216 protein-coding genes and 1 pseudogene (1 of these 217 cut by a window edge) are annotated in these 230,686 nt (G+C 39.8%); 93 read left to right on the top strand and 124 right to left on the bottom strand.

The annotated features are described in order from the left end of the window. The first annotated feature begins 476 nt into the window (after positions 1-476). The 7 genes from KTI78_RS06905 to KTI78_RS06935 all read left to right on the top strand — a co-directional run bounded on the left by KTI78_RS06905 (position 477) and on the right by KTI78_RS06935 (position 5,421). Positions 477-1,355 (top strand): VacJ family lipoprotein, encoded by an 879-nt coding sequence (locus KTI78_RS06905; protein WP_262445625.1) that lies wholly within the window; start codon positions 477-479, stop codon positions 1,353-1,355. 111 nt (positions 1,356-1,466) lie between these two features. Next, complete coding sequence (gene gigA / locus KTI78_RS06910; RefSeq protein ID WP_239968384.1) at positions 1,467-2,435, top strand: RsbU family protein phosphatase GigA; 969 nt, start codon at positions 1,467-1,469, stop codon at positions 2,433-2,435. A 102-nt stretch (positions 2,436-2,537) separates the two neighbouring features. After that, positions 2,538-3,059 (top strand): anti-anti-sigma factor GigB, encoded by a 522-nt coding sequence (gene gigB, locus KTI78_RS06915; protein WP_002117273.1) that lies wholly within the window; start codon positions 2,538-2,540, stop codon positions 3,057-3,059. A gap of 26 nt (positions 3,060-3,085) precedes the next feature. Then, positions 3,086-3,910, top strand: coding sequence for a carbon-nitrogen hydrolase family protein (locus KTI78_RS06920; protein WP_262445626.1), 825 nt, complete (start codon positions 3,086-3,088; stop codon positions 3,908-3,910). A 14-nt stretch (positions 3,911-3,924) separates the two neighbouring features. Continuing rightward, positions 3,925-4,299, top strand: a complete 375-nt coding sequence (locus KTI78_RS06925) for a DUF4951 domain-containing protein (protein ID WP_016142156.1) — start codon at positions 3,925-3,927, stop codon at positions 4,297-4,299. Between the two features lie 164 nt (positions 4,300-4,463). Beyond that, positions 4,464-4,901 carry a MarR family winged helix-turn-helix transcriptional regulator gene (locus KTI78_RS06930; protein ID WP_016142157.1) on the top strand — a complete coding sequence of 146 codons (438 nt, stop codon included), beginning with the start codon at positions 4,464-4,466 and terminating at the stop codon, positions 4,899-4,901. Positions 4,902-4,989: 88 nt separating this feature from the next. Then, positions 4,990-5,421: an organic hydroperoxide resistance protein gene (locus tag KTI78_RS06935; protein WP_262445627.1), complete on the top strand. Its 432-nt coding sequence runs from the start codon at positions 4,990-4,992 to the stop codon at positions 5,419-5,421. Positions 5,422-5,476: 55 nt separating this feature from the next. Here the strand turns inward: KTI78_RS06935 and gspE are convergent, their stop codons facing one another. Continuing rightward, entirely contained in the window at positions 5,477-6,967 is a 1,491-nt protein-coding gene (gspE, locus tag KTI78_RS06940) for a type II secretion system ATPase GspE (protein WP_224992254.1), read from the bottom strand. Between the two features lie 96 nt (positions 6,968-7,063). Between gspE and KTI78_RS06945 the strand changes: the two genes are divergently transcribed. Both KTI78_RS06945 and KTI78_RS06950 read left to right on the top strand, forming a co-directional pair. Continuing rightward, positions 7,064-7,885: a hypothetical protein gene (locus KTI78_RS06945; protein WP_016142160.1), complete on the top strand. Its 822-nt coding sequence runs from the start codon at positions 7,064-7,066 to the stop codon at positions 7,883-7,885. A 9-nt stretch (positions 7,886-7,894) separates the two neighbouring features. Continuing rightward, positions 7,895-8,812, top strand: a complete 918-nt coding sequence (locus KTI78_RS06950; RefSeq protein ID WP_016142161.1) for a mechanosensitive ion channel family protein — start codon at positions 7,895-7,897, stop codon at positions 8,810-8,812. Here KTI78_RS06950 and KTI78_RS06955 read toward each other — a convergent pair. Then, positions 8,802-11,603: a DUF2339 domain-containing protein gene (locus KTI78_RS06955; protein ID WP_262445628.1), complete on the bottom strand. Its 2,802-nt coding sequence runs from the start codon at positions 11,601-11,603 to the stop codon at positions 8,802-8,804. The two genes, KTI78_RS06950 and KTI78_RS06955, sit on opposite strands and share 11 nt — an antisense overlap. 154 nt (positions 11,604-11,757) lie before the next feature. On the opposite strand from KTI78_RS06955, the gene polA reads away from it, so the two are divergent. Next, positions 11,758-14,529 carry a DNA polymerase I gene (gene polA / locus KTI78_RS06960; protein ID WP_262445629.1) on the top strand — a complete coding sequence of 924 codons (2,772 nt, stop codon included), beginning with the start codon at positions 11,758-11,760 and terminating at the stop codon, positions 14,527-14,529. 52 nt (positions 14,530-14,581) lie between these two features. Here polA and KTI78_RS06965 read toward each other — a convergent pair whose 3' ends face one another. The 5 genes from KTI78_RS06965 to ppx are packed head-to-tail and all read right to left on the bottom strand — an operon-like array spanning position 14,582 to position 19,681. Further along, on the bottom strand, positions 14,582-15,151 hold the full coding sequence (locus tag KTI78_RS06965) for a YggT family protein (RefSeq protein WP_016142164.1): 570 nt from the start codon (positions 15,149-15,151) through the stop codon (positions 14,582-14,584). 21 nt (positions 15,152-15,172) lie between these two features. Next, a complete protein-coding gene (proC, locus tag KTI78_RS06970) occupies positions 15,173-16,009 on the bottom strand; it encodes a pyrroline-5-carboxylate reductase (RefSeq protein ID WP_080649506.1) in 837 nt (278 codons plus the stop codon). Further along, on the bottom strand, positions 15,984-17,384 hold the full coding sequence (gene tilS, locus KTI78_RS06975; protein WP_262445630.1) for a tRNA lysidine(34) synthetase TilS: 1,401 nt from the start codon (positions 17,382-17,384) through the stop codon (positions 15,984-15,986). The genes proC and tilS overlap by 26 nt, the downstream gene beginning before the upstream one ends. Beyond that, positions 17,321-18,142 carry an acetyl-CoA carboxylase carboxyltransferase subunit alpha gene (locus KTI78_RS06980; RefSeq protein WP_016142167.1) on the bottom strand — a complete coding sequence of 274 codons (822 nt, stop codon included), beginning with the start codon at positions 18,140-18,142 and terminating at the stop codon, positions 17,321-17,323. Before KTI78_RS06980 ends, tilS begins: the two co-directional genes overlap by 64 nt. Before the next feature lie 18 nt (positions 18,143-18,160). Beyond that, on the bottom strand, positions 18,161-19,681 hold the full coding sequence (ppx, locus tag KTI78_RS06985; protein ID WP_239974785.1) for an exopolyphosphatase: 1,521 nt from the start codon (positions 19,679-19,681) through the stop codon (positions 18,161-18,163). Positions 19,682-19,957: 276 nt separating this feature from the next. Between ppx and trxA the strand changes: the two genes are divergently transcribed. Together trxA and rho are read left to right on the top strand one after the other, a co-directional pair. Further along, positions 19,958-20,284 carry a thioredoxin gene (trxA, locus tag KTI78_RS06990; protein WP_016142169.1) on the top strand — a complete coding sequence of 109 codons (327 nt, stop codon included), beginning with the start codon at positions 19,958-19,960 and terminating at the stop codon, positions 20,282-20,284. A 322-nt stretch (positions 20,285-20,606) separates the two neighbouring features. After that, positions 20,607-21,875: a transcription termination factor Rho gene (gene rho / locus KTI78_RS06995; protein WP_002117304.1), complete on the top strand. Its 1,269-nt coding sequence runs from the start codon at positions 20,607-20,609 to the stop codon at positions 21,873-21,875. A gap of 190 nt (positions 21,876-22,065) precedes the next feature. On the opposite strand, the gene KTI78_RS07000 is transcribed toward rho, so the two are convergent. Then, positions 22,066-22,191, bottom strand: a complete 126-nt coding sequence (locus KTI78_RS07000) for a hypothetical protein (RefSeq protein WP_262445632.1) — start codon at positions 22,189-22,191, stop codon at positions 22,066-22,068. Between the two features lie 94 nt (positions 22,192-22,285). Between KTI78_RS07000 and KTI78_RS07005 the strand changes: the two genes are divergently transcribed. After that, positions 22,286-22,528, top strand: coding sequence for a hypothetical protein (locus KTI78_RS07005; protein ID WP_017387628.1), 243 nt, complete (start codon positions 22,286-22,288; stop codon positions 22,526-22,528). Positions 22,529-22,676: 148 nt separating this feature from the next. Here KTI78_RS07005 and KTI78_RS07010 read toward each other — a convergent pair whose 3' ends face one another. The 3 genes from KTI78_RS07010 to pheS are packed head-to-tail and all read right to left on the bottom strand — an operon-like array spanning position 22,677 to position 26,364. After that, positions 22,677-22,973, bottom strand: a complete 297-nt coding sequence (locus KTI78_RS07010; protein ID WP_000126166.1) for an integration host factor subunit alpha — start codon at positions 22,971-22,973, stop codon at positions 22,677-22,679. Beyond that, positions 22,970-25,351 carry a phenylalanine--tRNA ligase subunit beta gene (pheT, locus tag KTI78_RS07015; RefSeq protein WP_262445633.1) on the bottom strand — a complete coding sequence of 794 codons (2,382 nt, stop codon included), beginning with the start codon at positions 25,349-25,351 and terminating at the stop codon, positions 22,970-22,972. Before pheT ends, KTI78_RS07010 begins: the two co-directional genes overlap by 4 nt. A 32-nt stretch (positions 25,352-25,383) precedes the next feature. Continuing rightward, complete coding sequence (gene pheS / locus KTI78_RS07020; protein WP_002117277.1) at positions 25,384-26,364, bottom strand: phenylalanine--tRNA ligase subunit alpha; 981 nt, start codon at positions 26,362-26,364, stop codon at positions 25,384-25,386. A 158-nt stretch (positions 26,365-26,522) separates the two neighbouring features. Between pheS and KTI78_RS07025 the strand changes: the two genes are divergently transcribed. Both KTI78_RS07025 and KTI78_RS07030 read left to right on the top strand, forming a co-directional pair. Beyond that, a complete protein-coding gene (locus tag KTI78_RS07025; RefSeq protein ID WP_262445762.1) occupies positions 26,523-27,515 on the top strand; it encodes a hypothetical protein in 993 nt (330 codons plus the stop codon). A 12-nt stretch (positions 27,516-27,527) separates the two neighbouring features. Continuing rightward, a complete protein-coding gene (locus KTI78_RS07030; protein WP_224992260.1) occupies positions 27,528-28,142 on the top strand; it encodes a hypothetical protein in 615 nt (204 codons plus the stop codon). 28 nt (positions 28,143-28,170) lie between these two features. Here the strand turns inward: KTI78_RS07030 and rplT are convergent, their stop codons facing one another. The 3 genes and pseudogenes from rplT to KTI78_RS07045 form a co-directional block, all read right to left on the bottom strand. Next, the gene (rplT, locus tag KTI78_RS07035) at positions 28,171-28,530 is read right to left on the bottom strand and encodes a 50S ribosomal protein L20 (protein WP_000124858.1); all 360 of its coding nucleotides are present in this window, start codon (positions 28,528-28,530) and stop codon (positions 28,171-28,173) included. A gap of 11 nt (positions 28,531-28,541) precedes the next feature. Continuing rightward, positions 28,542-28,736 carry a 50S ribosomal protein L35 gene (rpmI, locus tag KTI78_RS07040; RefSeq protein WP_002054552.1) on the bottom strand — a complete coding sequence of 65 codons (195 nt, stop codon included), beginning with the start codon at positions 28,734-28,736 and terminating at the stop codon, positions 28,542-28,544. 11 nt (positions 28,737-28,747) lie between these two features. Next, a pseudogene (locus KTI78_RS07045) lies at positions 28,748-28,937 on the bottom strand (hypothetical protein). Between the two features lie 38 nt (positions 28,938-28,975). On the opposite strand from KTI78_RS07045, the gene nreB reads away from it, so the two are divergent. Further along, complete coding sequence (gene nreB, locus KTI78_RS07050) at positions 28,976-30,226, top strand: nickel resistance MFS transporter NreB (RefSeq protein WP_224992261.1); 1,251 nt, start codon at positions 28,976-28,978, stop codon at positions 30,224-30,226. A 40-nt stretch (positions 30,227-30,266) separates the two neighbouring features. On the opposite strand, the gene KTI78_RS07055 is transcribed toward nreB, so the two are convergent. The 4 genes from KTI78_RS07055 to thrS form a co-directional block, all read right to left on the bottom strand. After that, entirely contained in the window at positions 30,267-30,695 is a 429-nt protein-coding gene (locus KTI78_RS07055; RefSeq protein ID WP_262445634.1) for a YqaA family protein, read from the bottom strand. Between the two features lie 56 nt (positions 30,696-30,751). Continuing rightward, positions 30,752-31,372, bottom strand: a complete 621-nt coding sequence (locus tag KTI78_RS07060; protein WP_262445635.1) for a glutathione S-transferase N-terminal domain-containing protein — start codon at positions 31,370-31,372, stop codon at positions 30,752-30,754. 228 nt (positions 31,373-31,600) lie between these two features. After that, positions 31,601-32,152, bottom strand: a complete 552-nt coding sequence (gene infC / locus KTI78_RS07065) for a translation initiation factor IF-3 (RefSeq protein ID WP_075383312.1) — start codon at positions 32,150-32,152, stop codon at positions 31,601-31,603. Positions 32,153-32,157: 5 nt separating this feature from the next. After that, positions 32,158-34,080, bottom strand: coding sequence for a threonine--tRNA ligase (thrS, locus tag KTI78_RS07070; RefSeq protein ID WP_016144362.1), 1,923 nt, complete (start codon positions 34,078-34,080; stop codon positions 32,158-32,160). Positions 34,081-34,473: 393 nt separating this feature from the next. Here thrS and KTI78_RS07075 point away from each other — a divergent pair, with 393 nt between their 5' ends. Then, positions 34,474-36,111, top strand: coding sequence for an acyl-CoA synthetase (locus KTI78_RS07075; protein ID WP_262445637.1), 1,638 nt, complete (start codon positions 34,474-34,476; stop codon positions 36,109-36,111). A gap of 48 nt (positions 36,112-36,159) precedes the next feature. Here KTI78_RS07075 and yjgA read toward each other — a convergent pair whose 3' ends face one another. The 9 genes from yjgA to mazG form a co-directional block, all read right to left on the bottom strand. Further along, positions 36,160-36,696 carry a ribosome biogenesis factor YjgA gene (gene yjgA, locus KTI78_RS07080; protein ID WP_016142178.1) on the bottom strand — a complete coding sequence of 179 codons (537 nt, stop codon included), beginning with the start codon at positions 36,694-36,696 and terminating at the stop codon, positions 36,160-36,162. A 2-nt stretch (positions 36,697-36,698) separates the two neighbouring features. Then, a complete protein-coding gene (locus KTI78_RS07085) occupies positions 36,699-36,968 on the bottom strand; it encodes an HPr family phosphocarrier protein (protein WP_000567533.1) in 270 nt (89 codons plus the stop codon). Next, positions 36,965-37,816 (bottom strand): RNase adapter RapZ, encoded by an 852-nt coding sequence (rapZ, locus tag KTI78_RS07090; RefSeq protein WP_002117179.1) that lies wholly within the window; start codon positions 37,814-37,816, stop codon positions 36,965-36,967. The genes KTI78_RS07085 and rapZ overlap by 4 nt, the downstream gene beginning before the upstream one ends. Before the next feature lie 22 nt (positions 37,817-37,838). Then, on the bottom strand, positions 37,839-38,687 hold the full coding sequence (panC, locus tag KTI78_RS07095; RefSeq protein WP_032057513.1) for a pantoate--beta-alanine ligase: 849 nt from the start codon (positions 38,685-38,687) through the stop codon (positions 37,839-37,841). 3 nt (positions 38,688-38,690) lie between these two features. Then, a complete protein-coding gene (panB, locus tag KTI78_RS07100; RefSeq protein WP_002117298.1) occupies positions 38,691-39,500 on the bottom strand; it encodes a 3-methyl-2-oxobutanoate hydroxymethyltransferase in 810 nt (269 codons plus the stop codon). A gap of 45 nt (positions 39,501-39,545) precedes the next feature. Continuing rightward, entirely contained in the window at positions 39,546-40,028 is a 483-nt protein-coding gene (gene folK, locus KTI78_RS07105; RefSeq protein WP_262445638.1) for a 2-amino-4-hydroxy-6-hydroxymethyldihydropteridine diphosphokinase, read from the bottom strand. After that, positions 40,025-41,491: a polynucleotide adenylyltransferase PcnB gene (gene pcnB / locus KTI78_RS07110; protein WP_262445639.1), complete on the bottom strand. Its 1,467-nt coding sequence runs from the start codon at positions 41,489-41,491 to the stop codon at positions 40,025-40,027. Before pcnB ends, folK begins: the two co-directional genes overlap by 4 nt. A gap of 125 nt (positions 41,492-41,616) precedes the next feature. After that, positions 41,617-42,021 (bottom strand): ComEA family DNA-binding protein, encoded by a 405-nt coding sequence (locus KTI78_RS07115; RefSeq protein ID WP_262445640.1) that lies wholly within the window; start codon positions 42,019-42,021, stop codon positions 41,617-41,619. Further along, complete coding sequence (mazG, locus tag KTI78_RS07120) at positions 41,990-42,796, bottom strand: nucleoside triphosphate pyrophosphohydrolase (protein ID WP_262445641.1); 807 nt, start codon at positions 42,794-42,796, stop codon at positions 41,990-41,992. Before mazG ends, KTI78_RS07115 begins: the two co-directional genes overlap by 32 nt. A gap of 112 nt (positions 42,797-42,908) precedes the next feature. On the opposite strand from mazG, the gene KTI78_RS07125 reads away from it, so the two are divergent. After that, a complete protein-coding gene (locus KTI78_RS07125) occupies positions 42,909-43,682 on the top strand; it encodes an SDR family oxidoreductase (protein ID WP_262445642.1) in 774 nt (257 codons plus the stop codon). Positions 43,683-43,729: 47 nt separating this feature from the next. Here KTI78_RS07125 and KTI78_RS07130 read toward each other — a convergent pair whose 3' ends face one another. Genes KTI78_RS07130 through cysM form a run of 4 tightly spaced genes read right to left on the bottom strand, consistent with a single transcriptional unit; the run spans position 43,730 to position 49,222 of the window. Then, positions 43,730-46,036, bottom strand: a complete 2,307-nt coding sequence (locus KTI78_RS07130) for a RelA/SpoT family protein (RefSeq protein WP_016142186.1) — start codon at positions 46,034-46,036, stop codon at positions 43,730-43,732. A gap of 30 nt (positions 46,037-46,066) precedes the next feature. Next, entirely contained in the window at positions 46,067-47,458 is a 1,392-nt protein-coding gene (gene rlmD / locus KTI78_RS07135) for a 23S rRNA (uracil(1939)-C(5))-methyltransferase RlmD (RefSeq protein ID WP_262445643.1), read from the bottom strand. A gap of 9 nt (positions 47,459-47,467) precedes the next feature. Next, on the bottom strand, positions 47,468-48,286 hold the full coding sequence (locus KTI78_RS07140) for a 3'-5' exonuclease (protein WP_002117219.1): 819 nt from the start codon (positions 48,284-48,286) through the stop codon (positions 47,468-47,470). 12 nt (positions 48,287-48,298) lie between these two features. Continuing rightward, the gene (gene cysM, locus KTI78_RS07145; protein WP_262445644.1) at positions 48,299-49,222 is read right to left on the bottom strand and encodes a cysteine synthase CysM; all 924 of its coding nucleotides are present in this window, start codon (positions 49,220-49,222) and stop codon (positions 48,299-48,301) included. Positions 49,223-49,394: 172 nt separating this feature from the next. Between cysM and KTI78_RS07150 the strand changes: the two genes are divergently transcribed. From KTI78_RS07150 to KTI78_RS07175, 6 genes are all read left to right on the top strand, one after another. Then, on the top strand, positions 49,395-52,202 hold the full coding sequence (locus tag KTI78_RS07150) for an ATP-binding protein (protein WP_239974802.1): 2,808 nt from the start codon (positions 49,395-49,397) through the stop codon (positions 52,200-52,202). 94 nt (positions 52,203-52,296) lie between these two features. Next, a complete protein-coding gene (locus KTI78_RS07155; RefSeq protein WP_262445645.1) occupies positions 52,297-53,085 on the top strand; it encodes a crotonase/enoyl-CoA hydratase family protein in 789 nt (262 codons plus the stop codon). Between the two features lie 12 nt (positions 53,086-53,097). Next, a complete protein-coding gene (locus tag KTI78_RS07160; protein WP_262445646.1) occupies positions 53,098-53,967 on the top strand; it encodes an NAD(P)-dependent oxidoreductase in 870 nt (289 codons plus the stop codon). 13 nt (positions 53,968-53,980) lie between these two features. Further along, a complete protein-coding gene (locus KTI78_RS07165; RefSeq protein WP_262445647.1) occupies positions 53,981-54,775 on the top strand; it encodes a hydroxypyruvate isomerase family protein in 795 nt (264 codons plus the stop codon). A gap of 81 nt (positions 54,776-54,856) precedes the next feature. Next, entirely contained in the window at positions 54,857-55,258 is a 402-nt protein-coding gene (gene rsfS / locus KTI78_RS07170) for a ribosome silencing factor (RefSeq protein WP_001047580.1), read from the top strand. A 207-nt stretch (positions 55,259-55,465) separates the two neighbouring features. Continuing rightward, entirely contained in the window at positions 55,466-56,287 is an 822-nt protein-coding gene (locus KTI78_RS07175) for an SDR family NAD(P)-dependent oxidoreductase (protein WP_262445648.1), read from the top strand. 53 nt (positions 56,288-56,340) lie between these two features. On the opposite strand, the gene KTI78_RS07180 is transcribed toward KTI78_RS07175, so the two are convergent. The 3 genes from KTI78_RS07180 to KTI78_RS07190 are packed head-to-tail and all read right to left on the bottom strand — an operon-like array spanning position 56,341 to position 59,261. Further along, the gene (locus KTI78_RS07180; RefSeq protein WP_016144344.1) at positions 56,341-57,795 is read right to left on the bottom strand and encodes an NAD(P)(+) transhydrogenase (Re/Si-specific) subunit beta; all 1,455 of its coding nucleotides are present in this window, start codon (positions 57,793-57,795) and stop codon (positions 56,341-56,343) included. Between the two features lie 12 nt (positions 57,796-57,807). Beyond that, positions 57,808-58,122, bottom strand: a complete 315-nt coding sequence (locus tag KTI78_RS07185) for a proton-translocating transhydrogenase family protein (RefSeq protein ID WP_000230434.1) — start codon at positions 58,120-58,122, stop codon at positions 57,808-57,810. Between the two features lie 11 nt (positions 58,123-58,133). Further along, a complete protein-coding gene (locus KTI78_RS07190; protein WP_002117245.1) occupies positions 58,134-59,261 on the bottom strand; it encodes a Re/Si-specific NAD(P)(+) transhydrogenase subunit alpha in 1,128 nt (375 codons plus the stop codon). Between the two features lie 238 nt (positions 59,262-59,499). On the opposite strand from KTI78_RS07190, the gene KTI78_RS07195 reads away from it, so the two are divergent. The 5 genes from KTI78_RS07195 (at position 59,500) to KTI78_RS07215 (ending at position 64,106) form a co-directional block, all read left to right on the top strand. Next, a complete protein-coding gene (locus KTI78_RS07195) occupies positions 59,500-60,426 on the top strand; it encodes a DMT family transporter (RefSeq protein WP_262445649.1) in 927 nt (308 codons plus the stop codon). 68 nt (positions 60,427-60,494) lie between these two features. Further along, positions 60,495-60,905: a RidA family protein gene (locus tag KTI78_RS07200; protein WP_262445650.1), complete on the top strand. Its 411-nt coding sequence runs from the start codon at positions 60,495-60,497 to the stop codon at positions 60,903-60,905. A 15-nt stretch (positions 60,906-60,920) separates the two neighbouring features. Then, complete coding sequence (locus KTI78_RS07205; protein ID WP_262445651.1) at positions 60,921-62,117, top strand: MFS transporter; 1,197 nt, start codon at positions 60,921-60,923, stop codon at positions 62,115-62,117. Between the two features lie 137 nt (positions 62,118-62,254). Beyond that, positions 62,255-63,259, top strand: coding sequence for a tRNA dihydrouridine(20/20a) synthase DusA (gene dusA, locus KTI78_RS07210; protein ID WP_262445652.1), 1,005 nt, complete (start codon positions 62,255-62,257; stop codon positions 63,257-63,259). A gap of 334 nt (positions 63,260-63,593) precedes the next feature. Continuing rightward, positions 63,594-64,106 carry a hypothetical protein gene (locus KTI78_RS07215; protein WP_016142201.1) on the top strand — a complete coding sequence of 171 codons (513 nt, stop codon included), beginning with the start codon at positions 63,594-63,596 and terminating at the stop codon, positions 64,104-64,106. Between the two features lie 8 nt (positions 64,107-64,114). Here the strand turns inward: KTI78_RS07215 and KTI78_RS07220 are convergent, their stop codons facing one another. Then, a complete protein-coding gene (locus tag KTI78_RS07220) occupies positions 64,115-65,014 on the bottom strand; it encodes a LysR family transcriptional regulator (RefSeq protein WP_262445763.1) in 900 nt (299 codons plus the stop codon). A 96-nt stretch (positions 65,015-65,110) separates the two neighbouring features. On the opposite strand from KTI78_RS07220, the gene KTI78_RS07225 reads away from it, so the two are divergent. Next, positions 65,111-65,233: a hypothetical protein gene (locus KTI78_RS07225; protein ID WP_262445653.1), complete on the top strand. Its 123-nt coding sequence runs from the start codon at positions 65,111-65,113 to the stop codon at positions 65,231-65,233. A gap of 72 nt (positions 65,234-65,305) precedes the next feature. On the opposite strand, the gene KTI78_RS07230 is transcribed toward KTI78_RS07225, so the two are convergent. The 7 genes from KTI78_RS07230 to KTI78_RS07260 all read right to left on the bottom strand — a co-directional run bounded on the left by KTI78_RS07230 (position 65,306) and on the right by KTI78_RS07260 (position 74,687). Next, complete coding sequence (locus KTI78_RS07230; RefSeq protein ID WP_224992277.1) at positions 65,306-66,067, bottom strand: ThiF family adenylyltransferase; 762 nt, start codon at positions 66,065-66,067, stop codon at positions 65,306-65,308. A gap of 327 nt (positions 66,068-66,394) precedes the next feature. After that, the gene (gene acnA, locus KTI78_RS07235; protein ID WP_262445654.1) at positions 66,395-69,151 is read right to left on the bottom strand and encodes an aconitate hydratase AcnA; all 2,757 of its coding nucleotides are present in this window, start codon (positions 69,149-69,151) and stop codon (positions 66,395-66,397) included. Positions 69,152-69,275: 124 nt separating this feature from the next. After that, positions 69,276-70,088: a TatD family hydrolase gene (locus tag KTI78_RS07240; RefSeq protein WP_262445655.1), complete on the bottom strand. Its 813-nt coding sequence runs from the start codon at positions 70,086-70,088 to the stop codon at positions 69,276-69,278. Then, on the bottom strand, positions 70,088-71,029 hold the full coding sequence (locus KTI78_RS07245) for a DUF3298 domain-containing protein (protein ID WP_262445764.1): 942 nt from the start codon (positions 71,027-71,029) through the stop codon (positions 70,088-70,090). The genes KTI78_RS07240 and KTI78_RS07245 overlap by 1 nt, the downstream gene beginning before the upstream one ends. Positions 71,030-71,120: 91 nt before the next feature. Next, positions 71,121-71,963, bottom strand: a complete 843-nt coding sequence (locus KTI78_RS07250; RefSeq protein ID WP_262445656.1) for a hypothetical protein — start codon at positions 71,961-71,963, stop codon at positions 71,121-71,123. Between the two features lie 69 nt (positions 71,964-72,032). Next, positions 72,033-73,625, bottom strand: coding sequence for a peptide chain release factor 3 (locus tag KTI78_RS07255; RefSeq protein WP_262445657.1), 1,593 nt, complete (start codon positions 73,623-73,625; stop codon positions 72,033-72,035). Between the two features lie 198 nt (positions 73,626-73,823). Then, positions 73,824-74,687 (bottom strand): hypothetical protein, encoded by an 864-nt coding sequence (locus KTI78_RS07260; RefSeq protein WP_016142209.1) that lies wholly within the window; start codon positions 74,685-74,687, stop codon positions 73,824-73,826. Between the two features lie 326 nt (positions 74,688-75,013). Between KTI78_RS07260 and KTI78_RS07265 the strand changes: the two genes are divergently transcribed. Further along, on the top strand, positions 75,014-75,586 hold the full coding sequence (locus KTI78_RS07265; RefSeq protein ID WP_262445658.1) for a TetR/AcrR family transcriptional regulator: 573 nt from the start codon (positions 75,014-75,016) through the stop codon (positions 75,584-75,586). A gap of 441 nt (positions 75,587-76,027) precedes the next feature. On the opposite strand, the gene KTI78_RS07270 is transcribed toward KTI78_RS07265, so the two are convergent. The 4 genes from KTI78_RS07270 to KTI78_RS07285 all read right to left on the bottom strand — a co-directional run bounded on the left by KTI78_RS07270 (position 76,028) and on the right by KTI78_RS07285 (position 81,676). Next, positions 76,028-78,082, bottom strand: coding sequence for a GGDEF domain-containing phosphodiesterase (locus KTI78_RS07270; RefSeq protein WP_262445659.1), 2,055 nt, complete (start codon positions 78,080-78,082; stop codon positions 76,028-76,030). Positions 78,083-78,411: 329 nt separating this feature from the next. After that, entirely contained in the window at positions 78,412-79,428 is a 1,017-nt protein-coding gene (gene ilvC, locus KTI78_RS07275) for a ketol-acid reductoisomerase (RefSeq protein ID WP_057075715.1), read from the bottom strand. Positions 79,429-79,460: 32 nt separating this feature from the next. After that, positions 79,461-79,952: an acetolactate synthase small subunit gene (gene ilvN, locus KTI78_RS07280; RefSeq protein ID WP_001215920.1), complete on the bottom strand. Its 492-nt coding sequence runs from the start codon at positions 79,950-79,952 to the stop codon at positions 79,461-79,463. Further along, positions 79,952-81,676 (bottom strand): acetolactate synthase 3 large subunit, encoded by a 1,725-nt coding sequence (locus KTI78_RS07285; protein WP_016142213.1) that lies wholly within the window; start codon positions 81,674-81,676, stop codon positions 79,952-79,954. Before KTI78_RS07285 ends, ilvN begins: the two co-directional genes overlap by 1 nt. Before the next feature lie 534 nt (positions 81,677-82,210). Here KTI78_RS07285 and leuS point away from each other — a divergent pair. The 6 genes from leuS to KTI78_RS07315 all read left to right on the top strand — a co-directional run bounded on the left by leuS (position 82,211) and on the right by KTI78_RS07315 (position 91,238). Continuing rightward, the gene (gene leuS, locus KTI78_RS07290) at positions 82,211-84,835 is read left to right on the top strand and encodes a leucine--tRNA ligase (protein WP_262445660.1); all 2,625 of its coding nucleotides are present in this window, start codon (positions 82,211-82,213) and stop codon (positions 84,833-84,835) included. Positions 84,836-84,862: 27 nt separating this feature from the next. Beyond that, positions 84,863-85,372, top strand: a complete 510-nt coding sequence (gene lptE, locus KTI78_RS07295) for an LPS assembly lipoprotein LptE (RefSeq protein WP_016142215.1) — start codon at positions 84,863-84,865, stop codon at positions 85,370-85,372. 18 nt (positions 85,373-85,390) lie between these two features. Then, positions 85,391-86,380: a DNA polymerase III subunit delta gene (holA, locus tag KTI78_RS07300; protein WP_016142216.1), complete on the top strand. Its 990-nt coding sequence runs from the start codon at positions 85,391-85,393 to the stop codon at positions 86,378-86,380. Between the two features lie 106 nt (positions 86,381-86,486). Further along, on the top strand, positions 86,487-87,824 hold the full coding sequence (locus KTI78_RS07305) for a MacA family efflux pump subunit (protein ID WP_262445661.1): 1,338 nt from the start codon (positions 86,487-86,489) through the stop codon (positions 87,822-87,824). 2 nt (positions 87,825-87,826) lie between these two features. Further along, positions 87,827-89,821 carry a MacB family efflux pump subunit gene (locus KTI78_RS07310; protein ID WP_262445662.1) on the top strand — a complete coding sequence of 665 codons (1,995 nt, stop codon included), beginning with the start codon at positions 87,827-87,829 and terminating at the stop codon, positions 89,819-89,821. Positions 89,822-89,843: 22 nt separating this feature from the next. Further along, positions 89,844-91,238: an efflux transporter outer membrane subunit gene (locus tag KTI78_RS07315; RefSeq protein ID WP_080649732.1), complete on the top strand. Its 1,395-nt coding sequence runs from the start codon at positions 89,844-89,846 to the stop codon at positions 91,236-91,238. A gap of 68 nt (positions 91,239-91,306) precedes the next feature. On the opposite strand, the gene KTI78_RS07320 is transcribed toward KTI78_RS07315, so the two are convergent. The 3 genes from KTI78_RS07320 to orn form a co-directional block, all read right to left on the bottom strand. Next, entirely contained in the window at positions 91,307-92,110 is an 804-nt protein-coding gene (locus KTI78_RS07320) for an enoyl-ACP reductase (protein ID WP_031945551.1), read from the bottom strand. A gap of 137 nt (positions 92,111-92,247) precedes the next feature. Then, positions 92,248-92,979 (bottom strand): Bax inhibitor-1/YccA family protein, encoded by a 732-nt coding sequence (locus KTI78_RS07325; RefSeq protein ID WP_004794670.1) that lies wholly within the window; start codon positions 92,977-92,979, stop codon positions 92,248-92,250. A 155-nt stretch (positions 92,980-93,134) separates the two neighbouring features. Further along, the gene (gene orn / locus KTI78_RS07330; protein ID WP_000099436.1) at positions 93,135-93,701 is read right to left on the bottom strand and encodes an oligoribonuclease; all 567 of its coding nucleotides are present in this window, start codon (positions 93,699-93,701) and stop codon (positions 93,135-93,137) included. Between the two features lie 125 nt (positions 93,702-93,826). Here orn and rsgA point away from each other — a divergent pair, with 125 nt between their 5' ends. From rsgA to secB, 4 genes are all read left to right on the top strand, one after another. Next, positions 93,827-94,888: a ribosome small subunit-dependent GTPase A gene (gene rsgA / locus KTI78_RS07335; RefSeq protein WP_016142221.1), complete on the top strand. Its 1,062-nt coding sequence runs from the start codon at positions 93,827-93,829 to the stop codon at positions 94,886-94,888. Between the two features lie 97 nt (positions 94,889-94,985). After that, on the top strand, positions 94,986-95,402 hold the full coding sequence (locus tag KTI78_RS07340; protein WP_016142222.1) for a rhodanese-like domain-containing protein: 417 nt from the start codon (positions 94,986-94,988) through the stop codon (positions 95,400-95,402). 11 nt (positions 95,403-95,413) lie between these two features. Next, entirely contained in the window at positions 95,414-95,671 is a 258-nt protein-coding gene (gene grxC / locus KTI78_RS07345) for a glutaredoxin 3 (RefSeq protein WP_002114715.1), read from the top strand. 27 nt (positions 95,672-95,698) lie between these two features. After that, a complete protein-coding gene (secB, locus tag KTI78_RS07350; protein ID WP_262445663.1) occupies positions 95,699-96,157 on the top strand; it encodes a protein-export chaperone SecB in 459 nt (152 codons plus the stop codon). A 69-nt stretch (positions 96,158-96,226) separates the two neighbouring features. Here secB and KTI78_RS07355 read toward each other — a convergent pair whose 3' ends face one another. The 33 genes from KTI78_RS07355 to KTI78_RS07515 all read right to left on the bottom strand — a co-directional run bounded on the left by KTI78_RS07355 (position 96,227) and on the right by KTI78_RS07515 (position 127,613). Next, positions 96,227-96,883 (bottom strand): 4'-phosphopantetheinyl transferase family protein, encoded by a 657-nt coding sequence (locus KTI78_RS07355; protein ID WP_262445664.1) that lies wholly within the window; start codon positions 96,881-96,883, stop codon positions 96,227-96,229. Positions 96,884-96,906: 23 nt separating this feature from the next. Further along, the gene (locus KTI78_RS07360; protein ID WP_057075728.1) at positions 96,907-97,341 is read right to left on the bottom strand and encodes a hypothetical protein; all 435 of its coding nucleotides are present in this window, start codon (positions 97,339-97,341) and stop codon (positions 96,907-96,909) included. An 11-nt stretch (positions 97,342-97,352) separates the two neighbouring features. Continuing rightward, on the bottom strand, positions 97,353-98,579 hold the full coding sequence (locus KTI78_RS07365; RefSeq protein WP_016142224.1) for a beta-ketoacyl-ACP synthase: 1,227 nt from the start codon (positions 98,577-98,579) through the stop codon (positions 97,353-97,355). After that, entirely contained in the window at positions 98,579-99,304 is a 726-nt protein-coding gene (locus tag KTI78_RS07370) for a 3-ketoacyl-ACP reductase FabG2 (RefSeq protein ID WP_224992288.1), read from the bottom strand. The genes KTI78_RS07365 and KTI78_RS07370 overlap by 1 nt, the downstream gene beginning before the upstream one ends. A 23-nt stretch (positions 99,305-99,327) precedes the next feature. Next, entirely contained in the window at positions 99,328-99,753 is a 426-nt protein-coding gene (locus KTI78_RS07375) for a 3-hydroxylacyl-ACP dehydratase (protein WP_224992289.1), read from the bottom strand. Then, the gene (locus KTI78_RS07380) at positions 99,753-100,955 is read right to left on the bottom strand and encodes a beta-ketoacyl-[acyl-carrier-protein] synthase family protein (protein WP_262445665.1); all 1,203 of its coding nucleotides are present in this window, start codon (positions 100,953-100,955) and stop codon (positions 99,753-99,755) included. Before KTI78_RS07380 ends, KTI78_RS07375 begins: the two co-directional genes overlap by 1 nt. Next, positions 100,952-101,497, bottom strand: a complete 546-nt coding sequence (locus KTI78_RS07385; protein WP_224992291.1) for a DUF3261 domain-containing protein — start codon at positions 101,495-101,497, stop codon at positions 100,952-100,954. Before KTI78_RS07385 ends, KTI78_RS07380 begins: the two co-directional genes overlap by 4 nt. Positions 101,498-101,499: 2 nt before the next feature. After that, positions 101,500-102,795: an NAD(P)/FAD-dependent oxidoreductase gene (locus tag KTI78_RS07390; RefSeq protein ID WP_262445666.1), complete on the bottom strand. Its 1,296-nt coding sequence runs from the start codon at positions 102,793-102,795 to the stop codon at positions 101,500-101,502. A gap of 29 nt (positions 102,796-102,824) precedes the next feature. Next, positions 102,825-105,140: an MMPL family transporter gene (locus KTI78_RS07395; RefSeq protein ID WP_262445667.1), complete on the bottom strand. Its 2,316-nt coding sequence runs from the start codon at positions 105,138-105,140 to the stop codon at positions 102,825-102,827. Next, on the bottom strand, positions 105,115-105,744 hold the full coding sequence (locus KTI78_RS07400; RefSeq protein WP_262445668.1) for a LolA family protein: 630 nt from the start codon (positions 105,742-105,744) through the stop codon (positions 105,115-105,117). Before KTI78_RS07400 ends, KTI78_RS07395 begins: the two co-directional genes overlap by 26 nt. Then, entirely contained in the window at positions 105,744-106,172 is a 429-nt protein-coding gene (locus tag KTI78_RS07405) for an acyl-CoA thioesterase (protein ID WP_000542808.1), read from the bottom strand. Before KTI78_RS07405 ends, KTI78_RS07400 begins: the two co-directional genes overlap by 1 nt. A 9-nt stretch (positions 106,173-106,181) precedes the next feature. Continuing rightward, positions 106,182-107,717, bottom strand: coding sequence for a histidine ammonia-lyase (gene hutH, locus KTI78_RS07410; RefSeq protein ID WP_262445669.1), 1,536 nt, complete (start codon positions 107,715-107,717; stop codon positions 106,182-106,184). Position 107,718: 1 nt separating this feature from the next. Further along, a complete protein-coding gene (locus KTI78_RS07415) occupies positions 107,719-108,645 on the bottom strand; it encodes an acyltransferase (protein WP_262445670.1) in 927 nt (308 codons plus the stop codon). Between the two features lie 2 nt (positions 108,646-108,647). After that, positions 108,648-109,388, bottom strand: a complete 741-nt coding sequence (locus tag KTI78_RS07420; protein ID WP_262445671.1) for a glycosyltransferase family 2 protein — start codon at positions 109,386-109,388, stop codon at positions 108,648-108,650. 2 nt (positions 109,389-109,390) lie between these two features. Then, positions 109,391-111,049 (bottom strand): AMP-binding protein, encoded by a 1,659-nt coding sequence (locus KTI78_RS07425; protein ID WP_262445672.1) that lies wholly within the window; start codon positions 111,047-111,049, stop codon positions 109,391-109,393. Between the two features lie 9 nt (positions 111,050-111,058). Further along, on the bottom strand, positions 111,059-111,613 hold the full coding sequence (locus KTI78_RS07430) for a septation protein IspZ (RefSeq protein ID WP_016142235.1): 555 nt from the start codon (positions 111,611-111,613) through the stop codon (positions 111,059-111,061). Then, positions 111,610-111,864, bottom strand: coding sequence for an acyl carrier protein (locus KTI78_RS07435; RefSeq protein WP_080649511.1), 255 nt, complete (start codon positions 111,862-111,864; stop codon positions 111,610-111,612). Before KTI78_RS07435 ends, KTI78_RS07430 begins: the two co-directional genes overlap by 4 nt. Before the next feature lie 5 nt (positions 111,865-111,869). Beyond that, on the bottom strand, positions 111,870-112,130 hold the full coding sequence (locus KTI78_RS07440) for a phosphopantetheine-binding protein (RefSeq protein ID WP_000067033.1): 261 nt from the start codon (positions 112,128-112,130) through the stop codon (positions 111,870-111,872). A 1-nt stretch (position 112,131) separates the two neighbouring features. Then, positions 112,132-112,935 carry a lysophospholipid acyltransferase family protein gene (locus KTI78_RS07445; RefSeq protein ID WP_239968877.1) on the bottom strand — a complete coding sequence of 268 codons (804 nt, stop codon included), beginning with the start codon at positions 112,933-112,935 and terminating at the stop codon, positions 112,132-112,134. Continuing rightward, positions 112,920-113,534 carry a beta-ketoacyl synthase chain length factor gene (locus KTI78_RS07450; RefSeq protein ID WP_262445673.1) on the bottom strand — a complete coding sequence of 205 codons (615 nt, stop codon included), beginning with the start codon at positions 113,532-113,534 and terminating at the stop codon, positions 112,920-112,922. The genes KTI78_RS07445 and KTI78_RS07450 overlap by 16 nt, the downstream gene beginning before the upstream one ends. A gap of 196 nt (positions 113,535-113,730) precedes the next feature. Then, a complete protein-coding gene (der, locus tag KTI78_RS07455; RefSeq protein ID WP_005066184.1) occupies positions 113,731-115,140 on the bottom strand; it encodes a ribosome biogenesis GTPase Der in 1,410 nt (469 codons plus the stop codon). 189 nt (positions 115,141-115,329) lie between these two features. Continuing rightward, positions 115,330-116,475: an outer membrane protein assembly factor BamB gene (bamB, locus tag KTI78_RS07460; protein WP_262445674.1), complete on the bottom strand. Its 1,146-nt coding sequence runs from the start codon at positions 116,473-116,475 to the stop codon at positions 115,330-115,332. Beyond that, positions 116,475-117,173, bottom strand: a complete 699-nt coding sequence (locus KTI78_RS07465; RefSeq protein ID WP_016142239.1) for a YfgM family protein — start codon at positions 117,171-117,173, stop codon at positions 116,475-116,477. Before KTI78_RS07465 ends, bamB begins: the two co-directional genes overlap by 1 nt. A 28-nt stretch (positions 117,174-117,201) precedes the next feature. Beyond that, positions 117,202-118,494 carry a histidine--tRNA ligase gene (gene hisS / locus KTI78_RS07470; protein WP_016142240.1) on the bottom strand — a complete coding sequence of 431 codons (1,293 nt, stop codon included), beginning with the start codon at positions 118,492-118,494 and terminating at the stop codon, positions 117,202-117,204. After that, positions 118,491-119,606 carry a flavodoxin-dependent (E)-4-hydroxy-3-methylbut-2-enyl-diphosphate synthase gene (gene ispG / locus KTI78_RS07475; RefSeq protein WP_004698760.1) on the bottom strand — a complete coding sequence of 372 codons (1,116 nt, stop codon included), beginning with the start codon at positions 119,604-119,606 and terminating at the stop codon, positions 118,491-118,493. The genes hisS and ispG overlap by 4 nt, the downstream gene beginning before the upstream one ends. 21 nt (positions 119,607-119,627) lie before the next feature. Next, positions 119,628-120,419, bottom strand: coding sequence for a helix-turn-helix domain-containing protein (locus tag KTI78_RS07480; protein WP_016142242.1), 792 nt, complete (start codon positions 120,417-120,419; stop codon positions 119,628-119,630). Next, a complete protein-coding gene (pilW, locus tag KTI78_RS07485; protein ID WP_199936991.1) occupies positions 120,410-121,210 on the bottom strand; it encodes a type IV pilus biogenesis/stability protein PilW in 801 nt (266 codons plus the stop codon). Before pilW ends, KTI78_RS07480 begins: the two co-directional genes overlap by 10 nt. 14 nt (positions 121,211-121,224) lie before the next feature. After that, entirely contained in the window at positions 121,225-122,460 is a 1,236-nt protein-coding gene (gene rlmN / locus KTI78_RS07490) for a 23S rRNA (adenine(2503)-C(2))-methyltransferase RlmN (RefSeq protein ID WP_002115097.1), read from the bottom strand. 123 nt (positions 122,461-122,583) lie between these two features. Continuing rightward, entirely contained in the window at positions 122,584-123,015 is a 432-nt protein-coding gene (gene ndk, locus KTI78_RS07495; RefSeq protein WP_003654870.1) for a nucleoside-diphosphate kinase, read from the bottom strand. A 113-nt stretch (positions 123,016-123,128) separates the two neighbouring features. Next, positions 123,129-123,329: a Fe-S cluster assembly protein IscX gene (gene iscX / locus KTI78_RS07500; protein ID WP_004698764.1), complete on the bottom strand. Its 201-nt coding sequence runs from the start codon at positions 123,327-123,329 to the stop codon at positions 123,129-123,131. A gap of 99 nt (positions 123,330-123,428) precedes the next feature. Next, complete coding sequence (locus tag KTI78_RS07505; protein WP_316249979.1) at positions 123,429-123,980, bottom strand: phosphatase PAP2 family protein; 552 nt, start codon at positions 123,978-123,980, stop codon at positions 123,429-123,431. Between the two features lie 24 nt (positions 123,981-124,004). Then, positions 124,005-125,291 carry a glycosyltransferase family 4 protein gene (locus tag KTI78_RS07510; protein WP_262445765.1) on the bottom strand — a complete coding sequence of 429 codons (1,287 nt, stop codon included), beginning with the start codon at positions 125,289-125,291 and terminating at the stop codon, positions 124,005-124,007. 138 nt (positions 125,292-125,429) lie between these two features. Then, complete coding sequence (locus KTI78_RS07515; protein WP_262445675.1) at positions 125,430-127,613, bottom strand: carboxy terminal-processing peptidase; 2,184 nt, start codon at positions 127,611-127,613, stop codon at positions 125,430-125,432. Between the two features lie 192 nt (positions 127,614-127,805). Between KTI78_RS07515 and nagZ the strand changes: the two genes are divergently transcribed. Next, positions 127,806-128,825: a beta-N-acetylhexosaminidase gene (gene nagZ, locus KTI78_RS07520; RefSeq protein WP_262445676.1), complete on the top strand. Its 1,020-nt coding sequence runs from the start codon at positions 127,806-127,808 to the stop codon at positions 128,823-128,825. Positions 128,826-129,198: 373 nt separating this feature from the next. Beyond that, positions 129,199-130,041 (top strand): class I SAM-dependent methyltransferase, encoded by an 843-nt coding sequence (locus KTI78_RS07525; protein ID WP_224992305.1) that lies wholly within the window; start codon positions 129,199-129,201, stop codon positions 130,039-130,041. Between the two features lie 55 nt (positions 130,042-130,096). Here KTI78_RS07525 and KTI78_RS07530 read toward each other — a convergent pair whose 3' ends face one another. Continuing rightward, positions 130,097-131,410 carry an alpha/beta fold hydrolase gene (locus tag KTI78_RS07530; protein ID WP_224992306.1) on the bottom strand — a complete coding sequence of 438 codons (1,314 nt, stop codon included), beginning with the start codon at positions 131,408-131,410 and terminating at the stop codon, positions 130,097-130,099. Positions 131,411-131,709: 299 nt separating this feature from the next. Between KTI78_RS07530 and KTI78_RS07535 the strand changes: the two genes are divergently transcribed. Continuing rightward, positions 131,710-132,975, top strand: coding sequence for a glutamate-5-semialdehyde dehydrogenase (locus tag KTI78_RS07535; RefSeq protein ID WP_016142250.1), 1,266 nt, complete (start codon positions 131,710-131,712; stop codon positions 132,973-132,975). 117 nt (positions 132,976-133,092) lie between these two features. Here KTI78_RS07535 and KTI78_RS07540 read toward each other — a convergent pair whose 3' ends face one another. The 5 genes from KTI78_RS07540 to edd form a co-directional block, all read right to left on the bottom strand. Next, positions 133,093-134,721, bottom strand: a complete 1,629-nt coding sequence (locus tag KTI78_RS07540) for an NADP-dependent glyceraldehyde-3-phosphate dehydrogenase (RefSeq protein WP_224992307.1) — start codon at positions 134,719-134,721, stop codon at positions 133,093-133,095. 167 nt (positions 134,722-134,888) lie between these two features. After that, a complete protein-coding gene (locus KTI78_RS07545) occupies positions 134,889-135,401 on the bottom strand; it encodes a gluconokinase (protein WP_009390752.1) in 513 nt (170 codons plus the stop codon). 17 nt (positions 135,402-135,418) lie between these two features. Continuing rightward, entirely contained in the window at positions 135,419-136,777 is a 1,359-nt protein-coding gene (locus KTI78_RS07550; protein ID WP_016142252.1) for a gluconate:H+ symporter, read from the bottom strand. 185 nt (positions 136,778-136,962) lie between these two features. After that, positions 136,963-137,592, bottom strand: a complete 630-nt coding sequence (gene eda, locus KTI78_RS07555; protein WP_016142253.1) for a bifunctional 4-hydroxy-2-oxoglutarate aldolase/2-dehydro-3-deoxy-phosphogluconate aldolase — start codon at positions 137,590-137,592, stop codon at positions 136,963-136,965. A gap of 20 nt (positions 137,593-137,612) precedes the next feature. Beyond that, positions 137,613-139,466 carry a phosphogluconate dehydratase gene (gene edd / locus KTI78_RS07560; RefSeq protein WP_239974857.1) on the bottom strand — a complete coding sequence of 618 codons (1,854 nt, stop codon included), beginning with the start codon at positions 139,464-139,466 and terminating at the stop codon, positions 137,613-137,615. 657 nt (positions 139,467-140,123) lie between these two features. Between edd and KTI78_RS07565 the strand changes: the two genes are divergently transcribed. The 5 genes from KTI78_RS07565 (at position 140,124) to KTI78_RS07585 (ending at position 146,070) form a co-directional block, all read left to right on the top strand. Further along, entirely contained in the window at positions 140,124-140,243 is a 120-nt protein-coding gene (locus KTI78_RS07565) for a hypothetical protein (protein WP_080649515.1), read from the top strand. Then, the gene (locus KTI78_RS07570; protein WP_182003074.1) at positions 140,225-141,427 is read left to right on the top strand and encodes an acetate/propionate family kinase; all 1,203 of its coding nucleotides are present in this window, start codon (positions 140,225-140,227) and stop codon (positions 141,425-141,427) included. Before KTI78_RS07565 ends, KTI78_RS07570 begins: the two co-directional genes overlap by 19 nt. A 45-nt stretch (positions 141,428-141,472) precedes the next feature. Further along, positions 141,473-143,617: a phosphate acetyltransferase gene (pta, locus tag KTI78_RS07575; protein ID WP_239968306.1), complete on the top strand. Its 2,145-nt coding sequence runs from the start codon at positions 141,473-141,475 to the stop codon at positions 143,615-143,617. A 229-nt stretch (positions 143,618-143,846) separates the two neighbouring features. Next, positions 143,847-145,373: a fumarate hydratase gene (locus KTI78_RS07580; RefSeq protein ID WP_262445677.1), complete on the top strand. Its 1,527-nt coding sequence runs from the start codon at positions 143,847-143,849 to the stop codon at positions 145,371-145,373. Positions 145,374-145,515: 142 nt separating this feature from the next. Continuing rightward, positions 145,516-146,070, top strand: coding sequence for a DUF2059 domain-containing protein (locus KTI78_RS07585; RefSeq protein WP_016142257.1), 555 nt, complete (start codon positions 145,516-145,518; stop codon positions 146,068-146,070). A 24-nt stretch (positions 146,071-146,094) separates the two neighbouring features. Here the strand turns inward: KTI78_RS07585 and KTI78_RS07590 are convergent, their stop codons facing one another. The 4 genes from KTI78_RS07590 to tig all read right to left on the bottom strand — a co-directional run bounded on the left by KTI78_RS07590 (position 146,095) and on the right by tig (position 150,515). Beyond that, complete coding sequence (locus tag KTI78_RS07590; protein WP_224992312.1) at positions 146,095-146,811, bottom strand: DUF2846 domain-containing protein; 717 nt, start codon at positions 146,809-146,811, stop codon at positions 146,095-146,097. A gap of 152 nt (positions 146,812-146,963) precedes the next feature. Then, positions 146,964-148,277, bottom strand: a complete 1,314-nt coding sequence (gene clpX / locus KTI78_RS07595; RefSeq protein ID WP_262445679.1) for an ATP-dependent Clp protease ATP-binding subunit ClpX — start codon at positions 148,275-148,277, stop codon at positions 146,964-146,966. A 104-nt stretch (positions 148,278-148,381) separates the two neighbouring features. Then, positions 148,382-148,987: an ATP-dependent Clp endopeptidase proteolytic subunit ClpP gene (gene clpP / locus KTI78_RS07600; RefSeq protein ID WP_002114870.1), complete on the bottom strand. Its 606-nt coding sequence runs from the start codon at positions 148,985-148,987 to the stop codon at positions 148,382-148,384. Positions 148,988-149,180: 193 nt separating this feature from the next. Further along, positions 149,181-150,515: a trigger factor gene (gene tig / locus KTI78_RS07605; RefSeq protein ID WP_016142259.1), complete on the bottom strand. Its 1,335-nt coding sequence runs from the start codon at positions 150,513-150,515 to the stop codon at positions 149,181-149,183. 414 nt (positions 150,516-150,929) lie between these two features. On the opposite strand from tig, the gene KTI78_RS07610 reads away from it, so the two are divergent. From KTI78_RS07610 to rdgB, 7 genes are all read left to right on the top strand, one after another. Next, positions 150,930-153,203, top strand: coding sequence for a TonB-dependent receptor (locus KTI78_RS07610; RefSeq protein WP_262445680.1), 2,274 nt, complete (start codon positions 150,930-150,932; stop codon positions 153,201-153,203). 106 nt (positions 153,204-153,309) lie between these two features. Next, complete coding sequence (locus KTI78_RS07615) at positions 153,310-153,993, top strand: Fe2+-dependent dioxygenase (RefSeq protein WP_239974861.1); 684 nt, start codon at positions 153,310-153,312, stop codon at positions 153,991-153,993. Positions 153,994-154,451: 458 nt separating this feature from the next. Continuing rightward, a complete protein-coding gene (gene leuA / locus KTI78_RS07620; protein ID WP_016144279.1) occupies positions 154,452-156,149 on the top strand; it encodes a 2-isopropylmalate synthase in 1,698 nt (565 codons plus the stop codon). Between the two features lie 82 nt (positions 156,150-156,231). Continuing rightward, a complete protein-coding gene (locus KTI78_RS07625) occupies positions 156,232-157,392 on the top strand; it encodes a homoserine O-succinyltransferase MetX (RefSeq protein WP_016142263.1) in 1,161 nt (386 codons plus the stop codon). Continuing rightward, a complete protein-coding gene (metW, locus tag KTI78_RS07630) occupies positions 157,392-157,985 on the top strand; it encodes a methionine biosynthesis protein MetW (protein WP_001217230.1) in 594 nt (197 codons plus the stop codon). Before KTI78_RS07625 ends, metW begins: the two co-directional genes overlap by 1 nt. Then, entirely contained in the window at positions 157,982-158,569 is a 588-nt protein-coding gene (locus tag KTI78_RS07635; protein WP_017385717.1) for a tetratricopeptide repeat protein, read from the top strand. The genes metW and KTI78_RS07635 overlap by 4 nt, the downstream gene beginning before the upstream one ends. A 177-nt stretch (positions 158,570-158,746) precedes the next feature. After that, positions 158,747-159,370 (top strand): RdgB/HAM1 family non-canonical purine NTP pyrophosphatase, encoded by a 624-nt coding sequence (rdgB, locus tag KTI78_RS07640; RefSeq protein WP_262445683.1) that lies wholly within the window; start codon positions 158,747-158,749, stop codon positions 159,368-159,370. Between the two features lie 199 nt (positions 159,371-159,569). Here the strand turns inward: rdgB and KTI78_RS07645 are convergent, their stop codons facing one another. Further along, complete coding sequence (locus KTI78_RS07645) at positions 159,570-160,445, bottom strand: AEC family transporter (RefSeq protein ID WP_262445684.1); 876 nt, start codon at positions 160,443-160,445, stop codon at positions 159,570-159,572. Positions 160,446-160,698: 253 nt separating this feature from the next. Between KTI78_RS07645 and KTI78_RS07650 the strand changes: the two genes are divergently transcribed. The 5 genes from KTI78_RS07650 to KTI78_RS07670 all read left to right on the top strand — a co-directional run bounded on the left by KTI78_RS07650 (position 160,699) and on the right by KTI78_RS07670 (position 166,793). Next, complete coding sequence (locus tag KTI78_RS07650) at positions 160,699-160,917, top strand: Sec-independent protein translocase subunit TatA (protein WP_057105678.1); 219 nt, start codon at positions 160,699-160,701, stop codon at positions 160,915-160,917. A 12-nt stretch (positions 160,918-160,929) separates the two neighbouring features. Next, positions 160,930-161,367, top strand: coding sequence for a Sec-independent protein translocase protein TatB (gene tatB / locus KTI78_RS07655; protein WP_125699081.1), 438 nt, complete (start codon positions 160,930-160,932; stop codon positions 161,365-161,367). Further along, positions 161,364-162,134, top strand: coding sequence for a twin-arginine translocase subunit TatC (gene tatC / locus KTI78_RS07660; RefSeq protein WP_262445685.1), 771 nt, complete (start codon positions 161,364-161,366; stop codon positions 162,132-162,134). The genes tatB and tatC overlap by 4 nt, the downstream gene beginning before the upstream one ends. 175 nt (positions 162,135-162,309) lie before the next feature. Continuing rightward, entirely contained in the window at positions 162,310-164,262 is a 1,953-nt protein-coding gene (locus KTI78_RS07665; RefSeq protein WP_262445686.1) for a PhoX family protein, read from the top strand. 197 nt (positions 164,263-164,459) lie between these two features. Further along, positions 164,460-166,793: a PhoX family protein gene (locus KTI78_RS07670; protein ID WP_262445687.1), complete on the top strand. Its 2,334-nt coding sequence runs from the start codon at positions 164,460-164,462 to the stop codon at positions 166,791-166,793. A gap of 47 nt (positions 166,794-166,840) precedes the next feature. Here the strand turns inward: KTI78_RS07670 and KTI78_RS07675 are convergent, their stop codons facing one another. After that, positions 166,841-167,620, bottom strand: a complete 780-nt coding sequence (locus KTI78_RS07675; RefSeq protein ID WP_016142271.1) for an NRDE family protein — start codon at positions 167,618-167,620, stop codon at positions 166,841-166,843. A gap of 93 nt (positions 167,621-167,713) precedes the next feature. Between KTI78_RS07675 and lgt the strand changes: the two genes are divergently transcribed. The 7 genes from lgt to msrA all read left to right on the top strand — a co-directional run bounded on the left by lgt (position 167,714) and on the right by msrA (position 172,553). Further along, complete coding sequence (gene lgt, locus KTI78_RS07680) at positions 167,714-168,532, top strand: prolipoprotein diacylglyceryl transferase (RefSeq protein ID WP_016142272.1); 819 nt, start codon at positions 167,714-167,716, stop codon at positions 168,530-168,532. Positions 168,533-168,611: 79 nt separating this feature from the next. Beyond that, complete coding sequence (locus KTI78_RS07685) at positions 168,612-168,971, top strand: hypothetical protein (RefSeq protein WP_031947294.1); 360 nt, start codon at positions 168,612-168,614, stop codon at positions 168,969-168,971. Between the two features lie 9 nt (positions 168,972-168,980). Next, positions 168,981-169,343, top strand: a complete 363-nt coding sequence (locus KTI78_RS07690) for a hypothetical protein (RefSeq protein ID WP_224992320.1) — start codon at positions 168,981-168,983, stop codon at positions 169,341-169,343. Positions 169,344-169,460: 117 nt separating this feature from the next. After that, a complete protein-coding gene (gene thyA / locus KTI78_RS07695; RefSeq protein WP_016142275.1) occupies positions 169,461-170,303 on the top strand; it encodes a thymidylate synthase in 843 nt (280 codons plus the stop codon). Between the two features lie 45 nt (positions 170,304-170,348). After that, on the top strand, positions 170,349-170,858 hold the full coding sequence (locus KTI78_RS07700) for a dihydrofolate reductase (protein WP_224992321.1): 510 nt from the start codon (positions 170,349-170,351) through the stop codon (positions 170,856-170,858). 14 nt (positions 170,859-170,872) lie between these two features. Continuing rightward, positions 170,873-171,928: a DUF4105 domain-containing protein gene (locus KTI78_RS07705; RefSeq protein WP_224992322.1), complete on the top strand. Its 1,056-nt coding sequence runs from the start codon at positions 170,873-170,875 to the stop codon at positions 171,926-171,928. Between the two features lie 100 nt (positions 171,929-172,028). Next, complete coding sequence (msrA, locus tag KTI78_RS07710) at positions 172,029-172,553, top strand: peptide-methionine (S)-S-oxide reductase MsrA (protein WP_004794799.1); 525 nt, start codon at positions 172,029-172,031, stop codon at positions 172,551-172,553. A 57-nt stretch (positions 172,554-172,610) separates the two neighbouring features. Here msrA and KTI78_RS07715 read toward each other — a convergent pair whose 3' ends face one another. From KTI78_RS07715 to KTI78_RS07735, 5 genes are all read right to left on the bottom strand, one after another. Continuing rightward, complete coding sequence (locus tag KTI78_RS07715; protein ID WP_000885432.1) at positions 172,611-173,015, bottom strand: ExbD/TolR family protein; 405 nt, start codon at positions 173,013-173,015, stop codon at positions 172,611-172,613. Beyond that, entirely contained in the window at positions 173,015-173,635 is a 621-nt protein-coding gene (locus tag KTI78_RS07720) for a MotA/TolQ/ExbB proton channel family protein (RefSeq protein WP_262445688.1), read from the bottom strand. Before KTI78_RS07720 ends, KTI78_RS07715 begins: the two co-directional genes overlap by 1 nt. A 43-nt stretch (positions 173,636-173,678) precedes the next feature. Then, a complete protein-coding gene (locus KTI78_RS07725) occupies positions 173,679-174,434 on the bottom strand; it encodes an energy transducer TonB (protein ID WP_016142279.1) in 756 nt (251 codons plus the stop codon). 379 nt (positions 174,435-174,813) lie between these two features. Continuing rightward, a complete protein-coding gene (gene purU / locus KTI78_RS07730; protein WP_016142280.1) occupies positions 174,814-175,677 on the bottom strand; it encodes a formyltetrahydrofolate deformylase in 864 nt (287 codons plus the stop codon). Positions 175,678-175,751: 74 nt separating this feature from the next. Beyond that, positions 175,752-176,444 carry a TetR/AcrR family transcriptional regulator gene (locus tag KTI78_RS07735; RefSeq protein ID WP_016142281.1) on the bottom strand — a complete coding sequence of 231 codons (693 nt, stop codon included), beginning with the start codon at positions 176,442-176,444 and terminating at the stop codon, positions 175,752-175,754. Between the two features lie 112 nt (positions 176,445-176,556). On the opposite strand from KTI78_RS07735, the gene KTI78_RS07740 reads away from it, so the two are divergent. From KTI78_RS07740 to KTI78_RS07755, 4 genes are all read left to right on the top strand, one after another. Next, positions 176,557-178,005 carry a coniferyl aldehyde dehydrogenase gene (locus tag KTI78_RS07740; RefSeq protein WP_262445689.1) on the top strand — a complete coding sequence of 483 codons (1,449 nt, stop codon included), beginning with the start codon at positions 176,557-176,559 and terminating at the stop codon, positions 178,003-178,005. Between the two features lie 167 nt (positions 178,006-178,172). After that, entirely contained in the window at positions 178,173-178,409 is a 237-nt protein-coding gene (rpmB, locus tag KTI78_RS07745) for a 50S ribosomal protein L28 (protein ID WP_000048256.1), read from the top strand. Between the two features lie 12 nt (positions 178,410-178,421). Then, positions 178,422-178,577, top strand: a complete 156-nt coding sequence (gene rpmG, locus KTI78_RS07750; protein WP_001205031.1) for a 50S ribosomal protein L33 — start codon at positions 178,422-178,424, stop codon at positions 178,575-178,577. A gap of 147 nt (positions 178,578-178,724) precedes the next feature. Beyond that, positions 178,725-180,434, top strand: coding sequence for a cation:proton antiporter (locus tag KTI78_RS07755; RefSeq protein ID WP_224992324.1), 1,710 nt, complete (start codon positions 178,725-178,727; stop codon positions 180,432-180,434). Positions 180,435-180,469: 35 nt separating this feature from the next. Here KTI78_RS07755 and KTI78_RS07760 read toward each other — a convergent pair whose 3' ends face one another. The 10 genes from KTI78_RS07760 to KTI78_RS07805 form a co-directional block, all read right to left on the bottom strand. Further along, positions 180,470-180,748: a hypothetical protein gene (locus tag KTI78_RS07760; protein ID WP_002114792.1), complete on the bottom strand. Its 279-nt coding sequence runs from the start codon at positions 180,746-180,748 to the stop codon at positions 180,470-180,472. Between the two features lie 112 nt (positions 180,749-180,860). Next, positions 180,861-181,364, bottom strand: coding sequence for a DUF6586 family protein (locus tag KTI78_RS07765; protein ID WP_016142283.1), 504 nt, complete (start codon positions 181,362-181,364; stop codon positions 180,861-180,863). 80 nt (positions 181,365-181,444) lie between these two features. Beyond that, positions 181,445-181,807 (bottom strand): ASCH domain-containing protein, encoded by a 363-nt coding sequence (locus tag KTI78_RS07770; protein ID WP_262445690.1) that lies wholly within the window; start codon positions 181,805-181,807, stop codon positions 181,445-181,447. 9 nt (positions 181,808-181,816) lie between these two features. Next, positions 181,817-182,056 (bottom strand): RNA recognition motif domain-containing protein, encoded by a 240-nt coding sequence (locus KTI78_RS07775; RefSeq protein ID WP_002115113.1) that lies wholly within the window; start codon positions 182,054-182,056, stop codon positions 181,817-181,819. Between the two features lie 73 nt (positions 182,057-182,129). Then, positions 182,130-184,109, bottom strand: coding sequence for an ATP-dependent helicase (locus KTI78_RS07780; RefSeq protein ID WP_262445691.1), 1,980 nt, complete (start codon positions 184,107-184,109; stop codon positions 182,130-182,132). Positions 184,110-184,224: 115 nt separating this feature from the next. Continuing rightward, positions 184,225-184,797: an HdeD family acid-resistance protein gene (locus KTI78_RS07785; protein ID WP_025470384.1), complete on the bottom strand. Its 573-nt coding sequence runs from the start codon at positions 184,795-184,797 to the stop codon at positions 184,225-184,227. 135 nt (positions 184,798-184,932) lie between these two features. Further along, a complete protein-coding gene (locus KTI78_RS07790; protein ID WP_262445692.1) occupies positions 184,933-185,691 on the bottom strand; it encodes a hypothetical protein in 759 nt (252 codons plus the stop codon). Positions 185,692-185,779: 88 nt separating this feature from the next. Continuing rightward, complete coding sequence (topA, locus tag KTI78_RS07795; RefSeq protein WP_002115027.1) at positions 185,780-188,416, bottom strand: type I DNA topoisomerase; 2,637 nt, start codon at positions 188,414-188,416, stop codon at positions 185,780-185,782. Positions 188,417-188,451: 35 nt separating this feature from the next. Beyond that, positions 188,452-188,901 (bottom strand): hypothetical protein, encoded by a 450-nt coding sequence (locus tag KTI78_RS07800; protein WP_004842579.1) that lies wholly within the window; start codon positions 188,899-188,901, stop codon positions 188,452-188,454. 149 nt (positions 188,902-189,050) lie between these two features. Beyond that, positions 189,051-189,428: a winged helix-turn-helix transcriptional regulator gene (locus KTI78_RS07805; RefSeq protein ID WP_239974882.1), complete on the bottom strand. Its 378-nt coding sequence runs from the start codon at positions 189,426-189,428 to the stop codon at positions 189,051-189,053. A 99-nt stretch (positions 189,429-189,527) separates the two neighbouring features. On the opposite strand from KTI78_RS07805, the gene KTI78_RS07810 reads away from it, so the two are divergent. Further along, on the top strand, positions 189,528-190,538 hold the full coding sequence (locus KTI78_RS07810) for a zinc-binding alcohol dehydrogenase family protein (RefSeq protein ID WP_262445695.1): 1,011 nt from the start codon (positions 189,528-189,530) through the stop codon (positions 190,536-190,538). 54 nt (positions 190,539-190,592) lie between these two features. Here KTI78_RS07810 and KTI78_RS07815 read toward each other — a convergent pair whose 3' ends face one another. Next, positions 190,593-190,838, bottom strand: a complete 246-nt coding sequence (locus KTI78_RS07815) for a SlyX family protein (RefSeq protein WP_002115104.1) — start codon at positions 190,836-190,838, stop codon at positions 190,593-190,595. 32 nt (positions 190,839-190,870) lie between these two features. Between KTI78_RS07815 and KTI78_RS07820 the strand changes: the two genes are divergently transcribed. From KTI78_RS07820 to KTI78_RS07835, 4 genes are all read left to right on the top strand, one after another. Continuing rightward, on the top strand, positions 190,871-192,781 hold the full coding sequence (locus KTI78_RS07820; RefSeq protein WP_031947279.1) for an ATP-binding cassette domain-containing protein: 1,911 nt from the start codon (positions 190,871-190,873) through the stop codon (positions 192,779-192,781). Between the two features lie 227 nt (positions 192,782-193,008). Further along, entirely contained in the window at positions 193,009-193,641 is a 633-nt protein-coding gene (locus KTI78_RS07825) for a LysE family translocator (RefSeq protein WP_262445696.1), read from the top strand. 110 nt (positions 193,642-193,751) lie between these two features. Continuing rightward, positions 193,752-194,687, top strand: a complete 936-nt coding sequence (locus tag KTI78_RS07830) for a lauroyl acyltransferase (protein WP_262445697.1) — start codon at positions 193,752-193,754, stop codon at positions 194,685-194,687. Positions 194,688-194,919: 232 nt separating this feature from the next. Continuing rightward, the gene (locus tag KTI78_RS07835; RefSeq protein ID WP_262445698.1) at positions 194,920-196,020 is read left to right on the top strand and encodes a glycosyltransferase family 4 protein; all 1,101 of its coding nucleotides are present in this window, start codon (positions 194,920-194,922) and stop codon (positions 196,018-196,020) included. Positions 196,021-196,076: 56 nt separating this feature from the next. Here KTI78_RS07835 and gltP read toward each other — a convergent pair whose 3' ends face one another. Both gltP and KTI78_RS07845 read right to left on the bottom strand, forming a co-directional pair. Next, positions 196,077-197,363, bottom strand: coding sequence for a glutamate/aspartate:proton symporter GltP (gltP, locus tag KTI78_RS07840; protein ID WP_239968273.1), 1,287 nt, complete (start codon positions 197,361-197,363; stop codon positions 196,077-196,079). Between the two features lie 698 nt (positions 197,364-198,061). Then, entirely contained in the window at positions 198,062-199,171 is a 1,110-nt protein-coding gene (locus KTI78_RS07845; protein WP_262445700.1) for an endonuclease/exonuclease/phosphatase family protein, read from the bottom strand. 187 nt (positions 199,172-199,358) lie between these two features. Here KTI78_RS07845 and asd point away from each other — a divergent pair, with 187 nt between their 5' ends. The 5 genes from asd to truA all read left to right on the top strand — a co-directional run bounded on the left by asd (position 199,359) and on the right by truA (position 205,154). Continuing rightward, entirely contained in the window at positions 199,359-200,477 is a 1,119-nt protein-coding gene (asd, locus tag KTI78_RS07850) for an aspartate-semialdehyde dehydrogenase (RefSeq protein WP_262445702.1), read from the top strand. 148 nt (positions 200,478-200,625) lie between these two features. Then, the gene (locus KTI78_RS07855; protein ID WP_262445703.1) at positions 200,626-201,987 is read left to right on the top strand and encodes a FimV family protein; all 1,362 of its coding nucleotides are present in this window, start codon (positions 200,626-200,628) and stop codon (positions 201,985-201,987) included. Between the two features lie 59 nt (positions 201,988-202,046). Next, positions 202,047-203,312, top strand: a complete 1,266-nt coding sequence (locus tag KTI78_RS07860) for a hypothetical protein (protein ID WP_262445705.1) — start codon at positions 202,047-202,049, stop codon at positions 203,310-203,312. 58 nt (positions 203,313-203,370) lie between these two features. Continuing rightward, positions 203,371-204,342: an asparaginase gene (locus KTI78_RS07865; RefSeq protein ID WP_025470385.1), complete on the top strand. Its 972-nt coding sequence runs from the start codon at positions 203,371-203,373 to the stop codon at positions 204,340-204,342. 14 nt (positions 204,343-204,356) lie between these two features. Next, positions 204,357-205,154, top strand: coding sequence for a tRNA pseudouridine(38-40) synthase TruA (truA, locus tag KTI78_RS07870; protein WP_239968263.1), 798 nt, complete (start codon positions 204,357-204,359; stop codon positions 205,152-205,154). 23 nt (positions 205,155-205,177) lie between these two features. Here the strand turns inward: truA and KTI78_RS07875 are convergent, their stop codons facing one another. Continuing rightward, a complete protein-coding gene (locus KTI78_RS07875; protein WP_016142299.1) occupies positions 205,178-206,188 on the bottom strand; it encodes an AraC family transcriptional regulator in 1,011 nt (336 codons plus the stop codon). Between the two features lie 263 nt (positions 206,189-206,451). Between KTI78_RS07875 and infA the strand changes: the two genes are divergently transcribed. Next, a complete protein-coding gene (gene infA, locus KTI78_RS07880) occupies positions 206,452-206,673 on the top strand; it encodes a translation initiation factor IF-1 (RefSeq protein ID WP_001284370.1) in 222 nt (73 codons plus the stop codon). Positions 206,674-206,724: 51 nt separating this feature from the next. Here the strand turns inward: infA and KTI78_RS07885 are convergent, their stop codons facing one another. Further along, entirely contained in the window at positions 206,725-207,096 is a 372-nt protein-coding gene (locus KTI78_RS07885) for a lysozyme inhibitor LprI family protein (RefSeq protein ID WP_238514556.1), read from the bottom strand. A 174-nt stretch (positions 207,097-207,270) separates the two neighbouring features. On the opposite strand from KTI78_RS07885, the gene KTI78_RS07890 reads away from it, so the two are divergent. Then, a complete protein-coding gene (locus KTI78_RS07890) occupies positions 207,271-207,678 on the top strand; it encodes a hypothetical protein (protein WP_262445708.1) in 408 nt (135 codons plus the stop codon). A gap of 52 nt (positions 207,679-207,730) precedes the next feature. On the opposite strand, the gene leuB is transcribed toward KTI78_RS07890, so the two are convergent. The 4 genes from leuB to leuC all read right to left on the bottom strand — a co-directional run bounded on the left by leuB (position 207,731) and on the right by leuC (position 211,630). Beyond that, the gene (leuB, locus tag KTI78_RS07895) at positions 207,731-208,810 is read right to left on the bottom strand and encodes a 3-isopropylmalate dehydrogenase (protein WP_002114882.1); all 1,080 of its coding nucleotides are present in this window, start codon (positions 208,808-208,810) and stop codon (positions 207,731-207,733) included. Between the two features lie 38 nt (positions 208,811-208,848). Then, positions 208,849-209,433, bottom strand: coding sequence for a hypothetical protein (locus KTI78_RS07900; RefSeq protein WP_016142302.1), 585 nt, complete (start codon positions 209,431-209,433; stop codon positions 208,849-208,851). A gap of 112 nt (positions 209,434-209,545) precedes the next feature. Continuing rightward, complete coding sequence (gene leuD / locus KTI78_RS07905) at positions 209,546-210,193, bottom strand: 3-isopropylmalate dehydratase small subunit (protein WP_016142303.1); 648 nt, start codon at positions 210,191-210,193, stop codon at positions 209,546-209,548. Between the two features lie 18 nt (positions 210,194-210,211). Further along, positions 210,212-211,630, bottom strand: a complete 1,419-nt coding sequence (gene leuC, locus KTI78_RS07910) for a 3-isopropylmalate dehydratase large subunit (RefSeq protein WP_262445712.1) — start codon at positions 211,628-211,630, stop codon at positions 210,212-210,214. A gap of 237 nt (positions 211,631-211,867) precedes the next feature. Between leuC and KTI78_RS07915 the strand changes: the two genes are divergently transcribed. Continuing rightward, a complete protein-coding gene (locus tag KTI78_RS07915; protein WP_199984189.1) occupies positions 211,868-212,122 on the top strand; it encodes a DUF2061 domain-containing protein in 255 nt (84 codons plus the stop codon). 115 nt (positions 212,123-212,237) lie between these two features. Continuing rightward, a complete protein-coding gene (locus KTI78_RS07920; RefSeq protein WP_016142306.1) occupies positions 212,238-213,098 on the top strand; it encodes a LysR family transcriptional regulator in 861 nt (286 codons plus the stop codon). Between the two features lie 4 nt (positions 213,099-213,102). Here the strand turns inward: KTI78_RS07920 and KTI78_RS07925 are convergent, their stop codons facing one another. Continuing rightward, entirely contained in the window at positions 213,103-213,753 is a 651-nt protein-coding gene (locus tag KTI78_RS07925; RefSeq protein ID WP_262445714.1) for an HAD family hydrolase, read from the bottom strand. A 182-nt stretch (positions 213,754-213,935) separates the two neighbouring features. On the opposite strand from KTI78_RS07925, the gene KTI78_RS07930 reads away from it, so the two are divergent. The 3 genes from KTI78_RS07930 (at position 213,936) to katG (ending at position 219,487) form a co-directional block, all read left to right on the top strand. Continuing rightward, the gene (locus KTI78_RS07930) at positions 213,936-214,421 is read left to right on the top strand and encodes an RNA pyrophosphohydrolase (RefSeq protein WP_000567255.1); all 486 of its coding nucleotides are present in this window, start codon (positions 213,936-213,938) and stop codon (positions 214,419-214,421) included. An 85-nt stretch (positions 214,422-214,506) separates the two neighbouring features. Continuing rightward, positions 214,507-216,801 carry a phosphoenolpyruvate--protein phosphotransferase gene (gene ptsP / locus KTI78_RS07935; RefSeq protein ID WP_016142308.1) on the top strand — a complete coding sequence of 765 codons (2,295 nt, stop codon included), beginning with the start codon at positions 214,507-214,509 and terminating at the stop codon, positions 216,799-216,801. A gap of 529 nt (positions 216,802-217,330) precedes the next feature. Beyond that, positions 217,331-219,487: a catalase/peroxidase HPI gene (gene katG / locus KTI78_RS07940; protein WP_262445717.1), complete on the top strand. Its 2,157-nt coding sequence runs from the start codon at positions 217,331-217,333 to the stop codon at positions 219,485-219,487. Between the two features lie 65 nt (positions 219,488-219,552). On the opposite strand, the gene KTI78_RS07945 is transcribed toward katG, so the two are convergent. Beyond that, positions 219,553-220,605, bottom strand: coding sequence for an MBL fold metallo-hydrolase (locus KTI78_RS07945; protein ID WP_262445718.1), 1,053 nt, complete (start codon positions 220,603-220,605; stop codon positions 219,553-219,555). A 654-nt stretch (positions 220,606-221,259) separates the two neighbouring features. Between KTI78_RS07945 and hcaR the strand changes: the two genes are divergently transcribed. Together hcaR and KTI78_RS07955 are read left to right on the top strand one after the other, a co-directional pair. Then, positions 221,260-222,165 (top strand): DNA-binding transcriptional regulator HcaR, encoded by a 906-nt coding sequence (gene hcaR, locus KTI78_RS07950; RefSeq protein ID WP_224992342.1) that lies wholly within the window; start codon positions 221,260-221,262, stop codon positions 222,163-222,165. Positions 222,166-222,423: 258 nt separating this feature from the next. Continuing rightward, positions 222,424-223,101 (top strand): DUF1345 domain-containing protein, encoded by a 678-nt coding sequence (locus tag KTI78_RS07955; protein ID WP_016142312.1) that lies wholly within the window; start codon positions 222,424-222,426, stop codon positions 223,099-223,101. A 59-nt stretch (positions 223,102-223,160) separates the two neighbouring features. Here KTI78_RS07955 and KTI78_RS07960 read toward each other — a convergent pair whose 3' ends face one another. The 4 genes from KTI78_RS07960 to KTI78_RS07975 form a co-directional block, all read right to left on the bottom strand. Further along, positions 223,161-223,766, bottom strand: a complete 606-nt coding sequence (locus KTI78_RS07960) for a glutathione S-transferase family protein (RefSeq protein ID WP_262445720.1) — start codon at positions 223,764-223,766, stop codon at positions 223,161-223,163. 49 nt (positions 223,767-223,815) lie between these two features. Then, a complete protein-coding gene (locus tag KTI78_RS07965) occupies positions 223,816-224,511 on the bottom strand; it encodes a helix-turn-helix transcriptional regulator (protein ID WP_262445721.1) in 696 nt (231 codons plus the stop codon). A 74-nt stretch (positions 224,512-224,585) separates the two neighbouring features. After that, positions 224,586-225,260 carry an HAD-IA family hydrolase gene (locus KTI78_RS07970; protein ID WP_016142315.1) on the bottom strand — a complete coding sequence of 225 codons (675 nt, stop codon included), beginning with the start codon at positions 225,258-225,260 and terminating at the stop codon, positions 224,586-224,588. Further along, positions 225,257-226,189: an RluA family pseudouridine synthase gene (locus tag KTI78_RS07975; protein ID WP_239974909.1), complete on the bottom strand. Its 933-nt coding sequence runs from the start codon at positions 226,187-226,189 to the stop codon at positions 225,257-225,259. Before KTI78_RS07975 ends, KTI78_RS07970 begins: the two co-directional genes overlap by 4 nt. Positions 226,190-226,910: 721 nt before the next feature. Here KTI78_RS07975 and KTI78_RS07980 point away from each other — a divergent pair. Then, entirely contained in the window at positions 226,911-230,237 is a 3,327-nt protein-coding gene (locus KTI78_RS07980; protein WP_262445722.1) for an Rne/Rng family ribonuclease, read from the top strand. Between the two features lie 191 nt (positions 230,238-230,428). Next, positions 230,429-230,686 carry the start of a long-chain-acyl-CoA synthetase gene (locus tag KTI78_RS07985; protein WP_262445723.1) on the top strand. 1,584 nt of this gene lie beyond the right edge of the window, so only the first 258 of its 1,842 coding nucleotides appear in the window; it begins with the start codon at positions 230,429-230,431; its stop codon lies off the right edge, out of view.

The following is a 230,686-nucleotide window of genomic DNA, read 5'->3' on the forward strand; positions in this document are numbered from 1 at the left end:
AATCAATCAATGAAAATTATTTCGATTAATCAATCAGTAAAAATCCACACAAGTTGTTCTTCAATTCTCTTAATGATCTTCTTCCTGGTTCGTCACCAGCAAGCTAGGTCGGCTATATTACTCTTAATCTCTTAAAAGTCAACAGGTAATTTCGATATTTTTAAAACTTATCTTCAAAACCAACTTCTCATCAAATTCATCACTTAAAGCAACCAACTTAATCACAAGTAACTGTTTTTCAACAAGTTTCTATCTACATCACCGCCGATGGATGTGCATTATAGACCATTAAGTTCCCTTTGCAACCCCTTTTTTAATTTAATATTATCACTTGGCTAATTTTTAGGCTTTTTAGCATTTTATCTATATTATTTGATCAATTTTACATTGATAATAGATTATCAGTTTTGTATTAAAGCATATCTCCACCCAACTGCACATTTAAGTATTAGCCTGGCTGGCGGTTAAGGAATTATATGAATTATTCTAATTTAATTTTACTCAGCGTATTATCTGTAGGTGTTTGTACCTCTATATATGCTCAAGAAAATACTATAAGTGAATCTTCTGATGCTAGCTCACTAGAAGAAACAGCACCTGCTCATCCGCGCTCACAAATTATTAAAGATTTAAAAAATATTAAAGTTAAAGATTTAAAAATTAATGCGAACGCAGCACAACCAGATCCTGTAAAAGATCCATTGCAATCATTAAATCGTCCAATTTATTCATTTAACGATATGTTGGATCGAAATTTTTTGCGCCCAGTTGCGGTTCAATATAGAGAGAAAACTCCAGAAGATGTTCGTGGTTCTTATCGCCAATTCCGTAAAAATCTTGGAGAACCTTGGAATGCGGTTAACCAGCTTATTCAAGGTCGTCCAGGTCGTGCAGCAAAAACTTTAGGTCGATTTACTATTAATACTTTAACGACTCTTGGTTTAGCTGACCCTGCCAGTCGTTTAGGTTTACCGACTGAGGAAGAGAATTTTGGTGTAACCCTCGGTTACTATGGCGTCCCTTCTGGCCCATTCCTGATGTTACCTTTTTTCGGTCCGAGTACCTTGCGTGATGGTTTCGGTTTAGCAGTAGATGCTCAAGCTCGCCCACAGAAATATATTATGGAAGATCAAGATGGTCTTTATTGGTCGAGTAATATGTTACAAGCTGTTGATACTCGCGCTCAATATCTAGATTTAGATCAAACCCTACAGGGTGATCAATATGCCATGATTCGAGACTTATATCTCCAACGTAAAGCATTCCAAATTGCAGAGAAGAAAGGCGACTCAACTGATGTATCTTTCATAGATGATGATTCAGATGATACTCCAGATGAGGATCAAAACCCTTAAAGGATGAAATCAAGGTATTGCTCGGATTAAGAGTTCGGCAATACCTTGATTTTGATCATACATACTCTATGATGAATAAAGTGATCATATAAAAGGACTACCATATCTTCTATGTATTTTATTAAACCGACACGCTCTATCCCTTATTTAGAGCAAGCTTTGGATAAACTGCCAGGCTTACAAGTCATTAACATAGATGATTTAGATTTATATGATCCAACCATCATTGCAATAGCAGATGTACAAGATTTTCTGTCTTATAAATGGAATTTACCCACCATTGTCATTGCTTTTGAACATGAAGGGAGTGCTTTAGCTCAAGCATGGGAAGCCGGTGCTCTTGCAGGTTGGGTATGGAATCAATTACCTAACGATTTAAATAAAGCATTAACAAGAATTGATGCTCAATATAAGCGTAACCAAGATAGTCGTGATTTACCTTCGGCTGCTGAACTGCAAAAACGATTACTGCCTAATCCAATTGATTTATTAAATTATGAAGTCGAAACTTTCTTTCAGCCTTCAGCTTATCTTTCCGGTGATTGGTATGACTACTGGAAATTAAATGATAAAGAAGTTTTATTTTATCTTGCCGATGTTTCAGGACATGGTGTAACCAGTAGTTTATTAACATCATGGATGGCAGCTTTCCATGGTCGCTCAAAAACCCCAAGACAATTAATAAAAAAATTAAATGGAATGTTGGTTCAAGAGAATATTGAAAAGCACATTACGATTGTGGTGGGTATTTTAAACCTAGAAACACATACGCTTCGCTGGTCAAGTGCGGGCCACTACCCTCCTCCTATCATTTTTGAACCGAATCAAGCTCCCAAAATTCTAACAACAAGTAGTTTTCCATTAGGCTTAACCGATGAACTTGAAGTTGAAGAGCATGTTTGTACATTAAATCACCAATCCCGCTTCATTGTTTGCTCAGATGGAGCACTTGAACCTTTTGATGGTGGTTTAAATGATCAGTTCCAACAATTGGTTCATCATTTGCAAAATCAATCATTTCAAGCACCTGATCATGTGGCTGATGATATTGCCATCTTTAGTCTTTGTCGAATGAATTAATTTACGAATCAATTAATTACATAATATACGACTTAAGGACTCTTGAGTCTGAGATGGCACTATGTGATAATTTTTCTATCCTTCTCTGAAAATGGCATTTATATGTCAACAGGTCATGTTGAATATGCAAGTTTAAATGGAACGCATATTTTCAAACTTATTGGTGAAGTGCGAGCCCATTCTTGTATAAGTCTAGACAAACTTTTAAACAGAATTGAACAGCAAGAGAATGTTGTTGGTGCAATCGTTGATTTAACCCAAACAACATTTATTGATAGTACAGTATTAGGCATCCTGGCTAAGCTAGGTTTAAAGCTTAAACAAACTCATCATATTCAAGCTGTGATGCTATCTACCAATCCAGATATCACAACCTTAGCCAACAGTATGGGGCTAGGGCAAGTTTTTGTCATTTTGAATTATTGTGGCGATCCTAACGTTTGTACATTAACGTTAACTGATGAACAAATCACTCATAATGCAATGCTAAGAACGGTTCTAGATGCACATAAGACATTGATGAAACTCAATGCAAACAATCAGAACATGTTTGAGCCACTTGTGAAGCAGTTGCAGAAAGAACAAGATACGCTTGAACAGGTATCTGACAAGCAAAATGCCTGATTTCCCCTATTAAGCCGGACTAGAATATGACCCTTGTTTCTGTTGCTCAAATGAACTCTCAAGATGATATTGAAAATAATTTTCAAGTCATTGAGTCTTTGATTCAACAAAGTAAGGCGCAAAATGCCAGCTTAATTGTTTTCCCTGAAAACTTTGTATGTTTTGCTGCTGGCAAACAGCGTGAAACAGCTGAGCAATTTGAGTCTATTCAGCAAAGACTTGAGAAACTAGCACATCAATATCAAATCTGGATTATAGCCGGTACTTTACCATGCCCATTTCGTCCAGATGGTTCCACCATTCAAGATGGTCGAGTCCGAACTGTTAGTCTTTGTATTAGCCCTGAGCGTACAGAAACACGTTATGACAAGATCCATTTATTTGATGTACAAGTGGGTGATGCTGTCGGTGGTTATCAGGAGTCTCGTTTCTTTGAACCCGGGACAGACGTAGTAGTCACATCTACTCCTTTTGGCAATATCGGCTTAATGGTATGTTATGACTTACGTTTTCCAGAGCTTGCTCTCACCCTGAGACAACAAGGCGCTCATATTCTTACTGCTCCTGCTGCATTTACTTATACAACTGGACAAATGCACTGGCAGCTTTTGCTACAGGCTCGGGCAATGGATAGCCAATGTTATGTTTTAGGTGCAGCACAACAGGGCTGGCATGGTGAAAAACGACAAACTTGGGGACACTCTGGGGCAACAGATAGTCGTGGTCAAATTTTAAGTATGGTTGGATATGAAGGGAATGGTTTAATCACTGTACCTTTTGACCTAACAGCACAAGAACTCGTCCGCTCTTCAATGCCTCTAATGACACACCGTAAATTGATTCAATATTAAAAGTTTAATTATTCATGTGGAAATACTTATTTAGCTTTTTTTGCTTGGGGGCAAATATTCATTGTTATGCAGAGTTTGGAACAACGAACCATTTCGTTTCACCTACGGCACAACTCAGTTCAGATATTCTTCCAGCAACACCTAAAAATATTCCGTTACCTGCATTCGGCCAAAGAATAATTGGATGGGGTACAGGCGCAGAAGGTGCAAGACAACGTTTAGAAAATATTCAGCCTGCAGATGTTTCTATGATTAAAAAACAAGGAACTACTCTTGAAATGATTACTGCATGGCAAGACTTTTATGAACAAGAGCAACAACGTAACGCAAATAATCCTACCGCTAAATATCGTGCTCGATTAATGAAAAAGATTGCAGACTTGTGGTAAATACAGTGATCTAAAATATTTTTTCTTATGGAATAATTGATCTAATTATTCCATTTTTTATGTACCCTCATTTGTTTTATTCATAAACTATTCGGATGAACATTTAAGAAACTGAATAGAAAGCGATATACTACAAAAGTAGTATTATTTTCTTTGAGGAATATATGGACCAAGACTGTCAAAACTTAAAGCTTGAGAATCAATTATGTTTCCTCATTTATTCAACAAATTTAGCACTTAATCAGCTCTATAGAAAACTTCTAGCACCTTTGGGTATTACCTATCCTCAATATTTAGTGATGTTGGTGTTATGGGAGCAAGATGAAGTCACTGTTTCGGAAATTGGAGCAAAACTTTTTTTAGAATCATCTACCCTCACCCCTATCTTGAAAAAGTTAGAAGCCCAAAATTTACTTCATCGTACCCGTTCATCTCAAGATGAAAGACAAGTTATTATTACGCTGAGTGATGAAGGGAAAAAATTAAAAGATCAAGCAATGGATATCCCGTCAGGTGTACTAGAAGCAAGTTCATGTGATATGACAACGCTATTGGGCCTCAAAGACCAACTTACTAAACTCCGTACAAATCTAGTCAAATAAACAGCAATTTTTTTAAAAAATATACTTGTCAAAATATTTAAGTCGTGTACGATATATTTGTATTCAATTTATTTTAGGAATAAAAACGATGTCATTAGAAAAAGTTGTTTATCGTGCAAAAGCTAAAGCAACCGGTGGTCGTGATGGCCGTGCGACTTCATCAGACGGCGTATTAGATGTACAGCTTGGTGTACCTAAAGAGATGGGTGGTGCTGGTGGTGCTGTAACAAATCCAGAGCAATTATTTGCAGCTGGTTATTCAGCGTGCTTTTTAGGTGCTCTAAAATTTGTTGCAAACCGCGATAAATTTAATATTAGTAAAGATGCTTATGTAGAAGGTGAAGTAGGTATTGGACCAATTCCTACAGGTTTTAGCATCGAAGCGACTTTAAATGTTTACTTAGTTGGTATGGACCGTGAAGAAGCTGAAAAGTTAGTTGCAGCTGCTCATATTGTTTGTCCATACTCAAATGCAACGCGCAGCAATATTGATGTGAACTTTAATATTGTGACTGAATAAGTTTTGATATTAAAAAAATGCCCGAATCAAATCGGGCATTTTTTCATCTTATGTATTATGCTTCACTTGCTTCATTAGTTACACGAAGCACTTCTTCGAGAGTAGTTTTACCTGCAAGTACTTTGCGTAGACCATCATCACGAATAGAGCCTGAATATACACGAGCATGATTTTCTAATTCATATTCAGCTGCGTTACCATGAATCAGACGGCGCATAGGTTCATCAACAGGTACGATTTCATAAATGGCTGTACGCCCATTGAAACCTAGATGAGAGCAATGATCACATCCTTTAGCCTCAGGTAACTGCAACAACGGTTCATTATGAATATGCTGGAAAACCTGTTTCTCAAAAGTATCGGCTTCACGCCAAGTCATACAATGTGGACATAAAGTACGAACCAAACGTTGAGCAATCACCCCAATTAAAGAGCTTGATAATAAGAAAGGTTCAATCCCCATATCTTTAAGTCGGGTAACTGCACCAATAGCGGTATTGGTATGCAGCGTTGATAAAACCAAATGACCTGTTAAAGAGGCTTGAACTGCAATTTCAGCCGTTTCCAGATCACGGATCTCACCCACCATCACCACATCAGGATCTTGACGTAACATTGCCTTTAAAGCTCGGGCAAATGTCATATCCACTTTGGTGTTCACTTGTGTTTGACCAATACCTTCAAGTTGATATTCGATTGGATCTTCAGCAGTTAAGATATTTCGAGTATTGTCATTTAAATCAGATAAAGCTGCATATAAGGTCGTTGTTTTTCCCGAACCCGTAGGCCCGGTGACCAAAATAATGCCATGAGGACGATGCACCAATTGAGTTAAACGCTCATAGTCATTAGCCATTAAGCCCAAATGTGTCATGTTCAGACGGCCTGCCTGTTTATCAAGCAAACGCATAACCACCCTTTCACCATGTGATGATGGCAACGTTGAAACACGGACATCCACTTCACGGCCAGCAAGGCGTAAAGAAATACGCCCATCTTGTGGCACACGTTTTTCAGCAATATCAAGCTTCGCCATGACTTTAATACGCGAGACCAATAAAGGCGCCAGCTCACGGCGTGGTTGTACAATCTCACGTAGTTGACCATCTACACGTAATCGTACAGATAGTTTCTTTTCAAAAGCTTCAATATGAATATCTGAAGCCCCTACCCGAATTGCCTCTGAAAGTAATGCATTAATAAGACGGACAATAGGAGCATCATCTTCCTGATCCATTAAGTCTTCTGTTTCAGGAACCTGATCGGCCAAACTTAATAAATCTGGATGATCTTCTAAACCTGCTGCAACTTGTTGTGATTCCCCTGTATCACCTGCATAGCTCGTACTCAAGAGAGCATTAAATTCTTGTTCAGTACATAATTGATAATGAGCTGGCTTACCCAAGATGCGTCTTGCTTCCTGCAATGCTATTTTTTCAGTATTTTGACGTCTAATAATAAATACCTGATCACCGTCATAACGAAATAAAACACCATGACGCTTGGCAAAACTATATGGAACTTGTATTTGTTTCAATATTTGCATCACAATTTATAATGATGAGTAAGATGATTTTGAGTGTACTCTAAGCAGATTACAGCGTGAAGTCTGTTTAACAACTCGGTAGAGGAATTTTACGTCTTGTTTGAAAATAATGAATATCAGCCTCGCCCCCAGAATTCTTTAAAATGGTGGGGAGAACAGAACTTTGAAATTAATCAGTCCAAAGCATGGCAATTCGGTTCAATGCTTTTTCGTTTAACACGTGGCATAAAAGAATGGCGTATCGAATATTATCGACCTGCTCTGCAAGACGATAATGAGCAAGATTGGCACCCACTTGCCGATCCACATTTTGCTTTCCCGCATAATGTTCAAGTAGAACGTTATATGTTTCGAAAGACCAATCCAGAATTTTTACTTATGCCACGTCTGGCAGATCGTTCTGTGGTCATTAAACCCGTTGATCCTATCTATATTCCAGCAGGTCAACGTGGGACTTTATATATAAGTACGCCATTATGGATTGCAGGTTTAGTTGAAAGTCAGCATGAGCCTTTATTTGAAATTCCTGTCATTCAACCTAAGGATACATGGTTCGGTCCAAATGCCCAGCAAGGTGAAATCTGTTATGCCACGTCGGTAGATGGGCGTACTGATTTGAATCTATTAACACCACGCGCGTTTCGTGCTGTTACTCCAATCGACTTTCACAACACCAGTAATCATCAATTACGCTTTGATCGTATGAATGTACCAGTTACGGCCCTTCCTCTTTTTTATAGTGAAAGCACAAGACGTTTGTGGACTTCTCAAATCAAAGTTTACTATGAAGGCTCCGACCGCCCCGCACGCATTCGTATTGAAAACCGTACGCCTCCTCTTGCTGGTGAAGTAACTTATGTCCATCCACCACGTTCACCTGGTGGAGCATTATTTAATATGTTTGATTCATTCTTTTAAGAGGTTTATATGGCTGATACAAGTATTCCTAAGGATATCGCTGATAGCCTCACAAGCATATTTACCAATATCAATACCGAACGTATTAGTGAAATTTTAGTCGGCGTTGTGCTTTGTTTCATTGGTTTTGTTCTTGCTCGTATTATTTCAAATACGTTTATTAGAACCATTGGTTCACGTTTTAATGCTCATCAACGCTTGGTATGGCGCCGCGGTATTTTTTATTTTATTTTCTTACTCTTCATTATGACGAGTTTAAAAGAAGCAGGCTTCAAACTTAGTGTATTCCTTGGCGCAGCAGGGATTCTAACCGTAGCACTCGGTTTTGCATCACAAACCTCTGCCAGTAACTTAATTAGTGGTTTATTCTTGATTGGGGAAGGTTCTTTTGAAGTCGGTGATACCATCCAGATCACTCTCATTCGTGGGAATACAATTGAAGGTGAAGTCATTTCAATTGATTTGCTTTCGGTAAAATTACTTACACTCGACAATGTCTATATTCGTTTACCAAACGAACAGCTTATTCGCGCCCCTGTACACAACTTATCTAAATATCCAATACGGCGTATTCCGATTACACTCGCGATTAACTTTCACGAAGACATTATTAAAGTTCGCGAAGTTCTACTTAATGTTGCAGCTCACTATCCACTCGTGTTAGATGACCCAAAACCTGCGGTTACGGTTACCGCATTCAGGGAATCATCGATTGAACTTTTATTTACGATGTGGTGCCGACAAGAAAACTCCTTAAAAGTTCGTGATGAAATGCAAGAACGTATCCGAAATGGCTTTTTGGATAATCAAATTGAAATTCCTGTACCGAAAATGGGCTTAATCGATCGACCATCTACTGTTTTCGGTGAAGATGATATTGATCAATACAGTAATCAAAAAGAGTTAAAAAGAGAGCCTAAAGCTTAGGCTCTTGATTCTTCTGTACAGAAGACGGTGGTAATGGCGCAAGATAAGCAATAATCAACATTACCCCACCCGCTCCAATAAATGAGATGACCCGAGTTAATGTCGCACTTTGTGATAGATCAAGCAAAATCAGCTTTAATACAACAATTCCTAAAAGTGCAGCACCAACAAACCAGAGTTGACGAATCATTTTTCGACTTGAGAATGTAGTTAATACAAATGCCAAAATGACCCAAAGTAATGTCAAGCTTAACTGCACCACACCATTTGTCCAAATTGCAGCACTCCAGAGTGGTGTTGCCCAGTAATAGTGCAAGCCTCGGACCACCACACTACTGCATACTAACAACCCCACTAGAATTGTTGTAATTTTAAAAGTCCACTCCAGTGATTTATCTTGATCAAAAGCATGCTGATAAATAATAAAGAGTAGACCAGCAAATACTGAAATTGAAAGGAAGTCTGTTAAGTTAATCAAAGGAACAAAATAAAGATACTCAGCAGAATGCCGATCTACGCTCACTACTAGCAACCAAAGTAAGCTTAAACACCACACTGGAATTTGATGTAACAATATAGTCTTATGGGATTTATACGCCCAGATTGAGTAAACCACGGGTACACAAGCCAGAGCAACAAGTGGTATTTGTGGAAATATTGCCAAACCAACCGTTGCTAATGCCAACCAGCTTAAACCAGACCAGACCTTTAAAGATCCAAACTGACCTGATTGCGGTTGAGCCATAATGAATAAAGCACTAAGGAGCGTTGCTGCGATGAGGAAAGTACCCTGCTGTAATATACTCGGCCATTTAAACATGCTGAATACTTGACTGGTAAAGGCCTCACCCAAAATTAACAACAATAACAGGCTAATTAAACTTAACTGTAAGCTCTGCCATTGGATCCTTAGTTTGTAGTGAACCACTACACTAAATATTGATAATAATAGTATCGCAATCATCAAATATGGGCTTAAGCCATGATGTTGCCATGCCAAAATTTCTATACCAGCAATAGCACCTGTATACATCCCTAAGCATAAAAAAATACCGCTAAACATACTTGCGCTAAAGTAGCGTTGTTCTTTACTGTTGTATTGCAATAAATAATAGGCCGAAATGAATTGGGCAATTGCATAAATGCTTGTGCTTAGCGTCGGGAACTCTGCATTCGCCCAAAATTGATAAAACAATGCAACCGAACTGAGTAAAACTAAAATTACACCAATATATCGGCTCAAACGGTAGCGCTCAGTTACTCCCCATACAATGAGGGCCGTACCTTGAGCAACCCAACCAATCGCAGTCCAATGTGCCCCTTTCGCGAGTGGAAAGATTAAGGCAAAAAATGCAACGGCAAGGATGAAAAAGCTTTTAGCAAGAACTGAAAGTTGAGGATGGGTCTTTTTGATCCAAAAAGTTAATACCGCATAGGTACCAGCCAAAACAGCAGCACCAATCGTCAACGCTTGAGTAGACTCATGGACTAAATAGGCATGTAGCGTAAAGCCTAGTACAGGCACACTAAAAATAAGACCCACATCTAAGAGCGGAGGTAAACGAATGCCTTCTTGTTGTTCACGTGCTGAAACTCGAGATATATTTTGGCTATAACGGACGCTAAGCCAAATAAACAGAGCTATATGTAGCCATAAAATCCAGTCTAATGTGTCAAATTTAGCTGGTTCTGCATAAAAACCTATCGCACTACCACCAATAAACATTGTGGCGAAGAAAGCAATCTGATTTAAGATTTTCCATGGTTGAATAAAATTAACCGCAGCAACTGCTAAATTAATTACCAAATAGTAGCTAAATAGGAAGACTACATCTGGGCGGTATTGTGGAATAACTAAAGGAGCCGCGTAAGCCATACCAAGTGCTAAAATTGCTAAATAAATAGCTTGTTGTTTTAAACTCAGAAATACCGTAATAGCTAATAAAATCGCAAACAGAATACTCGCTGTAGTTAAGTTGGCGATTACACCAAAATGATGTGAGAACACAAGTGTTAGGAATACCACAGCAAGTCCTACACCCTGCAAGGCCACAGCAAAAAGCTGGTTTTTCTTTTGCAAGGTATATCCAAATGCTGTTAATACACCTCCAGCAATGGCAATAAAACCAAGTTTGACACCCAAACTCAATTGCCAGTGCTCACTTGCGAAACGTAATAACAACACCACCCCAACCATAAGCACAGCAACAGCAACTCTTAAAATTGGATTGCCATGAATCATCCAATCTACGGCTGGTTGCCACCATGCGGTTTTTACAGGAATCGGTTGTTCTGTTTGTTTGAAAGTTGCCGTTTCGGCAGGGACTAGCATGTCAGTATTGTTGAGACCAACCTGCTCTAGCGCTGGATTTAGAACTTCAGATTGTATGGTCTCATTTGCATGAACAGTTTGTTTTGCTGATTCGAGGTACAACAGTCGAGTATGAAATGCGCTGATGGTTTGAATTAAACATAATAATAAAACCAGTAAAGCCCCACCAGCAATCCACATCCAATGATTTATATAAGCAACTAATGCAACCAAGGCAGCTGCATAAATCACTGTTCTTTGCATATGAATAGAATAAAGTGGCGTTTTCTGCTGAGAAAACTGCTGTTCTAAATGAGTTAAACGCTGATGCAAATTTGACAGTAATTGAACTAGTATGACAGTAAGTGCAATAGATAAAGCAACAACGGCACTTTGAAATTTAAAACCAATTGAAATGGCTAAAAACAAAGTCAAAGCGATCAAAACGATGATCATTCCCTGTTTGTCTTTTTTATACATGGGCTTAGCAATATGACACCTTCATTACAGGTCATCTTACTTCAAGGCAATACAAGCGTATATTTATACATACAAAATACTGCAAAAATCATAAACCTGCATTCATAGCCGTTTTCACGTAAAATACCCGTAATTCAGATTAAGGAATTGTTCAATGCCACCATTTGTCTTGGTTGATGGGTCCTATTTTTTATTTCGTGCATATCATGCATTACCACCATTGACGACCTCTACAGGGTTACATACCAATGCAATACGTGGGGCAATTTCTGCCATTCAAAAACTAATGCGCCGCATGCAGCCAACACATATGGCTGTCATTTTTGATACACCTGAGCCTACTTTCCGTCATAAACTTTCACCTATTTATAAAGGTGATCGTCCAACCATGCCGGAAGAATTGTCACAGCAGATTCCATATTTGCATGCATTGATTAAAGCGCAAGGGATCCCTTTATATAGTCTTCCGGGTGCAGAAGCAGATGATATTATCGGTACACTTGCAAAACGTGCCGTACTCGAAGGCCATCATGTACTTATCTCAACCGGAGATAAAGACATGGCTCAGCTCGTCAATGATCATGTAAAACTTGAAGATAGCTTTAAAGATCGTGTACTCGACACTGACGGCGTATTTGAAAAATTTGGGGTCTGGCCAAATCAAATTATCGATTACTTAACACTCATGGGCGATGCATCTGACGGCATCATGGGTGTGCCTGGCGTAGGTGCAAAAACAGCAGCGAAGTTACTGACTGAATATGGCACTTTAGACAATATCATTGCCAATGCAGATCAACTTAAAGGCAAGATTAGCCAAAATATTAAAGATAATTTAGACAATATTAAGCTTGATCACCAGTTAGCCAGCATTGTTTGTGATCTTCCTTTAGAACTCGACTGGCATGAGTTAAAGCTTACTGATCCAAACGTAGAGGCTCTACGTAATTTGTATACTGAGCTTGAATTTAGAAATCAGTTACAGTCACTTGATCATCCAAACAATCCAAATAGCTCAAGCTATAAACAACAAGCTTCACAAACTATTGTTCAAAATGAAGTTAAACCAGCTGAATCTATAGAAACTGAAGATCAAGCAAGCTTAACCAGTCAAGATGACCAACTGGGGACTGCAAATTACCATACGGTTCTAACGCAAGAAGCATGGGATCAACTTTGGCAACGTATGCAAAATGCCGATCATTTTGCTATTGATACAGAAACTACAAGCCTTGATTACCGTATTGCCGAGATGGTTGGTTTTTCAATCGCATTTGATGCACAAGATGCCTACTATGTTCCATTAGCACATAATTATGAAAATGCACCGCAGCAACTAGATCGTGATCAAGTTCTGGCTCAAATTAAGCCTGTGCTAGAAAATGAAGCAGTTAAAAAAATTGGTCATCATCTTAAATATGATGCTCATATCTTTGCTAATCATGGTGTAGAACTTAAAGGCTGGTATTTCGATAGCATGCTGGCATCGTATGTACTAAATGCAGCAGCAACTCGTCACGGCATGGATGATGTAGCTCGTGTCTATTTAAGTCACTTGACCACCACTTTTGAACAAATTGCTGGTAAGGGTGCTAAACAAAAGACTTTCAATCAAATTGAGATTGAAGTTGCTGCTCACTATGCAGCAGAAGATGCGCATGTGACTTATCGCTTGTATGAAGTGCTTTCAAACAAACTTAAGCCATTTCCAGAGCTAGAAAATATTTTATATAACATCGAAATGCCAGTTGCCCGTATTTTATCGGGTATGGAAGAAGATGGTATTCGTCTAGACCATGCATTCTTAGATAAATTAAGCGTTGAATTTGCAAAAACCATGGAGGGCCTTGAAAATCAGGCTATGGAAATTGCAGATGAAACTTTTAATATTGCTTCACCTAAACAAGTAGGCGAAATACTATTTGATAAATTAGGAATCAAAGGCGGTAAAAAAACTGCAACTGGACAATACAGCACTAGTGAAAGTGTTTTAGAAAAAATTGAACATCCTCTAGCGGAAATTATTTTAGAGCATCGTGGTTTAGCAAAACTAAAAAGTACCTATACCGATCGTCTAGTTGAGCAATCTCATAACGACACGCATCGCGTACATACGAGCTATCACCAAGCACTGACAGCGACAGGCCGTCTTTCCTCTTCTGATCCTAACTTACAAAACATTCCAATTCGTAGACAAATTGGCCGTCAAATTCGTAAAGCATTCATTGCACCGGAAGGTCGAGTACTATTGGCTGCCGATTACTCGCAAATTGAATTACGTTTAATGGCTCATTTTTCTCAAGATGAAGCGTTAGTGCATGCGTTCCAGCATGGGCAAGATGTTCACCGCCGTACTGCTGCCGAAGTATTGGGTATTGATATCGAAGATGTGACCAATGACCAACGCCGTCAAGCGAAGGCAGTTAACTTTGGCCTACTTTATGGTATGTCTGAGTTTGGTTTGATTCGTCAATTAGGCTTTACACGTCAAGAATCGCAAAACTATATTAAGCAATATTTCCAACGCTATCCTGGCATCTATGAATATATGCAACGCACACGTCAAGTTGCATCAGAGCAAGGCTTTGTTGAAACCATTTTGGGTCGTCGCCTTTATACGCCTGATATTGATGCACGAAATGTGATGGTGCGTAAAGCTGCTGAACGTGCTGCAATCAATGCCCCTTTACAAGGTAGTGCGGCTGATATTATTAAACTTGCAATGATTGAAGTTGATAAAATCTTGCCAAAAGATCAAGCGAAGTTACTTCTTCAAGTGCACGATGAATTAGTATTTGAAGCAGATCAAAACATTGCCGAAGAACTCTCCAAGCAAATCGCAAGTGTCATGGAATCTGTTGTAGAAATTTCAGTGCCTTTGCTTGTTGAAGTTGGACAAGGGCTAAATTGGGATGATGCTCATTAATTAGCAAAAATAAAAAAGGGCTGTGAAATACAGCCCTTTTTCTTGCGTTAACTTAAAGTCCAGTTAAAAGAACTTTAGCCACTTCATTCATGAGGATCTCGGCAATATAAAGCGCTAAAAACGCTAAAATTGGAGATAAGTCAATCATTCCCATATTAGGCAATATACGACGAAATGGCGCGAGTAATGGTTCAGCCAAATCTTGAATTACTTCAATATAAGGTGAACGTGATTGAGTGAACATAACCACCCAACTCAAAATGATTGTTGCAAAAATTAAATAACGGCAGAAACGAATTAAGTCCTGAATCATTGTCACAAAAGTCAGTATCACTAAATGAACCGGACTATTTGGCATAGAACCAGAAAGATACATCACACCGAAAATTTTCAGTAAATATAAAATAATTAAAAGAACCAACGCAGCCAAATTAAATCGGCCTTTTGCGACCGTCGGAAAAATTCGGCCAAAAATATCAACAATTTTAGTCGCCTTTACGGTCGATAAAACCACAGGATTATAAGGACTTACTGCCGCCAATTGCATTAAAAAACGGAAAAAGACCAATAAAATCGCGACATTAATTAAAATTCCAAAAATTAGCGCAGAATTTGCACCCATAGTTGTCTTATCCTATTTAAGCTATTTCGCACTGTCACTCAATTCTTGAGCCAATTCTTGACTACGCTTCTGTGCAGCAGCCAATGCAGATTGAATATTTTGGGAGATTTGTGCACGGTCAAAAACTTCAAGTGCAGCTTGAGTTGTACCATTTGGTGACGTCACGTTCTTACGTAGTTCAGAAGGAGTATTTGAACTGGTAATTGCCATTTGAGCTGCACCTAATGCTGTTTGAAGAGTCAACGCAGTTGCAACTTTCTCGTCAAGTCCTAAGTTTTTACCCGCACGGATCATACTTTCCATGAGATAAAAGAAATATGCAGGACCTGAGCCAGAAACCGCTGTTACTGCATCAATTTGAGCTTCGGAGTTTACCCAAATTGTTAAACCTGTGGCTGCTAAAATCTGACTTGTTAATTCACGATCCGAAGTACCAACTACTTCATTTGCATAAATACCATGCGCACCAGTTTGAACTAGAGCCGGCGTATTTGGCATTACTCGAACAATTCGATTGCTATCAATTAAGTTTGATATCGTTTGAATTTCAGCACCAGCAATAATTGAAATGACCAATTTATCTGATAACAGACCTTTTAAAGGACGTAAAACAGTCGCCAAAACTTGTGGTTTTACCGCGAGTACAACAACATCAGCATTTTGAATTGCAGCCACATTATCTTGTGTCACATGGACTTCTTTTTCTTGCAATAATTGGCGGATTTGCTCAACAGGATCTGAAACGGTAATACGTGTTGGCGGTAAACCTCTTGAAATAAGCCCGCCAATCAAAGCTTGGGCCATATTACCACCACCAATAAAACAGATATTACTATTTACTGCACTTGTCATAACCATATTCGCCATTTACCAGATTACAAGAATAAGAAATTAAATCTGGTTGCCATCCTCCTTGCTCACAATACGGAGACTGAGCCAACCAAAATCCTTTCGGTGTAAAAACCCCAAGCATAACATTATCTATGACTAATATTTGAATTGTATGACGAAGCCAAGGCAAAATATGTGCTTCTTGAATTGCTTTTTTTAATGGCCATTGCCCAACGCGACCATATAAATGGACTTTTTCACCACCTTGGCGTCGAATTATTCTTAAATTTTTCTTTAATAAAGATGAAGATAAACCCATATTTGTTTGTGTAATTTGAAAATATCCTGAAGCACAATGCACTATTTCCCCCATTTGGAAATAATGCTCCGTCTCGGTTTCAACTGGATTTAATTTTTCAGCAAGAAAAACTTCCTTACTCAACCTATAAAGATGATGTTGATAACGAACATAATAAAACTGGTTCCAGTGTAATGCCGCCTGTGCATCAGACTTTGAATCAATTACTTCATTTTTTAAACGCTCAACCATTTCAAATGCAGGCCGGTATTGCCCCTCACCTTTCATCCAAACCGAAAGTAATTGACGCTGACGGGCAGAGGATAATTTTAATAGCTGAGTTAAATCCAAACATTCATCCGTACCACAATTTTGCAGATCAACTTTTAAAACTTCTTCTAAAATTTCAGAAGCGTCTTGCATCAAATAGCTGGTACGACTAAGGGCTTGCTGCATTTTTGGAAATCGGTTTTGTAAGAATGGCCAAAGCTCCTCACGTGACCATGCCCGATCATAATGGATATCATAATTTGTAGGATCAACTACATGCTCAATCTCAAGCTGAGTAGTCCACTCAACAATTTGCTCGCGAGTTAAATCTAAAAAAGGTCGCCAAATTGTCATATCCACACGATGATCGATAGACTGCATAGCAGCCAGCCCATCAACCCCTGCACCCGATAATAACCGTAACATCACTGTTTCAGCTTGGTCTTGCTGATGATGAGCAAGCACTAAAATTTCATTGGCCTGCAAATGTTGCTGATAAGCTTGATAGCGTGCCTGACGTGCTTGAGCTTCCAAATTACCGTCAGTAACTTGAACTTTCTGAATAATATAAGGAATATTTAAACTCGTAGCCTGTTTAGCAACGAGTTTCCCCCACTCTGCACTTTTTGATTGCAGTTGATGATCTATGTAAATTACTCGGATCTTTTGAGGGAAAATCTGAGACATCAAATGTAGCAGCAGCATTGAATCCATGCCACCACTACATCCGATAAGAAAAGTACTATTTTCTAAAGACTCTTGAGCCTGTTTTAAGACGTGATGCCTAAATTTTCGCTGCCAAACTTCATTAAACGTTGATAACGTGCTTCGCATCGTTCATTTGCATCCATTGGTAGCAACTCTTCCAAAGCTTGCTTCAAAACTACTTTTAAGTTTTGCATGACTTGCTCAGGGTCTAAATGAGCCCCTTCACCTTCATCTACTACATATTCAACAATACCTAGAGATTGTAATTTATCTGCTGTCAAACCTAAAGCTTCACTTGCTTGAGCTGCTTTTTCAGCAGTTTTCCACAAAATAGATGCACAGCCTTCTGGTGAAATCACAGAATAAATACTATGCGACAACATAATTACTCGGTCAGCAACACCAATACCTAAAGCACCACCAGAGCCGCCCTCACCAAGTACTGTTGCAACAACAGGAACTTTCAAACTTGAAAGTTGAGCAAGACTCGTTGCGATTGCTTCAGCTTGTCCACGCTCTTCAGCACCTACACCTGGGTAAGCACCCATCGTATCAATAAAGGTGAAAACCGGAAGATTAAAACGCTCAGCCATATCTAATAGGCGTTGAGATTTACGGTAACCTTCTGGGTTAGCCATACCGAAGTTGTGCTTTAATTTTTCACGGGTACTACGACCACGGTGTTGTCCAATGACCATCACAGGCTGACCATCAAAACGAGCAAGACCACCTACCATCGCACCATCGTCACCAAACAAACGATCACCATGCAAGGCATCAAACTCTGTAAAGATTTCACCGACATAATCTAGAAATTGCGGACGATCAGGATGACGTGCAATTTGAACCGTTGTCCATGCTTTGGACTGAGTAGCTTTTTTCATAGGTCGAATATTATCCCTTTAATCGATAAATTTTTCCGACTGAATATTCAATTCAATGTCCCAATGCTTAAACTGCTCTTGCTCATCATGCAAGTCGGCAACTAACAATGGCCATTGTTTGGCATCACCAGAAACACTAAGCTGCCATTGTTGATCATTTATGATGGTCAGTTCAATGGCAGGAAGCATCTGATCACTTCGACTATGGTTGAGTAAAACTGCTAGGCGAAGCAATAAACATAGATAAAGTAATTTATGGCCACCAGCCTTCAAAATTTCATTTTTTACATCATTTCGCAATTTACGACGGTGGTGCGCAACTAAATGTGAAAGATGATTTTGATCAATTTGTGAGAAACCAGGAATATCAGAATGCTGCAATAAATAAGCACCATGGCGGTGATACCCACCATGACTAATTGCTAAACCAATTTCGTGTAAATAGGCAGCTCGACGCAGTAAGTCACTGTCTTCACTCGTTAAATTAAGTGATTCTGCAACACCATCAAATAATTGTTGTGCTGTATTTACAACTCTTTCTGCTTGTTTTGGATCTGCGTTATAACGCCCCATTAAAGCCTGTACACTGCGATCGCGGATATCTTCATGTTTAAAACGACCTAATAGGTCATACATGACGCCTTCACGTAATGCACCATCAGAATATGCCAAACGATCAATTTCTAAAACTTCAAAAACTGCGTACAAAATTGCCAATCCGGCTGGCAAAACTGCTCGTCGGTCTTCTCGAAGTCCTTCAAAATCAATTTCAGAAATATTTTTAAACTTAAGTAATTTATCTTTGAGTTTATACAACCCTTCTCGAGTAACGTTTTCTTGTTCATCACTTAAGCCCATATTCACCATAATTTGGCGGCAAGCTTTAATAGTTCCACTAGAACCAACAACAGTATCCCAACCTTCCATTTTATAAGTTGTTGCAATAGCTGAAAGCTCTTTACGGGCAGCCACTACTGCTTTATCAAAGGCTTTTTGTGTAATTTCACCATCAGCAAAGTAGGCTTTTGTATAAGCCACGCATCCCATTTGCAATGACTCAGTGTAAATAGGCTCAAACTCTTCACCAATAATAAATTCGGTAGAGCCCCCACCAATATCTACAACTAAACGTCGACCACCATTTGCCATAGTATGCGATACGCCAAGATAAATCAGACGTGCTTCTTCTCGTCCTGCAATAATTTCAATAGGTTTAGGTAAAATTTCTGCGGCTTTTTGAATAAATTCATGACCATTTTTTGCCTGACGTAAGGCATTGGTCGCCACAATTCTTAAACGATTTGCTTGAACAGAGCTTAATCGACCAACAAAACGAGCCAAACATGCTAGGCCCCGTTGCTGAGCGGCTTCCGTTAGGTTTTTATTCTCATCTAAACCAGCTGCAAGCTGTACTTTTTCTGACATCGAAGCAACTTTTTTAACTTCACCATGATCTACCCGTGCAATTGCAAGGTGAAAACTGTTCGACCCCATATCTATGGCGGCAAGTAATTCTTCATCAATCAGAAAGTCAGACATTATTGAACTAAACCCATAACAATTCACGCCTAGAGTAATTCACAAGAATGCAATTGAAAAGCCATTTTCATCAACAATTAGCTGTGATTTAAATTTTTCTATTTATAAGTTGATTGTACAAGTCGATGATGAATATCGTGAGCATCCATTAGACAAAATTAGATAAGCCTTGAATAATAGCATCAAACCCTTACATTGAACTAAGTAGCTATGTAATACTGATAGAGATAATTTTCTCCTGTAATAGCACTTTTTTCTAAAAATTGGAGCCGTACCATGTCTGCGACTATTGTAAATACAACTGATGATAACTTCCAAGCAGATGTTTTAGATTCTGAAACACCTGTACTTGTAGACTTCTGGGCAGGATGGTGTGCACCTTGTAAAGCGATCGCACCTGTTCTTGAAGACTTATCAAGCGAATATGCTGGTAAAGTAAAAATTGTTAAAGTTGACGTGACTTCTTGCGAAGATACTGCAGTGAAATACAACATCCGCAATATTCCTGCTTTATTACTTTTCAAAAATGGTGAAGTTGTAGCTCAACAAATTGGTGCTGTACCTCGCTCTAAACTTGTTAGCTTTATTGATGAAAACGTTTAAGTCAAAATGCTAAAAAAGAAAATACGCTATACTTTTTTATAGCGTATTTTTTTCGGCTATAAATTGACAAATTAGCTAGGCTGGCTTATATTGCATGCTCAAGAGGCACTGAAGGGAATCATCTTCGTCCGGCTTCTTACAAGACACAAACATAAAGATCGCCACTCGGCAACAGAAATTGTTTTTTCACATTTCTCTTCGAAACAATTAATCAGACTTCTGAATTGTTATTGTGTAAATACAATTGCGATAATCTTTTTTGTATGCGAGCGATTTTTCTTCTTTTTAAACCACACTCTACTCTTTCCTAATTCTGACCCTTATGAATTTAACTGAACTCAAGAAAAAACCAATCGGCGAACTAATTAAAATTGCTGAATTTATGGGCCTGGAAGGTATGGCTCGTAACAGAAAGCAAGATATTATCTTTGCCATTTTGAAACGCCATGCGATGAATGGCGAAGAAATTTTTGGTGATGGCGTTCTCGAAATTCTCTCTGATGGTTTTGGTTTTTTGCGCTCTGCCGCAGGTTCGTATTTAGCAGGTCCGGATGATATTTATGTGAGTCCTTCACAAATCCGACGCTTTAACTTGCGTACAGGTGATACCATCACAGGTACTATTCGCCCTCCAAAAGAAGGTGAGCGTTATTTTGCGTTGCTCAAAGTTAATCAGATTAACTACGACACGCCAGAAAATTCTCGAAATAAAATTTTATTTGAAAACTTAACCCCCCTTTTCCCAACCGAACAATTGGTTATGGAATTAGGTAATGGTACGACAGAAGATTTAACTGCTCGTGTTGTTGATTTAGTTGCGCCAATTGGTAAAGGCCAACGTTCTATTATTGTTGCACCGCCAAAAGCGGGTAAAACAATGTTACTTCAAAATATTGCTCAATCGATTGTTAGAAACAATCCAGAAGTATTTCTGATCGTTTTACTCATTGATGAACGACCAGAAGAAGTAACTGAAATGGAACGTACTGTTCGCGGTGAAGTTATTGCCTCAACATTTGATGAAGCTCCAGCTCGCCATGTACAAGTTGCAGAAATGGTTATTGAAAAAGCTAAACGTCTTGTTGAACATAAAAAAGATGTTGTGATTCTTCTTGACTCTATTACCCGTCTTGCACGTGCTTACAACACCGTTATCCCGTCATCAGGTAAAGTGTTAACGGGTGGTGTGGATGCTCATGCATTAGAACGTCCTAAGCGTTTCTTCGGTGCTGCACGTAATATTGAAGAAGGCGGTTCACTCACGATCATCTCAACTGCTTTGATTGAAACAGGCAGTAAAATGGATGACGTCATTTATGAAGAATTCAAAGGTACAGGTAACCAAGAGATTACGCTTGATCGCCGTATTGCTGAAAAACGTGTCTTCCCTGCCATGAATATCAAAAAGTCTGGCACCCGTCGTGAAGAACGTTTAATGGATGAAGACAAATTACGTAAAGTATGGATTCTTCGCAAGCTCCTCCATCCTATGGATGAGTTGGCAGCAATGGAGTTCTTACTTGACCGTATGAAAGAAACTAAAACAAACGATGATTTCTTTGATCAAATGAAACGTAAAGCTTCAACTTAATTGATCAAACCTTAATAAAAGCCACTCTTTTGAGTGGTTTTTTATTTGGTTGACAAGCTTTACACAAAAATACATTTCGTTGATTTTTATGTAAAATTATTTATAAGCTTTTGATAATAAATATTTTTATATAAAAAAGTTGATTCTTTTTAGTAACTTATCTCTACCTTTTCCAATATATAGTAGTCAGTTAATTGTTTTTTTCTGTTAAAAAACAGTCTATTTTTCTCTTTTTCATACGTTTTTTTGACAAGCGACAGTAGTATTTCGACATTTGCAGTGATAGCATAGCGGCAGACCAGTTAGACTGCTCCATGCGTTGTTACCTAGCTACGTTTTAGGAATAATAAAAGCAAAACAGTCCAACTTAGGTTTTTTTAATCTCAAATCTTTTTTGTGAGAGTGATGCCATGTTATTCAAAAAATTCGCTGTTGCTGCTGCTGTTGCTGCTACTTTAGCTTTCGTTGGTTGTTCTAAGAAAGAAGAAGCTCCTGCTGCTGCTTCTGAAGCTGTAGCTGCTGCTTCTGAAGCTACTGCTGCTGCTTCTGAAGCTGCTGTAGCTGTTGACGCTGCTGCTTCTGAAACTGCTGCTGCTGCTTCTGACGTTGCTGCTGCTGCTTCTGACGTTGCTGCTGCTTCTGCTGCACACTAATCTATATTCTAGATTAGATAAAAAAGAGGACATTTTGTCCTCTTTTTTTTACGTCTAATTTTTGATTTTCCAATATTAAATAGCCCTATATTGCGGCCAAATAAAATTATATAAAGCTATCAAAAATATAAATATAAAAAAAAGCAGATCAATCGATCTGCTCATTTCCAACGCGTTGTCTAAACTTCTGACCCGCTCTGAAAGTAACCACACGGCGCGCAGAAATCGGAATTTCCTCGCCTGTTTTAGGATTACGTCCAGGACGTTCGCGTTTATCTCTTAATTCGAAATTACCAAAACCAGAAAGCTTAACTTGCTCTCCTGCAATAAGCGCTTGGCTAATTTCGTCGAAGAACAACTCGACCATTTGTTTTGCTTCACGGCGATTTAAGCTGGTTAACTCACTTAAATGATCAGCCATGTCTGCTTTAGTTAATGCTGTCATGAGGCCCTCAATGTCGCTTGATAAGTGTTTTCCAACACGTGGATTATATTGTCCATACCAGATTTAATTTCAGCATCTTCAAGCGTACGTGAAGGATGTTGCCATAATAAAGCAAACGCTAATGAGCGTTTACCTTCTTCGACACCCTGCCCCGTATACACATCGAATAACCATGTAGAGTCTAAAAGCTCTCCACCAGTTTTTTCGATTAACTGCTGAATATCTCTAACATTTATATTATCAGAGATTAAAAGCGCAATATCACGTCTGATCGAAGGAAAACGTGATAATTCTGTAAAATTAGATACATAAGATTGCAAAACGGCAGTTTGATCAAGTTCAGCAACCCAAGTTGTGCTCAAATCTAGCTCATTTTCTAAAGATGGATGCAGACGGCCTAAGTAACCAATTGATTGTCCATCAACTAAAATTTCAGCAGACTGTCCTGGATGCAACCATGTACGCTCTGAACGCACATATTCAACTTTGACACGACCAGCAGCTAAAATCTCCTCAATCTCTCCTTTGAAGTCGAAGAAATCCATTGGCTGCGGCTTAACATGCCAAGATTCAGGTTGTTGTGAACCTACTGCAACCAAAGCTAAAGTTGGAATCTGCTTTAGATCTTCAATACTTTTAGCATTTTGATAATCAAAACGTAGCCCTAATTCAAAGAAGCGAACACGGCTTTGCTGACGGTTAATATTATATTGTACGCAAGGAATTAAACTTGAAAGCAAAGTACTACGCATCGCAGCCAAATCACTTGAAATTGGATTTGCTAGCATTAATGGATTTACTTGTGGGTTTAATTGCTTTTCAAGTTTTGCATCGGCAAAGCTAAAGCTAATTGCTTCTTGATAACCCAAACTTACGATAGTTTGACGTAACTCTGCAATTTCAAAGCGGTCTTGGTATTTAGCTAATTTAACATCCATAGTTGGTAAACTAATTTGGATATTGTCATAACCATCAATACGCGCTACTTCTTCAATTAGGTCTTGATAAATAGCCATATCATAGCGATGTGATGGAGGGACTACACTCCACTCCCCTTCAGCTTTAACAGTTACTTTACAGCCTAATCGAACTAAAGCATCCGCAATGAACTCACCCGCAACTTGATATCCTAATAATTGGTCTACCTGAGCCTGCTTAAGGTCAATTGCTTCACGTTTAGGAAGTAGATCAGTTTTTTCAGCTACAGTAATTGGGCCAAACTCACCGCCCGCCAATTCTTGAATAAGCTGAGAAGCACGATTCATTGCAATTAACGGTAATTCAAAATCCACACCGCGTTCATAACGCTGCGAAGAATCTGTGTGTAAACCAAAACGGCGAGCACGTCCAGCAATAGCAAGTGGCGCAAAGAAAGCACTTTCTAAGAAAATGTCAGTTGTATCATCGGTTACACTAGATGCTAGACCACCCATAATTCCGGCAATTGCCAAAGCTTTCTGGTCATCAGCAATAACCATTATATCTTCTTGTAATCCAATTTCTTGATCATTTAAAAGCTGTAATTTTTCCTGTGGCTTAGCTTGACGAACATGTACAGTTCCTTCGATTTTAGCTAGATCGAAAGCATGCATTGGTTGACCCAATTCCATGAGGACGTAGTTGGTTACATCAACTAAAATACTATGAGTACGAATTCCTGAACGTGCTAAAGCCTGTTCCATCCACTCTGGTGTTGCAGCTTTTACATTAACGTTTTTAACTACACGTCCTAAGTAGCGTGGAGCACCATCTGTGCTAATTACTACTTTTTTCTCATCAGTGATTGTCGCATCAACCGATTTGATTTCAGGCTCATTCGTTTGCAGTTGGTTAATCACTGCAATTTCACGTGCAATTCCACGAATACTGAAACAATCACCACGGTTTGGTGTAATACTGATATCGATAACGTTATCATCAAGTTTTAGATATTCACGAATGTTTACCCCTACCGGAGCATCGGCAGGTAACTCAAGCAAACCATCAATTTTATCTTCAAGATCAATTTCCGAAGCCCCACAAAGCATGCCTTGTGACTCAACTCCGCGAAGTTTACCTTTTTTGATTTTAAAATCGCCGGGTAATACAGCACCAATCATTGCAACTGGAGCTTTCATGCCAGCACGAACATTCGGTGCACCACATACGATTTGTAAAGGCTCACCTGAACCAATATTCACTGTTGTTACACGCAAACGATCTGCATCTGGATGCTGCTCAACTGTTAAAACTTCACCAACCACGACACCAGTAAATGGCTTTGCAACAGGCGCAAGCTCATCCACTTCAAGACCAAGCATAGTCAACTGATCAGACAATGTCTCGCTATCAATTGCTGGGTTAACCCACGTACGTAGCCAATTTTCGCTAATCTTCATCTTTATAAACCTTTTTTAATCCTGAAAAACTGTTAGGCAAATTGGCGTAAGAAACGCACATCATTTTGGTAGAACATACGTAAGTCATTAATGCCATAACGCAACATTGCAAAACGCTCTACCCCTAAACCAAAAGCAAAGCCTTTGTATTTATCAGGATCAATACCCGCAGCACGTAATACATTTGGATGTACCATGCCACAGCCTAAAACCTCTAACCAACGGCCACGTTCATCCATAATATCTACTTCTGCACTTGGCTCAGTAAATGGGAAATAAGATGGACGGAAACGAACCTTTAAATCTTTTTCAAAAAATTCATTAAGCAGGTTAATCAATAAACCTTTTAATTCAGCAAAGCTCGTGTTCTCAGCAACGTATAAACCTTCAATCTGATGGAACATTGGCGAATGCGTTTGATCTGAATCACAACGGTAAACACGGCCTGGACATACGATACGAATCGGTGGCTCACTTGTTTCCATTGTACGAATCTGCACCCCAGAGGTATGCGTACGTAGTAAGTGAGTAGCATCAAAGTAGAATGTATCGTGCATCGCACGTGCTGGATGGTGACCAGGAATATTTAATGCTTCAAAATTGTGATAGTCATCTTCAACTTCTGGACCAGTCGCAACAGTAAAGCCAGCTTTAGTGAAGAACTGACAAATTCGCTCTTGTACCTGAGTAACAGGATGGACTGTACCAATACGTTGACCACGGCCCGGCAATGTAATATCAATCGTTTCACTTGCTAGCTTTTGTGCAAGTGCTGCCTGTTGTAATGCCGCTTGACGTTCTGTTAATGCAGTATTAATTGTTTCTCGAACAGCATGAATCGCAGCACCTTGTACTTTGCGTTCTTCAGGGTCCATTTTCCCTAATGCTTTCGATTGTTCTGCAAGCTGGCTTTTTTTCCCTGTAAATTGCACACGTACCTGATCAAGTGCAACAAGGTCTTGAGCTGCTGCAATGGCAGCAAGCGCTTCTGTGGTCAGGGCTTCCAGTGACATATTAACTCTCAAAGCAACAAATTTAAAAAATATAATAAAACACTGCATTCTAACAGTTTTTCATCGAATTGATGAAGTTTATCCATCATGAAAAATGTATTAGGCAACAAAAAGATAAAACGTATAAGATAATAGCATCGTCAATGAGATCAACTATTATGGCGCTTAATCAGATTTGGAAACAACAACTTACGCTTGTGACATATGGTAATGAATACCTCCGTCAGAATTTAAGCTTTAACCAATGGCGACAACATCATATTTTCGACCATCATAGTTTTCAGTTTCGTGACTTAACTTCACAGCATTTATTGGCTCAACATTTCCAAGTTTGGCTAGAAGCATTAAAAAAACAAGGCACCCTCAAGCTTAGCTTACATTTATCAAGCCTTCTCAATGAAGAGCAAAATCCAAACAGTAACGTCGAACTCTTACCCTATACTCATTTTATTGTGAGTCATCAAAATGATAAGAAGTTTGCATGGATTTTTGGCCATGAACTTGCCGAATGGTATAACAATGATAACGAGTTCGAAGCTCCTTCCTCACAAACCTGTGAATTACGCCTAGAGACATTCTGGCGTTTTGAATTAAATGAGAAATTATCAAAAAAAATTGAAGCTGATCTAAAAAATCCACCATGGCAAGAAATAGCCGACTTTATGGAGAGTGAGTTATTCCATAGCAAATATGCGACAGGCTTTGAGGAACCAGAACTTCAAAATATTCTTTTTGATGGAACAAATATTAAAAGCTTAGAGCCAAAACTTGCCCTAATTCCTGAGAGTTATCCCGCAGATTATGCCCATCAACTTTTGTCCCGTACACAAGCATTAGCTGATTATTTAGAACAAAAAAAACGCCTTGCAAACGATCCTTTAGGAGAAGAACTAGATCAAGAGCAACTCATCAATTTAAGAAACTTTACACAAAAAACTGATGATTTATTTGCCAAGCTTATTGTAAAAGTTGCCAACCATTATCAGACTGCACAGATGGTATCTGTAGTTAAGTCATCTCCATTTGAGCAATCAAATGAAAATCCACAACATTTGAAATCTCACCACCATAAAGGCACTGGTTCAGGCGTTATTAAACTCATTATTTTAACCATTATTATTTGTGCTTTGGCTTATTATTTTGGGCTTTAACCACAGGAATATATGAAAATGATATATAAAAGATTACTCCTAACGCTCATTGCATTATGTTCCATTAACGCATACGCACAACAAAGTATTTCAAACCAAGAAAAAAGTTCCGTTAATTTCCCTGTAATAGAATTTACACTGAGTCAGATTCAACAAGAATTAAAGCAATTAAAGTCCATTGAAAATCAAGAGCACCCCAAGTATTCAGCCTTAGCTCAACAATGGTCTGAAAATAACTCCAAGATTAACGATTTTATATTTTCACCACTTAATAATAAAACACAATTAATAAAAGAAAATTTTGAATTATTACAAAAGCAATTGGATAAAACAAAAAAACTTAAACAAGAACTTAATGAAATGAGAATTAGTCTATTAAAAGAAGATAATACAAATCTAGCGCAGTTAGACATTAAAACAGAACAAGGCCTATCTTTAAAGAAACTTTATTTAGAACGTAATCAAATATGTATGCAATATTTTCAGAACGAATTAACAAATACCGCTTTAAATGCCATCAATATAGACTTAAAGCAACAATGCACACAAGCTAATTCTAGAGTACAAGAGCTGTCTACGACACTATCTGAAAAATATAATATTCCTGATAATAAAAAAGACCGCTAAAAAGCGGTCTTTCTTTGAATCTCTAAGCTTATGCAGCTAATGCGCCTTTAGCTTTTTCAGCTAAAGCAGCAAATGCTACTGCATCATGCATAGCGATGTCAGCTAATACGCGACGGTCGATGATCACTTGAGCTTTTTTCAAGCCATCGATCATACGGCTGTAAGACAAACCGTTTTGACGAGCACCAGCATTGATACGCGCAATCCATAGAGCACGGAATTGACGTTTCTTTTGACGGCGGTCACGGTAAGCGTATTGACCAGCTTTGATTACCGCTTGGAACGCTACGCGGTAAACGCGTGAACGAGCGCCATAGTAACCTTTAGCGCGAGCAAGAATTTTTTTGTGACGACGATGAGCCACTACACCACGTTTTACACGAGCCATTTATAATCTCCTTAGATGTATGGGCACATACGACGAACTGAATTCATGTCAGAAACATGAACCATTACACAGCCGCGTAATTGACGGATACGTTTAGCAGATTTTTTGGTCAAGATGTGGCGCTTGAACGCTTGTTTACGCTTAAAACCGTTTGCAGTCGCTTTGAAGCGTTTAGCTGCACCACGGCGAGTTTTTAACTTAGCCATAGTAACCTCTTTTAGGCACCTGTTCGGCGCGATTGCACCATTGCAAAATCGACCTGCAGGTAAGGAAGCGCGTATTTTATAGCATACTGACTAAAATTAAAACTATTAGTTACTGTTTTTATGAGTGCAAAGAAAGACTTTCTCGATTTCAACTATGGCAGCCATATCAATAATAAATAAAGCACCTATACTTTTTTCCATTTATAATACGATCAAATTATCAACATACGATATTCCCAATGCAGAAACATGATGCATTTGCCGCCTTACGCTATAGAGATTTCTCAATTGTTACCATTAATCAATTTTGCTTAACATTAGCAATTCTGATTCAAGAAATTATTGTTGCCTATTCACTATATCAAATCACCAAAGACCCACTGACTCTAGGTTTAATCGGACTTGCAGAAGCCATTCCTTTTATTGCTCTTTCCCTTTGGGGTGGCTATTTTGCAGATAGGTTTAATAAACAGATTATTATGAAGATCTGTTTATTTTTCTCGGTTCCTCTTCCTTTAGTGCTGTGGTCACTGTTCCATCTGCATGGTTTAGGTCATATCAGCGTAAATTTCCTTTCATGGGGGATTTATGCAGTCATCTTTGGTTTGGGTACAATTCGTGGTTTTTATAATCCTTCTGCAACGTCTTTAAAGCCATTTTTAATTCCCCGTGAACTGTATGCAAACGGAGCAACATGGACGACAATTGGTTGGCAAAGTGGTGTAATTATTGGGCCTATGCTTGGTGGTTTTATGCTGGCCTATTTAGGCCGAGAAACAAGCCTATTTAGTGTTGCTACGTTACTGGGCATTTGTTTTATATTAATTAATTTACTGCATAAGCGTAGTTTTCCTAAAATTGAAACTGCAAATGTTTTAGAGAGTTTAGGGGATGGTTTCCGCTTTATCTGGAAAACTAAAATTGTTCTTTGGGCGATTTCTCTTGATTTAGCTTCTGTTTTATTTGGTGGGGTCATCGCATTACTACCAATTTTTGCAGAAGATATCTTAAAAGTTGGTCCAGAAGGACTTGGATATTTGCGTGCTGCACCCTCTATTGGCGCTCTCGTTACTATGATTGCTTTGACTCGCTTCCCACCAACTCAGCATGCATGGCGTAACATGTTACTTGCCGTAGCTGGTTTTGGAGTATTCACTATTTTATTCGCTTTCTCGAAAAATATGTGGTTGTCTCTATTTGCACTGGCAATGACGGGCGCTTGTGACAGTATTTCAGTTGTGGTTAGACAAACTATTTTGCAAATTTTCCCGCCAGAAAATATGCGTGGTCGCGTTGCTGCTGTAAACGGGATGTTTGTCTCATCAAGTAATGAGCTTGGTGCATTTGAGTCAGGTTTGGCAGCAAAATATTTGGGAACGATTACAGCAACTATTTTTGGTGGTTGTATGACTTTAGTCGTCGTTACTTTCTGTTGGCTAAAAACCAATGATTTATTTAAAGTCGATATTACAAAAAGCTCAGAAGACTAATAAATTCGTTTTAATTTAAGCATCTTCGGATGCTTTTATTTTAAATAAAATCTGTAATTACCCAATAAATAAAGATATAGCGCCCCGCTTTAGCAATCAAAACGATAATTAAAAAACGCCAAAAATTTTCTTTGAGTAAACCCGCAACTAAAGTAATTGGGTCTCCAATCACAGGTGTCCAACTTAAAAGCAGCGAATAAAAACCATACTTATGATAAAAGTGTTGAGCTTGTTCTAAACGCTTTTCAGAAACAGGAAACCACTTACGATGTTTAAATTGCTCTATTTTTAAGCCTAGCCACCAATTTACGCAAGAACCTAACACATTACCTAGAGTAGCAACACTTATTAATAGCACAGCCGAATGTTGATCTTTTAGCAACAAGGTTGCCAAGAACGCTTCGGACTGCAAAGGCAACAATGTCGCTGCGCCAAAAGCGCTCAAGAACAGCAAAAAGTAACTTAGCACAACTCATTACACCAAATATTTTTTTGCTTTAAACATTTATTAAATCCACACAAAAATTAGACTACTTTAATAGACAATGCTTTTTGTACCGCAGGACGTGCCGTTAAACGTACAACATATTCTTGTACATAAGGATAATCTTCTAATTGAATACCCTGCCATTCATAGCGCAAGATCCAAGGTAAAATTGCCATGTCAGCAATCGAGTATTCACCAGCAACAAACTTCTGACCAATAAGCTGTTTGTTTAATACGCCATATAAACGTTTAGTCTCATTTACATAACGGTCGATCGCGTATGGGATTTTTTCTGGGGCAAAACGATTGAAATGATGATTCTGCCCAAGCATAGGTCCTAGTCCACCCATTTGCCACATGAGCCATTGTTCAACTTCAACTCGCTCTTGCTCATCAGTTGGATAAAATAATCCAGTTTTCCGACCTAAATATTGCAAGATAGCGCCTGATTCAAATATTGAAATTGGCTCACCACGAGGTCCATCTTGGTCAACAATCGCAGGAATTTTATTATTGGGAGAAATTCTCAGAAAATCTGGTTGAAATTGATCATTTTCTAAAATATTGATTGGGTAAAGAGTGTAATCCAGTCCCATTTCTTCTAAGGCAATTGTGATTTTATGTCCATTGGGAGTTCCCCAATAATATAGATCAATCATTCTATTTTCCTATTCATCGTTATCATGACTGCGTCTTGCGTTATAGCATGTTTTAAGAGGGACGATGAGATTTCCAACACTAAAAAATACATAAAATTCAAGAATTGAATTTCTTTCAAAATATAGCAACTGTCTTAAATCAAACTGAATAGATAAAAGTTAAATCATCTTTTTTTATTATGATAAGGATATAAAAAAGCACTGCTTTTGCAGTGCTTTTTTTGAGTATTACTTTTTCTTTTTCGGTCCAAGTAACATACCCATTTGACGGCCTTCCATTTTAGGTGCTTGTTCCACAACCCCAAACTCAGCAACATCAGCTTCAATCTTTTGTAATTGAGCTAAGCCAAGTTGTTGGTGAGCCATTTCACGACCACGGAAACGTAAAGTGATTTTCACTTTGTTTCCTTCTTCAAGGAATTTCAAAATAGCACGAAGCTTAACTTGATAATCACCAACATCAGTTGCAGGGCGCAGTTTGATTTCCTTCACTTGCACTTGATGCTGTTTTTTCTTCGCATCTTTTTGCTTCTGCTTAAGGTCAAACAAGTGCTTGTTGTAATCCATAATTTTACAAACAGGCGGCTCGGCGTTTGCAACGATCTCAACGAGGTCAAGATCTGCCTCTTCAGCAGCGCGCAGTGCTTCATTTAATGAAACAATTCCTTTTTGCTCACCGTCAGCACCAACGAGGCGTACTTCTTTTGCACGGATCTCGTCGTTAATTGCTGGACGGTTGCTTTTTGCACCTTGTTGTTGGTTACGGTCAGGCTGTTTAATCTTTCTTACTCCACAATATACCGGCCACGTTCGGCGACGGCAGACTTCACTAAGTCAATGAATGCATCTACTGACATAGTACCTAAATTTTTTCCTGAGCGGGTACGCACATTCACTGTACCTTCTTCAACCTCTCGGTCACCAAGAACTAACAGGTAAGGAATACGCTCTAGAGTACGCTCACGAATCTTAAATCCGATTTTTTCATTTCTCAAGTCAGAAATAGCACGAAGGCCATTTTCTTTGAGTTTTGCTACGACGTTCTCACAAGCTTCAGCTTGAGAATCCGTAATATTCATGACACAAGCTTGTAACGGCGACAACCAAGGTGGCATGAAACCAGCGTAGTGTTCAATTAGTATACCAATAAAACGCTCAAAACTGCCAAGAATTGCACGATGCAACATTACAGGCTGATCACGATCATTGTCTTCAGTCACATAAGACGCATCTAAACGTTCTGGTAAGTTGAAGTCACACTGAATAGTACCACATTGCCATACACGTCCGAGACAGTCTTTCAATGAGAATTCAATTTTCGGACCATAGAACGCGCCTTCGCCTGGTTGTAATTCCCATTCTAGACCCGCTGCATCTAAAGCATCTGCTAAAGATTTTTCAGCCATATCCCAAAGCGCATCATCACCCACACGTTTTTCTGGACGTGTAGAAAGTTTCATTTGCACTTCTTCAAAGCCAAAATCTTTATAAACATCTAAAGTCAGTTTAATAAAGTCTGCAACTTCCTGACCGATCTGTTCTTTAGTACAGAAGATATGGGCGTCATCTTGTGTAAAGCCACGTACACGCATAATACCGTGTAAAGAACCTGATGGTTCGTTACGATGACAAGAACCGAACTCAGCCAAACGAATTGGTAAATCACGGTAAGACTTCAAACCTTGGTTAAAAACTTGCACGTGACATGGGCAGTTCATTGGCTTAACCGCATAGTTACGATTTTCAGAATGAGTCGTAAACATGTTGTCTGCGTAGTTCGCCGCATGACCTGATTTTTCCCACAATGTAAAGTCTACGATTTGTGGTGTCTTAATCTCAAGGTAACCATTGTCTTGCTGAACTTTACGCATGTATTGTTCAAGTACTTGGTAAATAGTCCAGCCATTTGGATGCCAGAACACCATACCCGGTGCTTCTTCTTGCATATGGAACAAGTCTAAAGCTTTACCAATTTTACGATGGTCACGCTTTTCAGCTTCTTCGATACGTTTGATGTAGGCAGCGAGCTGTTTCTTGTCTGCCCAAGCTGTACCATAAATACGTTGAAGCTGTTCATTCTTCGCATCACCACGCCAGTATGCACCAGAGATTTTAGTGAGCTTGAATGATTTTAAGAATTTGGTATTCGGTACGTGTGGACCACGACACATATCCAAATAATCTTGATGGTAGTACAAGCCCATTTGTGTTTCTTCAGGCATGTCTGCAATCAAGCGTAATTTATATTCTTCGCCACGCGCAGTAAATTCAGCAATAACTTCATCACGTGGTGTCATTTTTTTAACGACATCATAATCTTGATCGATGAGCTTTTTCATGCGCTCTTCGATAGCTGCCATATCGTCTAATGTAAAAGGACGTGGCATCCAGATGTCGTAGTAAAAACCTTCTTCAATGACTGGACCAATCACCATCTTGGCTTCAGGGAAAAGCTGTTTAACAGCATGCCCTACAAGGTGTGCACAAGAATGGCGAATAATTTCAAGACCTTCCTCATCTTTTGGAGTGATAATTTGTAAGGTCGAATCTTCGGTAATTAAGTCACATGCATCAACTAAGCGATCATTTACACGGCCAGCAACAGTATTTTTTGCTAGACCAGGCCCGATACTTTGGGCAACTTCCATAACAGATACAGCGTGATCAAAACTCTTTTGATCGCCATTTGGCAATGTGATAATTGGCATAAAAAAATCCTTAAGGAGTGATGCCCTATACGAAGGAGCATTTCACCGCGAGATTATGATCGAGGCGAACCTCAAAATATAAAAACGGTGTAAATCAAAGTTAAAAAACCTGAAAGATTTTACACTTGTTCAAGCAATGTGAAAACCTTTGAGCCCATAAAATCATAAATACATTTTGCTTATCAGGTAAACAGCAATAAATGACTTAAAAAATATATTGGGGCGATTTTTAAATATATTTAGCACAAGTGGTTTAAGATGAAGAAAATAGCATTTTTGCTCATTTTTTGACTGGAAGGTATCGCCCTTTAAGACTAAAGCATAAATGCTTTGATGAATATTAAATCATATTTTCAAAGAATGAATTAAAAATAGAACACGGAGTTGTTTCACATGGTTAGTGCTTATGATGAGTTACCGCGTACACCGGCAAACTTTGTTGCGTTATCACCTCTACGCTACTTAGAGCGTGCAGCTTATATTTATCCAGATCAAGCTTCGATTATTCATGGTAAGCGCCAAATTTCATGGAAAGAAACCTACCAACGTTGTTGCCAATTTGCATCTCAGCTCAAGCAATTGGGAATTGAAAAAAATGATACTGTATCTGTCTTATTGCCAAATATTCCAGCCATGATTGAAGCGCATTTTGCAGTTCCTATGGCTGGTGCGGTACTCAACACCCTCAATACACGTTTAGATGCAAAAACAATCGCTTTCATGTTGGAACATGCAGAAAGTAAAGTACTGTTGGTTGACCCTGAATTTGTAAATTTGGCAAGAGAAGCCCTCTCACTGATTCCAAACCAACACATTATTGTGATTGATGTAGCTGATACAGAATACGAAGGTGAAAACCAGTTTTTAGGTTCTTTTGAATATGAAGAATGGATCGCTCAAGGCGACATTAACTTCTCTTGGCATTTACCAGAAGATGAATGGGATGCGATTAGCTTAAATTACACCTCAGGAACTACAGGCAATCCTAAAGGTGTGGTCTATCATCATCGTGGGGCTTATCTTAATGCTGCAAGTAATATTCTCGCTTGTGGAATGAAACCGCGTGCTGTGTACTTATGGACACTGCCGCTCTTTCATTGTAATGGCTGGTGTTTTGCATGGAGCATAGCAGCAAGTGGTGGAACTAATATTTGTTTACGCAAAGTCGATCCAGAATTAGCCATGCAATTGATTGCCGTACATAAAGTTGATTATTTCTGTGGTGCACCTATTGTTCTTTCCATGATTCTTAACTTACCTAAAGAAAAACAAACTAGCTTTGATCATCATGTTGAAGTTATGGTGGCTGGAGCAGCTCCTCCTGTTGCCATTATTGAAGGCATGCGCAACATGGGGATTAACGTAAACCACGTATATGGTCTAACAGAAACTTATGGGCCTTCTGCTTTATGTGCTTCGCAATCTGGATGGAATGAGCTATCAATTGCTGAACAAGCCCAGCTTCATTCGCGCCAAGGCGTACCCTACCCATTACAAGATAGTATGCGTGTGTTAGATCCCGAAACAATGCAGCCTGTCCCGAATGATGGACAAACCATGGGAGAAATTATGTTCCGTGGCAATATTGTCATGAAAGGTTATTTAAAGAATCCTCAAGCAACTCAAGAAGCATTTGCAGGTGGATGGTTCCATACTGGCGACTTAGCCGTTTGTCATCCAGATGGTTATGCAAAAATTACTGATCGTTCAAAAGACATCATTATTTCTGGTGGAGAAAATATTTCATCTTTAGAAGTAGAAGATGTTTTATATAAACATCCTGCTGTTTTAACCGCTGCAGTTGTTGCTAAACCCGATGCGCGTTGGCAAGAAGTACCCTGTGCGTTTATTGAGTTAAAGATGGGTGCTACGGCAACACCTGAAGAAATTATTGCACATTGCCAAAAAGAGTTAGCGCGCTTTAAAGTACCTAAAGATGTGGTTATTACTGAAATTCCAAAAACATCGACAGGTAAATTACAGAAATTCATTTTGCGCGAATGGGCAAAAGAACGAGCTGAAAATATATAAATAAAAAAGCGACGCTCAAGGCGTCGCTTTTTTACTATTGAAGAGCAATTAGCCTTGATCAGACAATAGGGCAATTTGTTGCACATAGTTAACAAATTTACCTTTTGACGCTTCAAGCTCTGCTTCACTCACTTCTTGACTTTTATCACGCTTGATTCTCAACACATGCTGACGCAATGTGTGACGCTCTGAGGCATTATAAATTTTGCTAAATTCATTAATTGCAGGATCGCCTTGTTCGATCATACGATCAACCCAACGCATCAATTGAGCCTGCTTTTTTGCGCCTTGCTGCGGAGTTAAATAAGACAAAATAACGGTCTCATCTTCATTGCGCAATAATTTACCAATACGTTGAAACTGACGACGACGAGCTTCAAAAGAACTAATGTTCTGTACTTCCATTAACGCATCAATTAAACGTTCATCTACTGGGAGTTTTTGAATCTGTTTAATAGAAAGTTGTGCTAACTGCTCGCCTAAAGCAGCCATACGTTGAACTGCTTTTTTCTGTTCTGTCTTACTTGCACGTCCTTCTAAAGAGCCAAAATCTTCTTCAGTATAACGTTGGGGACGACGTGCCACGATTAATCTGCCTCATAAAATTTTGCGGCGAATAACGCCTGTACTTCATTTAATGCCTGTTCTTCGTCGGTACCATCAATGACCAATCGCAAAGTGGTCCCTTTACCTGCACCTAACATCAGCAAAGACATAATATTTTTTGCATCTACTAAATGATCGCCTTTTCCAATTTGGATCGACGAACGAAATTTTGTAGTGACCTCTATCAGTTTTCCTGATGCACGAGCATGTAAACCGAGTTTATTAATTACATCAACAGTTGTGTCTATCATGACCAGTGCTTCATTTCTCTGTGTAAGACCTGAACAGACCATTCTGCCTCAAGTGCTTGTTTTAGTCTATCTACGATATAAACGGAACGATGTTGACCCCCAGTGCAACCAATAGAAATCGTCATATAGTGACGATGTCCTTCAGCAAATGCTGGAAGCCATTTTTTTAAGAAGTGAAGAATATCGTCAAACATTTCGTTTGCTTGCGGACTTGCTTCTAAAAATAGCCTTACTGGCTCATCCAAACCAGAAAAACGTCTTAATTCTAAATCCCAATGCGGATTTGGTAAATGCCGTACATCAAAAACATAATCAGCATCTAAAGGAATGCCATGTTTATATCCAAATGACTGCAATATGACAATAAGCTTATCTGACTGCCCTAATTTAGACAGTAAAATATGCTTTAAATCATGAACACTTTTATCTGTTGTATCAATATGAACCGTGGCACGGAACTGGATTGGGAGCAGCAACTGCTTTTCTTCATGGATACATTGCAACAGACTTTTAAAACGATTGGCCAATGGATGTGGACGACGCGATGCACTAAAACGTGCAATCAAATCCTGATCTTGGGTAGTCAGATAAATCACATCAACCGTGCCATGTTTTTGTAGTTGCTCAAAAACATGATCAAACTCTTGCATGTCTGCACGAGTACTTCGAACATCCACACCTAATGCCAATTGCTCTAGGTTATTTTCATGATCTAGCTTTGCCACAATTTCAGGCAGCAATGCCAAAGGCAAATTATCAATACAGTAATAGCCCAAATCTTCTAACACTTGGAGAGCTGAAGATTTTCCTGAACCAGACTGTCCTGTCACGATAAGTATACGCTTCATGGCATGGCTGTCCTTTGATCTGTTATTGGGGTGTAAAGGCAACTTCTAAATTATCAATCAAACGAGTTGCACCCAATTTTGCCGCGACAAACAACACAATATCACGATCAAACTGAGTAGCAGGTAACAGATTTGACTGACGAGCTTCGACATAATCCACAACAAAGCCATTATCTGTCAACTGAGTTTTAATATCTTCTAAAACTTGTTGTAGATCTTTACCTTGATGTAACTGCTGTTCAGCTTGCTTTAAACTTTGATAAATAACCGGAGCGACTTGACGTTGTTCAGGGCTTAAATAACCGTTTCTTGAGCTAAGGGCCAAGCCATCTGCTGCACGAACAATTGGCACGCCAATGACTTCTAAAGGGATATTTAAGTCTTGTACAAACTGACGAATAACTGCTAACTGTTGATAATCTTTTTGACCAAAAAAAGCATAGTTAGGCTGCACAATATTAAAAAGCTTAGTGACCACCAACGCTACGCCATCAAAATGGCCTGGACGCGAGCTACCACATAAAGCATCCGTAATTTGGCTGACACTTATGTTGGTTAAACGAGGCTGAGTACCGTACATTTGCTCAACCGATGGCGCAAAAATAATGTCACAGCCAACATCGGCCAATAGACGGCTATCTTGCTCTAAAGTACGAGGATAGTTATCAAAATCTTCACCCGGTCCAAATTGAGTTGGATTTACGAAGATGCTCACAACGACAACATCACATAACTTTTTCGCTTCACGAACAAGTGTGAGATGCCCTTCATGTAGATTTCCCATAGTTGGGACAAAACCAATAATTTTACGCGCAGCTCTAGCAGGATTTAAAGACGCTGCAAGACCTTGTATGGTGGTTTCTGTTTTCATGAATTACAGCTCAACGTGGAAAGTATGTTCTTTGGCAGGGAATGATTGATCCTGCACAGCAGCATGAAAAGCTTTAAATGCATCTAAAATAGCAGTTTCACCAGATTGTTCTTTCATAAAGTTACGAACAAAACGCGCAACTCGACCAAAAGTTAAACCCAGCATGTCTTGTACTACAAGTACCTGACCATCAGTTGCATTACCCGCACCAATACCAATCACAGGCGTATTTGGGAATAGTTCAGCAATTTCTTGCCCCAACTGAGCAGGTACACATTCAAGCAATAGAACTGCTGCGCCAGCCTCAACCACAGCTGTACAGTCGGCAATAAGCTGATCTGCTGCTTCACGTGTTTTAGCTTGTAATTTATATCCACCAAATACGTGTACAGATTGAGGGGTTAAGCCTAAATGTACGCAAACAGGTACGCCATTACGGGTTAAAACTTGTACGGTCTCACTTAACCATGCACCGCCTTCAATTTTGATCATTTGAGCGCCAGCTTGCATGACTGTTCTTGCGTTTTGCAAAGCATCATTTAAAGTTGCATAACTCATAAATGGCAAGTCAGTCATAATCAAGGCATGTTGGTTACCACGACGAACTGCTGCCGTATGATAAGCCATGTCTTCAACAGTTACAGGTAAAGTTGAGTCACGACCTTGAATTGCCATTCCAAGAGAATCACCAATTAAGATAGTATCAATTTCAGCAAGTTCCATTGCTTTTGCCATACTCGCATCGTAACAAGTTAGGCAAGAGAACTTACGTCCTTCGGCTTTAAATTTTCTTAAGTCACTTAGACTAATCATGATGGTATCCTCTACAGGAGTTTGCAGAACGTAATAAGTCAGACTTTAAGCCCATGACTCATCAGCAAGTACAGTCAGCGTTGGCTGCTGTAAGAGTTCTAAATTTTTAAGTGGCTGATCATCAATATGTAAATCAACATCTAAATCTAATAAAGGAATTACAACGAAATCTCGTTCTAAAATTCCAATGTGCGGCACTGTTAAGCGCTCATTTTGAATTTTTTCATTGCCATATATCAGCAAATCCAGATCTAAAGTACGCTCGCCCCAACGACGAAGACGCACACGACCAGCTTCTTGCTCAAATCGCTGCAACTGGTCTAACAAATCTAAAGGCGTGAGATCTGTATTTAACTCGGCTACAGCATTTAAATAATTTGGTTGATCTTGAGGCCCCATAGGTGGGCTTTGATAAAGTCTAGAAACTTTCACCGCACCTAAAGTTTTAAGCTTAGCAATGGCTTCAGATAAAATTTGGCGCGAATCGCCCAAATTACTACCTAAACCAATATAAGTCTTCGTTGTCATTGCGTTGGCCCAAAAATCACTTGGCTTAAATCGCGTTGTACTCGCTTACGCTTCAAAATCGGATGATCACTCATCGTCCCGCCTGCGTCTGAAGCAGTGGCTTTTTCAATAAAACGCCCCATCGATTGGTCTTGTCGAGTACGTTCTTTTTTCCCACGACGACTACGTGGTTCTGGAACATCAACCAAAGGCTCGATTTCCGTTTCAACTTTATTGTTTTCAACAGATTCGGTAGCAGCTTTACGACGACTTTTAGCTTTCTGGCGATTGTACTGGCTAATCGCAGCTTCTTTTTCGTCATTCGACATTTCTTGGTAGGCTTCCCACCAGCTTCCCATTCCTTGTGTTGTGTCATCACCTGACTTTTCACGAAGTAACAAGAAGTCAAAACCAGCACGGAAACGTGCATGTCCTGCCAATGCTTCTATTTGCTGAGGTTTTGGATTAAGCAAACGAGTCTGCATTTCCCAAACTTCACGAATAAAAGTTTCTGCAAAACGAGGAATCACTGTGCGTGTTGCCTGACGCTTTAATACATCTAAACCTGCCTGTGCACGTGCTTCAGCAGGTACAACACCTTTAGATAAATAAAATTCACAACGTTCTAAAAATGGTTGCCACAATAAGACCGCATAGAAAAATGCCGGATTAATTGTTTTACCAACTTGAATACGTTGATCTGTATTCTTTGCTGCTCTTAAAATAAATGGTGTGAGGTTCGGTTGAATATCTGCAAAGAGTTGTTTCCAGACTCCAAACTCAATCAACATTGGCAAAACACGTGCCAAATGTCCCATTGTGAACAGCTTCTGAGATTCATCATATAAACGATGTGGAGAAACATCACGCAGTAATTGCGTCATTTCAGCATCAAATATATCGAGAATATTTGAATCAATTTTGAAATTTAATTTGGCTGCAAAACGTAATGTTCGCAGCATACGTACTGGGTCTTCTTCAAAACGCTGTGCTGGGTCACCTAATAAACGTAGAGTTTTATTTTTTACATCGTCAATGGCTTTGCAGAAATCGAGCACAATACTCTTACGCGGTTGGTAATATAGCGTATTGATAGAAAAGTCACGGCGAGCAAAGTCTTGTTCGATAGTTCCCCAATTATTGTCACGTAAAATCATGCCCGAGGCACTGGTGACTGCTTTTTTAGGAGGAGCACGGAAAGTTGCAACTTCAATGAGCTCACGCCCTGAATAGACATGTGCTAATTCAAATCGACGGCCAATGATTCGACAACGTCGACCAAAAACTTCTTTAATTTGGGAAGGTGTTGCATTAGTGACTGCATCGAAATCTTTAGGATTAAGCCCTAGCATTAAATCACGGACACCACCCCCAACAATATAAGCTTCATAGCCTGCTTTAGTCAGGCTATCGATCACATCTAAAATCGAAGAAGGAAGTTGGGCTGTGGACAAACCACATTTTGACGCTCGCAAGGTTTGCAAAAGACGCTGTCTCCTACGTCAGGACGTAAATAACAAGTTGTCGCTAATCATAGCTGTAACGCACACAAAGGGCAATTTGATTCTCTGTAGTTTGCGCATGAAATGACAATTGACAGACAGATAATTTATAAAGTCAAACGCGCTTTATTCTTTTCAAAAATGGCTGGACCAATACCTTTTACATTTTTAAATTCATCAATATTTTTAAAGCCACCATTCTTTTGACGGTACTCTACAATCGCTTGAGCCTTTTTTTCACCAATACCTTTTAGCTTTTGAAACTCATCAATATTGGCTTGATTCAAGCGAATTTGTCCTGACGAATCAGTCATAGATGATCTTTTTGAAGCATTAGAATGAGAGGCGTGTTGCATGCTCAACCTCTGATCATACATCTGTTGCTTCGCCTTCCACTCCTTAAAATTTTGATCAAAAGATTGAGCCTGAGTAAAGCTTGATGAAATCAGGCTCCAAAATAAAACAATGAAAATATAGTGTTTATTCTTCCAAAGATTCATGCTGAGCTGCATGTGTTTTTTCCCCTAACTTTAACTGCCGCTTTGCCTGATTCCACAATTCATCCATTTCAGACAAGGTCATGTCTTCTAATGTTCTTTGCTGTTTTTGCGCTTGATCTTCAATAAAAGCAAAACGACTTCTAAACTTATGTATTGTTGATAAAAGTGAAGATTCACTTGAAATCGCAAGTTTACGTCCAACATTGACCAATGAAAATAGGCAATCTCCAAATTCATCTTGAATTTCATCAATATTTTTATTTTTTAATGCCTGCTTAAACTCATCCAATTCTTCTTCTAGTTTTTCATAAGCATCTTCTACTGTTTCAAAATCAAAGCCAACCTTAGCGGCATTTGCTTGTATTTTTTGTGCCTGTAATAGAGCTGGTCCATGTTTAATTTCGTCCAACCTTGATTGTGGCTTCCCTTGTTTTTCTTGCTGTTTAATTTGTTTCCAAAGCTCACTGACTTGTTCTGGGGTTAAGTTATTAAATCGATCTGCCTGAAAAACATGAGGATGACGACGAATTAGCTTTTCACTGATTGCCTCAACAACATCTTGAAAGTTAAAAGCACCTTGCTCACTAAACATCTGTGATTGAAATACAACTTGTAATAACAAATCGCCTAGCTCATTTCGGATTTCATTCATATCGCCTTGACGAATCGCCGCCTCAACTTCATATGCCTCTTCAATCGCATATTTAGTCAGTGACATTGGGGTTTGCTCTTGATCCCACGGACATTTTTCACGTAACTCTTGCATAATTTTAAGCAATTTATCCATGGTAACCCTCAAGTTTAAAAAGTCGGTCAGTAAAACTAAGATTTTAATTTGCTATGATCAAAATCAAAGCGATTAAATCAGTCACACTATTGTACTGAGAAAGAGAAAAAATATGGGATACAGTATTCTGATTAGTGGCGCTGCTCAAGGTATTGGGGCTGAAATTGCACGGGTATTCTACAAACAAGGATATAAAGTGGGCATTTATGATATTAATGAATCGCTTGCTCAAGAACTAGCAAATACCTTAGGGCCAAATGCTCGTGCCGGCTACCTAGATGTAAGTGATTACAGCCAGTGGCAACACATATTAAAAGAATTCACCAACTGGGCTGGCGAACTTAATATTTTGGTCAATAATGCCGGTATTTTATATTCTGGAGCATTTGAAACAACTGACATTAAGGCTCATCAAAGAACAATAAATATTAATGTAAATGGTGTCATCAATGGCTGTCATGCTGCTCTACCCTATTTAGAACAAGCGTCTTTTGCACGCGTCATCAACCTTTCTTCGGCCTCTGCAATTTATGGGCAAGCTGATTTGATTTCTTATTCAGCCAGTAAATTTGCAGTTCGCGGAATTACCGAAGGTTTGGATGTCGAATGGAAAAAATATGGTATTCGTGTTTTAGATGTAATGCCGCTATTTGTACAAACCGCAATGGTTAACAATATGGATGCAGGCACCATTCAAAATATGGGAATAGATTTAACCCCAAATGATATTGCTCAGCAGGTGCTTACGCTTGTAGAGAAAAAAGCTCATTTTTGGACACCTACTCACACTCCGGTTGGCATAAAAACCAAACTGCTTTATCAGCTCTCAACATTAAGCCCTCAGTTTTTAAACCGACTTACCAATATTTATTTATCGAGAAAGTAATTTGCAATAAAAAAGGCTGTCATTTGACAGCCTTTTTACTCAATTTATTAAACGCCTTGAATCATACGTCGCGCACTAATAATTCCCGGTTGCTGCTCTAAGCGAGCCAATAAGCGAGAAAGCTGTGCTAAACCTTTAACCTCAATGAGCAACTTCATATTAGCAATACCATCTGCCTCAGAAATTGTATTGACCTGACGAATATTGATCTGGTCAGAGAAAATCACTTGAGTTAGGTCTTTAAGCAGGCCACGACGATCATAAGCTTCCACCACAATCTGAACGCTTTGACCACGTGTTGGCTGCATTTCCCAATCAGCTTCAACAGCACGCTCTGGCTCTTGCTTAATCATACGCTGATAGTCTGAACAAATGACTTTGTGGATGCTAACACCACGATTCAAAGTAATATATCCAGCGATTGATTCACCATGCACCGGTTGACAACATTGAGCAATGTGAAGCTCTACATTATCTAAACCATCAATTAAAATTCCATGTGCTGATAGCGTATGGCTGGCACGCGGATTTAATGTTGGTTTAAGTACTAGCTCAGGCTCATCCTGATCTAGATGCATTTGGCGATTCACCTGATTAATCAAGGCATGTAAGCTAATATCACCACTAACCAGACTCACCAAAATGTCATCGCCCGTTTTCACATTAAAGTGTGACGAATAATCGTTTAAGTCGATACTTTTTGGATGAATCGCTAGACGAGCTAACTCTTTATTAAGGAGTTCTCGGCCTACTTCAAGGTTTTTACTACGGTCTTGCTGTCTAAACCAATGACGCAACTTGTCACGTGCACGAGAGGTTTTAATATAACCTAGAGAGTTCACCAACCAGTCACGGTTTGGTTCACGATCTTTTTTAGTTAAAATTTCAACCTGTTCACCTGTTTTTAAAGTATAGGTAAGTGGCACGTAACGCTGGTTGACACGCGCCGCATAACACTTGTTTCCTACTTCTGTATGCACGTGATAGGCAAAATCTAAAACTGTTGAACCGCGCGGCAATTCTTTAATATCGCCATCACGACTAAAAACATAAATCTTCTCAAAGCCTTCAAAGTCTTGTAACTGTTCAAAGCCTTCTGTTTCATCTTCGTTTTGATGTACTGTCGTATCATTACGTTCTTGATAGTGCTCTAAAACAGCACGCAATGAATGCAAACGATGGTTAAAAGAATGGTCAGTATTCTTTGAACCTTCTTTATAGTTAAAGTGCGAACAAACACCTAACTCTGCTTCATCATGCATTTCATGAGTACGAATTTGTACTTCAAGAGATTTATTTTCAGCAATTACAGCAGTATGTAATGAGCGATAACCATTTGCTTTCGGGTTGGTAATATAGTCATCAAACTGATGCGGAATATGGCGCCAGATTTGATGTACGATACCTAAAGAGTGATAACATTCTGGCACACTATTGACCAATACACGCAAAGCACGAATGTCATAAAGTTGGTCGAAACTCAGGTTTTTGCTCTTCATTTTTCGATAAATCGAATAAATGTGTTTTGCACGACCTGTAATTTCAGCTTCGATGCCGTAAGACGCTAACTCATTTTTCAAACGATCAATAACGAACTGAATATAATGCTCACGCTCTAAACGCTTTTCATTGAGTAATGAAGCAATTTCTTTATAGCGGTCTGGAGCCAAATAACGAAATGCTAGATCTTCAAGTTCCCATTTAAGCTGAGCAATACCGAGTCGATGTGCCAAAGGCGAATAAATAGTAAGAATTTCACGTGCTACACGTTCTTGGCGTTCGCGAGAGGAATTTGCCAACTCTCGTAAAGAATAGGTACGTTCAGCAAGTTTAATTAAAACAACACGAACATCTTCGGTCACTGAAATCAGCATTTTATAAATGCCGCTTAAATGTTCTCGCTGATTATTATTAAAATGATCTTCTAACCGTTTATTTTTCTCAATAAGTTCTGAGAGTTTACCCATCGCCAAAGTACCTTTGACAAGGTTATAAACTTGCTCTCCGAATTTCTGTTTTACTTCTTCTATATCGGTAATGTCTTCACGCACACTACGATAGAGCATTGCTGCCGATAGAGTATCTTCATCTACATGGAGATGCGCCAGAATGTCAGCCATTCCAACGCCTGTAGCGAAAGTATTTGAACGATGATTAACCGTTGAGTCTAACTCTTTTTGCAGGGTTAAATGAGCAACCTGCTCAAGCTGTTCAAGCTTCGCCCCATCTAATATTTCACGCACCCGATCCAACCATGAGGCTAAACCGATTTGCGTTTCGGCGGCATGCTCTACAGTCGTTTCCTCTGACAACTCGGTTAGTTGTTCAGGTAACTGTTCACGTACTGTGACCATACCATTCTCCTCAATATGTAACTCATGTTTTTAATCGTTTATCTCTTGAATTTTTTCAAATAGTGCAATGGATTCAACATGTTCGGTATGTGTAAACATGTCCATCACCGCTGCTTTTTTTAACTGGTAACCATATTGGACCAAAACACCCGCATCCCTTGCCAGTGTAGCTGGATTACATGATACATAAACGATTCTTTTTGCTCCAAAATTTGATACATACTGCATAATTTCATATGCACCAGCACGAGGAGGATCAATCAATAATGCATCAAATCCTTGATTCGCCCAAGAATGATGCGAAAAATCTTTTGTTAAATCTTGTGAAAAGAAGGTCGCCTGCACCAAACTATTGCATTTTGCATTAGCTGTTGCCCGCTCCACCATTTCCTCACTCCCTTCAACACCGACAACCTGCCCACTTTCACCAACACATCGTGCTAACGGAAGTGAGAAATTGCCCAAACCGCAAAATAGATCAAGTACTTTTTCACCTGATTGCAATTGAAGCAATTCACATGCCAATTGAACCATCTGTTCATTTACTGTGGCATTGACCTGAGTAAAATCCAATGGCGAAAAAGCAAAATTTACATTAAATCTTTCTAAGGCATAATGTAAACGTAAAGCACCTTGCTCATCATCAACACGATGAATGCTTTCTGGACCTTTAGGTTGCAAATACAACTGCCAGCCTTTGTGTAACGCAAATTGCTTTAATTGGTTGACATCAGAATTGTTTAATTTTTCTACATGACGAACCAATAAAGAAACTTCATTATCACCTTTTGCTAATTCTACATGACCAATGTGTGCTTTGCCTTTTAGACTTTGGAGTAAAGTACGTAACTCAGGCAGACTATTTGATAAATTTTTATCCAAAACACTACAGCTATGGATCGAAGTTAGACGATTACTATGATGTTCGCGAAATCCCATGATTAACCGATCTGGTTTTGGCAGATAGCGCACGCCTATTCGAGCACGACGACGATAATCACTTTGTAAAGATCGAATCGGTTCTAGCCATTGTTCAGGTTGAATACCTGCAAAATGCTGTAAATGTGACTGGAGTACATTTTGCTTTAAACGAATTTGTTCATCAGGATGGATATGCTGCATGCTACAGCCACCACAAACACCATAATGAGGGCAAATTGCCTCAATACGATGTGCTGAAGGCTCTCCTAACAACTGCAACATCTCTGCCTCTTCAAGGCGCTTCGCTTGATGGGTAATTCGTGCCTTTACAGTTTCTCCGGGCAATGCATAGCGAATAAAAACTTTCTTACCATGCTTATCTGCAGGATGCTCAGGATGAGAACCATAATGCGCAATTCCCCGCCCCTCATGAGAAAGTGTTTCAACCTGAAAAATATATTCGGGCTGTGGGAGGTTGCGAGATTTGGCTTGTTGTTTCAAAGGATGAACCTAAAAATCTGAAGAATTAAAATAGTGAGAAGTAAATTCAGTATGTTTTGAAGTACGTTCCCATACTTCAAGAAAATCAGCCTGCTGAGGGATAGTCTGTAAATATTCAATACTCGAACTGATCCAGTGGTTATGTTCATCTGCATTCAATTGGCCTTTTAGCACTAACCAACGCAAATAAATAAACCACGTATTGAGCACATCCCCTTCACAATAGCTAGTCAATTTTAACCACTGTTGATTACGGACATATTCAGGCACATGATAACCCGACTCACCACGCTTACCCGGCAAACCTAAAATACAGGCAATATCATCAAGCTTTTGAAAATTACGGCCATTAAACATTGCCATCACATCCATTAGATCTATATGACGATGGTGATAACGGTTTTGGTAATTATTAAAACGCTTTTGGCTATCAATTTCACCTTGATCAAATAGACCCGGTGCCGAAAGCCCGTGATACATCGCGCGAAACAGAATGACAGGTAAATCAAATTGTGAGCCATTCCAACTCACTAAAGTCGGATGGCGCTTATCAAAAATAGATAAAAATTTCTGCAAAATTTCGGCTTCAGAATATTGTTCTCGACTAAAAGAAAATAATCTAAAACCAGACTCATCCACCCATAAACCAGAAATACAAACGATTTCATGTAAAGGCAAACGCTGAAAATCCATGCCAGATTCTTGGCGACGGATTTTTGTGAGCGCTTGCTCTACATCGGCTTCAGGTAAATCAAGATGATATAAATGCGCTCCCGCTTTTAAATCAGTTAAAGTTTCAATATCAAAAACTAAGGTAGGGAAACGCATGATTTCTCTCAATTATGAGTTATCGTCCTGTACTGAAAACAGTCCTGTAGATAGGTAGCGGTCACCACGATCACAGATAATGCAAACAATAACAGCATTCGGATTTTCTTCTGCAATTTTTACTGAAGCCCACACTGCCCCACCAGAAGATGTACCTGCACTAATTCCTTCCTGACGTGCTAAACGGCGAGCCGTTTTTTCCGCTTCAATTTGCGGAATATCCATAATTTTATCAACACGCTTTGGATCGAAAATCGTAGGTAAATATTCTTGTGGCCAACGGCGAATACCAGCAATATTTGAACCTTCAGAAGGCTGTAAACCAATAATTTGAATATCGGGGTTTTGTTCTTTTAAATATTTTGAAATTCCCATAATGGTACCAGTTGTACCCATTGAACTCACGAAATGAGTAATCTTCCCACCTGTTTGCTTCCAAATTTCAGGGCCAGTGGTGAGGTAATGAGCTTCGACATTATCTGGATTGCCAAATTGATTAAGGACCAGGCCCAGACCTTCAGCTTGCATTTGCAAAGCCATATCTCGTGCAGCTTCCATATTCGGTGCTTCAATTAATTCTGCGCCATAAGCACGCATTGCATCCTTACGCTCCTGACTTGAATTCCCTGGCATGATTAATTTCATTTTATAGCCACGCATTGCAGCCACCATTGCCAAAGCAATACCCGTGTTTCCACTGGTTGCCTCAATTAAGGTATCTCCTGGCTTAATTTGACCACGTTTTTCTGCCTGCATAATCATGTTATATGCTGGACGGTCTTTTACAGAACCTGCCGGATTATTACCTTCCAATTTTGCTAAAACCGTTGCCTGCGTGTGACACGCCAAGCGCTGCAAACGGACTAGAGGTGTGTTACCTACATAGTGATCTAACAAAAATTCGTCGGCTAAAAAATCAGGTTGTGTATTACTCATGATCAACACCTATATCGAGGTGGGCCTATTGTATGAAAAAATGCTTGGTACTGCACCCATTTCAATATGCTTTTTCATAAAAGCGATTAAAGCTCGGTCATTTATAAAATGCCGTCTGTTTTAAAATAAAGCGTGATAAGATGCCGTACAGAGAGATAAATCTGATGTAGCCATGTCTAATTTCAATAAAACCTTATCTAAACGCTTACGTCTGAATCATGCATATGGGCAATTAATTGCTCTGATTTTTGTGCCTATTATGATTTTAACGTGCGTTGGTGCTTTTCTGGTTTTAACTGAAACCTCACATTCAGTAAAACAACAACAGCTACATCATGCCTCTGCGATCTTAGCTCGCTATAATCAAATCGCGATCGACTTATATAATCTGGTTGAACTAGAGCCCGATGAATATGATCACGCCCAGCACATCATGCAAAGCATGTTTAGTGAGAAAAATCTAAAACGTGCTGCTTTAATTGACAGTAATGGTCAGACCTATTTAAGTATCGGTTATCGCGACAATCGCTACTGGCCGAACTTCAAACAAAACAATAATTTTTTTGGGCCAATCTCTTATAATCACAATAATATTTATGGACAACGGATTAGCGACGCGCCTGGAAAAGCCCCTGTTTGGCTTGTTATTGAAATGGATAATCAGCCACTAGAACTGGCTCGTTACCGTATTCTGATCGCCCTCGTCATTACTGGGTTAATGACCTTACTCTTACTTTTACTTTGTTTGAATTTTTATTCACGTCGCTGGATTGCGCCGATGTATGAAATTCGCATGCAGTTGCAACGTTTAAATGCTGACACACTAGACCAGCACATGGTGATTAATAGTACTGGTGAATTACGCCTATTACAGCGAGATATTGCAAATGTCGTTAAACGATTACACTTTAGCTTTTTAGAGTTAAAAGAACATACTGAACAAACCGAAGAAGATTTACGTAGAACTTTAGATACTTTAGAAGTTCAAAATATTACCTATCGTCAAGCACGTGACCAAGCGATTTCATCGAACCAAGCCAAATCAGTTTTCCTTGCCAATATTAGTCATGAGCTTCGAACCCCTCTAAATAGTATTGATGGCTTTATTCATTTATTACTTCGTCAACAAAACCTAAATAACGAACAAAATCTTTACCTACAAACTATTCGCAAGTCATCAGCCCATTTATTGGCATTAATTAATGATGTATTAGATTTTTCAAAAATTGATGCAGGTAAATTAGAGCTAGAAACAGCACCGTTTGATTTAGAAGAAGCTGTCTTTGATGTCATGGATATGTTGTCTCCACTGGCTGCCCAAAAGCATATTGCTATGGCTTTTTACTATGCCGACAACATTCCACAACAAGTGATTGGTGACGCTTTACGCTTTAAACAAATTCTGACTAACTTGATTTCGAATGCGATTAAGTTCACTCCAGACGGCGAAATTATTGTTCGTGTTCGTATGGAACATGATGATATTGGACAATGCCTACTTCATTTTAGTGTGCAAGACAGTGGTATTGGTTTAAGCGGTACAGACCGTAAAAAACTATTTGAATCATTCTCGCAAGGTGATGCATCCGTTACACGTCAATTTGGCGGTACAGGTTTAGGTCTAGCTATTTCGAAACAGCTTGTTCATCTCATGCATGGTCAAATTGGCTTTGAAGACAACCAAGAACGCGCCCCAACAGAAAAAGGCTCTACGTTCTGGTTTACCGCACAATTTGTGGTAGATGAAGATTACGAGATTGAACATCCACACTTTGAGCATTTACAAGTGGTGTCTTATCTTGCGCACCCTGCTACCGCAAGTGTTTTACGTTACTACCTTGAAAACTACCATGTTCCTCACATCGAGACACAATCGATTCTGGATTTATTTAGTCGCTTAAAACATCTTGATCAAAAAGATAATACATGGCTTATTGTTGACCACAGTGGTGACACTGAAGCCTTATTAAAAGAAATTCGCAGCCGCTATCAAGGTAATTTGGCAGTTTATGGCTATCAAATGACGCTTGAGCCAAATATGCTCAATGAATATCGTGCTCGCCCTCTCTATCAACCATTAAGCCGAAGCGGACTCATTCAATTATTAAATGATCAACCTATTTTTGAAGAGGAACAACAAGACTTTAATGGGCAGGGTTTACACATTCTGGCGGTCGACGATCACTTACCTAACTTAATTGTCTTAGAAGCTCTGCTAGGTGAACTCAACGTTAGAACAACTAAAGCACTCAGCGGCCAAGAAGCCTTAAACCTCATCCAAGAGCGAATCGATCAAAAGCTCAAACCATTTGATTTAGTGTTCATGGATATTCAAATGCCTGTTATGTCAGGTATTGATACCACTCGCGCTATTCGTTCGCTAGAGTCAACTTTAGACGGTGAAATGCAGCTTCCAATTATTGCATTAACAGCCCATGCCCTTGCCGATGAAAAGCAAAAGCTTCTCAAAGTCGGCATGAATGACTATGTCACCAAGCCAATTCAAATGGAACAAATTATCCAGATTTTAACGCAATGGACTAAAAACAACTTTGCGGCAAAAGCACTAGAGAAAGACCATCATGTCGTTGCAGAAGCTTTAGATCCGCAAATTTTAAACTGGCAACAAAGCTTGCAACTTGCAGCAAATAAAGAAGACTTAGCTCAAGACTTACTTAAAATGTTAGTTGATAGCTTCCCAACTGAGCTAGATGAAATGCAGCAGCTCATTGAGCTTGAAGACTTCCCTCAACTTGAGCATGTTTTACATCGTCTTTATGGCGCAACTCGCTATGTAGGTACTCCAAAGCTACAACAAGTGACAGGTGACTTTGAGCAATTTATTTCAACACTACGTAAAGAACGCCGTATAGCAGATGAAGGCTTCATTGAAGAAGTGATGAGACGCTTCGACGAGTTAGGACTTGTTGTAAAAGAAGTAGAAAGTGCAGCCCATCAAATCTTGGTGATTCCTGACTAATCTATCTACAAAACAGGCATGACTGGGCTGTCATGTTTCCAAATTACAGCCATGTTATGCTCCGCTTATCTATAAAAAAAGAAGCGGAAATCTCATGGCACTCTTACGTATTGAAAAGAATAATGGCATTGCAACGGTATATTTAAACCGTCCTGACAAACGCAATGCCATGAGTTTTGCCTTATTAAAAGAACTTGTTTCAACAGCAAAAGCCATTAAAAAGGACCGTAATATTCGCTGTGTGATTTTAACAGGTGAAGCACAAGTTTTTAGCGCCGGAATTGATTTATCCGACCTAAACAATCCAAAAAATTCTGCTTTTGCCATTTGGGAGCTTGTAAAACCGGGCCAAAGCCTATTCCAAAAAGCATTTCTTATTTGGCAAAATTTACCTGTACCTGTGATTGCAGCATTAGAAGGTTATTGTTTTGGCGCAGGCATGCAACTTGCCTTAGCAGCCGACATTCGAATTTCTCACCCTGACACTAAAATGTCGATTATGGAAAGTCGTTGGGGCTTAGTTCCAGATATGGGACTTACTCGTTCATTGAAAGGTTTAATTGGCGTTGACCTTGCAAAAGAACTCACCTTAACCGCTCGTGTTTTCGATGGAAATTATGCAAAAGAAATTGGTCTTGTCACTCATTTAAGTGACTCTCCACTAGAGAAAGCACATAAAATTGCAGCTGAAATGTTACAGCGCTCACCAGATGCGCTCACTGCGGCAAAACGTGTACTTGATGCGATGGAGCACCAACCAGAAAAATCATTACGTTTAGAAAAAATCTGGCAACTTAAATTATTACTTGGTAAAAATAGCAAACTTGCTCGTAAAAAAGACAAACATCCGGAAGTTAATTTTTTACCACGCCAATATAAATAAAGAGCTTAGATTATGAATTTTGATCGCAACACCCCTATTGCTTTTTTAGGCATAGGGTTGATGGGAAGCCGCATGGCAACCCGTCTTATTCAGGCAGGTTTTCAAGTTGCTGTTTGGAACCGAACCTCTTCTGCATGTGAAGAACTGATTGATATCGGCGCACAGCCTTTAGATCTTATAAATATTGGCGAATATCCTGTTATTTTAACTTGTCTCGCAGATGACAAAGCCGCACAAAGTGTATTTGAGCAAATTCAACCTCACTTAAAAGCTAAACAGATGATTGTTGATTTCTCAAGCTTATCTGTTGCTGTAACAAAAACACTTGCTCAAGAGGCTGCCAAGCATGACGTTACTTGGATTGATTCTCCTGTGTCGGGGGGAACAGCTGGGGCGGAACAAGGCACACTTGTCATTTTTGCAGGCGGTGATGCTCAAACAATTACAGAGTTAACGCCTATTTATAATGTTCTATCTCAACGTGTAACACGCATGGGAGACACAGGAACTGGTCAAGCCACCAAAATTTGTAACCAACTCATCGTCGCAGCCAACAGCGCGCTTATTGCAGAGGCTGTCGCGCTTGCAGACCGAGCGGGTGTAGATACAACTTTACTCGCTCCAGCCTTAGCAGGCGGATTTGCAGACTCTAAACCCTTTCAAATTCTAACCCCACGCATGGCAACGCATACATTTGAGCCTATTCAGTGGAAAGTTCAAACATTATCTAAGGATCTTAACAACGCAGTAACATTGGCTAACAATGTTAATTTAGACATCCCCGTTGCACAAAAAGCTCTATTACAGCTACAAACTCACCAAAAAAATGGCTTTGCCGAGAAAGATTTAGCTACTATGATTCAATTGGTAGAGCAAAAATAAACGGAGTTTGAGTATGGGTCGTCTTGCAGTCAATTTATCCATGATTTTTACCGAAGTTCCTTTAATTGAACGCTTCGCTCTGGCTCATGCACAGGGCTTTGAATATGTAGAAATTCAATTCCCCTATGAATTGACGATTGAAGATATTCAAACTCAACTCGAACGCTACAATCTCAGCCTTTGCTTAATTAATGTACCTGCTGGTGATCTTATGCAAGGAGGGAATGGTTTAGCAGGCATACCCGGCCAAGAAGCGGCTTTTCATGAAGCATTAGAATTGGCTATTCGCTATGCCACCGCTTTAAACGTTCCTCGTGTTAATATTTTAGCGGGTAAACAACCGCTTGATGCAGACTTGCTTCCTTGTTTAAAAACATTAGCAGCTAATCTAAAACTTGCCTGCAATTTACTCGGTGAACACGGTATAGAGCCTGTTTTCGAAATGATTAACGGCACTGATATGCCACGCTTTTTAGTGCAAAACATTGCACAAGCACAAGAGATGCTAGAAGCGGTCAACCACCCTGCTCTCAAAATGCAGTATGACTGCTATCACATGGCAATGATGGGTGAAGATGTGCTTGAAGGTTTACAAGAGAATATTAACTTAATTGGACATATTCAATTTGCAGACTGCCCAGGCCGCCATGAACCTGATACAGCTCAAATCCCATATGAACAAATTTTTTCTTGGTTAAAGCAAAGCTCATATCAGAACTATATTGCAGCAGAATATAAACCTGAGAATGGTTCAAATCAGTCGTTTACATGGAAGAAAAAATACTTTTCTGATGATGTAAATATATAAACTGTTACGACTTCTGTTTGAAATTTAGCGCGAAAACCACTATATTAGAGAGTGAGTAATTGTCAGGAAAATATACCCTATATGAATTTAGAACCATCGCCCAGCGTGTCTAATTCTCACGATTTCGCAATGAATACCTCAAATAAAGACGTACAAGCTTGTCTCAAAGTCGTCCACGACGCTTTAGTTGATGTAAAAGCAAAAGATATTCTCCAGTTAGATGTTAGCTCAATTAGCAATGTCGCTGATGCTATTGTAATTGCAAGTGGTACTTCTACTCGCCATGTCAAAGCACTTGCTGACAATGTTGCAGAAGAAGCTCGAAAAGCCGGTTTCCGCCCGATTGGCGTTGAAGGTGAACGAGATGCAGAATGGATCTTAATTGATCTCGGCTTTGTTGTAGTACATGTAATGTTACCAACAGCTCGTAAATTCTATGATTTAGAAAGCTTATGGCGTACCGCTCCAGAGTCGGTTGCTTAAAATTTTGCTTTTAAAAAAAGCGGCTCTTTTGAGCCGCTTTTTTATTTCTCTAATAACAATTTAGACCCTTAAAAAAAACCCACCTTTACCCTTAAGAAAACCAATCATCACTTACAACTAAATTTGACATGACAAATTGTCAGTTTTACCGCACTATACAAATTCTTAAAGTTCTCACCAATAAATAGCATAACTGGAGTACAGAAAGTGAAGATATTAATTACGGGCGCCAACACAGGGATTGGTTTTGCCACAGCAGAACAACTTGTTAAACAAGGGCAACATGTGATTTTGGCATGTCGAAATCCTCAAAAAGCGCAAGAGGCACAAAATAAACTAAGCTCACTCGACCAAGGACAAGTCGATGTCGTTTCTCTCGACCTAAATAGTCTTGAATTAACTAGAAAAGCTGCCGATGAAATTGCTGATCGCTATGGCAGCCTTGACGTCCTCATTAATAATGCAGGCTTATTTTCCAAAACAAAACAACTAACCACAGAGGGTTTTGAGCAACAATTTGGGGTTAATTATCTAGGTCATTTCTTACTCACTCAAAAATTAATTCCAGTTTTACAGCAATCTCCTAAAGCACGCATTATCCATCTTGCATCTATTGCTCACTGGGTGGGCTCAATTAAACCCAATAAATTTCGTGCAGAAGGTTTTTACAACCCCCTGTTCTATTATGGGCAATCAAAACTTGCAAATTTACTGTTTAGCAATGCATTAGCAGAACAACTCGCAGGAAGTTCAATTACCAATAATGCATTGCACCCTGGCGGTGTTGCTTCTGATATTTATCGTGAATTACCAAAACCAGTTTATGCAGCGATGAAATTAGGCTTGGTTCCAACCTCAGTTCCAACAAAGCTCATTACAGAAATGGCAACTGGAGATGCATGGCAAAACCGCAACGGCGAATATGTTAGTGCACATATGCCAGACTGGAAATCCTCACATGCTAAAAATCAGCAACTGGCACGTGACCTGTATCAACAGTCTATGGATCTTGTAGAAAAATTTCTTTAAAAATAAAGCCAAATAAAAAACCACCCGAAGGTGGTTTTTTATTTCAAAGCAACTTAGTGGCCTGTACCGTTAATTGCTTTCGTCATATCTTCAACAACTTTCTTGGCATCACCAAAGATCATCATTGTTTTTTCGTTATAGAACAAATCATTGTCTAGGCCAGCATAACCTGTTGCCATAGAACGTTTAATCACCATGATTGTACGTGCTTTATGAGCTTCAAGAATCGGCATACCATAAATAGGCGAGCTTGGATCATCTTTTGCAGCAGGGTTAACAACGTCGTTTGCACCAATAACAAGTACTACGTCAGTTGCAGGGAAGTCTGAATTAATCTCGTCCATTTCCAAGATGTCTTCATATGCCACATCTGCTTCAGCAAGCAATACGTTCATATGACCAGGCATACGACCTGCAACCGGATGGATGGCGAAACGAACGCGAACACCTTGCTCTTTTAGAATTTCACATAATTCTTTTACAGCATTTTGTGCACGACCTTGCGCCATACCATAACCCGGTACAATCACAACGCTGTCAGCATTTGACATTAAGAAGCCAGCATCATCAGCAGAACCTGAACGGTGGTTACGTTGAACTTGTTCACCTTTATCTGCAGATGCAACTGCCGCACCGCCCATTGCCCCACCAAACAATACATTGATGATTGAACGGTTCATTGCTTTACACATGATGTACGACAGAATCGCACCAGATGAACCCACGAGAGAACCCGCAACGATCAACATGTTGTTTTCAAGTGTAAAACCAATACCTGCCGCAGCCCAACCAGAGAATGAGTTAAGAAGCGACACCACCACAGGCATATCACCACCGCCTACTGGCGCAATCCAAACCCAACCAAATGCAAGCGCAAGAGCTGTCATTGCCCAGAATGCAGTCATGTTGCCAGTCGTGAAGAAATAGAAACCACAAGCCAACATCGCAATAAAGATAAGCGCTTGAACAGGTTTAACCCATGCACCAGAAATTGTTTTAGCCCATTTTTTCGCAGCCAATTTACCGTATGCAAATACAGATGCAGTAAAGGTAATCGCACCTACGAAACAGCCAACAAACAATTCAAACAAGTGAACCTTGCTCATGTGTGCATGTTGCACGCCAGCTGCTGTTAAAGCCGCTTCATTTTGAGCGAATAGCTCAGTAAGTTGGTTGTTATGTAAAATTGCAGCAATCGCAATGAGAACAGCAGCCAAACCAACCAATGAGTGCATAAGCGCAACAGTTTCTGGCATTTGCGTCATTGGTACGGTACGAGCACGTGCAATACCTACGATTGCACCGAGCACCATTGCACCAACAATCATCCAGATCACTGGATTATTAGCAACAAAGAAAGTCGTTACAACTGCAATCGCCATCGCGATCATACCGTAACGGTTACCTTGAATTGCTGTTTTAGGGCCAGACAAGCCACGAAGCGTCAAGATAAAGAGGATTGCGCCAACAAGGTATAACCAGTTTGCATTTGCTTGAATAAATTCCATGTCAAAGCCCTCTTATTTCTTTTGCTTAGGCTTGAACATTTCCAGCATGCGTGCAGTTACTGCGAAGCCACCGAAAATATTAATGCTTGCCAAAAATACTGCAATCGCACCGAGTACGCTTACCACATTCACACTTTGAAATGCAACGTTAGCATCTACACCTAAAACTGGCAGACCCACAGTTTGCAACATCGCACCCACCACAATAATAGATGACAACGCATTGGTTACTGCCATAAGTGGCGTATGTAAAGCTGGCGTAACGCCCCAAACCACGTAATAACCTACGAAGATGGCAAGGACGAAAATTGTAATAGTTTCAACCATGAGAAATCTCCTTAACCACGCTTAAGCAGTACTTGACCGCCATGAGTGACCAATAGGGCTTTTTGGATCTCGTCTTCTTGATTAATCGCAAAGTTTTTCTCTTTGTCGAATAAAGTCTCTACGAAATTAAAAACGTTACGCGCATACAATGCAGAAGCTTCTGTTGCTACAGTTGCCGGAATATTTGGAACACCCAAAATTTTCACGCCATTTTCAGTAAATACAGTCTCACCCACTTTAGAGCCTTCAACGTTACCACCAGTTTCAACTGCCATATCTAAAATGACAGAGCCCGGTTTCATCTTGGCAACAGTTTCAGCTTTAATCAGACGTGGCGCATCACGACCTGGTAGCAATGCAGTAGTAATCACGATGTCTGCATTAGAAACAGCTTTATCTACAATCGCAGCCTGGTCTTTGATGTACTGCTCACCCGGCATCCACCCATAACCATTTTTAGCGGCATCCGCTGCACGTTGTTGCTCTTCTTCAGACATTGGTACGTCTAACCACTTACCACCTAAAGACTCAACTTGATCTTTTGCTGTAGGACGCAAGTCAGTCGCTTCAACAATTGCACCTAAACGTTTTGCAGTTGCAATCGCCTGTAGACCGGCAACACCAACACCCATGATTACAACACGTGCAGGTTTTACAGTACCCGCAGCAGTCATAAGCATTGGGAACATGCGTTGATATTCAGCAGCAGCAAGTAAAACTGATTTATAACCAGCCAAGTTTGCTTGAGAAGACAACACATCCATGTTTTGTGCACGAGAAAGCGTACGAGGAAGCAGTTCTAGAGCAAAAGCAGACACTTGTTGATTCGCAAACTGATCTAGCTCGGTATTACGATAAGGATCAAACATTGCTACAACAGCGGTATTTGCTGCAAGTTTCTGAATTTCCCCGCCCTGTGGAGCGCGAACTTTCAAAATAATTTGACTACCCGTATAGGCATCATCCGTAATGGTTGCACCGACCTGTTCATAAGCACTGTCAATGTACGCAGCCTTTACACCAGCACCACGTTCAATCACAACGCTATGACCAGCGCTAATCAACTTCTTTACTGTCTCTGGCGTAGCAGCTACACGATTTTCACCGACGACAGTTTCGGTTGGGATTCCGATCTGCATGAGCGTTCCTCAAGCTAATTTCTCATTGTCAAAAACATTGCAAGCTGCAATGTTTCCCCCATGTGTATTCTTTGTACAGAATTTGGATTCTAATTGAACTTTTTTAAAATACCACCCAATATTTATTTAATAAATACCCATATTTTGAACTGATGATTCACGATATTTGATTTGAGGTGTAACATAGGAAGATTTTTCTTTTTTTACAGACAATAGTCTCTCTTATACAGTCCTGTATATGAAAATTTCTTTATCATCGTTTCAAATCGGGTCTTTTTTTGCGCTTTGCTCTGCGTTTTTATTCAGTACCAAAGCAATCTTTATTAAACAGACTTATGCCCTTTCTCCATTAGTCGACGGTACAGTCCTGATGGCTTTACGCATGTTAAGCGCTTTACCGTTCTTTCTATTAATTTGCTGGTTTAACAGGCATCATAATCAGGGCATAAAAAAGAAGGATTGGCTAATTTTAATTTTTGCCGGTCTATTAGGCTACTACTTTGCAAGTTGGCTCGATTTCATGGGTCTTATGTTTATTAGTGCCTCTCTAGAACGAATTATTCTATTTTTATACCCTACTCTCACCGTCATTGTTTCGAGTCTACTCTACAAACAAAAATTAGATGTAAAAAGTTTATTTGCCATTTTTCTTAGTTATGGTGGAACGGTGCTGGTTATGCTTCAGGAGCACAACAACGCACCAATTCAGGGCAACTTCTGGTTAGGAACAAGTTTTGTATTTGCAAGTGCTGTGGCTTTCGCCGGCTATTTATTACTAACACCCCCTCTCATTAAGAAATTTGGTTCTTGGAATTTCACAGGGTTAGCTCTAACTGTGGCTTGTGTCGGCACATTAACTCACTATATATTAAGCACACCTCATCCTATTCAACTTTTATTCCAGCTCCCCTCTAGCGTGATTTGGTATGGGATTGGCTTAGGCTTTTTAGTTACCGTATTACCCACCGTTATGCTCATGCAAAGCATTGAACGGTTAGGAGCCTCTCAATCAGCAATGATCGCTTCGATTGGACCAGTTTTAACAATTTTACTTGCCGTGGCTTTTTTAAATGAACACCTAAATATATGGCAATGGGTCGGCTGCCTACTGAATATTGTAGGTGTAATGATGATTACATTAAGAAAGAAAAGACTGAAACATTAAATTCTCTTGACCTCAACTTAAGTTGAGGTTGGATACTCATCTAAATTTTAATGAACGGTTGAGTTCCCATGAGTCAAGAAGCTTTTAAAATCATAAATCCATCAACGTTATATAACCCAACGCCAAACGCTTATAGTCATGTTGCTGTAGTGGAAAGTTTTAAGAATATTATTCATGTGGCTGGTCAAGGCGGCGAAAATTCCAAAGGGGAATTAAGCTCAAATTTTGAAGAACAAGCGAACCAAGTTTTTGATAATATTCAACATGCTTTAAAAGCCGCCAATGCAGAGCTTAACAACATTGCCGTGTTAAGAGTTTTAGTTGTTGACCATTCGGTCGAAAAACATCAAATTTTGATTAAAATTATGCAAAATTTATGGAAAAATCATCCTTTTCCTGCCTGTACACTCATTCCTGTGCCACGCCTTGCACTAGAACATATGCTCATTGAAATTGAAGCAACGGCATACACCCAATAAAACTGAGAGAACATCATGTCTACCCCTGAAGATATCAGTCAAAATAAACCTTTGCTTTGGTTGATGGCAGCAGCATGTGGCTTATGTGCAGGTGTGAATTATTATTGTCAGCCGCTGATTCACTCTATTCAGCAAGATTTTGCTGTAACTCAAGCACAAGCCGCTTTAACAGTGACATTTGCTCAGGTGTCTTATGCCCTCGGCTTACTCTTTATTGTTCCGATGGGTGATATTGTTAATAAAGCTAAAGCTATTCCGTTTTTGATGGTGCTTTGCGCAATTGGCCTATTTACATCTGCTTTTGCTGTTAACTTGCCCATGCTATGGATTGGTACAATTTTAGCGGGCTTGTTTTCTGTTGCAGCTCAAGTGCTTATTCCACTTGCCACAATGACCGTAAAACCTGAAAAAACAGGCGAAATTATTGGTTTTTTAATGAGTGGCTTATTGGTCGGGATTTTACTCTCAACCAGTCTGGCAGGCTTATTTTCCAACCTTTTTCATTGGAAAGTAGTTTATGTAGTCAGTGGTGTGTTAATGCTTCTGTTGGCCTACACCTTAAAAAGTCGCCTGCCTTATGTCATGCGCATGAAAATGAACTATGGGCAAATCTTTGTTTCCATGGCTCAGCTTTTAAAAGAGGAAAAGCGACTATTATTAAGAGCACTTACAGGGGCTTTCGCCTTTGCAGCAGTGAGTATTCTATATTCCACCATCGCGTTACTTCTCACCTCGGCACATCATTTACCTGATCTATTTATCGGACTAGTCCCGTTAGTCGGTATCTTTGGTGCTTTATCTACACGTTATATTGGTAAATATGCCGACCAAGGATATACACGCCTCCTCACTTGGATGGGCTGTGGGCTGTTTTTGGTAAGTTGGATTTGTTTCTATTTCGGACAAACTCTACTTTCAGCTTATGTTATTGGTTTTGCTCTAATTCAATTGGCACTTGCGCTGGTACACACCAGTAACCAGAGCATTATTTTCCGTTTACGTCCCGATGCCAAATCTCGTATCAATGCTATTTATATGACCACTTACTTTATTGGTGGTGCTGGTGGTTCGGCATTAGGGATTTTTGCATGGAATCGTGGTGGATGGACCATGACTTGTCTTGCAGGTGTTGGACTCGTTGTATTTTGTATTTTATTTAGCGTGATTGATGCTTTCTTACAAAAAAAAGCAAATGCCTTAGCTATAAAGTAATTTGTTAAAAATCATCTTTCTATATTTAACACGAGGGTGGTTATAAATTACTCGGTTAAAAGCCACTGTCGATTCAGGGCCAAACCCCGTATAATGCTGCCCTTTCATTAATTTAGCGACTTTTGGGTCTATTGGTTATGCAATCACTTCAATCGTTACAACCTCGTATTTCTGTCGCGCCTATGATGGACTGGACTACAAAGGATTACCGATTCTTTGCACGGTTGTTTAACCCAAACGTTGTGCTCTATACCGAAATGGTCACTACAGGCGCAATTCTATTTGGCGATGCTAAACGCCATTTGGACTACAACGCACAAGAACATCCGATCGTATTACAACTTGGTGGTTCAAATCCCGAAGAACTTGCAACCTGCACAAAAATGGCAGAAGACTGGGGTTACGATGAAGTTAACCTCAACGTAGGCTGCCCAAGTGACCGGGTACAAAACAATAAAATCGGCGCATGTTTAATGGCAGAGCCAGACTTGGTTGCTGAATGCATTCATACCATGCAAAAGGCAGTAAAGATTCCAGTAACAGTAAAGCATCGTATCGGTATTGATGACATGCAGTCTTACGAAGAAATGCTACATTTCGTAGATACTGTCGCGGCAACAGGTTGTACTTATTTCGTTGTACATGCCCGTATTGCTATTTTGAAAGGTTTATCTCCGAAAGAAAACCGAGAAGTACCACCTTTACGCTATGAAGATGTATATCGTTTAAAGCAAGAGCGCCCACATCTCACCATTGAAATTAATGGTGGAATTAAAACGTTTGCCGAAACTCAAAAACATTTACAGCATGTTGATGGTGTCATGATTGGCCGTGAAGCCTACCATAACCCTTACCTACTTGCTGAGCTCGGCCAACTTTGGAATTTAGAAGCACCAGATCGATTCGATATTATGGAACAAATGCTGCCTTATATTGAACAACGTATGGCTGAAGGTGCCCCTCTTTCAATCATTACACGTCATATTTTAGGTTTATTCCAAAACTTGCCGGGCGCTCGTAAATGGCGTCAAGCGCTAAGTGGCGGAAATGCAAAAACTTTAGCTGACGTTGAAAATGCGATTCAAAACATGCAAGCAGCCATGATTCGTACTGAAGAATATTTAAAAGAGCAGCAAGTTTAAGTGGGTGGTGACTTCTTAAATTGTAAGAAAATGTGGCATTTTAAATCAGCGACTTAGATTTTGAGTATATTCGCAAATGTTGAAGCAAAATATTCAAATTTAAGTTCTGATTTATTATTTATTCATAATAATATCAATAATTTAAGTTTTACTATTTTTAATAAACCTTTTGATGAGCATCTTTTCATTTCAAAGCACACGCCTCTGGAAAAAAGATACGTTATTACATAACATAAACAAAACTTTTAAGGTACGCCTATTAGTATCTCTGAACGCCACAGGTAGGTGGTGATTTTTTTAATATGGACATGGGTAGCACGATAGAGATTTCACGATGATTATTTATGACGGACAAGTAGCTGATAATTACATGTATCAGGATTCAAATCAGGCAGCCATTGTTGTATCGCACAGCACACCAAGCCTCCCTTATCCTTTCACCATGAAACCCAATAATCATCAAACTCAAACCTCAACTAACCCTCCCATTGATGTAGAAAAGTTCGTAGAAAAATTAGAAAGTATTACATCTAGACGCAGTAAAGCGAGATGCGCACGCAGTATCCGTCTTGCGCTCGAATCTGCTGGTGCCGATGTTGAAAACCATCCAATTGCAGCCTCAGATTGGGGCGACACCCTTAAAAAGATTGGCTATAAGGAAATTGATCCAGCCTTCGACGAACCTCAGGAAGGTGACATTTACATCATTCACCGAACCCGCAACCATGTTTATGGACATATCGCTGGGTATACAGGAAGTGAGTGGGTTTCTGACTTCAAACAAAGTAGTTATGATGTCTATAAAGACGATAATGTTACTTATACTTATTATAGATTAGCTGCCTAATCAATTTCCTAAAATTGAAAAACTTGATGGATGCGTTCGGCACAATGCTGAATTATTTCATCATGATCTTTTCTATAGACTAAAACCACTTCCGAAAGTGATAGCTGATCAGTTAAAGGCAATAGTTTTACCTGAGCAGGCAAGATTTGCTGAAATTCTTTAGGCACAATACTTACACCTAAATTTGCAGCCACAAGTTGCAACTGTGAAATCTTACGTGACTGAATTGGAGCTTTTTGTGGAGTAAATCCTGCGGCTAAACATAAATTTGAAACTAAATAGCTTAATCCACCTCTTTTAGAATGTGGTGTAGAAACAAAGTATTCCTCTTTTAAATCTTTGACTTCCAACTTCTCTTTATTTGCAAATTTAGTATGATCAATATGCACAGCCACCATTAAAGGTTCTTCATATAATTTAATAACATTGACGTCATCTAATGTATGCCGAACTGGTGGTCTAATTAAACCAATATCAATCTCCCCATTCAGTAAAGCCAAAACCTGATGCTCAGATGACAACGTATTTATCTCAAAGTTAATTTTTTGCTTTAAGCTAATTTCTTTTAATATTTGAACCTTTTTAGCATCCATAACAATACTGCTCGAGTGAGCAATTTTAATCTGGCGATTTTTTCCTTCTGCAATATTCTTAGAAACGCCAATAATCTCATTTAAATAATGCATATTATCTTTTATTTTTTTATAGAAGACCTCTCCCGCTGTCGTCAGTTTCACTTTCTTATCAGTACGATCAAATAATTTAAAGTCAATTTCTTCTTCTAATAATTTAATTTGCCGACTTAAAGCAGACTGAGCTATGAATAGCTTTTCAGAAGCCGCGGTAAAGCTTCCTTCTTCAACGATTTTTATAAAATATTGGAATTGTTTTAATGTGAGCATTTCTATCTCAAAATTAGATCATTAGGTCTATTTTCTATATTAGATTAGATAGATTGTCTTCGCTAGAATTTTATCAAGACCATTCACTTGATTGAATTATTCATGAAGTATTTAAAAGGTTTAGCCATCTTCACCGTTGTTATTCTAATTTTATGGTGCTTTAAATTTTATGATCAACAGCTCCCAACACAGCCCCAACACGACAACATAGAGTTATATGATTAAATAAATTTTAACTTTACTCAAAAAAACAAAAGGCATGCACTCACATAAGCGCATGCCTCTTCAATATTTAAATTATGCTTTCTTTAAATCGAGTTTCTTCAAAACTTCAGCTACAGCAATCATCGCAAAGCTTGACGTTACCACTACCGCTGAACCATATCCACCACAGCGCAACCCTGCCGATGGGCAGACATCTGCACTAGAAAATGGGTTATCGATTGAGTAAATACAGGTAATTCCAAATTTCTCTTTTGGCTTTTTACAAATACCTCGAGCACGAAGCTGACTACGGAGCTTCGCTAACATCGGGTCCTGTTCTGTTTTTGATAAATCAGCCACACGGATTTTAAGGGGATCGAGTTTACCACCTGCTCCACCCGAAACAATCAAAGGAATTTTATTAAAACGACAATGAAGCATTAAAGCCAATTTCGCTTTAACGTCATCAATACAGTCCAAGATAATATCAGGTACAGGATTTAAAATTTCGGTGACATTCTCAGGGGTTAAGAAGTCATCAATAATATTGACTTTAATACGTGGGTTAATTTGGCGACAACGCTCCGCCATAATCTCAACTTTTTCACAACCCAGTGTTGATGTCATTGCAGGTAATTGACGGTTCACATTTGATGCTGCAACCACATCCATATCGACTAATGTAATCTCACCAATACCCGTGCGTGCCAAAGCTTCTACCGCCCAACTACCAACACCACCAATCCCAATCACCATCACATGACTTTTTTCATAGTGCTGGAACGATGAATCACCATAAACTTTCGCTACACCTGCAAAACGGCGGTCATATTCATCTTGTTGAAGATCGGTCATTGCTACTCTTTGGGGATATAAAACACGGTGGCTATTTTACTGCTTTTCAAAACCAAATTGCTACTTTGTACTAGATAGCTATCTGATTGGTGCCAAAGCCATTCACAGCCTGTCGAGCATTAACAAGATACTGTTTTTGCAAAACATAAGATATTAATCAGTATTGAACAGGTTCTGTGAATGGCAATGGTTTTGCCTACTTTTGCCGAAACAAAAGTAGGGTTATGAGCTACTACCATTAGAATTTTTTACGATAAGACTCTGCCGTGATAATTCTTCCAATACCAACCAATACAAATATTGATTGGTATTAATCTCAAAATAACATTAACCAACAATCAAATTCCGCAGTACATAATGCAAAATACCACCCGCCTTAAAGTACTCAACCTCATTTAACGTATCAATTCGACATAACACATTAAAGTGGCTGGCTACTCCATTTGGCCCTTTTACATCAACTTCAAGAATTTGATGAGGTTCAATCCCATCTGATAAACCTCGAATTGATATCACCTCATGACCAGTTAAGTTGAGTGATTGCCGCGTTTGCCCATCAATAAACTGTAATGGCAACACGCCCATACCCACCAAGTTTGAACGGTGAATACGTTCAAAGCTCTCGGCAATCACTGCTTTTACGCCTAATAAGTTTGTTCCCTTAGCAGCCCAGTCACGTGAAGAACCTGTTCCGTATTCTTTACCAGCAATAATCACAAGCGGTGTGTGTTCTTGTTGGTAACGCATCGCCGCATCATAAATGGCAAGCTTCTCACCACTTGGCACATGAATAGTATTACCACCCTCTTCACCACCAAGCATCTCGTTTTTAATACGAATGTTGGCAAAGGTTCCGCGCATCATGACTTCATGATTACCACGTCGTGAACCATAGGAGTTAAAGTCTTTTGGCTCAACACCTTGCTCTTGTAAATATCGGCCTGCCGGACTGTCTTTTTTAATATTGCCTGCCGGTGAAATATGGTCAGTCGTTACCGAGTCACCGAGCACTGCCAAAACACGTGCCTGTTCAATATTTTTAATTGGTTTTGGTGGTTCGCCAATACCCTCAAAGAACGGTGGATGACGAATATAAGTCGAATCATCCGCCCATTCGTAAGTTTTACTTTTCGGGATCTGGATCGCTTGCCAGCTTTCATCACCATCAAATACCGCAGCATATTCTTTATGGAACATCTCTGTATTTACTTTCTGTAAGACAGCATCAATTTCCGCCTGACTTGGCCAGATATCTTTTAAATAAACAGGTTGCCCATCTTTACCTTGCCCTATAGGTTGCGTAGTCAAATCGGTACGGATATTACCCACTAAACCATAAGCGACGACCAAAGGTGGCGAAGCAAGCCAGTTTGTTTTAACCAATGGGTGTACGCGTCCTTCAAAGTTACGGTTACCAGAAAGTACAGATGCAACATTCAAATCATGGCATTGAATTGCGTCTTCAACTGGTTCAGGTAATGGACCTGAGTTACCAATACAGGTTGTACAACCATATCCCACCAAGTTATAGCCCAACTCATCTAAATATGGGGTAAGGCCTGCAGCTAATAAATAATCTGTAACGACCTTAGAACCCGGTGCAAGAGAGCTTTTCACCCATGGTTTCCGTTGCAAACCTTTTTCAATGGCTTTTTTAGCAAGTAATCCAGCCGCCAGCATTACACTCGGGTTAGAAGTATTGGTACAAGATGTGATGGCCGAAATAACAACATCACCATGATTTAATGGATAAGTTTGTCCTTCAATCACGCAAGAAGGACTTTCATGTTGAATATTTGCTTTTTTTGCCTCGACAGCAGTACCGCCACCGCCTTCATTTTCCAAACGTTCTTTGGCTTCTTTGGCCGGTTTTAAAGTTAACTCCATGAGCGCATTAAACGTTTTTGGTACTTCTGATAAAAGCACTCGGTCTTGTGGGCGTTTTGGACCTGCCAAACTTGCCTGAACTGTACTCATATCTAGACTTAAAGTATCTGTAAAAACAGGTTCATCACCAGCATTTCGCCATAAGCCTTGTGCTTTGCTATACGCTTCAACCAATGCAATACGATCACTTTGACGACCAGTTAATTTTAAATAACCTAATGTCACTTCATCAATTGGGAAGAAACCACAAGTCGCACCATACTCTGGTGCCATGTTGGCAATAGTTGCACGGTCAGCAAGTGGTAAATCAGCTAAGCCGTCTCCATAGAACTCTACAAATTTACCCACGACACCTTTTTGACGAAGCATTTGAGTAATAGTCAGCACCAAGTCAGTTGCCGTAATGCCTTCTGGTAGTTTTCCTGTGAGCTTAAAACCAATGACTTCAGGAATCAGCATCGAGATAGGTTGGCCCAGCATAGCTGCTTCAGCCTCAATTCCTCCTACACCCCAACCTAATACACCTAAACCATTAATCATGGTGGTATGTGAGTCTGTACCCACTAAAGTATCTGGAAAAGCAAAAGTCTGGCCGTTATCCTCGCCTAACCACACTGCTTGTGCCAAATATTCTAAATTGACCTGATGGCAAATCCCCGTACCTGGTGGCACTACACTAAAGTTATTAAATGCAGACTGTCCCCAACGTAAAAACTGATATCGCTCACCATTACGCTGCATCTCGATTTGTACGTTTTCTTCAAATGCCTGATCATCAGCAAAATAGTCGACCATCACCGAGTGATCGATCACCAAATCAACAGGAGATAATGGGTTAATTTTTTCAGGGTCACCGCCCGCTTGTGCCATCGCTGCTCGCATTGCAGCTAAGTCAACAACCGCAGGAACACCCGTAAAATCTTGCATTAAAACCCGCGCAGGTCGATATTGAATTTCCTGATCTGAGGTGCGGGTTTTTAGCCATTCTGCTAAAGCATGGATGTGTTCAGTTTTAACGCTGTGCTGATCTTCAAACCGTAATAAGTTTTCCAATAATACCTTTAAAGATTTCGGCAGTTTGGCAATATCCCCTAGCGTTTTCTCTGCTTGGGCTAAGCTAAAAATCTGATAATTGCTGGAACCTACTGTTAGCGTCTGTAAAGCATTAAAACTATTGATATTGCTATACTTAGCCATTGGGTTATCCTCCCATGTCTGGCAATGTTATTTTTCACGTTTTTACATGTTGTTTTCTTACTTTAAGCTTCTTTTTTAATCGCTGTGTTTTGTTTTAGTTAATATTTTTAATCTTTGATTTTTATTACGATAATTTCAATGCAGAGAGAGAGTTTTTCCACAGCACCTCAGCCAAATCTGACTCTCGCATATTTAAATTTTCGGCCAAACTTTGTAAAACATAAGGCAAATTAACAGGAGTATTACGAGTACGTTGTTCAGTTGAGGTTTGGCAGCAAAGCGGTGTCATATCTGGGCAATCTGTTTCGATCACCAAGTGCTCGGCACCTATGGCCTGCACAACAGTATGAAGTTTTTTTGCGTTCGGGTTGGTAATCTGTCCTGTCACACCAATTTTAAAACCAAGCTTAATAAGGCCTTTTGCCTCTTCTACCCCACCACTAAATGCATGAGCAATGCCACCCAATTTAAATTTTTGAGCTTTTAATATAGCGAGCACATCACCATGTGCTTTTCGAATGTGGAGTAACACTGGTTTTTGATATTGCGTTGCCAACTCTAAATGATCTGCAAAATATTGTTTTTGCTTAGCATATATATCGGGCTGCTTATGCTCTTTTAAGAAAGTATCTAAGCCAATTTCACCCACTGCCACGCAGTCCTGTTGCTGCAAGATGTGTTCAAGCTGAGTCAAATGCTCTGGTTGATGTTGCTCAATATAAAACGGATGTAAACCTGGTGCTAAATATGAAGTGGGCACATTTTCCCAGCTTTTTAACTGATGATGAGTTTGCACCAATTCATCAAAGCGTGACTGCACAAAACCAATTAAGACTAATGCATCTACGCCCACTTTTTTGGCATCAAGCGCTAACTGCTGCCGATCTTCATCAAAATCGGCAACATCAAAATGGGTATGGGTATCAAACAAATGCATTAGCCAGCACTTTTTGCAACTGGTGCCGAAGCTGGTTTAGCTTTAGGCTGTGGCAAATACTCTTGTTTCAACACGTCTTGTAATTGGTCATATGGAATGACTAATCGAGGTAATCCTACCACATATGGTCCAATTTCATATTCACCGTATTGAAGAATTAAACCTTGCTCACCCAATAAGAAGTTATCAGATAACTTAAATGGCCAAGCTTGCTCATATTCACCTACATTATCAGCCAGTTTAGAGTCTGTAACCCAAGTCTTAAAGGCTTCATGGGCTAACTTTTCTAATGCAGTTTTTTGCTGTGGGCGTAACAAATCTTCCAGCTTAATCTGCTTTTGTTCTTTTAAATCAAAATTATAATAATGCTGTGCAGCAGAACCGTGTGCACCACCTAAATAGCTACTACTATTAAGCACCACGGTTACGACTTTACCTTGAGCCTGCAAAATCTTAGGTTTCACCAAAAGATTAATTTGATGATTACTACTTAAAGCTTTTAACTCATTGTCTAAACCAATAAATGAATTGGCATAACGTTGAACCTGTGCATCAAAACTATTTTTTTGCTCTGCTCCCGCAACTGCTGAAGCTTCTGTTTTTTGATCGGCTTGCTTCACTTTAGCATCTGGTTCAGCAATCTCTAAAATTTGACCTAGAGTCTTTAAGATTTGCTGATCTAGAATTTTGTCAATAAATGGAAAATTACTCTGCAAACGTTCAACTGTGAATTCTGGACAAGTTTTACCATCACAATCAGGTAAAGCAACCTTAGTAGGAACTGTTTCGCCCTTCAAAGTCAGCTCTACTGGCTTTTGTTCCTCGACTGCTGGTTTCTGCTGTTCTTGAGAATCCTTAGGATCAGCTTTAGGTTGGCATGCCACCAAAAATATAGCAGAAGCAAGCAAAGTTAATCGCAGTGAAGCTTTAGAAGATAACATCATATTTTGCCTTTTATTCTAAGGAGATTACACAGTGCCTTTTCTAAGAAATTAGCGCATATAAATAGAGGTTGCAAATTCTGCTACCATCTTAAAACATTTGTTCATAAACCTCGGGTTGTAATATTTTTTTGGTTTGTTCTTTAGATAAATAAATATCGAGCTGTGGAGCTTCTTTAGTAATCTGGTTTGCCTGATAATGTAAGCCAACACCTTCACCATCAAAGAACCAATCTGCCTGCCCCCAATATAAAGTTTTTGGTGCTTCTTTCTTTATGTCAGCAGTCTGTTTTTTTAACCAATCTTGATAGGCCACCTGCACCATTTGATGCACAGTAGTTTGCTGATCCTTCTTTAAAACATCTAACAAAGTTAAGCTTTTATGCAATTTCCGGTCTGCTACAAAAAAGTAATAACGATCTTTAATTGTGAGCTCTTCTTGCTTGGTATCAAGTCCTAATTGCAATAAAACATATTGATTACGCTGCGATGCAATACGCGTATGAAGATGTAATTCGTAAGCCCGATTCTTTGAATATTTATCTTGCCATTCATCAGACTTTTTAACATAGGCATTAATGGCTTGCTGCAAGCTTAAGTCTTTTTTCAAATCAATCTGGTCTTGGATCACTTTAGCCTGACTTTTGGCAATCCAGCCATTTAGCCATGCATCTTGGGTCTTTATCGTTTGAATATCGACATCAATACAGTTTTTCTTCTCACAAAATGGCAAAGCATAATCCGCTTTTACTTGTTGTAAGTTAAGAAATGGCAGTACTTCAGCCTTTTCTATATGTTGAGTTTGGGTAGATGCTAGTTTTGTTTGAGAAGATGATGAAGGCTGAGTGCTTTTCCAGACAAAAAGGCAAATAGCTAAAAGTAATATGATTACTGCAACCACAAGCGCAATAATTGTCTTTCTATTCAAATTCATTTCATCATCCTTTCTTATTTTTCAAAACAAAACAGCTTCTATTCGAAGCTGTTTGTCACATTAAAATGATCAGTGTTCACGTGTGTTACGGAACTGAATATCAGGCCAACGCTCTTGCATAATCTGCAAGTTCACTCGGCTTGGCGCAAGATAGGTCAAGTGTCCGCCGCCATCGATAGAAAGTTGATCATGTGCTTTCTTCTTAAACTCATTCAGAGTTTTTTCGTCATCACAGTGAATCCAGCGAACTGTGTTAACACTTACAGGTTCATAAACACAGTCAACCTTATATTCTTCTTTCAAACGATAAGCAACCACATCGAACTGAAGCACACCTACCGCACCCACAATCAGGTCATTGCTGATTTGTGGCATAAATACCTGAGTCGCCCCTTCTTCCGACAGCTCTTTCAAACCTTTTTGCAATTGTTTTGACTTCAATGGATCTTTTAAACGCACACGACGGAACATCTCTGGCGCAAAGTGAGGAATACCTGTGAAATGTAAATTTTCACCACTGGTAAAAGTATCACCAATTTGAATTGTGCCATGGTTATGTAAACCAATAATATCGCCTGGCCATGCTTCTTCTAAATGTTCACGCTCACCAGCAAGGAATGTCAAAGCATCACTAATGCGGACATCTTTGCCAAGACGCACGTGGTTCATCTTTAAGCCTTTTTCATATTTACCAGAGCAAATACGCATGAAGGCAATACGGTCACGGTGTTTCGGATCCATATTGGCTTGAATTTTAAATACAAAACCAGAGAAACCTTCTTCTTTCGCTTCAACCATACGCTCTTGTGTAGGATGCGCTTTAGGTTCAGGCGCCCAGCCCATGAAAGCATCTAATACATGGTCAACACCAAAGTTACCTAATGCCGTACCAAATAGAACCGGAGTTTGCTTACCTTGTAAAAATAATTCGCGGTCTAATGGCTCATTCGCCATTTGCACAAGTTCAAGCGACTCTTCAAAAGATGCCCAAGCCAACTCACCTACTTTTTCGCGAATATCCGCATGATCATAGCCATCGCGCACTTCAATATCTGTAATGGTTGAACCAAAACCTGCTTTGTAAACATACAATTTATTTTCAAGAATATTGTATACACCAGCAAAATCACGTCCCATCCCTAAAGGCCATGTAATAGGTACACAGCGAATATTAAGGACATTTTCAATTTCATCGAGTAACTCAAGTGGTTCACGAATCTCACGGTCCATCTTATTTACGAACGAAATGATAGGAGTGTCACGCATACGACAAACTTCCATCAATTTGATGGTACGTTCTTCGACACCTTTTGCACCATCAATCACCATTAATGCAGAGTCAACTGCTGTTAGGGTACGATAAGTATCTTCAGAGAAGTCTTCATGTCCCGGTGTATCAAGTAAGTTAATGGTATGACCTTTATAAGGAAACTGCATGACAGAAGTGGTAATCGAAATTCCACGCTCTTTTTCCATTTCCATCCAGTCAGATGTAGCTGCGCGATCAGATTTACGGCTTTTTACCATCCCTGCAACCTGAATTGCTTTACCCCATAACAGTAATTTTTCTGTCATGGTGGTTTTACCGGCATCGGGGTGGGAAATGATGGCAAATGTGCGGCGTTGAGCAACCTGTGCCGCTAACTCATCTTTAAAACTCATGAAATACACCTACTGCGGAGATTGCAGTGCCAAAGACCTAAAGTCGATCAAAATAAAAATTGGCGTAATTGTAGCAGATTTATAGAACTGTTTAATGATTGTTGATAAGCCAAGAGCTACTCATAAGCTTTTTAGATCTTTTCAATTAAAAAAACCCACCTGTTGATAGATGGGCTTTGTTAAAACTTAATAGAATTGTTATGCCAGTTTCTTTTCTTCAATAAATTGAACATCTGCAATTTGTGCATCCCAGAACTCATTCCATAAAGCACAGTAATCAATACATAGCTTGGTTAAGCTCTCATAATCATCTTTTGTAATCGCTTGGGCTAATGCAAACCAAAGGTCATCTTGGTGGTCATCATCAGCAGCCTCAGATGTTTCATCAGTAGATACACCATGTACATGGTAATAGCCACCACCTTCAACATCGATATTTACGAATTTGGTTGCTTGACGCAGTGGTGGGCTAAAAAGAATGACCTCTTCCTCTGCAACGGCCAATAATGCTACGACCTTGATATAACTATCATAAGAAGACTCTAAGAATGATCTCACCTGATCTGCAAATTTTGACGGCTTATAATTACGACGGTCAAGCTCAGTTAAACCATAATCATTAAGTAAATCCTCATATAAAGGATAATGAGCGTATTCAGGGTTGCCCAAATAGTAATTATCTTTATCGAGTCCAGGACGAAAACCGAATTCATCAAGTATATTTAAACTTAATAACACTCTTGGAAACATTTTGGCTCCTGAATGGAGTTTAGGTTCCAATTGTTTTGTTAAAAACTGTGCTTGTAATAGAGCATCAGTAAAAATCTGCACAATCGCGTGGCGATATTCTAAATGAATATGCGTCAACGTTGTCTTATCCAGATATCCACTGTTTAATAACTCGATTGCAGGATGCTTACAAACCGGCAATTCTGCAATTGTTTTTCTTAACTGTTGAAGAAATTGTAAATTTTCATCCCATTGTTTTGCAGGGATACTGTTTTTCATCCCCTGCAATGCTTTTTCTCTTGGATTATTAAAGTCTTCAAATTTTTTTAACATAATGATTCTCAGTAGAAAGTTGTTCTTATAGTTAAGTTATAGGTTTTCCCTTTATTTCAATTATGCATTCAATTGCTAAAATAAATTCCGCTCACCTATGCTTAACAAGTTGATACTATGTTTATTATCTCAACAAATCAACGGATTAATTAATAATATTTAAAAAAGTAAACTATTGCAAACTCAATATATAATATGTTGTTTTTTAAATTAACCAAGCTATTGAATAAATATAATTTTTTAAATACTATAAAATAAGTTTTATTTAAGCTTCTACACTTTACAATAGCAAAGTTAATCAAAAAATATCCGCGACGGGGAAACCAATGTCAAAAAGAGAAACTATTATAAGAACAGCTACCTCCCTCTTTAACCAAAAAAGCTATACGTCTATTGGTGTTGATCGTATTATTGCTGAATCTGGCGTTGCAAAAATGACTTTTTATAAATACTTTTCTTCTAAAGAAGTCTTAATTGAAGAATGTCTTTATAAAAGAAATTTAGAAATCCAAGATTCAATGTTGGAAAAAATTAATAACATTAACAACCCCTTACTTAGACTAAAAAAAATCTTTACTTGGTATATCGAATGGATCAACACAGATGACTTTAATGGCTGCTTATTTAAGAAAGCGACCATCGAAGTCATGCAATTATATCCTTCTATCAAACATCAAATTAATGAGTACCGAGAGTGGATTTACGCATTAGTTTTTTCAGCCCTTTCAGAGTTGGAGGTTGAAAATACGAAAATTCTAACAGGACTTTTTCTTAACATTGTAGATGGAATTATTATTGATGGCACTATAAACAAAGAAAAGATTAAACCCGAAGAAACATGGTATTATATAAATAAAATTATTGAGTTTGAAACAATCCGAGATTGTGCAACTATTTAATTTATAAATTAATTAAAATTTTATATTTTAATAAAAATAGAAGTTATTTTTATTTCGGTGGAGTCTACTATCCAACTCCACCAAAAATCTATTCAACTTCAAAAATTAATGTATTTATATTTTATAAAAATGAATAATTTTATTTAACCCCATCTTCATTAATTCTAATTATTATATAAACTTCACAATGCTTTATAATAATCCTTTTCACCTCTTATATTTTATAAAACGCAAACATCAATTTATTAGTATTACTTTATACTTACAGTATATATTCATAAATTATTATATGTAAAATACTCAACCAATTGAGAAACTACTACTATTTCATTACTACAAATATATAGGTGTGCTTTTAAAAGATAATTTTATTTTAATTAATTGTTCTTTAAAGAAAAAATTAAAAGAAAATATGAGGTTTAAAAACCGATATAGAAAAGATTAAGCGAAATGGGCGCCTTGGGTTTCAATGAGCTGATCAACCTGAACAGGCATACCTAATAAATAACCCTGAAATTGCTGGCAACCTAAACGAGTCAAAATCTCAACCTGCTGTTGAGTTTCTACTCCTTCGGCAGTTACGGTTAAACCCAACTTTTTAGCTAAATGAATAATACTTTCTAGAATGACTTCTTCTTTTGAACCTGGTTTTAAATCAACAATAAAGCCACGATCAATTTTCAATTCATCTACAGGCAAATCTTTTAAATACAAGAAACTCGAATGCCCTGTCCCAAAATCATCAATTGCAACTCGAATGCCCATGTCTCGCAGTCGCTCACAGGCTCGAATACTTAAATCAATATGCCGCATTGCTGTTGATTCAGTAATCTCAACAATTAAGTGATGAGGTTGAATTTGATATTTTTTTAACAATGCTTCGAGTGTACTAAATAACTTTTTATTTTCAAATTGCAGTGCCGACAGGTTCACTGCAACTGGATAAAATGGTGTATTACTGCGTTCCCATTCCTGAATTTGCAGGCAAGCTTGCTCAAGCGCCCAATATCCCATTGGAATGATCAAACCTGTTTTTTCTGCACCCTCTATGAACATATGTGGGGTGAGAATTCCTAAAGCTGGATGATTCCAACGGATTAATGCTTCCACACCGCACACTTCAAGATTCGTATTAAATTTTGGTTGGTAATATAAGATGAATTGCTTTTCTTCTACGGCTTTATAAAGATCATTGATCAGTTTTGACTGGCTTCTTGTTTCTTGTTGATGAGTTGAATAACTGAATATGGTGTAAGTATTCCGGCCCTGCTCTTTAGACATGAGCATCGCGGCATCAGCGTTCATGAGTAAGTCTTGAACATTTTGTCCATGCTCAGGAAAGAGTGCTACTCCTAAACTCGCAGAAATATTAATTTCTTTACCAGAAATTTGATAACTTTCCTGAATCAGCTGTAAAACTTTCTCGGCCAACACAACAGCTTCATCTGAATTTGTATTTTCTGCAATAAGCAAAAACTCATCGCCACCAATTCTAAGTAGTTTACATTTCTCATTGAGTTGCCAGTGTAAACGATTTGCCATTTGAATGAGGAGTTGGTCACCTACATGATGCCCAAATGCATCATTCACTGATTTAAAACGGTCTAAATCAATATATAAAAAAGCAATTTTTTGATCTTTATATCGATGATCTGAAAGCAATACTTCAGCATAATCAACTAAATAAAGGCGATTTGGCAGCTTGGTTAAATTGTCTTGTATAGATAAATTAGCTAATTCTTTATTTGCCTTGCGCAATTCTAAATTTTGTTGCATGAGGCGTTGTTCTAACATTGCCACAATAAAACTTGCTACGAGTACCAAACAGGTGACTAGAATAATTGTAAATAGTAATAAGTCATGTTCAGCCTGATATTGGCTAATAAATTTATCAGTAATATTCGTCGCAATAAGAGCAGTATAGTGCATCCCCATGATGCTTAAGGTCATCATTATCGAAAATGCGATTTTTAAGGTTAAGCGATATCGTTCGGTATCTTTTAATTTATAGGCGAGTAAAAACGCTAACCCCGAACCACTCATTGCAATTAATACAGAAAATAAGAGTAAGAACGAAGTGTAATCTTTTTTATAAACATTAATATTCCAGCCCAACATGCTAATGTAATATGAAGCTGAAATTCCAATTCCCATAATAATCGAACTCAAAATGAGTCTAAATAAAGGAAGTGTAAAACGTGAAGTCAACCACATCGCAATGCAAGATAACAATGCACTAATGGCATAAGAAATGACAATTAAAGGAATATTCGAGTTGGCTGTATCAAACAGATGATAAGCTTGTATGCCAACAATATGAACAATACTAATTGCTAAAGCGAGTAGCAATCCATTAATAAATAAAATTAAGGATTCAAACTTTTTATAGAGTTGCTTGAATATTAGCTGCTCCATGGAAATTACAATATAGCAAGTGAGGCCAGCTGCAATAAAAGAGCCGACGATCATTGTGCTATCGTAATCAACATGACCCATATTGGACTTCCATGATTATTCAATACTTTTTTTTATTTTGTTCAACTCATTGCCCAAAATACAATTAAACATGTTAAAGAAATTTTAGTAAATTTGACTTATTCAGTCAGTTATAAACAATAACATTATCTATCTTTTGGTCAAGTATTTTTTACTTTATAAATCAATAAAGTAAATAAAAACCAAGCAGCCAATTATATGAAAAATATAGAATTTATTTAATCTATTCAAGACGACCTAATCACAATTGTAGCATTCAAATAAAAAAATAATATAAATAAAGAACCCTGCTTTAAGCAGGGTTCTTTTGAAGCATTAGAAAAGGAAAATTAGTTCTTTTCTTTATCTACGATTTTGTTTGCTTGGATCCATGGCATCATTGCACGTAACTTATTACCAGTTACTTCAATACCATGTGCAGCATTTTGACGACGACGAGCAGTCATAGATGGGTAATTTAATGCACCCTCTTGAATGAACATCTTCGCGTATTCGCCAGATTGAATACGTTTTAATGCATTACGCATCGCTTCACGAGACTGCTCGTTGATTACTTCAGTACCCGTTACATATTCACCGTACTCAGCATTGTTAGATACTGAGTAGTTCATGTCAGCGATACCACCTTCGAACATTAAGTCAACGATCAATTTAAGCTCGTGTAAACATTCGAAGTAAGCCATTTCAGGTGCATAACCAGCTTCAACTAAAGTTTCGAAGCCCATTTTCACGAGTTCAACTGCACCACCACAAAGAACTGCTTGCTCACCGAATAAGTCAGTTTCAGTTTCTTCACGGAATGAAGTTTCGATAATACCTGTACGACCGCCACCTACGCCAGAAGCATAAGAAAGAGCAACGTTACGTGCATTACCAGAAGCATCTTGATGAATTGCGATTAGATCAGGAACACCTGAACCACGTTGGTATTCAGAACGAACTGTGTGACCAGGTGCTTTAGGAGCAACCATGATTACATCTAAGTCTTTACGTGGAACAACTTGGTTATAAAGAATTGAGAAACCATGAGCAAATGCTAAAGTTGCACCTTCTTTGATGTTTGGTTCAATCACGTCACGGTAAAGTTGTGATTGGAATTCATCTGGAGTCAAAATCATTACGAGGTCAGCTTGCTTAACTGCAGCAGGAACTTCTGCAACTTTAAGACCAGCATTTTCAGCTTTCTTCCAAGAAGCTGAACCTGCACGTAAACCTACAGTTACATCTACGCCTGAGTCTTTAAGGTTAAGTGCATGAGCATGACCTTGAGAACCGTAACCAATAATCGCTACTTTCTTGCCTTGGATGATTGATAAGTCACAGTCTTTATCGTAAAAAATTTGCATTTGTGTTCTCCGCTAAAATACTTTTTAAAAAATTAAATGGCTAATACTTTTTCGCCACGGGCGATACCAGATACACCTGAACGAACGACTTCTAGAATAGTGTTTTCTGCAAGCGCATCGATAAAACCATCTAATTTTTCAGTTGTCCCTGCTATTTGAATGGTATAGGTAGTTGGGGTCACGTCTACAATTTGCGCACGGAAAATATCCGCTGTACGCTTAATTTCAGCACGTGAAGCACCTAACGCTTTTACTTTAATCAACATCAGTTCACGCTCAATGTGCGAACCTTCTGATAAATCTACTACTTTTACAACTTCAACAAGTTTGTTGAGCTGCTTTGTAATCTGTTCAATCTTATGGTCATCACCATAAGTGGTTAACGTCAAACGTGATAACGTAGGGTCTTCGGTTGGAGCTACATTCAACGTCTCAATGTTGTAGTTACGTTGACTGAATAAGCCCACCAAACGAGAAAGCGCACCAGCTTCGTTTTCAACGAGTACAGAAATAATATGTCTCATTATGTACGCTCCCCTTTACCTAACCACATATCCTTCATAGACTGACCTGCGATCAGCATTGGATAAACATGTTCCGTGCGATCAACCATGACGTTAATGAATACACACTTATCATTAATAGCCATTGCTTCAGCAAGCTTTGACTCTAGTTCATCAGCATGATCAATCTGAATCCCCACATGACCATAAGCTTCCATCAATTTGCCAAAATCAGGCAATGATTCAACATATGAGCTTGAGTGACGGCCTTCATAGTTCATATCTTGCCACTGTTTAACCATACCTAAAGCACGGTTATTCAAGCATAAGATCTTCACGTTCATACCGTATTGCTTACAGGTTGAAAGCTCTTGAATACACATTTGTATTGAAGCTTCACCAGTAATACAAACCACTTGTTGATCAGGGAAAGCAAGCTTCGCAGCCATAGCATAAGGTAAACCTACGCCCATGGTGCCCAATCCACCTGAGTTAATCCATTGACGAGGACGTTTGTACTTGTAGTACAACGCACCAAACATTTGGTGTTGACCCACATCTGAAGTAATGATGGCATCACCATTGGTCGCTTTATATAAAGCTTCAACAACTTGTTGTGGCTTCATTGTGCCATCAGTCGGTGTTTCGAACTTCAAGCCATGAACTTTACGCCATTCATTAATTTGATCCCACCATGCAGCAATTGCTTCAGGGTTTGGCTTAGACACATTCAATTGTTTCAATTGCGTCAACATTTCCTGAAGTACAGGCTCAACTGCCCCTACAATTGGAATGTGCGCCATAATTGTTTTTGAAATGCTCGCCGGATCAATATCAATATGAATAACTTTGGCATTCAAACAGAATTTTGCAGGGTTATTAGTTACTCGGTCATCAAAACGAGCACCTACCGCAAGAATGACATCAGCATTATGCATAGTCATATTTGCTTCATAAGTCCCATGCATACCTAACATGCCAATGAACTGTGGATCATCGCCAGGGAAGCCACCAAGGCCCATAAGTGTGTTAGTCACTGGGTAACCGAGTAAATGAGCAAGTTCAGTCAATAATGCTGATGCATTACCTTGAACAACACCACCACCTGTATAAATTACAGGACGTTTTGCACTTAAAAGCTCATCAATCGCTTTACGAATTTGACCAGAATGACCACGTGAAGGTGGCTGATAAGAACGCATCTTCACTTTTTCAGGATATTCGTACGCAAATTTTTCTGCAGGATTAGTCGCATCTTTCGGAATATCGACGACAACAGGGCCAGGACGACCACTTGATGCGATATAAAATGCTTTTTTGATAATTGCAGGAATTTCACTTGCGTGACGAACTTGGAAACTGTGTTTCACGATCGGACGTGAAATACCTACCATGTCAGTTTCTTGGAAAGCGTCTTCACCAATAAGATGTGATGCAACCTGGCCAGACAAAATCACCATTGGGATTGAGTCCATATAAGCTGTTGCAATTGGAGTCACAGTATTAGTTGCGCCAGGTCCAGAAGTGACCAGTACTACGCCAGTCTTACCTGTAGCACGCGAGTAAGCATCTGCCATATGACCAGCAGCTTGTTCATGACGTACGAGGTAATGATTAATTTTGTCTTGTTGAAATAGCGCATCATAAATATGTAATACAGCGCCGCCTGGATAACCAAAAACATGTTCAACGCCTTCGTCCGCAAGAGCACGAACGAGCATTTCACCACCAGATAAAAGTTCCAACGTGATTCACCCTAAAATCTTTATCACTATTTATGGAAGGCACAAATAGTGTTTCATTCATTGAATTGTCTGCACTGTTATAGCACACATATTGTCTAGTTTTCGTTGCAATAGAAAAATTTCTGTTTTTCAGCCGTATAAGCTTTTTTAACATTAATAAAGCATGTCTGGATATACATACTTTAAGTAAAATCAATCTCTCGGCTAGAGAGAATGTCTATTACAAAACATGACGGTTATTCGAAGGGTGATCAAATAATCGCATATAAAACTAAAGGAAGCATTTTTGTTGTTTAATTCACTAAAGTCAAGATTAAAGAAACACTTTTCTATGATTATTTTTTAACTGACTATTTTTTCATCTTATTTGATTTTTCCACTTTTCTTTTTTTATGTCTGCCCCACTTTTTTCAGGTTTATTCCTGTTTAATTTTTAACGGAAAATAAATCCATCCCAAAACTGCATTTTTGTCAATTTTGCGCTATGCTGTGCAACAATCTTTAATATCAATTTTTGTTGTATAGCTTACGTCTATGACTATTTCTCACATTGACCCCGAATATCAAGCAAACACGATTGAACCATCAGTTCAACAAGATTGGGAAAATCGTAAAGTCTTTAAAGTTGCCGACACTGTCGAAGGTAAACATCGCTACATCCTGTCAATGTTTCCTTACCCAAGTGGCAAGCTGCATATGGGGCATGTGCGTAACTATACAATTGGTGATGTAATTAGCCGTTTTTACCGTTTAAAAGGTGAAACTGTATTACAACCGATGGGTTGGGATGCATTCGGTTTACCTGCGGAAAATGCTGCAATTGCCCATAAAGTTGCTCCGGCAAAATGGACATTTGAAAACATTTCCTACATGCGTGATCAATTAAAAAAATTAGGTCTATCTGTAGACTGGGATCGCGAATTTGCAACTTGTACACCAGAGTATTATCACTGGGAACAATGGTTATTTGTCCAGCTTTATAAAAAAGGCCTCATCTACCGCAAGCTTTCAACAGTAAACTGGGATCCGGTTGATCAAACAGTTTTAGCAAACGAGCAAGTTGAAAATGGTCGTGGCTGGCGCTCAGGTGCATTGGTCGAAAAACGCGACATTCCAATGTACTACTTCCGTATTACGGACTATGCACAAGAATTATTAGACGATCTTGACACTTTACAGGACGGCTGGCCTCAACAAGTGTTGACCATGCAACGTAACTGGATTGGTCGCTCTACAGGTATGGAAATTACTTTCCCATCTGCCAATACCGAAATTTATGCTGATGGCTTAACTGTTTATACAACACGTGCTGACACGCTTATGGGCGTGACTTATGTTGCTGTTGCGGCAGAACACCCTCTTGCGCTTAAAGCTGCTGAAAATAACCCTGAATTGGCTGCATTTATTGAAGAATGCCGCATGGGTTCAGTTGCAGAAGCGGACTTGGCAACAGCAGAGAAAAAAGGCATGGCAACAGGTTTGTTTGTAAAGCACCCTGTAACTGGTGAAGAGCTTCCTGTCTGGATCGCAAACTACGTATTAATGTCTTATGGTTCTGGCGCAGTCATGGCTGTACCGGCACATGACGAACGTGATTTTGAATTTGCCAACAAATTCAATTTGCCAATTAAACAAGTGATTGATGCCAAAGGTGCTGACGATGCAGACTACTCTGCAACTGAATGGCAAGAATGGTACGGTTCTAAAGAAGGTAAACTTGTTAATTCAGGTGAGTTTGACGGTTTAGAGTTCCAAGCTGCTTTCGATGCATTCCTTGCAAAATTAGAACCACAAGGTTTAGCAAATTCTAAAGTTCAATTCCGTTTACGTGACTGGGGTGTTTCTCGTCAACGTTACTGGGGTTGTCCAATTCCAATGATTAACTGTGATACTTGTGGTCAAGTCACAGTTCCAGAAGACCAGCTTCCGGTTGTATTACCAACTGACGTTGTTCCAGATGGTTCAGGTAACCCATTAAATAAAATGCCTGAATTCTATGAAACTAAATGTCCTTGCTGTGGTGGCGATGCACGCCGTGAAACAGATACTTTAGATACATTTGTAGAGTCATCTTGGTACTACGCACGCTATGCTTCTCCAGACTTTACTGGTGGTATGGTTAAACCTGAAGCAGCTCAAAACTGGCTTCCTGTAAACCAATACATTGGTGGTGTTGAGCACGCGATTCTTCACTTACTTTATGCACGTTTCTTCCACAAATTAATGCGTGATGAAGGTGTCGTACAAGGTAATGAGCCATTTACTAACTTGTTAACTCAAGGCATGGTGCTTGCAGATACATTCTACCGTGAAGCAGAAAATGGTAAGAAAACTTGGTTCAACCCTGCTGACATCGAATTAGAGCGTGACGAAAAAGGTCGCATCATTTCTGCGAAATATTCAGGTGACGGTCAAGAAGTGATTATCGGCGGACAAGAAAAAATGTCTAAGTCGAAAAATAACGGTATTGACCCACAAGCGATTATTGATCAATACGGCGCAGATACAGCACGTGTATTCATGATGTTTGCTGCTCCACCAGATCAATCTTTAGAATGGTCTGATGCAGGTGTTGAAGGTGCAAATCGTTTCTTGAAACGTGTATGGCGCCTTGTAGCAAGCTTCCTTGAAAAAGGTAACCAAGCCTCTACGATTGATGCAGCTAACTTGTCTAAAGATGCTCAAGATTTACGTCGTAAGACTCACGAAACTATTCAAAAAGTAAGTGATGATATTGAACGTCGCCATGCATTCAACACTGCAATTGCTGCTTTGATGGAATTGTTAAATGCAAGCAATAAGTTTGAAGCAAAAGACGACAACGACGTTGCTGTAGAACGTGAAGCGATCACCACACTGTTAACTTTACTTGCTCCATTTGCACCACATTTAAGTCAAACATTATTGGCTCAGTTTGGTACAGATGTGACAGAGACAACATTCCCTGAAGTCGATGCTTCTGCATTAACTCGTAATACCCAAACGATTGTTGTACAGGTTAACGGTAAACTTCGCGGTAAACTTGAAGTTTCTGTTGATATTTCTAAAGAAGATCTATTAGCTCAAGCTAAAGCTTTACCAGAAGTTCAACAATTCTTAACAGGACCAACAAAGAAAGAAATTGTGGTTCCAAATAAATTAGTTAACCTCGTGGTTTAATTAAAGTTATTAATGAGAGGATCAAGCATGCACTTTGCCAAACGTTTAGCCGCTGTTGTTTTGACCTTAGGCCTTAGTGCAGGCTTAGTCGGGTGTGGCTTTCATTTAAAAGGAAGCAACCCGACTGCAACTCCGCTTGTTTATAAAAAATTAAGCCTTGAGTTACCAGCAAAAACTGATGACTTGGAAACGCAGTTAAAAGTATATTTAGCTGCAAATGGTGTTCAACTCAGCAATGATAACGATGCTTACGTACTCCGTGTTTTAGAGTACAGTCCACGTCGTCAGCTTTTAAACGGTAAATTAACGGAAGTATTATTACGTTTAACTGTAACCTTCCAGATTGAAGACCGTCAGGGTAATAAAATTACAGAACCACGTTCGTTAACTGCATCTCGTAGTTATCAATATGATCTTGCAACGGTTAACACCGAAAATCAGCAAGAATCTTATTTACAACGTATTGTGATTGATGACATTGCACAGCAAATTACTCGTCAGATTTCAGCAAACCGTTTACCAAAAGCTCAGCCTTAATCTATATTTTTACCAGCAATGAAAATTGACTATTTACAAGCCTTAAAACGCATTCCGGAAGCACGGGGTGCGTGGATTTTACACGGCCAAGAACCTTTGCTGGAACAAAATTTATTAGATGCTTTTCGTAAAAGTTGGCAACAACAAGAAGTTGAAAGACAGCGTTATGATATTAGTAGCGTGAGCGACTGGAAAAATGTTTTTAATGCACTTAACAGCTTATCTTTATTTTCTCAGCAGCTTGCAATTGAAGTACATGGCAATATAAAACCTGATGCAAATGGATTAAAACAACTTAAAAGTTATATCCAGCATAATGAAACTAACCTACTTTTAATTGTTTTACCTAAGCAAGATAGTAGTAGTTTAAAGTCTGCTTTTTTCCAAGTTGTTGAAGCAAATGGTGTTGTCGTTGCCCTAACCGCAAACTATCCGCAAGACCGCCAAAGAATTTTATCTGTTGAAGCAGAGAAACTTGAAATTCAACTCGACAATGACGCTTGGCAATGGCTCATGCAACATCACGAGCACAATTTGCTTGCAGCTAAAAATAGCTTGATGCGTGTAAGAGACACTTTTCCAGACCAACAACTGATTCAAATTGAACAGTTATATGCTTGTCTACAAGATCAATCTCGTTACACCACTTACGATTTAAGCGATGCCTTATTAGAAGGTAACCTCGCTCAATCCATTAAAATTTTTCAATATTTAATTGCTGCTGGCGAACCAGAAAGTCTGATTTTATGGACGTTAAGTAAAGAAATGCGTTTATTGATGCAATTATTTGAGCAGCCCCATAATGCCTTACAACTTGGCATCTGGAAAACCAAAGTCAGTTTATATCAACAAGCGTTAAGAAGATTAAATCCTCAACAATTTTTAGGCTGGTCTACCCTTCTATTACAAATTGATGCGGCAATTAAAGGTATGTCGAACGAAAATGCCCAACATTTAATGCAGCAAGCGATTGCTGAATTATGTGGAAAAACATTATTTATACAGTAATTCGGCCGAATCATTTTTTTCATTCTTGAATTATCATAAAAATTCACGTTTTATCCTCATTTCGCTTTTATACTCAATTAAATTTTAAACTTTTCGACCTCTCACCATGCCAAAAATAAAGCCAATCAAACTCGTAATTATCATCGTCTGTATAGCAATTATTGCTGTATTAGCTTGGAAATTTTTAAAACCTAAACAGCAACAGCCTCAATATATTACTGCTGAGGTGACGCGTGGGGATATTGAGAATAATGTCCTTGCGACAGGTACACTTGATGCAACCAAACTCATTAGCGTAGGTGCACAGGTATCTGGTCAGGTTAAAAAGATGTATGTACAGTTGGGTGATCAGGTTAAGCAAGGTCAACTTATTGCACAAATTGACTCAACAACCCAAGAAAACAGTCTAAAAACCTCTGATGCAAACATTAAAAATTTAGAAGCACAGCGTCTTCAACAAGTTGCATCTTTAAATGAGAAACAACTTGAATACCGCCGTCAGCAACAAATGTATGCGCAAGATGCAACGCCGCGTGCAGATTTAGAATCGGCTGAGGCAAGCTATAAAACAGCTCAGGCGCAAATTAAAGCATTAGATGCACAAATCGAATCTGCCAAAGTGACAAAATCTACGGCTCAAACTAATATTGGTTATACACGTATTGTTGCTCCAACTGATGGAACGGTAGTCGCGATTGTGACCGAAGAAGGCCAAACCGTAAATGCAAACCAAAGTGCACCGACCATCGTTAAAATTGCAAAACTACAAAACATGACGATTAAGGCACAAGTCAGTGAAGCTGACATTATGAAAGTTGAAAAAGGACAACAGGTCTACTTTACAACTTTAGGTGATGAAACCAAGCGTTACGCAACTTTGCGCCAGATTGAGCCTGCTCCTGACTCAATTTCGAGCGAATCAACAAGTAATACAAGTTCAACGACCAGTTCGGCTGTCTACTATAATGCTTTATTCGATGTGCCAAATACCGATGGTAAATTGCGTATTGATATGACTGCACAAGTTTATATCGTATTAAACTCAGCTAAAAATGCTTTATTGGTTCCATCTTCTGCTTTAAGTAGTAAACAATTTTCTGGTCAAAGAAAATCAGGTCAGTCATCTGAGAAAGCAAGTTCTACCCCAAGTACAGAACGCAAACATCAAGGTGATGGTGCTCGTTTAGAACGCTTAAATTTAACTGCTGAACAAAAACAACTGGTTGAACAAGGTAAAGCAACGCTAAGCGTAGTACGTATTTTACAAGCAGATGGTACAACCAAACCGACTCAAATTTTGGTGGGTATTAATAACCGTGTAAATGCGCAAGTTCTTGCTGGATTAAAACAAGGTGACCAAGTTGTAATTGCAGATAGTTCAGATACTTCTGCTGCGTCTGCAAATAGTGGTAATAACCGTCGCCGTGGCCCAATGGGAATGTAAGCATGACAAAACAAGCTTTGCTTGAAGTCAGCAATCTGGTCCGGGAATTCCCTGCTGGCGAAAGCACGATACAAATTTTAAAAGGCATTGACCTAACTATCTATGAAGGTGAACTGGTTGCCATTGTTGGCCAGTCTGGTTCTGGTAAATCGACCCTCATGAATATTTTGGGTTGTTTGGACCGACCTACGAGTGGTAGTTATAAGGTTAATGGGCAAGAAACGGGGAAACTTGAGCCTGATCAGCTCGCTCGACTACGCCGTGAATATTTTGGTTTTATTTTCCAGCGCTACCATTTACTTGGTGACTTATCTGCTGAAGGTAACGTTGAAGTTCCCGCTGTTTATGCAGGGGTTACCCCTTCTGAACGTAAACAACGCGCCACAGCTCTACTGACCGAATTAGGTTTAGGTACTAAAACACTCAATAGGCCAAGCCAACTTTCTGGTGGTCAGCAGCAACGTGTGTCTATTGCCCGTGCACTCATGAATGGCGGTGACGTTATTCTGGCAGATGAACCGACAGGAGCACTCGACTCTCATAGTGGTGTTGAGGTGATGCGTATTTTGCGTGAACTCAATGCCGCAGGTCACACTATTATTTTAGTCACTCATGATATGCAAGTTGCAAAAAATGCGACTCGTATTATCGAGATTAGTGACGGAGAAATTATTAGTGACCGTCCTAACGCTCCAGATCAAGCAGCCGAACCGATCAAATCTGATCCTGATGCCGCTCCTGCTTTACAAGGTAAACAGAAGAAAGGCAAAAGTATTTCTCCATGGCGTTCTACTTTAGACCGTTTATCAGAAGCCTTTCAAATGGCTTTACTGTCTATGAATGCCCATCGCATGCGTACTTTTTTAACCATGCTTGGGATCATTATTGGTATTGCGTCTGTTGTTACGGTGGTCGCTTTAGGTAAAGGCTCTCAACAGCAAATTTTAAGCAATATTAGTAGTCTCGGAACAAATACAATTACGGTATTTCAGGGCCGTGGTTTTGGTGACAACTCAAAAACTGCAAGTTTTAAGACTTTGGTTCCTGCCGATGCTGATGCGTTAATGACTCAGCCTTATGTCAGTGCGGTCAGTCCAATGGTTAGTACATCCAAAACTATGCGTTACCAACAAAATGAAGCAAATGCGACCATTAATGGTGTGAGTAACGATTATTTCGATGTAAAAGGTTTGGTCTTTAAAGATGGGCAAACTTTTGACCAACGTAGTGTTCGTGATCGCTCACAAGATGTAGTCATTGATACTAATACTCAAAAACAATTTTTTAGTGACGGTACCAACCCAATCGGTCAAGTGGTACTGCTCGGTAGTGTACCTGCTCGTATTATTGGTGTTGTAGAACCGCAGACAAGTGGCATGGGTTCAGATGACACTCTAAATGTCTATATGCCTTATACAACCGTAATGAGCCGTATGTTGGGTCAGTCGAATGTACGTAATATCGTGGTTCGCATTAATGACAAATATTCAACTGCTGCCGCAGAAAATGCCATCGTTAACTTATTAACCCAGCGCCATGGTGCACAAGATATTTTCACCATGAACAGTGACAGTATCCGTCAAACCATTGAAAAAACCACCAGTACAATGACACTTCTGGTTTCAGCAATTGCCGTAATTTCATTGGTTGTTGGTGGTATCGGAGTCATGAATATTATGTTGGTTTCGGTGACCGAACGTACTCAGGAAATTGGTGTACGTATGGCCGTAGGTGCTCGTCAAAGTGATATTTTGCAGCAATTCCTGATTGAAGCAATTTTGGTGTGTTTAATTGGTGGTGTGCTTGGCGTCTTACTATCGCTTGGCCTTGGGCAACTTATTAATAAATTTGCTGGCGGTAACTTTAGCGTGGCTTATTCAAGCACTTCTATTATTGCAGCATTTGTCTGTTCAACACTGATTGGTGTCGTATTCGGTTTCTTGCCTGCCAAGAACGCCGCGAAACTTGACCCTGTTGCCGCACTATCTCGAGAATAAGGAAAATTGCATGTCTTTCTCTATGGCTAAACTCAGCACAGCACTTCTTCTCACAGGTTCTCTTGTAGGATGTGCAGCTGTAGTAAAAACACCTTATGAAGCGCCTGCGGTACAAGTTCCGGGTAGCTTTCAATATGACACAGCAAAAGCAAAAAACATGTCTGCCGATCAATACTCTGATCGTTGGTGGACCCTTTTTAACGATGCGCAGCTCAATCAGCTTGTAAGCAATGTATTAGAACGTAACAGTGATTTAGCAGTTGCAGGTATTGCCTTAAAGCAAGCTCGTTTACAAGCTGATCTAACTGCAAACAAGCAAGGCTTACGCACCAGCTCTAGTGTTTCTACAGGACATTCTTTCGATTTAAATTCGGGAGATGACAGCGCTAAAGGTCTTTCAATGAGCGCTGGAGTAAGCTATGAGCTTGATTTATTTGGCAAGCTTGCACGCCAAACCGAAGCAAGTAAATGGGAAGCTTTAGCAACCGAACAAGACTTACAAGCTACTGGACAAAGCTTAATTGCAACCACTGCCAAACTCTATTGGCAACTGGGTTATTTAAATGAGCGTTATACAACTGCTCAGCAAAGCCTAGCAACGTCTCAAAAGCTTTATGACTTAGTACAGATTCAATATAAAGCTGGTGCCGTTTCAGGTGTAGATCTGACTCAAGCAGAACAATCAGTGCAAAGCCAAAAAGCAAGCTTAAGTCAGATTGAACAACAACTGGTTGAAACACGCACAGCCATCGCAGTACTATTGCATGAACCATTGCAACAACTCAACATTCAAGAGCCAAAACGTTTACCACGCACCGCTCTACCTGCAATTGGGGCTGGTTTACCCGCCGAAATTTTATCGCGCCGTCCTGATTTGCAAGCAAGTGAGCTACGCTTAAGAAAAGCATTAGCAACTAAAGATGCAACCAAAGCAAGCTACTACCCTTCGATTAGCTTAACCAGTAGTTTGGGCTCAAGCAGCACATCGTTAACGGAGTTATTACGTAACCCTGCTCTAACTTTAGGTGCAAGTTTAAGCTTACCGTTTTTGCAATATAACGATATGAAAAAAGATATCGCGATTAGCAATCTGGATTATGAGAAAGCGATTATTCAATATCGTCAAACGCTTTATCAGGCTTTTGCTGATGTAGAAAATGCTTTATCGAGTCGTACAGAACTCGACAAGCAAGTAGCGTTACAAGAACGTAATGTTGAACTTGCAGAAAAAACCGAACGTTTAACTGAAGTTCGTTACCGTTATGGTGCTGTCGCATTAAAAACACTTCTTGATGCACAGCAAACCACTCGTACTGCACGCTTAAGCCTCGTTGAAACGAAGCAAAGCCAATACAATGCTTATGTCACCCTCATGCAAGCTCTAGGTGGTTCACCTGTAAAAGGACTGCCGCAATAACTTGTACCAATTAAAAAAGCCGTAGTCCTTCAACTACGGCTTTTTTATGGCTGAATAAATTTTAAAACTTATTCATCATCCATCATAGATTGGCTCATACCTACAGTATTGAAACCAGCATCTACATATAGAATTTCGCCAGTAATACCTGAAGCCCAAGGTGAGCATAGGAACAACGCTGCGTTACCTACTTCTTCAATGGTTACATTACGCTTTAATGGCGCAACTTTTTCATTGGCATCTAACATTTTACGGAAAGATTTAATACCAGATGCAGCCAAAGTACGGATTGGACCCGCAGAAATCGCGTTTACACGTATACCATCAACACCTAAGCTTGATGCTAAATAGCGAACACCAGCTTCTAAAGAAGCTTTTGCCATACCCATAACATTATAGTTAGGCATAACGCGCTCAGAACCTTGGTAAGTCAAAGTCAATAAACAACCTTGGCGAGCTTGTAATAAAGGTTTTGCAGCACGAGCCATTGCAATAAAGCTGTATGCACTGATGTCATGAGCAACTTTAAAACCTTCACGGTCAGTCACGTCAGTGAAGTCACCGTCAAGTGTATGTGCAGGTGCAAAGCCAATTGAGTGCACAACACCGTCTACACCGTCCCAATGTTTTGCAAGTTCTGCAAATGCATTATCAATTTCAGCATCAACAGCAACATCACATGGAAACACAAGCTTAGAACCGAATTGCTCAGCAAATTCATCCACACGTTTTTTTAATTTTTCGTTTGGATAAGTAAACGCAAGCTCTGCACCTTCACGGTGTAATGCTTGGGCAATACCAAAAGCAATTGATAATTTACTAGCAACGCCTGCAATCAAAAAGCGCTTACCTGCTAAAAGTCCTTGTGTCATGCCGATCTCACTCAAAACAATTTCAAGCATAATGCCAATATTCGGCGGTTTTCGAAATTGCATAATGCATCTTTTTTCAAAAATCGCACGAAAAAAAATCGCTCCTGATGAGGAGCGACCTTTAGATGAATTCAAACTTAGTCGTCAGACAATAAGCCAAGTAAGCGTAAGAAAGAAATATACATCCACACTAAAGTTGCAAGTAATGCGATACCACACAACCATTCCATGAATTTTGGCGCACGATATGCTGCATTAGTTTCAATTAAATCAAAATCTAAAATCAGGTTAAGTGAAGCGATTACCGCAACAAATGCAGCAAAACCAATGCCTAACCAGTTGCTTTCAAAAATATAAGGAACGCTTGAACCAAATGCTAAACGCATAACCATCTGCACAATAAATACAATAAAGATTGCCAAAGATGCAGAGATTACAACTGACTTGAACTTTTCAGTTGCGCGGATAATTTGGAACTTATATAGACCAAACATCACCAAAGTCGTAACGAAAGTCGCTAATAAAGCCTGAAGAGGAACACCTGGATATTTCAACTGGAAAGTAAAAGAAATACCACCTAAAAAAGCCCCTTCAAATAAGGCATACGGAATTGCCAATGTTGGCGCTGTCGTTGGTTTAAACGTTGTAATTAAAGCTAAAACCAAACCACCAATTGCACCTACAATTGAAGCCGCGTAAGCAATACCAACATTTGCAGTAAAGGCTGCATAGAAAAATAAAGCGACACCCACCGCAGCTGCAATGACCGTCAACATAACAGATTTTTGAATCGCACCTTGCACAGTCATCGGTTGACTATAGTCACTGACCGTTTCAACACGTGTCAGTATCGGGTTATTACTTTGCATAAATGCTCTCTTTTTATAATAAAAAATTTCAAACATCATTTTAAGCAAAATGAATATGAAAGCCAAATCAGGCGATCGGCATTATTGTAACAAGGTCCTTTAAGTAATAAAAAAGGAGGCAATAGCCTCCCTTTAATATCACTCGAGTAAGGTTATTAATCTTTACCGTCAGTGTTCATGATAAAGAAATATTCACGGTAATATTTCAACTCGGAAATCGAGTCACGAATATCATCCATTGCCAAATGCGATGCATTCTTTTTCAGACCGCTCATGATTTCAGGGCGCCAGCGTTTTGAAAGTTCTTTTACCGTAGATACATCAAGATTACGATAGTGGAAATACTGCTCTAGTTCAGGCATGAGACGGTGTAAGAAACGGCGGTCCTGACAGATTGAGTTACCGCACATTGGTGAAACTTTTGGATTAACCCATTTTTTTAGGAATTCTAAAGTTTGTAACTCAGCATCACGAGCTGTTAATTTACTGCGTCGAACTCGTTCAATCAGTCCAGACTGCCCATGTTGACGAGTGTTCCATTCATCCATTGCATTTAAAATACGATCAGGTTGATGAATAGCCAAAACTGGACCTTCGGCAAGTACATTTAAATGATCATCTGTAATAATTGTTGCGATTTCAATAATTTGGTCATTATCGGTATCTAATCCGGTCATTTCCAGATCAATCCAAATTAATCGTGTATTTAAAGTACTGCTCATGAATGTACGTTCTAAAATGCCGTAAAAACATCAATAGTAGCAAATTTCTTGCTTCCGCGCTGTAATTCTATAGCTGCTTCATGCTATTTTTGCGGTCTTCAAACAATGGTTTTTTTGGGATATGAATGGCTTTAATTCGTAAGCGTCGTTTAACTGAACAACAGCAACGTCGTATTGAAAAACAGCATAAAACTCGCCAAGAAGAGATCGATACTTCACAGGATCTAGACGGACTCGTTGTACAACACTACGGTCGTCAACTTGAAGTACAAGCCCTCTCTGTACCTGAGCATCACCCAGAAAAACCACAAGTTGCCGAAGGAGAACCAGAACCATTCTGGAAACCGATCGAACTCAATAGTGTTTGGCGCTGTCATACTCGAACTAACCTTGAGTTATTGGTCACTGGCGATCGTGTTAAATGGCAAGCTGACCCAAATACGGGTTTAGGCATTATTACAGCCATTCACCCACGCACCTCTTTACTCACTCGTCCTGACCGCTATCACAAAGTTAAACCAGTGGCCGCAAACATCAGTTTGATTGTGATTGTATTTTCACCACTGCCTGAACCAGCTCCAACACTAATCGATCGATATTTAGTGGCTTGTGCAGACGCTAATATTCCTGCTCTTTTGGTCCTCAATAAATCTGATTTACTCACTGAAAATGACCCAATTCTCACCCTATTAGAAGAATATAAAACTTTGGGTTATGAGGTGATGATTTGTCAGTCCAAGAAGGGAGATATCTCTGCTTTATCTGAACGTTTAGATGGTGAAACCGTAGCATTTGTAGGGCAATCAGGCGTAGGAAAAAGTTCTTTAATTAACGTGCTCATTCCAGATGCAGAGCAAAAAACCAATGTTATTTCTGAAAACTCTGCACTTGGACAACACACAACAACCTCTACGCGCTTAATCAACTTCGGTAAAAATGGTGCCTTAATTGATTCTCCGGGAATTCGTGAGTTTGGGCTTTGGCATCTCGATTTAGAGAAAATTCGTATGGGCTTTCCAGATATTGCAGCGCATCTGGGTTCTTGCCAATTCCGTAATTGCACGCACACTCATGAAAAGAATTGTGGGTTAAAACATGCTGTCGAAGCTGGTGAAATTTTACCGCGACGTCTAGATAGCTTTTTGCGTTTAATCGACGAGATTCAAGAAGCACAGCAAAAAAACTGATTTTCTGCCCTATTTGCCCTTGAAGTGGTGATTTTGATCACCATCTATATACGCTATACTCTAGGTCAATTTTGTTTTTAATTTTTTTAGGTGACTTGTGGAACGCTGGTTAGAGTTTATGGGGAATCACCCCATTTTGTTTGGTACGCTCGGAGTCTTGATCGTGTTGTTCTTCATTTTTGAAGGTCAACGTAACGGTCGTAAAATTTCTCCACAGTCGCTTGGTATTTTAGTGAAAGCGAAAAATGCGCTTTTAATTGACTTACGCGATAGCAAAGATTTTCGCGAAGGTCATATTAGCGGCAGTCGCAATATTCCGTATAGCCAAATTGCAAGTCATGCTGAAGAATTAAAAGCAAGTGACCGTCCATTGGTATTTATTTGCAACTTGGGGCAAGTTGCTGGAAGTGCTTTGCAAAAAGTTGCTCACCACGATAGCTATCGTCTTGATGGCGGTATCAGTAACTGGAAAGCACAAGGCTTACCTCTTGTTAAAAGCAAACCAAAAGCTTAAGGAGAATTATCATGGCTGCAAACGTCATTGTTTACTCAACTTCTGTATGCCCGTATTGCGTTCGTGCTAAACAGTTACTTGAGCGTAAAGGTGTTGCTTATAAAGAAGTAAATCTTTCTGTTGAAGCACCCGAAGTACGTGTTGAATTAATGCAACGCACAAATCATCGTACTGTCCCACAAATTTTCATTAACGATCAGTTTATCGGTGGTTTTGACCAACTTTATGCTTTAGAGCGTGAAGGTAAACTCGACGAATTATTGGCTTAACATCGCATCCATATTAAGGAAAAAACAATGAACGAAGAACAACAAGTTCAACCACAATTAGCTTTAGAGCGTATTTATACAAAAGATATTTCTTTTGAGGTTCCTGGGGCGCAGGTTTTCACTAAACAATGGCAACCTGAACTTAATATCAATCTTTCTTCTGCTGCAGAAAAGATTGACCCGACTCACTTTGAAGTTTCTTTAAAAGTTGTGGTACAAGCTGATAACGACAACGAAACAGCGTTCATTGTAGATGTAACTCAATCAGGTATTTTCTTGATCGATAATATTGAAGAAGAACGTTTACCTTATATTTTAGGCGCATATTGCCCAAATATTTTGTTCCCGTTCTTGCGTGAAGCTGTAAATGATTTAGTCACTAAAGGTAGCTTCCCACAGTTACTTCTTACTCCAATCAACTTTGATGCAGAGTTTGAAGCGAACATGCAACGTGCTCAAGCTGCTGCTGTTGAAGGCCAAGCTTAATTTTTAGCTTTTCCTTTTAGTAAAAAAACCGCGTAATACGCGGTTTTTTTATGTACGCTATTTCACTTATTAACAATCAAGTGAATGAAGCTGAATAGATGGAAACTGGAAACCTCGGCAAGATAACTCTGAACGCCACGCCACGGTTAACATCATATTACCAACAATAAAATTCTGATAAGCAAATGTACCATTCAATGGATGAGAACAGATTCCCCCTTGGTCTGTAGGGTGCGCTTGAGTATTTAATGTATTTAAATCTAAACGTATGCCTAGTCCTGATGCTTTTAGAACCGCTTCTTTAGTGGTCCAGACTTTGAACCAATATTCTCTATCTTGTTCCAAACTTAGCCACGTTGCATATTCATCGGGATGAAAAGCATGTTTTGCTAATGCATCTAAGCGTACATTTCGATCAAGTTCCTCAACATCTACACCAATATCTTTAACCTGTGCACTTATGGCTAAAGCGTAGAATTGCTGGCTATGTGAATGATTAAAATGCAAATTATGATTTAACAAATAAGGTTTACCATGTTCATGCTTGGCAAACTCCAATTCCGTTGAATTGAGTTGTAGTTTCTCTGCGATCAGTCTATTTCTGACACTCTGTATTTGTTGTTTTTTATAATAATTAAATGTACGGAAGTCGGGGAAATCTTGTTTCGATTTTAAAAGAAGCTGAGATAATGCCTGTGTGTAGACTTCAATTTTACGCTTAGACATTATCTCGACCTTACTTTAAATGATTAGAATTTAACTACATCGCCTTTTAACGCAACACCCGCCATCATGGCACCTTTATAACAATCGTAAGTTGTGGTACTTGTGGTTTCATTGGCTTTAAAATAGCTCACAATATTGGTCACGGCGTTTGCCCCTTGTGCTTTAGCATTGTTTTGCATTTGGATTAGTGCTGAACGTAAAACCCAGTCACAAGACGTTGCTGCCGACTTACCAAAACCATTGGTCTTTTTATTGGTTACCGCATCTTTTTGAATAACTTTACCGCCAGACTTTGTACCTTTTAAATAAAACTTTACCGAACCATCCAGTGTCCCATCTGCAACAGCACGGTCTACAGCTTCTTTAAAATTTAACTGATGTACTTCATCTCCAGCCTGAACAGTGGCAGTAAAACCCGCACTTAGCATTGCTACAAATAAAAGTTTTTTATTTAACATTGTTGTGTTCCTTATTGTTTAACACGTTTAAAAATAAGCGAAGTATTAATTCCGCCAAAAGCAAAGTTATTGCTCATAATAATGTCAGCATCCAAATTTCTCGGCTGCTGAACGATATAATCCAGTTCACCACATAGTGGGTCGATTTCATCTAGATTTAAAGTTGGAATAAAACGGCCACGATTCATCATTTCGATGCTTAGCCAAGCTTCAATAGCTCCACACGCCCCCAGCGTATGTCCAAAATAACTCTTTAAAGAGCTGATTGGTTTATAGCCTAAAACTTTTGCAGTAGCTTGACTCTCCGCTACATCTCCCTGATCTGTTGAAGTCCCATGAGCATTTACATAGGCAATGTCTTTAGCTTCTACAGAGGCATCTTTAAGCGCTAATTCCATACAGCGCCCCATCATTTCTGACTCAGGACGAGTGACGTGTTGGCCATCGGTATTGCTACCATAGCCAATCACCTCTGCATAAATATGAGCACCGCGGGCTTTGGCATGCTCATATTCTTCTAAAATTAAACAGCCTGCGCCTTCACCAATCACCAATCCATCTCGTTTAGCATCAAATGGACGCGGTGTTTTTTCTGGTTGGTCATTCATTCCACTGGTCGCGAACAATACATCAAAAACCGCTGCTCCTGCCGCACTGAGTTCCTCTGCACCACCCGCAATCATGACCTGTTGTTTGCCATATTTAATAGCTTCATAGGCTTGCCCAATCGCCATAGAACCAGAGGTACAGGCACTTGAGGTAGGTAAAGTTAAGCCTTTAAGACCAAAATATACGGTCATGTTCACGGCGCTGGTGTGGGCCATCATACGAATATAAGTAGTTGCGTTGATCTTACTCATGCTCTGATGAAGCAACATGCTAGCAAACTCACCCACGGCATCTACGCTACCCGCTGATGAACCAAAGGCAACACCCGCTTCGCCACTAGATAAAATTTCATGTCCAAGCAAACCAGCATTTTGTAAAGCAGTTTCGGCACAAACCACAGACATGAGAGCAACACGGCCCATCCCACGGGTGACTTTACGGTTAAAATGTTTTGGAATATGAAAAGATTCTACAGGTCCAGCAAGCTTGGTCCGAAGGTCAACATATTGCTCCCACTCGGGCATGTAACGAATACCGCTTTTAGCAGCTTCAAATCGCGCAAAGATGTCATCAGCAGTTTCACCTAAAGAGGTAATTCCTGCCATTCCTGTCACAACCACACGCTTCATCAGATGAGTCCTCCATTTACAGAGATCACCTGTCGGGTTACATAAGAGGCTTCATCTGAACACAAGAATTTCACTACGCTCGCCACTTCATCGACCTGTCCCATACGTTGCAATGGAATCATTTTAAGTGCATGTTCTTTAACTTCATCTGTCACCATTTCGGTCTCAATGAGCCCAGGTGCAACACAGTTCACTGTAATTTTTCGCTTCGCCAATTCAAGTGCCAAAGCTTTGGTCGCACCAATCAAACCTGCTTTTGCAGCACTGTAGTTGACCTGACCGCGGTTCCCCATAATTCCAGACACAGAAGATAAAGTGACAATACGGCCACCTTTGCGTAAGTGAATCATTGGCATGATAAGTGGCTTTAAAACATTATAAAAACCATCTAAAGACGTCGAAATCACTTCATCCCAATCTTGATCGGTGAGTGCAGGGAAAGCACCATCATGGGTAAGACCTGCATTCAATACAACGCCATAGAAAGCGCCATGCTGCTCTACATCTTGTTCTAAAATTTGTTGAACCGCCTGGCGTTCAGTTACATCAAACATTAAATAATGGCTATTTTGTCCTAAGGCTTGAATCTCTTGGACAACTTGCTCAGCCTCTGCCTGACGCGAACGTGCATGTACAGTCACATCAAAACCAGCCTTTGCGAGTTGTAATGCAATCGCCTTCCCAATTCCTCGACTTGAACCCGTTACTAAAATTCGTCTTGTCACAATGTATTCCTAATTCTTTGTGGTTATTCAAATGGTGTTTCTGTAGGTTCAAATACACTTAACATTGCCTGAATGCGGTGTTCAGCATATTGAATTTCACAGGAAAATTGCCCAAGTCCTTCATGAAAATATTGTTGCTCTATTTGAATGATCAATCGTGAACCCAAAGCGAAATAAGGAATGGGTAAATGTAATTTACGCGTTCCCAATAAAAAACCGACTTTTGGCGCTTGTTTTGACTGCTTACCTTGCCAGCCTGAATAAGCACTAATCGTTTGTGCCATAATTTCAATGCTTGCCCATGTCGGCAAACCTTCTGCTTCACAAAACATCAGCTCTGGCGTAATCGTGAGTTCTGCTTCCGCCCGCCCTTCTGCAACCTCAGTTAAATGGTCGATAAATACCATCGGTTGCTCATGAGGAATATATTGAATTGCATCCAGTTTCATTAGGGCTTCACTCCAAAAACAAGACTAATATTACTTCCCCCAAAAGCGAAAGAATTACTCATGACATAGCGAATGGATTGTTTTAGTTCAGTATTTTGCACATAGTTTTGGTCAGCCAAATCTGGATCAATCTCAACATTTTGATGTAAAGGCAACCAACTTTGATCTTTTAGAATCTGTTCACAAATAAAAGCCTCTATGGCACCCGCTGCTCCTAGACAATGTCCAGTTTTATGTTTTGTACTACTTAAAGCCACTGGGTAATCACCAAAAACTTGCCTTACAGCCTTAATTTCCATTGCATCATTTTGTGGAGTTGCTGTTCCGTGCAAGTTGATATAACCCACCTCTTGAGCGGAAATATGTGCCATATCTAATGCACGTTGCATAGCTAAAGCTGCACCTTTGCCTTCAGGATGGGGAGCCGAAATATGCCATGCATCCATAGATTCACCCGCCCCCATTAACATGACAGGCGCTTGTTCTTTACTTAGTACAAAAAACGCAGCAGCTTCACCAATATTAATACCATCACGGTTTACACCGCAGGGTTGGCAAATATGTTCAGATAAACTTTCTAAACTATTAAATCCATTTAGGGTCAACTTGCACAAAGTGTCGACGCCACCCACCAGCACAACATCTGCTAAATCTGCGTGAAGTAATCGCTGCCCTGCGGCTAATGCTTTAGCGCTAGAAGAACAAGCAGTTGAAATCGTGTAGGCAGGTCCTTCCCATCCCAAGTACTGCTGTAATGCTTTCGCTAAACAGCTCATTTCTTGGGGATAATGAGATATCGATAGATCTGTTTGCCCTTGAAAATATTGCTTAAGTAATAATTCATTATCTGCAATACCAGAAGTCGATGTGCCCACTACAATGGCCAAACGTTTATTTTCAAAGGTTGCTGTATAAGCTTTTAACTCTGTTTCAATTTTAGATAATGCGGTTAATGCAAAACGTAGATTACGTGAATCTACAGACTGTAAAGTATCAGGTACGCTCGAACATAATGGATGCGTATATTGCCCCACCCAAACATCACGATCAGCGATTAAATCATTACGCAAACTCAAGGTTTGCTCGGGCTGGTGTAATGCTTGTTTGATTTGATTAAGTTCGCAGCCTAATGCAGATAAACCAACACTAAATTGTATGCCTACTGCCATTGGAGCTGCATTTTCTGAAGGTAGATGTTTCATGGCGTAGAACTTTCTTCTGTCTGCAAGGTGTTCTCAATCGAACTCAGCGTCATGGTATAAGGGACTTGTTCATTAATCAATTCAATGCTTCCTTGCCCTTGTTTAAGCTGCAACACAGGCTGCTTTTCAATATAAACAACCTGCTTGTCTGCTTGTTGTTTCATCTCTACAGCTTGCTGTCCTAAATGTGAAAACTGAGGATATGTCGCAAACAAAAGGTCACGCACCACAAACTCAAAAGGCAATAAACGCATTTGATCAATACGCTGTTCAACATGAACCCGATGCCCATCAAACTGTAACTTAAATAATTGCTGGCCTGTCAGGCTTAAAGCAACCATATCCAGCACAGCACCCTTTTGCTGTTGATATAACAAGAAGCTAAAGCTTTGCTGCTTCCACTGAACTTCAACCTGATCTTGCCGTTGATAAGTCTGAGTTTGCCATAGAGGACTTTGCAGTCCTTTAGCATGTGGCATGACCTGACAACCATTTAAAAATAAAAAGCTACTGAGTAATATCGTTGCCCATTTGCGTTGCATGGTTATCCCTCAAGTACCTGTTCTTGCACCAAGCCTTCACGACAATATTCTGCCAAAGTAGTAAGTCTACGTTTGGCATTTTTATGAATCGGATTTTTTTCATCCCACGCATAACCAGCTAATAATGAAGAAATCATACGGCGAATGCCTTCATTCTGATTTTGCGAGAACACCACATCTTGGAACTCGCCTTCGTACCATGACTCTACATAGGCACGAAATACCTGAATACCACGGCGTAATGGTTTTTCATATTCTTCTAACCAGTCGACTTGCTTACCTTGTAAAACTCGTTCAACCAAAGGAACTGCCAAACTTGAAGATTTAAGAGCAATCGTCACACCTGATGAAAAGACTGGATCAAGAAACTCACCCGCATTACCTAATAGCGCATAGTTTTGGCCTGCCAAGTGTTTTACATTCGCTGAGTAGCCCACCAAGGTACGCACTGGTGTATCAAACTTAGCTTGACGTAGTACATTTGACAAGCTTGTTTCATCAGCCAAAATACGCTTAAACATTGCCTCAGGTTCGTTATCTTCAATATTTTCGACCGTGTATTTGTCAAAAAAATCTTGTTCTGCAACGATACCAAAAGAAGCCCGTCCATCTGCAAATGGAATCAGCCAATACCATGCACGATGATCTTTTTCATGAACGGTAATTAAAATTTTATTACGGTCAAACTCTGGGTCATCTGTAATACCATCTTCAATATGGGTAAACAGTGCACGTCGTACTGGAAAATTTGATGGGCTCTCTAAATCTAATAACTTTGGCAAAATTCGCCCAAAGCCACTCGCATCTAACAAGAATTTAGTTTGAATCTGATAACGCTGTTGTTCTTCATCTAACACGGTAAGTAAAGGTTGCTCAGATGCGACATTGACATCTAAAACCTCATGTCCAAAGCGTATGTCTGCGCCATAAACTTGAGCCTGCTTTGCTAGCAAATTGTCAAAATCTGCACGGCGAACTTGCCAAGTTGTGCCCGGACCATCGGTAAATTTTTCAGTAAAGTCGTAGAAGCTACGCTGTTTGCCGCGTAAAAAAGCTGCTCCATTTTTAAATTGAAAAGCATATTGCTCAACATGCTCACGGACTGTTTCTAATAAACCAGCCTCTTCTAAAAATGCCATAGATTGCGGTAACAATGATTCACCAATCGAAAAACGAGGGAAATACTGTTTTTCAATGACCGTAACGGTATAGCCCTTTTTTCGAAGAAGTGCAGCAGCAGAACTACCTGATGGCCCAGCCCCAATAATCACGACATCAATTTTTTCTATAGTGCTCATAGCACAACTTCCTTTTTAATTTATTCAAATTATGAATGGTCTTGTAAATTCACGATATGTTTTTCATCTGCGGGGGTTAACAAAGTCGCATAGATAAATGAGAAAATAACCCCGAATAAAACCGTTAAACCAAAACAATGAATTGCATAAGTATGGCTAAATGAAAGTAATCCAAAGCCAAGTAAAGTCGACATCATACATAAAAATAATGCCATTCCAACTACTTGCGGGTGATCATGTCCATGTCGGTAGAAAATTGCATAGTCAACGCCAATCCCAATAATCAGGAAAGTCGCCATAATACTAAACAGGTTAATCTCGACACCTAACCATGCCTGAACAGCAAAAGTGCTTAGTAAAGCCAAACTGACTGGCAGAACCAAGGGCACAATCGAACATAGTCCATAAATAAGTGCTAAACCAATCGCCAGACCAATTAAGGCATAAATCAGAAGATGTTGAGCCTGCACTCGATGTTCGGCAAACATTTGTGACATTGCAGTAATCGGTTGCTGAAAATATATGTGCTCATTCTGAAGCTGCTTTAACACGTCAGGCTGTTTTACCCCTGTCACCATCACTAATCGTTCATTAGATTGAGGCTGTAGAAAAGCTAAAGGATGATCTTTAAATACCGAAAAATCTAATAGTGGTTGTGTCGCTAGTTGCTGTTGCCAATGTAAAACATCATTAACATTTAGCCCCATACTTTGTGCATATTGCTGCAAAGTCGCTTTTGGAATATTTCTTAATAATTGTAGATTATTTTGCTGCTCTGCCAATGGTGGAATCCATTGACCCAAAGCTTGAAATGCATTGATTTTCCCTTGTGATTGTAACTGTTGCAAGTGTCCAATCAGTTGCTGCTCTTGTTGCTGCATTTCATTTGCAGATGCTGCACGTACCACAAAATAATCACTGCTTTGTTGCTGACCAAATTGCTCACGAACCGCTTGGTCCTGCTGTTTTAAGCTCGCGTCCATACCTTGTAAGTTACGAATATCATCGTTACTTTTAAGATAGAAAAGACTCGCCGTACCTATTGCTAAAATAACTGCAATCAAGCCATAACGAACTTTGGTTCGTTGCTGAAACCATAAGCGTGCTTGTCCAATCCACGACAGTGCTTTTATTGCTGGCTGGGCATTGAGTGCAGGTAATCTTGGTAATAATAGAACACTACTGATCCACGCCGCAGTTAATCCCACAATTGAAAAGACTGCAATCTGCTTGAATCCAGGAAACGGAGTAAAACTCAAAAAGATGTAAGCAACTAATGTGGTCATTAAGCCCATAAACAAACTTGGTAATAGCGGTTTTAAAATTTGAAAACCACCAAGCTTTCTATGCTGCGATTGCATCGCCATAAAATAAAATGAAAAGTCGACACAGACACCTATCAGACTTGCACCAAACACTAATGTCATTAAGTGAATTTCACCAAACACCCAATGTGTGACCGCAAACGCCACAAAGCTTCCAGTCGAAACTGCAATAAACTCGGTCGCCAAAGGTCGCAGTGAGCGAAAGCCGAACCAAACCAGAAAAATTAAGCCCAGTGTCGAGCCAACACCAATGGTTGAGATTTCCTGTTTAGCCGATTGCGTCCCAAAATTTGAAAATAAAATAGTTCCAGTCCAATGAGATTTTAATCCCATTGCAGCTAACTTTTGCTTAGTTTGCTCAATCCAAATAGAGGTCTGTTCTTGATAATCAATATTGTATGGGCTTTGCGTCAACTGTAATACGAAAAGCCGAGAGATACCTTGCTCATGATGAATTGTGGCAAAACCCTGCTCCATTTCAATATCTTGTTGTGACGGAGTTGCCAACTGCATGGCATAACGAGGGAACAATAATAGCGGGTCTTGCTTCAGTGACTCAGCAGTGACAGGCATGCCTGGACTCATCATCTGCATCAGACTTTGTTCAGTCAGCGCAGCATAATCCTTTTTTTGCAATAAGGCTTGATCTTGAGCACTCAACAACCCTGCTCGATGTTGATACAACTGTTTTGCAAACTGGTCAAAATCTAGCTGTGGTTTGAGTGGCTGCCATAGCGCACTTTGCTTCGCTTGCGCTGTTAAGAAATGAGTCGCTTGTTGTATCGCAGCCTCATCTTTGGCATCTACCACCACAAATACTTTATTGTTGAGTTGCTCATTCATGTACTGCTGAGTACGTGCAAGTTCTGGGTCTTGCTGTACTTTAGGCAATAAAGCAAAAATATTGGTTTGAATATGAATATCTTTATTCAGCCACGTCACGCCAAGCCCCACAGCGATCAGTAGCAGAGCAATTAACCAAAGCGCGGTGAACCTATTTTGCCAGTTGGAAAATCGCATGCTCAGCAGCCGTTAGAGTCGTCGGTTGAGAAGTCTGGTGACTAAAGCGAATGGTCGTTAAATTATTCGCTTTCTCGGTAATCACGATTTGGTTGACGTACTGTTGACCTTGAGCATCAACACGCACAAATAACTTTTTAAACAAGCTACTTTTCGGAGTTAAGCTCATGTTCCAACCCGCTGGACTATAAGTCGCACTTACCACATTAAAATTCTTTGCCAAAGCCTGTTCATTACCAGACATGAGCTGTAAGAATAAAGTCGCGACCGAACTATATGGCGATTGATCAACTTGTATTTGGCTAAATGTCCGCTGAGTTTTCTGTACCAATTTGGTTGGGGTAACAATCAAATCTGCTTGTACAGGTCGTTTGATTTGCCATGCTACACCATAAGATTTTGAGAACAACAAAGAGCCGTTCGATACAAAAGTTTTATTCAACGATGGCAATTTTTTTTGCTGTTCGAAATCAGCACGAACCGTAGGAGACTGTGACAATTGCTGAAAAATTTGAGTAATTTGTGCTGGTGCTGCATAGACTACACTTAAACTGCTCATCCAAACAGCTGCACCTAAACCTAAAGTTTTGATGAATTTAGACATCACGCATTCCTCTTCGGTTGAAACTCAGACCACGCATTCAAACGATCAAACAAAACTTGAGGTGACTGAAAACACATTTCACGGGCTTCAATATTCACCGCCACCTGTGTGGTATAACCTTTGGTTAAACGTTTCCCAGATTCAGCATCAAAAATCAAATAATCAATTTTCAAACGGTTTTCCCATTCTTTTAAAATAGCCCGAACCCGAATCTTTTGTTCAAACTCAATACCGTATGCATAGCGAACATGGCTTTCAATCACAGGCCATGCATAGCCTGATTCTTTCATTTGCATATAGTTATAATGAAATTGATCGAGCAATTTACAGCGCGCAATCTCAAAGTATTTTAAATAGTGTCCATGCCAAACCACATTCATGGTATCGACATCATGAAATGGAATTTCAATGATTACATCTGCATGCATTGGCTCACCTTATCCCATAAGTTCTGGTTGATTAAACAATTCAAGTTGGTCTAAACGATCAACAATCTGTTGTAGTTCGGTTTGTAATGGTCGGTCTTCTTCGACAAATGCAAAGCTTTGTAAGGTCCATTGCATAAATGCCTGCAATGTCGGACTGAGCTGTGCCGTTAAACCTTTCAAATGAATCGCCTGCACACTCGCGCAGCAAAGTGCTGCAATGACCTGCTGGGTCAAGGTAATCACACGGCTCGCATCACGCGCAGCAATGGTTCCCATACTGACTTTGTCTTGGTTATGACATTCGGTTGAACGTGAAAAAATTGAAGCTGCCAAAGTGTTTTTTAAGGCTTCAGCCGTCCACGCTGACACTCCGATTTGTACCGCCTTAAAACCATGATTGAGTGGTAAACGTTCAGCTGTCGCACCCGTTAAATTACGTGGCAAACCATGGTTCATTTTGTGGTCAACCAACTGTGCAATCTGTCTGTCCATCAAATCAGCAATATTGGCAATCATAATTTTTAAGCTATCCATTGCTTGTGCAATATGCCCACCGTAAAAATGACCGCCATGCAATACACGCATACCAACTGGATCAATCAATGGGTTATCGTTACTTGAATTCAGCTCATTTTCAATAAACTGACGTAACCATACTTTTGAGTCTTCAAACACACCAATAATATGCGGCGCACAGCGTAATGAATAGCGATCTTGCAAACGCGGACTTTGATGTGCCGTTTGTACTTCACTATTCAGCCAATCACGTAATTGCTTTGCTATTTGCTGCTGTCCCGGATGAGGTTTCTGTGCAAACAGTACTTCATCAAAATGACTAGGATTACCCTCTAGCACCAATACATTCAGGGCGGTAATTAAAGTACTTGCGAGTGCAATTTGCTCTGCTTTTTTATAGTTCAAACAAGCAATCGCTGTCATCACCGCTGTGCCATTCATGAGCGCCAAACCTTCTTTAGGTCTGAGCGTTAAAGGCTGCATATTCTTTTCAGCATAGACTTGAGCAACAGGAACAATTTGTCCATCAACATAGACATCACGCTCACCGACTAATGTTCCCGCAATGTAAGACAACGGCGTTAAGTCACCACTTGCCCCGACTGAACCTTCAGATGGAATGACTGGAATTACATTTTCATTTAGCAGCCACGTCAGACGTTCAAGCAAAGCTAAAGACACGCCTGAATAACCACGAGCTAACGAGCATAAACGCGTCACAACTACTGCACGTGCAGTGATGACATCTAAATTTTCGCCTAAACCACAACCATGAAAGCGTGAAAGATGCAGCGGTAGTTCATTAACCTGATGTAATGGCACTTCAACCAAACATGAGTCACCGTAACCCGTAGTCACACCGTAGATAACCCCTTCTTCTTCAAGGAGCTGATCGAGAAAATCAGCTCCTTTTTGAATCAGTTCACGCCACTCAGACGTTTCAGGTAAAGCAACCTGACATTCGCCTCTGGCTACAGAAACGACATCTTCAATACTCAGTGGCTGTTCACCTACGGTTAACACACGCATGTTATTTCGTCCAAAAATTATAAAAATTAAACCATTGATAAGGAGCACGCAGACAATGCTGTTCTAGAACGGCAACGTATGTTTTAGTGATGGTTTGCATACTTTCAATACGGTTAGCACGCGGTAAATTGATCTGTTCAGCAATTAAATGAATATGCACTTGAAATTGCTGTTGCATTCGATAACAAAACACTGCGATAACAGGTACTTTGAGTAAATTTGCTAAAATCCATGCACCTTGAGGGAAGGATGCTGGCTCCCCTAAAAAATCAATTTGCTGTACACGATCTGACTGCACAGGCACTCGATCTGCCGCCACAATGACCCACTCACCTTGTTGCATCTTGTCTTGCAATAGCATTGCAGTTTCAATACCCAGCTCATCAACTGATAAAAGACACACATCTGCCTTATCATTTATTTTTTTCAAAAACTCATTAAATTTGGTCGCGTGCTTTTGGTAAACCAGCACATTAATTTTCTGTGGATGCTCTGACTTAATTGCTCGAAGCAACTCAATATTGCCAAAGTGAGAGACAATAATCAGAGCACCTTTTTGATAATGCTGAGAGAAGTTTTCATGTCCAAAAACTTGTAGTTCCTGCTCGGGAATATTGCCTAGCCAGCCTTCAATCTTATCTAAAATACATTCGCCAAATTGCATGAAATGCGCGTAGCTATTTGTCCAATTTGGTTGGTGGCTAAACGGCGACTGGGATCCAGCAAAATGATGCAGTTTTTGTAAATAAAGTAAGGAAGCCTGTCTTGCTGTGGCAGCAAATAACCAGTACCACATAATGACGAAGTACATCACCAACTTGCATAACCAACGTCCACCAAAACGGTAAAACCACAACATCAGCATAAGGGGCAGCATACCGCCTCGCTCTTTAATGTCGTTCCATTTTGGTGAAGCTGAATCTGTCATAGTCAACCTTGCAGCTTTTGTTTTAATAGCTTCGGTAAGCGAATCAACATGCCCATAAACAAAGTTGCATGCGCTTTGCTTAGCCCTAAGTTATCTCGCCAAGCATGAAAATGAGAAATTCCCTGCTCTGGATAAACCACAGGTGTTGGTACATTAATAAAAGAGGTATTTTCCCATTTTAAACGTACTAAAATTTCACTATCAAAGCCCATACGTGGCTGAAATTTAGCACTATTCAACACCTTAATTGTGCTCTCAAGCGGATACACGCGAAACCCGCACATGCTGTCTTTAATTTCAAAAGACAAACTGTTTAACCAGACCCAAAAATGGGTAATGTAACGGCCATATAAGCGCTTTTTAGGAATAGAGGCATCAAAGTATGGCTGACCAATCACCATTGCATCGGAATGTTGCCGAGACTGCTCAATAAATTTTGGAATGTCATCCCAGCAGTGTTGACCATCCGAATCAAGTTGTAATGCATGACTTAACCCAAGCTCATAGGCTACACGTAAACCAGTCATTACGGCTTGCCCCTTACCCTGATTTACCTCATGTTCAATAAGATGAATTTGGGAGTATTGCTCTGCCAATGCTTTTAAAATTTGGCTACATGCAGCATCACTGCCATCATTGACCAACACAATCGGTAAATGGAAACTATCCAGATAAGCAATCAAATCTGCTAAATAATGTGGATGATTATAAACGGGAACAACAAAGCCGTAGTTGGTCTGCATTTTTAACCCTCTGCTTCTGTTTGCAAAGCAAATAATAGTCGTCCTGAAGCTAGAATCTGTTCTGAATCACGTAGTTCAAAAATTACTTTATGCTCTTTTCGAGCAAGCTTAAGTTGTACCACAGCATAAGGACGAATCAGGTTTTGGAATTTTAACTGCTCATATCCCTGACACCAGCTCAAATCAGACCAAATTGATTTAGCAAAATGTTGTAAAAAACCAATCTGCCCAACTCCAGGATAAATCGGTTGCGTTGGAAAATGCCCTTTAAAACATGCTAATTCAGGTGGAAATTCTAACTCCCAAATATAGTCATCTGAATTTTGAGACTGTGACAGCACCACGGGTTGTAACATAGGCTTAAATAGAGTTTTCAAATAGTTTTTATTGAGTTTGGACTGAGTATTTTGTGGTAACTGGCTGAGGAAACGCCATTGACGTGGAATCGCAATCGTTTCCAAGCTATCTTTCAACTGTTGTTTTAAATGACCAACAAAAGCGGACTTACCTTGCTGTTGTAACTGCTCACGAGCTTGTTCTGTCAGAACAACAATACAACCCAACATTTGGCGTTGCTCATGTTCAAATACAAGTGCATGACAATGTTTTACAACCTCTAAAGCCTGAATACTTTGTTCAATCGCATCTAGACTCAAACGTTTTTCTTCAAGTTTTACAATTCGATCTGTACGTCCCATCAGCGTAAAGGTCTGACATGTTGCATCTGTCCATGCTGCGCCATCACCTGTAGTAATCCAGTCATTCTCAAAAGCATGGTTACTTTTTACGATGAGCTGTTGGTCTTCAATACGAATAGCCACATTACTAAACGCAGTCCAAGCATCTTCATCTTTAGCACGATGGGCAATACCACCCGTTTCCGAACTTCCCAAAACTTCAATAATCGGACGGTTTAAGTAAGGACGAATACCACTGTCTAGCTTACCACCAGAGCTAAAGACCATTTGACAGTGTTGCAAAACAACATCGGTTGTCCAGCGTTTTAATAAAGCAGGGCTTGAGATCAAATAATTGCTTAATCCCAACGTTTCTAATTGTTTTTGAGCTTGTACCACATCTTCTGGGAATGCCATTTGAGGCACATAAAAACTTCGACCAGTAGCAAGTGGTAGTAGTAACTTAAACAGTAATCCATAAATATGTTGATGACTAACAGTTGCAATCGCAATTGCATTTTCATCAAAACTAAAGCTCTGACTCAACCCTTGAACTTCGTTGAGTAATTGTTTGAGTGTTCTTGGGATTTTTTTAGGTTCACCAGTTGAACCAGATGTATAAAAATAGAGTTGCGCCTGCTCTAAAAAAGCATCGTCTAAGGTTAAAGATAAAGGAACAACTTTTTCAGTATTTTGGCGCTTTAAAAAATAAATCTGCTGTGCTGCAAAATCCTGTTCTAGTTCACGTACTCGATTTGGTGGTAAAAGTACTTGTTTTTTCGCTAGCAAAGCAGCAAAGAATAAAACCAGAAATTCATAGCTATCTGCTTCCCATAAAGCCCAAGTTAGATTTTCCATTTGAGCAATTGCAGTAGCTTGTAAGGCCACATCCTGCCAAAAGTAATTAAAACTGGTCGAGTGCAGAGCACCGTCTATACAAAGTGGCTGAGCTGAATCGATGAATTTCTGAAAATGGCAATACATAGTTTTTAATTAATGATTTGAAGAATGCAAACGCTGATGTCGCTTGCGCAAAATAAATTCACCAAGGAACAAAATGCCCATCAGCACATAAGAAATAAAGCCATTATAAATGACCCAAACCTGAGTTGAGGTAAAAAGCACAGTGCTTAAAGCAATCAGTGCATTACAAAAAAAGAAAACACACCAAACTTTAGTCACCTGTCTGGTCCACTGCACCCCAGAATCAGGTAAATCAGGTTCAACGAGTCGGGCAAAGCGTTCAATCATAGATGGCGGCTTAATCAGTGTCAGCGCAAAAATAATTAATGCGCCTAAACTCATACCCACTGGATATAACTTTAGCCAAGCATGGTCATGTAACAATAAACTTAGACCGCCGCAAACGATAGCAAACCCTGTTAATGGCCATAATAACGAGTTGCCTTTGCTAAAAAGTCTGATCACACCTAACCCGATGAGTAACGCACTCACCCAGACAAATTGGCCATGCGTCAAACTCCAGCCCACAATAAAGGGATACAGCACAAAAAGTGCCGTCATTATCCCTTTAAGAACAAACTTCATTCAGCAGTCATATTCTGAATAACCGTCACCACATCAAGCACGGTTCTCACATTTTTAAAGTCTTCAGGCTTTACTTGCTTGCCTGTTAACTCTTTAATTTTTACAACTAAATCGACCGCATCAATGCTGTCTACATCAAGATCAGAATAAAGGTTCGAATCGAGTTGAACAGACTCCGGTTCAATTTCAAACAAATCTTCCATCCATTCGCGGAGTTTAGTTAGTACTTGCTCTTGAGATAACATCATCACGCTCCTTATGACTTCTGTTGTGCTTCAACTAAAGCAACCAAGCTCTGGATTGACTTAAAATGCTGTTTGGTTTCATCCGACTCTGCATTTAAATGAATGTTGTAACGCTTTTTCAAAGCCAGTCCCAACTCAAGTGCGTCAATTGAGTCTAATCCTAGACCTTCTCCAAATAATGGAGCTTCTGTATCAATATCGGCAATAGTAATATCTTCTAGTGCTAGAACATCAATAATCATTTGCTTTAGTTCATCAGCAAGATTGCTCATTTCAAGATAACTCTTCTTCAAAAATTTTATAAAAACTACGACTTAACTGACGAACTTGTTTAGGTCCTACTGTTAAATCATCTAACAGATCTGATACCTGTACTGCATCTAACACCTTAACCTCAATATGGAACGGTTGAGATGGTACGTGATACCATTTTTCATTCTTGGTTAACGTAGATGGTGTACAAGTAATAATTACTGGGCGAATTGGTACATTTGCACGAATGGCAATATTGGCTGCGCCTCGCTGAAACTCGTTTAGGGTCACCCCTTTTTCAGTGCGCGTTCCTTCCGGAAAAATTAAAAGAGAAGCCGCATTGTTTTCTTTTAGACGCTTTACACAGTCTTCTACAAACTGCTGAGAACCTGCATTTAAAATATAACCTGCGCTTTGTACCGGTCCTTTAGTAAATGGGTTCGACCAAAGAGATTGCTTCACGACACAATTAGCCTGCTGCATCATACCAATTAGTACTACAACATCAATCAAAGTCGGATGATTGGCAATCACCAACTCTTGGCGACTATTTTGTAGCTTTTCTAACCCTTCTACCGAATACGTCATGATGCCGAGTTTGACCATCATGTCGGTAAAGCCTTTAAAACTATGCTTAATCACATTTTGCGCACGTTGCTGCCGCTTTTGTGGATCAGAAGTGGTTGCATTGAGTACGGGTGCAATCACTGAGGCAATGGCCATACCGCCTAGCCCAAAACTGGCAAAGCTAAAACCAGTAGCAGCCACACGCCAGCAATAATTACTTTTTTGCTTGAGATTTTTAAGATTTAGCATTTGTTCCACCCAAATGCAGATGTTAACTGGTCAGCATCCTGCCAAAAATGAGCAAAAGCAGGAGCATCTGCTTCATCTATATGCGTCCACGCAGTAATTTGTAAATTAGGTTGCTCTAGAGTAACGACGGCTGCCATCGCATAGGCAGGAAAATTGATTGCCTCAGCATAAATACTAGGTAATGGTTCATCATAAGCGACAACTAAGACCCGCTTAATCTCAGACATTGACTTTAAAAGTGCATAAGCCTCAATCAAACCCTCAGTCCATGAACAGCTTAAGCTTGTAGAGGGGGTATCATCCTGACATAAAATTGAATAGAGACCAGAAATTGCATTATGAACAGACGTTGAAAATTGTGTAGGCGATGGAGTTTGATCATTTAAAACGTCTTGCAAGATATTTAACGTTTTGGCCTCATCACCATATTTTGATACCCAAACAATATAATCGGCCTTACTCCCCTCTAATGCGCCGATCGCACTATTTAAAGCAAGTTTAGCCAATAGTGATAAACGTCTACGCTGCATAGCCGGGATGCAGTCAAGAGCCGTATAGGAGGGCTGAGCATGTGTAAATATAAGCTGAGCAAGATGTAATGTTACCATGCTAAAAAATGAACCCTAAGCCGCGTTATTCTGTCGAAATATAAATTATTTTATAAAGATGCTGATTATAGCATTCGTTATAAAATTTACAAAAAATTACGTTTATTACTCACACTTTTTCATAACTCTTCGGACTAGCTCATTTATTTGCAAAAAAAACCCAAAGAAAACTTTGGGTTTTTGAACAGAAAAAAACTTAACGATTAAATTTTTTCTCTGCTTTTTTAAATTTCTGAATATAGCGACGGCGACGTGCAGCAGTACGTTCATCAACCTGACTCTTACGACCTTCAAATGGGTTTTCAGAAGTTTTAAAGTCAATACGAACTGGCGTACCTTCAAGTTTATATACTTTACGGAACACGTTTTCTAAGTAACGACGATAATCGGCAGGTGTCTTATCAACCTTATTACCGTGGATCACAATAGTCGGTGGGTTTTGTCCACCCATATGCGCATAACGCATTTTAATACGACGACCGCTAATCATTGGTGGTTGATGAGCTTCTGTCGCATCACTCAAAATTTGAGTCAATTTAGCTGGTGATACTTTTAAGTTTGCAGACTCATAAGCACGGTGGATAGAAGGATATAAATCACCCACCCCTGTTCCATGTAAAGCAGAAATTAAATGGATTTTTGCCCATGGAATAAAGTCAAAACGACGTTCAACATCAAGCTTACATTGCTTGCGGTCATATTCAGACATGTTATCCCATTTATTGATGGCAATAACCATGGCACGACCAGCTTCAAGCGCATAGCCAATTAAATGCAAGTCTTGCTCAACAATACCTTCACGCGCATCGACTACAACCACGACAACATGTGCATCTTTCATGGCTTGCAAAGTTTTAACAATTGAGAATTTCTCAATCATTTCATCAACTTTACCTTTACGACGCACACCCGCTGTATCAATTAAGGTGTATTTACGACCTTCACGTTCAAATGGAATGTAAATAGAGTCACGAGTTGTACCTGGTTGGTCAAATGCCACCACACGGTCTTCACCAAGCAAACGGTTGACTAGTGTTGACTTACCAACGTTAGGACGACCAATAATTGCTAAACGTAAGCCAGTATCTTTGTCATGTTCTTCAGGGTTTTCATCTTCTGGAACTTCAGCAAGTACGTCTTCCAGCATTTGCTGTACGCCACGACCATGGCTGGCGGCAACTTGTAATGGTTCACCCATACCAAGTTTATAGAACTCAACTAAAGCTGCTTCAGCATGAACACCGTCTACCTTATTCGCAACAAGATAAATTTTCTTGCCTAAAGTACGTAGTTCACGAGCAATTTGCTCATCAGAAGCTAACAATCCAGCACGAGCATCAACCACAAAAATAATAATATCTGCTTCGTTGATCGCTGTTTTTGACTGCTCGGCCATGTAGTTATCAATACCGCCTTCACTCTCACCAATACCGCCAGTATCAACGACAATGAAAGACTTATTTTGATAAGTCGCATCACCATATTTACGGTCACGAGTCAGGCCCGCGAAGTCGGCTACAAGTGCATCACGACTCTTGGTAATCTGGTTAAATAACGTTGATTTTCCGACATTCGGACGACCAATGAGCGCAATAACGGGTTTCATACAATAACCTTAATTCAAGACCAGCCATATCTCATGGCATGAGCATTAGAAACAATACAGGAGATATATTTTAAGGTCAGATATGACCATAATAAAAGACGGGGCTTTGAACTGATTTAATTCAAACACCCCGATATTTTTTTAACAGCGTAATTTGTTAAGCGGCTATTTTAGCACAAGCAAACGAAATTAACGATTCTGCCAAATACTTAAATCGCCTTTTCTGGTCGAAACGTAAAGTTGGTTCTCAATAACACGTAATGTATTGACCTCACCACTTGTTTTTGAACGACCAATTAGCTTACCTGTTGCTGGATCAACAAGATGTAATACTCCATCTAAATCACCAACAATAAGGTCCGAACCCAACACAACCGGGTTACTTAAATGGCGGTTTAACAAACTATCATTTTGCCAAATCTGTTCGCCTGTCGTTAAATCATAAGCCGTTAACTTACCATCTGTAGAAGAAACAAATACTTTGTTGTCATACACTTCTGGGCGCTTCGTGCTGCTTGAGTCTTCACTCCAAACTACACGTTGAGAAGCTAGGTCAGTTACGGTCACTTGTCCTTGGAAACTAGTCGTTACCATAAACTGTCCGGCAACAGCAGGATCACCATCAATATCAATTAAACGTTGAATATCAGAACGACCTTCACTTACCGCAACACGGCGCTGGAAACGCGGAATACCACTAATGGTATCAATTGCATAAACATATGCATTCGCAGATGCAATTAATACAGTACGCGGATCAAGACTCACTGGTGATGCCTGTCCACGTAAACTAAATTGGACATTTGGTAATTTATACGCCCAAACTTGTTGACCTGAAGCAGCATCATGAGCAAACACAGTACCATCATTAGCAACGGTAATAACACGTCCAGACTGAACTAAAGAAGGACTTAATAATGCACCAGACAACTGTGCTGTCCACTTCTGCTCACCTGTTGCCTGATCTAATGCAAACAGTTGACCTTTACTATTACCAACAACAACAATTCCTTCAGCAGCCTCAACACCAGAGCTTAAGCCTAATTTGCTGACTTTTTTCTCCCAAAGGCGTTGTTTACCACGATATGCGGCAACTTCACCTTTTGGATCAAGCGTAAAAACTACGCCTTCACTTGCATCAAGCTGCAAACGTAACGGATCTGCCTTATCAGTAGAAGAAACACTGCGCGAAAACACCGGTACTAGAGTCTTTTTCGACTCAGTCAATTTCGGTAGTGGATTTGGTTTTGCTTCTTTTACTTTGTTGCTAGAACATCCCACTAGTACAGCCGATGCGATTGCAATTGCCAAAGGCAGTTTGAATTTCTGATTCATTAAGACTCTTCCACCTGTGTTTCCAAAATTGGGCGCTCAATCTGTGGATCTTCAACTAAAACGCCAACACTTTCGAGTTTAATTTGTAAAATTTGTCGCTCTTGTTTACGTTCCAGTAACGAATCCCATGCAGCTTGATACGCTTTTTTAGCAGAATCAATATCTTTCTTGGCAACAAAGATATCACCACGTAACTCTTCTACTGTTGCTTTAAATGCAGGATCGACATTACCAGACAAGGTTTTTAGTGCTTCATCATATTTGTTTTGCGCCAATTGTGCATCTGCTAAACGCAATTTTACAACCTGAATCAAGCCTTCATCTTTGACTTTTGAATTTTCAACTTTCTTCAACGCTTTTTCAGCTGCTGCATAGTCCTGTTTTTCATAGGCTAATTTTGCTAATACAAATTGAGTCTGTATGGCCTGAACAGAATCGATATCATCTTTTACGATCTTATCTGCCGATGCAGTTACCGAAGTTAAAGCATTAGGATTATCAGCACTCGCATTTGCCTCATCCATTAACTGCTGTACTTTTGCAGTTTCTACTTGGCTGCTTGCAAGATTTCTTTTTTGCCAATATTCCCACCCAAAAAAGGCAATCAATGCAATGAGAATCCCGCTAATGATGGCAGAACCATATTTTTTTGCGAACGACTTTAAGCTGTCGAATTGTTCATCATCACTTAAGCTCATGTGATTGTCCTTTTCCAGATGTTTCAGTTTATTTTGTAAATTTTTCAATTAAGAATGGTACAAGGTCAGCCAGTGCAACTTGTGACTGCTCAGCTGTTGCCAACTCTTTGATAGCAAGTTGCTGCGCTTCCCATTCACGCTCACCCAAAATCATGGCGTAAACAGCCCCAGCCTGATCAGCTTTTTTCATCTGACTCTTCATGCTACCTTGCGAACCTGTTTTGATTCGAATACTGCTATTTGCAGCTTCTAACTGGTCACGTAATTGTTCCGCTAAAATCAAAGCTTTGGTTTGATAAGCAGGTTCTGCAACCAAGAAGACTTCGCAATCACGAATAACTTCTGCCTGTTCAACCTGTTCAAGTAGAAGCAATAAACGCTCCATACCCATCGCAAAACCAACAGCAGGTACAGATTGATCTGGCTTACCTTTTAGCTGACCAACTAAACCATCGTAGCGACCGCCAGCACATACAGTACCTTGCGAACCTAAAGCAGTAGTTGTCCACTCAAAAACAGTCTTATTGTAATAATCTAGACCACGCACCAACTTCTGATTAATGACAAATTGGATGCCAGCAGCAGTCAAATAGTCTTGTAACTGCTTAAAATGATCTAAACTTTCTTCTTTTAAGAAGTCATGTAATTTTGGCGCATTTTCCAGAATTTTCTGGGTAGATTCAATTTTAGAATCCAAAATACGTAATGGATTTGTTGTTAAACGACGCTGTGAGTCTTCATCCAACGCATCTTTATGCTCGTTTAAAAACGCAACCAATGCATTACGGTACTCTGTACGCTCATCAGTTTCGCCCAAAGTATTTAATTCAAGCTGAACTTTATCTGCAACGCCCATACGTTTCCATAAACGAGCAGTTAACATAATCAATTCAGCATCAATATCAGGAGTCGCAACACCGAAAGTTTCCACGCCAAACTGGTGGAACTGACGATAACGTCCTTTTTGTGGCTTCTCATAACGGAACATAGGCCCCATATACCACACACGTGGCGTCGCACCGCGCAACAAGTTATGTTCAACTAAAGCACGAACACAACCTGCCGTACCTTCCGGACGTAAGGTTAATGACTCTGGTGGATTGCCTTTATCGAAAAAGGTATACATTTCTTTTTCGACAATATCGGTAGCATCACCAATAGCACGTTTAAACAAACCCGTTTGTTCAACGATCGGCAAACGAATTTGTTGATATCCATAAGCATCCATTAAAGATGCTAAATGCTGCTCGAGACGTCTCCACGCTACTGTTTGCGTTGGCAAGATGTCATTAAAACCTTTGATTGCGACGATTGAACTCATGATGAACTACGAATAATTTCTTTAGATTTAGCTTCTTCAAGCTCTTGGACACGTTGACGAACCATTGTTTCGATTTCATCAACCAATTGATCGGTATCGATTAGATGGCTTTTTTCACCATTGCGATAAACCAATGAACGAGGCGCAGCCCCAACAACCCCGATATCAGCTTCTTTTGCTTCACCCGGACCGTTTACCTTACAGCCAATTACCGACACATCCATTGGAGTACGAATATCTTCCAAACGTTCTTCCAACGCTTGCATCACCTGAATAACATTAAATTCTTGGCGAGAACAACTCGGGCAAGCAATAAAGTTAATCCCGTTAGAACGAAGCCCAAGTGATTTTAAAATATCAAAACCAATCTTGATTTCATCTTCTGGTTCGGCAGCAAGCGAAATACGCATCGTATCGCCAATACCTTCCATCAATAATCCACCAAGGGCAATTGCTGATTTCACAGTACCTGTACGGTAAATACCAGCTTCAGTTACGCCTAAATGTAATGGATTATCAATTTGCTGAGAAAGCAAGCGGTAAGCATCCATGGTTAAAAACACATTTGAGGCTTTTACACTAACTTTAAACTCATGGAAATCAAGACGGTCTAAAATATCAATATGACGTAAAGCTGATTCAAGAAGTGCTTGCCCGGTAGGCTCGCCATATTTCTTTTGTAAATCTTTTTCTAGAGAACCCGCATTGACCCCAATACGCATAGAAATGCCATGATGACGTGCCGCTGCAACGACTTCACGAACTTTCTGATCTGATCCGATATTACCAGGGTTAATACGTAAACAGTCTGCACCATAATCTGCAACAGCTAAGGCAATTCTATGGTCAAAGTGAATATCTGCAACCAAAGGTACTGAAACGCGCTTACGAATTGCACCAAATGCTTCAGCAGCCTCCATAGATGGGACCGAAACACGCATAATATCAGCACCTGCATCAACACAACGCTCAATTTGAGCCACGGTTGCATCGACATCGCAAGTTTCGGTATTTGTCATACTTTGCACACTAATAGGTGCATCGCCACCGACATACACCGAACCAACACGGATTTTACGTGTTGGTCGACGTTTAATTGGGTTCTCTATCATTGTATCGCTCAACTCATGGTATTAGCGGGATAAACGGAATTCTGCTTTACCGTTTACCGTATATGGAGACAATGAAATCTGTTCTTGGTTTAGACTTAATGACACAGCTGTCGCATCATCAAGACGAATCTGGAATGGAGACTCACCATTTAAGCTTAAAGTTGATGACTGACGACCTGTCGCCAAAACTTTACCTGTTGCATCAACAATATGAACAGAAGTTGGTCGGTTAAAGTTTAACACTAATTGGTCACCCACTGTTGAGGTGGTACTTCCCTGCATAGGTAAAACTTCAACATTCGATTGATTTACTTTAGGTAAATCTGCATCGTCTTTCTTTGAAGTCCATTTTTGGATACCCATAACAAGCAATGACACAACAGCAAGAATTACAACAGCAAGCAGTGCACGTTTTAACCATTTTTTATTACGATCGCTATTAGAACCCGGGAGTTTGCCCATGATTTTAATTGGCGAGTTATTTAAAGCATGATTTGGTAAAAGGCCCGTATCATTTGCATAAATCTCATCGAAGCGCTGAATAATTGCCGTCGCATCTGTATTTAAATATTTCGCATATGAACGGTAATAACCCTTAATAAAAGTCGCTTCCGGCAATGACTTATAATCATCTTGCTCTAAAGCGGTCAGAGTCTTAACCGGCATATTTAAATCTGAAGAAACCTGCCCTAACTCTTTATTTTGAGCAACTCGAATTTGACGTAAATACTCACCAGGACGTTGAATATTTCCTAAAGCAGAAGTCGGTAAGCTTGAGCCAGTTGGCTGCTGTGAATTAGGATTTATTTCCATACGGCCTCAGTACTATACTGTAATTGCAAATAACGTTGATATTCTGGACTTTCCGGGAACAAGGCACGTAATTGGTTTACTAACGCTTGCGTTCCCATTTTATCCGCATTGGCTCGAGCCACTCTTACACCAATCCAAAGTGCTCTTGCACCCTGATTTTTCTGCCCCACTGTATGAACATATTGCTCATACATTTGTGTAGCAGCCGGAATCTGCTGCTGCAAATAAAAAATTTCCGCTAACTCTAACATTGAAATATAAGAGTCGCGGTTAGCAAGGAGTGCTTGTTTGAATGTTTTTTCAGCATTCACAACATCACCCAATTTTAAATAAATACGCCCCAGATTTTCTAATGCCTGATAGCGTTGGTCATAACCTAATGTTGCGCCAGCAATACGGAATTGCTCAATCGCCTCATTATAACGCTCCATTTGGTATAAATAAGTACCATAATTATTATGTGCTTGAGCATTATCCGGTTCAGATGAAATTGCTCGTTTAAAATAATGTTCTGCTTTTTCTAAGTTGGTTTTGCTACCTTCTTGCTGTAGCAAAATCCCCATCATCATGTTTGCTGTTGCATCGCGGCTATCTACACTTAAAGCTTGATCAAGAGCTCGCTTTGCTGAGTCCAAGTCACCAGAACGGATATGTTCAGCAGCAAGTTGTGTACGCACTTTTACTGCTTTTTCTGGGTCTTTTTTTTGCGTATGCGTTGTCTGGCAACCACTTGCCAGAAATGCAACTGCAATCCCCATACATAAGACCGTTTTTAACTTTGGAATACTCAAAGCCTGCCCTCAATTTATCCTTGTGTACGCAAAATCTCTTGACGCTGTGTCACTTTTTTCTGCCACTGTTCAGCACGGCGGGTTCTATCAGCCACCTGACCCACTAGCTGTCCACATGCAGCATCAATATCATCACCACGTGTTTGACGAATCGTACACACAAATCCGGCATCAGACAAAGTTTTTTGGAACGAGATAATACGATTTCGGCTTGAGCGACCATATGGTGCATGCGGGAATGGGTTAAATGGGATCAAGTTAATTTTACTTGGTAAATTTTTTAATAATTTAATCATTTGCTGTGCATGTTCAGGCTGATCATTTACGCCCTCTAACATCACATATTCGATGGTCACATGTTTACGCGTACTTTCATTACCGTCTTTGGCAATATAGCGCTGACATGCTGCAATTAACTGAGCCAATGGATATTTTTTATTAATTGGCACAAGCTCATTACGTAACTCATCGTTTGGTGCATGCAAGGAAATTGCTAAAGCCACATCAATATCTTTTGCAAGCTGGTCAATTTTTGGTACAACACCAGACGTTGATAAAGTCACACGACGTTTTGACATGCCATAAGCAAAGTCATCAAGCATGATCTGCATTGAGCTTAATACGGCATCATAGTTGAGCAGTGGCTCACCCATACCCATCATCACGACATTGGTCACTGAACGCTCACGCTCGGCAACAGGCACTTCTTCCATATAAGAATAGTTTGCCATCCAGAGTTGCCCAATAATTTCATCTGGCGTTAAATCACGTTGGAAACCTTGTTTACCTGTCGAACAAAACGAGCAATCTAATGCGCAGCCCACTTGAGAAGAAATACAAAGTGTTTTACGTAATCCAGTTTTATCTTCGGCAGGAATTAATACAGTTTCAACTAAAGAACCTGCACCCTCACCTACGCGAAACACCCACTTACGTGTACCATCTTTTGAATAATGACGGTGAACCACTTCAGGTGCTTTAATTTCACAAATCTGTTCAAGCTTTGCACGTAATTTACCTGAAATATTGGTCATTTCAGCAAAATCAGTGACAAAGTATTGATGTATCCATTTCATGACCTGTCCGGCACGAAACTTCTTCTCACCAATATCTTCAAAGAATTTTTCTAACTCAGGACGAGACATGCCGAGCAAATTCACTTTATTTTCGGCAGCAGGGATTACCGGCGTGGACGAAGATTGCTGCTGTCCATCAAGATTTTCAGATGAAACGACCACTGCAGAACTCATGTGTATTTACCTAAACCATGTCAAAAAACTGAAGATATTGTTCAAGAATCAAACAATATTCTCTTGAGAGAATAAAAAAACCAGATAAGTAGTATACCACTTATCTGGTTTGAATGCTTTCGATTAACGAGTGCGTGGGCAGATCTCGTTGTCAGCAAAGAAGTAAGCAATTTCACGCTCTGCAGAAGCAACTGAGTCAGAACCGTGAGCAGCATTTTCGTCGATGCTTACAGCGAAGTCAGCACGGATCGTACCAGGAGCAGCTTCTTTAGGGTTTGTAGCACCTAAGATTTCACGGTGTGCAAGAACTGCATTTTCGCCTTCAAGAACAGATACTACAACTGGACCAGAAGTCATGAATGCAACTAAGTCACCAAAGAAACCACGTTCTTTATGCTCAGCATAGAAACCTTCAGCATCAGCTTGAGAAAGGTGTTTCATTTTAGTCGCAACAATTTTTAAACCCGCTTTTTCAAAACGAGCAAAAATATCACCGATGTGGTTTTTAGACACTGCATCAGGTTTTACGATAGACAAAGTACGTTCAATAGCCATGAGTGGCTCCTTTATTTTAAAATTTAAACATTAAAAAATTTGCCGCATTATACCGATGTCATAGGCAATAATCAGCTTTGAATGTGTAAAAGTTGCGATTTTTTCTACTGTTTTTAGCGAACTTCGTCTATCCAGGCCATCTGGATGCCTTCTAGCAATCCTTCTGTCGATTTATTTGGGTCATCACTGAAGTCTGGTAATGCGCACACCCATGCATGTAAATCGGTAAAACGGATCCATTGCGGATCAACTTCTGGATGTGCTTCTGACAATTCAATGGCAATATCAATCGTATCTGTCCAACGTAAGCCCATAGCGGCTCCTATCTGTTTAATCTGCTAAATCACGAACTGTGTACTTTAGCAAATCCACAAACCTAATCGATAGCTTAAGTTGATAAAAATTACCGATGCCTATAAAGCGATGTTCATTAATGGCGCTATAAAAATAATCATCGCAGCGACTGCTGCACCAATTAAGGCACCTACGATTACATCACTTGGGTAATGAAGGCCCAGCACCATCCGAGACAAAGCGACCAGCACCATAAATGGGAACATAGCTGCGAGTAGAACTGGCTGGATATAACCCAACACAATCGTCACCATAACCGCATGAAGCGTATGACCCGATGGAAAGCTAAAGTGATCAAGTGGTCTTTCACCGAGTACAATCACCTGATGCACCTGATAAGGACGCGGTCGCGTTGTTTTATGTTTTAAAAATTTGTAGATTGCTGTTCCGACCGAACCACCTAATAACAAGTAGATGATTTGCAAGCTATAGGTGATGCCTTGCATTCCCCACACGATTGCCAGCATCAGATACCAAAATGGACCATCACCAACACGACTGATAATTTTGAAAAAAAGGGCAACACGCTGTGAGTGAGAGAAATTATTAAGATATAAACAGCCTCTCAAATCTAAATCGAGTATTTTTATTTTTGCATTCTTAAGTTTCATGGTCATTCTCCTATCTTAGGATACTTAGGTGAAGTCCAACGAGGGCTCCTTCACTACCTGATAAAATGCCTGCTCCAATTGCTGAACCGGAAGTTGCCAACCGCTTTGCTGTACTTTATGACAGGCTTGTACGCCCATTTCTCTAAGTTGTTGTACTGAAGGAAGCTGATAAATTTGTTGTATAAAGTGGTTTATTTGTCCAAGTGGGCTTAACCAGCCATTCACACCATGGGCTAAATATTGATGTGCACATGCATAATCATACGCGATAACTGGTAAACCGCTTGCCATCGCCTCTAAAACTACGTTACCAAACGTTTCAACTTGGCTCGCAAAAACGAATACATCTGCACTCGCATAGGCGGCTGCCAAATCTTGCCCTCTCAGACTTCCGGTAAAGATAACATCCTTCGCTGCAGGTAGTGACTTTAACCGAGCAAAATCTGGGCCATCTCCCACAATAACTAATTTAGTTTTATGTGGCTGAATGTTTTGTAGGTTGGCATAACTTTCAATGAGCACTTGCACTTCTTTTTCGGGAGATAAACGCCCCACGTAAAGCATAACGCGAGTATTCTCATCAGCATCCCATTGTTTTCGCAAATGTTCAGAGCGATGCTTCGGTGAAAATCTTATTGTATCTACGCCACGCCCAACCACAACCAGCGGGCAAGTAATACCAAAACCTCGTAATGCTTCTTGTGTATCTTTACTCGGCACACAGGTCACTTGCGTATTATTGTGAAACCAGCACAAGTATTTTTGAATTGGTTTGACTAAAAAAGCCAAGTCGAAGAATCGGCTAAAATCTTGGAATGGGGAATGAAAGCCACTCGAAATTGGAATAGCTTTTGCTTTAGCAGCTTGCATGGCTGTTAAGCCTAACGGCCCTTCAGTCACAATGTGAACGACATCGGGCACAAATTTTTCAAAAGCTTTCGATACTTTTAAATATTGTGGCCAACCAAACTGTAAAGTCGGATATTTTGGAATCGCCTGCGACATCACCAGACACTCTTGCTCTGGCGTAAAGTCTTGGCATTTCGCTTTTTGCTCTGGGCGAATCAATAAAATCTTATGCCCCTGTTTCTGTAAACCTTGGCATAATTGCAATAATGAAAGTGCCACACCATTGATTTCAGGTGGCCAAGTTTCAGTAACAATTGCAATTTTTAAACGTGGACGCACTAAATCATGCAGTGAATGCGTATTAGATAGTTGCTTTTGTTTAAAAAAGGATTGGAAGCTTTCAGGAAGTTGCTGTTGTTTTAATAGTGCTGTCGCGTATGAGCTTTGCATAGCGCCATCCATCAGTGTATTTATTTTCATGCTTAAAGATTAAGCAGTTTTTTTGACAATTTGATGATAAATGCGTGACAGTTTACTGACATGAAAAATAAAAAAAGCACACTGATAACAGCATGCTTTTCTCTTAAGACCTAGTAATATTTAGCGATTTTGCAATTTTGCATAATCCATAAGTACATTTGCAGCCTCAGTCACAAAAGTTTCTTCTTCTGGTAATGCAGGACGTTGTGATGCTTTCATTTTAGCGCGAGATTCAGCTAGAGCATCCAATGAAGCTTGATAGCTTTCCCAATTTGCAAAAGGCTTTTGACCAGTTGCAGCACGGCGTTCATTTTCTGCATCTAAAGTTTGTTTCTCTAAACCAAGTAATTCAGCACGGCGCTTATCAATATCAAGTACCACTTGTTTTTGATCACTTGTTACCTTAGCAATCGCAGTACGCTTATTTAGATATTTAAACTGAGCATCATTGCCAATACGTTGTTCAGAGAATTGAGACAACTTTGTCACATAAGGCTGAACAGAACCTTCACGCTTAAATGGTGCAGTAGGAATTGTGTCCCACTTCAACGCATTCTTCGATTTACGTTCACCAAACTCTTCGTTATAGATATCGACGAGTTTAATGTCTGGCACTACACCTTTATTTTGTGTACTACCACCCGTAATACGATAGAACTTACGTTGAGTTAAAGTCGCTTGACCGTATGCAAGAGTATCAAGTTGTACCTGAGCTGTACCCTTACCAGTTGTTGTACTACCAATAATAATACCGCGCTCATAGTCTTGAATGGCAGCAGAGTAAATCTCACTTGCTGAAGCCGACGCCAAGTTCACCAATACAGCGAGGGGACCTGTATAAATTTGTTGGCCGCCATCGTTGTCTTCAAAAACACTTACGTTGCCATTGCCATCACGAATTTGCACAACCGGACCAGATTTAATCACCTGCCCCAACATGCGTGCAACTTCTTCTAATGAACCACCCGGGTCATTACGTAAATCAATAATAATCCCTTCTACTTTCTTCGCTTTTAGCGCTTCGAAAGCATTTGCAGTATCTTCAGAAACTGAACGGTATTGTTGACCTGCACGACGTGAACGGTAGTCAAAATAGAATGATGGAATTTCAATTACGCCCAACACATGCTTTTTACCATCACGTGTTACTTCAACTGTACGTGAACGAACGCCAGCGTCTTCCTCTTGAATCACATCACGCACTAAAGTCACATTACGTGCTTGACTCATTGATGCACCGGCACCAAGAAGTTTTAATGTGACTTTTGTTCCGCGTTTACCACGAATGAGTCCAACAATTTCAGAACTTGTCCAACCAATCACATCAACCATTTTCTCACCCTCTTGAGCGACGCCAATGATTCGATCTCCTGATTTAACTTGACCAGACTTACTTGCAGGACCACCCTCTACAATAGTTTCAATCTTGGTGTAATCTTCGTTGCCGCGTTCTGGACGAATCGACACACCAATACCTTCGAGTTGTAAGGTGGTTTGGCGATTTAGTTCGATCGCATCAATTGGCGGATAATAGTTACTATGCGGATCATAGGTCGCCAACATTGCATTTAATGTTTTGTCCAAGACGTCATCGCTTTTCACACGACTAATTCTTTCAAGCTGACGTGTATAACGTTTAGTTAACGTTTGAGCTGGCGTTAAATCTTCTGGGCCAGTTAAGTCCTGACCGTTAGCAAGTGAAGGATTTTCTTTAAGCGCTTTTTGTTTCGCCTGCTCTTCTTCACGGCTAATGGTTAAGTTGATTAACTGTGAAACCAACATTTTACGCCAATGATTTTGTTGCTCAGCTGTCGTTTTAAAATACGGTGCTTTTTCACGATCAACTTCAATATAACTATTTGGCTGTTTTAAATTTTGCTGTTGTTTCAATTCAGCTAGCATGAACTCATAAAACTGTTTTAAGCGTTCACGATATTGCTGATGAATTGCAAACGGTCCAGTTAAATTCCCCGCTTTTAATGAAGCACCAAAATTTGAACCATAGAGTTTTTTATAATTTTGAACTTCAGCGTCTAAAAATAGTGAGTGATCTGGATCAAGACTATCTAAATACATATCGAGAATACGATTTGATGTCGTCGCATCCAGACGCATATTTAAATAATGTTGGCGATCAACTAAAGTTGCCAGCTGGCGAGCTACCAAAGCTTGTTCTTGCGTTGGCTGGATTGATTGAGAAACCGCAGCAGTATTGGTTGCTGCTCTTGCTTCATTCATCGTATGAGAGAAGAATAAACCGCCAGTCGCGATCGCTACTGCACAAGCTATAGTTTGAAGTTTCATAAATTTTTAATACTTCCTTGGGTGTTCCTATCTTACACGCTCTGTTTTCGATATGAACTAAGCAGATTCAAAATCTTAACCAACTAAATTGTTTATACCGTGTAGTTTTATCATATTCTGTACTGACAAAATGTAGCAAAACATTGCAAAATTCGCTTATTGTTTTTCAATCAAAATTCAAATGGAACCAATATGATTGGCGCATTGATGCTGGACATCGCCGGCACAGAACTTACTCAAGAAGATATTGAACTATTACGCGCTCCGCAAGTCGGTGGCATGATTTTATTTGCACGAAATATTGAATCTCCACAACAAGTGCGTGCTTTAACCGACCATATGCGTCAAATTCGTCCCGATATTTTGATTGCTGTCGACCAAGAAGGTGGTCGAGTTCAGCGTCTAAGATCAGGTTTCACTCTATTACCAGCTATGGGCCGTTTCGGAGAGTTGTATTTAACTCAACCACAAAAAGCACTTGAACTGGCTGAAAAATGTGGCTGGCTCATGGCAATTGAAGTACTTGCTGTCGGTATCGATTTTAGTTTTGCACCCGTTTTAGATCTCAATGCAATTAGTGACGTGATTGGCGACCGCAGCTTCTCTAAAAATATTGAGGATATCGCACCACTTGCTGGCGCGTTTATGCAAGGCATGAAAAAAGCTGGAATGGCAAACACGGGCAAACACTTCCCAGGCCATGGTTCTGTAAAAGCTGACTCACATGTAGCAGCTGCAATCGACAGTCGTAGCTATGATGAAATTTATAACCATGATATGCAAAGCTTCATTAAGCTTATGCCCCAGCTTGATGCACTCATGCCAGCACATGTGATTTATGATCAAGTTGACCCAAATCCGGCAGGTTTTTCGCCTTTCTGGATTCAAGAAGTTCTCCGTAATCGCCTGAAGTTTAATGGCGTACTTTTCTCTGATGACTTAAGCATGCAGGCTGCATGTGTAGCCGGCGGTGCAGATGCACGTATTCAAGCCGCTCTAGCAGCTGGTTGTGATATGGGACTCGTGTGTAATGACCGAAGTGCAGCCTGCACAGCACTTGAAGGTATTACAGATTTAGAGCTACCAAACCAAGAACGTTTAGAACGCATGCGTGGAAAAATTCCACAAATTCAGATTGGTGAAACTTTATCGCTTGGAAATGAGTGGCAAGCTGTCAAAACCGCCATTGAAGATTTTAAAAATTCGATTTAAGTTAGTAAAAATTTTAATTGGCTACAAAAACCTATTCACTATCTGATACGCGGTTAAGTCATACGCAACCTGAGCAATGCAAAAGCGTTAGCGCTTTCGCATTGCGCAAGACAAACGAAGTGCGTAGTATTTTACTCAAGCATAGCTTTCGTTTTACGGTACGGCAAAGATAATTAATCTTTGCTATTCGCACCTCAGGTTTTGGTTACTTTTCCCGAAAGAAAAGTAACTCCAACTGAAAGTTTATCCCAGAATGCCAACCTAATTGACAGGATTCCGTCATAAAGGTTCATTCAACATCAATGCAGTAAAACCTCTTCATAGTTACAAATAATGAAGATCACACAAAAACAATAAATCGAGTTCAGGACGAATGACACAACAACTTTCAAAACACCGCCACATCTCTTTTACTGCCCACTATACGGGGTATATCTGGTATCAAATGGGGATTTCTCATGAAGCACTTGCCACAACCAAAGGCAAATCACTAGCGTATTTGGTTCATCCAATAGAATCTTGGGCTGAGAAATATGTCGGCGGTAGCATGCGTACCACACTCAAACAACGCCACACCATGCTTGATCATCACTTAGAACAACTCATTCAAGAAAATCCTGATCTACAAGTTTTAGAAATAGCATGTGGGTTATCGCCACGTGGTTGGTGGTTTAGACAGCATTACCCTTCGATTACCTATCGAGAGCTTGATTTACCCGATATGGCACAAACCAAACAAAGTGCATTGCAGCAAATTGAAAAAAATGCACCTGAAGTTTTATCAGTTGATTTATTTACAGAAGCCTTTGCACAAGCATTTGAAGTATTTGAACCGAACCGCCCACTGGTTGTAATTAGTGAAGGCCTGATTAACTATTTCGATAAAGATTTATTAAAACAACTGATTCAATCAATTGCGCACTATGGTTCGTCTTTTAAAAAGTTTCACTATTTAACTGACCTATATCCTGAACCAGTTAAAAACAAACTTGCGAGCATTATCTGGAACAGCAGTAAGTTACTTAAACTCATGTCTCGAAGCTCTTTTAGTTTTCATTTCAAAAGCCCACAAGAAGTTAAAGACTTTTTTAAAGATACAGAATTTGAGCAAATTACGATTGAACAACCTCAAATATTTTTTGGACAAATTTCCTCTGATGCTCATGAGCAACATTTAGGGGACTTGGTCTGGACCATACACTCGCAAATAAAATAACGAATATAAAAAATGGAAGCTCGAAATAAACGAGCTTCCATCTATAACTATATTATTAAACTGCTTGTTTTTGACGAGCAATAAAACGACTTAAACGGTCAGCAAGTTCAAAACTACCATGTTTAAATAAAGCTCGAATACCCTGCTCGGTACTTTCAAAAATCAAGCACTCAATTGCAAAACCGCCCTCTTCATCTTCTAAATGTAGTGCCAAATCACGTGGATGATCATTTACAAAATTAAGCTGCGAAACATCATCCATTTTTAAATACATACCGAAGAAAGTAACATCAACAATTGTTACAGGTACCTGCACATCACACTCTCGGTGAGTCAGTTGAGTTTTTGGCTGCAAAACCCGAACTCGCTCTTCACCACGGCGTTCCATGTTTTGCATTTGTTCACGTGTCATAGGAATAATACCATCCAGATGCTGGATAGATTCACCTTTCAAGAATGAAGTAAACAAACTCATGGTTTCTTTACGACGCTGCAACTGAGGTACATGATCTGCATTTGCGATCAGTGCAAATTCCATGTCAGGGCATTGCAACGCAAAGTTCGCATTTTCATGAGGCAAAGTAAAGCTGTCGTATTGCCCTGCTGCAATCAACGTTTTGCACTCTGGAATAGGCACATCCGTTAAACGCAAAAGACGATTACAGTTAATTTCATAACGTTCTCGCTCAGTGCCCGTAAACTCAGCCATTTGTCTAAAAAATAATTTTTTTGCTGTTGGTGACATACGAGTTTTATCTAATTTTGCATGATTAACTAAATACAAAATTACAGCTTGCCCAAACTCTTCCATGCGGTTTTCTTGCATGAGTTTGAGCGACTCTTCCAAAATCATTCGCCAACTTTTACGAGTCTTTTGCATAACCCCCATCAAGATCATACGATCCATCAAATCTGGGCGGTGATGAGCAAAACAAGAAGCAATGACTGAGCCCAAGGACATTCCCATGACAGAAACTTTTTGTATTCCAACGATATCTAACCAACGTCCTAACATTTCAGATAAATCAGGCAGTTCTAAAGTACCTGCAGATACTCCTGTGTCGCGATTGGTAATTTGCTGATTTGCACCCATCGAAGGTAAATCGATTAAAATAACCGGACCACTTTCAAATAATTGTTCAACACAATATTTATAAGAATTAAAATTCTGGAAAGCACCGCCCACAATCACAATTGGCGTATTGTGAATCGTTTTTGGATCGGCAATTGCCATATATTCAATTTTCCAGCCGTCGATCCATGTTGTACGAGCAGGTCGTTTAAAACTATCTCTATGGTAGATATCGAAAAAGCCAAAACCGGCATAAGCTTGGTTGATCTCCGAATCCATTTGAATAATGGAATTCATATCCTTGCTTCCTCCTTGCTGTAATTTTTTTATGCTGCAAGAGTTCCTTCTTGAACACGTAATCTTTTATGCACAAATCTTTAAAATTTGTATTTGTTTGTATTGCACAATAACATTCTAAACAATTGTCTGAAATATACGCAATCGCTGAATTGACCGCTCATCCTGTTTAAGCCGCTAATAGTTTGCAAAATATTTAAATGTTTTTTTATAGCGGTCACATTTTTGAAAAAAAGCCATTCATTGTTCCGCATTTGACTGCTACTATCGTAGTCATTGGTAAATGATTAAAAAATGCTATGCAAGATTCAATTGAACAATATATGCAAAAAGTTGGGCAACAAGCACGCGAGGCTTCTCGTGTCCTCACAAGTGCTTCTACCTCACTAAAAAATCATGCGCTCTCTGCTATTTATACTGCTTTAGAAAATAATCAGGCAGCTATTTTGGCAGCGAATCAAATCGACATGGATAAAGGTCGTAGCAACCAGCTCGACAGCGCCCTGCTTGATCGTCTTGAGCTTACACCTGCACGTATTAAAGGCATGTTGCAAGGTTTAAAAGATGTGATTGCACTTGTCGATCCTATTGGGGAAATTACTGATCTTGCATATCGCCCCACAGGCATTCAAATTGGAAAAATGCGTGTACCTTTAGGTGTCGTTGGTATGATTTACGAATCACGTCCAAACGTAACCCTTGAAGCTGCATCTTTAGCGATTAAATCGGGCAATGCCATTATTTTACGTGGTGGTTCAGAAGCACTTGAGTCAAATAAAGCAATCGCAGAAGCGATTAAACATGGCTTAAAAGTTGCTGGTTTACCTGAACATTCAGTACAAGTCATTGAAACCACTGACCGTGCAGCTGTTGGTCAGCTTATTACCATGGCTGAATATGTAGATGTCATTGTTCCACGTGGTGGCAAAAGCTTAATTGAGCGTGTAACCAACGAAGCGCGTATTCCTGTCATTAAACATCTTGATGGTAACTGCCATGTATTCGTTGAAGCACAGGCAGACTTGCAAAAAGCATTACCAATTACATTAAATGCCAAAACACATCGTTATGGCGTTTGTAATGCGATGGAAACCTTGCTGGTTGATGAAAAAATTGCAGACGTTTTCTTACCGCACATTGCTGAACTGTATGCTGAAAAACAAGTTGAGTTACGTGGCTGTCCAGAAACACGCCGCATTTTGGGTGCCTCTGTAAAACCTGCGACAGAAGAAGATTGGTACACCGAATATTTAGGGCCAATTCTTGCAGTTAAAGTAGTGAGCGGGATTGATGAAGCAATTGACCATATCAACAAATATGGTTCACATCATACCGATGCAATTGTGACTGAAAACTACACTTTAGCTCGTCAGTTCTTGGCTCGTGTAGATTCAAGCTCAGTCGTAATCAATGCATCAACTCGTTTTGCTGATGGTTTTGAATATGGCTTAGGTGCCGAAATTGGTATCTCCACCGATAAAATCCATGCCCGCGGCCCAGTGGGTTTAGAAGGCTTAACTTCACAAAAATGGATTGTGTTAGGTGACGGACAAATTCGCCAATAATTAAATTTATTAGTTCAAATAAAAACGCCTGATCAATTTCAGGCGTTTTTTATTACTCGAGTTATGAGTCACTATAAAAAAGCCAGCCCGAAGGGTGGCTTTTTGTTCGTATATTTATTAGAAAATAAAGTCCGTATTCACAAATTTAGAATAGTGCTCAGACACCATAGAAGCCAACATGCCCTTACTGTCATCTGTCTGTTTAGCAGCAATCATTGAACGGATCGAGAATGCACGAAGCGCATCATGCACAGACAATGTACCTTCCGCAGAATCTTTACGACCACCAAATGGGAACACATCAGGGCCGCGCTGACATTGACAGTTGATGTTCACACGACAAACCTGATGAACTAGCGGATCAACCAAGTGACCAATTTGCTCAGGGTCACTACCAAAAATACTTACCTGCTGACCATGATCAGAAGTAGTGACATAGTCCAGCACAGTTTCAATGTCATCATAAACAGAGACTGGTATCACTGGACCAAACTGTTCTTCGCGATACAACCTCATCCCCTCAGTCACTGGATAAACTACAGCTGGATAGAACATCGTTTTGCAGAATTCACCGCCTTCCGGATTAACTACTTTTGCCCCTTTAGCCACGGCATCCTCAATGACTTCGGTCATGTAGGTCGTACGGTGCATACCTGGTAACGGAGTAATAAACACACCTTTTTCCCAAGGCATCCCTACTTTAAGTTTAGCCAGTTCAGCCGTTAAGCGGCTAACAAACTCATCGGCTATTGAGCGATGTACCATCAACATTTTGAGTGCGGTACAACGCTGGCCATTAAACGACAATGCACCCAACAGACACTCTTTCACTGTTAGATCTAAGTCGGCATCCGGCAGAATAATGGCTGCATTCTTCGCATCCAGCCCCAAAATCGCACGCAGACGGTGAGATTTAGGATGTTGCTTCTTCAAATGATCAGCTACTTTACTAGAACCAATCAGCGCCAATACATTAATTTGCCCAGATGCCAGTAGATGGGGTACCACTAGAGAGCCTGGCGCATAAATAGTATTGATCACACCTTTTGGAAATGAATCACGGAATGCTTCAAGCAACGGTTCAAACAACAAGGTCCCAAATTGAGGTGGTTTAAAAATGATGGTATTACCCATCAGCATGGCTGGGATCAGAGTCGCAAAGGTTTCGTTCAGCGGGTAATTGTATGGTCCCATACACAGCACGACACCTAGTGGAGTACGACGGATTTGACCAATCGTACCTTCAGCCATGACAAAGCGAGAGTTGGCATTATCCAAATCTTTCAAAGCATCAATCGTTTGACGCATGTAGGTAATTGTACGGTCAAACTCTTTTTCTGAATCCGCCAAGCTTTTGCCAATTTCCCACATGATCAACTTAATAATTAGATCTCGTTGCTCTACCATGCGCTGAATAAAATTTTGCATGCAGGCAATGCGCTCACTCACCTTCATCATTGGCCATTCGCCACGACCATTATTGTAAGCCCGTACCGCTGCCTCTAGTGCTTCATCGCTTTCTTTTTCACCCATGACTGGATAACTACCAAGTTCAACTTGCTGTAGGCTACCGTCAGGCTGCTGAATCCAGATTGGAGATAATGTTTTCTTGGTTGCACCAGCCCATAGCTTCAATTCACCATCCACTAATGAGACACGCTGATGAATTTGGGAGGGTAGACGCACACTTTCAGGAATACTGTCCACTACTGGGAATTTATGCTGTAGATTATTTAACTGATTCATTCTTCTTAATACCTTATTATTCGTATGTCTTTTATATATTCCCGAACTTTCCACTGTAATCAGGTTTTATTCGGGTCAATATCACTATTATTATCCGTACTCACCTTGCTTGAACCGTTAACCACAAGGTGAATATCTTAAAGCGTTGATAACTTTTCTAGATGAATTTACCCCCGACACACACTATCAGTCACCCCTAGCTTCTGGATGACTTGTTCAATGATCTGTTCTGGTGTGAGAGCAATATCAATAGCAATAGCTTCATTCACATCAGGTTCCTCTAATGTGTCTAGCTGTGTTTGTAGCAACGCTGGGTCAAAAAAATGACCTGATCTTTCTGCAAGTCGTTGCTGTAATAACTCATAAGAACCTTTTAAGTAGACAAACTTAACATTCTGGTCCTGCCCTCTTAAAATATCGCGATACATCCGCTTTAAAGATGAGCATGTAAATACAGCCGTTTCACCATCTCTCTGTTTGGTTTCAATGACCTGACGAATTGCTTGTAACCATGGCAAGCGGTCTTCATCAGTTAAGGGAATGCCTTGACTCATCTTACTTTTATTTGCAGCTGAATGAAGCGTATCGCCATCAAGGAACTCACAAGCCAAACGCTCTGATAACAATTCACCAATTAGGGTTTTACCTGTTCCACAGACACCCATTGCAATCACAATCATGGATTACTCACCTTTAATTATAAAATAGTGCTAAGCAGTAGCGTGAAAGATAAACCCAACACCGAAATGATCGTTTCTAATACTGACCAAGTCTTGAGTGTCTGACCTACTGTCATACCAAAATATTCTTTGATTAACCAGAATCCTGCGTCATTTACATGTGAGAAAACTAATGAACCTGAACCTGTGGCAAGTACCAAAAGTTCTGGTCTAACCGCAACACCTGCTGTTGCTGCAATTGGAGCCACAATGCTACAAGCTGTAGCCATGGCAACCGTTGCCGATCCTGTTGCCAACCGAATTAATGCCGCAACGAACCAGCCCAACAATAACGGCGATAAATTTGCCTTCAAAGCTGTAGAAACAATCTCATTAGAAATACCGGTGTCACGCAAAATGCCGCCAAAACCACCACCAGCACCTACAATCAACATAATCCCAGCAATAGAAGCTAAACATCCGCCACAGAATTTTTCAATTTGTTCACGGTTAAAGCCCTGCATCGTACCGAAAGTAATAAAGCTGACCAATACTGCAATGAGCAATGCGATATCAGAAGTACCGATGAAACGTAGCAAGTCGTTTGCGAAAGTTTGTGGTGCAAAGAAAAGATCAGCCCAACTACCGATTAACATCAATACAACCGGCAACATGATCGTAAATAAGGTAATACCAAAACTTGGTAATTCACGTGTCTTACTAGCATCTGCTTCAACAAACTGCTTTGCTAAAGGATTATTTTCAGGCAATTTGACGTATTTATTGATCCAAAGTGCATACAATGGCCCAGCGACGATAGCTGTTGGCACACCCACTATCAGACTATAAGCAATCGTTTTACCGATATCAGCATGATAAGCCTGTACTGCCAACAATGCAGCTGGATGTGGTGGAATTAAGCCATGCACAACCGACAAACCTGCAACCATTGGCAAGCCTACAACCAGTAAGGATTTGCCTGTTCGCTTCGCAATGTTGAATGCAATTGGAATGAGTAGAACGAAACCAACTTCGAAAAATACGGGAAGCCCAACAATAAGGGCAATAAACATCATGGCCCAGTGAATATTTTTCTCACCAAACCATTTAATGAGGGTAATCGCTATTCGCTCTGCGCCACCCGACTCAGCCATCATTTTGCCGAGCATCGTTCCTAATGCGATTACAATCGCAAGGTGGCCTAGGGTTTTACCAGTACCAGCTTCATATGACTTAACAATATCGCCCATTGGCATGCCAACAGCTAAAGCTAAACCAAGTGAAACAATAATGAGAACCAGAAATGGATAAATTCTAAACTTCGCGATCATGACCACTAAAGCAATAATCGCGATTACAGTGTAGATCAGTAACATACCACCCTGAACCGTCTCCATGGGACACTTCTCCTTGGAATAATTATTTAGGCACACTGCCTAAACAAAGGTCTTCAACCACAGTAATTCCTACTGTTAAGACATTAAATTTTTATATTTAGGTGTGACCAACACAAACTGGTCACATCAATACAGCCTTTAAAGCACATAAAATGCACTTCATTTTTTATAAATATCGACTACATCTACGGTGCTCTCAACTGGCTCGCAATTTGTGCCAAGCGAGTAATTTCAGCCCAGTCTTGTGCAGCTACAGTAGCTTTAGGTGTTAACCATGAACCACCTACACAAACCACGTTGGGTTGCTTTAAGAAATCCGGTGCTGACTCTGCAGTAATTCCGCCAGTCGGACAAAAACGTAAGTTTGGAAATGGACCATAAAATGCTTTTAGCATCTCAACGCCACCTGCCTGTTGAGCGGGAAAGAATTTTACAATGTCATAACCCAATTCAATTGCCTGAATCAGGTCACTTGGTGTCATCACACCAGGCAATAGAGGTAAGCCTGCATCTTGTGCAGCCAAATGTAAATCTTTAGTTAAACCAGGAGATACACCAAATTGAGCACCTGCTTTTTTAGCTTGAGCACAATGTTCTGGTTTAGTAATCGTACCTACACCGACCACAATGTCATCTGCCAACTGGCTTGCACGCTCAATAGCAGCAAGACCAGCAGCGGTACGTAACGTAATCTCAAGGACTTTTACACCACCCGCATGTAAAGCACGTGATACATCCTCACCTTGCTCAGCAGAATCAAATGCCAATACGGGAATGACTGGACCTAATTTGACGATATCTTCAATTTTAATCATTATTTTTCAGTTCCTTTGATTCAAATCTGCTCTGGTGAATTTTCACCAACCAATGCACCAAATACAGATGCCCCATGTTCAGCTGGCGCAGCAGCAGCACGGAAAACACCAAATAATTCACGGCCAAAGCCAACTTCGTTTTCTGCCTGATGTTCTGGCTGTGCAACAGGTCGTGACCGCCATACATCGTCATCTATTTCAACATCGAGCACGCCAGCCTCAGCATCAATGATTAACATATCCCCTGTTTGAACTTTAGCAATCGGCCCATTTAATAAGGCTTCTGGAGATAAATGAATCACCGCAGGAACTTTGCCTGAAGCACCGGACATACGACCATCAGTCACTAAAGCAACATGGAAACCTTGATCTTGTAAAACACCTAACACAGGCGTCAAACGATGCAATTCAGGCATACCATTTGCACGAGCACCTTGGAAACGAACAACTGCAATAAAGTCTCGGTGCAACTCACCACGATCAAACGCAGCTTGCACCGCTTCTTGTGAATCAAACACAATTGCTGGTGCTTTAACTTTACGATGTTCTGGCGCGACAGCAGAAATCTTGATTACGCCACGGCCAAGACGGCCTTGCATTAAGCGCAAGCCACCATCTGGTTGAAACGGCGCGTCAATACTACGTAAAACTTTGTCATCAAGGCTCTGAACCACACCATCAACCCAAGTCAGTTTGCCATCAATCAGTTTTGGTTCTTTGGTGTAATGGTGCAAGCCTTTACCAGCCACTGTGGTTACGTCGTTATGCAATAAACCAGCTTCAAGTAAGTTACGAATGAGGAAAGCCACTCCACCCGCAGCTTGGAAATGGTTTACATCAGCCTTACCATTTGGATAGATTTTTGCAAGCAATGGAACAACAGCAGACAACTCATCAAAGTCGTCCCAGTCAATCAAGATGCCAGCTGCACGAGCAATCGCAATTAAATGCAAAGTATGGTTGGTTGAACCACCTGTCGCAAGCAATGCCACGATGCCATTGATAATGGCTTTTTCATCAATCACATGACCAATCGGCGTATAGTTTCCGCGCTCAACTGTTAAATCCAGTACACGAATCGCAGCTTCTGCGGTAAGGGCATCACGTAATGGTGTGTGAGGATGGACAAATGCGGCACTTGGCAAATGTAAGCCCATGACTTCCATTAGCATCTGGTTACTGTTGGCTGTACCGTAAAAAGTACAAGTCCCTTGTCCGTGATAAGCAGCTGACTCAGCTTCTAGCAAAGCATCTCGGCCAACCTGACCCGTTGCAAATTGCTGACGAATTTTAGCTTTCTCATCGTTAGATAACCCACTGGTCATTGGGCCGGCTGGCACAAAAATAGTAGGCAAATAACCAAACTGCAAAGCACCAATCAGTAAGCCTGGCACAATCTTGTCGCAAACACCTAGACACAGTGCTGCGTCAAACATGTTATGAGACAACGCAATTGCGGTACTCATCGCAATAGTTTCACGAGAAAACAATGACAGTTCCATGCCAGCATTACCTTGGGTAATACCGTCACACATCGCAGGAACACCACCTGCAAACTGTGCCACGCCACCATTCTCACGAGCGGCTGTTTTAATTAAATCTGGAAATGTTTTATAAGGTGCATGTGCCGAAAGCATTTCGTTATATGAAGATACGATGCCAATATTTGGCTCACGACCTACTTTAATAATTAATTTTTCATTATCGTCCATGCTGGCAAAACCATGAGCCAGATTGGCACATGAAAGTGCTCCACGAGCAGGAAATTTGCCTTGTGCATGTTCAATACGTTGTAAATATGCAGAACGAGTTTTTTGACTACGTGCGATTACACGCTCGGTAACTTTTGCCAATATAGGGTTCGGCAAGTCCATGCTGGACGCTCCTGTACAACCGGATAAGCCGGAATATAAAAATAGACCAAATGATATATTTCTTATAATCATTTGAAAAAGGATGAACAATATTATTCAGGCAAAAAGCGACATGCAACCCCAATCAATATAGCTGTAATAGCCTCAGCACAAGCTTTAAAGGCCCAACAAGCTTATATTTTAGACAAAATACTTATTAATATTTAGGTATATTTACACGCAAACCAAACCTCAAAAAATACGGTAAAATTATCGCAATATCAATATAATGAAATACATTCAACCATATATAGATAATGGTCTTTTCATACGAATTCTTAGCACTTATAAAACTATATTTAGTACTTTTTAATTCTCTTAAATTTCATTCAAACTTAATTTCACTTACGTATATTATTTGTAATATATGCTTAAAATTTAATTTAAAGAGATAACCCACCTATTCAATAAACGATTGATCCTTGGCATTTACCTGCCCTATTTTATTTGAATTTATTCTTCATAAATATAAACAAAAAACTCGTTTCTACGTATATAAAAAAACAAGAAACACGTGGTTAAGTTTTATACTGACCGAATATTAGTTATAAATAATTTGATGGTCGATAGTGCTTAAGTCTAATGGGCTAAAGTCTATCTTGGACAGAAAAACAACACATGTTAAAACATGATAGCCCGTTCAATCTGTATCAAAAAATAATACATCTTGAACAGGAAGTTAGGAAAACTATTTTAAATCAGGACTTGGGTATTTCAACGTGGCTACATCAGTATTAGTTATCAATTGCGGCTCTTCATCAATTAAATACGCATTAGTTTCAGAGCGTCGTGAAGACCGTATTTACGGGTTAGCAGAAAACTTAGGGGCAGCTGATGCTCGTATTAAGGGGATTACAGTCGGTGGTGAACCGCTTGAACTTTCAATTCCCTATGCTGACCATGCCAAAGCTTTAGAAACTTTACTTGCACGTCTTGCCAACTATAAACCGCAAGCAATCGGACATCGTGTTGTACACGGTGGTAGTTTAACCAAAGCAGAATTACTCACTCCTGAAATTATTGAACGTATTCGTGCTGCGACACCTTTAGCACCGCTTCACAACCCAGCACACTTAATTGGTATTGACGCAACCGTACGCCTTTTTCCTGAATTACCTCAAGTTGCAGTATTCGACACAGCATTCCATCAAACTATGCCACCGCATGCATATCGTTATGCAATTCCTAAGTTTTTATATACTGACCACAACGTCCGCCGTTATGGCTTCCATGGTACAAGCCATGCTTATGTGTCTGATAAAGCGAGTGAGCTGGCAGGTAACCTGAAAAAAGGTGGATGGTTAACAGCCCATCTAGGAAACGGTAGTTCAACTTGCGCAGTATGGAATGGTCAAAGTGTTGACACCTCTATGGGCCTTACTCCACTTGAAGGTGTGGTGATGGGAACACGCAGTGGTGATGTTGATCCAAGCTTACATAGCTTCCTTGCGAAAAACCTCGGTTGGGACTTAGCAAAAATTGATAAGGTTTTAAATAACGAAAGTGGCTTACTAGGCTTATCACAACTATCTAATGACATGCGCACAGTGATTGAAGCTGCCGAAAATGGCAATGAAGATGCCGCTCTTGCAATCGAAGTCTTTAGTTATCGCCTTGCAAAATCACTTGCAGCCTTAAGCTGTGGTTTACCAACATTAGACGGCTTAATCTTCACTGGTGGTATTGGTGAGAACTCAGCCTATATTCGTGAAAAAACCTTAGCGTATTTACCTCATTTTGGTTTGCAGCTTGATAAAGATCAAAACAACAACCTAAAACGTGGCACTGAAGGACGAATCGACAATGGAACAGGGCCTCAAATTTGGGTCATTCCTACAGATGAAGAGGGCCGTATTGCTAAAGAAACTCGTCAAGTTGTTGAGGCAGCAGAAAATACAGCATCTGTAGCAAGCCTTGCTTAATTAGAGCTTAGCTAAAACTCGATATTCGTTTATTTATAGGTTTATATGAATACAATTTTATTGATTCCTACAGGCGAAGGGGTTGGCTTAACCTCTGCCTGCTTAGGTATGATTTACGCACTTGATTGTAACGGGATTAAAGCAGGCTTTTTAAAACCATTTTCTCAAGAAGACCAAGAGCATCTTGACCGAACCACTTCATTATTTGGTCATTTATTTCAAAGTAAAACTGTTCAATCTATTTCGCATGAAAAATTAACTCAGCTTATTGCCGCTGGCGAAGTAGATGAATTACTTGAAGAAGCGGTTAGCCTCCACCGCAGCATTGCAGCAGACCATGATGTCATTATTGTGGAAGGCTTATTACCAAACGGACAAGACCACTTCGCCAGTGAGCTCAACGCCAGTCTTGCACAAGCACTTGATGCAGAAGTCGTATTGGTCAGTACAGCAGATATTCAAAACCCGAAAAAAGCCGCAGAAAAAGTAGATGCGCATTTACGCCAGTTTGGTGGAGCAGCGTCAAATCGTACTGCGGGTGTACTATTTATGCGTACCCGTGGATTAACTGAAGAAACAGCACAAATTCCTGTTGCGTTTGATCCATCGTTACGACCAACCGAAGAAATCGCAAAATTTACGAGCGAACTGCAAAAATATAATCGTTATTTCGGCTCTAGCGATTTACCAATTATTGGACTTGTTCCTTTTAGTAATACACTGAGCGTACCAAGAACACTTGATATTGCAAATGTCATTGATGGGCAATGGGTACATCAAGGTGAAGCTAAAACACGTCGTATTTTGCATTCGAGTTTAATTGCCTCAAGCATTGAATATGAACTGAATAAGTTCATTGCAGGTGAATTGATCATTAGCGCATCCGAGCGTACAGATGTTTTACTTGCAAGTAGTTTGGCAACCAGCAATGGTATTCCTCTAGCTGGTTTAGTTCTTACCGAAAGAGAAGCACCAGCACCTGAGCTTTTAGAGTTTTGTCAAAGTGCAATTAAACAAGGTTTGCCGATTTTACATACCCGTTTAAATACACTTGAAACTGCACAGCGTTTATCTAATTTTGGCAATGAAATTCCGACTGACGATACCGAACGTGCTGAGCAAGTGACCCGATTTGTTTCAAGTCATATTGATGTTGAATGGCTTAAGCAGCATAGCAACAATGCCACTACCCCTCGCCTGTCGCCATCGGCTTTCCGTCATGAACTGGTGCAAAAATCGATTGCAGCGAAAAAACGGATTGTGCTACCTGAAGGTGATGAACCACGCACCATTCAAGCTGCGGCAATTTGTCAGGCACGTGGTATTGCTGACTGTATTTTGTTAGCTAAGCCCGATGCTGTGCACGATGTTGCAAAAGCACGCGGTATTGAATTACCTGCCGAATTGGCAATTGTTGATCCTGATAGCATTCGTGATCAATACGTTGCACCAATGGTTGAGCTACGTAAAGGTAAACTCAACGAATTACAAGCTAAAGAACAGCTTCAAGATACTGTAGTGCTTGGCACTATGATGTTAGCCCTAGATCATGTGGATGGTTTAGTTTCAGGTGCGGTACATACCACAGCAAATACAGTCCGCCCAGCATTCCAGCTCATCAAGACAGCACCTGAATATTCACTTGTTTCATCTATATTCTTTATGCTTTTGCCAGATGAAGTTTATGTATATGGCGACTGTGCGATTAACCCAGACCCTACAGCAGAACAATTGGCTGAAATTGCAATTCAGTCTGCTGACTCAGCGAAAGCATTTGGAATTGACCCGCGTATTGCCATGATCAGCTACTCAACTGGTACTTCTGGAACAGGTGCGGATGTAGAGAAAGTACAGCAAGCAACTCAAATTGCTCAGCAACGCCGCCCTGATTTACTGATTGATGGTCCACTTCAATACGATGCAGCTTCCGTTGAAAGTGTGGGACGTCAAAAGGCACCGGACTCACGTGTTGCTGGCCGTGCCAATGTATTTATTTTCCCAGATTTAAATACGGGTAATACCACTTACAAAGCAGTACAGCGTGCTGCAAATGTTGTGAGTGTTGGACCAATGCTGCAAGGCCTCAACAAACCAGTCAATGACTTGTCTCGTGGAGCATTGGTAGATGACATCGTCTTTACCATTGCGTTAACAGCAATTCAGGCAGAGCAACAAGCTGCTGCCAAATAATTAATATAATTAACCTTTACTACCTCTCGCCATTTGATGTCCGCTCAAATGGCTTTTTTTTATTTTAATCACTCAAAAATAAATAATTTTTCTGATTTCTTACGTTTAAATCACTTCAAATCTTCTTATGCGACTTTCGGTCAAAAGATCAACCAATCTCCCACAACGCTGTCTTTTTGTCATATAATTTAGCCCGCTAGCTAACAGCCCGCTCAAGAGATTTTCTGGTATGACAACGATTATCAAACAAGATGACTTGATTACATCGATCAAGGACGCCCTACAGTTTATTTCGTACTATCACCCGCAAGACTTTATCCAAGCGATGAGCCGTGCTTATGATCGCGAAGAAAACAAAGCCGCAAAGGATGCAATTGCACAGATTCTAATTAACTCTCGCATGTGTGCGGAAGGTCATCGTCCAATTTGCCAAGATACTGGTATTGTTAACGTTTTCCTTGAAGTGGGCTTAGATGTTAAATTTGATTTAACAATGAGTTTAGACGATGCGGTAAATGAAGGTGTTCGCCAAGGTTACCTTGAAAACAGCAACGTTCTTCGTGCATCTGTACTTGCTGACCCTGCATTTGGTCGTAAAAATACAAAAGATAATACCCCTGCTGTAATCCACTACAAACTCGTACCGGGTAATAAAGTAGATATTACTGTTGCTGCTAAAGGTGGCGGTTCAGAAAACAAATCTAAACTCGCGATGCTTAACCCATCTGATTCGATTGTTGACTGGGTACTTAAAACTGTTCCAACTATGGGTGCAGGCTGGTGTCCTCCTGGTATGCTCGGTATTGGTATTGGTGGTACTGCTGAAAAAGCCATGATGCTTGCTAAAGAAGCGCTCATGGAAGAAATCAACATGGACGAATTACTTCGCCGTGGACCAGAGAACAAGATCGAAGAACTTCGTATCGAAATCTTTGAAAAAGTAAACGCACTTGGTATTGGTGCTCAAGGCCTAGGCGGTTTAACGACTGTTCTTGATATTAAAATTAAAGATTACCCATGTCATGCTGCTGGTAAACCAGTAGGTATGATTCCTAACTGTGCTGCTACTCGTCATGCTCACTTCCAGCTTGATGGTACAGGTGTAGCTCATATCCAAGCACCAAAACTTGAAGACTACCCTTCTGTAACTTGGGACTCTTCACAGTCTAAACGTGTAAACCTTGATACCATTACTCAAGAAGAAATGGATTCTTGGAAACCGGGTGATACATTACTTCTTAGCGGAACAATGTACACAGGTCGTGATGCTGCTCACAAACGTATGGTTGAAATGATCGATAATGGTGAAGAATTACCAGTTGATCTTAAAGGTAAGTTTATTTACTACGTTGGCCCAGTTGATCCAGTGGGTGATGAAGTTGTTGGTCCTGCTGGTCCTACAACTGCAACACGTATGGATAAATTCACACGTAAAGTATTAGAACATACTGGCCTATTCGGTATGATCGGTAAAGCTGACCGTGGTCCTACAGCAATTAAAGCAATCAAAGACAACAAAGCAACTTACTTAATGGCAGTTGGTGGTGCAGCTTACCTCGTATCGAAAGCTGTTCGTGAAGCTGAAGTTGTTGCGTTTGCAGATTTAGGTATGGAAGCAATCTACAAATTCGTAGTTGAAGATATGCCTGTTTCTGTTGCAGTTGATGTAAACGGTACTTCAATTCATGCAGTAGCTCCAAAAATCTGGCAAGCGAAAATTGGTAAAATTCCAGTAGTCGATGCAGCCGCTGGCTAATGAAGAAAAGCACCGAATTCGGTGCTTTTTTTATGCATTCTTTTTTTATTTTAAAATCTGAAAAGAATTGTAACAATTACTTCGTCAATCTGTGCTATTAATGAAAGCACCCACTCGCCATATATTGAATATAGGTCATTTCATGACTATTCGCCCTCTTCTTAAAAATCTTTCAATCAGCCTCTGTCTAAGCTGTATCACCACAAGCTTATTTGCGTCTCCTGCTAAGTTAAGTTCAGTTAAAGAACTCATGCAAATGAGCCAGATTGATTATCTGCTTAAAGAATCAATTAATGAATTAACGCCTTACTATGATCAACAAGCAGAACAGATCGTTAGTAATATCACGGGTATTAAAACTTTAGGCCCAAAAGAAAAAGAGGCCGCGAAGAAGCTAGGTTCACTCTTAAAGGATTCGAGCAATCAGCTCATTAGCAATCCTAAAACCACTCAAGCCTTACAGGATATTTACCTTAAGACTTATACTGAAGAGGAAATTCAGGCTAATCTGAAATTTTTAAAAACCCCAGAAGGCCAATCAATTACGCGTAAGAACGTACAGATTATGGGGCAAATTTCAGAATATATGATGGAATTGGGACAGCAGACATTTAATGACCCTAAAGCACGAGATCATATGCAAGAAGAGATGCTTAAAATTATTGCACCATTAATGAAAGATAAAGAAAAGTCTTAACTTTTCTTTATCTTTTTTAGCTCATTACCAAGTTAAAGGATTCCATAATTTAAATGGCTTAATCAGATGTACATCTGATTTTTCATCATATTTGGCTGGCTTTAATTCTTGTGGTTTATTGCGTATTTTTCCTGAAGCATCTTCAGCCACAAAATTATAGCTAGAAGATTTAAGCTCGGTAAATGCTATCTCTCTACGTCCAATGTTGTCTTGCATTAACATAAATGGGCCAGTATGTTCACTTCGGTCCATTTTATTTTCTTCATCATATTTCAAATAATAAGACGTTCCCGACTCAACAGTGATATCAATATATTTTGGTTCTTGAAAATGGATACCAAGTAAAGGGCGACTCGCAGAAAGACGATAGGTTCCTGCGGGTAACTCAATCCAGTAATAATGATTATGTAATAGACTCGGAATGCGCTTACCATTCACAAAGAGATTAATCGCTGCGATTTCCTGACGATTCCATTTCGTGTCTGGTCGATATAGATAAACTACAGCAGCTTGTTCATTTTGTGGTTTGATTGGAGCAAATGTCTGGCCTAGCTTTTGGTTGACCCACCCTCCCACTGTAAAACCGCCTAAATGATATTGATCTAATAAACCAGGTTCTTTTTCAACATCAACTTTAGGTAGAGTCGCGGTCAATTCACTCGGATTTTTTTCTAAATGAGATGAACTTTGACAGCCTACAAACAGTCCGGCACAGCACAAAGATACGATTAAATAACGCATGGCATCCCTCAAAGCGTTTTGTTTTTGATTTATTTTTTACAACGCAAAACTATGCGTATTTTGTATTTTTAAGATTAACACTACCCATATAAATTGAAAACAAAAAAAGCATGAATCACTAGCGCAATTCATGCTTTTTAGATGAATGAAATCTATGCAGACTTCGAATCAATTACCTTTAAATCTGCCTTAGCAACACTTTCATGCGTTGCAGCTTCTTTAGGTTGGCGCTCAGCTTGATAAACAGGCTCTGCTTCACCTTTAATGACTGCTTCGTTAATGATGACTGTTCCAACATCTGTACGACTTGGTAAATCGTACATAGTTTCAAGCAGTACGTTTTCCATAATAGAACGTAGACCACGCGCACCCGTATTACGTTCAAGCGCTTTTTTAGCAACAGCACGCAATGCAGAATCTTCAAAGATCAGATCAACATTTTCCATAGTGAAAAGATATTGATACTGACGAGTTAATGCATTTTTTGGCTCAGTCAAAATTTGCATTAGAGCTTCTTCGTCCAGCTCTTCAAGCGTCGCAATCACGGGTAAACGACCAATGAACTCTGGAATTAAACCAAATTTCACTAAGTCAGTTGGCTCAACTTGACGGAACAATTCAGCAAGTTTTTTGGTTTCATCTTTGTTTTTAACGTCAGCTGTAAAACCAATGCCGCCTTTTTCTTGACGCTGTTGTACAATTTTTTCCAAACCAGAAAATGCACCACCACAAATAAATAAGATATTTGAGGTATCGATTTGGATAAACTCTTGCTGTGGATGCTTACGACCACCTTGAGGAGGAATCGAAGCAACAGTACCTTCAATCATTTTTAATAATGCTTGTTGTACACCTTCACCAGACACATCACGCGTAATTGACGGGTTTTCAGATTTACGAGTAATCTTGTCAATTTCGTCGATATAGATAATGCCCTTCTGAGCTTTTTCTACATCGTAGTCTGCTTTTTGCAAAAGCTTTTGTACAATATTTTCAACATCTTCACCCACATAACCTGCTTCGGTTAATGTTGTTGCATCTGCCATTGCAAATGGAACATCTAAAAGGCGAGCTAATGTTTGCGCAAGTAAAGTTTTACCTGAACCAGTTGGTCCAATCAGTAGAATGTTACTTTTAGCAATTTCTACTTCTTTAGACACATGGCCATTATGACCAACTTTTAAACGTTTATAATGATTATAAACCGCAACAGAGAGTGTCTTTTTGGCAAGATCTTGACCAATAACATATTGATCAAGCGCAGCACGTATTTCATGTGGTTTTGGCAATGCCTTACTCGCCCAGTCACCTGCTTCAACCTGCTGGCTGGTTTGTACGAGGTCTAAGCAGACATCCACACATTCATTACAAATATATGCGTCCTCACCCGCAATCAGTTTCCCGACTTCAGACTGCGTTTTACCGCAAAATGAACAATGTTTTTGTCCTTGAGGATGTTCGGACATATTCACTCCACAAATAGAATCTTAAATATTAGGGCAAGATGCACTGCATAAATAACTAAATGGAGATCTTTTTCAACATCTCAAGTTATTTATATAAAAGGTCCTTATGGACGCTTGCTTAACACCTGATCAACCAGACCATATTCTTTAGCAGCTTGAGCTGTCATAAAGTTATCACGGTCAGTATCACGAGCAACGGTTTCATAGTCTTGACCACTGTGCTCTGCCATTAAGCGGTTCAAACGTTCTTTAATAAAGAGAATTTCACGCGCATGGATTTCAATATCCGATGCTTGACCACGGAAACCACCCAATGGTTGATGAATCATGACACGGGCATTTTCTAAACAATAACGTTTGCCTTTAGCACCCGCATTTAATAAGAATGCACCCATTGAAGCAGCTTGGCCCATACAATATGTCACGACATCAGGTTTAATAAACTGCATCGTGTCATAAATAGCCATACCTGCTGTCACAGATCCACCTGGAGAGTTGATATAAAGGTGGATATCTTTATCAGGATTTTCAGCTTCTAAAAACAACATTTGGGCAACGATTAAATTTGCCATATTGTCTTCAACTTCACCTGTCAGAAAAATGACGCGCTCACGTAAAAGTCGTGAATAAATATCAAAAGAACGTTCGCCGCGAGAAGATTGTTCAACCACAACAGGAACTAAAGCATTTTCAATTGTTGGAACATACATACGTTATTTATTCCTAAATTTTTTGTGACTTAACCTATGGCAACAATATGCGGGATAATTTCTCAAATTGCAAAAGGTTCGCACTGAAATATTATATTATTTATACCTAAGTACTTAATGTCGCACTCAAATTGACCACATAAAGAAAAACAAAAAAGGCGCCCGAGGCGCCTTTTTCTGACTTCTTAAAAGATTAGCCCATACGGCGAGCTTGTTGTTCTTTCAATAAGTCATCATAAGATACAGCTTTGTCAGTCACTTTAGCACCAGCTAAGATGTGATCAACAACTTGATCTTCTAATACAACTGCTTCGATTTGAGCACGTTGTTGAGCATCATTTTTGAAGTATTCGATCACTTCAGTTGGATCTTCGTAAGAAGAAGCCATGTCGTCAATGTAAGCATCAACGCGAGCTTGATCAACTTCAAGTTTAGCATCAGCTAAAACTTTGCTTACCAATACGCCAAGCTTAACAGAACGCTCTGCTTGTTCTTTGAACAATTCGTCAGGAAGCATGCTCTTATCAAAAGATTGCGCGCCTGCACCACCAAATTGTTGAGTGAACTGTTGAACCATTTGTTGACGTTGACGGTCAATTTCTTGAGCAACCATTGCACTTGGAACTTCAACTTCGTTCGCAGCAACAAGTGCATCAAAAGCAGCTTGTTTAACTTGGTTACGTAAACCATTGCGAACTTCACGTTCCATATTCTTACGAACGTCAGCTTTTAACTTCTCAATGCCTTCTTCTTCAGTTACACCGAAGATTTTTAAGAATTCAGCATCAATTTCTGGAAGTTTTGATTTCTCAACTTGCTTCACAGTGATTTTGAACTGAGCTGCTTTACCAGCCAAGTTTTCAGCTTGATAATCTTCTGGGAAAGTAACGTCAATTACTTTCTCTTCACCAGCTTTCATACCGATGATGCCGTCTTCGAAGCCAGGGATCATACGACCTGAACCTAACACAAGTTTAAAGTCTTCAGCAGAACCGCCTTCAAACTTCTCACCATCGATAGTGCCTTCAAAGTCAAAAGTCACTTGCATGTCTTTTTTCGCCATGCCCTTGGTTACAGCCCAAGTTTGACGTTGTTTTTGCAAGTTTTCGATCATAGCGTCAACGTCAGCGTCTTTGATTTCAGCTGATTTACGCTCAACTTCTAAAGTATCGAATGCTTGTACAGCAACTTCTGGATAAACTTCTACAGTTGCTTCAAAAACTAAAGCGTCTTCTTTATGTTCAACTTTCTCAATGTTCGGCATACCTACCGCATTGATTTTTTCTTGTTGAATTGCTTCAAAAACGCTATCACGAATGATGTCATTCACAACTTCTTGATAAATGCTTGCACCGTATTCGCGACGAACAACGTTTTCAGGTACTTTACCTGGACGGAAGCCGTTGATCTTCACAGTTTTGGCAGTGCGCTTCAAACGAGCTTCAAATTGCTCGTTAATACGGCTCGTCGGTACAGACACATTTAAACGACGGGCAACGCCCGAAACCGCTTCAGTCGTTACTTGCATGGCTTCCTCGATAAAAATTAGTTAGTAGGAACAGTTTTTAAAAAAGTGCTGTATTATATGACAACTTTCCAGATATACAAAATTAACCGATCACTTACTATAAGTGAATGCTATTTTTCCAAGAAATTTCACAGTAATTTTATGATTCTTTAAATATTTTTCATAAAGCCTTAAGTAAAACTAATTTTTTAGCTATTCTTTATAAATCTAAAATTACAATTAAAGTTTGATTTTAATCGCTTTAACAAACAATGACTAATAATCAGTAGATTAGCTACATAAAAGTACAATTCACCATTTAATTATTCATTTTCACTTCATAATTCAATTGGCAAATCCAATTAACACAAACTGTACATATAAATAAGAATTATTATTATTCGCATAACCTTTTAGCTTTAGAGTCCTGAAGTCATGTCTTTGATTAGAACACGTAAAAAAATTGTTTCATCTGCAATAGCCTCATCGCTATCAATGATTGCAACAACAGCTATGGCACAAGAAGCAGTTTCACAATTACCGACGATTCATACTCAAGCGACTCAAGAAGAATCTTTAAAAGTAGATCAGTCAGCAAACTCTAAATTCGTGGCTCCTCTCAAAGACACACCAAAATCAGTCTCTATTCTTTCTCAAAAATTAATTAAAGATACAAACTCTAATACCCTTCTCGAAGCTTTACGCTATGAGCCAGGCATTACTTTAGGTGCAGGTGAAGGTGGTACACCATTTACCGATATGCCTTATATTCGTGGTTATAGCGGTCAGTCTTCTATTTATGTTGATGGTGTTCGTAATACAACGTCTCAAAACCGCGATATGTTTGCGATTGAACAAGTTGAAGTGATTAAAGGCTCTTCTTCTGCTCTTGGTGGCGGTGGTAGCGTTGGTGGAAGTATTAACTTAATCCCTAAAGTTGCTCATGAAGGCGACGTATACCAAGGCAGTGTTCAAGGCGGAACTGATAATTATCGTCATATCCAGCTTGATGCCAACAAAGACTTTGGAAATGGCATTGCTGGTCGTGTTGTGATTATGGGCCATGAAAATGAAAAAGCTGGTCAAAGTAACGGTGCCGAATATGCTCGTGCCGGTATTGCATCAAGTCTTGCATTTGGCCTAGATACTGCAACTCGTGGAACACTGAGCTACTACTATTTACGTAGTAATGATGAACCTGATGCAGGTATTCCGTTTAATAATCCTACAAAAACACCTACAGGTGTGATTGCAAATCCTGGAAATGGCAAACCTGTTGATGTAAAAGCGGGTACCTATTATGGCTGGAAAGCACGTGATTTCGACAAACGCGAAAATCATATTGGTACGTTTAAGCTAGAACATGACTTTAATGAAAATCTTACTTTGTCGAATATAGCAACTTACAACAAGTCTAAATCTGATTATGTTTACACAAATGCTGATGATTCAAATGGTAATATCTATAGAGGCACAATCGCTCGTCGTGCTTTAAGTCGTATTTTGGATAGTGATGCTTATAGCGATCAACTTTCTTTAAGAGGTAAATTTAATACTGGTTCATTAAAGCATTCTTTTAATGTCGGTACTGAATGGAGCTTCCAAGAGACTGACCAAGGTGTACATACATTTACTAATGCTGCTGGTGAAACTACCTCAACCATTTTAGACACTAACTGTACTTCAGCTGCTGCTGTAGCAAATGGCTGGTGTACGAGTTTAAATAATCCAGGAAATGGCGCATTCACAGACAAACGTGGAACTATTACAGCACAATCGACCACTCGTAGTCATAATGTAGGCGTATATGCTTTAGATAGTATCGAATTTAATCCACAATGGTTACTTAACTTAGGTGTTCGTTGGGATAAATTTGACACTGAGAAAAAATACAATAAAGACGTAGGTGGACGTACACCTCATAAAGCTGGCGATAAACTAGAAAGTGATACAGATTACTTCTCTTACCAAGCTGGTTTAGTTTTTAAACCAACAGAAGATGGTAGTATTTATTTAAGCTATGCTACGTCAGCAAACCCAGTAGGTGTGCTCGCTGAAGGTGATACAGGTTCAGATTCTATTAGCGACTCAGGTGCTGCAAGTGCGAGTGCAAATGATCTAAAACCAGAAGAAGCTCGTACTTTTGAACTTGGAACAAAATGGGACCTGTTTAATAATCGTGCGAACTTAACAGCAGCAGTTTTCCGTACTGAAAAGCAAAATACTCGCATCCAAATCGATCCTACAACAACTGCAAATGCAGGTAAAAGTAAAGTTGATGGATTTGAAATTAGCTTGAACGGAAAGATTACTGACAAATGGGATGTATCTACAGGCTATAGCTATTTAGATAGCGAAATCACTGAAGCTGCATACAATGCCGTTGCTCAAGAAGGTAAACCGCTTCCATTCGTAGCAAAAAACAGCGCAACTTTATGGTCTACGTATAAAGTTATGCCTCAATTGACTTTAGGTGCCGGTGTTGAATATCGTGATCAAGTTTTTGTGAACACAACTGCTCCAAAATACTTGCCAACCTATACTATTTATAATGCGATGGCTAAATACGACGTGAACAAGAACGTAAACTTACAGCTTAATATCAATAATATTTCTGATAAGCGTTATTTCACAAGTGCACATGCAGCTCACTACGCTTTTGAAGGTAATGGTCGTAATGCTGTCTTAGCGATTAACTTTAAGTACTAAGTTTAAATTCCATAATTTATTTATGGAATTAATTGAAATTCATATAAAATAGCCTCATCACGAGGCTATTTTTACAAATGAAGTCGCTATATAAAAGGTGTTTGCTGTGATTCATCATATCCCCAATGTTTTAAGCAAAGAGCAAGTTGCCGAGTTTCGTAAGCTCATGGAAGAAGCCAATTGGGTAGGTGGAAAAGTGACTGCCGGCACCTTGTCTGCTTCTGTTAAAAGAAATCAGCAACTTTCAGAACAAGATCCGCTTACCCACCATTTAAGTGAGATTGTCATCAAAGCAATTTGGCAAAATCCTGTGTTTCAGGCCGCAGCCTTACCTCATAAAATTATTCCACCGCTTTTTAATCGTTATGATGAACATGAAAGCTTTGGTTTCCATGTAGATAACTCAATTCGTCTTATTCGTGGAACTTCTGAACAGCTACGCACCGATTTATCATGTACCTTATTTTTAAGTGAACCTGATGAATATGAAGGTGGTGACCTCGTTATTGAAGACACTTATGGTTATCACGAAGTCAAATTGCCCGCGGGTGATGTGGTGCTCTACCCTTCTACCAGCCTACATGAAGTCAGCAGTATTACCTCTGGTACTCGTTTTGCTTCTTTTTTCTGGGTACAAAGTCTGGTTCGAGACGATAGTAAACGCCATCTCTTATTTAATCTTGATGAGAGCATTCGAGAACTACGCAAATCACACGGCGATAACTACCCAGAAGTCATGAAGCTCACCAACATTTATCATAATTTAATTCGTATGTGGTCAGAACTGTAACACTATTTATTTTTGCCTTTTTAAGACTTAATAATCTTTTTTACCCTAAAAAGGCAAAAATATGAAAATAATTTTCCATAAAAAATAAAACAGCGCAAAATTAGAAAATTATTTTCTAAACAACTTAACTAAAATTATGATAAGAATTTTGCACAAGGTGTAATCATTGTTTAGATGTGATATATCTAAATATCAAGATTACCCGCAAACCATCAAACTTATTATTCTACGGTCTAGAGATGAAAACGAATTACTTGTTTGCCCAGCCTACTCAAGCAAGACATCATCTGCAACTCCTGATGCTGCGCCAAGCGCGCGTATAAAAATTTTGTCTGCTTTTTAAAGCAGCACTTCAAAATTACCTTTAATTTTTTTGAATTAGATACCATATATTAAGTAGAGACGTTGCCTTTTAAATATATCCAGAGCAACCGCGCTACGAGACAAGGAGTTTTCTCATGATGTTGGCTGACCCTAGCAAAAAATACCGCCGTATGTACCAACGTGTGGATTTACCAGATCGCCAATGGCCGAATAAAGAAATTACAAAAGCGCCAATCTGGATGAGTACCGATTTACGTGACGGTAACCAAGCAATTTTTGAACCGATGAACATGGAACAAAAATTCAAAATGTTCAAAATGCTTGTGAAAATCGGTTTTAAACATATTGAAATCGGTTTCCCTTCTGCATCACAAATTGACTTCGATTTTACTCGTATGTTGATCGAAGAAAATCATATTCCTGATGACGTATACATTGAAGTTTTGGTTCAAGCACGTGACCATTTAATTGAACGTACGTTTGAATCTTTGGCAGGTGCTAAACGCGCAATTGTGCATATTTATAACTCGAACTCTCCAACCTTCCGTCAAAAGGTGTTGAACGTAGATGTTAATGGTGCAAAACAATTAGCAATTAATGCTGCTCAAAAAGTTAAAGAGTATGCTGCACAGTATCCTCAAACTGACTGGATTTTCCAGTACAGCCCAGAGTGTTTCTCTGCAACTGAATTAGAAGTCGCTAAAGATGTCTGTGATGCCGTCACAGAAATTTGGGATGCACGTCCTGACCATAAAGTGATTTTAAACTTACCTGCGACTGTAGAAGTTTCTACACCAAATGTTTATGCAGACCAAATTGAATGGATGCATCGTAATTTGGCACGTCGTGATGGTGTGATCATTTCTGTTCACTGCCACAATGACCGCGGCTGTGGTATTGCTGCCTCAGAACTTGCCATTATGGCAGGTGCTGACCGTGTTGAAGGTTGTGTGTTTGGTAATGGTGAACGTACAGGTAACGTTGACGTTGCAGCAATTGCATTGAACATGTACACCCAAGGTGTAGCGCCTGAGTTAGATTTTTCTAATATTAATGAAGTGATTGCAACGGTTGAAGAATGTACTGGCTTACCGGTACACCCTCGTCATCCATATGCAGGTGACTTGGTATTTACTGCATTCTCTGGTTCACATCAGGATGCAATCAAAAAAGGCTTCGAGTATCAGAAAAACGAAGAAGTCTGGGATATGCCTTACTTACCAATCGACCCGAAAGATTTGGGCCGCGACTATGATGCTGTAATTCGTGTAAACAGCCAATCTGGTAAAGGTGGTATTGCATACTTATTAGAATCGAACTACAACGTTGTGTTGCCGCGTCGTTTACAAATCGAATTCAGCCAAGTTGTTCAACAATATGCTGATGAGAACGGTACTGAAATTAATGCCAAAGAAATCTGGACATTATTTAAAGACACTTATGTTGATGTGAAAAACCATCATTACACAGTTAAACACTACAAGTTATCTGATATTAACGGTACTCAGATTATCGAACTTGATGTGGATGTCGAAGGTGAAACACAACAACTTCGTGGTGAAGGTAACGGCCCAATCTCTGCGTTCTTAAATGCACTTCAATTACCAATTGACGTATTGAACTATGAAGAACGTAGTATTAGTTCAGGTGCAAATGCGAAAGCATTAACCTTAATTGAGCTTCAAGTAAAAGGTACAGGTAAAGGTTCATTTGGTGCCGGTGTTCATGACAATACAGTCACCTCATCCATTGAAGCAATTATCGCTTGTACCAACCGTTTGATTGATCAAGGTGTTTTAAGTACAGATCAGGTGGTTGCCGCCGCTGTTTAATTAAAAAAAGACTTTGGAAAGGATACCTAGCTTGGTATCCTTTCTTTTTATTCCTGAAAGATTTAAAAGGCGAAATGTTCCCGTGTCTTTTCCAGCTGATTCAGTGGGGTTAGTCACTCCGCAAAAGTTCCAATTTGAAGAACCATTACATCTTGAATGTGGGCGTGTTTTGCCTCGTTTTGAATTAATGGTTGAAACTTACGGCACTTTAAATGCAGATCAATCAAATGCCATTTTAATCTGTCATGCTCTTTCCGGACATCATCATGCGGCCGGTTATCACCATGAAGATGATAAAAAAGCTGGATGGTGGGATAGCTGTATTGGCCCGGGTAAGGCAATCGATACAAATAAGTTTTTTGTAGTTTCGCTCAATAATATTGGTGGATGTAGTGGCTCAACTGGTCCAACATCGCCAAATCCTGAAAATGATAACCGTCCTTATGGACCGGATTTTCCATTAGTAACGGTGCGCGACTGGGTTAAAACTCAGGCCATGCTTTCTGACCGTTTAGGTGTAAACGTTTGGTATGCAGTGGTTGGTGGGTCATTAGGGGGCATGCAAGCCCTACAATGGTCAGTCGATTATCCTGACCGTCTACAAAAGTGTGTGATTATTGCCAGTGCACCAAAGCTTTCAGCACAAAATATTGCATTTAACGAAGTTGCACGACAGTCGATCTTGTCCGATCCAGATTTCCATCATGGTCGTTATTTAGAAAATGATAGTTACCCGAAACGCGGACTAATTTTGGCTCGCATGGTAGGTCATATCACCTATCTTTCAGAAGAAGCCATGAAACAAAAATTTGGCCGTGATTTAAAATCTGGCAAATTTATGTATGGTTTTGATGTCGAATTTCAGGTCGAAAGCTATCTTCGTTATCAAGGCGAACAGTTCAGCCGTAACTTTGATGCCAATACCTACCTCATCATGACCAAAGCTTTAGATTATTTTGACCCATCACGTGAATACGGCCACTCACTCACTGAAGCAATGGGCAAAACCAAATGTCAGTTCTTGATTGTCTCGTTTACCACTGACTGGCGTTTTGCACCAAGCCGTTCACAAGAAATTGTAGATGCACTTATTACTAATCATAAGCCTGTAAGTTACTTAGATATTGATGCTGAGCAAGGTCATGACTCGTTCTTATTCCCTATTCCACTGTATGTCAAAACTATGCGCGCTTTCTTAGGCGGTGAAGAACACTTAAAATCGACATCACTGGAGGCAAGCTAATGCGTATTGATCAACAACTAGCAGAAAAGTGGATTAAACCCGGCTCAAGCGTACTCGATTTAGGGTGTGGTGACGGTGAATTACTCGCTCATATGAGCCAAAAGCATCAAATTCGTGCTTATGGTTTAGAAATTGATCAAGAAAAGATTGCAATTGCGGTCAGTCGCGGGTTAAATATTATTCAACAAGATTTGAATCTCGGCTTAAGCCGCTTTGCTGACCAGTCATTTGACTATGTGGTTATGGCACAAGCTTTGCAAGCCGTAGATGCACCCGATGTTTTATTAAGAGACATGGTGCGTGTGGGTAAACAGGCCATTATTACTTTTCCAAACTTTGCGCATTGGAAGACTCGCTCTTTTCTTGCATTAAAAGGAATGATGCCTGTATCGGATGCTCTACCATATATGTGGTATAACACCCCCAACATTCATTTATGTACATTTAAAGATTTTGAAGCACTATGTGCTGAAAATCAGATACAAATTATTAATCGACTCGCCGTCAATGGAAATCAGCAGGGAAGCCTGTTAAGCAAACATGTTCCGAATTTGTTTGGTGAAGTCGCTATTTATCGAGTGAGTGCACTATGAAAAAGACATTATTTAGCACACTATTTGCAGGACTGCTAAGTATGCAGGCTCATGCAGATTATATCGCCCAGCCACAATCGGTTGCGAGTCAGGCTGCACGTTTTTCAACAATGGGGATTAATGATCTTCAAAAAGCAGCAAAAGCTGGTCAAGCAGGCGCGCAATTTTACCTTGGTACACACTACCAATATGGTAAAGATGTAGCAAAAGACGAGAAGCAAGCTTTCGCATGGTTTAAAGCAGCAGCTGACCAAGGTTTATCACCAGCACAACTGAACGTGGGCCGTATGTATGCCGACGGTATTGGTGTTAAAAAAGATGAGTCTATGGCTCGTAAATACTTTGAAAAAGCAGCAAGCAATGGCGATAACCGTGCAAGCTATAACCTCGCGATGATGGAAGAGCAAAAGAAAAACTACGTGGGTGCTTACCAGTGGTATGAGCTTTCAACTCGTGATGGCATGCTCGACAATAAAGTGATTAGCCTATCTGAAGGTAAGAAAACTGCTCTTGCAGCAAACTTGACTCAAGAACAAATCCGTACAGCACGTGACCGTGCGGACAAATGGATTCAAGCACAATAATAACGGTTCATCCGTAAAAAACCTTACTCGACTAAAACCACCTTGTATGCTCTACAAGGTGGTTTTAGTTTATTAGGATATTCTCATTTATATTCTATTTGTTTACCTCTATATCCCCTCTTAAAAAACACGTAACATAACTGATGTTCGATATTAGCTATAAAGTTTGGTTTTATTATGTCTACCCCACATTGGTTTGATCAGGGCAGTTTAGTTCTTGCCAGCAATAACAAAGGTAAAGTCGCTGAGTTTGAAAAACTTTTTGAACAGTTGAAGTTACCAGTAGAAATTATTCCTCAAGGTCGCCTTAATATTCCTGATGCAATCGAAGACGGCTTAAGCTTTATTGAAAATGCCATTATTAAGGCTCGTCATGCTTCTAAAATTTCAGGTAAGCCTGCTATGGCTGACGACTCTGGTATTTGTGTACCAGTCTTAGGCGGCGCACCTGGTATTTATTCAGCACGCTATGCTGGAGAACATGGTGACGATGCAGCAAATAATGCGAAATTATTAAATGACCTTTTACCCTACCGTAAAAATGGTGAAGTAATTGAAGGTATGTTTGTATGCGTACTTGCTTTAGTGACGCATGCTGAAGATCCTTTACCACAAATTTTCCAAGGCATCTGGCACGGCGAAATTTTAGAAGTTGCACGTGGTGAAAATGGCTTCGGCTATGACCCATTGTTCTGGTTGCCTGAGCTACAATTATCTAGCGCTGAACTTTCTAAAGAAGACAAGAATAAGATTAGTCATCGTGGGCAAGCGATGCAGTTATTCAGAGAGAGCTTAGTATAAAGTTTCTTTTCATATAGCCTTTGAATACCACGCTAGAGAGTATTCGGCTTTGTATAGGCAACTCTTACTTTTCAAAGATGAAAAGTAAGCAAAAATCTTTTGTTAGACTGATGGTACTTCCTTGTACCACAGTCTAACTGGCGGCATCCATGCCGCCTTCGCACAAGTAAATGTAGGAAACTTAGAATTAAATAATTAATTAGACGAACAAGTGTAAAAACACAGCATAAATCGTAATACACATACAACTCACAATCGTCCCTGAAGCGATATAAGCCGCAGATCTTCCCGTTCCTTGATAATGTGTTTCTAGTGCTACAATATTGGCTGCTGGCGGCAAACAAAACATTAAAAACATCACTCCAATTTGCTGAGAAATATTTGGAATCGGTAGAAACCTATAAGTTAAGCCGCAAAGTACAACCCCACAGGCAACTTTAAATGCTTGAGCTTTCGTACTATAAATTAAGTCTTTTAAATGTACTCGAGTACGACGCAGCCACATTCCCAATACACACATGCCAGCAAAAGTCATTGCGAACTTGGCAACCTCATATACCCAATGTATGGCGGGATGCTCGAGATGTTGAGCCCCTAATAACCTGAGCAGAAGTGCACAAAATATTGAAATACACGGTGGAGATGACAGAACCTTTTTTAATATGCTGAGCTTACTTTGTGGTGCGGTGGTGACTGCCGTGACAGCCCATGCATTTCCAAAAAGAGACATCCCAATATATAGCGCAACAATTGGAGCAGTTGCTTCAGGACCAAATAAGGCCATGGCAAAAGGAAAGCCTAGCCAGCCCATGTTGGTATAACTTACACAAAGTGCCAATAAGCGATCTTTAAATAAAGCTAAATAAGTAAAGAAAATAAGAAATGCTGAACCGAAGCTAAAGAGCATTAAACTCAAACTACCCGGCTGATAAAATACCATGTTGTAAATAATCACAACTGGAATGAGTAAGCGAGCAAGCCAAGCTGAAAGAATAGGTTTTATAGTTTCTGCAAGGGAAGTCTGAGCAAGTAAAAGTCCTGTGATAAATGCCAATACAGGCAGTAGTAGCGCCACGCTCTCTCCTCTTGCTCATTAAAAACAGCTTGTTATGCTACACCTTTTCAAAGTGAAATGTGCTTTCCATTTCAAGTAATTTAAGCACCCGATATCAGCCTGCTTATAAATTAAATAATTAAATAATTTGTCTATGAAAATTATCTTTTTAGGTTTTAGCCCTTATTCACTGTCTTAAAAATGACACATAAGTGTCACATTCCTGTCATGGCAACCTGTTGATATAAAGCAAACTGAAAAGAGGTATAAGATCATGGCTGGTTTATCTATTTGGCATGTCGTTATTTTTGCAATTGTCGTTATTTTATTATTCGGTACATCTAAATTAAAAAATATCGGTAAAGATGTTGGTGGTGCAGTAAAAGACTTTAAAAAATCAGTTCGTGAAGAAGACGAAACTGCAACGCTTAATACTCCACGTACAATTGATGCCCAAGTCAAAACTCCTGACAGCACATCAGTAAAAAGCTAAAGGTTTTCGACCATGCTTGATGTAGGAATGACAGAGCTACTCTGCTTTGCAATTATTGCAATTTTAGTTTTAGGTCCAGATAAACTACCGGAAGCTGCACGCTTTGCTGGTCGCTGGTATGTTCGCCTAAAACGTTATATTACCAATTTGCAAAATGAGATTGATCAAGAGTTACGTCTTTCTGAGTTTCGAAAAGAAATGCAAGAAGAGCTCAACCGCATTGAAGCATTAGAAAGAAAAGTTCAACAACAACTTGAAGAAATCCAAAAACAAAATATTGCTGAAAATATAGATAAGACTGAGGCAGTTAAAAAGATGCCTCAACCTATTCGGATATGTCTTCCTATATCAGGCCATTATAAAGTTCCATATGTGGGAAAATTTGTGCCTTTCACATCATCAACTGATATTTCAGAGACATCACCTGTTAAATTGAAGATTGCCGTATGAACCAACTGCCTTCAACCACTGTAAATAGTCAGGAAAATTTAGACCAAATGCCAATCATGAGCCATTTGGTTGTTTTAAGACGCCATTTATTTAGAATTGTCGGGGTAACCTTATTTTTATTCTTTTGCTTATTACCCTTTAGAAATAATACTTACCAATTATTATCCGAACCTTTAAGGCTGCAACTCCCGACCTCCTCCTCAATGATTGCAACCGATGTCACTGCAACATTTATGGCACCTTTTAAACTCAATTTATTTGTCGCGCTTGTACTGGCAATGCCATTTATTCTTTATGAAATATGGTCATTTGTTCGTCCGGCGCTATATCAAAAAGAACGCCATTTAGCCCTGCCCTTACTCATCGGTAGTATTGTCTTGTTTTATGCGGGCGTTGCTTTTGCATATTACATTACCCTTCCGGCAATTTTGCATTTCTTTATTAGTGTATCGCCTGAAACTGTTGCACCGATGACCGATATTAATAGCTATCTAAGCTTTTGCTTAAAGTTATTTTTAGTGTTTGGACTAACTTTTGAAATTCCAATCGCGACTCTCTTGCTTATTTTAATTGGTATGGTGAATACAAAAAGTCTTGCTGAAAAAAGACGTTTTATTATTGTAGGATGCTTTTTCGTTGCAATGTTTATTACCCCACCAGACGCTATTTCAATGGTGATGTTAGCAATTCCCATGTGGTTGCTTTTTGAGCTTGGTCTGCTCTTCGGTAAAATTCTTGAGAAAAGAAAAACTCATTCTGCCGAATAAAATAGTTTTTAAGAAAAAGCCTGAACCTCTAAGTTCAGGCTTTTTTATGTAGAGCACTTTTTAATCTACAAAGCAATAAACTGTCTTCAAAGTGACTTAAAAATGTAAGAAAAGTGTCATTTTCAATCCATAGAATCAACTCAACAAATATACCCACAAAATTTACGGATTTATTATGACAACTGCTTCTAACCACCCAACACGTCGCGAAGTTTTAAAATGGTTTTCGGGGATTCCTTTCCTTCCATTAGGTGCGATGGCTACGGCAGCAACGTTAGCAGGTTGTAATGATAGTGATGATAGTTCTGTAATCACACCAACACCGCAACCAAGTAAATTAAAAAATGCAAAATTTACAGCAATGTCTGCGCCTACGATTGCAGCAGACCGCGCAACAACTTTAGTGAATTCTAAATTAAAAATTGACTGGGAAAACTCAACCAGTACTGAATACCAACTTGCTTATAAACCCTTCTTTAAAACAGGTGATAGCGTACCAAAGCACGGTGGTGGAACTATTATCGCGGGTGGTTATTTTGATGTTAATGGCAATCCAATTATGGATAAGTCAGTTGCTGGTAAAGAGCGCCAGTTCTTTTCTGACTGTCCAGATGGTTCGTCTTTAATTCAATTAGAAGGTGCGAAAGTTGAAGGCGTAGCAAACCCTGTGTTCCATGTTGTTCAATTTGAATATAACTCTAAAGACCAAGCAGGCGGCGACACTTACGGTCAGCTACCTTCTCCAATCGCAATTTTGACTTTAGATCAAGACCCGAAAACAGGTCACTTAGAGCTTAAAAAATACTTCAATGTTGATACTGCTCCTGTTCATGGCTTATGGATCACTTGTGGTGCGAGCTTATCACCTTGGAACACTCACTTATCGAGTGAAGAATATGAGCCTGATGCATTCAATCAAGGCATTGGTGGTACAGATCCAAAATATCTTGGGAAATACTTCTTTGGTGATGAAACTAAAGCAAATCCCTATAACTATGGTCATTTGCCAGAAGTAACGGTTAACCTAGATGGTACTGGTAGCATTAAAAAGCATTATTGTTTAGGTCGTATTTCTCATGAACTTATTCATGTTATGCCAGACAACCGTACAGCGCTCATGGGTGATGACTACACAAATGGTGGTTTCTTCATGTTCGTTGCTGATAAAGAAAAAGATTTATCGGCAGGTACGCTCTATGTTGCTAAATACATCAATACGCTAACTGAAACATCGCAAGCCAGCATTCAATGGATCAAACTTGGTCACGCGACAAGTAAAGAAATTGAAGATTTAGTTGCTGGTGGAATTAAATCAACTGACATCATGGAAAGTTTAACAATCAATCCAAATGATGCTAGTTACACTGAAATCACTTTGGCAAAGAAACAGCTTTGGGTAAAACTTAAACCAGGCATGGAAAAAGCGGCCGCTTTCTTGGAAACACATCGTTATGCAGCGTTAAAAGGTGCAAGTATGGCGTTCACCAAGATGGAAGGTACTAACGTAAATATTAAAGATAAAATTGCGTACTCTGCTTTAGCTAATATTCAAGATTCAATGGTTGTTGGCGGTAAAGGTTATGTTGCGGAACATAATGTAGGGTTCTCCAAAAAGATTACTGCTGGTGGCGTGCTTGCACACAAATTAGGTAAAAGCTTTACAGATAATGAAGGTAGCGCAATCAATAGCGAATGGGTTCCTCTTTACTCATATATGTTGTTAATGGGTGAAGATCTTCTTGAGAAAGATAGCTTAGGTAATACAGCTCACCCAGACAAAGTTGCTAGCCCAGACAACCTGAAGTTCTCTGAAACTTTACGTACATTATTTATTGGTGAAGACTCGGGTAACCATGTGAATAACTTCTTGTGGGCATATAATGTAGATACTAAAGAGTTAACACGACTGCTTTCGACACCAGCAGGTGCAGAGTCAACAGGCTTACATGCTGTAGATTCAATTAATGGTTGGACTTACATCATGAGCAACTTCCAGCACCCAGGCGATAGCAGCAGTGTACCTGATGATGTAAAAGCATTAATTAACCAAAATTATAATAATGGTTATAGCGCAAACGTCGGCTATATTACAGCAGACCCAATTGCCCCTTCTGTCACAACCAAATAATTTTTCATACCATCTTTAAGTATTAAAGCTGGCCAAGGTCAGCTTTAATGTTTTTTACAGTCAACTTTCACTTTTTATGAAAAAAATTATAGAACATTTCATTAACTTATCATCAAAACGTCAAAGCCTCGTCACATTCACAAACTAAGCTCATGAAGACTTTTAGAACAATCTCTTTATTTACTTAGGAATTTCCCATGACAGAGCTGACGCCATATCATGAAGACCAAGAACTGGACAATAATACTTCTGACAACACCCACTTTCGCGACATTTTAGAACAACACATCAGTCGCCGTAGTTTAATTACAAAAGCAGCAAGCGGTGCGGTAGCACTAACTTTAGCCTCTACCTTAACAGGCTGTAATGATAGTGATGATGACTCAGGTTCAAACAACGGTGGGACCACACCAGTAGATCCAAATAAAAAACCAGAAAAATTAACTTTTACCGCAGTTGCGAAAAACCATAACGATATTGTGACTGTACCTGAAGGTTATGAAGCGAATGTCATTTATGCTTTGGGTGATTCAATCAACCCAAGAGTTGGAGATTGGGATGACAATAATATTCCATCAGGCCCAAGCTTCCAGTTCCGTTCAGGGGATTGTCATGACGGCATGCATTTCTTTGGTTTAAATGCTTCAACAAAAAACTTTGATGAAAGTGTTTCAGCTGAAGGCTTATTGGTGATGAATCACGAGTATATCAACCAAACGTTCCTCCACCCCAAAGGCCCGACAAAAGTTGATGGACGCCGCCCTGAAGATGAAGTCATCCGTGAAACCAATGCACATGGCGTTTCTATTGTTCACATCAAAAAAGATGCAGCAACTCAAAAAGTAACAATTGATAAAAACTCTATTTTTAATCGTCGTATTACCGCTTCTACAGTTATGGAGTTTGCAGGTGCAGCAGCCGGTTCAAACCTGCTTGCAACTCGCTTCTCACCGACTGCACGTAAAACACGTGGTACCCATAATAACTGCGGTAACGGTTATACACCTTGGGGCACGTATTTAACTACCGAAGAAAACTTTATTGGTTATTTCCAACGTTCAGGTAGTGATGAATATGCACGTACAGATGCAGAAAAAATTGCATTAAAACGTTATGGTTTAGGTGTTAAAAAAGATGAACCTTATTTGTATGAGAAAGATGAAAAAGGTGCTCCTAAAAAAGATAAAGATGGCAATATCATTTACTTAAAAGATAAAAATGGTGAGTTCATCCCTAACGTTGATGAACAAGGGCGCCAAATTTATTTAGGCACAAGTTCACGTTACGGCTGGGAAACAGCAATTGGTCAAGTAGAGTCACAAGACTTGTATGATCGCTGGAATGCTGATGTAAAAACTGCACAAGCTACCCAAGATTATCGTAACGGTCCAAATACATTCGGGTGGATGGTTGAGATTGACCCTTTTGATGGACGTCAAAATCCAGTTAAACGTACCTCATTAGGTCGTTTTGCACATGAAGACAGTGCTTGCCGTGCCGTAGTAGGTCAGCCATTAGCGTTTTATATGGGTGATGATTCTCGCGGTGAGTACATCTATAAGTTTGTCTCTACCGCAGTGTGGGATGCCAAAGATGTAAATCGTGGCTATACAGCTGGCGACAAATATATGAACGCGGGTAAATTGTATGTTGCCAAATTTAATAACGATGGTACAGGTCAATGGATTGAGCTTGCATATGGCAAAAATGGCTTAAATGAAAGCAACACCACTTACCCTTTCAAATCTCAGGCAGACGTTGTCACATTTGCACGTTTGGCGGGTGATGCAGTCGGTGCTACCAAAATGGACCGTCCAGAATGGTGTACAGTCAATCCAGTAAATGGCGAAGTCTATGTCACTCTAACCAACAACTCAAATCGTGGTAAAGATTACGCGACCGATGCTGCAAATCCACGTAACTACACAGACCTCTACAACGGCACTAAAGAGCAAAAGGGTAACGTTAACGGTCACATTATCCGCTTTAAAGAAACTGATGACAAAACCACTGCCGAAACCTTCAAGTGGGATATTTATCTGTTTGGTGCAGAAGCATCGATGGCTTCAAACATCAACTTGTCTGGCCTAACCGACAATAATGATTTGTCATCTCCAGACGGGATGTGGTTTGACCCACGTGGCGTACTTTGGATTCAAACAGATGATGGTGCTTACACCGATGTTACTAACTGTATGATGCTTGCTGCACTACCGGGCCAAATTGGTGATGGTGGTACTGCAACTACGTCAAATGGCCAACAAACGCTAGTCGGCGCTAAAGTTACAGATTCAACACTACGCCGTTTCTTGGTTGGACCAAAGCAATGTGAAATTACAGGCATTGCCATGACACCTGACCACAAAGCAATCTTTATTAATGTTCAACACCCTGGTGAAGACTCGAAAAGTTACTCGACACCAGACAGTAACTGGCCTGCAACTCAAAAAGATCCAAACAATAAAACTGCACGCCCACGCTCAGCAACTGTGGTGATTACCCGTAAAGATGGCGGTGTGATCGCGGGTTAATTCTTAAGTAATTAAAAATGCCGGTCAATTGATCGGCATTTTTATTATCATCGATTTAAGAGAACCTGTTGCTGAACGATTTGTCCACTATGCTCGCCTTGTTGGGTCTTTTCCAACCAAAGCCATTCATTATTGGTCATTCTTAGAAAGTTTGAGCAACGTGTTCCATACACAGGACTTTGAATAAAGGTTGAGGATAACAACTCCTCCATTTCTGGCTGGATGCCTGTATTGGGTAGTAATGCTGTCGTAACTTTACGCTCATCTTCAAGAATATCCCACGCCGCATGCTGTAAAGTTAACTCTTCCGTTTGGTGCTGAAGCATAGGCAAAAACTCTTGGGTAAAGCGTGTTCTTAAATGTTTAGTTTTCTCCCAATGTTCAGACATCAAGCCATTCGAAACCACGTAAACACCGTTAGCTAAGACTTGCGGCGCTTCACCACGGTTACTCATATAAACCGCTTGATCCGCATTTCCCATAAACAAATTAAAGCCAGCAAAATTCTGTTGCTGTTGTTCTAATTGTTGAGCAAATCGAATCGGCAATAAATCAGATTCTAAAAAAGCCTGAACCAAATGGCCCCGAGACGTTTCATATGACTTTTGATCTCGTCCATCACGAAAATTGGTTAACACAGCCCATCGACCTTGAGGTGTTATTCCCATCCAAGTACCGCCCGACTGTAAGTCTTGCCCTGCAATAATCGGCGTATGATCCCATTGATGCAATAATGCGGTTGGCCGATGATAGAACTCATCCCGATTTGACATAAGACACAAGGGCATATCATCCAGAACATGCCATGCTAAAGCGACAATACACATCTTTTCTTATTCCCTATCTTTACACATTGAATGTACAACATTTTTCACATCATTCCGCTACAATCTGTCAAAACGTAAGATCAAGGAGCAGCAATGCTGACCTATCCTAATATCGATCCGGTCGCAATACATCTAGGACCTCTTCAAGTTCATTGGTATGGACTCATGTATTTATTGGCATTTTTATGTGCTTGGGGGCTTGCTTCCTACCGTGCCAAACAGCGTGATGGCTGGACATCGGACATGGTTTCCGATCTGGTGTTTTATGGTGCCTTAGGTGTTGTTCTGGGCGGTCGTGTCGGCTATGTCCTTTTCTATGAGTTTGATAAATTCCTTGAAAACCCGATTTGGCTCTTTCAAGTCTGGACAGGCGGTATGAGTTTCCACGGCGGCTTTTTAGGCGTCATGATTGCGATGTTATTTTGGTGTAAAAAGTACCAAAAAACATGGTTCCAAACCCTCGACTTTATTGCGCCATGTGTACCAACTGGCCTAATGTTTGGACGCTTTGGTAACTTCATTGGCGGAGAGTTATACGGCCGTGCGGTAACTGATCCTAATTACCCATTTGGTATGATCTTCCCAACTGATCCATTACAACTGGTACGTCATCCATCACAAATTTATCAAGCAATTTGTGAAGGCTTAATCCTATTTATTATCTTGTGGTGGTTTAGTTCAAAACCACGTCCACGTATGGCAGTTTCTGCTTTATTCTTAATGGGTTATGGCGTTGCGCGCTTTGTGATGGAATTCTTCCGTCAACCCGATGCGGACCAAGGTTTTATTCTATTTGGCTGGATGACTAAAGGACAAATCCTCACCGTTCCAATGTTGCTGATTGGCCTTTGGATGATGTGGTATGCCTATCAAAAGAAAATTTATGACTGGGGTCCACAAAAGAACAGTTAATATGATAAATCAGAGGAGTTTCGGCTCCTCTTTTCCTTTTTATGCTACAGTTTTACTCTCCCAAAAATGAAGATATGCCATGCTGGAATTCTGGTTTGACACACAAGTCCCAACATTTAAAAAATTAGTGATTTTAATTATTACTTTGGCTATTTGTATTGGACTATATCAATACCAGCCTTTGCCATTAGATACGATTCTCATGTTTACTGGAACGGGTGTTATCTTTTTAATCTGCCGTTATTTTAAATTACATTTTGCTCAAAAAAATCCGACTGGCTTGCTTTACCGCCTGCTGACTTGGATCCCTATCGCACTGTTATTTGCACTTATTTTTGTTAAAACAATGCCGAACTTGCTGGTCTGGGGTGTTCAAGGAATTGCTTTTATGGCACTTGCAGCTTTTATCTTTTCACCTCAATCACTTTTTAATAAATAGGCTTGATATATGTTGGCTTATTGGTACAACGCTCCGCGCCACATCAAACTTATCTTTATTATTGTGGTTTGTGTTGCAATTTATGCAGCCAATCAAGCTCAGCCCTTATCGCCGACCTATACAATCCTTAGTCTTGTGTTAGGTTTTGGACTTCACTTCGGACAATATTTAAAAACAAAAATTTCAGTTCGTAGCTCACATAAATCTAACTTTCAGTTTCTACTTAAAATTTATCCTTTCATTATTGTTGCTATCGTGATGTGGGTGCTGCCACCTCAACACAATTGGATCGCAACGATACAAGCTCTAGGCTTTGTACTGGTTGGATTTTTTCTTGTTTCAATTTATCAAAATCGTGCGAAACGTTTTTAAGCATAAAACTTAGCTCGTTTTTACTATTCCCAAAGCATGCTATTATCTTCCACGGTTTATTGATCCATGAACCGTCTCCCTTCTATTTTATGGAATTAATCCGAACTCGAGAGTGTTATGCGTGCATATTTAGACCTACTACAACATATCCTTGATAATGGCGGTGACAAAGGCGACCGTACAGGCACAGGAACCCGTTCTGTATTTGGTCATCAAATGCGTTTTGATCTCTCTAAAGGTTTTCCTTTACTCACCACAAAAAAAGTTCATTTCCGTTCTATCGTGATTGAGTTACTTTGGTTTTTAAAAGGTGACACCAACGTCCAATATCTAAAAGATAATAAAGTTTCAATTTGGGACGAATGGGCAACAGCAGAACAAACTGCTCGTTTTGGCCGCCCAGAACATGAGCTTGGGCCTGTTTATGGTCATCAATGGCGTAATTTCGGTGCAACAAAAAAGGCAGATGGTACTTATAACCAAGATGGTTTTGACCAGATTAAATGGTTAATTAATGAAATTAAAACCAACCCAAATTCACGCCGTTTAATTGTTTCTGGCTGGAACCCAAATGAAGCGGGACAAGTTGCATTACCACCTTGCCATACGCTCTTCCAATTTTTTGTACAAGACAACAAGTTGTCATGCCAGCTTTATCAACGTAGTGCTGATGTGTTCTTAGGCGTACCTTTTAACATTGCGAGTTATGCCCTACTCACCCATATGATTGCTCAAGTATGTGGTTTAGGTGTTGGTGATTTTGTCTGGACTGGTGGTGATACGCATCTTTATGCCAACCATTTTGAACAAGCTAAACTTCAATTGACACGTGAGCCTTTACCACTGTGCCAATTGAAACTAAACCCAGAAATAACTGATTTGTTTGATTTCAAATTTGAAGATATTGAAATTGTAGGTTATGAATCACATCCGGCAATTAAAGCACCAGTTGCAGTATAACGACGGCTTAAATTTCATTAGATTACGGTTTAGAGAATAAAGATTATGGCATGGCAAAATGTAGAAGTTGTCCACGTTGTGGCAATGGACAAGAATCACTGTATTGGTAAAGGCAATGCGTTGCCATGGCATATTTCTGCCGACTTAAAACACTTTAAAGAAATCACCCAAGGCGGTGTGGTCGTAATGGGCCGTAAAACACTTGAGTCTATGGGCCGTGCTCTACCAAACCGTGTGAACTGGGTAATTACCCGTGACATTAACTGGCAATTTGACGGTGTTAAGGTTGCATACTCAATTGAAGATGCTTTAAACGCAGCTTTAGAAGATGTAAAAAATACTGAAAAACAAGCATTGTTCATCATTGGTGGCGGTGAGATATTCAAGCAAACGTTATCAATTGCAGACCGTCTTGAACTCACTCATGTTGACTTAGATGTGCAAGGTGATGCACATTATCCAACAATACCGAGTGAATTTCATAAAATTGCGAGTGAACAGCAAATTGATGAAAAATCAGGAACTTCATTCGAATTTGCCACTTATAAAAAATAATTTTATGGATACCTATGCACAATATCGGAACACGTGAATTTATTATTGCTCTACTTTTTGGGCTGCTACATAGTCTATTCACGCTGTTTATTGTGTTCTCTAGTATTTGGGTATGTGTAGCACTCTGGGTTCAACAACCTTTTGGATGGTTAGGCAGCCGCATACTCATCGGTATCTGGATTGCTTTTGCACTGAGTATGGCGGGCTTATATGTTGAAGGGCATATTATTAGCCGCCGTACCGATATCCTGATTTATCTTCTAGCATTTGCCTGCTCTCTTGTTTGGTATTTTTCCATTACTGCACGTCAAGATCGCGACTGGAACCCAGAAGTTGCCAATATGCTGAGCTATGAAAAGCACGGCGATGTAATCACTTTACACAATGTTCGTAACTTCAATTGGCATCCTGATGGAACTTATGATGTGCGATGGGAAACCCGAACATTTGATCTTAAGCAATTAAATGGCATAAACATCATTGCTTCTTACTGGATGGGACCACAAATTGCTCATACACTGGTGAGCTTCGAATTTAAGAATCAGCAACCTTTGGTCTTCTCAATCGAGATTCGCAAAGAAAAAACTGAAGAGTTTTCAGCAATTGGTGGTTTTTTTAGAAAATATGAACTTAGCTTAATTGCTTCTGATGAAAAAGATATTGTCTATACGCGTAGCAACATCCGTAAAGAGCAGGTTTATAATTTCCCAGTCAATATGCCACGTAGCGAGCAAAAAGCGCTATTTTTAGAATATCTTAAGAAATCGGATGAGCTACGTGCAGAACCGAGGTGGTACAACACGCTTACGAGTAACTGTACAACTTTAATTTTTGATATGGTTCAAGCGATTAACCCCTATGAACTTCCTAAAGATTATCGTTTAATCGCTTCAGGTTACTTACCTAATTATTTATATGACCTTAAAGCACTCAATCAAAATATCAGTTTAAAACAGTGGTATCAAATTGCACATATCAACCCAAGAACTGAAAATTTTGAACAGCTTTCAGATCAGAGTAGTCAACACTTCTCTCAAATCGTTCGACAAGGTTTACCTAAAGCTAAGTGAAATAAGTAATGCACTTTTCTTTACTTTTTTATACATGCTTTACTTTGTATTTTAAATACATAAACCCTATTGTAATAGGCAGGAAATAGAGGGAAAAACAATGCAACAGGCATTATTTGGCGGCGGCTGTTTTTGGTGCGTCGAAGCTGTATTTTTACAAATACGCGGTGTAGAAAAAGTAACTAGTGGTTATGCAGGTGGGCACACAACTAATCCTACCTACGAGCAAGTATGTCAAGGAGACACCCAGCACGCTGAGGTGATCTTAGTCGACTTTGATGAAGAGCAAGTAACTTACTCCCAGTTACTCGACGTGTTCTTTGCGACTCACGATCCAACGACTTTAAATCGCCAAGGTAATGATATCGGCACACAATACCGTTCTGTTATTTACTATTATAATGAAGAGCAGAAGCAGGCAGCGGAACACACAATTCAGACTCTAAAAAATGATGATCTTGATATTGTGACTGAGCTGTCTCCTGTCCCGACCTTCTATCCGGCAGAAGAATACCATCAGAACTACTATGCAAAGAATCCTTCACAAGGTTATTGCAACTTTGCGATCCCACCTAAGCTGCTTAAGCTATATAGTAAATTCCAGCATCTGATGAAAGATCAATAAATCAGAACAATAAAAAAGCAACCAAATTGGTTGCTTTTTTATTAAGTAAACTAAATTTTAGTTTTCACTTACAAAGGCAATATCGCTCAGTCCGGCTTCACTGGCGCGAGACATTACCTGAGCAACAGTATCGTACTTCGACTCTTTATCAGCACGAAGTTGAACTGTTGGTTTAACATCACCTTGACCCGCTTCTTGAAAACGTTTTTGAAGCTCATCTAGGCTAATTACTTGAGTATCCCAAGCCACTTCACCATTTGCATTGATACTAATCGTAATTGCTTTTGGTGGTGGATCAATAATTTCAGCAGTTGTTTTAGGAAGCGTTAATGGAATCGATGGGTTGGCAACTGTTGCTGTGACCAAAAAGATGATCATTAACACCAACATAATGTCGATTAGCGGAATGAGGTTCATCTCATTCATGCCACTATCGTGGTCTTCACCCAATTGAAAAGCCATTAAGCTTGACCTCCAACATAACTTTGCTGTGCAGTTTTAACATCAGACTTTACAGTTGAGTCTTGCTGCAACATCGTGTCAATTAACAAGCTATGCGCTTGATCTTGTAAGTCATGAGCAAGACCACGATTTGCACGTACACAGATGTTGTAAGCCAATACCGCAGGAATCGCAACTGCAAGACCAAGACCCGTCATAATAAGTGCTTCACCTACTGGTGTAGCCACTTGAGCCAAACCTGCTTGTCCGCTTTTCCCTACCGCAACAAGTGCATGGAAAATACCCCATACCGTACCAAACAAACCTACGAATGGTGCAATTGAAGCAATCGTTCCTAAAACCGAAATACCTTTATCAGCATTGGCTTTTTCAGCAGAAATCTGACGAAGTAATGCCTGCTCTGCAACCGCTTTACGCTGTTCAAAATTCAAAGGTTGTAACTTTGCTTTTAGCGAAGAGATAGCCTGAGAAAGTTGAGCATAAGCTTGTTGTTTTAGCTGGCGAGTCCCCATCAAACGTAAGATGAAAACTGTCCAGGTAGCAATCGACATTGCCAATAAGATGAAATACAGGGTTTTACTCACTGCATCTGCATGTTGCCAATAGATTGAAAAGTTCATATTGAACTCCTGATTAAGGTTAGCCGTTGGGACTCAAATTCATTTAAGGGGTTAAATCAAAGGGTTGCTCTGCTCTAATTGGATAAGCAACACCATTTTCCATATAAGGTTTAAATTTCGCACCGCGAACAGCACGGACAACTTTGTCGTCTAGGCTAGAAATACCACTACTTCTAGTCACTCGTACATTAATAATTTTGCCTTTTTCATCGGCTTCAATGAGTACGACAACAGAACGTGCTTCGCCTTGTAAATCTTTTGGAGAAACTGTTAAACGTGGTGAACGACTCCACTGTACCCCCGAACCACCAATTGAAACTCGTTTTGGTGATGGATCTGGAGCAGGTTGAGCTTTAGGCGCTTCTTGCACCACTGGCTGTGGTTTTTCTACGACTTTTTCAGTAACAGTTGTCGTTGTCGTCACTACTTTGGTTTCAACTTTAGGTTCTGTCTTTACTGTTTCTTTTGGTGTTTCAGCTTTTTTCACCTGTTGAATTTTTTCCACTTTTTTCGGTGGTGTCACAGGCTTTTCAACAACTTTAACTTCTTTTACCTCTTTTTTAGGTTCCGGCTTTTTAGGCGGTTCCTTTGGTTTAGGAGGTAGTGGTTTTGGTTGCTCTTGAATTTTTACGAAACGTACCTGTAAAGGCTTCTTATCGATTGGCTTTAATTCAGCAGGCTTAATATGGCTAACTGCCCATAAGACCCCGATATGACCAATTGCAACCGCAATTAGTGCCGTGATGACTTTCTTTTTCATCGGATTGGGAGAGTTTAAGGCTGCGGAAGATTGACTCATAAGAATCTAATTACCTAATGGATGATGATTTCAGATTTCTATTTACAGAAACGATTTCAAACATCGGATAGAACAATAAAGTGCCACAATAATAAATGAGAAGTGTTTTCATTTGCAACTATTTTTTGAGAAAAACATTTGCTCAAGATCGCTCATTTGTATCAGTTGAGTGTCTTTGCTTTTGTTTTCTCATAGTTACATGAAATGGAATCTCTTATTCACAATGTCTTTACTCTCACTTATATAGTTAGAATAATTTCACTGTGAATAGACCAAATCCTAACATACATCTACTTAAATTTGTTACGTTATATCATTTCAATAATATTTTTGATATAAAAAAACACGCAAGAAGCGTGTTTTTTAAAGTAAGTGTTGTTTAAAAAACAACAGTCTTATTACCATCTACAATAATACGGTCTTCCAAATGCCATTTTACTGCGCGAGCCAACACATTACGCTCTACGTCTTCACCTAACTCACGTAATTGCTCAACATTATAGTCGTGGCTTACACGCTCAACGTCTTGCTCAATAATTGGGCCTTGGTCTAGGTCAGCAGTCACATAGTGAGCTGTCGCACCAATCAACTTCACACCTTTTTCATAAGCTTGCTTATATGGGTTAGCACCCACGAAAGCTGGCAAGAAAGAATGATGGATATTGATGATTTTCATTTCCCATTTCGCAACAAAATCTTCGCTTAGAATTTGCATGTAACGTGCAAGAACCAATAAATCGTTGCCTTGCATCATTTCATCAATTTGCGCATAAGCTTCAGCTTTATTGTCTTTAGTGACTTTGATTACTGTAAATGGAATACCAAAGTTCTCAACAGATTCACGTAAGTCTTCATGGTTTGAAATCACATGCGTAATTTCACAAGGTAACGACCCACGCGCATGACGCCACAATAACTCAAGTAAAGCATGGTCGACTTTAGAAACTAAAATACCAACCTTTTTAATATCATTTACGAAAGCAAGACGCCATTGCATGCTATAACGCTCAGCAACGTTCGCAGCAAATGTTTGAATTAATGCGTCTTTACGTGACTGTAAATGATCAAGTTCAAATTCCACACGCATGAAATAACGTCCGCCCTGAGCTTCCGTCGCATACTGATCAAGCGCGGTAATGTTTGCACCCTGATGGTACAAAAAGCTCGATACAGCCTGTACGATCCCAGGCTTGTCTTCACAAGTAATCAGTAAACGGGCTGTATTGGCAGTGGTCATATTCATTTGGTTAATATCACTTAATTGAGTCAAATTTTTAATAAGCCGAGTATTCTAGCGCTCTAAATAAGCAAGCACAACTATTCATCTTTTAAGGACGACAAGCTGGCAAATAGATCAGAAGGCCCTAATGACTCAAGCAACTGCTCGTAAGTCTCTCGACTTTCTCCCATAAGATAAGGCCCTTCAAGAAAAACCATTTGACGTAAAGCTTGCCAAACCCATCTTTCTTCTAAATGGTTATTGTCACTGATATGGCCAGACATATATAAAAAGTTTGTCCAATTCGTTAATACAATCCATAAGTTAATAATGAGCGCTTCAATTTCAGATGGTGTCATTTTCATAAGACCAGCATCGACAAAGGCTTGATAAATTTTTTGCCCTTGCTGCATTACCTGCCCCGCAAAACGCGGATAAATCTTTTTAAAGTCTTCGTTACTTTCAACTAAATGATAAACATCACGATGAATAAAACGGTAACTCCAGAGTTGACCACTTAACACTTGAAAATAGTTGATTTTATCATTGGTCGTTAACGGTCTGTCTTCAGGTAAAGAAAGCATGTCCAGAGTCTCAACCTGATATTGGTACATTAATTCCTTAATGATTTCATGCTTATTCCGAAAATGATAATACAAATTTCCAGGACTAATACCTAACTCCGCAGCAATATGATTGGTTGTAACCGACCGTTCACCTCGCTCATTAAAAAGCTGCAAACTGATTTGTAAAATCCGGTCCTTTGTCTTCAGAGCTTTAGGTTGAGACATTTTAATAACCTTTAATAATTCACATGGTTAAGACTTGAACACATAAACTGACTTGACTATTTAGAGTATTTACTCTAAAAAATAAGTATATCAATATATTTGGTAAGTACCGATGAACAGTCAAACAAAAACAAATCCAGAGACTCAGCTTCCTTATGATGTTAAGCATTTACATGATTTGCTTGAACAACAAAAGCTGGCTTACCTACGCCATCCGGTACCCACTGCTAAAGAGCGTATTGATCGTTTAGCTCGTCTTAAAAGAGTCTTGGTAAAATATCAAGATCAGATTGCCGAAGCAATTAACCTTGATTATGGCAATCGTGCAGTTATGGAAACAAAAATTGGTGAGCTACTCACCAGTTTGGAGCAAATTAAGTATTACAGTAAACATCTAACTGCGTGGATGAAGCCATCAAAACGCCATATTAGTGTATTACATCAGCCTGCAAAAGGTTGGGTACAATATCAACCTATGGGTGTGATTGGTATTATTACACCTTGGAACTACCCATTATTACTTTCAGTCGGGCCTTTAATCTGTGCGCTAGCTGCAGGCAACCATGCCATGATTAAAATCTCTAGCGCTTCTCCAAACTTTGGACGAGTCCTTGAAAGTGCCCTAGCAGAAGCATTTCCACAAGAATTAGTGGCTGTGGTGAATAGTGGTGGCGTTATTTCAGATGCTTTCAGTCATTTGCCTTTTGACAAAATGATTTTCACAGGCTCAACATCTGTTGGTAAAACAGTAATGGCAGCCGCAGCTCAAAACCTTGTTCCCGTGATTCTTGAGTTAGGTGGAAAATCTCCTGCCCTTGTACATGCGTCAATGGACATGAAAGATGTAGCTCAGCGTATCGCTGTAGGAAAATTATGGAATGGGGGACAAACTTGTGTTGCACCAGATCATATTTTCTTACCACGCGGCAAAACTGCCGAGTTCATCGAAAACTTTAAATTGATTGTAGCTGGAATATACCCTCATTTCCGCAACAACCAAGACTATACTTCTATTATTAATGATAAACAGTACAACCGTATTCAGGGCTATCTCGAAAACGCCCGCGATCAAGGTGCACGTATTGTTGAAATTAACCCACAAAATGAAATTTTAGATGATGTCCGTAAAATTGCACCGACTTTAGTCACTGGTGTGACAACTGCAATGGATATTATGCAAAATGAAATCTTCGGGCCTATTCTGCCGATTTTAGAATATGACCAAATAGAAGAAGTCATCGAGTTTATTAATAGTCGTCCGCGCCCTTTAGCAATGTATTATTTTGACTATGATCAAGCACGTGCTGACTATATTGCACAGCACACCCATTCAGGGCATTTCGGAATTAACATGGTAATTACCCATGTTGCACAAGATGATTTACCTTTTGGCGGAATTGGTGCATCAGGTATGGGTAAATATCACGGGCCAGAGGGCTTTTTTAGCCTTTCTCATGAGCGTTCGGTGATGTCAAATCCAAAACTTTATAGCCTTAAATACATTCTTCCACCGTTCAATAAGCCTATTCATCGTTTCATTTCGAAAACCTTGTTACGCTAACTGATCAAGGCATGATCTGTTATACTAAATCATGCCTCGTTTTTACCAATTTCGCTTGTCTTTTAATCGTATTTTTGGTATAAAACGCCCCTTGAATGAATTCATCCGTTTACATTTAGTATGACTGGCCACAGATTTGCTGTTGGCTGAATCAATGGAGTTACACCATGTCTAAGGTTTGCCAAGTTACCGGCAAGCGTCCAGTCGTTGGTAACAACGTCTCACACGCCAACAACAAAACCAAGCGCCGGTTCGAGCCGAACCTGCACCACCACCGTTTCTGGTTAGAAAGCGAAAAACGTTTTGTACGTCTTCGTTTAACCACTAAAGGTATGCGTATTATTGACAAATTGGGTATCGAAAAGGTTGTTGCAGACCTTCGTGCTCAAGGTCAAAAGATCTAAGGAGTCTGAGCAATGCGTGATAAGATTCGCCTCGTTTCTTCAGCTGGTACAGGTTACTTCTATACCACGACTAAAAACAAACGTACTATGCCGGAAAAAATGGAAATCAAAAAATTTGATCCAAAAATCCGTCAACACGTGATTTTCAAAGAAGCTAAAATCAAATAATTTTAGCCTCGAAAAAAACGACTTCTTTATGAAGTCGTTTTTTTTTGCATTTTTTTTATACCTACCTTTTTGTTAAACTTTATCTATATTCCGCCTTGGCATTTTTGATGCTTGTCTTTAGCCTAACTCACGTAAAAGGAGTTTTTAGTGCCGCATGACGTAGATTTAATTATTTTACTTGCTGTTGGTTTCGGCGTTGCCCTCATTTTTGGCTATCTTGCAGCCCGATTACGACTCCCTCCTCTTATCGGCTATTTAATTGCCGGAATTATTATTAGCCCAAATACACCAGGTGTAGAAGCAGATATTCATCTTGCTAACCAGCTCGCAGAACTCGGGGTCATGTTCCTGATGTTTGGTGTAGGGATGCACTTTTCATTAAAAGATTTATTGCAAGTTCGACGCATTGCCTTACCAGGCGCAATTTTACAGATCGCTGTTGCAACCTTACTGGGTATTGGGGTTTCAATGCTATGGGGCTGGAGTTTTGGTTCAGCACTTGTTTTTGGTTTAAGTCTGTCGTGTGCGAGTACGGTTGTACTATTAAAAGCTTTAGGAGACCGTGGGCTTTTAGATTCAGTTAACGGCAAAATTGCTGTGGGCTGGCTGTTGGTGGAAGACTTAGTGATGGTACTGGTTTTAGTACTCCTTCCTGCTACAGCAGTTTTACTCGGTGGCAAAGCACCAGCAGGTGCAGATGGTAATATCTGGTTAACCCTTGGGATAACCTTATTAAAGGTGATTGGCTTTATTGCCTTTATGCTCATAGTAGGTAAACGTGTAGTACCTATTATTATGCAGTTCGTTGCACGTTTAGGCTCAAGAGAGCTATTTACGCTGACCGTCGTCGCTGCTGCCGTTTCGATTGCCTATGGTTCATATGCCATCTTTGGGGTTTCAATGGCATTAGGAGCTTTCTTTGCGGGCATGGTCGTTAAAGAATCAGACTTTAGTCATCGTGCTGAGGAAGAGACTCTCCCACTACGTGAAATTTTCTCGATTTTATTTTTCGTTTCTGTGGGCATGCTGTTTGATCCACACATTCTTGTTGAGAGCCCACTACATATTTTAGCTGTTATTGCGATTATTATGGTGGGTAAGACACTTGCTGCAATGGCATTGGTTTTATTTTTCCGCTATCCAATCAATACAGCTTTAACAGTCGGGGCAAGCCTTGCACAAATTGGTGAGTTTTCGTTTATTTTGGCGACCTTGGGTGTTTCTTTAGGATTATTAAGTTTAGAAGCTCAAAACCTGATTCTAGCAGGCGCTTTATTCTCAATTACGCTCAACTCGTTCATCTTCTCAGCTATTGAGCCCGTACAACGCTGGATTCGCGAGCGTTCTCACTTAGCCCGACTTCTTGAACGTAGTGGTGACCCATTAGCTATGTTACCCGATGAAGTTGATCAAGCTTACTTACGCGATCAGGTCGTGATTGTTGGATATGGCGGCGTGGGACGACGCATTACTGAAAATCTAATTAATGAGAATATTAAGGTCGTTATTGCAGAAGAGAATCGTGAAATCGTAGAAAAACTGCGTCAGGCAAATATTGCTGCGGTGAGCGGTGTTGCTACCGAACCGAGTGTTTTAATTCAAGCACATATCATGCATGCACGACTCTTGGTGATCTCCCCTATGGATATTTTAGATATCCACCGTATTGTGAGCATTGCCAAGCAATTAAATCCTCAAATTCAGGTATTAATTTGCGCAGAAAGCAAAGAAGAAGCAGCAATTATCCGTGAAGAAAATATTGGCGAAGTGTTCTATGCAAAAGAAGAAATGGCAAAGAATATGAGTCACCACATATTAAATCAGATCGAGCTTGCCCATCAGTCAACAATTCATTAACCCATATAAAAAGCGTACTTAAAAGTACGCTTTTTTTAACTCAAGAATTTAGGCTGTTCGTCTAATACCTCAGCCTGCCACTCGTTTACCTGCTTCTCTAGCAGTCCAAACAATGCAGCCTGAATCATATGCTGAGCAACAACTGGAGTCTGCTCACCCAAGATTGCTTTGACTTCATCGCTAAATTGAATTTTAACCAAGGGTTCATTTTCAGAACCTGCATTACGCAAGGCGAGTTCACCACCTTCGAGTTGAACCAATTCCAACACTGCTTCTTGATTTCCAAATAACTCTTTCAATTGCTGTATAGACATATACTTCCTCCATGTTTCAACATGGTGGCAAAGCACCCTTGCACTTTGCTTCTCTTGTCTTATTTATATAGGCACACCTAGTCTAAATTTCAAGCATCTAGGCAGTTTAATTTTAGAACTCAACCATTTCATTACGGAAACCATCAATTAAATGGCTTAATTCTCGGTGCCATTCACGCAAGATTTTAACATCTGGCAACCAAGACTGAGGACCTTGTGTCACTTTAATAATGAGATTAGAAGAAGTTTCTTCTTCTGGAGTCGGTTCTTTGGGTTCTGGGGCGTATTGGCACATACGATAAGCTCGTTTTAACTCCGCAACAAAACCATCTTTTGCCAATTGCTGCAAAACGGACACTTCAGGAGAAACCTGCCCTTTTGCCGCCATATGTTCCTCAATAGATTTTAAAGTAGGTTGCAAATCATTTAAACGGTAATAACGTACCAATTCTTGTAAGAACGCTAACATTGCGCCATGTAAATGAAATACAGCTGTTTCACGATAAGCTTGTACCTGCTGCACATGATCGGTCTGCTCTGCCTGTTGACACGCTAGACGTGCAAAATAGAGCTTCTGATTGGTACGATCGGCATGATAACGAGCAACACGTGACATAACTAAACTTTCCTGTTCTAAAATCGCCATTGCAATAGCTATTCTTAGCTTAACGACTCCATTGATAAAATCAACGTTATTTATGGTAAATCCAGCTCAACTTGATAAATTTTACGTTTAGCTAAAATTTTTACCGGCTGCCTTAAAGGGCGGACATTACTTAAAACCCAAGCAAAATACCCTTCACTCCAAGCAGATGCACATGCTGACTCAATTTCATTATTTTGCCAACTATGAACAGAGTCGACATCAACTAAAGCGACAGCAACTCCTTCTTCTTGATCAATATCTTTGTTCAGAAAGTTGTGGTTTTCGACAATTAATAGATCTTTCACTGGTAGCTGTGTAGGTGTCCATGAACGTACTTCAAGTGTTTTTATACCTTGAGCGATACGAGTACCATTTGGCGTTACAATCGAAAGGGCTAAAAATTGTCTTTTCATAAGAAAAACTTATTCTTCGGCTGCTTTAACTCGAATTCCATAGCCTTTAACTTTAAGCGTATTTAAGCCTTTAATTGCCTTAATCGCTTCACGTGGATTAGGCATTTCAACAAAACCAAAGCCTTTCGATTTACCTGTGTCTTTATCAGTCACAAGAACACATGTATCAACTTTACCATATGCCTTAAACAACTCTAAAACTTCAGCTTCACTTACAGCACGATCTAAATTACGAACTAATATTTTCATTTTCTAACCTTAATTGGCAATAAAAGGGAGGGCCAATATACATTTAAGTAATCACAGCGTCTTATACAGTAGTTTAGTCCAGATCGATACCAAAACCTAAATTTACTGCAGGAGATCTGTTCCATTGTTTTTTAGTAAATTGCTGAGGTACTTGTCTATGTATCTTTGCTTGAACTAAATGTGTAGGTAAATCATTTAAGAAATAACTCTCGACTTTACGACCTTGCTCATCATACGTGTCTTGCGACCACGTATTAAGATTTTGTTTCGTCAGGATTAATTCATTTTCAGCACGTGTTAAGGCCACATACAGCACACGGCGTTCTTCCTCAACATCATCAAAATCACCCTGTGCTCTTGCATAAGGATATTGATTTGGCGATACATGAGGTACATAACAAACTTTCTGTTCGGCCCCCTTAGCTGAATGAATCGTAATTAGAGTCACTAAATCTTGATCAGTAGCTTTTTCAATTTCAGAAACTGAAATAGGTTCAAGCACATATTCTTCAAGGAATTCACCCAACGATGCATGCTTACGCGCAAGTTGCTTAACCAAATCAAAGTCCTTTAAACGGCGTGACCAGTCTTTAGTTTTATAATTTTGCTCTAGCTGCTCGCCTAAAGCATCAAGAGCTAAGCCAATACTTGCTTCAACATGCTGCTGTAGTACATCTAACTGTTTTAAAATTAAAATTGCTTGTAAAGGGACCTTGCCATGGCGTTCAAGTCGTTGACAGCGTTCTTCAACATCAGCGATTCCCATTAGCTCTTGGGCTAACTTACTCGCTCCAACATCACCAATTCCATCCCATAAGGTTAAAAACCGCATCCACGCCAAATCATCATGAGGGTTGCTCACAATACGTAGCAGGCTCAGTACATCTTTTACATGGGCCGACTCAAGAAGTTTTACTCCACCAATAAAGCGATAAGGTATTTCAGCAGCAATAAAAGCCCCTTCTAGATATCGGGCACTATAGCCAGAACGCACCAAGACCATATGGTCATGCCAGTTTGCACCTTGTTGGTGGCGCGTTATTAAATCTTGTGCAATCCAGTTTGCTTCTTCAAACTCATTACCAAACAAATGTAGCTGTGGCTTTTGCCCTTGGCCACGATGTGCTTGTAGCTGTTTTTGATAATCAATTGGGCTATGTGCCAATAGCCAGTTCGATAAATCTAGAATTTCTTGGGTCGAGCGGTAATTTAAAGCCAGTGTAAGTACTTCTGCATCAGGTATCCGTTCTTTAAAAGAATGAATATTTTCAAAATCTGCACCGCGAAAACCATAAATCGACTGGGCATCATCGCCAACACAAAACAGCTTCACTTTGCCAATCAAGGGTTGTAATAAAGCCCACTGCAAAGGATTGGTATCTTGCATTTCATCGACTAGCAATGCCTGACAAAAACCTGCCACCCAATTCGTTAATGCTTCTGAATTTTGTAAATGAACAGCCACAATTGACAAGATATCGTCGTAATCTAAAAAATTACGCTCTCTTTTACGTTGTTCATAGGTTTTCATTAAATCTGCAATTTGTGCCTTGTGCTCGTAGGCTTCTGGAAGTTGCTTAAGCAGTGCTTCAGAAAGTCTGGTTTGAGTATTTCGAGCAAAAGAATATAAATCGCACAGCTCTGCCGCTTTAGGTAAAACGTTATCTTTTTCTTTACCTCTTAATAAGCGAAACATCAGTAACTGATCATCACGATCAATAATACTAAATTGATTTAAACCAAAAGCTTGTGGGTTACGGCGTAGCAAATACATGCAAAAAGTATGAAAAGTCGAAGCTCTTAAGCCCTTTGCCTGTGCTCCTACATGCTGCTCGACTCTTGCAACAATTTCACTCGCAGCACGTCGAGTAAAAGTTAAAATCTGGATTTGGTTTGCTGGCAAGCCTTGATCAATTAAATAAGCGGCACGAGCAACAATAGTCTTTGTCTTGCCACAGCCAGCACCCGCCAAAACTAAACAGTTCTGAGCAGTCGTCGTGGCTGCTTTTTTTTGCTGAGCATTCAGTTCATTAATTAATTTTGCAAGACTCATAACACATATCGCTAAAACACCAAGACATAGTTTAACAGACCGAGGCAACAGATGCGTCTGCCATCCTAAAAACAAAAAAGAGCACCTAAAGTGCTCTTTGATACAGTATTTTTATTTAAGATACTGTTTTTGAACTAGATGGCAGATGCTTAATCGCTGAAGCCAAACCTAGAAAATTAATTCCTTGAAATAAGATATCAATAGCAAGGAACATTCCTAACACCCAAAAAGGCGAATCTTTGGAAACTAAAATTAAAATACCGGTAGCGAGCGTTAATAACCCTGAAAATAGGGTCCAGCCCCATCCAGTAATTGGCTTAAGTAAAATCGCATTTACTGTACGTATAGCCCCGGCAATAATCAGAGCTATAGATAATAAACTCGTCAAAACCACGGCTGTAGTGACGGGAGTAGAAAAAGCGTAATAACCAGCCATTAAATAAAGTATGCCAAAAAGTGCCCATAACCATCGGCTAGCACCTTTAAAAACACTCATAGCCGCGACAAGATGTAAAACACCTCCGACCATCATGAGTATTCCAAATAAAAAAACGACAGAAAAAGTCGCAAATGGTAATGAACTAAATAAAATCAGACCAAAGCCAATAAGCACAAAGCCTAATATCAAATACCACTTACGATCAGCATGTAACTGATTACGTACCAAATCATTACCGACAGTTTTCATCATGGCTACTCTTATTATCAGGTATTAGAATTTCATCTACCCAATAATAGTGATGTACTTCACATTTTTTGTCTGTATAAAATCTGCATCGTTTCTTAACAATTGATGTGGATAAAGCAGTATTTATCCACAGTTTTATTTCACCCAGCCAATTTCTTGGGCTGTAGGTAAACCTATGATTGTTTCATGTAAACCATTCGGCATTTTACTGCTCTGCTCAGATAACGGTGTTCGACCACCCATAATTTCAGCGTCAGTTTGTGGATATAAAGGCACTTTTTCAGGTTGCGCATAACCTAAAGGATAAAGTGGTTGTCCTGTTTGTAAATCATATTTGTCTTGTGCTCCAAAGCCATGTAATAGCTCATGAATAATCACGACCTGATTTTGTGAAGCTTGTGTTTTGGTCGCAAATAAATTCACACTACCAATACGACCTTTTTCTAAAGCAGTCGAATGGATCAAAACTTTTTGATAATTGGGGTCGTAATAATTTAAGTAAAGTTTGAGTGATGCCCCATTATCTTCAGGTTGTTGATGCCGCCATGCATAAAAACGGAACTTTAAACTCCACCACATTACATGAAAGATATTGGCATTCTGAGGAATCTCAGGAGGTCGTTGCTGTAACGGTTGCCCTAAACGAATTACAAAGTTCCCTGACTGACCACGATAATGTTGTGACCACTGCTCTAAATAGGTTTTTATTTTTTCAAAATCAGTGTCTTGCAATTGATGGATATAGCTCTGTGATGTCTGTAAACCATCGGCGTTAATAGGATGTAAAACGACAACAATAGGTTGATTCCAATCTTGGTTTTGATCTCGCCATGCCTGAACAGCAACAATCAGCAAAATAATTAACAAACATAAAACCCGAATGTTTTTCCACATTCTTTTTCCCCATAAAATTTAAATTTTCTTTTATTGTTTTAGATATAAAAAATGCTAGCTGAGCTAGCATTTTTTATTGTGGACTTAATTAGCCCTCAACCCATTTACCATTTTGATAAATTAGACTCCATTTGGTTTGTTTGCCTTCTGGAGTTTCCGAACCAACATATTGTGATTGATTCTTACGACTGAATTTCACAACTGTCGGATTACCTTCAGGGTCTACATCTGGTGCTTGTAAAATAAATTGATATTTAGGATCAAGCTGGGCTGCAACGCTACGTAATTCCGCAACTTTTGGCGCACGAGTTTCACGAATTTTCGGGAATTTACTTGCAGCCAAGAATAAGCCTGCCGCACCATCACGCAACACAAAATAGTCATCATGCTTCGTTGAGCGTAAATGTTCCATCTTGATCGGTTCTACACGTGGTGGTGCAGGTTGACCACTTTTCAAGACTTTACGGGTGTTATCACAGCTTGTACAAGCGAAATATGGGCCGAAACGACCAGTTTTAAGCTGCATCTCACCATCACATTTATCACACGGAATGGTTGGACCATCGTAGCCTTTAATCTTGAACTCACCTTCTTCAAGCTCAAAACCATCACAGTCAGGGTTGTTACCACATACGTGCAGTTTACGACCACCATCAATGACATAACTGTCCATGGCTGTGCCACATTTTGCACAGCGATGTTTTGACATCAAGTCTGCGGTTTCAGCGCCATCATCATCAGATAGGGCCGCTAAGGACTCAACAGGTGTTAAGTTCAAAGTACCTTTACAACGCTCTTTAGGCGGCAAGTTATAGCCAGAGCAACCTAAGAATACGCCTGTTGTACCTGTACGAATCTGCATTGGACGTGAACATTCGGGACAATGTACAGCTGGTACTTCAACCGGCTGGTTACGACGCATTCCATGCTCGCCTTGAGCATTGGTAAGACGTTTTTTAAAGTCACCATAGAATGTATCTAGTAACTCTTTCCAGTTACGCTCACCTGTTGCAACTTTATCGAGCTGTCCTTCAAGGTCTGCCGTAAATGCATAGTTCATCAAGTTATTGAAACTTTCATCAAGACGATCCGTCACAATTTCACCCATTTTTTCGGCGAAAAGACGACGGTTTTCTAACTTAACGTAGCCACGTTCTTGAATCGTAGAAATAATTGCTGCATAAGTCGAAGGACGACCAATACTACGTTTTTCGAGTTCTTTAACCAAAGAAGCCTCAGTAAAACGTGCAGGTGGTTTAGTAAAGTGCTGACTTGGGTCTAATTTTTCTAATTTTAAGATTTCACCAACTTTAATTGCAGGCAAAATAATATCGTCATCAGACTTATTGGCACCACGAACTCGTGTAAAGCCATCAAATACAAGCGTACGGCCTTTTGCTTTTAATTCAACATTTGCAGCTTCAACCGTTAAAGTCGAAGATAAATATTCTGCTGGAGTCATTTGACATGCAACAAACTGACGCCAAATCAAATCATACAAACGTTGAGCATCACGTTCCACACCCGCAAGTTGATCACCTGTAAGCGCAACATTTGAAGGACGAATCGCTTCATGGGCTTCTTGAGCACCCGCTTTGTTACCATAGCGGTTTGGCTTTGCCGGTAAATATTTCTCGCCAAATTGGCTTTCAATATGAGCGCGTACCATGCTTACTGCGTCATCACTCAAGAATGTTGAGTCAGTACGCATATAGGTAATAAAGCCTGCTTCATATAAACGCTGCGCCAGCATCATGGTTTTCTTCACAGAAAAACCTAAACGAGTACTTGCAGCCTGTTGCAACGTTGAAGTGATATAAGGTGCACTTGGATTCACCTTAGTCGGTTTATCTTCACGCTGTGCAACTTTATATTCAGCACCTTTTAAAACGTCTAATAGAGCATCAGTTTCAGCTTTATTTTTCAGTTTAAGGGTTTTACCAGCTTGCTTAACTGCTTCAAGACGAATGTCATCTTTCTTAGCTTGCGTGTCTGCAAAAACTTGCCAGTATTCTTCTGGAATAAAAGCACGAATTTCTCTTTCACGCTCTACAACCAGTTTCACCGCTACAGACTGCACACGACCAGCTGACAAACCACGGGCAATCTTTTCCCAAAGTAATGGCGAAACCATAAAGCCAACAACACGGTCTAAGAAACGACGTGCTTGCTGAGCGTTAACTCGATTTAAATCTAGACGTGTTGGCTGTTTAAATGCTTCTTGAATGGCATTTTTAGTAATTTCGTTAAATACCACGCGGTGATAACGACTGTCGTCACCACCAATAACTTCTCTTAGATGCCAAGCAATGGCTTCCCCTTCTCTATCCAAGTCCGTTGCGAGATAGATTGCATCGGCATCTTTGGCGAGTTTCTTTAGTTCAGCAACAACATTTTCCTTACCTGGCAGAACTTCGTAATGAGCTTCCCAACCATGTTCAGGATCAACCCCCATACGATTAACTAAAGCCTGACTAGCTTTTTGTTCTTTTTCTGCTTCAGTGAGTTTCGTCCGGGCAGCCGGCTTTTTCTCAGTTGATTTGCTGCCACCTGTTGGCAAATCACGTACGTGACCTACAGAAGACTTTACAATGTATTGCGAACCCAGATATTTATTGATGGTTTTCGCTTTGGCAGGCGACTCCACAATCACTAAGGCACGTTTATGTGCAGCAGGTGCAGTAGATGCTGTGCTTTGAGATGCAGAGCGCGAGGTATTCGCCATATAAAATGTTATTCCTATACCAATAAATTTAAAAATCAGGCTTTAGCCAAGTTCAACAGATAAGCCTTCATCTCATCTAATTGTGTTGCTCTCAGGTCTGATTCCTCATCCCAATAAAGCCCTACACAGTTTGCCTGCATATCAATAGCATAAATCCCTTTTAATGCAATGGGAGAATCATTAAATTTCTCATCGCCTTGAACCACTTTTAATTTGCCGTCTATAACGCGAGCACGCATTAAAGATAAACGAGCATCTGGAATCAATACACTATAATAAGCAACCATGCTGGCACGCTTTTCAGTCGCCATTGGGACATGTGTCCATTCAGGTGCAACGATTACACGTGGGTGTAAACCCATTTTACGAGCTTTATCACGCATAATACCAAGTGCCTTTTCACGTGGGCTCACTCTTAAACCAAAAATGGAGCCTAGTACGAAAAGAACAATGATAACGGTAACCCAAATTCCCATATTGTCCATAGCAAAACCTATTAATCTCTTTTATTAGAGTTGCATAAGCTGACCAGAAAACGCAAGTTTCAACATAAAAATAATGCCCGATAAGGTTGCGAGACTCAAAATATTGAGATTTTCACAGCGCAAATTGCGATGAGCTGACTCAAATATCATTAAGGATTCGAATGTCCATCAACAAGTGTCAGCTTTCCAAATTGGTCAATGTGAGCATCACCCCACTGTTTTAAAGCAAATAGAATTTTCTCAAGACTTTGTCCCAAATCAGTCAGGCAGTATTCCACTTTAGGCGGTACCTGAGGATAGACTTCTCGATGAATAATGCCATCTTGTTCCAATTCACGTAGCTGATTTGTCAGCATTCTTTGAGTAATACTCGGAACACGCTTTCGAATTTCATTAAACCTTAAGGTGCCTTCATTAAATAAATGCCAAAGAATGACACATTTCCATTTTCCATCAATCAAACTAATTGCAGCCTCAACGGCACATCCTGGGGAACAGTCAAAACTTGAATGTCTTGCTTTTGCCATTTTACAGTATCCTTTTTGACACTATGAGCGTTATTTGTCTGTAGTCACTCTTTTAAAGCTTACGTTATGATCAAACTCTCAACAAGAGGAATCATCATTATGAAAGCTGTGGCATATCAAAAAGCGGGGCCTATTACATCATCAGAAGCACTCGTGGATATTGAACTCGACACTCCCGTTGCAGAAGACCATGATCTACTTGTTCGTGTCCAAGCTGTTTCAGTAAATCCGGTCGATACTAAAATCCGCAAGAATGTAAGCCCTGAGAATAATCAGTGGAAAACGCTTGGCTGGGACGCAGTAGGTATTGTTGAAGCGATTGGAAATAAAGTTACTCAATTTAAGATTGGCGATGTTGTTTGGTATGCAGGTGCTCTTAATCGCCAAGGCAGTAATAGTGAATTACAGCTTGTTGATGAACGCATTGTGGGTCATAAACCAAAAACTTTAGAAGCAACCGAGGCAGCAGCTCTCCCTTTAACTGCAATCACAGCATGGGAGATGTTATTTGATCGCCTGCAAGTTCGAAAGAATGCACCAGAAAAAACATCAATATTAGTCATTGGTGGAGCGGGTGGCGTAGGTTCAATCACCATTCAACTCCTTAAACAGTTGACTAACTTAACGATTATTGCAACAGCTTCACGGTCAGAAACTCAAGAATGGGTTAAGCAACTTGGAGCAGATTATGTATTAGATCATCGTCAGCCTTTAGCAGCCCAAATCAAGCAATTAGGTTTAACGGCACCTTTATATGTGTTCTCGACTACTCAAACAGACCGACATTTAACAGATATCGTAGAGTTGATTGCGCCACAAGGCCATTTCGGACTTATTGATGATCCAGAACAGTTAGATATTAAACCGTTTAAAACGAAGTCCGTATCTGTGCATTGGGAATTTATGTTCACACGTTCAATGTACCACACCGAAGATATGGCCAAACAAAGTGAACTATTAAATGAGGTCAGCAAGCTAGTTGATGAAGGAAAAATTAAGACGACCGTGACGCAGGTTTTAAGCCCTATTAATGCTGAAAATTTAAAACGAGTTCATCAGCAAATTGAAAGTGGCACAACAAAAGGGAAAATTGTGTTACAGGGTTTTTAAGCAAAATTAATAATATTCCCAAATAAAAAGGCAAGTATCGAACTTGCCTTTTTATTAATAGTGAGGAGGTTTATTCGTTAATGGATCAAAAGGTGCAATACCTTCTGATAAATCCGAAGATTCCACACGTTGATAAAGAAATTGCATTTGTTTTTTCAAATCAGCTATTTCCTGAGTCTGAATAGCGAGTTGTTGATTTAATTGTTCAACTAAATCATCCAAAAATGTAATTCGCACTTGCAAATCTTCAATGGGTGCGGAAAATGACGCTTGATCATCATGATATGGTGGTTTAGTCATTTAAATCCTCATTTGAGATTCTGGAAAACATTATGGCCTATATTACCCTAAGGGATGTCCAACTTGCTTTTGGCGGACCTGCCCTGCTCGATGGCGCGAACTTTAATCTAGAACGTGGCGAACGAGTCTGTTTAATTGGTCGTAATGGTGAAGGTAAGTCTACTTTACTTAAACTGATCGAGGGAAGCCTATTACCAGATTCTGGTGAAGTTTCCATTCAAAATGGTTTAACAGTTTCAATGTTAGCCCAAGACGTTCCAATGGATTCTGGCAAAGTTGCGGACATTGTGGCTGATGGTGCAGGAGAAGCTGCCGAAGTACTCAGAGCTTATCATGAAGCAACTGATGCTTGTATGCTTGGCGATATGGAAGCGTGTGACCGTATGGGGAACCTACAGCACAAGCTTGACCAACTCGACGGCTGGGCACTCGAAAACAAGGTCAATGCCCTATTAAGTAAAATGGGACTCGATCCAAATGCGGATTTGGCAGATCTTTCAGGTGGACGTAAACGCCGTGTTTTACTGGCCCGCGCTCTATTGACTCAACCGGACGTATTACTTCTAGACGAACCGACGAACCATCTAGATGTTGAAAGTATTGAATGGTTAGAAAAATTCCTACTCGATCAAAATAATTTAACGCTTCTATTTATTTCGCATGACCGCTCTTTTGTAGACAGTATTGCAACTCGTATTGTTGAACTTGATCGTGGCATTTTACGTGGCTATGAAGGTAACTATTCACGTTACTTAGAGCTTAAAGCTCAGCAAATGGAAGCAGAAGAGAAACAAAATGCTTTATTTGATAAAAAATTAGCTGAAGAAGAAGCTTGGATTCGCCAAGGGATTAAAGCTCGCCGTACCCGTAATGAAGGTCGTGTGCGTGCCTTAAAAGCTTTACGTGAAGAATCGAAAGCCCGCCGTTCACAACAAGGCAAAGTGAGCATGGCGACTCAAGAAGCAAATCGCTCCGGTAAATTAGTATTTGATATTGAGCACTTAAGCGTATCTTACGGTGACAAACCGCTTATTAAAGATTTCTCTACACTAGTCATGCGTGGTGACCGTATTGGCCTAGTAGGTGATAACGGTGTTGGTAAAACGACGTTAATTAAAGCCATTTTAGGTGAAATCGAACATGGCGGTTCAGTTAAAACAGGTACACAGTTAGAAGTTGCCTATTTTGACCAATTACGTAATGCCTTAGACCTTGAAAAAACAGTAATGGCAAACGTTTCAGAAGGTTCTGACTTTGTTGACGTGAATGGTAACCGCCGTCATATCTACAGCTATTTACAAGATTTCTTGTTCTCACCTGAACGCGCACGCACACCGGTAAAAGCTCTTTCTGGTGGTGAGCGTAACCGTATCTTGCTTGCTAAATTACTGCTTAAACCATCGAACCTGATTGTGATGGACGAACCAACCAATGACTTGGATATGGTGACTCTAGAGCTTCTTGAAGAGATGCTTTCTGAATATAAAGGCACTTTGTTGCTCATTTCGCATGACCGTGCATTTATGGACAACGTCGTAACATCGACTTGGGTCTTTGATGGTAAAGGCAATATTGCAGAGTACATTGGTGGCTACCAAGACTATTTACAGCAACGTCCAGATGATAAAGTCGTAGACCAAAAGTCTGACGTTAAAAAAGCTCAGGCAAAAGCCGAAGCTGAAAAAGCAGCAGCACAAAGTAACGTTAAAAAGGTCAAACTGAGTTATAAAGACCAACGTGAACTTGAGCAACTTCCTGCCGAAATCGAAAAACTGGAAGTTGAACAAGCAGAGCTTTCTGACAAACTTGCAGATGGTTCATGGTTTGTCAGTAATGCCGATGAAGCAACCAAAGCAAGTCAACGCCTTGCAGAAATTGAAGAGGTATTACTTGAAAAATTAGAACGTTGGGATGAACTTGAACAAATGAGCAAAGGAAATTAATTTGCGTTCTTTCCTACAATTTAAATAACAAAAAAGCCTCCTGAAATTAAGGGGGGCTTTTTTTAGAATATATAAATTTTGAAAGCACAAAAATCTATAACAAACACGTGATGAGTGATTAAATCTGGTCAGGCTTAATCGTTTAAAATATCGCTCTGTTTGAATATAAGACTTATAAAAATAATTATGTTATATCTACCCATATAATAATATTCGAGTAGTTTTTCATGCTAGATCTTTCTCAAATTTTAGCATTCGGATTAATCTGCTTGGCGATGGTGCTTACCCCTGGCCCAAACATGATTTACCTTATTTCTCGTTCAATTTGCCAAGGAAAAACGGCGGGATTTATTTCACTTGCTGGTGTCGGCGTTGGCTTCGTATTTTATATGCTTTGCGCTTCTTTCGGGATCACAGCGCTTATTATCGCAGTCCCTTATGCTTATGACACTATACGCATTGCCGGAGCCATTTATTTACTCTGGTTAGCATGGAAAGCTCTCCGTCCTAATGCATCCCCTATTTTTGATGTAAAGCAGTTATCAGTAGATTCTCCAGCTAAACTATTTTTAATGGGTTTTGCTACAAATCTACTTAATCCTAAAATTGCGATTATGTATCTATCGTTATTGCCACAGTTTATTCACCCACAACAAGGCAGTATCTTATGGCAATCTATTCAACTCGGCACTATCCAAATTTTTGTCAGCGTTTCAATAAATGCGCTGATTGTGCTTTCTGCGGGTAGCATTGCTCTTTTTCTTCAACAGAAGCCTCTTTGGGCAAATATACAACGCTGGCTTATGGGAACAGTGTTAGCTGGACTTGCAGTTCGCATTCTTTTAGAAAATCGTCGATAACCGCGCTTTACTTCTTCATCTTAACCGCTCAATTCAACAGTGTATTACGACGATAAATTCAGTTCGTGATACACTTTTGCCAGTTTTAATTTTGAATTCTTTATATCGCTATGAGCCAAAAGCAGACTTATACGCCCGGTGAATTTCAATGGTCCTTTTTATTGCCTAAATATTGGGGTATTTGGATTGCCATTGTTTTTTTAATGCTTTTGGCTATTTTGCCATGGGCAATTCAATGGCGTCTGGCTCATGGCTTAGCAAATCTTGCTTGGAAATATTTAAAATCTCGCCGAAAAACGACTATTCGTAATTTAGAAGTCTGCTTTCCCGAATGGTCAGCCGAAAAAGTACAGCAACAAGCTAAGCAAGTTTTTGTAGATATGATGCTTGGTATTTTTGAGACATTAAATGCATGGTATAAGCCTTACTGGTTTAAAAACCGTGTCACCATTGAAGGTTTAGAACACATTACCAATGCTCAAGCTCAGGGCAAAGGCGTTTTATTATTGGGAACTCATAGTACGCTTCTTGATGCAGGGGGTTATGTGTGCGCTCAATATTTCGAGCCAGATGTCGTCTACCGACCTCAAAACAACCGATTGCTCGATATGCTGATATATCGTTGCCGTGGCACCATTTATAAAGCGCAAATCGATCATGATGATATGCGTGGATTAATTCGTCATCTTAAAGATGGTGATGCAATTTGGTATAGCCCTGATCAAGACTTCGGACTCAAGCAAGGCGTTATGGCACCATTTTTTGGTGTACCAGCTGCTACAGTGACTGCTCACCGACGTTTATTAAAAATCTCGAAGGCAGTCGCAGTTCCTTTATATTTTTATCGTCAAGGCGATGTACAAGACCCTAAATATCATATCTTGATTGAACCGGCAGTTGATAACATGCCAAGTGAAGATGAAGTTGATGATGCAACACGTGTGAATAAGATTATTGAAAATCAGCTTCGCATCGCACCAACTCAATATATGTGGTTCCACCGTCGCTTTAAAACACGTCCTGAGGGATATGAAGAGATTTACTGAAACCTTCAATAATTACCGCACTATAGTTATAAACATCTAAATAAACTCCAGTATGTACTATCGTGCGAAGGCGACATGGATGTCGCTTGTTGGACTACGACATCATGGATGTGTCGTTAGTCCAACAAATGGTTTTGTTACTTTTGCCAAAACAAAAGTAAGGAGTAAACTCCAAATATTAAATAAATGAACTGCAAGACTCCGCTTTGCTACAACCTAAAGGCAAAAAACAATGAAAGTGATGCAACTTCTCCCTGAACTTAATAGCGGTGGCGTAGAACGCGGCACACTAGAAATTGCACGTGCACTGGTTGCACAAGGCCATCAATCTTTGGTGGTTTCAAATGGCGGACGTCTAGTGTCCCAGCTCGAAGCTGAAGGTTCTACTCATTTAACGCTGCCTATCCATAAAAAATCATTGTCGAGCTTGTGGCAAATCCGTCCATTACGTCAGCTGATTGAACAGCATCAACCTGATATTGTTCATGTGCGCTCTCGTGTACCAGCTTGGCTTACTCACTTCGCTTTGAGAAAAATACCAGCAAACAAACGCCCTCACCTCATTAGCACGGTACATGGCTTTTATTCAGTTAATCGTTATAGTGCAATTATGACTCAAGCTGAAAAAGTCATTGCTGTTTCTGACAGTGTGGTTAAGTACATCACTGACCATTATAAAAACTGCCCACCACAAGATATTGTGCGGATTTATCGAGGCATTGACCCTGCCGCTTTTCCGCATAATTACCAACCCTCAGCACAATGGTTCAATCAAGTTTTTAATGATTTTCCTGAGCTTGAAAATAAGTTTTTACTTTGCTTACCTGGTCGTATTACGCGTTTAAAAGGACATGAAAGTTTAATTGAACTGATGCAGCAACTTCAGACGCAATATCCTCAGCTACATGCAGTTGTTGTCGGTGGGGCTGATGCCAAAAAGCAAGCTTACTTAAACGAACTGCAAAGCACCATTCAAAGTAAAGGACTTACTGATAAAATCACCTTTGTAGGCCACCGCTCTGATATTCGCGAATGGCTGGCTTTTAGCGATATTGTGCTCTCTCTATCCAATCAGGCAGAAACATTCGGTAGAACAGCATTAGAAGCACTTTCAGTCGGTACGCCAGTGATTGGCTGGAACCGTGGAGGTGTTGCCGAGATTTTATCGAACGTCTATCCTCAAGGTCTTGTTGAAGCAGAAAATGAAAAAGCTTTAATAGTTACTGTAAAAAATCATATTGAACAACCGCAAGTCGTTGCCCCTGTCACGATGTTTAGCTTAAAAGACATGTGTGACCAAACTCTAGAACTCTACCAACGCGTTTTAAAATAACCCAATAAAAAAACCCGCGATCTTCGCGGGTTTTTTTCGACTAAAAAACTTCTTTCTTATTTAAGAGATGCTTCATAAGCAGCAGCTTTTTCAGAGTCGTATTGCTTTTCCCATTTACTAATTACAAGTACAGCAAGCGCGTTACCAACAACGTTCAGCGCAGTACGAGCCATATCCATAATACGGTCAACACCAGCAATAAATGCTAAGCCTTCAACAGGAATACCCACACTACCTAATGTCGCTAATAACACAACAAATGATACGCCAGGAACACCAGCAATACCTTTAGAAGTAATCATTAATGTTACAACCAAAATCACTTGTTGGCTGATTGACATTTCAATACCGTAAAGCTGTGCAATAAAGATTGCTGCGATACTTTGGTACAGTGTAGAACCATCAAGGTTAAATGAATAACCTGTTGGAATCACAAAACTGGAAATCGCTTTTGGCGCACCGTAAGCTTCCATTTTTTGCATAATACGCGGTAAAACTGTTTCCGAGCTTGCAGTTGAATAAGCTAAAATCAATTCATCTTTCAAAATCTTAAACAAGATAAAGATATTGATACCGAAAAATTTTGCAGTTAAACCAAGTACCACTAAAGCAAAGAATAAAATCGCACCGTATACCAACACGACTAATTTGCCTAAAGGGATAAGTGAAGCAAAACCGAAGTTTGCAACAGTTACAGCGATTAAACCAAACACACCCACAGGCGCATACTTCATAATGATATGCGTTACGCGGAACATCGTTTCTGAAACTGCATGAAACACGTTCAATAATGGGTCTTTTGTCGTTGCTGGTAAAGAAGATAAACCGATACCAAATAGCACAGCAAAGAAAATCACAGGTAACATTTCGCCATGTGCCATTGAACTAATAATGTTCGTTGGGATAAGCGATAATATTGTTTGAATAAGACCATGTGACTGAGACTGAACTTCTTCAGTTGTATGCTTGTACTGAGAAATATCCGACTGTACCAACTGAGACATATCAATGCCTGAGCCCGGATGGAAGATATTTGCTGCAACCAAGCCAACCAAAATAGCAATAGTCGTAATAATTTCAAAATAGAGAATGGTTTTAAAACCAAGTCGCCCTAAACTTTTCGTACTGCCAACACCTGCAATACCTAAAATTAAGGTAGAGAAAACGATTGGAATAACAATCATTTTAATCAGGCTAATAAAGATCTTACCCAATGGGTTAAGAACATTATTCACAATACTGTCTTTGATTTCAGGCTGGTTATGTAAAACAGCCCCGACAACTATCCCTAGGATTAAAGCAATTAAAATTTGCCATGCAAGGCTAAATTTAAAATTCTTCATAAGACAATCCTTATGCACCGCAAAGTATCAAATATGAGAGGGAGAAGACCACTAACTAAGAGTGAAACCTCAATATGTACAGTAATTTCCAAACAGAAATTTAAATGCACAAACAAATCACAACTCGCCGATCTGGCGAGATAAACAACAATGCCTGTTGACGATCCAACATGTCAACGATCGGCACATTCTATTGAGATTTATTAATTAAACAACCCCAATTTATCCTTAAATAGATCAAAGCCTATATTTATTCGTCAATAATCTATAAAAACAGAAGCTTAATAAAAAAAATTTTTGTATCTTTTTTCATTAAAAATTGCACAAATTTATATCAAAAAATGTGAGTGATTACCTAGTATGAGATAGCTTTAAAAATTAAGATGAGCTCAAAATTTTTTATTTTATTTACACAGAATTAAATAAGGTATATAAAAATATCAACCCGAGTTCTGCGTCCTGCAAAACTCGGGTAAATGAGGTTGTGCTTTCAGGTTAATAATTATTTTTATCGTGTCCGTTCCAACATCTGATCCGTGATGCTATTCCATATCAGCTTCGTGTATCCTTACGTGGGACTATCCATTCCCGTTTCCATGTGCCGATGAATATAGAATAAGGTTTTTATAACTATCTGCCTATTCGCCCTAGACTCAAATCTTTGTACGATATTGCTTACATCGATTTTCATATTCTTTTTATTTATAAGGCTGTGCAATTTTATCAGTCACTATTTTCTCTTCTGCTTCTGCTTTGGCAATTCCTTCTTGGATGGCACTTTGCGCCTCCTCTTCATCATTTTGAGTTTGCTCAAGCTCTTCTTGAATAAGTTCAAATATTCGACCAGTCTGCAAAACCACATAGACAGGGAAATGATCAGATCCGATATGAGGCAAACGCTGCATTTTAACCAAACCAAAATCGGTACTATGGAAAATATGGTCTAAAGACCAACGCAGTAACGGATAGTCTGCATGAAAAGTATTAATGAAATGTCGGCCAACTCGCGGATCAAGTAATCCACTAATTCGCTGAAATAGACGCGTAGTACGCGACCATGCTACATCGTTTAAGTCCCCCATCACTATACAGCTTTCATCAAGATCTTTAATTTGGTCACCCACAATTAAAAGTTCTGCATCACGTAAAGTCGAATCTTTCGCCTCAGTCGGACTAGGTGGTTTCGGATGTAAACAATAGAGTTGAACCGGCATACCGGAGCGTAAAGTCACAGTGGTATGAATAGAGGGAATTTCATCACTGAGAATAAATTTAACTTCGGTATTTGATAAGGGTAAGCGACTATATAAATGCATGCCGTAGAGGTTATCTAAAGGTACAGGAACACGATAAGGATAGTCGCCTTCAATCTCTTTTAAAGCATTCTCCCATGTCTTATCACTTTCTAGTGTAAGTAATAAATCAGGTTTTAATGTCTGGATATGCTCAAGAAGTAAATGATATTTATCATTAGGAGTAAGAACATTCGATACAATTAATGAAATCTGCTTTTGCGGATCTAATTGAGACGGTCTCACCTGTTTAACCTGTTTTTTCCAAAACAAGGTATAGGGCAAAACCATTTTAAGCTGGTAAGCAAGAGCGGCAATAAGCACAGCCAGAACTATTTCACGCCAGAGGTTCCATTCAGCAGGCCAAAACAGCATTCCAATAAAGGCTAACAAACCAACAAATAGAATCTGCAAACGAGGAAAATCGGCACCACGAAACCACCACTCATCACGAGGAATAAGTGACCAGAAACTCAACCAAATCACCAGACCAGCTAGAACTTCGATATAAATCATTGAATTTTCTCTTTTAAGATGATTTGTTTTTTAAAGTTTTTGTCATCTTTATCAATTTTGTATGTAACATAAACAAGATATTCTACTCAATAAAGATGGTGTTTTGTTTCTGTAACGCTTGCAGTTGTGAACACTTTTGATACACTCAACTCCCCCTAACAATTTTAACGCACCGAGGCAAAATGACATGAAAGTAGGTCTGGTCGGTTGGCGCGGGATGGTCGGTTCCGTCCTTATGCAACGTATGGTTGAAGAGAATGATTTTGCTCATATTGAGCCATTTTATTTCTCTACCAGTAATGCAGGTGGTGAAGCTCCTTCATTTGGTGGTAAGACTGCCCCAGCACTTATGGAAGCTACAGACATTAATAGTCTGAAGCAAATGGATGTCATTATTACCTGTCAAGGTGGTGATTATACGTCTGAAGTTTTCCCACAGTTAAAAGCAACTGGTTGGGATGGCTACTGGATTGATGCAGCCTCTACTTTACGTATGTCAGATGATGCAATCATCGTTCTTGACCCAGTAAACCTTAACGTGATTAAAGACGGCTTGGTTAACGGCACCAAAACTTTCGTAGGTGGTAACTGTACAGTATCGCTTATGTTGATGGGTGTAGGTTCACTTTTCCAAAATAATTTGGTGGAGTGGATGACTGCTATGACTTATCAAGCAGCATCAGGTGCTGGCGCACAAAACATGCGTGAGCTAATTACTGGTATGGGCTACTTATATAACAATACCAAAACATTGTTAGATGATCCTAAATCTGCAATTTTGGATATTGATCGTCAAGTTGCTGAGTTACAACGTGGTGAAGGTTTTCCATCTGCTAACTTTGGTGTGCCATTAGCGGGTTCATTGATTCCTTACATTGATAAGCAACTTGAAAACGGTCAATCAAAAGAAGAGTGGAAAGGTCAAGTTGAAACCAACAAGATCTTGGGTAACTCACAAATTGTTCCTATTGACGGTCACTGTGTTCGTATTGGTGCAATGCGTTGCCACTCTCAAGCACTTACAGTCAAGTTGAAAAAAGATGTACCGCTTGATGAAATTGAAGACATGATTCGTACTTCAAACCAATGGGCAAAAGTTGTACCAAACACTCGTGAAGCGTCTATGACTGACCTTACACCTGTTGCTGTAACTGGTACTTTAACTGTGCCTGTAGGTCGTCTACGTAAACTCAATATGGGTAAAGAATATCTAGGTGCATTTACAGTGGGTGACCAGTTACTCTGGGGTGCTGCTGAGCCTTTACGTCGTATGTTACGTATTTTAGTTGAATACAAAAACTCATAATTTGATTTGAATTATTCAGTCAAAATAAAAAGCCGATCACATTAGATCGGCTTTTTCGTAACTGGTTTGTGAAAATTTTACAATTTATTTACATTTCATTATTGTATAATTTTGAACGACTTTACGACTTATTAGGTCATGGATTGAGATGACTGTTTATAACAAATTAAAAATTGCCATTTTCACCATTATGTCTTCGCCTTCTATTTATGCGATTACATTAGACCCTATACAAATTCAGTCTGCACCTGGCGATTTGTTATATGCCGAAATGAATTTTCAACAAGCTGATCCCAACGCTACATTACAAGTTAGTTTGGCAACTCCTGAAGATTTAAGCGCGTTAGGGGTGACTCATCAGCCGCCCGGAAATCTTAATTTTTATACACGCCAAAACGGCCAAGGCTCAGGGGTTATTGTGATTACCTCATCTCGCCCTGTGATTGATCCTGAACTGAATATTGTAGTAAAAATTAGTGAAGGTTCTGCCACCCGTTTACAGCATATTAAAACCGTAATTAAACCTTCTTCTATAAAAAAGAATGAAAATAACGAAAGTACTTTATCCCCTCAGTTTATTGTCAATGAAAAAGATATTGCTCTAAATCTGCCAGAAAGTACCCGTTATGCATCAGCAACTTCGACTCCAGCGACAACTGATTCGAATGGTGAACATAGCCTTAATATTAGCTCCGGAACTGCTCCAGCTATAAACACAAACTCATCCAATACATCCAACGAAAGCTCTGCTAGTCAGATTGTTCAACAAGTTGCAGCAAGTACTACTTCTGATCAGGTAGCATCAGAAAATCAGATTAAACCAACCAGCGCCAAAACAGCCACAAACAATTCACCAAAAACTCCAATCAACAAACTAACAGCGCAAAAGAAATCTACGCCTCAAAAGACGCTTAACAAAAATCCTGCCAAGAAACAGCCCCTAAGTCCCTATAAAGGCCCAGCAACATCAGGTAAATATGTAGTACAGCGCAACGAGTCTTTATGGAGCATTGCTAATCGTATCGCAGCAAAAACCAAACAACCTGTTGCGAAAGTCATGCATGATATTCAAGCTCAAAACAGACATGCTTTTATTCAGGGTGATGTAAATCGTTTACGTCAGGGAATTTCGCTTAACCTAGTCCACTCTCCTGCTCATAAACCTCAGCAAAATAAACCCAAAACAGACATAGCACCTACTGCAAAATCAACTTCTAGCAAGGCAAAATACCGTTTACAGCAAGCTGAAATGAGTATTGTGGCTGAAAACAGCCAAAATTCTACACATGGAACTGCTAAGAAGAGCACACAACAAGGTCAAAACAATACTGAGTTAGCAGTAAAAGTTATGACAACACGAGAAAAAACCATTACATTACAAAGGAATGTAACCAAACTAATTCAAACTTTACGTTTAAAAGACCAACGTATTCAACTTTTGAATGCACGTTTGGCAGAGTTACAACAGCAGTTACAAGCACAGCAACAGACTCATAAGCAAAAACATTAAGTTAAAATTAGAGTTAGCTCGCTTTATATTGCAAATATTTATTTTTTAAGGGGAAAGTAATGTTATATGTGATTCCGTTCATCATATTGCTCGTGGTCGCTGTCATTTTAAAAAAACGCGAAAAAAGCCAGAAGCAAGAGGCTAACTCCCCTAAAACGGTAAGTAGAAAAACCAATAAAAAAACGAACTCTAAAACAAGTAAAAACTCGCGTGAAAAAAGTAAAGTCAATGTGGTTGAAGAACCCATTCCCTCTACTCCACAAAGTAGCCCTGTTCCAGACGCTGTACGTCAAAAAATTCAGCTACTTATTCAAGAAAGACAATACTCGGCAGCTGAGGCTCAAGTCAATCAGGCGCTAAAAAAAGATAATACACAACATGAACTTTATTTATTGCTGCTTGAGATTCATATTGCACAAAAAGATGAGTTTGCAATAACTCAACTGATTGGCCATATTCGCAGTTTGTCACTCAATGAAATAGCCATTCAAGCAGAAGCTAGACAAAAAGAATATGAATCATCAAGACAACCTGATGCCATCGATTTTCCTCAAGCTCAAATATCCCAAGAGCCAAAAAATAAAGCTGACACAACAGCTCAGTTTGACCAGTTAACAGCAAGTTCTTCTGAGGCTTCTTTTGATGACTTGCAGCAAGACTATACCCCTGTAAAGCAAGAACCTGCTGTTGAAGTTGAACCTTTAGAGTTTAACTTTTCATTCGAACAAGCCACGACTACAGAAAGTGGCAGCCAACCGACGCAAGAATCGGAGTTACCGCCATCTCAACAAACAAATGATTTGGCTGACTTAGATTTTTCTTTTGATTTAGCACCACTGCATGAACCTGAGGAAAAAGCTCAAGTAGTAGAAATACCAGCAGACCAAGAGAACAATACGAATGTTTTGGATTTTAATCTTGAATTAAATCCTGCAAATTCAGAGCTAAAAACTCATGAGCAGACCTCATCGTTAGATGAGCTTAAATTGGTAGAACAAGCTCCATTAGAACCAATTTCACTAGCACCTCTTGAGTTTTCTTTAGATGAGCCTGCCTTAGTCACAACATCAGAGATTGACACTCAAAATCATATAAATTTAGTAGGTGAAGAGACTACTCCAGCTCAAACTCAAGACCCTCTTTTAGAAGCTTTTCCAGAATTAAAACAGTTAGATGAAAATGAACTTGATCTAAAACTTGCAGAGCAATACATCAAGTTAGGTGCTTATCCAGCAGCTCAAGCGTTATTGGCAAGTAATGAGCAAAAATTCAACACAGAACAACAACAACGCGCGAAAAACCTACTTAATCGCATAGCTTCTTAGAACTGTTCGATTTACCATAAGCAGTCAGAGATGACTGCTTTTTTATGCCTGCAAAAATATGAAAAAAATAGCCTTATTTTATATGGGTGGTACTTTTGGTTGCATTGGTGAACCTTTAGCTCCTATGCCTTATGACCAATTCCTACCTCAACTTGAAAAAGTGATTCCCCCACACTTAACAGTTGACTGCTTCGCTGCGCCCAATATTGTTGATAGCAGTGCATGTACAGCACCTGATTGGTTACGTCTAATTCAACGCATACAACAACTACAACTTGAAGGTTATCAACATTTCGTTGTTATTCATGGTACAGACACGCTCAGTTATGCGGCTGCAACCCTAGCCCGCTTTTTAGGCCAAAGCTGTCATATTGTAATTACTGGTAGCCAATACCCGTTACTTAATATTCAAGGTGACAATACTCGTGAATTTACTGATGCAATTGAGAACTTATACCTTGCATTAGAACAAGTAATTTCTCTACCTGTGGGTGCTTATCTCGCATTCCACCATCAAGTATTCCACGCACAAACTGCATTAAAAACGCATACGACTGAACTCGATGCTTTTTCAGGTTTAAGTAGTGAAGTTGAATTTGCGCCTCAGCAAAATGAATTGATCGTACAAGACAACCAAATTGAACGAGCAGCTTCATTTCAGATTTTAAACTGGATGATGCAACCGATTGCAACAGAGCACTTAGTTCAGCAATTACGTCACTTACTTCCAGCCCCTCCACACTTTTTAGTGTTACAAGGTTTTGGTACGGGTAATATTGCGGTAAACCAAGAATTACTTGCAACATTAGATGAACTGTATGCTCATGGTTGTGTTCCAATTTTGGCAACACAAGTGACTTTTGGGGGTATTGATCAACGTTATGCGATTAGTGCATGGGCGAAAACTGCAAAAATTGTCATTAGCGATGCTAATAGTCATGCAGATCTCTATGCAAAAGCACTTCAAATCTATTTAAAATACCCAACTCCAGAACAATGGCTAAGCCATTGGAACGAAAATTTGCATTAAACAGAGGTAAAGCCATGCAACGTTATGCGGTCGGTATTGAATTTAGCGGAGTTCAATACCGAGGTTGGCAAACACAACAGCCAGGCGTTGCCAGCGTTCAGGAAACGATTGAGCGTGTACTTAGCAAAATTGCAGATGAGCCTATTGCACTTCACGGCGCGGGTCGTACTGACGCTGGAGTACATGCAACAAATATGGTGGCACACTTTGATACGAACGCTATTCGCCCAGAAACAGGATGGTTAAGAGGGGCAAACAGCCAATTGCCTAAAGATATTTCCATTCAGTGGATTAAACTGATGGATGAAAGTTTTCATGCGCGTTTTAAAGCGACTGCACGACGTTACCGCTATATCATCTATAACACGCCCCATCGCCCAGCACTATTACACAAACAAGTTACTCACATTTACCAAAAGCTAGATGTGAAAAAAATGATTGAAGCTGCCAGTAAGTTTGAAGGAACGCATAACTTTGAAACCTTTCGCGCAGCAGCATGTCAGTCCAACCAGCCTGTGCGACATGTAACGCATTGCCGTTTATTTGAACATGGACGCTATTTGGTTCTAGATATTCAAGCAGATGGTTTTTTACATCACATGGTACGCAATATTGTCGGTTGCCTACTCGAAATTGGTCAAGGTATGTATGAAATTGATCATATCGATGCGATGTTTGCGGCACAGGATCGTAAAGCAGCTGGTGTAACTGCCCCACCCGACGGTCTTTATTTTATTCAGTGTAATTATCCTGAGCAGTTTGATTTACCGCAGCCACCGCTTGGGCCACATTGGCTAAACTTACCTGAGTAAGCTTAGCCCAATGCTGTATGTTTCTACCGGTGTTGTTTACGCTTACGGTACTCAACCGGTGTCTCATTCGTCCAACGCTTAAATGCACGATAGAACGTACTTGGTTCAGAGAAACCAGTTAAATACACAATACGCTCAACACTCTCGTTGGTATTTGCCAAAAGCTTTTTAGCCAAACGGCAACGATAGTCAGAAAGTATTTGTTGAAAACTGGTATTCGCCTCACTGAGCTGAGTACGTAAGCGACGCGGAGTAATATTCAACTGAGCAGCCACCGTTTCCAACGTGGTTTCTCCGCTTTCTAGTGTTGAACCAATTGCACGGCGAACTTCACCCACCAAATCATAACGGGCCAGTTCTTGCAATTTTTCAATTGCGAGCTGCTCATGCAATTGCAACAACTCAGGCTCTGCTTGCCAAAGCTGGAAATCTAAAATAGCAGGGTCAAAATATAAACGTGTCTCTTTCTGACCTAAGCTAACTGGGCAGCCGAATACACGGAAATATTCATCCTCAGAAGCACCTTCACTAAAATTAAAATCGATGAAGATAGGATGAAATTGTCCTTCGGTAATGAATTTAAAGAATCTAAGTATGCCTGAAATTGCACATTCGGAAAAATGACGGTTGACTAGATTGTCAGCGCCAATCTGTTCGCCATTGGTTAAATAACAACGTCCTTCTTCAACCACTAGTTTTGCATCAAATGCATCACTAATGAGTCGTTGATAAGCTAAAGCTCGTTTTAAGCCTTCACCAAAGGTTTCACTACTAATAAATAGATGTTCAATCACCTGCCCTCGATACAAAGGCAAATGCTCACCTAAATGCAGACCGATGTCTGGATCTTTACTGACTTCCTGAGCGGCAGTCCAAAAGGCGTACTGTGCACTTAACGGTGTACGTGCATTGGTATCGACCTGATTTAAAGCAACTCCCGCTTTGGTTAATATTTCTTCTGTTGGCAATCCCGCACGACGAATCGCTTGATAGCCAAAGCGTAATACAACTGATGCATCTGTTAGCTGACCCACGCAGTGCCCTTCCATGTAGATACTTCATTGATATTTAGGGCTGTTGACCTTTATGCAATTAACAGTCCCTAATAACTATGATTTTAGATTAGCGTTGATTGACCAAACTGACAACAGAATTACTCAGCTTTTGTGAAAAAAATTACATCTTTTTTGATTAGTCATAGTTTAACCAGATGCTTTAGCAGAAGTGTGTCTATCTTGTTTTTTTTAAAAAAATTGACTATAATTTGCGCCTTTCCAATTTGATCATCAGGTAGGCTATGGCCAATAAAGAGGAACTCATTGAGTTCGAAGGCGTTGTCACCGAAACGCTTCCTAATACGATGTTCCGTGTACGTCTTGAAAACGGTCACGAAGTTATTGCACACATTTCTGGTAAAATGCGTAAACACTATATTCGTATTCTTACTGGCGACAGTGTAAAAGTCGAAATGACTCCATATGACTTAACTAAAGGTCGTATTACGTACCGTGCTCGCTAATTAGTGAATGCAAAAAAGCCACTTTATGATGTGGCTTTTTTATTGCGTCATTTATTCATTTAAGCGACTGGTTTTACATCCTACCGTTTGGCATTCACGCAATCTTTCTTGCAGCCAATGGTTTCTTTCCTGCGTTGTCTGTAAACGACATTGCACGTCTACGCTATTCCTATTTGAATCTGTACACTCGGCATCACGTTGACGTATCCATGCAAGTTGAGACTTCTTAAGAATATTTTTCTGCGCGGTGTTTAACTTTACTCGTAGAGCTTGATAATTCTTATTCAGATCTGCATCAGCGCTCGCATAAATTTTATTTGTACAGTAGATATCATCGTAAGTATTGCGGGCACTATCACAGTTATCTGCATAGACCGAAGTCATTCCAAAGCTGCATAAAAAAGCAAAAACTATTTTTCTCATTCTTTTCTTCCTTAAGTTTTCTATGAAATTATTTTTAAAGTGGTACGAATGCAATGATAAATCGAAAGACAAATTTACCTTCCATTTATCATAATCCTCCTTTTTTACTTTACAAGCTTGTAAATACAACCTATTGTTCTTTAATAATAAATATAATTTTACATAGTGAGAAAAATGAACATATATACCCGATGCCAGATTGGCTTATTGTCTTTCATAATGATTTATCTTAACGGTTGTGCTAGCCACCTACACCAATCTGTAGATTTACAGGAATATTTAAAGGGCTTTCTAGGTAAATCATCTGCTAGTATTCAACAAGATATCAATTTACGTAGTCTTGGTTTTCAAGTCGCTAGCACTCCACAAAAAACATCCAACCAGCTCATCTATACGATTTTACGTCCGTTAAGCATCCCAATCCCGATGGTGAGTAATGTCGATATGAGAGGCGGTTCTGTTCCCATACAATCAGGTAATTTGAGTGGCAATTCTTATGATTTGAATTTCAACTGCAAAGTTATTTTTCAGCTTAAGAATGATATTGCTGAGTCTATTCAATATGAAGGTAAAGCCTGCTAAAACATAGGCACAAAAAAACGCAGCGTTGAGCTGCGTTTTTTATAAGAAGCTTTTAAGCAAGAGCAGCGACAACTGCCTCACCCATCTCAGCTGTACCAACTTTTGTCATGCCTTCAGACATAATATCCGCTGTACGTAAGCCTTGATCAAGTACTTGACCTACTGCATCTTCAATTGCTTTTGCAGCAGCTTCTTCACGGAATGTATAGCGAAGCATCATTGCAACTGAAAGAATTGTTGCCAATGGGTTCGCCACATTCTGACCCGCGATATCAGGTGCAGAACCATGGCAAGGCTCATACATACCTTTGCCATTTTCATCTAATGATGCAGATGGCAACATACCGATTGAACCTGTAAGCATTGCTGCTTCATCAGATAAGATATCGCCAAATAAGTTACCCGTTACGATCACGTCAAACTGTTTAGGCGCACGCACAAGTTGCATTGCAGCATTATCAACATACATGTGTGAAAGCTGAATGTTTGAATAATTCGCTTGCTGTAAGTCAGTAACTGTTTGCTTCCAAAGCTCTGTTACTTCTAAAACGTTGGCTTTATCTACCGAACACACCTTACCACCACGTAATCCTGCAAGTTCAAAAGCCACTTTTGCAATGCGTTTAATTTCACTTTCAGAATAAACGTCAGTGTTATAGCCTTGTTTCTCACCGTTTTCGAGTTCACGAATACCACGTGGCTGACCGAAATAGATCCCGCCAGTCAATTCACGAACAATTAAAATATCCAAGCCCGCAACAATTTCAGGTTTTAAGCTAGAAGCATCTGCTAATTGTGGATATAAAATCGCTGGGCGCAAGTTAGCAAACAAGTTAAGTTCACTACGAATTTTTAACAGACCACGTTCAGGACGAATAGAGCGCTCAATGGTGTCCCATTTTGGTCCGCCTACCGCACCTAATAAAATTGCATCTGCTTTTTTTGCCTGTTCACTCGTTACAGCTGGATACGGTTCGCCATGCGCATCAATTGCCGCGCCGCCTAGTAAGCCATGTTCCCAAGTTAACGATAAATTAAATTTTTCATTTACTGTATTTAATACTTTTTCTGCTGCCCCAACAATTTCAGGACCAATACCATCACCAGCTAAAATTAAAATCTGTTTAGACATGAACTTTTTCCATTTTCCAAAGACAAGCAGCGTTACAACTACCGCGGTGTTAGTTTTTTCTGTTCGAGGAATTCACCTAGTCCTGTTGTAACATCAAATGGTCGACAAAAACGGCGAACTACATGCTCATCTTGTTCTAAGTCAACACATAATGGATCTGGTACAGAAACATTCAGCAAACTACCCGAACGGTTAGTTTTGTCTCGGTACATTTTAAATGTATAGCGATGGTTGGCATTAAATTGGTGAATAACATGAATTGTTTCAGCCCGATCTGGAGAAATCGGATAGAAACGGATCACCACTTCATATTGTTTAGCAGGCACAGATAAATATAAGCTGTTAGTTTCGCTAAGCACTGAACCTTGTAATCTCACAATTCCTTGATGAATTGCCTGATTACTAATTCTTCGTGTTTGCGCATCTACTACAGTAATATCATTTAGTCGTTCAAATTCACAACTCTTCGCGCCCGAACAATATATTGCTGCATTCTGCCCCAAATTTTCTTGTTCAGCCTGCTTAATACGGACAGTATCCACTACATTGTAAGTGCTTTGACAAGCACTGAGTGTTATTGCGCACAGGCTCAACAAAAAGCTATGAGTAACGTTCCTCTTCATTGTTCAAGCCCAATCCTCATCTAGTGCATAATTCTAAGGTGTTTTTATGCTTTAGCATGTTAGCAAGAGTTTGAACGCTACGCCATGGCTATGTTTAAAATGTACCAAAAGGTTAATTTAACTCTTGGAATACCCAAGGACGAACTTGTTTAGTTTTTTCTTCATACGCGCGAATTGCGTCCGCATTTTGAAGAGTTAAACCAATATCATCCAAACCATTTAACAAGCAATGCTTACGAAATGGATCAACTTCAAATTTAAAAGCTTCACCTGTTGGCGTACGTACTTCTTGAGCTGCTAAATCAATTGTTAATTGATATCCGTCATTGGCAGCGCATTCTTTAAATAACTGATCAACAATTTCTTCTGACAAAATGACAGGTAACATGCCATTTTTGAAACAGTTATTAAAGAAAATATCAGCAAAGCTTGGCGCAATAACAGTACGGAAACCATATTCATTTAATGCCCAAGGCGCATGCTCACGGCTTGAACCACAACCAAAGTTAGTACGAGCAATTAAAACGGTTGCGCCTTGATAGCGAGGCTGATTTAAAACGAAATCCGGATTTTTGGGACGTATTGAATTGTCTTGTCCCGGATAACCTTCATCTAAATAACGAAGCTCATCAAATAAGTTGTCGCCAAAACCTGTACGTTTGATTGATTTCAAAAACTGTTTTGGAATAATTAAATCTGTATCGACATTGGCACGATCTAAGGGTGCAACGATACCTTGTTCAACTGTATAAGCTTTCATGGTTTGCTCCAGACCGAATTAAAATGAACGAACATCAACGAAGTGACCAGCGATTGCAGCAGCTGCCGCCATTGCCGGGCTCACTAAGTGAGTGCGACCGCCATTGCCTTGACGGCCTTCAAAGTTACGATTAGAGGTCGATGCACAGTGTTCGCCCGGTTGTAACTTATCTGCATTCATTGCTAAACACATTGAACAACCTGGTTCACGCCATTCAAAGCCAGCTTCCAAGAAGATTTTATCTAAGCCTTCTTTTTCTGCCTGTTGTTTAACTAAACCAGACCCCGGAACAATCATAGCTTGCTTAATGGTAGAAGCTACCTTACGGCCCTTAACTACCTCAGCTGCAGCACGGATATCTTCAATACGAGAGTTGGTACAAGAACCGATAAAGACACGATCAAGTTGAATATCACCTAATGCCTGTCCTGCATTTAAACCCATATATTGATAAGCACGTGTCCAGTCATTACGCTGAACATCATCTTTCGCTTGTTCTAAAGTTGGTACAGCTTCAGTGACCGGAATAACCATCTCAGGTGAAGTTCCCCAAGATACTTGTGGTTCGATTTCCGCACCATTTAACTCAACTACGGCATCAAACACAGCATCGTCATCTGAATGCAATGTGTTCCAGTAAGCAACGGCTTGTTTCCATTGCTCGCCTTTTGGTGCGTAGCTACGGCCTTTCACATATTCAATAGTTTTGTCATCGACTGCAACCATACCAACACGGGCACCGGCTTCAATTGCCATGTTACATACCGTCATACGTCCTTCAATCGACATATCACGGAACACTTGACCACCGAACTCGATTGCATAGCCTGTACCACCAGCAGTACCAATTTTAGCAATGATTGCTAACACCACATCTTTTGGTGTTACGCCCTTGCCCAATACGCCATCTACACGTACTAACATATTTTTAGATTTTTTCTGGATCAAACATTGTGTTGCTAACACATGTTCAACTTCAGATGTTCCAATACCATGCGCCAAGCAACCGAAAGCACCGTGAGTTGCTGTATGTGAATCACCACATACAACTGTCATGCCCGGCAAGGTTAAGCCCTGTTCGGGTCCAACCACATGCACAATACCTTGACGAATATCATTGATGCTAAATTCAACGATATTGAAAGCTTTACAGTTGTCATCTAAGGTTTGAACTTGAATACGGGATGTATCATCTTCAATACCGGCGATACCTTGGTCACGTTCTTTTTTAGATGTTGGAACGTTGTGGTCCGGTGTCGCAACGTTTGCACTTAAACGCCATGGTTGACGACCCGCAAGTTGCAAACCTTCAAATGCTTGTGGACTAGTCACTTCATGCAATAAATGACGGTCAATATAAAGTAAACATGAGCCATCATCACGCTGTGAAACAACGTGGTCATCCCACAATTTGTCATATAAAGTTTTGCCTGCCATGTCGTCTTGCTCCATTGGACTGGGTAATTCTAATCTTTCTTCGATTATAGCCAGAGTTTCACATAAATCTAATTTATCATTTTTATAAATTAGAAAACTTTTTGGAATTAATCATAATCCTTTTCAGATACATCATATTTAATAAATCGTTTTTGTTAATGATTATCATTTGCATAATCAATTTTTAATCTTATACTCTACTCTCTATACTAAAAATATCTAAAGTGGCTAAAGAGAATGATCATGGCTAATATTCAAAAATTCGTTATAAATAATCAACGTACCTTAAAGAAAACCTTAAGCTATTACATTATGCATATTAGTGTAGCGATGCTAGTCGCATACTTTGTAACAGGTAATATCTGGATGGCTTTAACATTAAGTATGCTTGAACCAACCGTACAAGCTTTTGCCTTTTTCTTCCATGAAAAAGTATGGGCAGCTAAAGATCGCCGTGTATCAGCCTTAGCTGAAAAAGAAACAGCGGCTTAGACTAAGATTAGTGCGGTAATTCACAACTTTCTCACTCGATTCGCTGCAAGCATGATACGATTTTGGCTTGGCAACTTTAGCCTCTCGATTTTTCTATTCCAAGTTGAGTTGTATTATGAATCTTGCAGCCTTTGAAGCTTTTGTAAAAGTTATGGAAACAGGGTCTATCTCTGTGGCAGCAGATCAGTTATTTATTACTCAACCTGCTGTTACCAAAAGAATTCATAGCTTAGAAGAATATTTTGGTGTAAAACTTTTTGAGTCCGCAGGCCGAGGTGTTCAAGCAACTCATGCTGCACATTCATTATTACCTAAGGTTAAAAACTGGCTCAATGAGCTGGGTGATATTCACCATACGCTTAGCCATGAACAAACGCAGGTGCAAGGCCGCTTAAAAGTCGGTACGAGTCATCATATTGGTTTGCATCACTTACCTGCACCACTTAAACACTTTGTTCAGCAATTTCCTCAAGTCACCTTAGATGTGCATTTTGTTGATTCAGAGCAAGCACATGAACAAGTATTGGCTGGTGATTTAGAGCTAGCATTTTTAACGCTTCCACCTTCAGGTGATGAGCGTCTTAACTACATTACGATCTGGAATGATCCTTTAGTCTTTGTTGCCGCTCCATTTCATCCACTGGCTCAAAAAAAGAATCTCACCTTACAAGATTTAATTGAATATCCAAGCTTATTACCAGCTGCACAAACTTACACTGCTCAAATCACTTTAGCTGAGTTTGAAAAACAAGGGCTCAAACCAAAAATCACCATGAGCAATAACCCTCTTGAGTCTATTCGCATGTTGGTGTCGATTGGTTTAGGTTGGTCAGTTTTACCCAAAACTTTGCTGAATCAGGATATGCAGCAGCTTGATTTAAATGTTGAGATGAATCGTCAATTAGGCATGGTGTGGCATCCTGCACGTACTCAATCTAGAGCCATGCAGGAACTGATTAAAATGATGCAGGAGTAGTCAATTAAATTGACCAGTCCTGAATTTCCCATTTATTTTCTTGAGCCAGTTTTTCAAGGCGATCATCAGGATTTACTGCAATTGCATGCGTTGCATATTCAAGTAGAAAACGGTCATTGATTGAATCGGAATAAGCCCAAGACTCAGACACGCTACGACCTTCCAACCAATCATCTAGACGTGCGAGTTTGCCCTTTTGATAACATGCTAAACCAGCAACTTTCCCAGTATATTTTCCATCAGCAACTTCAGCATTGGTCGCTAAAATTTCAGTAATACCAAATTCACGGAAAATTGGTGCAGTAATAAAATCACTTGTTGCAGTAATTCCGACAATCGTATGCCCTAAATCCTGATGTTTTTTGATTGCAGCAAAACCTTTTGGACGCATTTGCGGGCGAATCACTTTTTGCATGAACAATTGGTGGAGTTCTGTTAAGTAATTATTGTCATGCTGGGTTAAAAAGCCAAAAACGAATTCATTATAAGCATATGGGTCAAGTTGCCCTGCTTTGTAATCTTCATAAAATTTATCATTCATCTGACGATGATGAACCGGATCAACCAAACCTTCATTGACTAAAAATTCACCCCAAGAATGGTCTGAATCGGTATTTAACAAGGTATGGTCTAAATCAAACAACGCCAGTTTCATGAAAATTCTCGTTTAAACTGAAATTTAAGAAAAAAAATGTAAATCTATCTCCGCTAGTCGATAGAAATTCGTTAAGATCGTAGCAATTTAAACATTTTACTTTGATCTTTTCGAGCTGGACATAAAAAAGTGTTTGTCCCCGCGATTAAAGTCAACGATATAGACAATATTTAGGTAGCCAAATGATCGATTCAGAAGGTTTCCGACCGAATGTCGGGATCATTTTGGCAAACGATGATGGACAGGTTTTATGGGCAAAGCGCATTGGTCACAATGCTTGGCAATTTCCACAAGGAGGCATCCAGTTTGGAGAAACCCCTGAACAGGCACTTTTTCGAGAACTGAGAGAAGAAATCGGCTTATTGCCCGAACATGTCCAGATTATTGCGCAAACCAAAGGATGGCTGCGTTATCGTTTGCCACATCGGTACATTCGGTCAGACTCTGACCCCGTATGTATCGGACAGAAACAAAAATGGTTTTTACTGAAGTTAACTGCGCCTGCAAAAAATATTCAGTTAAACCTCTCCGACCCGCCCGAATTCGATGAATGGCAGTGGGTTAGCTATTGGTATCCTCTTGGCCAAGTGGTGAACTTCAAGCGTGATGTTTATCGTAAAGCCATGGTGGAGTTGTGTACACAGTTGCCGATGCAACAATTACCCTAAAAATCATTTATCTAGCAAATGATTTTTATTAAAAGTGCTGTTATAAATACATTCATAGTCTAAAAAAATACTGGAGTATACATCCATGTCAAACATGCAACTCGACACTCTACGGCGCATTGTCCAAGAGGTTAATGCGTCCGTCAGTTTGCATGAATCGTTAGACATCATGGTCAATCAGGTTGCTGAAGCCATGAAAGTGGATGTTTGCTCTATTTATTTACTCGATGAACGTAACCAGCGCTATGTATTGATGGCCTCTAAAGGCTTAAATCCAGAATCTGTAGGCCACGTATCTTTGCAGCTCGGTGAAGGCTTGGTCGGTCTGGTTGGGCAGCGTGAAGAAATTGTTAACCTTGACAATGCACCAAAACATGAACGGTTCTTGTATTTACCTGAAACAGGCGAAGAAATTTATAACTCATTCCTTGGTGTACCTGTCATGTATCGCCGTAAGGTTATGGGTGTTTTGGTTGTCCAAAACAAACTTCCTCAAGATTTTAGCGAAGCAGCCGAGTCTTTTTTAGTTACGCTCTGTGCTCAGCTTTCTGGCGTGATTGCCCACGCTCATGCAGTTGGAAATATTGATGTATTTCGCAAACCAAGTAATGGCCCTGCCTATAAAACCTTCCAAGGTGCTTCAGGTGCAGGCGGTGTTGCTTTAGGTCGCGCTATTATTTTATATCCACCTGCTGATTTGGGTTCTGTACCCGATCGTGAAGCAGAAGATATTAGCGATGAACTCCGAATTTTAGATCAAGCCATTTCATCAGTTCGTTCAGAGATTCGCTCTCTAGATGAAAAAATGCATGATTCTTTAATGGCTGAAGAGCGCGCTTTATTTAGTGTTTTCTTAAGAATGCTAGATGAAAATGCTTTACCAGCAGAAATTAAAGAACTCATCCGTGATGGACATTGGGCACAAGGTGCAGTACGTCGTGTTATTGAAAAGCACACTGCCCTATTTGCACAAATGGAAGATGATTATCTTCGTGAACGAGTTTCTGACCTTAAAGATTTAGGACGACGTATTTTAGCGTGTTTACAAGAAGAAGATTCTAGCCACCGTGAACTCAGCCCAGACAGTATTTTAATTGGTGAAGAGATTAGTACTGCGGCACTCGTAGAGCTGCCTGTAGACAATATTGCAGCAATTGTGACATCAGAAGGTGCTGCCAACTCACATATGGTGATTGTGGCTCGTGCCTTAGGTATTCCGACCGTAGTTGGTGTAACTGAACTGCCTGTTAACACACTTGATGACGCAGAAATGATCGTGGATGCCTATCAAGGCCGTGTTTTTGTTAATCCTCCACGTCGTTTACGCCAACGTTATAAAGAAATTCAAAAAGAAGATGAACAGATCGCAAAGGATCTCAAACAATATGAGACCAAAGAAGCGATTACTCCAGATGGCGTGTCCGTTCAACTTTATGTAAACACAGGCCTCATGATTGACGTAGTCCGCGGTGTACAACGCGGTGCTCAAGGTGTAGGTCTTTACCGAAGTGAAATTCCCTTCATGTTACGGGAACGTTTTCCGGGTGAAGAAGAACAACGTGCAATCTACCGTCAACAGTTGAGTCACTTTGCCAACAAACCTGTGGTGATGCGAACTCTGGATATCGGTGCAGATAAAGACCTGCCATATTTCAGTATTGAAGAAGAAAACTCAGCATTAGGCTGGCGTGGTATTCGTTTCACGCTTGATCATCCTGAGATTTTTTCTTCACAAATACGCGCCATGCTCAAAGCCAGTATTGGTTTAAATAATTTGCATATTTTATTGCCAATGGTCACTACAGTCAGTGAAGTCGAAGAAGTACTTTATTTGCTTGAACGTGACTGGATTGCGGTGCAAGAAGAAGAGCAAGTTAAAATTACCAAGCCGAAAATTGGCATTATGGTTGAGGTGCCGAGCGTACTGCTACAAATTGATGAGTTTGCTGAACTCGTCGATTTCTTCTCGGTCGGTTCAAATGACTTAACACAGTATTTACTTGCGGTTGACCGTAATAATCCACATGTGGCCAACGTTTACTCACACTTCCATCCATCCATTCTACGTGCGCTAACTCGCTTAGTTAAAGAATGCCATGAATATAAAAAACCTATCAGTATTTGTGGTGAGATGGCGGGTGATCCATTATCGGCAATTTTGCTCATGGCGATGGGCTTTAATACCCTTTCAATGAGTTCGAGTAACATTTTGCGAGTACGAAAAGCAATTTGTCATGTTCCGATGACAGATGCACAAAAGTTACTGGATGATGTCATGAAAATGAATAATCCACTCATTGTAAAAAGCTGGCTTGAGTACTACTTTAAAACGCATGGCCTAGCTGATATGGTCAAATCGAATCGAATCGTAAACGTTTAATATATAAACGATAAAGGAGAGCAATGCTCTCCTTTATTTTGTTTAAGATAGCTTCTACTACAACTAAATATAAAAAATTTCTTTTTCAATATTTATCTCGTTCAAACCTTTTAAACAAACATATAATCGGTTTTTCAAATCAATATTGACAGTTTAATCCATTTGAAAAATAAGACTCCGACTCCTAGTATATTTAAAGAGCGTTATTAAAAGATCTTACGTTGTTCCAACAATTGAAGAGGTAATTCTATGCATCGTTATTCACAGGTTTCATCTTATTTTTCCTCTTGTTTTTTAACCTTCATGCAGTAAATTGGAGGAATAACAATTAAAGGAATCTGATGCATTATTAAATAAAAAATAATGGGCTGACATCTTAGTGAAAAGACTTTTCAAACAGTTTCTCTCACCATTTGTTCACTCATTTCTTTATTTGATAAACATGAGTTTTTAAACCAGAAGTCCAGGAAAATGAGCCCTAACATTTTTACTAAGAGCTCAATAATTATTACCCAGAGAGAATATAACCATGTCAGACGAATCAAAATGTCCTTTTTCAGGCCATAAATCAAAACCAGAGGTAACAGTCGGTGGTGGCACGCCTAGTTTACACTGGTGGCCAAAACAACTACGCGTTGATTTACTGAATCAACATTCAGAACGCTCTAATCCACTCAGTAAAGATTTTGATTACCGTAAAGAGTTTAAAAAACTCGACTATTATGCACTCAAAGCTGATATCAAAAATGTGTTAACCGATTCTCAAGATTGGTGGCCAGCCGATTGGGGAAATTATACAGGCTTATTTATCCGTTTAGCATGGCACGCTGCCGGCACCTATCGTATGGGTGATGGTCGTGGTGGTGCTGGTCGTGGTCAACAACGTTTTGCACCTTTAAATAGTTGGCCTGACAATGCAAGCCTAGATAAAGCACGCCGCTTATTATGGCCAGTTAAACAAAAATACGGTCAAAAAATATCGTGGGCAGATTTATTTATCCTTGCTGGAAACATCGCACTTGAGTCTTCGGGCTTCCGCACTTTCGGTTTTGGCGCAGGCCGTGAAGATGTCTGGGAACCAGACAACGACGTAAACTGGGGTGATGAGAAAGAATGGTTAGCTCATCGTAACTCAGAAGCTTTAGAAGGTAGTAATCTCGCTGCAACTGAAATGGGTCTAATCTATGTAAACCCTGAAGGTCCACAAGCCAGCGGTGACCCTAAATCAGCTGCGCCATTTATTCGCGCGACTTTCGGCAATATGGCAATGGATGATGAAGAAATTGTTGCTTTGATCGCAGGCGGTCATACCTTAGGTAAAACCCATGGTGCTGGCTCTGCTGACCATGTTCAGGCTGATCCTGAGGGAGCGTCAATTGAACAAATGGGCTTTGGCTGGTCAAACAGTTTTGGTACTGGTGTTGGTAAAGATGCGATCACTTCAGGCTTAGAAGTCATTTGGTCACAAACGCCAACCCAATGGAGCAACTACTTCTTTGAAAACCTATTCAAATACGAGTGGGTACAAGAACGTTCCCCTGCTGGTGCAATTCAATGGGTAGCAGCAGATGCTGAGGCGATCATCCCAGATCCATTCGACCCATCAGTTAAACGTAAGCCAACAATGCTTACTACAGATTTGACCTTACGTTTTGATCCTGAGTTTGAAAAGATCTCTCGTCGTTTCCTTAACGATCCACAAGCCTTTGCCAATGCTTTTGCCCGTGCGTGGTACAAATTAACTCACCGTGATATGGGACCAAAAGCACGTTATTTAGGCCCTGAAGTTCCGGCTGAAGATTTAATTTGGCAAGACCCATTACCGGCTGCTAACACGATTCCGTCTTCTGCTAGTATTGATGATGCAAAAGCAAAAATCGTTGCACTAGGGCTATCTGCTGGTGAGTTGGTTTCTCTTGGTTGGGCTTCAGCGTCAACTTTCCGTGGTGGAGACAAGCGTGGCGGTGCAAACGGCGCACGTATTGCTTTATCGCCACAACGTGAATGGGAAGTAAACAAAAAAGCTGTTGAGACTTTAACTAAAATTGAAGAACTCAAAGCCTCAACTCAACTGTCATTAGCTGACTTAATTGTGCTTGCAGGTAACGTTGGCGTAGAGCAAGCTGCTCAAGCGGCAGGTTTCAATATTAGCGTTCCATTTGCCGCGGGTCGTGTTGATGCATTACAGAGTCAAACTGATGTCGAATCTTTCCAATTACTTCTCGGTCTTGCCGATGGTTTTAGAAACTGGAAAAAAGACGGCATCAGCGCATCAACTGAGGCATTATTAATTGATAAAGCACAAAAACTGACTTTGACTGCACCAGAGTTAACAGTATTGATTGGTGGTTTACGTGTACTAGGCACTAACTGGGATGGTTCACAACACGGTGTATTCACTCAGCAAGTTGGTGTACTCAGCACAGACTTCTTTACGAACTTACTCGACATGTCCACTGTATGGGCACCTGTTGATTCAACAAGCGAAGTATTTGAAGGCAAAGACCGTAAAACAGGCGCAGTAAAATTTACTGCAACACGTAATGATTTAGTCTTCGGTTCAAACTCAATCTTACGTGCATTGGCCGAAGTTTATGCTCAAGCAGATGGTAAAGAAAAATTTGTTCAAGACTTTGTTGCTGCATGGACTAAAGTTATGAATCTTGACCGTTTTGACTTAGCATAATTTTGTCAAAATAATAAAAAGCCAGTTCAAATTGAACTGGCTTTTTTCATATCAAATATTAAGTTTTAAACAGTCAGTTTATGCCCTTCCCGAATGCAATAAAAAGGATTTGCAAGCTTTGACGATGCTTTAATTGCTTGACCTAGAGCATGCTCTGGATCTTCTCTGTCCTCATCAGTCAACTGGAAAGTCCGATAATGAATCGCAACAGAACGATGAGCTTGTAAATCAAAGTGTGCATGTAGCGCATCTTGTGGATTCATATGTACATAGCTCATCAATTCACGAGGCTCATACGCACCTATTGGAAGTAAGGCTACACGTGGTGCACCATAACGAGCATGAATTTGCTTAAAGTGCCCCGCATAACCGGTATCACCCGCAAAGAAACAATGACCTGTTTTAGCCACAACCGAAAAGCCTCCCCAGAGTGCTTTATTTTGGTCACGTAAACCACGACCTGAACCATGCTGTGCAGGTGTATAGATTATTCTTAATTCGTGATAGGGAATTTCTTGCCACCAATCCATTTCAATCACATGAAATTCTTTTGGTAGGTAAAACCCATTCCCGAGTCCAGTGTAAATTGGCATTGCGAATTTTTTGTGTAGCCATTCCAGCGTAGCCAAATCCATATGATCATAATGATTATGGCTGAGTAGAACACCATGAATTGTCGGTAATTGCTCTAGTGCAAATCCTGCAGGGCATACACGGCGTGGTCCACGTCCTTGGGAGGGACTAGCATAATCACACCACACTGGGTCAGTAATAAAGTTATAAGGTCCGATCTGAATCAGCACAGTTGCATGCCCAACAAACCAAACTTGCCAATCATCTAAATCTGCTTGAGGTCGATTTTGTGGCAATGCTACAGCCGTATTTATGCGGGTTTCATATTCACTTTGAATATCTACTTTCCATGTAAAAGACTCACGCGTAACTAACCAACGCAATAACTCTTTTGAACCACGTGCACGTGATTTAGGCTGTTGATTATAAAAACGCGTATCCGTTTCATGCCCAGACTCGGGATGACAAAAAGGAGGTTTTATCCATGTATGCGTCCAACAGGACTGAGTCGGCAATTGATATGTTAATGTCGGCTTGTCTTTCATGGGCTTTTCTATGTTTTAGCATCAGCAGAATGGATGTGTTCAGGTTTCTATCTTAACGATTAAAAGAAATTAAGCTATGGCACTTACACTTATTTATCATATAAATATCCTTTTTACCGTGGACACAGCCAACCTAAGTCGAATTAGAGTGCCATAAAAAACACATAGATGTGTTGGGTTTATGCGTCAGTAATTACCATTCTTATTAAGACCTATTGTATAACATAACAATTATAGAATGCCTAAAGCCACCCTAGAACCGTACTGTTTCCTCTTTATCGCTTCCAATTTTTAACTTTGAATTAGTTTGCTCAAAAAAAAATAATATATTTAGTAACAATTACAGTTCAGTAGATTTAGGCGGCCTACAAGTTATAAAATTATTATATTATTCTCGTTTTTGCATATTATGAGAATTTCTTAAATGAATATTCAAAACATTTAAAAAATTCTTTGATTAAGTAAAGATAATGTATTTGTTGACTAATCAATAATATATTTTATGAATTATTAAAGCCTACTCCCCTATATTAAATCTTTAATGAAAATTAAAATTCCATTTATTTTATAAATACCTAAAGCACCTTCACGCTATATCTATTTATGCTTTATACTTCACTTAAATCATAGTAAGACATTTTTTGGATTAGTCTTATGGAACTACGCCATCTCCGATATTTCATTACCGTTGCTGAAGAATTAAATTTTAGTAAAGCCGCTCTTAAACTTTTCACTGCACAACCCTCCCTTAGCCAGCAAATTAAAGATTTAGAAGAAGATGTCGGTGTACGACTTTTAAACCGCACAAAACGCAAAGTTGAGTTAACCGAAGAAGGTGAAGTATTTTTAGAGCATGCTCGGCTCACCCTTGCTCAAGCCGAAAAAGCGGTTGCTATGGCACGGCAGGTTTCAAAGGCGAAACAGCAACTCTTACGTATCGGTTTCGTCCCCATCGCAGAAATGAAAATTTTCCCTTACGTTCTTCCTAACCTACGACTACAACACCCCGACCTTACTATTGAATTATCTAACTTAAACAATACCGAACAGCTTAAAGCCTTAAAAAAAGGTGAATTAGACATCACTTTTACCCGTGAAAACACAGATAGTGATGAAATCCAAAGCCAATTTGTTTTAACTGAACCCCTAATTTTCTTGCTTCCTAAAAATCATCCGCTTGCTCAATACGAAAGAATTCCCGTACATGCTTTACAAGGCATTGATTTTATTATTCCCGCTGCCGAACAATCACAAACATTACACAACACGATTTTAGACTTCGCTAAGACTCACAATATCGATCTCAATATTGTTCAAAAAGCAGACAGTATGCTCTTCAATATTAACTCTCTTGGCTCTGGATTAGGTTGTACAATTTTACCCGCCTACGTGGCACCTTTAGGAATCAAAAATACGGTCGTTCGTCCACTTGACGTTGAGTTGCCGACACTTGATTTATTTGTAAATTACCGTAAAAACTCACAATCTGTAGGTGTGCAAAAATTTATTGATCAACTCACTAAAGTATTTCATCTCGATAAAAACTTAAATCACGCTTAATTATCAAAAATAATTTTATTATTAATAAGGCTATCTTTATAAAAAAGTATAAATAAATATTCTTTCTATTTATTTTATACTTTTTATAAATAGTCTAATCTTGATTATTGTTCTATTTTACCATTTGAGTAAAAGCACACATCTCATAATATATAACTGAAAGAAATTGGAATAAAATCTATATAAAACTGAATATTATTTTCACCATTCAATAAAAAAATAATATATGTATTACGTAATAAAAGGAGATAAGGAAAAATGGTTGGTATATTTCAACATCTTGGACGTAGTGTACAAAACCGCCCTCATTTCTTTATTGCTTTATTGATGGGAGTGATTACAGCCAGTATTTTGACATGGTTAACTTCATGGAAATGGTCAACTATTTTATTAGTCAGTTGGAATGCTTCGGTTAGCATTTATTTACTCCATGTTTGGCAACTCATGAAAAGTGCCGATCATTCACAAATGCAACAGCAAGCTAAAAAACAAGATGAAAGCAAATGGGTCATTATGCTGATAGTTTTATTGGCCTTAACCATGTGTCTGGTTGCGATCCTCATTCAACTATCACAGCTCCCTTCGGACAGTTCTGCTAAGTTAGGTCATGTGGCTTTAGCTTTACTCACCATTGTTTCTGCATGGCTTTTTATGCATACCGTTTTTGCCCTACATTATGCCCATGATTTTTATATGGCTTTGTCTAGAAATGAAGAAAATGGAGGGTTAGATTTCCCGGGAACACAACACCCCACTTATCCTGATTTTCTATATTTTAGTTATATTATTGGTACATCTGCACAAACTGCCGATGTATCAATTACCACCAAACATATGCGCCTTTTAAACTTATTTCACGCAGTGTTGTCTTTTGGATTTAATACTACCATTTTAGCGATCTGTATTAATGTAGCTGCAGGCTTTCTTACCAACTAAAATCTTTATTCAAACAACAAAAAAGCCACCCTTTTGGGTGACTTTTAAGAATAGTACGTTTACAACAGTTGGCCCATAGTGCTTTGTTTTAAGCCTTCACGCTGTTTAATCGTTTCAACATAACGTGTAATAGCTGGATGTGATTCAATCGTTTTCATTTTTAATTGCCATAAAAGCATAGCGCCAACACTTACATCTGCTGCGGTAAATTGTTCGCCACATACATACGGGTTCGCTTCACTCAAACCTTGCACTAAAGCTTGATAAGCATCATTGTAATCGCCATAGCCAACAAACATCTTTTGCTCAGGCGATACTTCTATTCCTAAAGCTTTATCAACACCAGCAGCTTCCCAAGGACCTGCCATCACAAATAACCAACGATAGTACAAACCGCGTTTTGGATCATCTAAAGCAGGTGCTAAACCTTTTTCAGAAAACTTATCAGCTAAATAAGCACAGATTGCGCCTAACTCATAAATAACCACATCACCATCTACCAATACCGGCACTTTTCCAAAAGGATTAAGTTTTAAATATTCAGGGGCTTTCATTTCGGTCTTGTATGCAACTTCAATTCGCTCACATTCAACACCGAGCTCGACTAAAAGCCAGTCAATAACGACACCACGCGACTCTTTGTTAGTATAAAGTTTAAGGCTCATTCTTATCACTCCTTGTTTATCGTAGTTCCTAGTTTACAAGTGGGCTTTGTCAATTTTTGTCAGTAGCCTTTTGCATTTCCTGTTTCCACCATTTTTGGAACAAAAGCTTTTTAAATTCGGGATAACTATCTTGGCTAATATGAAGCTGATGAATTCGATCGATTCGAAAGTGGCGGAATGCCTGACGTAATTCACACCAAGCAGCGAGTACCACTTTACCGTTTAAATATCCCAAAGCAAAAGGCCAAAGCGAACGTTCACTCAAACGGTTTTGCTCATCACAATAATCTACTTTTATTTTTACTTGATTACGAATGGCTATACGCACTTGCGCTACCAGAGTTTCATCAACAGGATACCAATAATGGGCAACTCCTAAGGTCATATCATCAAGCAAATATTTTCGATGTTTAGGTAAGACTGCATAAAGTTTTGAATAAATTGAAACCGCAGCAGATTTTAGTGATTGATCAGGAACTTCTTTCAACCATTCTAAAGCTAAAAATAAAGCTTCTGCCTCATCTTCATTAAATGTTATGGGCGGCAATAAAATATCTTCTTTAAGCTGAAACCCAAGGCCTGCCGATGCCTCAATTCTTACACCTTGCTCACGTAAGCTATCGATATCTCGATAGACACTTCGAACGCTAATTTCTAGGCGCTCAGCCAAGACTTGCGCTGTGATGGGGTAACGGGCTTCACGAAGCTGTTGCAAAAGATTTAATAGGCGAATTGAACGGCTCATTTTTTCTCTTCTTATTGTTTTGTTATTTAACTTAGATTAAGAGGGAACGCATTCCCTCTTTGAAATCTTTTAAATTAGGCGACATCTACAGTAGATAACTGCGCATATTCTCTTAAAAAGCGATGAAGCTCCTGTACATCTTTAGCAATCGTTAAAGGTTGAAACTTTTGCAGAACTTCAACCGAATGCACCCCATATCCTACCCCGATACGCGGCATACCCAAACGCTGTGCCATCTCAAGGTCATAACTACTGTCACCAATCATGACCGCCTGTTCAACACTCACTCCTGTTACAGTCAAAATTTCTTGCAACATCAGTGGATCTGGTTTCGAACGGGTTTCATTGGCTGCTCGAGTAACGTCAAAAAGATGAGTACTCTGTGTTTTTGCAATCACACGGTCTAAACCACGACGGTTTTTACCCGTTGCTACAGCAAGTTTTAAACCTTGCGCTTTTAAGTCATGTAATAGCTCAGCAATACCGTCAAACCATGCATCATCCGTAGAATTAGCAATATAGTGATCGCCATATGCTTTTAAAATCGAGTCATGCAACTCTGGCGCTTCTGGAAATAAGGTCTGCATAACCTCTGGCAAGCCTAACCCGATAATACTTTTTGCTGCTTCATCACTTAGAGGTAATTCATGTTGCTCTGCTGCATGTTGTAAGCTAGCAACAATCTGGCCAACAGAGTTATATAAAGTTCCATCCCAGTCAAAAATAACTAATTCGGTTTTCAGACTCATTTTGCTACTCTCAAAGCCTTTAATAACTGGGTCATGTCTTCTGGTAACGGCGCTTCAATCGGTGGATAACCCGGAATATCTAAACGCATCGCGTGTAAACATAAACGTCGTGCCTGCGGACCTGCGTACTCAGTGGTGTGTCCATATTTATCATCACCCAATAACGGATGTCCAATACTTAAACCATGTACACGGATCTGATGAGTACGGCCTGACAAAGGTGAGGCATGAACTAAAGTCGCATTTTTAAAGCGCTCTGCAACCACCCATTCCGTTTTACTCGGTTTACCTTCTTTAGAGACACGTACACGACGCTCTCCATTGGCTAACTCGTAACGAAATAAAGGAGCATCAATGAGTTGTTTATCTAGACTTACCTGACCTTTTACAATCGCTGCATAAGTCTTACGAATTTTGTGCTCACGCAACATATCTTGTAGCAGTTTTAAAGTACTACGTTTCTTGCTAATCATGACCAGACCAGAAGTATCACGGTCAATACGATGAATCAGTTCTAAGTATTTTTTACCTGTTGCTGCGCGTAGAGCCTCAATCAAACCATACGCCACACCACTACCACCATGTACAGCAATACCTGATGGTTTATTGATGACTAACAGACCTTCATCTTCATAGACCACACGGCTGAGTAGGCCTTGTGCTACACTGTCACTCACAGGAGCGGCTGTTTCATCCTTTTGTTCATAGCGAATAGGTGCAACACGAATCTGATCTCCAATCTCTAATTTGGTCTCAGCTTTAATACGTTTTTTATTTACTCGAACCTGACCTTCACGAATCAAACGATAAATACGACTCTTAGGTACACCCTTTAAACGCGAAAACAGGAAATTATCAATTCGCTGTCCTGCTTGATGTTCATCCACCTCAAACCAAGTGACACTTTGCCATTGCTGTGTAGAATTCATACTAATATTTAAACCTGAAATTTTGCTAAATTTGATTAATAAATGACCGATTAGCTTAGTTTTTTCACAAGAAATCTAAGCTTAGCCCATAGGCAGATGCTGCAAGGTTTGATATAGTCAGCGCACGGATACCGCCGTAAGTGAACATCTAATAGGGAATTTCCCTGATTGAAACCTCAATCAAAATGATGCTTTCATCACCAGCTCGGATTGGTCCTAAAGAATTATGCCGACGCCGAAGGCTTATTATATCGGCAAAATGACAAACTGTTGCGTTTAATTCAGTTTGTTCAAAAAAATATGTTACCAACTCTAGTTGGTTATGGAACGTAAACTGATACACATCAGACAAATCGCTCCTTAATGTTGCCTTCAGGCTAAAGCGTTGATGCATTGGAACTGCCGAAAGCACCGATACGATGAGCATTCCGTATCAAACTTCCAAAAAGAAGTCACTTCGCGCCCAATGACAGTGAAAGTCATTAACCAATGCACCGCTCACCCGCCAGTGAAGCACTAAGGAAGTCTGATTTAAAGGTTGAAGCAGTATTGCCTACATCACAGACGAGAATCGAAGCTAAGGCTAAATGTAGCCGGTAACAGATGACTCAGACCACAAATATTTTGAGATCTGGGAAATGATCCGTCATGTTCGATGTTCGTTCAGAACCTTTAAGTTTGTGCGATATGTTTGTGTGGGTCACTATTAGGTGTCACACCCATGAAACGTATGTTGATTAATGCAACTCACGCAGAAGAAGTCCGCGTTGCACTTATCACTGGTAATCGTCTTTACGATTTTGATTTAGAGAATCGTACCCGAGAACAGAAAAAATCCAATATCTATAAAGGCCATGTAACCCGCGTAGAACCCTCTTTAGAAGCTGTTTTTGTTGAATACGGCGCAGGTCGTCAAGGCTTCTTGTCTATGCGCGAAATTGCTAACAGTTATTTCCAAGCAGACCCACGACAAACTTCAAACATTCGTGAACTTATCACTGAAGGTACTGAATTACTTGTTCAAGTCGAAAAAGAAGAACGTGGCAATAAAGGCGCTGCTCTTTCTACCTTTATTTCACTTGCAGGACGTTATTTGGTTCTTATGCCAAACAACCCGAAAGGCGGCGGTATTAGTCGTCAAATTTCAGGTTCTGTACGTGAAGAGCTAAAAGAAATTCTAGCTTCTTTAAATTTACCGCGTGGTATGAGCGTTATTGTACGTACCGCTGGTATTGGCCGTACCCAAGAAGAATTACAGTTAGACTTACAGCATTTGCTTGACCTTTGGACACAAATCCAAGGCACAGCGAGCTCTGGTCCATCTCCAATGCTGGTTCATCAAGAAGCTGGCGTTGTTACTCGTGCTATCCGCGATTATTTACGTGATGATGTTGCAGAAATTTTAATTGATAGCGAACAGGCTTATAACGAAGCTTATAACTTTGTTAAAGCAGTGATGCCACGTCAATTAGACAAACTCAAAACTTATACTTTAAACGAGCCATTGTTTGCTCATTTTGGTATTGAAAGCCAAATTCAAACTGCTTATGAACGTGAAGTAAAACTTCCTTCTGGCGGTTCAATCGTGATTGACCAGACCGAAGCTTTAGTTTCAATCGACATTAACTCTGCGAAATCGACTCGTGGACATGACGTTGAAGAAACTGCACTAAATACGAACTTAGAAGCAGCAGAAGAAATTGCTCGCCAACTACGTCTTCGTGACATCGGTGGTTTAGTTGTAATCGACTTCATCGATATGACTAAAGAACGCAACCAACGCATGGTTGAAGCAAAACTTCGTGAAGCAACACAAAGCGATCGTGCACGTATTCAGTTTGGCCAACTCTCTCGTTTTGGCTTAATGGAAATGAGCCGTCAACGTTTACGTCCATCTCTTGAAGAAGCAACAGGTTATGTATGCCCTCGCTGTCATGGTACAGGTATGGTTCGTGACTTACGCTCACTTTCACTTTCTATTATGCGTAAAGTAGAAGAGATCGCGCTTCGTGAACGCCATGGTGAAGTACAAGTAGAAGTACCTGTTGAAATTGCAGCGTTTTTACTCAATGAAAAACGTCATAGCCTTGTTTATTTAGAACAAACTTCTAGTGTTCGTGTGACTGTTTTACCTCACCCACACTTAGAAACACCTCACTACGAAATTCAGTACAATCCAGATGGATTTGCACCATCTAGCTACGAACGTACTGAAGCAACTCGTTCAAGTGAAAAAGAGTTAGGTTATGAATCTTCTGAATGGCATTTAGAAGAAGCTGATCATGGCCATACTCATGCAGCCCCTGCTGCCAACAACGTAGCTAACCAAAAGAAAGTAAATCAAGCAGCTCAACCTGCTGTTGCTCAGGCAAGCGCTCAAAAAGCAGCAAGCCCATGCGCATGGTTAGAAAATCTTTTTGTTCAAAAACAAGCTCAAACAGTTGATCAATCTCGCTCAGCACAAAATGCTGCTGCCGCAATTGAACAAATGGTGAATACAGGCGCTGTTAGCCGTGGACAGTTTGGCCAAGTTACAGCACCAGCAGTTGCTGAAGTTACTTCGGCTCCATCTAACAATGCTTATATTTCTCAATCTCCTGTTAAACAGGAAGCACGTGAGAATGTTGAGAAAGACGATAAAGTACAACAGCAGCGTCCAAACAACAAAAAACGTAAGCACAAAGAGCAACGTGAACAACATCAGCACCATCATAATCAAGAACCACAACAACAGCAGGTTCATGAAGAGGTTGTACAGTTATCACGCCAAGAGCAACGTGAATTAAAACGTCAACAAAAGCGTCAACAACAAGATCAGCCACATGCCCAACATCAAAATGATGGTCAACAAGCTGAGCATGCTGTGCCACGTCGTGACCGTAATAATCAACAACGTCCAAACCGTCCGAATCGCCACCGCGATCCAAGCGTATTAAATGAAAATCAAAATACGCCAGCACCAGCAGTTGTGGATGAAAAACAAATTAAGGTTGATTTGATTGATGCTCCACAGCATGAAGTCATGAATACAGCCTTAGTCATTAATGTTGATCAAGCACAAAGCGAAATTATTGCTTTAACGCCTGAGCAACCTCTTGAACGTACTGAAAAAGCACCTGTTGTTGAAGTTGTTCAAGAACCAACTCCAGCACCTGTTGCTGCTGTGGAAGAGACAGTAACTGCTGAAACAGAAGCTCCTCAACCAAAGGCTGAGAAAAATCAACCGCAAATTCAACGTGCGAGTAATGATCCTCGTATGCGTCGCCGTGAACAACGCAATGCAAAACGAGCTAAAGCTGTTACACCATCAATTGCCCCATCGCAAATTCCAACATTGGCGCAATATACGATTGGTAGCTTGATCCGTCATGTTTACGGTGAAGACTGTACCGTACTGATTGAACAATTTGGTTTAGTTCCAACATTCAATCGTGCATTGCAGAAATTTGCAGAGCAATATGCAAGTACTCTAGTAACCGAAGTCGCAGCTGAAGCTGAAGACAAAAAGCCTGTTACTCGTGATGCTGAGCTTCCAAGCAACAAGCCTTCACAAGAAGCAGAACCTGCGCCAGTACTTCCGTTGACGCCGCCAAAAGAGGCAACACCGCGTGTTGCTAATGATCCGCGTGAGCGTCGTCGTTTAGCGAAACTTGCTGCTGAACAGGCTTTTGAGCAAGTTAAACAACAACATTCTGCACCAGAAGAAGCTGCTCCTGTAGCGTCGACTGTAGAAGAAACTGTTGTTGCTCCTACTGCTGAAACACAAGCGCCTGTTGAATCAAAACAGCAACCGCTTGAGCTTGATCAGGAAACTGAGGCTACTGCTAGCGTAGAAGAAACACCAGCGACAACTGTAGTTGAAGCTCCGGTTGCGAAACAGCCAAAAGCAACTGCAAAAGCCAAAGCAGCTACAGAACAGGCTGTAGAGCCAACTGAAGCTCCTGCGGAGAGTGAATCAGAAGATTCTAAAGCTGATAAGGACAAACCAAGCCGTCCTCGTCGCCCTCGTGGCCGTCCACCAAAGAAAGCAAATCCTGTAGCTGAGTAAATCATTTGCTCAATTGCAGCTAATTTAAACAAACCTAGTCATTTCGATGACTAGGTTTTTTTTGTTATTTTTAACCAATTAGGTTGATTGCACTAGAAGAAAAGTTTTAAAAGCATGGTGAACCATGAAAAATACTGTACTTTTGCCAACGCAACCTTTTTTGGATTGATCGAAAAATAAATAGGATTGATATGAGCCAGACAACACAGACCGATATCATTACGCTTGGGGATGTTGCCACTAGACTTCCTAGCTTTATCCCCAAAGTACCCCATATCCTGAATGGTCTTAAACAGGCTTATTTAAGAACAGCAAATACACCAACTGGATTAGGCGTAGCTTTTGAGAAAGCTGTTAAGCGAAATCCAAAAGGTACTGCTTTATTATTTGAAGATCAAAGTTACTCATACGAAGCTTTAAATGAATGGGCTAACCAGATTTCTCACTAT

The organism is Acinetobacter sp. WU_MDCI_Abxe161, assembly GCF_025514355.1.
GTDB classification, from domain to species: Bacteria; Pseudomonadota; Gammaproteobacteria; order Pseudomonadales; family Moraxellaceae; genus Acinetobacter; species Acinetobacter pittii_E.

Coding starts and splice junctions, on each gene's coding strand:
- KTI78_RS07885 (WP_238514556.1), bottom strand. CDS start 207,096: ATGAGAAAAATAGTTTTTGCTTTTTTATGCAGCTTTGGAATGACTTCG.
- KTI78_RS07825 (WP_262445696.1), top strand. CDS start 193,009: ATGCTAGATCTTTCTCAAATTTTAGCATTCGGATTAATCTGCTTGGCG.
- KTI78_RS07310 (WP_262445662.1), top strand. CDS start 87,827: ATGACAAAACAAGCTTTGCTTGAAGTCAGCAATCTGGTCCGGGAATTC.
- KTI78_RS07970 (WP_016142315.1), bottom strand. CDS start 225,260: ATGAGTCTGAAAACCGAATTAGTTATTTTTGACTGGGATGGAACTTTA.
- KTI78_RS07465 (WP_016142239.1), bottom strand. CDS start 117,173: ATGAGCTTAAGTGATGATGAACAATTCGACAGCTTAAAGTCGTTCGCA.
- KTI78_RS07000 (WP_262445632.1), bottom strand. CDS start 22,191: ATGGAGCAGTCTAACTGGTCTGCCGCTATGCTATCACTGCAAATGTCG.
- orn (WP_000099436.1), bottom strand. CDS start 93,701: ATGAGCAGTACTTTAAATACACGATTAATTTGGATTGATCTGGAAATG.
- pheS (WP_002117277.1), bottom strand. CDS start 26,364: ATGTCACTGGAAGCCCTGACCACAGAAGCGCTTGCTGCCATTGCAGCA.
- rpmG (WP_001205031.1), top strand. CDS start 178,422: ATGCGTGATAAGATTCGCCTCGTTTCTTCAGCTGGTACAGGTTACTTC.
- KTI78_RS07845 (WP_262445700.1), bottom strand. CDS start 199,171: ATGATTTATATCGAAGTTCTAGCTGGTCTGGTGATTTGGTTGAGTTTC.
- katG (WP_262445717.1), top strand. CDS start 217,331: ATGTCAGACGAATCAAAATGTCCTTTTTCAGGCCATAAATCAAAACCA.
- KTI78_RS07945 (WP_262445718.1), bottom strand. CDS start 220,605: ATGAAAGACAAGCCGACATTAACATATCAATTGCCGACTCAGTCCTGT.
- KTI78_RS07545 (WP_009390752.1), bottom strand. CDS start 135,401: ATGATTGTGATTGCAATGGGTGTCTGTGGAACAGGTAAAACCCTAATT.
- proC (WP_080649506.1), bottom strand. CDS start 16,009: ATGGTTATGACAAGTGCAGTAAATAGTAATATCTGTTTTATTGGTGGT.
- KTI78_RS07185 (WP_000230434.1), bottom strand. CDS start 58,122: ATGGTTGAAACTATTACAATTTTCGTCCTTGCCATCTTCGTAGGTTAT.
- rapZ (WP_002117179.1), bottom strand. CDS start 37,816: ATGAAGCGTATACTTATCGTGACAGGACAGTCTGGTTCAGGAAAATCT.
- KTI78_RS07155 (WP_262445645.1), top strand. CDS start 52,297: ATGGCACTCTTACGTATTGAAAAGAATAATGGCATTGCAACGGTATAT.
- KTI78_RS07375 (WP_224992289.1), bottom strand. CDS start 99,753: ATGAAACTGGATGCAATTCAATATATTCCTCATGAGCAACCGATGGTA.
- KTI78_RS07160 (WP_262445646.1), top strand. CDS start 53,098: ATGAATTTTGATCGCAACACCCCTATTGCTTTTTTAGGCATAGGGTTG.
- KTI78_RS07225 (WP_262445653.1), top strand. CDS start 65,111: ATGAAGTATTTAAAAGGTTTAGCCATCTTCACCGTTGTTATTCTAATT.
- KTI78_RS07535 (WP_016142250.1), top strand. CDS start 131,710: ATGCAAGATTCAATTGAACAATATATGCAAAAAGTTGGGCAACAAGCA.
- leuC (WP_262445712.1), bottom strand. CDS start 211,630: ATGGCAGGCAAAACTTTATATGACAAATTGTGGGATGACCACGTTGTT.
- rsgA (WP_016142221.1), top strand. CDS start 93,827: ATGGCTTTAATTCGTAAGCGTCGTTTAACTGAACAACAGCAACGTCGT.
- rsfS (WP_001047580.1), top strand. CDS start 54,857: ATGAATTTAGAACCATCGCCCAGCGTGTCTAATTCTCACGATTTCGCA.
- KTI78_RS07975 (WP_239974909.1), bottom strand. CDS start 226,189: ATGAATTCTACACAGCAATGGCAAAGTGTCACTTGGTTTGAGGTGGAT.
- gigB (WP_002117273.1), top strand. CDS start 2,538: ATGTCAACAGGTCATGTTGAATATGCAAGTTTAAATGGAACGCATATT.
- KTI78_RS06930 (WP_016142157.1), top strand. CDS start 4,464: ATGGACCAAGACTGTCAAAACTTAAAGCTTGAGAATCAATTATGTTTC.
- KTI78_RS07230 (WP_224992277.1), bottom strand. CDS start 66,067: ATGACCGATCTTCAACAAGATGAATATGACCGCCGTTTTGCAGGTGTA.
- KTI78_RS06965 (WP_016142164.1), bottom strand. CDS start 15,151: ATGGGTGCAAATTCTGCGCTAATTTTTGGAATTTTAATTAATGTCGCG.
- KTI78_RS07305 (WP_262445661.1), top strand. CDS start 86,487: ATGCCAAAAATAAAGCCAATCAAACTCGTAATTATCATCGTCTGTATA.
- iscX (WP_004698764.1), bottom strand. CDS start 123,329: ATGGGCTTACGTTGGACAGATACGATTGATATTGCCATTGAATTGTCA.
- leuS (WP_262445660.1), top strand. CDS start 82,211: ATGACTATTTCTCACATTGACCCCGAATATCAAGCAAACACGATTGAA.
- KTI78_RS07670 (WP_262445687.1), top strand. CDS start 164,460: ATGACAGAGCTGACGCCATATCATGAAGACCAAGAACTGGACAATAAT.
- KTI78_RS07115 (WP_262445640.1), bottom strand. CDS start 42,021: ATGCAGCTCAGCATGAATCTTTGGAAGAATAAACACTATATTTTCATT.
- rlmN (WP_002115097.1), bottom strand. CDS start 122,460: ATGAGTTCTGCAGTGGTCGTTTCATCTGAAAATCTTGATGGACAGCAG.
- infA (WP_001284370.1), top strand. CDS start 206,452: ATGGCCAATAAAGAGGAACTCATTGAGTTCGAAGGCGTTGTCACCGAA.
- KTI78_RS07440 (WP_000067033.1), bottom strand. CDS start 112,130: ATGAGCAATCTTGCTGATGAACTAAAGCAAATGATTATTGATGTTCTA.
- KTI78_RS07360 (WP_057075728.1), bottom strand. CDS start 97,341: ATGTTAAATAAAAAACTTTTATTTGTAGCAATGCTAAGTGCGGGTTTT.
- gltP (WP_239968273.1), bottom strand. CDS start 197,363: ATGAAGAATTTTAAATTTAGCCTTGCATGGCAAATTTTAATTGCTTTA.
- folK (WP_262445638.1), bottom strand. CDS start 40,028: ATGACAACGAAGACTTATATTGGTTTAGGTAGTAATTTGGGCGATTCG.
- KTI78_RS07200 (WP_262445650.1), top strand. CDS start 60,495: ATGAGTCAAGAAGCTTTTAAAATCATAAATCCATCAACGTTATATAAC.
- KTI78_RS07925 (WP_262445714.1), bottom strand. CDS start 213,753: ATGAAACTGGCGTTGTTTGATTTAGACCATACCTTGTTAAATACCGAT.
- purU (WP_016142280.1), bottom strand. CDS start 175,677: ATGAATATGACCACTGCCAATACAGCCCGTTTACTGATTACTTGTGAA.
- hisS (WP_016142240.1), bottom strand. CDS start 118,494: ATGAGTTCAATCGTCGCAATCAAAGGTTTTAATGACATCTTGCCAACG.
- nagZ (WP_262445676.1), top strand. CDS start 127,806: ATGATTGGCGCATTGATGCTGGACATCGCCGGCACAGAACTTACTCAA.
- KTI78_RS07685 (WP_031947294.1), top strand. CDS start 168,612: ATGCTGGAATTCTGGTTTGACACACAAGTCCCAACATTTAAAAAATTA.
- der (WP_005066184.1), bottom strand. CDS start 115,140: ATGAAACCCGTTATTGCGCTCATTGGTCGTCCGAATGTCGGAAAATCA.
- eda (WP_016142253.1), bottom strand. CDS start 137,592: ATGATTAAAATTGAAGATATCGTCAAATTAGGTCCAGTCATTCCCGTA.
- KTI78_RS07205 (WP_262445651.1), top strand. CDS start 60,921: ATGTCTACCCCTGAAGATATCAGTCAAAATAAACCTTTGCTTTGGTTG.
- ppx (WP_239974785.1), bottom strand. CDS start 19,681: ATGTCTGACTTTCTGATTGATGAAGAATTACTTGCCGCCATAGATATG.
- KTI78_RS07800 (WP_004842579.1), bottom strand. CDS start 188,901: ATGGACAATATGGGAATTTGGGTTACCGTTATCATTGTTCTTTTCGTA.
- KTI78_RS07075 (WP_262445637.1), top strand. CDS start 34,474: ATGGTTAGTGCTTATGATGAGTTACCGCGTACACCGGCAAACTTTGTT.
- KTI78_RS07355 (WP_262445664.1), bottom strand. CDS start 96,883: ATGTCTAAGCGTAAAATTGAAGTCTACACACAGGCATTATCTCAGCTT.
- KTI78_RS07805 (WP_239974882.1), bottom strand. CDS start 189,428: ATGGCAAAAGCAAGACATTCAAGTTTTGACTGTTCCCCAGGATGTGCC.
- tilS (WP_262445630.1), bottom strand. CDS start 17,384: ATGCGAAGCACGTTATCAACGTTTAATGAAGTTTGGCAGCGAAAATTT.
- KTI78_RS07365 (WP_016142224.1), bottom strand. CDS start 98,579: ATGAAGCGTGTGGTTGTGACAGGAATGGCAGGAATTACCTCTTTAGGT.
- rpmB (WP_000048256.1), top strand. CDS start 178,173: ATGTCTAAGGTTTGCCAAGTTACCGGCAAGCGTCCAGTCGTTGGTAAC.
- KTI78_RS07215 (WP_016142201.1), top strand. CDS start 63,594: ATGATTATTTATGACGGACAAGTAGCTGATAATTACATGTATCAGGAT.
- panC (WP_032057513.1), bottom strand. CDS start 38,687: ATGAAAACAGAAACCACCATACAAGGTCTTGCAGCGTCTTTAAATCCT.
- KTI78_RS07955 (WP_016142312.1), top strand. CDS start 222,424: ATGGTTGGTATATTTCAACATCTTGGACGTAGTGTACAAAACCGCCCT.
- KTI78_RS07775 (WP_002115113.1), bottom strand. CDS start 182,056: ATGAAAATATTAGTTCGTAATTTAGATCGTGCTGTAAGTGAAGCTGAA.
- ndk (WP_003654870.1), bottom strand. CDS start 123,015: ATGGCTATTGAACGTACTTTGTCTATCGTAAAACCTGATGCAGTGTCT.
- KTI78_RS07765 (WP_016142283.1), bottom strand. CDS start 181,364: ATGTCACGTGTTGCTCGTTATCATGCCGATCGTACCAATCAGAAGCTC.
- KTI78_RS07125 (WP_262445642.1), top strand. CDS start 42,909: ATGGGATACAGTATTCTGATTAGTGGCGCTGCTCAAGGTATTGGGGCT.
- KTI78_RS07915 (WP_199984189.1), top strand. CDS start 211,868: ATGATCATGGCTAATATTCAAAAATTCGTTATAAATAATCAACGTACC.
- KTI78_RS07735 (WP_016142281.1), bottom strand. CDS start 176,444: ATGTCTCAACCTAAAGCTCTGAAGACAAAGGACCGGATTTTACAAATC.
- asd (WP_262445702.1), top strand. CDS start 199,359: ATGAAAGTAGGTCTGGTCGGTTGGCGCGGGATGGTCGGTTCCGTCCTT.
- lptE (WP_016142215.1), top strand. CDS start 84,863: ATGCACTTTGCCAAACGTTTAGCCGCTGTTGTTTTGACCTTAGGCCTT.
- KTI78_RS07260 (WP_016142209.1), bottom strand. CDS start 74,687: ATGTTAAAAAAATTTGAAGACTTTAATAATCCAAGAGAAAAAGCATTG.
- tatC (WP_262445685.1), top strand. CDS start 161,364: ATGAACCAACTGCCTTCAACCACTGTAAATAGTCAGGAAAATTTAGAC.
- KTI78_RS07505 (WP_316249979.1), bottom strand. CDS start 123,980: ATGAAACTTAAGAATGCAAAAATAAAAATACTCGATTTAGATTTGAGA.
- KTI78_RS07855 (WP_262445703.1), top strand. CDS start 200,626: ATGACTGTTTATAACAAATTAAAAATTGCCATTTTCACCATTATGTCT.
- KTI78_RS06980 (WP_016142167.1), bottom strand. CDS start 18,142: ATGAAAAAAGCTACTCAGTCCAAAGCATGGACAACGGTTCAAATTGCA.
- polA (WP_262445629.1), top strand. CDS start 11,758: ATGCCACCATTTGTCTTGGTTGATGGGTCCTATTTTTTATTTCGTGCA.
- KTI78_RS07705 (WP_224992322.1), top strand. CDS start 170,873: ATGCACAATATCGGAACACGTGAATTTATTATTGCTCTACTTTTTGGG.
- KTI78_RS07420 (WP_262445671.1), bottom strand. CDS start 109,388: ATGCAGACCAACTACGGCTTTGTTGTTCCCGTTTATAATCATCCACAT.
- KTI78_RS07255 (WP_262445657.1), bottom strand. CDS start 73,625: ATGAGTTTTAAAGATGAGTTAGCGGCACAGGTTGCTCAACGCCGCACA.
- KTI78_RS07580 (WP_262445677.1), top strand. CDS start 143,847: ATGACAACGATTATCAAACAAGATGACTTGATTACATCGATCAAGGAC.
- tig (WP_016142259.1), bottom strand. CDS start 150,515: ATGCAAGTAACGACTGAAGCGGTTTCGGGCGTTGCCCGTCGTTTAAAT.
- KTI78_RS07400 (WP_262445668.1), bottom strand. CDS start 105,744: ATGTCTAAATTCATCAAAACTTTAGGTTTAGGTGCAGCTGTTTGGATG.
- KTI78_RS06920 (WP_262445626.1), top strand. CDS start 3,086: ATGACCCTTGTTTCTGTTGCTCAAATGAACTCTCAAGATGATATTGAA.
- KTI78_RS07930 (WP_000567255.1), top strand. CDS start 213,936: ATGATCGATTCAGAAGGTTTCCGACCGAATGTCGGGATCATTTTGGCA.
- ispG (WP_004698760.1), bottom strand. CDS start 119,606: ATGATAGAGAACCCAATTAAACGTCGACCAACACGTAAAATCCGTGTT.
- msrA (WP_004794799.1), top strand. CDS start 172,029: ATGCAACAGGCATTATTTGGCGGCGGCTGTTTTTGGTGCGTCGAAGCT.
- KTI78_RS07165 (WP_262445647.1), top strand. CDS start 53,981: ATGGGTCGTCTTGCAGTCAATTTATCCATGATTTTTACCGAAGTTCCT.
- KTI78_RS07510 (WP_262445765.1), bottom strand. CDS start 125,291: ATGGATGGCGCTATGCAAAGCTCATACGCGACAGCACTATTAAAACAA.
- thyA (WP_016142275.1), top strand. CDS start 169,461: ATGCGTGCATATTTAGACCTACTACAACATATCCTTGATAATGGCGGT.
- gigA (WP_239968384.1), top strand. CDS start 1,467: ATGTATTTTATTAAACCGACACGCTCTATCCCTTATTTAGAGCAAGCT.
- dusA (WP_262445652.1), top strand. CDS start 62,255: ATGCAATCACTTCAATCGTTACAACCTCGTATTTCTGTCGCGCCTATG.
- trxA (WP_016142169.1), top strand. CDS start 19,958: ATGTCTGCGACTATTGTAAATACAACTGATGATAACTTCCAAGCAGAT.
- KTI78_RS07890 (WP_262445708.1), top strand. CDS start 207,271: ATGAACATATATACCCGATGCCAGATTGGCTTATTGTCTTTCATAATG.
- KTI78_RS07450 (WP_262445673.1), bottom strand. CDS start 113,534: ATGGTAACATTACATCTTGCTCAGCTTATATTTACACATGCTCAGCCC.
- KTI78_RS07865 (WP_025470385.1), top strand. CDS start 203,371: ATGAAAAAAATAGCCTTATTTTATATGGGTGGTACTTTTGGTTGCATT.
- KTI78_RS07005 (WP_017387628.1), top strand. CDS start 22,286: ATGTTATTCAAAAAATTCGCTGTTGCTGCTGCTGTTGCTGCTACTTTA.
- KTI78_RS07130 (WP_016142186.1), bottom strand. CDS start 46,036: ATGGTCACAGTACGTGAACAGTTACCTGAACAACTAACCGAGTTGTCA.
- KTI78_RS07415 (WP_262445670.1), bottom strand. CDS start 108,645: ATGACAGATTCAGCTTCACCAAAATGGAACGACATTAAAGAGCGAGGC.
- KTI78_RS07140 (WP_002117219.1), bottom strand. CDS start 48,286: ATGCGTTTCCCTACCTTAGTTTTTGATATTGAAACTTTAACTGATTTA.
- acnA (WP_262445654.1), bottom strand. CDS start 69,151: ATGGCTAAGTATAGCAATATCAATAGTTTTAATGCTTTACAGACGCTA.
- hcaR (WP_224992342.1), top strand. CDS start 221,260: ATGGAACTACGCCATCTCCGATATTTCATTACCGTTGCTGAAGAATTA.
- KTI78_RS06905 (WP_262445625.1), top strand. CDS start 477: ATGAATTATTCTAATTTAATTTTACTCAGCGTATTATCTGTAGGTGTT.
- KTI78_RS07265 (WP_262445658.1), top strand. CDS start 75,014: ATGTCAAAAAGAGAAACTATTATAAGAACAGCTACCTCCCTCTTTAAC.
- bamB (WP_262445674.1), bottom strand. CDS start 116,475: ATGAATCAGAAATTCAAACTGCCTTTGGCAATTGCAATCGCATCGGCT.
- KTI78_RS07385 (WP_224992291.1), bottom strand. CDS start 101,497: ATGCAACGCAAATGGGCAACGATATTACTCAGTAGCTTTTTATTTTTA.
- KTI78_RS06935 (WP_262445627.1), top strand. CDS start 4,990: ATGTCATTAGAAAAAGTTGTTTATCGTGCAAAAGCTAAAGCAACCGGT.
- KTI78_RS07270 (WP_262445659.1), bottom strand. CDS start 78,082: ATGGGTCATGTTGATTACGATAGCACAATGATCGTCGGCTCTTTTATT.
- ptsP (WP_016142308.1), top strand. CDS start 214,507: ATGTCAAACATGCAACTCGACACTCTACGGCGCATTGTCCAAGAGGTT.
- KTI78_RS07715 (WP_000885432.1), bottom strand. CDS start 173,015: ATGGCTTTTCAATTGGGTGAAGACCACGATAGTGGCATGAATGAGATG.
- KTI78_RS07530 (WP_224992306.1), bottom strand. CDS start 131,410: ATGAATTCCATTATTCAAATGGATTCGGAGATCAACCAAGCTTATGCC.
- KTI78_RS07785 (WP_025470384.1), bottom strand. CDS start 184,797: ATGAAAACTGTCGGTAATGATTTGGTACGTAATCAGTTACATGCTGAT.
- KTI78_RS07195 (WP_262445649.1), top strand. CDS start 59,500: ATGAAAATTTCTTTATCATCGTTTCAAATCGGGTCTTTTTTTGCGCTT.
- KTI78_RS07425 (WP_262445672.1), bottom strand. CDS start 111,049: ATGTATTGCCATTTTCAGAAATTCATCGATTCAGCTCAGCCACTTTGT.
- KTI78_RS07480 (WP_016142242.1), bottom strand. CDS start 120,419: ATGGAAATAAATCCTAATTCACAGCAGCCAACTGGCTCAAGCTTACCG.
- clpX (WP_262445679.1), bottom strand. CDS start 148,277: ATGTCCGAACATCCTCAAGGACAAAAACATTGTTCATTTTGCGGTAAA.
- ilvN (WP_001215920.1), bottom strand. CDS start 79,952: ATGAGACATATTATTTCTGTACTCGTTGAAAACGAAGCTGGTGCGCTT.
- ilvC (WP_057075715.1), bottom strand. CDS start 79,428: ATGCAAATTTTTTACGATAAAGACTGTGACTTATCAATCATCCAAGGC.
- pta (WP_239968306.1), top strand. CDS start 141,473: ATGAATACAATTTTATTGATTCCTACAGGCGAAGGGGTTGGCTTAACC.
- KTI78_RS07565 (WP_080649515.1), top strand. CDS start 140,124: ATGTTAAAACATGATAGCCCGTTCAATCTGTATCAAAAAATAATACAT.
- KTI78_RS06950 (WP_016142161.1), top strand. CDS start 7,895: ATGGCTGATACAAGTATTCCTAAGGATATCGCTGATAGCCTCACAAGC.
- KTI78_RS07525 (WP_224992305.1), top strand. CDS start 129,199: ATGACACAACAACTTTCAAAACACCGCCACATCTCTTTTACTGCCCAC.
- KTI78_RS07820 (WP_031947279.1), top strand. CDS start 190,871: ATGGCCTATATTACCCTAAGGGATGTCCAACTTGCTTTTGGCGGACCT.
- grxC (WP_002114715.1), top strand. CDS start 95,414: ATGGCTGCAAACGTCATTGTTTACTCAACTTCTGTATGCCCGTATTGC.
- KTI78_RS07810 (WP_262445695.1), top strand. CDS start 189,528: ATGAAAGCTGTGGCATATCAAAAAGCGGGGCCTATTACATCATCAGAA.
- gspE (WP_224992254.1), bottom strand. CDS start 6,967: ATGCAAATATTGAAACAAATACAAGTTCCATATAGTTTTGCCAAGCGT.
- KTI78_RS07675 (WP_016142271.1), bottom strand. CDS start 167,620: ATGTGTATTGTCGCTTTAGCATGGCATGTTCTGGATGATATGCCCTTG.
- KTI78_RS07585 (WP_016142257.1), top strand. CDS start 145,516: ATGACTATTCGCCCTCTTCTTAAAAATCTTTCAATCAGCCTCTGTCTA.
- KTI78_RS07380 (WP_262445665.1), bottom strand. CDS start 100,955: ATGAAACATCTACCTTCAGAAAATGCAGCTCCAATGGCAGTAGGCATA.
- KTI78_RS07025 (WP_262445762.1), top strand. CDS start 26,523: ATGGCGCTTAATCAGATTTGGAAACAACAACTTACGCTTGTGACATAT.
- KTI78_RS07830 (WP_262445697.1), top strand. CDS start 193,752: ATGAGCCAAAAGCAGACTTATACGCCCGGTGAATTTCAATGGTCCTTT.
- KTI78_RS07590 (WP_224992312.1), bottom strand. CDS start 146,811: ATGCGTTATTTAATCGTATCTTTGTGCTGTGCCGGACTGTTTGTAGGC.
- KTI78_RS07650 (WP_057105678.1), top strand. CDS start 160,699: ATGGCTGGTTTATCTATTTGGCATGTCGTTATTTTTGCAATTGTCGTT.
- rdgB (WP_262445683.1), top strand. CDS start 158,747: ATGTCTACCCCACATTGGTTTGATCAGGGCAGTTTAGTTCTTGCCAGC.
- KTI78_RS07405 (WP_000542808.1), bottom strand. CDS start 106,172: ATGCATGCAGATGTAATCATTGAAATTCCATTTCATGATGTCGATACC.
- KTI78_RS07635 (WP_017385717.1), top strand. CDS start 157,982: ATGAAAAAGACATTATTTAGCACACTATTTGCAGGACTGCTAAGTATG.
- KTI78_RS07250 (WP_262445656.1), bottom strand. CDS start 71,963: ATGAATTTGAATAGAAAGACAATTATTGCGCTTGTGGTTGCAGTAATC.
- KTI78_RS07315 (WP_080649732.1), top strand. CDS start 89,844: ATGGCTAAACTCAGCACAGCACTTCTTCTCACAGGTTCTCTTGTAGGA.
- leuA (WP_016144279.1), top strand. CDS start 154,452: ATGATGTTGGCTGACCCTAGCAAAAAATACCGCCGTATGTACCAACGT.
- cysM (WP_262445644.1), bottom strand. CDS start 49,222: ATGAGTAATACACAACCTGATTTTTTAGCCGACGAATTTTTGTTAGAT.
- KTI78_RS06955 (WP_262445628.1), bottom strand. CDS start 11,603: ATGTATAAAAAAGACAAACAGGGAATGATCATCGTTTTGATCGCTTTG.
- rpmI (WP_002054552.1), bottom strand. CDS start 28,736: ATGGCTAAGTTAAAAACTCGCCGTGGTGCAGCTAAACGCTTCAAAGCG.
- holA (WP_016142216.1), top strand. CDS start 85,391: ATGAAAATTGACTATTTACAAGCCTTAAAACGCATTCCGGAAGCACGG.
- pheT (WP_262445633.1), bottom strand. CDS start 25,351: ATGAAGATTAGCGAAAATTGGCTACGTACGTGGGTTAACCCAGCAATT.
- clpP (WP_002114870.1), bottom strand. CDS start 148,987: ATGTATGTTCCAACAATTGAAAATGCTTTAGTTCCTGTTGTGGTTGAA.
- KTI78_RS07180 (WP_016144344.1), bottom strand. CDS start 57,795: ATGGAATTTATTCAAGCAAATGCAAACTGGTTATACCTTGTTGGCGCA.
- edd (WP_239974857.1), bottom strand. CDS start 139,466: ATGGACTTGCCGAACCCTATATTGGCAAAAGTTACCGAGCGTGTAATC.
- mazG (WP_262445641.1), bottom strand. CDS start 42,796: ATGGATAAATTGCTTAAAATTATGCAAGAGTTACGTGAAAAATGTCCG.
- KTI78_RS07515 (WP_262445675.1), bottom strand. CDS start 127,613: ATGAAACTTCAAACTATAGCTTGTGCAGTAGCGATCGCGACTGGCGGT.
- rplT (WP_000124858.1), bottom strand. CDS start 28,530: ATGGCTCGTGTAAAACGTGGTGTAGTGGCTCATCGTCGTCACAAAAAA.
- topA (WP_002115027.1), bottom strand. CDS start 188,416: ATGGCGAATACCTCGCGCTCTGCATCTCAAAGCACAGCATCTACTGCA.
- KTI78_RS07980 (WP_262445722.1), top strand. CDS start 226,911: ATGAAACGTATGTTGATTAATGCAACTCACGCAGAAGAAGTCCGCGTT.
- KTI78_RS07550 (WP_016142252.1), bottom strand. CDS start 136,777: ATGGAGACGGTTCAGGGTGGTATGTTACTGATCTACACTGTAATCGCG.
- KTI78_RS07325 (WP_004794670.1), bottom strand. CDS start 92,979: ATGCAAAGTAATAACCCGATACTGACACGTGTTGAAACGGTCAGTGAC.
- KTI78_RS07430 (WP_016142235.1), bottom strand. CDS start 111,613: ATGAAGTTTGTTCTTAAAGGGATAATGACGGCACTTTTTGTGCTGTAT.
- lgt (WP_016142272.1), top strand. CDS start 167,714: ATGCTGACCTATCCTAATATCGATCCGGTCGCAATACATCTAGGACCT.
- KTI78_RS07900 (WP_016142302.1), bottom strand. CDS start 209,433: ATGAAGAGGAACGTTACTCATAGCTTTTTGTTGAGCCTGTGCGCAATA.
- KTI78_RS07780 (WP_262445691.1), bottom strand. CDS start 184,109: ATGAGTCTTGCAAAATTAATTAATGAACTGAATGCTCAGCAAAAAAAA.
- rho (WP_002117304.1), top strand. CDS start 20,607: ATGAATTTAACTGAACTCAAGAAAAAACCAATCGGCGAACTAATTAAA.
- KTI78_RS07920 (WP_016142306.1), top strand. CDS start 212,238: ATGAATCTTGCAGCCTTTGAAGCTTTTGTAAAAGTTATGGAAACAGGG.
- KTI78_RS07835 (WP_262445698.1), top strand. CDS start 194,920: ATGAAAGTGATGCAACTTCTCCCTGAACTTAATAGCGGTGGCGTAGAA.
- KTI78_RS07860 (WP_262445705.1), top strand. CDS start 202,047: ATGTTATATGTGATTCCGTTCATCATATTGCTCGTGGTCGCTGTCATT.
- hutH (WP_262445669.1), bottom strand. CDS start 107,717: ATGCGTGTGTTAACCGTAGGTGAACAGCCACTGAGTATTGAAGATGTC.
- tatB (WP_125699081.1), top strand. CDS start 160,930: ATGCTTGATGTAGGAATGACAGAGCTACTCTGCTTTGCAATTATTGCA.
- KTI78_RS07010 (WP_000126166.1), bottom strand. CDS start 22,973: ATGACAGCATTAACTAAAGCAGACATGGCTGATCATTTAAGTGAGTTA.
- KTI78_RS06925 (WP_016142156.1), top strand. CDS start 3,925: ATGTGGAAATACTTATTTAGCTTTTTTTGCTTGGGGGCAAATATTCAT.
- KTI78_RS07665 (WP_262445686.1), top strand. CDS start 162,310: ATGACAACTGCTTCTAACCACCCAACACGTCGCGAAGTTTTAAAATGG.
- secB (WP_262445663.1), top strand. CDS start 95,699: ATGAACGAAGAACAACAAGTTCAACCACAATTAGCTTTAGAGCGTATT.
- KTI78_RS07190 (WP_002117245.1), bottom strand. CDS start 59,261: ATGCAGATCGGAATCCCAACCGAAACTGTCGTCGGTGAAAATCGTGTA.
- KTI78_RS07610 (WP_262445680.1), top strand. CDS start 150,930: ATGTCTTTGATTAGAACACGTAAAAAAATTGTTTCATCTGCAATAGCC.
- truA (WP_239968263.1), top strand. CDS start 204,357: ATGCAACGTTATGCGGTCGGTATTGAATTTAGCGGAGTTCAATACCGA.
- panB (WP_002117298.1), bottom strand. CDS start 39,500: ATGATTAGTCTAAGTGACTTAAGAAAATTTAAAGCCGAAGGACGTAAG.
- KTI78_RS07720 (WP_262445688.1), bottom strand. CDS start 173,635: ATGAACTTTTCAATCTATTGGCAACATGCAGATGCAGTGAGTAAAACC.
- KTI78_RS07150 (WP_239974802.1), top strand. CDS start 49,395: ATGTCTAATTTCAATAAAACCTTATCTAAACGCTTACGTCTGAATCAT.
- KTI78_RS07690 (WP_224992320.1), top strand. CDS start 168,981: ATGTTGGCTTATTGGTACAACGCTCCGCGCCACATCAAACTTATCTTT.
- KTI78_RS07320 (WP_031945551.1), bottom strand. CDS start 92,110: ATGACACAAGGACTTTTAGCAGGTAAGCGCTTTTTGATTGCAGGCGTT.
- KTI78_RS07815 (WP_002115104.1), bottom strand. CDS start 190,838: ATGACTAAACCACCATATCATGATGATCAAGCGTCATTTTCCGCACCC.
- KTI78_RS07700 (WP_224992321.1), top strand. CDS start 170,349: ATGGCATGGCAAAATGTAGAAGTTGTCCACGTTGTGGCAATGGACAAG.
- KTI78_RS07060 (WP_262445635.1), bottom strand. CDS start 31,372: ATGATTGATCTATATTATTGGGGAACTCCCAATGGACATAAAATCACA.
- metW (WP_001217230.1), top strand. CDS start 157,392: ATGCGTATTGATCAACAACTAGCAGAAAAGTGGATTAAACCCGGCTCA.
- KTI78_RS07540 (WP_224992307.1), bottom strand. CDS start 134,721: ATGAATCAGTTAAATAATCTACAGCATAAATTCCCAGTAGTGGACAGT.
- KTI78_RS07395 (WP_262445667.1), bottom strand. CDS start 105,140: ATGCGATTTTCCAACTGGCAAAATAGGTTCACCGCGCTTTGGTTAATT.
- thrS (WP_016144362.1), bottom strand. CDS start 34,080: ATGCCAATTATCACATTGCCAAATGGCGATCAAAAGAGTTTTGATCAC.
- KTI78_RS07965 (WP_262445721.1), bottom strand. CDS start 224,511: ATGAGCCGTTCAATTCGCCTATTAAATCTTTTGCAACAGCTTCGTGAA.
- KTI78_RS07790 (WP_262445692.1), bottom strand. CDS start 185,691: ATGTGGAAAAACATTCGGGTTTTATGTTTGTTAATTATTTTGCTGATT.
- leuB (WP_002114882.1), bottom strand. CDS start 208,810: ATGTCTAAACAGATTTTAATTTTAGCTGGTGATGGTATTGGTCCTGAA.
- KTI78_RS07725 (WP_016142279.1), bottom strand. CDS start 174,434: ATGAGTCAATCTTCCGCAGCCTTAAACTCTCCCAATCCGATGAAAAAG.
- KTI78_RS07960 (WP_262445720.1), bottom strand. CDS start 223,766: ATGAGCCTTAAACTTTATACTAACAAAGAGTCGCGTGGTGTCGTTATT.
- KTI78_RS07240 (WP_262445655.1), bottom strand. CDS start 70,088: ATGCATTTGTTTGATACCCATACCCATTTTGATGTTGCCGATTTTGAT.
- KTI78_RS07030 (WP_224992260.1), top strand. CDS start 27,528: ATGAAAATGATATATAAAAGATTACTCCTAACGCTCATTGCATTATGT.
- nreB (WP_224992261.1), top strand. CDS start 28,976: ATGCAGAAACATGATGCATTTGCCGCCTTACGCTATAGAGATTTCTCA.
- KTI78_RS07085 (WP_000567533.1), bottom strand. CDS start 36,968: ATGATAGACACAACTGTTGATGTAATTAATAAACTCGGTTTACATGCT.
- KTI78_RS07740 (WP_262445689.1), top strand. CDS start 176,557: ATGAACAGTCAAACAAAAACAAATCCAGAGACTCAGCTTCCTTATGAT.
- KTI78_RS07760 (WP_002114792.1), bottom strand. CDS start 180,748: ATGTCTATACAGCAATTGAAAGAGTTATTTGGAAATCAAGAAGCAGTG.
- leuD (WP_016142303.1), bottom strand. CDS start 210,193: ATGAAAGCTTATACAGTTGAACAAGGTATCGTTGCACCCTTAGATCGT.
- KTI78_RS07245 (WP_262445764.1), bottom strand. CDS start 71,029: ATGTTATCTTCTAAAGCTTCACTGCGATTAACTTTGCTTGCTTCTGCT.
- KTI78_RS07770 (WP_262445690.1), bottom strand. CDS start 181,807: ATGAAAAGACAATTTTTAGCCCTTTCGATTGTAACGCCAAATGGTACT.
- KTI78_RS07390 (WP_262445666.1), bottom strand. CDS start 102,795: ATGAGCACTATAGAAAAAATTGATGTCGTGATTATTGGGGCTGGGCCA.